At 42.9% G+C, this 230,686-nt stretch carries 180 protein-coding genes, 5 tRNA genes and 1 rRNA gene (1 of these 186 cut by a window edge); 119 read left to right on the top strand and 67 right to left on the bottom strand.

What is annotated here, in order from left to right:
- The 23 genes from atpD to nrdF all read left to right on the top strand — a co-directional run.
- A protein-coding gene (atpD, locus tag DC487_RS00925; protein WP_116774084.1) for a F0F1 ATP synthase subunit beta crosses the window boundary here: on the top strand, positions 1-444 show its end. The gene continues 1,059 nt to the left of window position 1, outside the view; only the last 444 of its 1,503 coding nucleotides appear in the window; the start codon falls outside the window, past its left edge; the stop codon is at positions 442-444.
- A 1-nt stretch (position 445) separates the two neighbouring features.
- Positions 446-688, top strand: a complete 243-nt coding sequence (gene atpC / locus DC487_RS00920; protein WP_116774083.1) for an ATP synthase F1 subunit epsilon — start codon at positions 446-448, stop codon at positions 686-688.
- Between the two features lie 375 nt (positions 689-1,063).
- Positions 1,064-1,954, top strand: coding sequence for a branched-chain amino acid transaminase (locus DC487_RS00915; protein ID WP_116774082.1), 891 nt, complete (start codon positions 1,064-1,066; stop codon positions 1,952-1,954).
- Positions 1,938-3,638, top strand: a complete 1,701-nt coding sequence (ilvD, locus tag DC487_RS00910) for a dihydroxy-acid dehydratase (protein ID WP_116774080.1) — start codon at positions 1,938-1,940, stop codon at positions 3,636-3,638. Before DC487_RS00915 ends, ilvD begins: the two co-directional genes overlap by 17 nt.
- A gap of 33 nt (positions 3,639-3,671) precedes the next feature.
- The gene (ilvB, locus tag DC487_RS00905; protein WP_116774078.1) at positions 3,672-5,408 is read left to right on the top strand and encodes a biosynthetic-type acetolactate synthase large subunit; all 1,737 of its coding nucleotides are present in this window, start codon (positions 3,672-3,674) and stop codon (positions 5,406-5,408) included.
- Positions 5,409-5,484: 76 nt separating this feature from the next.
- A complete protein-coding gene (gene ilvN / locus DC487_RS00900) occupies positions 5,485-6,075 on the top strand; it encodes an acetolactate synthase small subunit (protein ID WP_116774076.1) in 591 nt (196 codons plus the stop codon).
- Positions 6,076-6,088: 13 nt separating this feature from the next.
- Complete coding sequence (locus DC487_RS00895; RefSeq protein ID WP_116774075.1) at positions 6,089-6,553, top strand: DinB family protein; 465 nt, start codon at positions 6,089-6,091, stop codon at positions 6,551-6,553.
- Positions 6,554-6,590: 37 nt separating this feature from the next.
- The gene (gene ilvC, locus DC487_RS00890) at positions 6,591-8,072 is read left to right on the top strand and encodes a ketol-acid reductoisomerase (RefSeq protein WP_116774073.1); all 1,482 of its coding nucleotides are present in this window, start codon (positions 6,591-6,593) and stop codon (positions 8,070-8,072) included.
- Positions 8,073-8,191: 119 nt separating this feature from the next.
- On the top strand, positions 8,192-9,607 hold the full coding sequence (leuC, locus tag DC487_RS00885) for a 3-isopropylmalate dehydratase large subunit (protein WP_116774071.1): 1,416 nt from the start codon (positions 8,192-8,194) through the stop codon (positions 9,605-9,607).
- Positions 9,608-9,629: 22 nt separating this feature from the next.
- Positions 9,630-10,229, top strand: coding sequence for a 3-isopropylmalate dehydratase small subunit (leuD, locus tag DC487_RS00880; protein ID WP_116774070.1), 600 nt, complete (start codon positions 9,630-9,632; stop codon positions 10,227-10,229).
- Positions 10,222-11,688 (top strand): ATP-binding cassette domain-containing protein, encoded by a 1,467-nt coding sequence (locus DC487_RS00875; protein WP_116774068.1) that lies wholly within the window; start codon positions 10,222-10,224, stop codon positions 11,686-11,688. Before leuD ends, DC487_RS00875 begins: the two co-directional genes overlap by 8 nt.
- A 24-nt stretch (positions 11,689-11,712) precedes the next feature.
- On the top strand, positions 11,713-12,792 hold the full coding sequence (gene leuB / locus DC487_RS00870) for a 3-isopropylmalate dehydrogenase (protein WP_116774066.1): 1,080 nt from the start codon (positions 11,713-11,715) through the stop codon (positions 12,790-12,792).
- Positions 12,793-12,833: 41 nt separating this feature from the next.
- Positions 12,834-13,988 carry a 2-isopropylmalate synthase gene (locus DC487_RS00865; RefSeq protein ID WP_116774065.1) on the top strand — a complete coding sequence of 385 codons (1,155 nt, stop codon included), beginning with the start codon at positions 12,834-12,836 and terminating at the stop codon, positions 13,986-13,988.
- A gap of 31 nt (positions 13,989-14,019) precedes the next feature.
- Positions 14,020-15,267, top strand: a complete 1,248-nt coding sequence (gene ilvA / locus DC487_RS00860; RefSeq protein WP_116774063.1) for a threonine ammonia-lyase IlvA — start codon at positions 14,020-14,022, stop codon at positions 15,265-15,267.
- Between the two features lie 133 nt (positions 15,268-15,400).
- Positions 15,401-17,194 carry a serine hydrolase gene (locus DC487_RS00855; RefSeq protein WP_116774061.1) on the top strand — a complete coding sequence of 598 codons (1,794 nt, stop codon included), beginning with the start codon at positions 15,401-15,403 and terminating at the stop codon, positions 17,192-17,194.
- 357 nt (positions 17,195-17,551) lie between these two features.
- On the top strand, positions 17,552-20,560 hold the full coding sequence (locus DC487_RS00850) for a SusC/RagA family TonB-linked outer membrane protein (RefSeq protein WP_116774060.1): 3,009 nt from the start codon (positions 17,552-17,554) through the stop codon (positions 20,558-20,560).
- Between the two features lie 11 nt (positions 20,561-20,571).
- Positions 20,572-22,074 (top strand): RagB/SusD family nutrient uptake outer membrane protein, encoded by a 1,503-nt coding sequence (locus DC487_RS00845; protein ID WP_116774058.1) that lies wholly within the window; start codon positions 20,572-20,574, stop codon positions 22,072-22,074.
- 382 nt (positions 22,075-22,456) lie between these two features.
- Entirely contained in the window at positions 22,457-25,465 is a 3,009-nt protein-coding gene (locus tag DC487_RS00840; protein WP_116774057.1) for a SusC/RagA family TonB-linked outer membrane protein, read from the top strand.
- 11 nt (positions 25,466-25,476) lie between these two features.
- Positions 25,477-26,976, top strand: coding sequence for a RagB/SusD family nutrient uptake outer membrane protein (locus DC487_RS00835; RefSeq protein ID WP_116774055.1), 1,500 nt, complete (start codon positions 25,477-25,479; stop codon positions 26,974-26,976).
- A gap of 480 nt (positions 26,977-27,456) precedes the next feature.
- A complete protein-coding gene (locus DC487_RS00830) occupies positions 27,457-27,690 on the top strand; it encodes a glutaredoxin family protein (protein WP_066756813.1) in 234 nt (77 codons plus the stop codon).
- A gap of 30 nt (positions 27,691-27,720) precedes the next feature.
- Entirely contained in the window at positions 27,721-28,128 is a 408-nt protein-coding gene (gene nrdI / locus DC487_RS00825) for a class Ib ribonucleoside-diphosphate reductase assembly flavoprotein NrdI (protein WP_116774053.1), read from the top strand.
- Positions 28,088-30,193, top strand: coding sequence for a class 1b ribonucleoside-diphosphate reductase subunit alpha (nrdE, locus tag DC487_RS00820; protein WP_116774051.1), 2,106 nt, complete (start codon positions 28,088-28,090; stop codon positions 30,191-30,193). Before nrdI ends, nrdE begins: the two co-directional genes overlap by 41 nt.
- A gap of 92 nt (positions 30,194-30,285) precedes the next feature.
- A complete protein-coding gene (nrdF, locus tag DC487_RS00815; RefSeq protein ID WP_116774050.1) occupies positions 30,286-31,272 on the top strand; it encodes a class 1b ribonucleoside-diphosphate reductase subunit beta in 987 nt (328 codons plus the stop codon).
- A 99-nt stretch (positions 31,273-31,371) separates the two neighbouring features.
- On the opposite strand, the gene DC487_RS00810 is transcribed toward nrdF, so the two are convergent.
- The 8 genes from DC487_RS00810 to DC487_RS00775 form a co-directional block, all read right to left on the bottom strand.
- The gene (locus DC487_RS00810) at positions 31,372-31,773 is read right to left on the bottom strand and encodes an OsmC family protein (RefSeq protein ID WP_116774049.1); all 402 of its coding nucleotides are present in this window, start codon (positions 31,771-31,773) and stop codon (positions 31,372-31,374) included.
- The gene (locus tag DC487_RS00805; protein WP_116774048.1) at positions 31,770-32,948 is read right to left on the bottom strand and encodes a YbfB/YjiJ family MFS transporter; all 1,179 of its coding nucleotides are present in this window, start codon (positions 32,946-32,948) and stop codon (positions 31,770-31,772) included. The genes DC487_RS00810 and DC487_RS00805 overlap by 4 nt, the downstream gene beginning before the upstream one ends.
- Positions 32,949-33,135: 187 nt before the next feature.
- Positions 33,136-34,710 (bottom strand): RagB/SusD family nutrient uptake outer membrane protein, encoded by a 1,575-nt coding sequence (locus DC487_RS00800; RefSeq protein ID WP_116774046.1) that lies wholly within the window; start codon positions 34,708-34,710, stop codon positions 33,136-33,138.
- Positions 34,711-34,734: 24 nt separating this feature from the next.
- Positions 34,735-37,863, bottom strand: a complete 3,129-nt coding sequence (locus DC487_RS00795) for a SusC/RagA family TonB-linked outer membrane protein (RefSeq protein ID WP_116774044.1) — start codon at positions 37,861-37,863, stop codon at positions 34,735-34,737.
- A gap of 207 nt (positions 37,864-38,070) precedes the next feature.
- A complete protein-coding gene (locus DC487_RS00790) occupies positions 38,071-39,786 on the bottom strand; it encodes a GMC oxidoreductase (protein ID WP_116774043.1) in 1,716 nt (571 codons plus the stop codon).
- A 7-nt stretch (positions 39,787-39,793) separates the two neighbouring features.
- Positions 39,794-40,273: a gluconate 2-dehydrogenase subunit 3 family protein gene (locus DC487_RS00785; protein WP_116774042.1), complete on the bottom strand. Its 480-nt coding sequence runs from the start codon at positions 40,271-40,273 to the stop codon at positions 39,794-39,796.
- A gap of 170 nt (positions 40,274-40,443) precedes the next feature.
- Entirely contained in the window at positions 40,444-41,907 is a 1,464-nt protein-coding gene (locus DC487_RS00780) for a SusD/RagB family nutrient-binding outer membrane lipoprotein (RefSeq protein ID WP_116774041.1), read from the bottom strand.
- Positions 41,908-41,947: 40 nt separating this feature from the next.
- Positions 41,948-45,097 (bottom strand): SusC/RagA family TonB-linked outer membrane protein, encoded by a 3,150-nt coding sequence (locus tag DC487_RS00775; protein ID WP_116774040.1) that lies wholly within the window; start codon positions 45,095-45,097, stop codon positions 41,948-41,950.
- A gap of 380 nt (positions 45,098-45,477) precedes the next feature.
- Here DC487_RS00775 and DC487_RS00770 point away from each other — a divergent pair, with 380 nt between their 5' ends.
- From DC487_RS00770 to DC487_RS00755, 4 genes are all read left to right on the top strand, one after another.
- The gene (locus DC487_RS00770; RefSeq protein ID WP_116774038.1) at positions 45,478-46,089 is read left to right on the top strand and encodes a fumarylacetoacetate hydrolase family protein; all 612 of its coding nucleotides are present in this window, start codon (positions 45,478-45,480) and stop codon (positions 46,087-46,089) included.
- Positions 46,090-46,092: 3 nt separating this feature from the next.
- Entirely contained in the window at positions 46,093-47,814 is a 1,722-nt protein-coding gene (locus tag DC487_RS00765) for a M23 family metallopeptidase (protein ID WP_116774037.1), read from the top strand.
- Positions 47,815-47,826: 12 nt separating this feature from the next.
- A complete protein-coding gene (gene bcp, locus DC487_RS00760; protein WP_116774035.1) occupies positions 47,827-48,288 on the top strand; it encodes a thioredoxin-dependent thiol peroxidase in 462 nt (153 codons plus the stop codon).
- Positions 48,289-48,349: 61 nt separating this feature from the next.
- On the top strand, positions 48,350-49,819 hold the full coding sequence (locus tag DC487_RS00755; protein ID WP_116774033.1) for a glycine--tRNA ligase: 1,470 nt from the start codon (positions 48,350-48,352) through the stop codon (positions 49,817-49,819).
- A 208-nt stretch (positions 49,820-50,027) separates the two neighbouring features.
- On the opposite strand, the gene nusG is transcribed toward DC487_RS00755, so the two are convergent.
- The 8 genes from nusG to DC487_RS00715 all read right to left on the bottom strand — a co-directional run bounded on the left by nusG (position 50,028) and on the right by DC487_RS00715 (position 52,839).
- Entirely contained in the window at positions 50,028-50,573 is a 546-nt protein-coding gene (gene nusG, locus DC487_RS00750) for a transcription termination/antitermination protein NusG (protein WP_116774030.1), read from the bottom strand.
- Between the two features lie 19 nt (positions 50,574-50,592).
- Positions 50,593-50,787, bottom strand: coding sequence for a preprotein translocase subunit SecE (gene secE / locus DC487_RS00745; protein ID WP_066756859.1), 195 nt, complete (start codon positions 50,785-50,787; stop codon positions 50,593-50,595).
- 32 nt (positions 50,788-50,819) lie between these two features.
- Positions 50,820-50,890 (bottom strand) — tRNA-Trp (locus DC487_RS00740).
- 212 nt (positions 50,891-51,102) lie between these two features.
- Positions 51,103-52,290, bottom strand: coding sequence for an elongation factor Tu (tuf, locus tag DC487_RS00735; RefSeq protein ID WP_116774028.1), 1,188 nt, complete (start codon positions 52,288-52,290; stop codon positions 51,103-51,105).
- Between the two features lie 75 nt (positions 52,291-52,365).
- A tRNA-Thr gene (locus tag DC487_RS00730) sits at positions 52,366-52,437 on the bottom strand.
- Positions 52,438-52,531: 94 nt separating this feature from the next.
- Positions 52,532-52,607, bottom strand: a tRNA-Gly gene (locus tag DC487_RS00725).
- A 49-nt stretch (positions 52,608-52,656) separates the two neighbouring features.
- Positions 52,657-52,740 (bottom strand) — tRNA-Tyr (locus DC487_RS00720).
- A gap of 26 nt (positions 52,741-52,766) precedes the next feature.
- Positions 52,767-52,839 (bottom strand) — tRNA-Thr (locus DC487_RS00715).
- 343 nt (positions 52,840-53,182) lie between these two features.
- Here DC487_RS00715 and DC487_RS00710 point away from each other — a divergent pair.
- Positions 53,183-54,283, top strand: coding sequence for a BamA/TamA family outer membrane protein (locus DC487_RS00710; RefSeq protein WP_165798991.1), 1,101 nt, complete (start codon positions 53,183-53,185; stop codon positions 54,281-54,283).
- A gap of 78 nt (positions 54,284-54,361) precedes the next feature.
- Here DC487_RS00710 and DC487_RS00705 read toward each other — a convergent pair whose 3' ends face one another.
- On the bottom strand, positions 54,362-54,769 hold the full coding sequence (locus DC487_RS00705; RefSeq protein ID WP_133228294.1) for a hypothetical protein: 408 nt from the start codon (positions 54,767-54,769) through the stop codon (positions 54,362-54,364).
- Positions 54,770-55,080: 311 nt separating this feature from the next.
- Between DC487_RS00705 and DC487_RS00700 the strand changes: the two genes are divergently transcribed.
- The 3 genes from DC487_RS00700 to DC487_RS00690 are packed head-to-tail and all read left to right on the top strand — an operon-like array spanning position 55,081 to position 59,023.
- A complete protein-coding gene (locus DC487_RS00700) occupies positions 55,081-56,475 on the top strand; it encodes an LLM class flavin-dependent oxidoreductase (protein WP_116774024.1) in 1,395 nt (464 codons plus the stop codon).
- Between the two features lie 27 nt (positions 56,476-56,502).
- Complete coding sequence (locus tag DC487_RS00695; RefSeq protein WP_116774023.1) at positions 56,503-57,753, top strand: SfnB family sulfur acquisition oxidoreductase; 1,251 nt, start codon at positions 56,503-56,505, stop codon at positions 57,751-57,753.
- A gap of 25 nt (positions 57,754-57,778) precedes the next feature.
- Positions 57,779-59,023: an acyl-CoA dehydrogenase family protein gene (locus DC487_RS00690; protein WP_116774022.1), complete on the top strand. Its 1,245-nt coding sequence runs from the start codon at positions 57,779-57,781 to the stop codon at positions 59,021-59,023.
- 65 nt (positions 59,024-59,088) lie between these two features.
- On the opposite strand, the gene DC487_RS00685 is transcribed toward DC487_RS00690, so the two are convergent.
- From DC487_RS00685 to DC487_RS00675, 3 genes are all read right to left on the bottom strand, one after another.
- Positions 59,089-60,408: a sensor histidine kinase gene (locus tag DC487_RS00685; RefSeq protein ID WP_116774021.1), complete on the bottom strand. Its 1,320-nt coding sequence runs from the start codon at positions 60,406-60,408 to the stop codon at positions 59,089-59,091.
- Between the two features lie 18 nt (positions 60,409-60,426).
- On the bottom strand, positions 60,427-61,785 hold the full coding sequence (locus DC487_RS00680; RefSeq protein WP_116774020.1) for a sigma-54-dependent transcriptional regulator: 1,359 nt from the start codon (positions 61,783-61,785) through the stop codon (positions 60,427-60,429).
- Positions 61,786-61,885: 100 nt separating this feature from the next.
- Positions 61,886-63,199, bottom strand: coding sequence for a TolC family protein (locus DC487_RS00675; RefSeq protein WP_165798990.1), 1,314 nt, complete (start codon positions 63,197-63,199; stop codon positions 61,886-61,888).
- 308 nt (positions 63,200-63,507) lie between these two features.
- Between DC487_RS00675 and DC487_RS00670 the strand changes: the two genes are divergently transcribed.
- From DC487_RS00670 to DC487_RS00635, 8 genes are all read left to right on the top strand, one after another.
- The gene (locus DC487_RS00670; RefSeq protein ID WP_116774018.1) at positions 63,508-64,761 is read left to right on the top strand and encodes an efflux RND transporter periplasmic adaptor subunit; all 1,254 of its coding nucleotides are present in this window, start codon (positions 63,508-63,510) and stop codon (positions 64,759-64,761) included.
- A gap of 204 nt (positions 64,762-64,965) precedes the next feature.
- A complete protein-coding gene (locus DC487_RS00665) occupies positions 64,966-67,335 on the top strand; it encodes an ABC transporter permease (protein WP_116774017.1) in 2,370 nt (789 codons plus the stop codon).
- 127 nt (positions 67,336-67,462) lie between these two features.
- Entirely contained in the window at positions 67,463-68,140 is a 678-nt protein-coding gene (locus DC487_RS00660; protein ID WP_116774016.1) for an ABC transporter ATP-binding protein, read from the top strand.
- 11 nt (positions 68,141-68,151) lie between these two features.
- A complete protein-coding gene (locus DC487_RS00655) occupies positions 68,152-70,545 on the top strand; it encodes an ABC transporter permease (protein ID WP_116774015.1) in 2,394 nt (797 codons plus the stop codon).
- Between the two features lie 41 nt (positions 70,546-70,586).
- On the top strand, positions 70,587-72,965 hold the full coding sequence (locus DC487_RS00650; RefSeq protein ID WP_207774283.1) for an ABC transporter permease: 2,379 nt from the start codon (positions 70,587-70,589) through the stop codon (positions 72,963-72,965).
- Between the two features lie 153 nt (positions 72,966-73,118).
- Positions 73,119-75,527 carry an ABC transporter permease gene (locus DC487_RS00645; RefSeq protein WP_116774014.1) on the top strand — a complete coding sequence of 803 codons (2,409 nt, stop codon included), beginning with the start codon at positions 73,119-73,121 and terminating at the stop codon, positions 75,525-75,527.
- Positions 75,528-75,654: 127 nt separating this feature from the next.
- Positions 75,655-78,078: an ABC transporter permease gene (locus DC487_RS00640; RefSeq protein WP_116774013.1), complete on the top strand. Its 2,424-nt coding sequence runs from the start codon at positions 75,655-75,657 to the stop codon at positions 78,076-78,078.
- Between the two features lie 23 nt (positions 78,079-78,101).
- Positions 78,102-80,504, top strand: a complete 2,403-nt coding sequence (locus tag DC487_RS00635) for an ABC transporter permease (protein WP_116774012.1) — start codon at positions 78,102-78,104, stop codon at positions 80,502-80,504.
- Between the two features lie 57 nt (positions 80,505-80,561).
- Here the strand turns inward: DC487_RS00635 and bamE are convergent, their stop codons facing one another.
- Positions 80,562-80,951: an outer membrane protein assembly factor BamE domain-containing protein gene (gene bamE / locus DC487_RS00630; protein WP_116774011.1), complete on the bottom strand. Its 390-nt coding sequence runs from the start codon at positions 80,949-80,951 to the stop codon at positions 80,562-80,564.
- A 231-nt stretch (positions 80,952-81,182) separates the two neighbouring features.
- On the opposite strand from bamE, the gene DC487_RS00625 reads away from it, so the two are divergent.
- From DC487_RS00625 to DC487_RS00615, 3 genes are all read left to right on the top strand, one after another.
- Complete coding sequence (locus DC487_RS00625; protein WP_116774010.1) at positions 81,183-81,386, top strand: hypothetical protein; 204 nt, start codon at positions 81,183-81,185, stop codon at positions 81,384-81,386.
- 90 nt (positions 81,387-81,476) lie between these two features.
- Entirely contained in the window at positions 81,477-82,037 is a 561-nt protein-coding gene (locus tag DC487_RS00620; protein WP_116774009.1) for a type 1 glutamine amidotransferase domain-containing protein, read from the top strand.
- 218 nt (positions 82,038-82,255) lie between these two features.
- Positions 82,256-83,170, top strand: a complete 915-nt coding sequence (locus DC487_RS00615) for an NAD(P)/FAD-dependent oxidoreductase (protein WP_116774008.1) — start codon at positions 82,256-82,258, stop codon at positions 83,168-83,170.
- A gap of 16 nt (positions 83,171-83,186) precedes the next feature.
- Here the strand turns inward: DC487_RS00615 and DC487_RS00610 are convergent, their stop codons facing one another.
- The gene (locus DC487_RS00610) at positions 83,187-83,552 is read right to left on the bottom strand and encodes a hypothetical protein (RefSeq protein ID WP_116774007.1); all 366 of its coding nucleotides are present in this window, start codon (positions 83,550-83,552) and stop codon (positions 83,187-83,189) included.
- A 233-nt stretch (positions 83,553-83,785) separates the two neighbouring features.
- Here DC487_RS00610 and DC487_RS00605 point away from each other — a divergent pair, with 233 nt between their 5' ends.
- From DC487_RS00605 to DC487_RS00595, 3 genes are all read left to right on the top strand, one after another.
- A complete protein-coding gene (locus tag DC487_RS00605; protein WP_165798989.1) occupies positions 83,786-86,182 on the top strand; it encodes an ABC transporter permease in 2,397 nt (798 codons plus the stop codon).
- Positions 86,183-86,244: 62 nt separating this feature from the next.
- On the top strand, positions 86,245-87,216 hold the full coding sequence (locus DC487_RS00600) for a DUF4097 family beta strand repeat-containing protein (protein WP_116774005.1): 972 nt from the start codon (positions 86,245-86,247) through the stop codon (positions 87,214-87,216).
- A 15-nt stretch (positions 87,217-87,231) separates the two neighbouring features.
- The gene (locus tag DC487_RS00595) at positions 87,232-89,643 is read left to right on the top strand and encodes an FtsX-like permease family protein (RefSeq protein WP_116774004.1); all 2,412 of its coding nucleotides are present in this window, start codon (positions 87,232-87,234) and stop codon (positions 89,641-89,643) included.
- Between the two features lie 69 nt (positions 89,644-89,712).
- Here DC487_RS00595 and DC487_RS17150 read toward each other — a convergent pair whose 3' ends face one another.
- A complete protein-coding gene (locus tag DC487_RS17150; protein ID WP_133228291.1) occupies positions 89,713-90,096 on the bottom strand; it encodes a hypothetical protein in 384 nt (127 codons plus the stop codon).
- Positions 90,097-90,555: 459 nt separating this feature from the next.
- Between DC487_RS17150 and DC487_RS00585 the strand changes: the two genes are divergently transcribed.
- Positions 90,556-91,509, top strand: coding sequence for a glycoside hydrolase family 43 protein (locus tag DC487_RS00585; RefSeq protein ID WP_116774002.1), 954 nt, complete (start codon positions 90,556-90,558; stop codon positions 91,507-91,509).
- A 164-nt stretch (positions 91,510-91,673) separates the two neighbouring features.
- Positions 91,674-92,339, top strand: coding sequence for an ABC transporter ATP-binding protein (locus DC487_RS00580; RefSeq protein WP_116774001.1), 666 nt, complete (start codon positions 91,674-91,676; stop codon positions 92,337-92,339).
- Between the two features lie 91 nt (positions 92,340-92,430).
- On the opposite strand, the gene DC487_RS00575 is transcribed toward DC487_RS00580, so the two are convergent.
- From DC487_RS00575 to DC487_RS00560, 4 genes are all read right to left on the bottom strand, one after another.
- Positions 92,431-93,231, bottom strand: a complete 801-nt coding sequence (locus DC487_RS00575) for a hypothetical protein (protein ID WP_116774000.1) — start codon at positions 93,229-93,231, stop codon at positions 92,431-92,433.
- Between the two features lie 205 nt (positions 93,232-93,436).
- Complete coding sequence (locus DC487_RS00570; RefSeq protein WP_116773999.1) at positions 93,437-95,776, bottom strand: GH92 family glycosyl hydrolase; 2,340 nt, start codon at positions 95,774-95,776, stop codon at positions 93,437-93,439.
- Positions 95,776-98,088, bottom strand: a complete 2,313-nt coding sequence (locus DC487_RS00565) for a GH92 family glycosyl hydrolase (RefSeq protein WP_116773998.1) — start codon at positions 98,086-98,088, stop codon at positions 95,776-95,778. The genes DC487_RS00570 and DC487_RS00565 overlap by 1 nt, the downstream gene beginning before the upstream one ends.
- A gap of 25 nt (positions 98,089-98,113) precedes the next feature.
- On the bottom strand, positions 98,114-98,812 hold the full coding sequence (locus DC487_RS00560) for a basic secretory protein-like protein (protein WP_116773997.1): 699 nt from the start codon (positions 98,810-98,812) through the stop codon (positions 98,114-98,116).
- 203 nt (positions 98,813-99,015) lie between these two features.
- On the opposite strand from DC487_RS00560, the gene DC487_RS00555 reads away from it, so the two are divergent.
- The 3 genes from DC487_RS00555 to DC487_RS00545 are packed head-to-tail and all read left to right on the top strand — an operon-like array spanning position 99,016 to position 102,024.
- Complete coding sequence (locus DC487_RS00555; protein ID WP_116773996.1) at positions 99,016-100,446, top strand: sensor histidine kinase; 1,431 nt, start codon at positions 99,016-99,018, stop codon at positions 100,444-100,446.
- Between the two features lie 9 nt (positions 100,447-100,455).
- Positions 100,456-101,157 carry a response regulator transcription factor gene (locus DC487_RS00550; protein ID WP_116773995.1) on the top strand — a complete coding sequence of 234 codons (702 nt, stop codon included), beginning with the start codon at positions 100,456-100,458 and terminating at the stop codon, positions 101,155-101,157.
- 21 nt (positions 101,158-101,178) lie between these two features.
- A complete protein-coding gene (locus DC487_RS00545) occupies positions 101,179-102,024 on the top strand; it encodes a transglutaminase-like domain-containing protein (protein ID WP_116774987.1) in 846 nt (281 codons plus the stop codon).
- A 30-nt stretch (positions 102,025-102,054) separates the two neighbouring features.
- Here DC487_RS00545 and DC487_RS00540 read toward each other — a convergent pair whose 3' ends face one another.
- Entirely contained in the window at positions 102,055-103,302 is a 1,248-nt protein-coding gene (locus tag DC487_RS00540) for a hypothetical protein (protein ID WP_116773994.1), read from the bottom strand.
- A 159-nt stretch (positions 103,303-103,461) separates the two neighbouring features.
- On the opposite strand from DC487_RS00540, the gene DC487_RS00535 reads away from it, so the two are divergent.
- From DC487_RS00535 to DC487_RS00525, 3 genes are all read left to right on the top strand, one after another.
- Complete coding sequence (locus tag DC487_RS00535) at positions 103,462-104,634, top strand: trans-sulfuration enzyme family protein (protein ID WP_116773993.1); 1,173 nt, start codon at positions 103,462-103,464, stop codon at positions 104,632-104,634.
- A gap of 60 nt (positions 104,635-104,694) precedes the next feature.
- On the top strand, positions 104,695-105,147 hold the full coding sequence (locus DC487_RS00530; protein ID WP_116773992.1) for a hypothetical protein: 453 nt from the start codon (positions 104,695-104,697) through the stop codon (positions 105,145-105,147).
- A 69-nt stretch (positions 105,148-105,216) separates the two neighbouring features.
- Positions 105,217-107,823 carry a TonB-dependent receptor domain-containing protein gene (locus DC487_RS00525; RefSeq protein WP_116773991.1) on the top strand — a complete coding sequence of 869 codons (2,607 nt, stop codon included), beginning with the start codon at positions 105,217-105,219 and terminating at the stop codon, positions 107,821-107,823.
- Between the two features lie 82 nt (positions 107,824-107,905).
- Here DC487_RS00525 and DC487_RS00520 read toward each other — a convergent pair whose 3' ends face one another.
- The 3 genes from DC487_RS00520 to floA form a co-directional block, all read right to left on the bottom strand.
- Positions 107,906-108,508: a Maf family protein gene (locus DC487_RS00520; protein ID WP_116773990.1), complete on the bottom strand. Its 603-nt coding sequence runs from the start codon at positions 108,506-108,508 to the stop codon at positions 107,906-107,908.
- A gap of 4 nt (positions 108,509-108,512) precedes the next feature.
- Complete coding sequence (locus tag DC487_RS00515) at positions 108,513-109,031, bottom strand: KdsC family phosphatase (RefSeq protein ID WP_116773989.1); 519 nt, start codon at positions 109,029-109,031, stop codon at positions 108,513-108,515.
- Between the two features lie 108 nt (positions 109,032-109,139).
- A complete protein-coding gene (gene floA / locus DC487_RS00510; RefSeq protein ID WP_116773988.1) occupies positions 109,140-110,117 on the bottom strand; it encodes a flotillin-like protein FloA in 978 nt (325 codons plus the stop codon).
- A gap of 169 nt (positions 110,118-110,286) precedes the next feature.
- Between floA and DC487_RS00505 the strand changes: the two genes are divergently transcribed.
- From DC487_RS00505 to DC487_RS00480, 6 genes are all read left to right on the top strand, one after another.
- The gene (locus tag DC487_RS00505; protein WP_116773987.1) at positions 110,287-113,715 is read left to right on the top strand and encodes a response regulator; all 3,429 of its coding nucleotides are present in this window, start codon (positions 110,287-110,289) and stop codon (positions 113,713-113,715) included.
- Positions 113,703-114,539, top strand: a complete 837-nt coding sequence (locus DC487_RS00500) for a CheR family methyltransferase (protein ID WP_116773986.1) — start codon at positions 113,703-113,705, stop codon at positions 114,537-114,539. Before DC487_RS00505 ends, DC487_RS00500 begins: the two co-directional genes overlap by 13 nt.
- Before the next feature lie 104 nt (positions 114,540-114,643).
- Entirely contained in the window at positions 114,644-116,251 is a 1,608-nt protein-coding gene (locus DC487_RS00495; RefSeq protein ID WP_116773985.1) for a response regulator, read from the top strand.
- A gap of 77 nt (positions 116,252-116,328) precedes the next feature.
- The gene (locus DC487_RS00490) at positions 116,329-116,859 is read left to right on the top strand and encodes a plastocyanin/azurin family copper-binding protein (RefSeq protein ID WP_116773984.1); all 531 of its coding nucleotides are present in this window, start codon (positions 116,329-116,331) and stop codon (positions 116,857-116,859) included.
- Positions 116,860-116,996: 137 nt separating this feature from the next.
- Positions 116,997-118,403, top strand: a complete 1,407-nt coding sequence (gene lpdA / locus DC487_RS00485; RefSeq protein WP_116773983.1) for a dihydrolipoyl dehydrogenase — start codon at positions 116,997-116,999, stop codon at positions 118,401-118,403.
- Between the two features lie 90 nt (positions 118,404-118,493).
- Complete coding sequence (locus tag DC487_RS00480; RefSeq protein ID WP_116773982.1) at positions 118,494-118,895, top strand: acyl-CoA thioesterase; 402 nt, start codon at positions 118,494-118,496, stop codon at positions 118,893-118,895.
- Between the two features lie 184 nt (positions 118,896-119,079).
- On the opposite strand, the gene sucC is transcribed toward DC487_RS00480, so the two are convergent.
- Positions 119,080-120,273, bottom strand: a complete 1,194-nt coding sequence (sucC, locus tag DC487_RS00475; RefSeq protein ID WP_116773981.1) for an ADP-forming succinate--CoA ligase subunit beta — start codon at positions 120,271-120,273, stop codon at positions 119,080-119,082.
- A 125-nt stretch (positions 120,274-120,398) separates the two neighbouring features.
- Here sucC and DC487_RS00470 point away from each other — a divergent pair, with 125 nt between their 5' ends.
- Genes DC487_RS00470 through DC487_RS00450 form a run of 5 tightly spaced genes read left to right on the top strand, consistent with a single transcriptional unit; the run spans position 120,399 to position 124,854 of the window.
- On the top strand, positions 120,399-121,055 hold the full coding sequence (locus DC487_RS00470) for an ABC transporter ATP-binding protein (protein WP_116773980.1): 657 nt from the start codon (positions 120,399-120,401) through the stop codon (positions 121,053-121,055).
- Positions 121,056-121,064: 9 nt separating this feature from the next.
- Positions 121,065-121,523, top strand: coding sequence for a hypothetical protein (locus tag DC487_RS00465; protein WP_116773979.1), 459 nt, complete (start codon positions 121,065-121,067; stop codon positions 121,521-121,523).
- 9 nt (positions 121,524-121,532) lie between these two features.
- The gene (locus DC487_RS00460) at positions 121,533-122,072 is read left to right on the top strand and encodes an HAD family hydrolase (protein ID WP_116773978.1); all 540 of its coding nucleotides are present in this window, start codon (positions 121,533-121,535) and stop codon (positions 122,070-122,072) included.
- A gap of 47 nt (positions 122,073-122,119) precedes the next feature.
- Entirely contained in the window at positions 122,120-123,826 is a 1,707-nt protein-coding gene (locus tag DC487_RS00455; protein WP_116773977.1) for a S41 family peptidase, read from the top strand.
- A gap of 20 nt (positions 123,827-123,846) precedes the next feature.
- Positions 123,847-124,854, top strand: coding sequence for a LacI family DNA-binding transcriptional regulator (locus tag DC487_RS00450; protein WP_116773976.1), 1,008 nt, complete (start codon positions 123,847-123,849; stop codon positions 124,852-124,854).
- 24 nt (positions 124,855-124,878) lie between these two features.
- On the opposite strand, the gene DC487_RS00445 is transcribed toward DC487_RS00450, so the two are convergent.
- From DC487_RS00445 to DC487_RS00435, 3 genes are read right to left on the bottom strand one after another with little or no spacing between them, the layout of a single operon-like run.
- Positions 124,879-125,454 carry a non-canonical purine NTP diphosphatase gene (locus tag DC487_RS00445; RefSeq protein ID WP_116773975.1) on the bottom strand — a complete coding sequence of 192 codons (576 nt, stop codon included), beginning with the start codon at positions 125,452-125,454 and terminating at the stop codon, positions 124,879-124,881.
- On the bottom strand, positions 125,447-126,013 hold the full coding sequence (locus DC487_RS00440) for a hypothetical protein (protein WP_116773974.1): 567 nt from the start codon (positions 126,011-126,013) through the stop codon (positions 125,447-125,449). Before DC487_RS00440 ends, DC487_RS00445 begins: the two co-directional genes overlap by 8 nt.
- A 6-nt stretch (positions 126,014-126,019) precedes the next feature.
- Positions 126,020-127,000, bottom strand: a complete 981-nt coding sequence (locus DC487_RS00435) for a deoxyhypusine synthase family protein (protein WP_116773973.1) — start codon at positions 126,998-127,000, stop codon at positions 126,020-126,022.
- 306 nt (positions 127,001-127,306) lie between these two features.
- Here DC487_RS00435 and gltB point away from each other — a divergent pair, with 306 nt between their 5' ends.
- The 15 genes from gltB to DC487_RS00360 all read left to right on the top strand — a co-directional run bounded on the left by gltB (position 127,307) and on the right by DC487_RS00360 (position 143,421).
- Complete coding sequence (gene gltB / locus DC487_RS00430; RefSeq protein ID WP_116773972.1) at positions 127,307-131,821, top strand: glutamate synthase large subunit; 4,515 nt, start codon at positions 127,307-127,309, stop codon at positions 131,819-131,821.
- A 12-nt stretch (positions 131,822-131,833) separates the two neighbouring features.
- A complete protein-coding gene (locus tag DC487_RS00425) occupies positions 131,834-133,300 on the top strand; it encodes a glutamate synthase subunit beta (protein ID WP_116773971.1) in 1,467 nt (488 codons plus the stop codon).
- Between the two features lie 122 nt (positions 133,301-133,422).
- Positions 133,423-133,995 (top strand): Crp/Fnr family transcriptional regulator, encoded by a 573-nt coding sequence (locus DC487_RS00420; protein WP_116773970.1) that lies wholly within the window; start codon positions 133,423-133,425, stop codon positions 133,993-133,995.
- Between the two features lie 107 nt (positions 133,996-134,102).
- Complete coding sequence (locus DC487_RS00415) at positions 134,103-134,525, top strand: VOC family protein (RefSeq protein ID WP_116773969.1); 423 nt, start codon at positions 134,103-134,105, stop codon at positions 134,523-134,525.
- Positions 134,526-134,528: 3 nt separating this feature from the next.
- On the top strand, positions 134,529-134,978 hold the full coding sequence (locus DC487_RS00410) for an SRPBCC domain-containing protein (protein ID WP_116773968.1): 450 nt from the start codon (positions 134,529-134,531) through the stop codon (positions 134,976-134,978).
- A 106-nt stretch (positions 134,979-135,084) separates the two neighbouring features.
- Complete coding sequence (locus DC487_RS00405; protein ID WP_116773967.1) at positions 135,085-135,456, top strand: iron chaperone; 372 nt, start codon at positions 135,085-135,087, stop codon at positions 135,454-135,456.
- On the top strand, positions 135,453-135,893 hold the full coding sequence (locus DC487_RS00400) for an SRPBCC domain-containing protein (RefSeq protein ID WP_116773966.1): 441 nt from the start codon (positions 135,453-135,455) through the stop codon (positions 135,891-135,893). Before DC487_RS00405 ends, DC487_RS00400 begins: the two co-directional genes overlap by 4 nt.
- Positions 135,894-136,104: 211 nt before the next feature.
- A complete protein-coding gene (locus tag DC487_RS00395; RefSeq protein WP_116773965.1) occupies positions 136,105-138,414 on the top strand; it encodes a putative monovalent cation/H+ antiporter subunit A in 2,310 nt (769 codons plus the stop codon).
- 6 nt (positions 138,415-138,420) lie between these two features.
- The gene (locus DC487_RS00390; protein WP_116773964.1) at positions 138,421-138,834 is read left to right on the top strand and encodes a Na+/H+ antiporter subunit B; all 414 of its coding nucleotides are present in this window, start codon (positions 138,421-138,423) and stop codon (positions 138,832-138,834) included.
- Between the two features lie 4 nt (positions 138,835-138,838).
- Positions 138,839-139,195 carry a Na+/H+ antiporter subunit C gene (locus DC487_RS00385; RefSeq protein WP_116773963.1) on the top strand — a complete coding sequence of 119 codons (357 nt, stop codon included), beginning with the start codon at positions 138,839-138,841 and terminating at the stop codon, positions 139,193-139,195.
- Complete coding sequence (locus tag DC487_RS00380) at positions 139,192-140,700, top strand: proton-conducting transporter transmembrane domain-containing protein (protein ID WP_116773962.1); 1,509 nt, start codon at positions 139,192-139,194, stop codon at positions 140,698-140,700. The genes DC487_RS00385 and DC487_RS00380 overlap by 4 nt, the downstream gene beginning before the upstream one ends.
- Before the next feature lie 6 nt (positions 140,701-140,706).
- The gene (locus DC487_RS00375) at positions 140,707-141,183 is read left to right on the top strand and encodes a Na+/H+ antiporter subunit E (protein WP_116773961.1); all 477 of its coding nucleotides are present in this window, start codon (positions 140,707-140,709) and stop codon (positions 141,181-141,183) included.
- Positions 141,180-141,452, top strand: a complete 273-nt coding sequence (locus DC487_RS00370; protein ID WP_116773960.1) for a monovalent cation/H+ antiporter complex subunit F — start codon at positions 141,180-141,182, stop codon at positions 141,450-141,452. Before DC487_RS00375 ends, DC487_RS00370 begins: the two co-directional genes overlap by 4 nt.
- Positions 141,445-141,882 carry a monovalent cation/H(+) antiporter subunit G gene (gene mnhG / locus DC487_RS00365; RefSeq protein ID WP_116773959.1) on the top strand — a complete coding sequence of 146 codons (438 nt, stop codon included), beginning with the start codon at positions 141,445-141,447 and terminating at the stop codon, positions 141,880-141,882. Before DC487_RS00370 ends, mnhG begins: the two co-directional genes overlap by 8 nt.
- A 144-nt stretch (positions 141,883-142,026) precedes the next feature.
- Positions 142,027-143,421, top strand: a complete 1,395-nt coding sequence (locus DC487_RS00360; RefSeq protein ID WP_116773958.1) for a peptidylprolyl isomerase — start codon at positions 142,027-142,029, stop codon at positions 143,419-143,421.
- Positions 143,422-143,505: 84 nt separating this feature from the next.
- Here DC487_RS00360 and tpx read toward each other — a convergent pair whose 3' ends face one another.
- Positions 143,506-144,003: a thiol peroxidase gene (tpx, locus tag DC487_RS00355; protein WP_116773957.1), complete on the bottom strand. Its 498-nt coding sequence runs from the start codon at positions 144,001-144,003 to the stop codon at positions 143,506-143,508.
- Between the two features lie 200 nt (positions 144,004-144,203).
- On the opposite strand from tpx, the gene DC487_RS00350 reads away from it, so the two are divergent.
- The 3 genes from DC487_RS00350 to DC487_RS00340 all read left to right on the top strand — a co-directional run bounded on the left by DC487_RS00350 (position 144,204) and on the right by DC487_RS00340 (position 147,255).
- A complete protein-coding gene (locus tag DC487_RS00350; protein WP_116773956.1) occupies positions 144,204-145,418 on the top strand; it encodes an OmpP1/FadL family transporter in 1,215 nt (404 codons plus the stop codon).
- A gap of 11 nt (positions 145,419-145,429) precedes the next feature.
- Entirely contained in the window at positions 145,430-146,734 is a 1,305-nt protein-coding gene (locus DC487_RS00345) for an SGNH/GDSL hydrolase family protein (RefSeq protein ID WP_239016291.1), read from the top strand.
- Positions 146,735-146,838: 104 nt separating this feature from the next.
- The gene (locus DC487_RS00340; protein ID WP_116773954.1) at positions 146,839-147,255 is read left to right on the top strand and encodes an OsmC family protein; all 417 of its coding nucleotides are present in this window, start codon (positions 146,839-146,841) and stop codon (positions 147,253-147,255) included.
- A 212-nt stretch (positions 147,256-147,467) separates the two neighbouring features.
- Here DC487_RS00340 and DC487_RS00335 read toward each other — a convergent pair whose 3' ends face one another.
- Both DC487_RS00335 and DC487_RS00330 read right to left on the bottom strand, forming a co-directional pair.
- On the bottom strand, positions 147,468-148,793 hold the full coding sequence (locus tag DC487_RS00335) for a PQQ-dependent sugar dehydrogenase (RefSeq protein ID WP_116773953.1): 1,326 nt from the start codon (positions 148,791-148,793) through the stop codon (positions 147,468-147,470).
- 65 nt (positions 148,794-148,858) lie between these two features.
- Positions 148,859-151,120, bottom strand: coding sequence for an OstA-like protein (locus DC487_RS00330; RefSeq protein WP_165798988.1), 2,262 nt, complete (start codon positions 151,118-151,120; stop codon positions 148,859-148,861).
- Between the two features lie 143 nt (positions 151,121-151,263).
- On the opposite strand from DC487_RS00330, the gene tilS reads away from it, so the two are divergent.
- The 6 genes from tilS (at position 151,264) to DC487_RS00300 (ending at position 155,849) form a co-directional block, all read left to right on the top strand.
- The gene (tilS, locus tag DC487_RS00325; RefSeq protein ID WP_116773951.1) at positions 151,264-152,589 is read left to right on the top strand and encodes a tRNA lysidine(34) synthetase TilS; all 1,326 of its coding nucleotides are present in this window, start codon (positions 151,264-151,266) and stop codon (positions 152,587-152,589) included.
- A gap of 8 nt (positions 152,590-152,597) precedes the next feature.
- On the top strand, positions 152,598-153,077 hold the full coding sequence (locus DC487_RS00320) for a hypothetical protein (protein WP_116773950.1): 480 nt from the start codon (positions 152,598-152,600) through the stop codon (positions 153,075-153,077).
- Positions 153,078-153,158: 81 nt separating this feature from the next.
- Complete coding sequence (locus DC487_RS00315; protein ID WP_116773949.1) at positions 153,159-153,464, top strand: DUF4834 family protein; 306 nt, start codon at positions 153,159-153,161, stop codon at positions 153,462-153,464.
- A 22-nt stretch (positions 153,465-153,486) separates the two neighbouring features.
- Positions 153,487-154,599, top strand: a complete 1,113-nt coding sequence (gene recF, locus DC487_RS00310; RefSeq protein WP_116773948.1) for a DNA replication/repair protein RecF — start codon at positions 153,487-153,489, stop codon at positions 154,597-154,599.
- A complete protein-coding gene (locus DC487_RS00305) occupies positions 154,586-154,900 on the top strand; it encodes a DUF721 domain-containing protein (RefSeq protein ID WP_116773947.1) in 315 nt (104 codons plus the stop codon). The genes recF and DC487_RS00305 overlap by 14 nt, the downstream gene beginning before the upstream one ends.
- A gap of 28 nt (positions 154,901-154,928) precedes the next feature.
- On the top strand, positions 154,929-155,849 hold the full coding sequence (locus DC487_RS00300; RefSeq protein WP_116773946.1) for an EamA family transporter: 921 nt from the start codon (positions 154,929-154,931) through the stop codon (positions 155,847-155,849).
- A gap of 14 nt (positions 155,850-155,863) precedes the next feature.
- Here DC487_RS00300 and DC487_RS00295 read toward each other — a convergent pair whose 3' ends face one another.
- The 5 genes from DC487_RS00295 to pdxA all read right to left on the bottom strand — a co-directional run bounded on the left by DC487_RS00295 (position 155,864) and on the right by pdxA (position 160,655).
- Entirely contained in the window at positions 155,864-156,484 is a 621-nt protein-coding gene (locus DC487_RS00295) for an L-threonylcarbamoyladenylate synthase (RefSeq protein WP_116773945.1), read from the bottom strand.
- Positions 156,485-156,514: 30 nt separating this feature from the next.
- Entirely contained in the window at positions 156,515-157,435 is a 921-nt protein-coding gene (gene miaA / locus DC487_RS00290; protein WP_116773944.1) for a tRNA (adenosine(37)-N6)-dimethylallyltransferase MiaA, read from the bottom strand.
- Between the two features lie 33 nt (positions 157,436-157,468).
- Positions 157,469-158,062 carry an IS1096 element passenger TnpR family protein gene (locus DC487_RS00285; protein WP_116773943.1) on the bottom strand — a complete coding sequence of 198 codons (594 nt, stop codon included), beginning with the start codon at positions 158,060-158,062 and terminating at the stop codon, positions 157,469-157,471.
- Between the two features lie 37 nt (positions 158,063-158,099).
- Positions 158,100-159,521 carry a CCA tRNA nucleotidyltransferase gene (locus DC487_RS00280; protein WP_116774986.1) on the bottom strand — a complete coding sequence of 474 codons (1,422 nt, stop codon included), beginning with the start codon at positions 159,519-159,521 and terminating at the stop codon, positions 158,100-158,102.
- 78 nt (positions 159,522-159,599) lie between these two features.
- Positions 159,600-160,655, bottom strand: a complete 1,056-nt coding sequence (pdxA, locus tag DC487_RS00275; RefSeq protein WP_116773942.1) for a 4-hydroxythreonine-4-phosphate dehydrogenase PdxA — start codon at positions 160,653-160,655, stop codon at positions 159,600-159,602.
- 117 nt (positions 160,656-160,772) lie between these two features.
- Here pdxA and rsmA point away from each other — a divergent pair, with 117 nt between their 5' ends.
- The 4 genes from rsmA to DC487_RS00255 all read left to right on the top strand — a co-directional run bounded on the left by rsmA (position 160,773) and on the right by DC487_RS00255 (position 164,502).
- Entirely contained in the window at positions 160,773-161,555 is a 783-nt protein-coding gene (gene rsmA, locus DC487_RS00270; protein WP_116773941.1) for a 16S rRNA (adenine(1518)-N(6)/adenine(1519)-N(6))-dimethyltransferase RsmA, read from the top strand.
- The gene (locus DC487_RS00265) at positions 161,552-162,721 is read left to right on the top strand and encodes an FAD-dependent monooxygenase (protein WP_116773940.1); all 1,170 of its coding nucleotides are present in this window, start codon (positions 161,552-161,554) and stop codon (positions 162,719-162,721) included. Before rsmA ends, DC487_RS00265 begins: the two co-directional genes overlap by 4 nt.
- Positions 162,721-163,650 (top strand): NAD(P)-dependent oxidoreductase, encoded by a 930-nt coding sequence (locus tag DC487_RS00260; RefSeq protein WP_116773939.1) that lies wholly within the window; start codon positions 162,721-162,723, stop codon positions 163,648-163,650. Before DC487_RS00265 ends, DC487_RS00260 begins: the two co-directional genes overlap by 1 nt.
- Positions 163,651-163,728: 78 nt before the next feature.
- Positions 163,729-164,502, top strand: coding sequence for a hypothetical protein (locus DC487_RS00255; RefSeq protein ID WP_116773938.1), 774 nt, complete (start codon positions 163,729-163,731; stop codon positions 164,500-164,502).
- Between the two features lie 150 nt (positions 164,503-164,652).
- On the opposite strand, the gene acs is transcribed toward DC487_RS00255, so the two are convergent.
- Complete coding sequence (gene acs, locus DC487_RS00250) at positions 164,653-166,569, bottom strand: acetate--CoA ligase (protein ID WP_116773937.1); 1,917 nt, start codon at positions 166,567-166,569, stop codon at positions 164,653-164,655.
- 169 nt (positions 166,570-166,738) lie between these two features.
- Between acs and DC487_RS00245 the strand changes: the two genes are divergently transcribed.
- Entirely contained in the window at positions 166,739-167,608 is an 870-nt protein-coding gene (locus DC487_RS00245; protein ID WP_116773936.1) for a UbiA prenyltransferase family protein, read from the top strand.
- Between the two features lie 7 nt (positions 167,609-167,615).
- On the opposite strand, the gene DC487_RS00240 is transcribed toward DC487_RS00245, so the two are convergent.
- From DC487_RS00240 to DC487_RS00200, 9 genes are all read right to left on the bottom strand, one after another.
- On the bottom strand, positions 167,616-167,939 hold the full coding sequence (locus tag DC487_RS00240) for a transcriptional repressor (protein ID WP_116773935.1): 324 nt from the start codon (positions 167,937-167,939) through the stop codon (positions 167,616-167,618).
- A gap of 103 nt (positions 167,940-168,042) precedes the next feature.
- Positions 168,043-168,702: a class I SAM-dependent methyltransferase gene (locus DC487_RS00235; RefSeq protein ID WP_133228288.1), complete on the bottom strand. Its 660-nt coding sequence runs from the start codon at positions 168,700-168,702 to the stop codon at positions 168,043-168,045.
- A 7-nt stretch (positions 168,703-168,709) separates the two neighbouring features.
- Positions 168,710-169,519, bottom strand: a complete 810-nt coding sequence (locus DC487_RS00230) for a siderophore-interacting protein (RefSeq protein WP_116773933.1) — start codon at positions 169,517-169,519, stop codon at positions 168,710-168,712.
- 2 nt (positions 169,520-169,521) lie between these two features.
- On the bottom strand, positions 169,522-170,463 hold the full coding sequence (locus tag DC487_RS00225; RefSeq protein ID WP_116773932.1) for a siderophore ABC transporter substrate-binding protein: 942 nt from the start codon (positions 170,461-170,463) through the stop codon (positions 169,522-169,524).
- Positions 170,460-171,227: an iron ABC transporter ATP-binding protein gene (locus DC487_RS00220; protein WP_116773931.1), complete on the bottom strand. Its 768-nt coding sequence runs from the start codon at positions 171,225-171,227 to the stop codon at positions 170,460-170,462. Before DC487_RS00220 ends, DC487_RS00225 begins: the two co-directional genes overlap by 4 nt.
- Positions 171,224-172,174, bottom strand: a complete 951-nt coding sequence (locus DC487_RS00215) for an iron chelate uptake ABC transporter family permease subunit (protein ID WP_116773930.1) — start codon at positions 172,172-172,174, stop codon at positions 171,224-171,226. The genes DC487_RS00220 and DC487_RS00215 overlap by 4 nt, the downstream gene beginning before the upstream one ends.
- Positions 172,171-173,115 carry an ABC transporter permease gene (locus DC487_RS00210; RefSeq protein WP_116774985.1) on the bottom strand — a complete coding sequence of 315 codons (945 nt, stop codon included), beginning with the start codon at positions 173,113-173,115 and terminating at the stop codon, positions 172,171-172,173. The genes DC487_RS00215 and DC487_RS00210 overlap by 4 nt, the downstream gene beginning before the upstream one ends.
- Positions 173,116-173,185: 70 nt before the next feature.
- A complete protein-coding gene (locus DC487_RS00205; protein ID WP_116773929.1) occupies positions 173,186-174,232 on the bottom strand; it encodes a YncE family protein in 1,047 nt (348 codons plus the stop codon).
- A 29-nt stretch (positions 174,233-174,261) separates the two neighbouring features.
- Positions 174,262-175,467 (bottom strand): alpha/beta hydrolase, encoded by a 1,206-nt coding sequence (locus DC487_RS00200; RefSeq protein WP_133228285.1) that lies wholly within the window; start codon positions 175,465-175,467, stop codon positions 174,262-174,264.
- Positions 175,468-175,635: 168 nt separating this feature from the next.
- On the opposite strand from DC487_RS00200, the gene DC487_RS00195 reads away from it, so the two are divergent.
- From DC487_RS00195 to uvrA, 6 genes are all read left to right on the top strand, one after another.
- Entirely contained in the window at positions 175,636-178,038 is a 2,403-nt protein-coding gene (locus DC487_RS00195; protein ID WP_116773927.1) for a TonB-dependent receptor domain-containing protein, read from the top strand.
- A complete protein-coding gene (locus tag DC487_RS00190; protein WP_116773926.1) occupies positions 178,028-179,275 on the top strand; it encodes a hypothetical protein in 1,248 nt (415 codons plus the stop codon). Before DC487_RS00195 ends, DC487_RS00190 begins: the two co-directional genes overlap by 11 nt.
- 163 nt (positions 179,276-179,438) lie before the next feature.
- Positions 179,439-179,993 carry an RNA polymerase sigma factor gene (locus DC487_RS00185; RefSeq protein ID WP_116773925.1) on the top strand — a complete coding sequence of 185 codons (555 nt, stop codon included), beginning with the start codon at positions 179,439-179,441 and terminating at the stop codon, positions 179,991-179,993.
- On the top strand, positions 179,983-180,855 hold the full coding sequence (locus DC487_RS00180) for an anti-sigma factor (protein WP_116773924.1): 873 nt from the start codon (positions 179,983-179,985) through the stop codon (positions 180,853-180,855). Before DC487_RS00185 ends, DC487_RS00180 begins: the two co-directional genes overlap by 11 nt.
- Positions 180,856-180,865: 10 nt before the next feature.
- Positions 180,866-181,930, top strand: a complete 1,065-nt coding sequence (locus tag DC487_RS00175) for a DUF4097 family beta strand repeat-containing protein (protein ID WP_133228280.1) — start codon at positions 180,866-180,868, stop codon at positions 181,928-181,930.
- A gap of 79 nt (positions 181,931-182,009) precedes the next feature.
- Complete coding sequence (gene uvrA / locus DC487_RS00170) at positions 182,010-184,871, top strand: excinuclease ABC subunit UvrA (RefSeq protein WP_116773922.1); 2,862 nt, start codon at positions 182,010-182,012, stop codon at positions 184,869-184,871.
- Here the strand turns inward: uvrA and DC487_RS00165 are convergent.
- Complete coding sequence (locus DC487_RS00165; protein WP_116773921.1) at positions 184,868-185,320, bottom strand: energy transducer TonB; 453 nt, start codon at positions 185,318-185,320, stop codon at positions 184,868-184,870. The two genes, uvrA and DC487_RS00165, sit on opposite strands and share 4 nt — an antisense overlap.
- Before the next feature lie 85 nt (positions 185,321-185,405).
- Positions 185,406-186,389: a hypothetical protein gene (locus DC487_RS00160; RefSeq protein ID WP_116773920.1), complete on the bottom strand. Its 984-nt coding sequence runs from the start codon at positions 186,387-186,389 to the stop codon at positions 185,406-185,408.
- A 251-nt stretch (positions 186,390-186,640) separates the two neighbouring features.
- Between DC487_RS00160 and DC487_RS00155 the strand changes: the two genes are divergently transcribed.
- Positions 186,641-187,657 (top strand): acyloxyacyl hydrolase, encoded by a 1,017-nt coding sequence (locus DC487_RS00155; protein WP_116774984.1) that lies wholly within the window; start codon positions 186,641-186,643, stop codon positions 187,655-187,657.
- 5 nt (positions 187,658-187,662) lie between these two features.
- Here DC487_RS00155 and topB read toward each other — a convergent pair whose 3' ends face one another.
- Both topB and DC487_RS00145 read right to left on the bottom strand, forming a co-directional pair.
- Positions 187,663-189,780 (bottom strand): type IA DNA topoisomerase, encoded by a 2,118-nt coding sequence (topB, locus tag DC487_RS00150; protein ID WP_116773919.1) that lies wholly within the window; start codon positions 189,778-189,780, stop codon positions 187,663-187,665.
- Positions 189,781-189,811: 31 nt separating this feature from the next.
- Complete coding sequence (locus tag DC487_RS00145) at positions 189,812-191,158, bottom strand: deoxyguanosinetriphosphate triphosphohydrolase (protein ID WP_116773918.1); 1,347 nt, start codon at positions 191,156-191,158, stop codon at positions 189,812-189,814.
- A 147-nt stretch (positions 191,159-191,305) separates the two neighbouring features.
- On the opposite strand from DC487_RS00145, the gene DC487_RS00140 reads away from it, so the two are divergent.
- The 7 genes from DC487_RS00140 (at position 191,306) to DC487_RS00110 (ending at position 202,133) form a co-directional block, all read left to right on the top strand.
- Positions 191,306-192,367, top strand: a complete 1,062-nt coding sequence (locus DC487_RS00140) for an aldose epimerase family protein (RefSeq protein ID WP_239016290.1) — start codon at positions 191,306-191,308, stop codon at positions 192,365-192,367.
- 78 nt (positions 192,368-192,445) lie between these two features.
- Positions 192,446-193,963 (top strand): TlpA family protein disulfide reductase, encoded by a 1,518-nt coding sequence (locus tag DC487_RS00135; RefSeq protein ID WP_116773917.1) that lies wholly within the window; start codon positions 192,446-192,448, stop codon positions 193,961-193,963.
- 161 nt (positions 193,964-194,124) lie between these two features.
- On the top strand, positions 194,125-194,736 hold the full coding sequence (locus DC487_RS00130) for an RNA polymerase sigma factor (RefSeq protein ID WP_116773916.1): 612 nt from the start codon (positions 194,125-194,127) through the stop codon (positions 194,734-194,736).
- 109 nt (positions 194,737-194,845) lie between these two features.
- Positions 194,846-195,787 (top strand): FecR family protein, encoded by a 942-nt coding sequence (locus DC487_RS00125; RefSeq protein WP_116773915.1) that lies wholly within the window; start codon positions 194,846-194,848, stop codon positions 195,785-195,787.
- A 112-nt stretch (positions 195,788-195,899) separates the two neighbouring features.
- Positions 195,900-199,070, top strand: coding sequence for a SusC/RagA family TonB-linked outer membrane protein (locus DC487_RS00120; RefSeq protein WP_116773914.1), 3,171 nt, complete (start codon positions 195,900-195,902; stop codon positions 199,068-199,070).
- 11 nt (positions 199,071-199,081) lie between these two features.
- Complete coding sequence (locus tag DC487_RS00115; protein ID WP_116773913.1) at positions 199,082-200,518, top strand: tetratricopeptide repeat protein; 1,437 nt, start codon at positions 199,082-199,084, stop codon at positions 200,516-200,518.
- A 13-nt stretch (positions 200,519-200,531) separates the two neighbouring features.
- Positions 200,532-202,133, top strand: coding sequence for a calcineurin-like phosphoesterase C-terminal domain-containing protein (locus DC487_RS00110; RefSeq protein WP_116773912.1), 1,602 nt, complete (start codon positions 200,532-200,534; stop codon positions 202,131-202,133).
- Positions 202,134-202,306: 173 nt separating this feature from the next.
- On the opposite strand, the gene argH is transcribed toward DC487_RS00110, so the two are convergent.
- Positions 202,307-203,641 (bottom strand): argininosuccinate lyase, encoded by a 1,335-nt coding sequence (gene argH / locus DC487_RS00105; RefSeq protein ID WP_116773911.1) that lies wholly within the window; start codon positions 203,639-203,641, stop codon positions 202,307-202,309.
- Positions 203,642-203,857: 216 nt separating this feature from the next.
- Between argH and DC487_RS00100 the strand changes: the two genes are divergently transcribed.
- The 7 genes from DC487_RS00100 (at position 203,858) to hemB (ending at position 212,969) form a co-directional block, all read left to right on the top strand.
- Positions 203,858-206,698 (top strand): alpha/beta hydrolase family protein, encoded by a 2,841-nt coding sequence (locus DC487_RS00100; RefSeq protein ID WP_133228277.1) that lies wholly within the window; start codon positions 203,858-203,860, stop codon positions 206,696-206,698.
- A gap of 435 nt (positions 206,699-207,133) precedes the next feature.
- Positions 207,134-207,514, top strand: a complete 381-nt coding sequence (gene rbfA / locus DC487_RS00095) for a 30S ribosome-binding factor RbfA (protein WP_116773909.1) — start codon at positions 207,134-207,136, stop codon at positions 207,512-207,514.
- A gap of 16 nt (positions 207,515-207,530) precedes the next feature.
- Entirely contained in the window at positions 207,531-208,214 is a 684-nt protein-coding gene (gene aat / locus DC487_RS00090) for a leucyl/phenylalanyl-tRNA--protein transferase (RefSeq protein WP_116773908.1), read from the top strand.
- Between the two features lie 33 nt (positions 208,215-208,247).
- Positions 208,248-208,868, top strand: coding sequence for a hypothetical protein (locus DC487_RS00085; RefSeq protein ID WP_116773907.1), 621 nt, complete (start codon positions 208,248-208,250; stop codon positions 208,866-208,868).
- Between the two features lie 194 nt (positions 208,869-209,062).
- Positions 209,063-210,304 carry a glutamyl-tRNA reductase gene (hemA, locus tag DC487_RS00080; protein WP_116773906.1) on the top strand — a complete coding sequence of 414 codons (1,242 nt, stop codon included), beginning with the start codon at positions 209,063-209,065 and terminating at the stop codon, positions 210,302-210,304.
- Positions 210,305-210,400: 96 nt separating this feature from the next.
- Positions 210,401-211,990 (top strand): hydroxymethylbilane synthase, encoded by a 1,590-nt coding sequence (hemC, locus tag DC487_RS00075; RefSeq protein ID WP_116773905.1) that lies wholly within the window; start codon positions 210,401-210,403, stop codon positions 211,988-211,990.
- Between the two features lies 1 nt (position 211,991).
- On the top strand, positions 211,992-212,969 hold the full coding sequence (hemB, locus tag DC487_RS00070; RefSeq protein ID WP_116773904.1) for a porphobilinogen synthase: 978 nt from the start codon (positions 211,992-211,994) through the stop codon (positions 212,967-212,969).
- A gap of 622 nt (positions 212,970-213,591) precedes the next feature.
- Here hemB and carB read toward each other — a convergent pair.
- From carB to DC487_RS00055, 3 genes are all read right to left on the bottom strand, one after another.
- Positions 213,592-216,411 (bottom strand): carbamoyl-phosphate synthase large subunit, encoded by a 2,820-nt coding sequence (gene carB / locus DC487_RS00065; protein WP_116773903.1) that lies wholly within the window; start codon positions 216,409-216,411, stop codon positions 213,592-213,594.
- Positions 216,412-216,562: 151 nt separating this feature from the next.
- Positions 216,563-217,024, bottom strand: coding sequence for a hypothetical protein (locus DC487_RS00060; protein WP_116773902.1), 462 nt, complete (start codon positions 217,022-217,024; stop codon positions 216,563-216,565).
- A gap of 18 nt (positions 217,025-217,042) precedes the next feature.
- Complete coding sequence (locus DC487_RS00055; RefSeq protein WP_116773901.1) at positions 217,043-219,301, bottom strand: glycoside hydrolase family 20 protein; 2,259 nt, start codon at positions 219,299-219,301, stop codon at positions 217,043-217,045.
- A 215-nt stretch (positions 219,302-219,516) separates the two neighbouring features.
- On the opposite strand from DC487_RS00055, the gene lipA reads away from it, so the two are divergent.
- On the top strand, positions 219,517-220,398 hold the full coding sequence (gene lipA, locus DC487_RS00050; protein WP_116773900.1) for a lipoyl synthase: 882 nt from the start codon (positions 219,517-219,519) through the stop codon (positions 220,396-220,398).
- Positions 220,399-220,443: 45 nt separating this feature from the next.
- A complete protein-coding gene (locus DC487_RS00045) occupies positions 220,444-221,370 on the top strand; it encodes a hypothetical protein (RefSeq protein WP_133228274.1) in 927 nt (308 codons plus the stop codon).
- A gap of 13 nt (positions 221,371-221,383) precedes the next feature.
- Here the strand turns inward: DC487_RS00045 and DC487_RS00040 are convergent, their stop codons facing one another.
- Together DC487_RS00040 and DC487_RS00035 are read right to left on the bottom strand one after the other, a co-directional pair.
- Complete coding sequence (locus DC487_RS00040; protein WP_116773898.1) at positions 221,384-223,027, bottom strand: amidohydrolase; 1,644 nt, start codon at positions 223,025-223,027, stop codon at positions 221,384-221,386.
- A 134-nt stretch (positions 223,028-223,161) separates the two neighbouring features.
- Positions 223,162-223,572, bottom strand: a complete 411-nt coding sequence (locus DC487_RS00035) for a BrxA/BrxB family bacilliredoxin (protein WP_116773897.1) — start codon at positions 223,570-223,572, stop codon at positions 223,162-223,164.
- 201 nt (positions 223,573-223,773) lie between these two features.
- Here DC487_RS00035 and DC487_RS00030 point away from each other — a divergent pair, with 201 nt between their 5' ends.
- Complete coding sequence (locus DC487_RS00030) at positions 223,774-224,268, top strand: Dps family protein (RefSeq protein WP_207774282.1); 495 nt, start codon at positions 223,774-223,776, stop codon at positions 224,266-224,268.
- Between the two features lie 102 nt (positions 224,269-224,370).
- On the opposite strand, the gene lpdA (DC487_RS00025) is transcribed toward DC487_RS00030, so the two are convergent.
- Positions 224,371-225,759 (bottom strand): dihydrolipoyl dehydrogenase, encoded by a 1,389-nt coding sequence (gene lpdA, locus DC487_RS00025; RefSeq protein WP_066757232.1) that lies wholly within the window; start codon positions 225,757-225,759, stop codon positions 224,371-224,373.
- Positions 225,760-225,972: 213 nt separating this feature from the next.
- On the opposite strand from lpdA (DC487_RS00025), the gene DC487_RS00020 reads away from it, so the two are divergent.
- Both DC487_RS00020 and asnS read left to right on the top strand, forming a co-directional pair.
- The gene (locus tag DC487_RS00020) at positions 225,973-226,293 is read left to right on the top strand and encodes a DUF3817 domain-containing protein (protein WP_239016289.1); all 321 of its coding nucleotides are present in this window, start codon (positions 225,973-225,975) and stop codon (positions 226,291-226,293) included.
- A gap of 88 nt (positions 226,294-226,381) precedes the next feature.
- Complete coding sequence (asnS, locus tag DC487_RS00015; protein WP_116773896.1) at positions 226,382-227,827, top strand: asparagine--tRNA ligase; 1,446 nt, start codon at positions 226,382-226,384, stop codon at positions 227,825-227,827.
- Positions 227,828-227,919: 92 nt separating this feature from the next.
- Here asnS and DC487_RS00010 read toward each other — a convergent pair whose 3' ends face one another.
- The 3 genes from DC487_RS00010 to rrf form a co-directional block, all read right to left on the bottom strand.
- Positions 227,920-229,341, bottom strand: a complete 1,422-nt coding sequence (locus tag DC487_RS00010; RefSeq protein WP_116773895.1) for a Gfo/Idh/MocA family protein — start codon at positions 229,339-229,341, stop codon at positions 227,920-227,922.
- A gap of 242 nt (positions 229,342-229,583) precedes the next feature.
- A complete protein-coding gene (locus tag DC487_RS00005; RefSeq protein ID WP_116773894.1) occupies positions 229,584-230,489 on the bottom strand; it encodes a hypothetical protein in 906 nt (301 codons plus the stop codon).
- A gap of 114 nt (positions 230,490-230,603) precedes the next feature.
- A 5S ribosomal RNA gene (gene rrf / locus DC487_RS17450) occupies positions 230,604-230,686 on the bottom strand; the annotation flags it as partial.

Raw genomic sequence — 230,686 nt, 5'->3', positions numbered from 1 at the left:
ACTACCGTATTGTCTCGTAAGATTGCTGAGTTAGGTATCTATCCTGCGGTAGATCCATTAGATTCTACTTCAAGAATCTTATCTCCAGCAGTATTAGGTGATGAGCACTACAATACCGCACAACGCGTAAAAGAGATTTTGCAACGTTACAAAGAACTACAAGATATCATTGCCATCTTAGGTATGGATGAGTTGTCTGACGAAGATAAATTGACAGTAACTCGCGCTCGTCGTGTACAACGTTTCTTGTCACAGCCTTTCCACGTAGCGGAACAATTTACAGGTCTTAAAGGTGTATTGGTAGATATCAAAGACACGATCAAAGGTTTCAACATGATCATTGATGGTGAAGTAGATGAGTATCCAGAAGCATCTTTCAACTTGGTAGGTACCATTGAAGAGGCTATTGAAAAAGGTAAAAAACTAATAGCTGAAGCTGTTTAATATGAAATTAACAATCATAACTCCCGATAAGTTAGCATACGAAGGCGATGTAACAGCCGTTACCGTACCTGGTAGTGCTGGTTCTTTTCAGATTTTGAAAGATCACGCTGCTATCGTATCTACATTGGAAGATGGTAAAGTAATCATTAATACGGGTACGTCGGAAGAAGTATTCCAAATCAAAGGTGGCGTCGTAGAAGCCAAAGACAATGTTATTACGGTCTTGGCCGAAGGAATACGTTAGTATACTTCTACAAAATCCCTAAAGAGATAAGCCTCTTAAAACAATATGTTTTAAGAGGCTTTTTTTATAACCTAGATCGTCAAATCTCTCATTTTAGGCAGAAAATTGGCAGTCTAGCAAAATATTTGAATTCCGCAAGGGTAGACTCATTTTAATATTAGTCTACCTTAATCCAAATTATAATTTAAAAAATTAGCCATATCGCAGAATAAAAAAACTTTTAATCCTGAAATTCAGAATAAAAAACTTTTTTAAAATTTAAATACGCGCTATTGCTTTAAAAACGGATTCGCTTTATCTTACAGAAACAAAAAGAGAAGACCTGTCTCTCCGTTGTGATGATACCAGACAGAGGAAAACAAAATCGGGAAAGCTATGCAGTATTATAATCAAGACACGTACATTTTTCTAGATGGCGAATTTGTAAAGGCCAACGAAGCAGGCACTGACTTCTTCGGGCAAGCCTTGCACTATGGTTATGGTGCTTTCGAAGGACTGCGTGCGTACAGCACACACAATGGTGTTCGTCTATTTAAAGCGGAAGCTCACTTTGATCGCCTACGCACCTCTTGCGAAGCGATTAATTTACCTTTTCCTTGGTCTACACGCGAACTGATTGAGCAGACGTATGAGTTGTTGGCAAAAAACAACATGCGTGCTGCATACATTCGTCCTTTGGTCTTTTCGGGATCAAATATGCATCTGACATCTGCAGCCAACTCCAGCATTGTGATTGCCGCTTGGGAATGGGGTCCATTCTTAGGTCAGAATTTGCTCAAAGTTTGTCTTTCCGATATTCGTAGACCGCATCCAAAATCTTTCCAGATCGATGCTAAGATTTCGGGTCAGTATATCAATGCGATTCGTGCTACGAGTGATGCCATTCGCAAAGGCTTTGACGAAGCGCTAATGCTCGATCAAGATGGCTTTGTAGCTCAGGCATCCAGCGAAAACCTCTTTATAGAAAAAGATTACAAATTATATACCCCGCCGATGGAAAACGTATTTCCGGGGATTACGCGGCAGACGGTGATGGACATCTGCAAAGGTCTAAACTTTGAGGTGGTCGAAAAACGACTGACTGTCGAAGATGTGTATACCGCAGATAGCGCCTTCTTATGTGGCACCGCAGCAGGTATTATTGGGATTAAACAAATTGACGAAACGACCTATCCTGAAGATTGGGAACACACGATAGGTTCGTCCATACAACGTACGTACAAAAAATTAGTATTAGAGCAAGAGAATTATGAAGTCATCATCTGACAACGAAAACACGTTAAACAGATATAGCCGCATCTTTACACAAGACGCCACACAACCAGCCGCTAAAGCCATGCTTTATGGGATTGGATTGACCGATCAGGATATGGCGAAGGCACAAGTCGGTATTGCCAGCATGGGATATGATGGCAACACCTGTAACATGCACTTGAACGACCTTGCGAAAGAGGTTAAGAAAGGCGTTTGGTCCGAAGATTTAGTTGGATTAATATTCAATACGATTGGTGTCAGCGATGGTATGAGTAACGGAACTGACGGCATGCGCTACTCTTTAGTAAGCCGTGATGTGATCGCAGACAGTATTGAAACCATTTGTGGTGGACAATATTATGATGGTGTGATTGCTATTCCAGGTTGTGATAAAAACATGCCCGGCGCTATTATGGCGATGGCAAGACTGGATCGTCCTTCATTGATGGTGTATGGTGGCACGATTGCTCCCGGCCATTATAAAGGTGAGGAACTGAATATTGTATCTGCATTTGAAGCCTTAGGTCAGAAAATCTGCGGCAACATTTCGGACGAAGATTACGAAGGCGTTATCAAACACACCTGTCCAGGCGCTGGCGCTTGCGGTGGTATGTATACCGCCAATACGATGGCTTCTGCTATTGAGGCATTGGGAATGAGCCTTCCCTACTCTGCTTCCAACCCTGCAGTGAGTGAAGAGAAAAAACAAGAATGTCTGGAAGCTGGAAAATACATCCGTATTCTACTAGAAAAAGACATTAAGCCTTCCGATATCATGACGCGCAAAGCATTTGAAAATGCCATACGTAGCATCATCATATTGGGTGGTAGTACCAATGCGGTATTGCACTTCATTGCGATCGGTAAAGCCATCGGTGTCGATATTACGCAAGATGACTTCCAACGCATGAGTAATGAAACACCTGTGTTGGCAGATTTCAAACCGAGTGGGAAATATTTGATGCAAGATTTGCATCAATATGGCGGTACGCCAGCCGTGATGCGTTACTTATTGGACGAAGGATTAATCCATGGTGATTGCCTTACCGTAACTGGTAAAACGGTAGCGGAAAACTTAGCCGATGTGAAGTCGATCATCGATTACAACCAACCGATTATCCGCCCATTATCTGATCCAATCAAGGCAACGGGTCACTTACAAATCTTGTACGGAAATATTGCCGAAAAAGGCTCCGTAGCCAAAATATCGGGTAAAGAAGGCGAACGCTTTGAAGGACCAGCACGCGTTTTCGATGGCGAGCAAAACCTAATTCAAGGTATCTCTTCTGGCCGCGTGAAACCAGGTGATGTAGTCGTGATTACCAATGCAGGACCAAAAGGAGCACCAGGCATGCCAGAAATGTTGAAGCCTACTTCTGCCATTATTGGTGCAGGTTTGGGTAAATCAGTGGCTTTGATTACAGATGGTCGCTTCTCTGGCGGTACACACGGTTTTGTGGTGGGACACATTACACCAGAATCCTATGCCGGTGGATTGATCGGTTTGATCGAAGACAATGACCACATTGTAATTGATGCTGTCAATAACACCATCAATGTATCCTTATCGGACGAGGAAATAGCTGCTCGTCGTGCCAGATGGCAACAGCCAGCATTAAAAGTATCCAAGGGAGTATTATATAAATATGCAAAGACGGTGGCCGACGCTTCCGAAGGCTGTGTAACAGATCTTTAAGCACGTCGAATCACCCTTTACGCGGAATATATCATGAGCACATTAGAAAAAACGCAGTTAGAAAAAGAAACGGTAACGACGACCCAACTGAGTGGTTCGCAAGCTGTCTTAGAAGCTTTGCTTCAAGAAGGCGTAGATACCATTTTCGGTTATCCGGGTGGCGCGATTATGCCGATCTACGATGCCTTGTATGATTACAATGAGAAATTAAAACATATTCTCGTCCGCCATGAACAAGGTGGCATACATGCAGCACAAGGTTATGCACGTACTTCTGGGAAAGTGGGCGTGGCATTCGCAACCAGCGGACCGGGTGCGACCAATCTGGTCACAGGCTTGGCAGATGCCATGATCGATAGCAATCCAATTGTCTGTGTGACTGGACAAGTCTTTGCGGCGTTATTAGGCACCGACGCTTTTCAAGAAACAGATGTGATCAACATTACGACACCGGTAACGAAATGGAATTACCAAGTAACCGATGCGAATGAGATTCCAGAAGTCATGGCCAAAGCATTTTATATTGCCAGAACAGGCCGTCCAGGACCAGTCTTGGTCGATATCACCAAGAATGCGCAACTTCAGTTGTTTGACTTTTTGGGTTATAGTAAATGTAATCATATTCGTAGCTATCGACCAAAGCCAGTAGTTCGTAATGAATACATCACACAAGCTGCCGAGGTTATCAACCAAGCGAAAAAACCATTTGTACTGTTTGGACAAGGTGTTATTTTAGGTAAAGCGGAAGCGGAATTCAAAGCCTTCATCGAAAAAGGTGGTTTCCCAGCCGCTTGGACTGTGATGGGATTAAGCGCATTGGAAACCGAACATCCGCTTAATGTGGGCATGTTGGGTATGCATGGTAATTATGCGCCCAATGTCATGACGAACGAATGCGATGTGCTGATTGCAATTGGTATGCGTTTCGATGACCGCGTAACTGGCCGATTAGACAAATACGCGAAGCAAGCGAAGATCGTACACTTGGACATTGACCCAGCCGAGATTGATAAAAACGTCAAAACAGCAGTACCTGTATGGGGAGATTGCAAAGAAACGCTTCCTGCACTTACCGCTTTGCTACAACAAAATGATCATAGCGCTTGGGTAGCCGAATTCCGCGAACTGGAAAAGGAAGAAATCAAAGAGGTAATCCAAGATGAGCTGAACCCAACGACAGACATCATGACGATGGGAGAAGTACTCAAAACCTTAAATGAGTTGACCAATGGTGACGCAATCATCGTAACCGATGTTGGCCAGCATCAAATGGTGACTTGCCGTTATGCCAAGTTTAACTCGAGCAGATCCAATGTCACTTCGGGGGGATTAGGCACGATGGGCTTTGGTTTACCAGCTGCTATTGGTGCCTGGTATGGAGCACCACATCGCGATGTAGTTGCGATTATCGGCGACGGCGGTATTCAGATGACGATTCAGGAATTAGGCACCATCATGCAATTTGGCGCAAAAGTGAAGATCTTGATCCTGAACAATGAGTTTCTGGGTATGGTACGCCAATGGCAGCAACTTTTCCATCAGAAACGCTACTCTTTCGTAGACATTACCAGCCCAGATTTTGTAGCGGTAGCCAAAGGATACTATATCGATGGTAATAAGATTTCAGAACGTAAAGATCTTAAAACAGCACTGAAAACGATGTTGGATCACGATGGCGCTTACTTACTAGAAGTCATGGTGGGCAAAGAGAACAATGTGTTCCCAATGGTTGCTCAAGGAACTTCAGTTTCAGAAATAAGGTTGAAATAGTAGAATTGCGAAGCGCGATGTGAGAGATGAGATCCACTTTCTTACTTCTAACTTCTCCCTTCTTAAATAACACAAAATGGAAAAGCAAGAATATACCATCACCCTGTACACCGAGAATTCCATTGGAATGATCGGGCGTATATCCACGATCTTCTCTCGACGCAAGATCAATATCGAAAGTCTGAACACCTCTCCTTCCGAAGTAGAAGGCATACACCGTTTTACGATCGTTATTAGCGAAAGCGAAGAGGTCGTACGCAAATTATGTCGGCAGATCGAGAAGCAGGTCGAAGTATTAAAAGCTTATTACAACACCAATGATGAGTTGGTGTGGCAAGAGCAAGCTTTGTATAAAGTACCGGCTGACGTGATCGCTGAGAAGGCATACGTTGAGCGCTTGTTGCGCCAGTACGGTGCTAGTGCAGTCGTGATTCGTAATGACTATATCGTCTTCGAGACGGCTGGTCATCGCGAAGAAATCGACCGCTTGACAGCCGAACTCACCAAATACAATTTGATTGAGTTTGTGCGTGGTGCTCGCATTGCGATTATCAAAGAAAGCGCTGGTTTCCATCAGAAACTGAAAGAGTTTGAACAACAAGAACCATCCCCTGATGTCGTGGAAAATGAATTCCTAGATCAGCAGGACGAGGTTTTCACGATGTAATCATACCGCAGACATGAAGGAAGTATTCCAATTTATCCGTGATACACGACGGGCATTTATAGAACTGTTAGATACGCTGACGCTGGAGCAACTCAATGAAATTCCGGCAGGATTTAACAACAATATTATCTGGAATTTTGGTCATATCGTGGTCTCTACCCAAGGTTTGTGCTACGCCCGTTCAGGCGTTCGCCCAGACACGAGTCAGATCCAATATTTGTCCGCTTATGCCAAAGGAACCAAACCGACATATTTTGTAGAACAGGCCGAAGTCGATGCTTTGAAGAAACTAGCCGTAGATACGATAAATGCGATCCATTTGGATTACGAAACCGATATTTTTGTCGGTTTTCAACCCTTTGAGACCAGCACCTACAAATCCACGCTACACAAGATCGAAGAAGTCATCATGACCACGGCAGGGCATGACAACCTGCATTTTGGCTACGCCACCGCACAGAAAAGATTAATTAAATAACCTCAATAGATATCAAAAAAAATATAAATACATAACAATGGCAAATTACTTTAATACCCTATCGCTCAGAGAGCAGTTAACCCAATTAGGACAAGCAGAATTTTTAGATGCTAGCGCTTTCACCGATGGCGTTGAAGCATTAAAAGGTAAAAAAATCGTCATTGTGGGTGCAGGTGCACAAGGTTTGAATCAAGGTTTGAATCTTCGTGATAGTGGTTTAGATGTTTCTTACGCCCTGCGTAAGGAGGCCATCGAGCAAAAAAGAGATTCTTGGAAAAACGCAACAGACAACAACTTTACGGTAGGTACGTATGAGGAATTGATCCCTTCGGCAGATCTTGTAATCAACCTTACTCCAGATAAACAACATACTAACGTAGTTAATGCCGTACAGCCTTTGATGAAAGAAGGTGCTACTTTATCTTATTCGCACGGTTTCAACATAGTAGAAGAAGGATTGCAAGTGCGTAAAGATCTTACTGTAATCATGGTAGCTCCTAAATCTCCAGGCTCGGAAGTACGTGCCGAGTTCTTACGCGGTTTTGGTGTTCCTACGCTCATTGCGGTTCACCCAGAAAATGATCCACAAGGAAAAGGATGGGCAGAAGCAAAAGCATACTGTGTGGGTACTGGCGGACACAAAGCAGGTGTGTTGAAATCTTCTTTCGTAGCTGAAGTAAAATCGGATTTGATGGGCGAGCAAACTATCCTATGTGGATTGCTACAAACAGGATCTATCCTATCTTTCGACAAAATGGTGGAGAAAGGAATCGATGCTGGATATGCTTCCAAATTGGTTCAATATGGTGTAGAAGTAATTACTGAAGCCTTGAAACACGGTGGTGTAAGCGGTATGTTGGATCGCTTGAGCAACCCAGCAAAGGTAAAAGCATTCGAACTATCCGAAGAGCTAAAAGATATTATGCGTCCATTGTTCGAAAAACACCAAGACGATATCATGTCGGGCGAATTCAGCAAAACCATGATGGAAGACTGGGCTAATGACGACGTCAACTTGTTGAAATGGCGTGCAGAAACGGGCGAAACAGCTTTCGAAAAAACACCAGCTGGTGATGTACAGATCAATGAGCAAGAATACTTTGACAACTACACCTTGATGGTCGCGTTTGTACGCGCTGGAGTAGAGTTGGCGTTCGAAGTAATGGTAGAAGCAGGTATCAAACCAGAAAGTGCTTATTACGAATCATTGCACGAAACACCATTGATCGCTAACACGATTGCTCGTAAGAAATTGTTCGAAATGAACCGCGTTATTTCTGATACCGCAGAATACGGATGTTACCTATTCGATCAAGCTTGTAAACCCTTATTGACTGACTTCATGAGAACAGTAGAAACCGATGTTGTTGGAAAGAACTTCAACGATGGCAAGGACGGCGCAGTAGACAATTCTAAGTTGGTATCAATCAACGAAAAATTGCGTAACCACCCGGTGGAAGTCGTTGGACGTGAACTACGTAAAGCAATGAAGGCGATGAAAACGATCAAGACAGCGTAATAGCAAAAACAGGATAATCCATTAAAATTTTCGTAATTTTGATAGACATATCACGGGTCAAATTGACGATATGTCAATTTGACCCGTATCCATAATACCACAATTTGAGAGAGAGCATAATGGGAAAGACATTAGTAGAAAAAATTTGGGACGCGCATGTTGTGAAACGGCAAGAAGGTTTTCCAGACATCCTGTATATCGATACGCACCTCATTCATGAGGTAACTTCGCCGCAGGCTTTCGACGGATTACGCAAGCGCAATTTACCGGTGTTCAGACCGAATCAGACGGTGGCTACCGCCGATCACAATGTACCGACAATCGATCAGCACCTGCCGATCAAAGAAGAATTATCCAGATATCAGGTAGATATGTTGAGCAAAAACACCAGCGAATTTGGTGTGGAGCTTTACGGATTGGGACACCCTTATCAGGGAATCGTACACGTGATCGGTCCGGAGTTGGGTATCACCTTACCAGGAAAAACAATGGTATGTGGCGATAGCCATACGTCTACGCATGGTGCTTTTGGCGCGATTGCTTTCGGAATTGGGACATCCCAAGTAGAGCAAGTCTTTGCTACGCAGTGCTTGTTGCAGCAAGCACCAAAAACCATGAAAATTGAGATCAACGGCACATTGGAAAAAGGTGTTGGCGCCAAAGACATTGTACTATATGTCATCTCGAAAACTACCGCAGCAGGAGGCACAGGTTATTTTGTAGAATTTGCAGGATCAGCTATTCGCGCACTTTCGATGGAAGGCCGCATGACCGTGTGCAACATGAGTATCGAGATGGGAGCTCGTGGTGGATTGATCGCGCCCGACCAAACGACATTTGATTATGTTGAAGGAAGAGAGTTTGCACCAAAAGGCGAAAAATGGGAAGAATCTTTGGCTTATTGGAAAACCTTGTATTCCGATGAAGATGCAGAATTCGACGCCGTATTAGAATTCGATGCAGCAGATATACAACCGATGATTACGTATGGAACAAATCCAGGTATGGGTATCGGTATCGCACAAAACATACCAGCTACAGAAAGCCAAGTGGAGTCTGAACGTCCTTCGTACAAAAAAGCATTGAACTACATGGGATTTGCGGACAGCGAATCGTTGATTGGCAAGCGGGTAGATTATGTATTTATCGGAAGCTGTACCAACTCGCGTATCGAAGATTTGCGCGAAGTGGCCAATTTCGTACAAGGAAAGCAAAAAGCACCACAAGTGGAAGTCTGGATTGTACCGGGCTCTAAACAAGTAGAAGCGCAAGCCAAAGCTGAAGGTATTGACAACGTGTTGGAAGCCGCTGGTTTTATTCTACGCGAGCCAGGCTGTTCAGCTTGTTTAGGCATGAATGAAGATAAGATTCCTGCTGGAAAATATTGTGTATCCACTTCGAATAGAAACTTTGAAGGAAGACAAGGCCCTAATGCGCGTACTTTGCTAGCGAGCCCGTTGACAGCAGCTGCCGCAGCCATTACTGGCAAGATTACCGATGTGCGCGAATTGTTAGGAGCAGAAGCTGTCGTATAGATTCACTAAGTTATTAGATGAAATGAAAAAATTTGAAACATTAAACTCTTCGGTAGTACCATTGCCGATAGAAAATATTGACACCGACCAAATCATTCCGGCTCGTTTCTTAAAAGCGACCACCCGCGATGGCTTTGGCGACAACCTCTTCCGAGACTGGCGCTTTGATGGCGACAATCAACCCAAACCAGATTTCGTGATGAATGATGCTACCTACGCTGGTAAAATCTTGGTAGCAGGTAAGAACTTTGGTTGTGGTTCATCCCGTGAGCACGCCGCTTGGGCCATTCAAGATTATGGTTTTGATGTGGTAATCAGCTCTTTTTTCGCTGATATCTTTAAAGGTAACGCTCTTAATAATGGCGTATTACCGATTCAAGTGACCGAAGAGTTCTTGGAAAAGATCTTTGCATCGACATTTAAAAATCCCGAATCCAAACTAGTCGTCGACCTAGAAGCGCAGACCGTAACCATCCAAGACACCAACGAATCATTCACCTTCGAGATCAACCCGTACAAGAAATCTTGCTTGATCAATGGCTATGATGACATTGATTATATCTTGAGTCATCGTGCGGAAATCGAAGAATTCGAAAAAACACGTCCATATAGCTATGTCTAAACCGTTGGTTCACATACAAGATCTTTGCGTACGATACGGTGCTAAAACTGTGTTGCAGGACTTGGCGTGGACTTATGAGCGTGGCACACATTGGGCGATCGGTGGCGAAAGTGGTTCTGGAAAGACAACCTTAGCACGTGCTTTGGCCAATCAAATCCCATATCAGGGCTCGATTGAGTTGAATTTATCAAGCGACAAATCTCCGAGCGTGCTCTATGTACCTAACTGGTATCAGTTTACCAACTTAGAGGGCGATCGCAACTTTTACTATCAGCAACGCTACAATACCCATCAAGGGCGAGATACCAGAACGGTAGCTGGCGAATTGGCGCATTTTGCAGAACAGGAAAACCAAGCTTTAGCAGAAGCGCTTCCCCTCGTGCAGGCGTTGGGATTTGAGCAGCAAATGGATTCGCAACTGATCGAGCTTTCTAGTGGTGAGCATAAAAAGTTGCAATTAGTCAAAGCACTATGGAGCAATCCGCAGCTGCTCATCATCGATGAGCCATACACGGGCTTAGATAAAGCATCGAGAAAATCATTAAACGATTGTATTGATAGTCTTGCTGAACAAGGTACACAGGTGATTTTATTGACGAATGACACCAACTTACCGCAGTGCATCAATGCATTCGCGATGGTGCAGGCTGGCCAATTACAAGAAGTCGCTAGTCCGGATGATTTTATCGTGGCTAAGCCACGGCAATCACGTGCTTTACCCGAATTTTTGAAAGCAGCGCCGGAAGCAACTAGCGAGCAAATCATTCAGCTCACCAACATACACGTTCGCTATGGCGACAAAACCGTATTGGAAGACATCTCATGGACCGTCAATCGCGGCGATAAATGGGTTATCCAAGGTGCCAACGGATCCGGAAAATCCACCTTGTTGAGCCTCATTAACGGCGACCATCCGCAAGCGTACGGCTTAGATATTCGCTTATTTGGCAATCAACGTGGCTCTGGCGAAAGCATCTGGGACATTAAGCAAAAGATCGGATTGATCTCGCCCGAAATGCACTGGTATTTTGACCAAACTGCTACCGTATGGCACACCGTCACGTCAGGTTTTTTCGATAGCATCGGTTTGTATACAGAGGCCTCTTTTCAGCAGAAGAAACAAGTGGATGAGCTGTTGCATTTTTTTGATCTGTATACCGTCAAAAGTGAACTGCTGAGCACCTTGCCTTTGGGCAAACAACGTTTGGCATTATTGGCCAGAACAGTGATCAAAAATCCACCACTATTGGTATTGGATGAGCCCTGCCAAGGTTTGGATCAAACACAAACACAGTATTTCAACGACGTAGTAGATGAATTATGCCAGCACGGCAAAACATTGCTTTACGTCGGGCATTACGAAAGTCAATTACCGAAATCCATCGACCACCGTTTGGTATTGGAAAAGGGAAAAATAGTTAAACCACAACAAAAACACATACTAGAAGAACGAGTGTAAAAACTCGTCAAGTAACGACATAACATGAAGAAGAATATATTAATCATCCCGGGTGATGGTATCGGACAAGAGGTCACAGAATGGGGTAAGCAGGTACTAGAAGTCATCGCTTCCAAATTCGGACATGAGTTTGCATTTGATAACGCCATTATGGGGCATACCGCGATCGAAGCCACTGGCAATCCTTTGCCTGATGAAACTTTGGAAAAAGCCAAAGCTTCTGATGCAATCTTATTCGGCGCGATTGGTCATGCCAAATACGACAATGATCCTTCGGCCAAAGTACGCCCAGAGCAAGGTTTGCTAAAAATCCGTAAGGAACTGGGTCTATATGCTAACCTACGTCCTATCTTATTGTTCGATGAGCTGTTGGATGCTTCTAGTTTGAAGCCAGAGATCCTTCGCGGGACTGATATTTTATTCTTCCGTGAGTTGACCGGTGATGTGTATTTCGGAGAGAAAACGCGTAATGAAGATAACACCTTCGCTTCCGACTTGATGAATTACCACCGCTACGAAGTAGAGCGTATTGCACGCAAAGCTTTTGAAGCGGCGCAGACTCGTGGCAAACGTCTTTGCTCAGTAGACAAAGCCAACGTATTAGAAACCTCTCGTCTTTGGAGAGAAGTAGTACAAGGATTGGCTGCTGAATATCCAGATGTAGAAACCGAGCACATGTTTATCGACAATGCGGCCATGCAATTGGTGAAAAATCCAAAGAAATTTGATGTGGTATTGACCGCGAATCTATTTGGTGATATCCTGACCGACGAAGCATCGCAGATCGCTGGATCAATGGGTATGTTGGCCTCCGCTTCTATTGGCGATGGCACTGGATTTTTCGAACCAATTCACGGATCTGCACACGACATTGCTGGCCAAGACAAAGCCAATCCATTAGCCTCTATCCTATCAGCAGCATTGATGTTAGATATTGCTTTTGGATTGCAAGAAGAAGCGAAAGCCGTTACCGAAGCCGTAGATCAAGCATTGAAAGCAGGATGGAGAACATCTGATATTGCCGTGAACGACACGCCTGCGGATCGCATCTTAGGCACCGTAGCCATGGGCCAAAAGGTCATTGAATTATTGAAGTCAAGATAACCGATATATAAACATACTGTAAAGTACTAAATTTCGAACCTATGTTACACGATCCGAATCATTTGTATATCTTCGACACCACCCTTAGAGATGGTGAACAAGTACCCGGTTGCCAGCTAACGACACCGGAAAAAATCGAAATAGCCAGAGATCTGGAAACACTAGGCGTGGATATTATTGAAGCGGGTTTTCCCGTATCCAGTCCCGGAGATTTTCAGTCTGTCGTCGAGCTCTCTAAAGCGGTAGACAACGTCATTATCTGTGCCCTTACGCGCGCCAATGAAAACGACATTACCGTGGCCGCCGAAGCTTTAAAATACGCTAAACGTCCACGTATCCACACCGGTATCGGCTCGTCGGATATGCACATCAAATACAAATTCAACAGCACACGTGAGGAAATCCTGAACCGTGCCGTGGCTGCTGTGAAGCACGCTAAAAGTTTTGTGGAAGATGTAGAATTCTATGCAGAAGATGCTGGCCGTGCCGATCTTCCGTATCTAGCGCAGATGGTAGAAGCCGTTATTGCTGCCGGAGCGACGGTCGTCAATGTTCCAGATACCAATGGTTATTGTCTGCCGGATCAATATGGTTCGAAGATCAAATACTTGACAGAACATGTCAAGAACATCGATCAGGCGATCATTTCAGCACATTGCCATAATGATTTGGGCTTGGCGACAGCCAATTCCATCGCCGCGATTCAAAATGGTGCCCGTCAGGTAGAATGTACCATCAACGGTATCGGCGAGCGTGCCGGAAACACTTCGCTAGAAGAAGTGGCCATGATCTTAAAAGTACATGCAGCACACTTCCCAGGTTTGACGTCAAATATCAACAGCAAGCTCTTCACCGCCATTTCACAAAAGGTGAGTTCGATGATGCGCATGCCGGTACAACCAAACAAAGCTATCGTGGGCAAAAACGCTTTTGCACATAGCTCCGGTATTCACCAAGACGGTTTCTTAAAGCACCGCGAGAATTACGAAATCATCCGTCCGGAAGATGTAGGTTTGAATGAAGCTGGCATTATCTTAACTGCACGCTCTGGCCGCCACGCTTTGAAGCACCATTTAGAGCGCTTGGGATACACCATGGACAAAGACGCATTAGCAGCTACCTACGAGCGTTTTCTCGTATTGGCAGATGCCAAAAAAGACATTGTGGACGAGGATCTTTTGACCTTAGTCAAATAACCTTTTCCTGCATACATAATATACGCAATACATGAATTTATCCACGTTGGAAATCAACTCTTTGGCTGCTAAAGAACGCATCCAAAATGTTGTTTTCCGCACGCCATTACAATATAATCATCACCTGTCGGAAAAGTACGGCGCAGAGATTTATCTAAAACGCGAGGATCTGCAAGTCGTACGTTCGTACAAATTGCGTGGCGCATTCAATAAAATTAGTAGCCTGTCGGCGGATGATTTACAGCGCGGCGTAGTCTGCGCTAGCGCGGGCAATCACGCGCAAGGCGTGGCACTATCGTGCAAAAAGCTAGACATTAAAGGCGTCATCTTTATGCCCGGCCCAACGCCGCGCCAAAAGATTACGCAAACAGAGATGTGGGGCAATGGCAATATAGAAATCGTCTTGACCGGAGACACCTTTGATGACTGCCAAAAGGCCGCTTTAGAATACGCTGCTGAACATGCGATGGTTTTCATCCCACCTTTTGATGATATCAAGATCATTGAAGGACAAGGTACCGTAGCGGTAGAGATTTTAGAAGATTTACCGGATGTCGAGGCGGTAATTGTACCGATCGGTGGCGGCGGATTGTCTTCGGGATTGAGTCTTTACATGAAGCAACATGCACCAGCAGCCAAACTATACGGAGTAGAGCCCGAAGGAGCAGCGTCTATGCAAGCCGCCATGAAGCATGGCGCACCGATTGAGTTAGAAAGCATCAACAAATTTGTCGATGGTGCCGCTGTAAAGAAAATTGGTGCACTTCCTTTCGCTATATCCAGCCAATTGTTGGATAGCGTACGCTCTGTTCCAGAAGGTAAGATATGTACAACTATTTTGGAGTTGTATAACAAAGATGCCATTGTTGCTGAACCGGCAGGCGCTTTGTCTATTGCAGCCCTAGACTTTCATCAAGAAGAGATTCGCGGCAAGAAAGTCGTGTGTATCGTATCAGGTGGCAACAACGATATCGATCGTATGGGCGAGATCAAAGAGATGTCGCTCTTGTACGAAGGTATCAAGCACTATTTCATCGTGCGATTCCCACAGCGCCCCGGTGCATTGAGATTATTGGTAACCGAAGTATTGGGACCAAAAGATGATATCACGCGCTTTGAGTACATCAAAAAAACGGAGCGCGAACGCGGACCGGCATTGATCGGTGTGGAGCTAGGCACGGCCAAAGATTACACCAGCTTGATCGAGCGCCTAAAAGCGTATAAATTTGACTTTATTGAGATCAATAAAGATCAAACTCTCTTTGAATATTTGGTGTAACACCAAATATTTTATCTATTCCGCCGGGTAAATCTCCAATTGATCCGGCGGAATTGAATAAATTCGTATCTTTAAGAAGAATTTATACAAACCATTATTTTAGCCACTAGTGCTATACCAATATTTCCTTTTCATGCGTAAGTCCATCACAATCACGCTCCTATTGTTGAGCGTATGCTTTCAAGTAACACAAGCTCAGACAAAAAAATCTGCCGATTGGTCTACTATCGATTCTTTACTCGAAAAAGTGCGGGCAGACTATCAAGTAGCAGGGTTTTCGGTAGCTGTTGTGCATAAGGATAGCTTGCTATACAGCAAAGGTTATGGTTATCGCAATGATGAAGAGAAGTTGCCTGCTACACCGCAGACTTTGTACGCTATTGGTTCATCAACCAAAGCCTTTACGGCGGGATTAGTCGGTAAGTTATTTGGCGACAGCCTGTCTTTAGACGATAAAATCACTCAGCATTTGCCGGAATTGCGTTTTCAAGATGGACGCGAAAGCCAGGTGACTGTACGCGATCTGATGGCGCATCGCACTGGGCTTTCCCGATATGATCTTTCGTGGTATCTCTTCAACACCGATGCTCGCGACAGCTTATTGGCACGTGTGCAATACATGAAACCTACTGCTGATCTTCGCAGTACTTGGCTGTACAACAACTTCATGTACCTAGCGCAAGGTATGATTGCCGAGAAGCGTACCGGAAAATCTTGGGAAGATAATATTCGCACCCATTTTCTAAAGCCCCTCGACATGACGCAAACCAATTTGGGTATTGCTGATATGTCGAATAATAAGAATGCTTCTCGTGGCTACACCGTAGACGATGATAAAAAGATCGAGTATATGCCCTATTATAATATCAATGGCATGGGCCCGGCCGGTAGCATCAATAGTAGCGTGGTAGAGATGGCAAACTGGCTGAAAGTGTGGTTGAACGAAGGAAAGTACAACAACACACAGATTTTGCCAGCAAAATACGTTCAGGAAGCCATGAGTTCGCAAATGGTCATCGCAGCGGCCTTACCTTCTACCAAACAAACAGATGTACACCTCAAAAACTATGGTTTGGGCTGGATGATTGGTTCGTATCGCGGTCATTACCAAGTAGAGCACGGCGGCAATATCGATGGATTCTCCGCATCTATCAGTTTCTTTCCGAGTGACTCGTTGGGCATTGTGGTATTGACGAATCAAAATGGATCCGAAGTACCAAGCGTTGTTCGCAATTTGATTTCTGATCAATTATTGGGATTAGCTTACGTCAATTGGAATAGGCGTGGTGTACAACAAGACAGCGCAGAAATGGCAATAAAACCGCTGGAAGATGATTTAAAACAAGTGAAAGGTACTAAGCCATCCCATCTGTTAGCGGATTATGTAGGACAATATCATCATCCAGCATACGGACAATTCGAGATACGCTTCGAAAATGGTGTTTTAAAAACACATTTAGCCACAAAAGAACACCACTTGGAGCATTATCATTATGACACGTTCGCGCTTAGAGAGCTAAGTACCAATAAAGAGAAAAAGCAAGATGACGACGAGGCGCAAAAAATCACTTTTCACACTGGTTTTGATGGCGACATTAAAAGCGCCCAACTAGATCTTCCAGAATCGTTCGAATTCACACGCAAAGTCAGCGCCAAGGAGGTAAGCCCAAAAGATTTAGAAGCTTACTTAGGTCAATATGCTGTGGGTAATATGAAGATCACGATAACAGTAAAGGATAATGTAATCTATATGGATGTACCTGGCCAAAAAAATTATGAAACGATAGCGCAAGGCAATCACAATTTTAAGATCAAGGACCTTGCTGGTTTTGCGATTCGGTTTGAGCTAGATGAAAGCACCGGAAAAGCAAGCACGCTCTATGCAATTCAACCCAATGGTACATTCGCCGCCAAAAGAATTAACTAGTAGTATTTTCAGAAGTTTCATTTTTCTTTACAAGCAAGAGACCAATTTCCTATCTTAATCAGATATTAATACGAGAATAAGTCGCATTACGTATTCAATTCAAAAGGCTTGATTTTAAAATCAAGCCTTTTTTTATGTCCGAAACAGTTAACATAAAGAATTAACCCTCAGTCTCAATATGTTATTTTTAGAAATAATTTTCCCAAAAATTATTATTGAATTGCTATTTTATATACTTTTGAATTAAATAGTTTAAAAGAAAGAAAAATAAAGCATCCAATCAAGAAGTTATAATAACGAGCGATCCTCTTCAAACTCGCCCAAAAATGCCAATTTTCAAACTTACAAATACTAAATATGACACCAAAACTACCTTTCCAAGGTATTCACCTACTGTTGTCCGCACTTGTGCTTTTCCTACTACATGGAAACACTGCTTTTGCACAAAATGCCAACTTAAATGGCAAAGTTACCAGTGATGGACAACCCATATCAGGAGCCACGCTCACCTTGCTAGAATTACAACGAATAACCAGCACAGATGGCAATGGGTCATTTAGTTTCAGTGGTATTGCCGCTGGAAGCTATACGCTGACTGTCTCTTTCTTAGGCTTCGAAACCTATCGCGAAACCATTCGCATTAGCGCGGATATGTCTCCATTGAATATTAATTTACACGCTTCTTCCAGGGAAGATATTGGGGAGGTCAATGTCGTGGGTTATGCTTCTGTACGTCGGAAAGATCTCACCGGCGCGGTAACGCGAGTCAGCGAGAAGGACTTTAATCAAGGACCATTTACGGCACCAGATCAGTTGATTCAAGGTAAGGCGCCTGGTGTGCAGATGATCAATAATAGCGGGCAACCGGGCGGCGAAACAACGGTTCGTATCCGTGGTAATTCGGCCGTCACTGGCTCCGGCCAACCTTTATATGTTATAGACGGCATCGCGTTAGACGGACGCTCTCCGCGGCCTCAACGTAGTGCTGCCGTAGGATCAAGTCCAGGAGGAAATCCCTTGGTTTTCCTTAACCCTTCGGATATCGAAAGCATGGAGATCCTAAAAGATGCTTCCGCTACCGCTATTTACGGCGCACGTGCAGCATATGGTGTAGTATTGATTACTACTAAACGTGGAAAGGCAGGTGATTTAAGAGTAGATGTCAATGCCTCCACAGGTATAGCCTCCTTGATGCGACGTATTGATATCTTAGATGCCAATCAATTTCGAAATGCGTTAAGTAGTTATGAACTCATTGGTGGAGATTTGGGTAATAACGTAGATGCCATAGGAGCAATCACGCGCAATGCGATCATCCAAAATTATGCGGTATCGATGAGTGGTGGTACTGACGACGCTAAATTCCGCGCTTCGATCGGTTACCAAGATCAGGAAGGTATTCTCCTAAAAAGTGGTTTCAAAAAGGTGGCTGCTTCGGTCAATGGCAACTTCCGCATGCTAGAAAGCAAAAAATTAGGCCTAGATTTGGGATTAATCGGCACGCAAACCAATGAGCAACTGGCAGCAGTAACGACCGATGCCGGTTTCATGGGCAGTTTGGTTGGGCAAGCACTCAACTGGAATCCAACCGAACCGTTGTATAATAACGATGGATCACTCAATATTAAATACGGCACCTCTATTATTAACCCGTTGGGAATGGCGGAATCTAATAATGATCTTGCACGTGTTTCTACCGTAATTGGTAGTGTGTCGCCCTATTACAAATTCAATGATTGGCTAGAATACCGTGTTTTAGGAGCGGTCAATTATAGCACTGGTATTCGTCGTGCATCAACCAGAAGTTGGATCAACATTCCCGGGATTGTAGCTGATCCAAATGGAGGCGCACTAGGCGGTGAAGCTTCTTACGCCAACAATGAATTAACCACTCAGCAATTAACACACACCTTAACATTCAATCGCGAGATTGCTAATAAACTAAACTTAAATGCGATTATCGGTTATGAATACATGAATTTCATGTACAAAGGCATGGACTTCCGCGGCATTAACTATGGCGATATCGACATTGATTATACAGATGCTTTACAAGCAGGATCCAGCGGAAACCGGATTGTCAACTCATTTAATGATCCGACAACCGAATTACAATCTTATTTCTTAAGGGCCATTTTAAATTACGACTCTCGTTATTTATTAACTGCTACTATGCGGAGAGATGGATCTACCAAGTTCGGCGATAATAACAGATACGGAAACTTCCCTTCTTTCTCTGCGGCATGGAATATCCGCAACGAAAGCTTTATGCAAGATGTGGCTTGGTTAAACGAACTGCGATTGCGTGCCGGCTGGGGACGTACAGGGAATCAGGAATTTCCGGCTGGATCAGCTATCAACCGATACGGCTTCATTAATGATAACGCTGTTAGGCCGATTAATAACGGCAACCCGAATTTACGTTGGCAAAGTGATGAACAAATTAACATTGGTTTCGATTTTGGGATCTTTGGAAACAAGTTGTCCGGTTCGATTGATGCTTTTGATAAGAAAACCACCGATCTTCTCTATCCTACCATCCCACTGTATCCAAATGCACCAGACGCACCTATTATCTGGAGTAATCTGGATGGACGCATTCGTAACCGAGGGATCGAATTTGCTTTGCATGCTAATATTATGCAAAAAGAGCACTTGACATGGAATATGGGTGCAAACCTGACTTTGTTGAAAAATGAAGTAAGCAATATGAATAATGTGATACTTACGGGAGCATTAAGTGGGCAGGGTGTATCAGGAGCCACTGTACAGGTTATTCAATCTGGTCTACCGATGTTTGCGATGATGACAAGGGAATATCTTGGTTTAGATCCAGATGGATTTTCTAATTACACGGATGATGGTTTTAGTATGCTGTATGTTGGCAACCCAAATCCTACAGCATTAATTGGTTTCAGTACTGATGTGGCATATAAGAAATTTACATTCTCAGCAAACTTTAACGGGGCACTTGGACAAGATATTTATAATAATACCGCCAACACCGTATTACCAATCACAAATTTGGGTGGCTTCAGAAATATTACAGCAGATTTATTAAAGTCCCCAATTCAGGAATCATTGACGAATTCTGCGGCACCATCATCCCGTTTTATCGAGAACGGGAGTTACATCAAATTAGCCAATGCAACAATCGCTTACCAAGTAGGCAATATTGGCGCTTCCATGAAAAATCTAAACATCTTCTTCAATGGCACCAATTTATTATTATTCACCAAGTACTCAGGATTTGACCCAGAAGTCAATACCCCTAAAGGATTAGGTAATACAGGTTCTGCAGGAATCGATTATATTGGTTACCCACCAGCGAGAACCTTCAATTTAGGCGTCAATTTCACTCTCTAATCTTCGTTAACATGAAAAATAAACTATACTTATTAATAGTAGCAAGTACTATCACATTTAGCGGATGTACGAAGCTTGATGAAAAACTCAACGGACAGATTTCGGATACCGAACCAGGAGCAGTAAATGCAACAGCCTTGCTGCAAGGAGCATATATTTCCATGCGAACACCTTATCAGGGAAACTATAATTGGTCTGCATTACAACAAATCACAACAGACGAAGCAATAGCACCTACTCGGGGCGGCGACTGGGACGATAATGGTGCTTGGCGCGCCTTATTTTTGCATCAATGGCAAGCTGATCACGTCAGAATCCACAATGTATTTCGGGATCTCAATGCGGTGAGTTACGCAGCAACAGACTTACTACGTTACAATCCGACACCGCAACAAGCGGCAGAAGCACGTTTTATTCGAGCATTTTCACAGTTTTCTATTTTAGATGGCTGGGGCCAAACTCCTTATCGCGAACCTGGAGAAGAGATTTTGAAGATGCCGCGTGTTCGCAATGCTGAAGAACAGATTGAATATTTAATTAGAGAATTGAACGAGATAATACCTGACCTGCCCACTGGTAATCCCCAGATCGCCAATCAAGATGCCGCTCGTATGCTGCTCATGAAGGTATACCTCAATAAAGGTGCTTTTCTCAATAGGCGTAATCCAGTTTTTGACAATATAGATATGCAAATGATCGTCACATTGGCTGACCAAATCATTGGCCGCTACACTTTGGCAAACAATTATTTCGATAATTTTGCACTAAATAATAACCAATCTACAGAAAACATCTTTTTAAGCGCTAACACCGGCGGCAGCAATTCGGGAGACATCTACTCCATGTTTAGGTCAACCATGCATTACAATATGAATCCGAGTGGTTCAAACGGTTTTGCCACTTTATCTAACTTCTATGACAAATTTGAACAAGATGATCAACGCAGGAGTTCTCCTTACCCTGGGGTGACCAATGTTGCTGGCTTACGTATGGGGTTCCTTATTGGGCAACAATTTAATGCTGCTGGTATAGCCTTGCAAGATCGGCGCGGTAATCCCCTTAGTTTTACACCAGAAGTAAGCATCATAGAGCGCGGGAATAACCTGGAAGTAACCGGCATTCGCGTCATCAAATATGTGCCCGATTATATTAATCTTGGTTCCAATAATGCGCAGAATGATTGGGTTTTTTACCGTTATTCGGATGTCCTGTTGATGAAAGCCGAAGCATTGCTTCGCATGAATCAGATCGCTGCCGCACTGCCGTTGGTAAACGAAGTAAGAACACAGCGAAATGCTTCCGCTTTAGTGAGCCTCAGTCTCGATAATTTGCTGGATGAGCTTGGCCGAGAATTCTTTTGGGAAGCACATCGTCGTACGGATCTTATACGTTTTAGTAAGTACTTAGATGCTTGGCAAGAAAAACCGGCATCTAACCCACGAGCCTTATTATTTCCGATCCCATTGAATCAAGCAGGAAATACGAATTTGATTCAAAACCCTGGTTACGAGTAACAGCAGCAGCTTATCTGCAAATTGATAAAACGATATATTCTAAGCTTCTTAAACCGTGTTAATTCTCAATACAGAGACAAATAATAACGGTTCTAACACCAACACTTTGCCTCTTATCACGGAAATAGAAGGTCTTACATATTTGGCGATCAAAATCGAATGGATCCAACCAAAAGATTCGCGTTTGTAAAAACACATATTTTCTAAAACAGAATAAAAAAATGGGATTTGTGCTTAACGAGTCCCATTTTTTATTACATTTGGTTACTATACCTATTAAAAATATAAACTTAGAAAATGCACACCATGGAGTAGTCTAATCACACTACCCCTGCTAAACGGTGTAAAAACTACTATTTAATAAACTTAAAACACACTACACATGAAATCAAAATTACCTGCTCAAGGTATTCGTTTGCTTGTGTCTGCGCTAGTTCTTTTCCTATTACACGGAAACATGGCGTTTGCACAAAATGCTACCTTAAATGGCAAAGTGACCGGCGACGGACAAGCTATTTCGGGAGCTACACTCACATTAGTAGAATTGGATCGAAAAGCTGGCACCGATGCTACTGGTTCGTTCAGTTTTAGCGGCGTAGCCGCGGGAAGCTACACGCTTATTGTTTCTTTCCTAGGCTACGAAACCTATCGGGAAACCATTCGCGTTAGCGAAAACATGTCGCCATTAAGTATCAACTTGCAAGCTTCGTCTAGCGAAGATATTGGTGAAATCACCGTTGTCGGTTATGCTTCCGTACAGCGAAAAGACCTAACCGGTGCAGTCACCAAGGTGAGTGAAAAAGACTTTAACCAAGGACCATTCACTGCGCCAGATCAATTGATTCAGGGTAAAGCGCCTGGCGTACAAATGATTAATAATAGCGGCCAGCCGGGTGGAGAAACCACCGTGCGGATCCGTGGTAACTCAGCTGTTACAGGAAATGGCCAACCACTATATGTCGTGGATGGAATTGCTTTAGATGGCCGTTCACCGCGTCCATCACGTAGCGCGGCAGTTGGCGCTACGCCGGGTGGAAATCCATTGGTATTTCTCAACACTTCAGATATAGAAAGCATGGAAATCCTCAAAGATGCTTCCGCCACTGCGATTTACGGTGCGCGTGCAGCATACGGGGTGGTTTTGATCAATACCAAGCGCGGTAAAGCGGGCGATCTGCAGGTCAATGTCAATGCATCTACCGGTGTGTCGTCTTTGATGCGACGCTTAGATATCTTAGATGCTAATCAGTTCCGTGGCGCTTTAAATAGTTATGGAATTACGGGCGGTGATTTGGGATCTGATGTGGATGCTATGGGTGCAATTACACGCAACGCGATTATTCAAGATTATGCGGTATCCATGAGCGGTGGTACGGAAGACGCCAAATTTCGTGCTTCCATCGGTTACCAAGATCAAGAAGGTATCTTGATTAAAAGTGGCTTTAAAAAGGTAGCGGCTTCCGTAAACGGTAACTTCCGCATGTTAGAAAGCAAAAAATTAGGTCTTGATTTGGGACTGATTGGTACGCAAACCAACGAACAATTGGCAGCGGTAACAACCGATGCCGGTTTTGAAGGCAGCTTAGTCGGTCAAGCGCTTAACTGGAATCCAACCGAACGGCTATATAATGAAGATGGTTCGCTCAATATTAAGTACGGCACATCGATCATCAATCCATTAGGGATGGCTGAAGCCAACAATGATCATGCGCGAGTCACGACCGTAATTGGTAGCGTTTCCCCTTATTACAAATTCAATGATTGGTTAGAATACCGTGTTTTAGGAGCGGTAAATTATAGCTCAGGTATTCGTCGTGCTTCGACCAGAAGTTGGATCAACATCCCCGGCATTGTAGCCGATCAAGATGGTGGCACACTAGGCGGCGAAGCTTCGTATGCCAATAACGAACTATTGACGAGCCAATTGACACACACATTGACCTTCAATAGAGAGATTGCCGACAAACTAAATTTGAATGCCGTAATTGGTTATGAATATATGAATTTCATTTACAAGGGCATGGATTTCCGTGGCATTAATTATGGTGATATCGACATTGATTATACGGATGCTTTACAAGCGGGATCCAGCGGAAACCGTACCGTTAATTCGTTCAATGATCCAACCACGGAGCTACAATCATACTTCTTCCGCGCGATTTTCAACTATGACTCGCGTTATTTATTGACCGCTACCATACGTCGTGACGGTTCTACTAAATTCGGAGCAAATAATAAATACGGAAACTTCCCTTCTTTCTCTGCCGCTTGGAACATTCGCAATGAAAGCTTTATGCAAGATGTAGAATGGTTAAGTGAATTGCGCTTGCGTGCCGGTTGGGGACGTACCGGTAACCAAGAATTTCCAGCCGGATCAGCTATCAACCGATACGGCTTTATTAATGATAATGCTGTAAGACCGATTAATAACGGTAATCAAGATCTACGTTGGCAAAGCGACGAACAATTGAATATCGGTTTAGACTTTGGACTATTTGGCACCAAGTTGACGGGTTCGATTGATGTTTTTGATAAGAAAACCACCGATCTTCTCTATCCGACCATTCCGTTGTATCCTAATGCACCGGATGCACCCATTATTTGGAGCAATCTGGACGGAGAGATCCGTAACCGCGGGGTAGAATTTGGTTTGCATTCCAACGTAATTCAAAAAGAAAACTTGACTTGGAATGTTGGTGCTAACCTGACTTTATTGAAAAATGAAGTGAACAATATGAATAATGTAATCCTCACCGGTGCACTAAGTGGTCAAGGTGTATCAGGCGCTACAGTGCAGGTCATTCAAGCAGGCTTGCCGATGTTTGCTATCATGACACGTGAATATACCGGCTTAAGCCCAGAAGGATTTTCCACCTACACCGACGATGGATTTACGATGCTGTATATGGGCAATCCAAATCCTAGTGCCTTGATTGGCTTTAGCACCGATGTGGCTTATAAAAGATTTACTTTCTCTGCGAACTTCAACGGTATGTTGGGGCAGGATATTTATAATAATACCGCCAACACGGTATTACCGATTACCAATTTGGGTGGATTCAGAAATATTGCAGCGGGTTTGTTAGACTCCCCTATTCAGGAATCATTGACCAACTCGGCCGCGCCGTCTTCCCGTTTTATCGAGAATGGAAGTTACCTCAAATTAGCGAATGCGACGATTGGTTACCGTGTAGGTAATATTGGCGCTTCGTTGAAGAACCTCAATATCTTCTTCAACGGTACCAACTTATTGCTATTCACCAAATATTCTGGGTTTGATCCAGAAGTAAACACCGCCAAAGGCGTAGGCAACACGGGCTCCGCGGGTATTGATTACATTGGCTATCCGCCAGTACGGACTTTTAATCTAGGTGTAAACTTCTCTCTCTAATCTTGGAAAACATGAAAAAAAACATATATAGTATGATATTAGCGGGCTGCATCGCCTTTGGCGGATGTACGAAGCTAGATGAACAACTCAACGGACAAATTTCGGATACCGAGCCAGGAGCTGTGAATGCCGCAGCCTTACTGCAAGGAGCTTACATTTCCATGCGTTCACCCTATCAAGGAAATGGTGGCTGGTGGGCATTACAACAAACCACATCAGACGAAACCATTCCACCAACACGCGGTGGCGACTGGGACGATAATGGCGCTTGGCGAGCTCTATTTTTGCATCAATGGCAGGCAGATCACGTCCGCATTCATGATGTATTTCGCAACTTAAATGCTGTGAGTTATGCCGGAACAGATTTGTTGCGCTATAATCCTACACCAAGGCAAGCGGCTGAGGCACGCTTTATTCGCGCATTTGCACAGTTTTCTATTTTAGATGGCTGGGGGCAGGTTCCGTACCGCGAACCGGGCGAAGATATTTTGGGTATGCCACGCGTTCGCGGCGCTGAAGAGCAAATGGAATATTTGATCTCCGAATTAAACGAGATTATGCCCGATTTGCCCACAGGAAATCCACAGGTAGCCAATCAAGATGCCGCACGCATGATGCTCATGAAGGTATATCTGAATAGAGGTGCATTCTTGAATAGAGAAACGCCAACATTCGACAATGCTGATATGCAAATGGTAGTAACACTGGCCGACCAAATTATTGGCCGCTATGCATTGGCTAGTAATTATTTCGACAATTTTGCACTCAACAATAACGAGTCGCCCGAAAATATCTTTGTCGGCGCGAATATTGGCGGTAGTAATTCTGGAGACATCTATTCTCTCCTGCGAACCACCTTACATTATAATATGAATCCGAGTGGTTGGAATGGCTTTGCCACATTGTCGGATTTTTACGATAAGTTTGAAGCAGGCGATCAACGCAGAAGCTCTGCCTACGCAGGTGTAACTAATATCTCTGGTATGAATATGGGATTCTTGATTGGTCCACAGGTCAATGCTCAAGGAGAAGCGCGGGAAGATCGTCGCGGCAATCCGCTAAGCTTCACACCCGAGGTAAGCATCATTGAGCGGGGAAATAACCTGGAAGTAACCGGCATACGCGTTGTCAAATATGTCCCGGATTATGCCAACATTGGCGCAGGACATGCCGAGAATGACTGGGTTTTCCTCCGTTATGCCGATGTGCTATTGATGAAGGCCGAAGCCTTGCTTCGCATGAATCAAGCCGCCTTGGCGCTGCCTTTAGTGAACGAAGTTCGGGCCCAGCGAAACGCCACAGCGTTGACCACATTGACGATAGACGATATGTTGGATGAGCTTGGGCGCGAATTCTTCTGGGAATCGCATCGTCGTACGGACCTGATCCGCTTTGGCAAATATCTCGATGCTTGGCAAGAGAAAGCAGCATCTGATCCTCGAGCGCTGTTATTTCCGATTCCTCTGAATCAATTAGGCAATACCAATCTCACGCAAAACCCAGGCTACTAAGCAGCAGAATTCTGAAACTGAATTCTTTAACTACGAAAATTCCTCCGGCAAATAAAACCGGAGGAATTTGTCTTTTTGGAAAGTAAAGCCGCGAAGTCATTCGCCTAATCTACTGTACAAAATTTATTCAACAAAGTCAATAGAATTCCATCCATTTTCTTGCTATTTTTCAGTCAAAATTATCGTAGATTTAACCCGATTTGCCAGGAAAATATTTGCTACTTTTCAAAGTTATCCACATACTTTTAATCCTGTAAATCAGAATATTACCAAACCACACATTCGAGAAGCGAGCTTTAACTGCCATCCGGCGGGAGCATGTGGAAAAGTCCAGTTAACTTACCCATCAAAAAATAGTTGATCTTTGTTTAACACTAAGGAATTATTACAATTCCGACTCAATAGAATATTTATTTATGGCAAACATAAGCTGAACCCTATAGTCAGCTTAAAGTTACCCCCAAAAGATTTTAAATAGACATGGCAAGAATCATTAAATTTGAAAAGAATGACTGTGCACCGTGCGCACAGGTATCTTCCTACTTGGACAACAAGGGTGTATCTTACGAAACAATCAACCCGTTTGATGAGCCAGAACTGGCTGTAAAATTCAAAGTACGCACGGTACCTACGGTATTAGTGTTGGAAGAAGATGAAATCAAACACAGAATCATTGGTTTCAAACCAGAGGAATTAGACCATATCGCGTTGTAAACCGTATAGTAAACCCTCTAAATACGAACCATGATTCATATTTACTACGATTCAAAAACAGGAAATGTAGATCGCTTTATTCATAAAGTGATCCAGATAACTGGGTGGCAAGCTACCCGTATCGAAGAGGATACCATACCATCGACGATGGGTCATCTAGTGACCTATACAATTAACTTTGGCAAAGTGCCTGAAAAGACACAAGCCTTCATCGAAAAATACAACCACATGATTCACTCGGTGAGTTCAAGTGGTAACCGCAACTGGGGAAGAAACTTCGCCGTTGCAGCAGATAAACTCTCAGAAAACTTCGACCTCCCTATTGGTTTAAAATTCGAACTTTCGGGGACTCTGGTAGATATTAATGAGTTTATTGACATTATAAAAAATCAATATTATGATAGCAAACGACGTAGCGAAAAACTGGATATTGCTTAACAACGAAATCATGATCAAACATGATGACGAGTTTAGCTTACATAAAGACAAAGAAGCGGTAAGAGCTTATTTCCTAGAATATGTAAATAAGAACACCGTGTTCTTTTACAATCTAAAAGAAAAAGTAGATTACCTGATAGAGAACAACTATTACATTGATTTCTATCAGTGGTTTACCTTCGAAGAGATTCAACAAGTATACGATTATGTATATGCGAAGAAATTTCGTTTCCAATCTTTCATGGCAGCTTTCAAGTTTTTTCAAAGCTACGCGTTGCGCGATGACTCTGGCGAAAAATTCTTAGAGCGCTACGAAGACCGCGTCATGGCAGTTGCTTTGTTTTTGGCGCGTGAAGAAGGCGTACAAAAAGCCTTTGAATACGCAGAAATCATGATTAGCCAAGAATATCAGCCCGCTACGCCGACATTCCTGAACGCTGGAAAGAAAAGATCTGGCGAGTTGGTTTCTTGTTTCTTAGATGAGGTTGGCGACAACCTAAACGGAATTGGCTATGCGATTGATTCGGCGATGAAGTTATCTTCTATCGGTGGTGGTGTATCTTTTAATATCTCCAAAATCCGCGCCCGTGGCGAAGCGATTAAAGGCGTAGATGGTCGCGCTGGAGGTGTATTGCCAATCATGAAAATCATGGAAGATACCTTCTCTTACGCCAACCAGTTGGGGCAACGCCCAGGTGCAGGTGCGGTATATTTAAACATTTTCCACTCGGATATTGAAGAGTTTTTGGATTGTAAGAAGATCAATGCCGATGAGAAAGTGCGTATCAAATCACTATCTATCGGTATCATCGTGCCCGACAAATTCATGGAATTGGCGGAGAAAGATGAAGCTTGCTATCTGATCTACCCACACACCGTGATGCAGGAGTATGGCAAATACCTAGACGAGTTGGATATGGATGCCATGTACGACGAGTTGATCACCAATCCAAATATCAAAAAGAAGAAAATCAATGCGCGCCACCTATTGGTGAAAATCGCACAGACTCAAAAAGAATCGGGATATCCATATATCTTCTACAAAGAAAATGCGAATAGAGCGCATGCTCTTAACGGTATCGGAAATGTGAAATTCTCGAATCTTTGTACCGAGATTATGCAAGTATCTGAAGTATCAGATATCAATATCTATGGAAAGGAAGACACCATTCGCTACGGTATTTCTTGTAATCTAGGCTCACTCAACGTGGCTACCGTAATGGATAATAAACGCATCAAAGAAGCGGTAAAAACGGCGATGCGTGCGCTTACCGTCGTAACCGACGTGACAGATATCGAAATGGTACCAACTATTGCGAAAGCAAACCGCGAGTTGCATTCGGTAGGCTTAGGGGCTATGAACCTACACGGTTTCCTAGCCAAAAGCTTTATCATGTATGAATCGACAGAAGCATTAGATTTTGCCAATACGTTTTTCATGATGATGAATTACTACTCGTTGGAAGCTTCTATGGAGATTGCAAAAGAGCGCGGACGTACTTTCGTAGGTTTTGAAAAATCTGCCTATGCAGATGGTACTTACTTCGACAAATACCTAAACCGCGATTATCTTCCTAAAACAGATAAGGTCCAAGAGTTATTTGAAGGTGTACATATCCCTACTATTGCGGATTGGGAAAATCTCAAAGCACAGGTAAAAGAACATGGTATCTACCACGCTTACCGCTTAGCGATCGCTCCAAACCAGTCTACTTCGTACATCATGAATGCAACCGCATCGGTGATGCCAATTGTAGATATCATCGAGGTGCGCGAATATGGTGATAGTACGACATACTACCCAATGCCTTACTTGACGAATGATAATTACTTCTACTTCAAATCGGCATACGATATGGATCAGATGAAAGTGTTGAAAATGATCTCGGTCATCCAACGCCACATCGATCAAGGTGTATCTACTATATTGCACACCAATTCGAAAGACAGTACCCGCGACTTAGCGAAGTACTATATTTATGCGCACAAATTAGGGCTGAAATCATTGTATTACACCCGTACGCGTAAATCGACCATCGAGGAATGTATCTCGTGTTCGGCATAAACATTTTATTATAGTATAATTCAATCCCAATCGGAACTGAATCGGAATACCTTGGTATACCGGTTCAGTTTCTTTAAGTTATAAAGCAAACCATGAGCAAACAATATACCGCAGTAAACTGGAACACACCCGATAATGATTATGCATTGATGTTCTGGGAACAGAATATCAAGCAATTTTGGATCGATACCGAATACATTCCTTCTAAGGATATTGATAGCTGGAAAGGCTTGAGCTGGGACATGAAAGAGTGCTATAAAAAAGCATTGGGCGGCTTGACTTTGTTAGATACGTTGCAAAGCCACACTGGTATGCCAAAGATTATCGATCATATCAACTCTTTGCAAAATAAAGCAGTGCTATCGTACATGTGTATGATGGAAGCGATCCACGCGAAATCCTACTCTACGATCTTCACCACGGTATCAACTACCAATGAGATCAACGATGTATTTGGCTGGGTGTCGGAAAATAAATTTTTGCAATACAAAGCTTCGACAATCGATCAATATTACCGTGCGATCGACAAAGAAACAGTGACCGATGAAGAGCTTTTCATGGCCTTAGGTGCTTCGGTATTGTTGGAGTCATTCTTATTCTATTCTGGCTTCTTCTTGCCATTATGGTTATGTGGCCAAGGGCAAATGGTGGCTTCAGCAGACATTATCAAAAAGATCATCGCAGACGAATCGATTCATGGTGTTTTCGTAGGATTGATGGCACAAGAAGTGTTTAACAGACTACCGAACAAAGAAGAAGTCAAAGCACGTTTCTTAACGCTTCTAAATGACTTGTATGAGAATGAATTGAAGTATACAGAAGAATTGTATACCGTAGTAGGATTAACTGCAGAGGTAAAAGAATATGTGCGTTACAATGGAAACAAGGCACTTATGAATTTGGCCTTTGAGCCGATCTTCGAAGTGAAGCAAGTAAACCCGATTGTAATGAACGGGTTGAGTACTGAAACCACGCAACACGATTTCTTTTCGAAGAAATCAACCAACTACGAGAAAGCGACGGAAATTGTGCATTTGATGCACGAAGACTTTGCTATGGATGCTACGGTAGATATTTAAATTATACGCTATAAATGCGCTTCTAGCAAGTGTCAAAAAACAAACACGCCCTGTAAAGATTAATCTTTACAGGGCGTGTTTGTTTACGGCTAGCCAAATCTAGCGGTAATGGAAAACAAAAATCTTTTCTATAGCATCATGTAAGCTCAGCACAACCGGACAATTGTAGGCAGCATGTGCTAATATATCCTTTTGTTCTTGCGACAAACCACTGTTATCTATATAGATATTGATTTCAATCTTGTCAATAGTTTTTGGATTATTTCGCATCGTTCTACTGGCCAGAGCTTCAGCTCGTCCTATCGAAAAATGATATTGTTGCGCTGTTGCCTCCATAACAGTAAGTATGCAGGCAGCTACTGTACCGACAAATAATTCATTAGAAGAAAACGAGTTTTTCACTTTTCGGGCGTCCGCATCAGTGGTTACATAGCTTCCTGATTGCACGTGTTCAATTTTGGTCTGTAAATCCCCTATATAGGTAGTTTTTATTACACTCATGATTCTTGATGTTTGATGGCTAAAATCGATATGAACGAAACAATAAGGAATGCACCTCCAATGTAAAATAGCGGATAATAATTATCATTCTTTATTAAAAAAGCCATGGAAAATCCGCCGATTGCTTGAAAAAAGGAAAAGCCTAAGGTCAGGTTACTCCAAGCTAACTTATACTTTAAATCGCCAAATATACGCAAGGCGTAAGAAGATATCAGCGTAATCATACCTGGTGTGAAAAACCCAACAATAAAGGAGGAAGCATAAAAAGCAATATCACTTTGAATAAAGACTGGCATAAATACAGCCAATATATATACAAAGTAACTTAATAAAATGGCGTTTTTTAATCCGATGAGATCGGATAGTTTGCCTAATAAAACGGGTCCCAAAAGTGCACCAATACCAAAAAATGTCCACCCCATAGCACCAAATGCAAAACTCCTATGCATCTGCCGCACTAGAAAATCTACATAAAACAGCGTATGCGGTATATAACCTACCGCATTGCAGCAATAGGCTGTTAGGAGCAATAAAAAGTTTTTGTTGCGGTAATCAAATCGTACGCTAGAATGATCGCCCAGCTGCTGGCTTTCTGACACAACAGGTACACGATCCCAGGTGCTCCACGTAAACCAAGTGAAAAGCAGGCACACCAGACCAAGAGCGATGAAAACTTCGGACAAACCAATGCGCTCATACAAATACGGAATCAACAAACCGGAAACGCAGACACCAATACCGATACCGGAAAAAACGACACCAGAAAGCAAACCTCTATTCTTTGATTTTTTGTAATACGGCAAGATCAATGTCGGAGATAATACCATCAGCAAAGCGCCCCCAAAGCCAGCTAAGAACCGCCACACATACATCCAGTAAAAACCCAAATCATGCCACGCAACGAAAATATAACCAAGCGCACATAATATTAACGCTACCTTGATCATTGTCGCTGTCCGGAATCTATTTTGCGTCATATTGACGAATATGGGGCCTGCCAAATAGCCCACCAGTGCCGCAGCTCCCAATTGAGCTGCTTCAAAAGCGGAACTCCAACCATCTTGAATGAGTAACGGAATCAATGCAGTAAAGGCAAACCTTCCAATACCCAATCCAATTAGTGTACTTAACAGGCCCGCTAGCCAATATGGGCTCTTATCTCTAAAGCGCATCATGCTCTTTAATCTTATATAGCATAATCATCACAATTGATACCATGGTGTAAAACAAATTTAAAATTTCAATCCTTCAAATGTAGCCCATTATTAGTTAACATGTTTTATATAAAAACAATAAAATGTTCACAAAATAAAAAAGCTACAGCATTTCTGCTGTAGCTTTGATAAAGAGTATATCAGAATATTAATTTGTTTGATACTCTGGGTTCTGCTCTAAGTTAGGGTTACGTTGTAGCTCATCCATCGAAATCGGGTAAACTAAATCCGACTGTTTGAAGGTAGCTCCTGAACCATTCGCTGCTCCGACTAGCGGTTGGAAAGTAACTTGACCTCTATTAGTTGCGGAGATATTAGGGAACATACCTGTACGAAGACAGTCATCCCACATTTTGAATTCTAACGGCAATTCGCGCAAACGCTCTTTCCATACTTCTTGTACGAATTGATCAACTGACAAACCTTGTAACTGAGCAGTGATTTCCGCTACTGTCTCGCCAGTTGTACTTGCACGGGCTCTCACTTCTGCTAAATGACCTGCTGCTGTAGCAACTCCCGTTGCTCTTGCTTTTACTTCTGCCGCGATTAATAGCGCTTCTGCATAGCGGTAAATGTTACGATCTTTCACGGAGCGGCCTGTATTTAACAACGCATCTTCTTCTACGAATGCCCATACACCCGCAACTGTACCACCATTCCATGTTCTATCATTTAATGGGTTGGTATAGCTCCAATGGTAATACTGATTAGGTTTAATCCGTAAATCGTCATCTTCGTATACGTTCAAGAAGCGATTAGTAGGACCATAAACACGTTCGAAGATGGTATACTTATCGAAGATAGCGTTTGCTGAAGCAGTGAAACCATACGTTGGCCATGAACCTCCAGGGTTAATTACGGCATCAAACTCCATCGCATAAATTGTTTCGTCCAAAAGATCCGACGTACGCAATTTATTGTAAGCACTATTTGCGGCAAGGTCGGTATTGGTTGCTAACGTATGACCTGACTGAAGCACGATATCAATGTAAGGCACGGCTTCTGCATATTTATTTTGTTGTAAATACACATTAGCCAAAGCTATTGCCGCCACATTTCTATTGACACGACGGCCACTACTATTAAAAATGCCATCAGGCAAAGATTCTACCGCAGCAATCAAGTCTTCTTCGATTACTTTATACACTTCTGCCGGTGCACTTCGTGGTAAAAAGAAATCCTGATCCAAGCTCGCATATTGGTCGGTTGATAAAGGTAAACCACCAAACATTTTTACCATGAAAAAGTAGTTAAAAGCACGGAAGAATTTCGCTTCTCCTGTTAATCTCGCTTTCACATCATCAGGCATCGTGATGTTAGGAATGTTTTTGATTGCACCATTAGCAATATTAATAGCTTGAAAAGCCGTACGCCAAATCTCGTTTATCCTGTTGGATACAATCCGTGTATTTTGCTGTCTTGTCAGCAACCGGGAATATTGGTTGATTTGCTCCTGTCCTTCGTAACTATTTTCGAAATAACCCGTCAACATTACTGGAATGGAAGCAAAAGGTCCTTGATAAGCCCCATTGGCATTGCCATAAAAAGTAGGCGCACCTAAGCGATACAATGTATTAACATTCTCTTGCGCTTGCGCCTGCGTGGTATAATAGTCGCCTTCACCCACGTCAGTTCTTGGATTTTCATCCAAAAAGTCTTTACAAGAACTCATGCTCAACATAGCTGATGCACCAAGTCCTAATATGATATATTTAAAATTCATCTGTCTTAAGTATTAAATGGTTAATTACAACGTTAGGTTCAAACCAAATGTGAAGGTTTTTGCTCTTGGATAAGAGAAGAACGTTACATTCTGACCAAACTTATTTCCATCTCCTGTTGAAGTACTTTCAGGATCATATCCTTTAAAGTCTTTGGAAGTGATAACCCAAGGATTGTTAGCACTAGCATACACACGCAAACCAGAGATGCCCAAACGTTGCGCCCATGATGCATCAAACGAATAACCTACTTGAATCAAATTAAAACGTAGAAACGAACCGTCCACAATCCAAGAAGAATCGATACGTGTATCCTGACCAGCATGGCCACCATTAGTCAAGAAAATAGCTTGCTGCATCGTGTTTGGATTAGAAGGACTGTAAGCATCTGTCAAAATTTCACTCAAACCATTGGTGATACCGAAACGATCGTAAGTAGAGTGATAGAATTGTTGCAAGGTCTCAACACCGTAGACAATCTGCATATCTACCGTCATATCAAAATTCTTGTAGTTGAATGTATTGATAAAACTTCCTGACCAATCTGGAATACCTTTACCTAAGATTTCTTGGTTAGCCGAACGATTTGGTCTACCAATTTGTTCTCTCGTAATTAGACCATTTTCAAAATCCTCTACTGTAAAGATGCCATTACGACGGTATCCATAGAAGCTGTTTAGGTTTTCACCGACACGGATTACGCTGTTTGGACCAGATACAAAGCTATTTTGAAGAATATCCGCATTGTTGTTTGCTAATTGAACCACCTTGTTTTTGTTGTAGTTCATGTTGATAGTAGAAGTCCACTGGAAGTTATCATTACGAACAGGCGCACCGCTAATCATAATATCAAAACCTCTGTTGTTTACCGCACCGATATTTTGGGTTACGAACTCAAATCCAGATGCGTTTGGAAGTGGTGCTTGCAAAAGCAAATCGGTTGTTCTACGGTTATAATAGGAGATATCAAAGTTCAAACGATTTTGGAATAAACCTAATTCAAAACCTCCATCGATCGTAGCTGTTTTCTCCCACTTCAAGTCGTCATTACGTAAATTACCTAAGTAAGAGGTGGATACACGTGTGCCATTCAATAGTTGCGTATTGTTAATCGCTCTACCGATCGACTGATAAGGGGCAATTTCGGAGTTACCCGTGATACCAAAACTACTACGTAATTTCAAGTTATTCAACCAAGATACATCTTGCAAGAAAGATTCATTAGATGCTACCCAAGCCAAACCCATAGATGGGAAGAAACCGAATTTGTTATTCGCACCAAAACGCGAAGAACCATCATAACGACCGGTAACCGTAGCCGAGTACTTATCGTTTAATGTGTAGGCTGCACGCATAAAGTATGAGTTCATACCCCAACGTTCATAAGCAGATTGCGGCGCTTGCGGTAAAGAACCTGCTGCCATGTTATTCCACTTGAAGAAGTCATTAGTAAAACCTTCGGTACGATTCATACTGAAGTTACGCTCACGTCCTTGCCACGACAAACCAGCTACCGCATTAATACGGTGATTATTAAACTGTTTGTTGTAGCTTAAGTAAGTTTCTTGTTGCCAGTAGAAGATATCTTCATTTTCAATCTGTGCCCAACCATTTGGACGAGAGATATTGTGTAGCAATACAGAAGAATAGCCATTGTACTGTCTTCTTTGCTTATCCACACCATATTGAGTTTTCAAATCCAAACCATCAGCTAGGTGAAAAGTCAAGGCCGCGTTACCAAAGATTTGTGTATTCGCACGACGTCTTTCTTGTAGATCTAAGATCGACACGGGATTAGACATACCTTCAAAACCTAATAAACCATTGACGGTAGAGGATCCTGAAAAGGAGTACTGCCCATCAGGCTGATAAATTGGCAACCAAGGCAACATCTCAATCATGGTACGACGCGCTTCCTGACCGCCACCATCTTCTGGTGTAAATCGACCGAAAGTATGATTTGCCGTCAAATTGATGCTTGTAGAAAGCCAATCTTTTACTTTGGAATCGTATGCTAACTTACCGTTAACACGTTTGTTGTAGGTATTATTAACAACTCCCTGCTGATCAGTATAGTTAATAAAAGCTCCCATAGAAGAGTTTTCATCACCTTGTTGAATATTCAACTGATGGTTTTGCGAAAGTGCGGTACGCGTTGCTTCTCGCTGCCAATCGGTATCATACAAAGGATTACCATTTGCATCAAAGTAGTTTGGATCATTGAACCAGTCTTTACGATCTAAAGACCAGTTATATTTATCAGGCATGTAGGTATTTTCATTCTCCAAACCAATCATAAACGCCTGTACCCACTCTTCTGCATTCAAAACATCCATAAAACGCTGTGGAGAACTTACACTAGCAGACCCTTGGTAACTGATGGTTTTACGCCCATCTTTAGAACCTCTCTTGGTCGTCACGATGATTACGCCGTTTGCTCCACGCGCACCGTAAATCGCTGCAGAAGAAGCGTCTTTCAATACTTCCATGCGCTCAATATCATTCGGATTCACCAAGTGAAAGTTTTCCATCACCACACCATCCACTACATAAAGTGGGCTGGAAGAAGAGTTGATCGAAGCGGTACCACGGATTACCACGCGGTTAGCATACGCACCTGGCTGGCTAGAGTTAGAATATACATTCACACCGGCAGCCTGACCACGTAAGTTGTCTAACGCACTAAAGTTTTGGTTTTTAATCATATCCGAACCTTTAGCGATGGAGATCGATCCGGTTACGTCTGATTTACGCATCGTACCGTAACCGACTACGACCACTTCTTCCAGATCTTCACCTTCGGTATCTAAGGAGAAGTTCACTGTAGTAGAGCTAACACGCATTTCAGCTTTTTTGTAGCCTAAGAAGGTAGCAACGAGTGTTTGTCCATTGCTAGCATCAATGGTAAACTGCCCGTTTTCGTCCGTTTGCGTACTTACATTGGTACCACGCACGGTAATCGTAACGCCGCTAATAGGCTCATTGGTACTAGCGTCGTTCACGCGACCCATCACCTTTTCTTGGCGCTGTGTAATCTGTGTCCGCTCACCAGCGCGGGGAGAATTTGGAACCGCTTGCAAACTGTTGAAGCTGAGCGCAGCAACAGCCAATAGCGCAGTCCATAGACGCCCATCAGGATTGTACATGTTTTTCATACATCATTAAATTTAAAATTGTGCTAAATCGTTTTATCGTTGGCCAATAAAAAAATGCTTACAAATGAAGAATAAGCGTTGACCCCGATGTTTATAATTGTTATGTTCTTCAGCAGCAATTAACAAAACTTTAACGGAATGCCGAAATATTTTTCATAAATATTTTCTGCATTCCGTCAATGATGTAATCCATTTGTATTGGAATCGTTACAGATTGCCTTTTTTGAGTTCATTCACAGCGTAGTCAACTGACCTCGCCGAAAAAGCCATATAAGTAAGAGAAGGATTTTGGGTAGAAGTGGAAGTCATGGCAGCTCCATCTGTAACAAACACATTGGGAACATCATGCATCTGATTCCATTTGTTGAGCACAGAAGTCTTAGGATCATGTCCCATTCGGGCACCGCCCATTTCGTGAATATCCAATCCGGGAGCTTGTGAATTCTCGTCTCTACGAATGTTGGTAAAACCAGCTTCGGTAAACATTTCCTCCATCGTATCGAGGTAATCCTTTTTCATCTTGGCATCATTATCATCATAATCTACCGAGATGTGTAGCAATGGGATACCCCAATCATCTTGTTGAGATTTATCTAGCGCGACATAGCTGGCTTCTTTTGGAATAGTCTCTCCCATCATGTGCGAACCTACGCCCCAATTGCCCCATTCTGGATTTAGCAAGGAGTTTTTCAGTTCTTCTCCCCAACCACTACGATCTGAGTTTTTAGAACGCCAAGCTCCAAATCCGGCTGCATATCCGCGTAAATAATCTGTTTCTTGTTTATGCAAGTTTCGGAATCGCGGAATATAACCCCCACCTGCAGGATTACGACCGGCCGTCGTGAAATCAGAAAGGCCTTCGTATTCCGCATAAATGCGTGCACTATAATTATGAAATGCCACATATTTACCTAAAGTTCCACTGTCATTGCCCAAACCATTTGGAAAACGTTCGGACTTAGAGTTTAATAAGATAAGATTGGTATTGATCGCAGCCGCGTTTACAAAGATCACTTTCGCATAGAAATCAATCTCCTCTTTGGTATTCCGATCGATTACGCGGACACCGATTGCTTTACCTTTATCTTTATCATACAATATCGAGTGTACTACTGCATCTGGGCGTAAGGTCATGTTACCCGTTTTTGCCGCCCATGGCAAGGTGGAAGCATTAGAGCTAAAGTAACCGCCAAACGGACATCCTCGCTGACATAACGTACGATTTTGACATTGCGTACGGCCTTGCTCGATATGTATAGGCTGTGGTTTGGAAATATGCGCACAACGTGCAGAGATAACCTTTCTCTCTGGGTATTTCTTCTCTATGCTTTGCTTGAAATATTTCTCTACTACATTGAGTGGATATCCCGGCAAGAATTCGCCATCAGGCAATTCTGGCAATCCATCTTTATCACCAGCGATGCCGGCAAAGCGTTCCACATAATCATACCAAGATTTGAGATCCTGATAACGGATCGGCCAATCGACGGCAAAACCATCACGTTGTGGTCCTTCAAAGTCAAAGTCCGACCAACGTTGTGTTTGTCGCGCCCAAAGCAAGGATTTACCGCCCACTTGATATCCGCGAATCCAGTCAAATGGTTTATCTTGTACGTAAGGGTGTTCCTTATCTTTCACAAAGAAATGTGCTGCATCTTCATGAAAAGCGTAGCAACGGCTCGCAATCGGATTTTCTTGCTTGTCCGCAAAAGTCATCTCATTGCGATGTTCAAACTCCCAAGGATTCATATTTGTCGTCGGATAATCTTTGATGTGTTTCACATCGCGACCGCGTTCCAATACTAGCGTTTTTAATCCCTTCTCACACAATTCCTTTGCCGACCATCCACCACTGATTCCAGATCCGATCACAATCGCATCATAGGTTCTGTCTTTGACGGAGTCAATATTTAAATTTGCCATAATTAGTTTACGCGTTTATCTTCACAGCACCATCATATCTTCCTGGTACTAATTCATAGATCAATTTATTAGTCATCACGTACTCCGAGTTGAGGTAACCTTGTAATGTCCGTGCTTTTAGGATGGTTGCAAACTGATCATCTTCTGGTAAACCTTTTAGATAAGCTAACAATTTGGTATCATCGTTACTCGCTTCTTTGTGGCATTTTTTGAGTCCGACTAGGAAAGCTTCTTGTTGTTCGGGCGATGCGCAATCGTCCAGCATTTTCATCACGAATAAATGCAAGTTCAGACTTTTACCGCCTGGTGAATCGCTCTCCGGAATGATAACATTCACTAGACGACCTAAAAGCTCTTCATCATCTGCTGAAAAATCGATATTTTGGAGGGCGATAGATGCTTTCTTCCCACTGAAATCGCAAGAACTAGCTATCAATAGACCACCCGCCATCACAAACATTTGTTTGATGACCTCTCTTCTCTTCATGTTGTGTGTTTGTAGATAATTGATCCGGCCAATTTACAAATAATATTGAATGTTGAATGACGCTAAATCGAATATTTGACACATCATATCCGTTACAATATATCTAAAAACATGAAAAAGGATTATGAGAGTAATCCTTTTTCATGTTTAATAATTAAAATTAAGATAATCTAATCTTCTACATCCCACCACACTCGTGTGGTTAGCGCATCAGCTCCCTGTTGTGCAATAGCATCTCGGTAACTTTGCGTATTTCGACCGGCCTCTTCCGTCGTATAAGCTTGTCTTCTTGGCAAGCTGCCGTTGGTATTCTGCGGTGCAGGCCCGGGATCTAAACGAGGGAAACCAGTACGTCTCCAATCTGTCCAAGATTCATAACCATTGGCCATATAGTTGGCCAACCATTTTTGAGTAATAATCTGTTCTAGACCTGAGGTTGGATTATAAGCTACCGTCGGTTGCGCTACATACTCAGCATAGGACTCTTCTAAATCTTCTACTTCATATTGCATAAATGAAGCGCGTATTCCATTGAGATAATGTGTCTGCGCATCTGGAATCCATCCAAGAAAAGCAGCTTCAGCCAACATAAATTCGACTTGAGCATAGGTGTTAAGCGGAAGTTCAGAATTTTGTGCCGTGAAACGATCTCCAATTAAGGAAACATTTTCCCGATTGTACGCACCAGTCTGTCCTTGTATTAGGCCAAAAGGCATCCCTACATACGTGCCTGTACTTAATGCTGGAAGTGCAAAAATCGACAATCTAGGATCGTTATGCAGTTCGAGTTGTTCGATCATGTATTCACTTACTGCGTAATCAACACGGCCGGTCACTTCGTAATTATTGAATAACGGGCTTTGGTTATTGGCGTCATTTAAGTAGCGAAATACCGCATTATCCCCTATGGCTGACATGGCACCTGCTTCATATGCTGCTAGAAATTCAGTTCTAGCCTTTTCTGGATTTACTTTACGAATGTGCAAAGCGGCAGCCATACGTAAAGTATTTGCCCATTTTACCCATTGGCTGACATTGCCGTTAAAAACAATATCCCCATTGACAGATCCTCCACCTTTTAATTGCTCTTGTGCTTCGGTCAGCTCTACAAATAGAGCGTTATATACAGATTCTTGCGAATCATAGCTTGGTGTCAAATTGGCTCTACCTTGCAGCGCTTCGCTGTATGGTATCATACCCCAACGATCGGTCATGTGCATAAAGTAGAATGCTTTCAGCACTCTGGCGACACCAATTTGACTTTCACTATCTCCACCATCAGTCACATAAGCCTGTGTAGAGGCTACAGGATCCATATTTAGGGCAATGATAGTCTGCAGATCCTGCAATGGTGCATTGTATATAGGATAGAAGTTGTAGATCGTGTTTTGAAAGCGAGATTCACTTGTATATTGAATTTCGGCCATATATTGTGGATACAAATCCTTGGCCCAGCCGGCAACACCTTCTGTCTGACTACCCAAAGAGCGTAATGCATTGGACAACAATAAAGTTGTATTAGGATTTAGTGCATCGTTTGGACTTGTATTGATGGATTCAAAGTTCTTGGTACAGCTGCTCAGTACAGCGGCAACTACCATACAAGTACTTAATTGTTTTATATATCTTTTCATTGTTATTGAGCTTATTAATGAATACTTGATTTACCTTCTCTTATAAACCTAAACGAAGACTGAAACCCCAAGAACGTGTACTTGGTAATTGCCCACCTTCAAACCAAGATGTTTCTAAGATGGACGGATCCACATTTCGATTTTTAGCATAAATCAACCAAGGATTCGTAGCTATTAATGAGAAACTAGCCGATTTAAATGGTGTGTTTTGGAATAATCGAGTTGGCAGATCATATCCAATATTTACCTCTCTCAACTTGATAAAACTACGGTCATATACCCATTCTTCCCATAAAGAGAACATATCATTTTCATACAAATTTTGGGTGTCTACAAAGATATCATTGACTTCTCCATTTTCCTTCACACCAGGTAAGAGAGTACCACCCATATTTTCAACTGGATCACGACGAGGTACACCGTTTTCATTTAAACCTGCAGTTTCGGCCAGTACACCGGTATAATTTCCGAACATAGAAGAGATAGACATGTATTTACCACCTTTTTGAAAGTCAAGGGAGAAACCAGCACGGAAATTTTTGTAAGAGAAAGATGACGTAAGACCACCCGTAAAATCTGGAATAATGCTTCCCAAATTCATATTGTCTTCTCGTAGATAATACCCATCTTCACCCACCACTCGGTTACCATTATCGTCTTTCACAATCCCCATTCCGATCAATTGACCATATGGCTGGCCTTCATACGCATTCAAAGTAATCAATGGAGAACCTACGAATCCGAAAGAGGAAGGTGTATCGTCTAATTCGATTTGTAGATTGCTTACTTGTTCATCTAGACGAACTACTTTATTTCTATTGATACCGATATTGGCATTTAGATCCCACTTGAAATTACTGTTGCGAATAGGTGTACCACCTAGGGTAAATTCGTAACCATGATTATCAATCCGACCTGCATTAATCAAACTTTGAGCAAAACCCGTAGTACCTGAAATCGGCAAGTTTAGGATCTGATTCGTAGCGCTACGCGTGTAATAGTTAAAATCAAACAATAAACGGCTATTGAAGAAGCGCAACTCGGTACCAATCTCGTATGAAGTAGATAGGGTCGGTAATAGATTTGCATTTGGAATAACATCAGGTACCGTTAATAAAGGATTACTACCGTATGCGTTGCGAATGCTGTATGTTTGCAAGATCTGATATGGATCGGTATCTGTACCTACTTTAGCGAATGAGGCTCTCAATTTACCGAAAGAGAAGAACTCATTTGGCTGAATAAAATGACTGAAGATAAACGAAGTAGACAATCCTCCATACAAGAATGAATTATTGTCCCTTGGCAAGGTCGAAGACCAGTCATTACGGATATTTCCTTCTAAATATAGAAAATCTTTATAACCAACTGCCGCATAACCATAGAGCGAATTGACTCGTTGATCAAAATATCGGGTTTGAACCGTTGGTCTATCAATAGAAGCTTCCAAAGTATACAAACCTGGTACTGCTAATCCGCCAGCAGTTGCTGCATCGGTAAAACGACGTTGATTGCGACGATATTCTCCAAATGCGGCTGCATCTACGGTGAAATCTCCATATTGTTCCTTAAATGCCAATGTACCAACATAGTTTACCTCATCCTGATTATTCAAGTATTGAGAATAACTAGCTTGCTGTAATGTACCACTGGCAATACGTTCGGTCTCTTCCATGTTCAGGAAGTTCCCTCGCGCAATCACGGAAGCACTCAAGGCATTCGTCAATTGATAACTTGCGGTAATATTACCATAGATCCGCTGATAGGTGTCAAATTGTGTATTTTCGTACACTTCCGTATATGGGTTATCCCAATATGCGGGATTAGGATTTGTCGGACTCACAATATTCCAACTTCTAAAGGTACCATCTGGACGTTTATAGTCACGCAATGTGCTCATATCCAACTGACGCTGAAACCACTGATTAAAAGACCCTGTAGTTTGAGAACTGTAACCATCTTTTGGTCGATTATTATACACCTCATGTTGGAAGTTCACATTAGCAGATACGGTTAGTTTATCTGTCAGATTTAAGGAAGAGTTTGTAGAAAGCCAATTTCTACCCAACTTACTATTGGGCACTATACCGGTGCGAGAAACATTCGTAAAAGAGAATCGAGTTTGATAATTATCTCCTGCTTTATCAAAAGCTATGTTAGTATTTGCACTTACACCTGTGTTGTAAAAATCACGAACATTGTTTGGTTGAGGCACTAAGGCTGTTAGTTGACCAAATTGAGGGTGAGATGGATCCCATCCATAGAATGGCATATACATCGTACCATCCATACGCGGACCCCAGCTTTCATCAGCTCCATAATTTAAGATATTCACACCATCATATGGTGCCAAATAGTCCGGTGCAATATTAGGATTGTGGTTATACGTACTCCACTCTTGCGAGTATCCACCAGCATATTCATTTTGATATTTCGGCAATAAGTAAACGCTTTCAAAAGATGTTGCTTGGTTGAAGTTTACACCAACGCCATCTCGTGTACGTCCGCCTAATGTCTTGATAACTACCGCACCTTCTGAACCGCGCTGACCGTATAATGCTGTCGCTGCTGGCCCTTTTAAAACCGTAAGATCGGCTACATCATCCATATTAACGGCTTCTGGCTCGGTAATCATTCCATCCACCACATAAATCGGATTTCCTCCAGATAGCGAGTTGATACCGCGAATACGGATCGTAGAAGTACCGAAAGCAGCACCAGATGTGGATTGTACTTGTACACCAGCAATCTTACCTGCTAATGCTGTATTCAAATCTGGCTGACGTACCATAGATAAATCTTCTCCTTTAATAGCTTGAACGCTATATCCTAGTGAGTTTCGCGTTCGTTGTACGCCAAGCGCTGTAACGATAACTTCACCAACGCTCTGATCTTCATCATCCAATTGAATGTTAATTGTGTTATCGCTGCCCAAGGGAAATATTTGCTGTTGCATACCAACGAAATTAACTGTAAGTGTGCTTGTATTTCCTGATAAATCGATCGTAAACTTACCCTGTGCATTAGTTTGTACGGCGATATCCGTACCTGTCGCGCGTACTGTAGCTCCCGCTAAAGGCTGACCTGTGCGAGACGATACAACATTACCGGAGATTGTCCGCGTCTGAGCATGCGCTATTCCCATTAGAAGTAGCCACGCCAAAATAAAACTGAATAGTTTTCTTTCCATAGTAAAAATATGTAGTTAGTGTGTGTGTATTATTTTATCCGCAAATACGGAAGTTAGTCTTGTTGTAAAAACTAAGAATTCAGAGGAAATCATTAGTTTTTTCAGTAGTGATTAGACAATTATAGTCACTTTTTAGCAGTTGATGGGTCATCATTTCTACAAAACACTATAAAAAGTATCGTATTTAACAAAAACACGTATTTATAATAACAATATAATTTAGTAACTCCCTTCTTGAATAAGTAAATAATCATTTCACGCCATCTAAGCAATCTCCCATCTCTTCCTTGTCTCGGCTCGCGATTTGCTTATATTTGTTATGCTGAGATGATTTACTGCTAACAAGCACATCAGCACATTACATTTAACTCAATAAATCCATGAAGATAGTCGCCATAGGCCGCAATTATATCAACCACGCAAAAGAGCTAAACAATCCTGTACCGGATGAACCAGTGATCTTCCTGAAGCCTGACACGGCCGTATTACGAGACGACAAAGACTTTTATTACCCTGAATTCTCCAAGGATATCCACTACGAAGTAGAAGTAGTGTTGCGTATTTGCAATGAGGGCAAACATGTCGCCGAAAAGTTTGCGCACAAGTACTATGATGCTATCGGATTAGGGATTGATTTTACCGCAAGAGATATTCAGCAAAAACATAAGGAGAAAGGTTTGCCTTGGGAATTGGCTAAAGCTTTCGACCAATCCGCCGTGATCAGTCCACTGATTCCGAAAGAAGAACTGGGTGACTTATCTAACCTATCCTTCTCGCTACAGAAAAATGGAGAAACTGTGCAATCAGGGAATACTAAGGATGTGATATTCCATTTCGATCAGTTAATTGCATACATTTCTCAGCGGATCACCTTACGCAAAGGCGACCTGATCTATACAGGAACACCGGAAGGCGTTGGCCCGGTACAGATTGGTGATCTGCTAGAAGGTTACTTGGGAGAGCGAAAAATGTTTAGTTGCCAAATTAAATAAAGCATGCAAAGATTATTTTCCAGTCTGCTGGTCGGCCTTTTTGGAGCGTTGGCTGTGCAGGCTCAACAAAACAATATTATTACGACGCGGGATTATCCGGTCAATTACTTCCGTTCGCCCTTGAATATTACGCCCGATGCTTCCGGCACTTTTGGCGAACTGCGTTCTACGCACTTTCATGCTGGAGATGATTACCGTACGCAGCAACGCACTGGCTTGCCGGTTTATGCAGTGGCGGACGGACAAGTTTCCCGCGTTCGTGTACAAATTGGAGGCGGAGGCAATTCCGTTTACATTGATCATCCCAATGGATACACTTCGGTGTACCTACATCTCGAAAACTTCAATGATGCATTGACCACTATTGTTCGCGCAGAACAATACAAGCAAAAACGTTTTGATGTGGATGTGATGGTAGACAAAGGCACTTTAAGCTTCCAAAAAGGGGACGTTATTGCCAACTCAGGGAATACGGGCGCATCTGGTGGACCGCATTTACATTTTGAAATCCGAGATACCAAGAGCCAACATCCGTTGAACACCCAGCTGTTTGGTTTGCAATTTGCAGATCGCTTTGCACCAACTATTCAAGGGCTAATGGTGTATGATTTGGGCGAAAGCATGTTCAACGAAAACACTTTCCGTCGCCCAGTAGCAGTGCGCGCGGTGAGCGGCACGGATTACAGACTGAGTAATAATGCCGCCATACAAGTCAATGGAAAATTTGGGCTCGGCATCAACACCATTGATCGCCATCGCGCTGGTGGATTTCAAAATGGGGTGTACTCAATCGAACTGTTTATTGACGGCAAGCCGATGTCTACCGTCCTTTTTGAGGAATTGGATTTCAATACCTCACGCGGTATACATTCGTATATTGATTACGCACAATGGAAACGTTCGAAAGCAAAATACCAAAAGAGCTTTAAAGATCCCGGCAACCCGATTGAGATCTTCCATCACCTGCCGAACGATGGCATCTTGGAGTTAAAAGACAATCAGGTGCACGATGTGAAATACGTGGTGAAGGATGTGAAAGGCAATTGTTCGGAGCTTAACTTTCAGATTCAGAACTCCGCAAATTATCAGCCGAAGGCAAATACAGTAAAAGGGCAATTAATGCCATACAATAAGACCAATCAATTTGCAAAGGATAATATTCAATTGGACATTCCAAAAGGTGTGCTGTATACTGATCTGGATTTTCTGTATAGCAGCAGCGCAAAACCGGCTGGTGGTTTTTCGGAAATCCATCACGTACACAATCCGCTGACACCGCTCTTCAGCACCTATCAACTAAAAATAAAGCCAACAAGCTTACCCGAAAGATTACGCGACAAAGCCTTGATCGCCTCTACACAATCCGGTTCGGAAGGCGGTAAATATGAGGATGGCTGGGTCGTTGTGAATACGCGCAATCTCGGTTCGTTTTATGTAGCAGTCGATACCGTAGCACCTAGCATCACACCGCGCAATCTTAGCCAAGGCAAGAATGTGTCGCAACAATCAAAGATCGATTTTACGATCTCTGATAATTTCTCGGGCATTCAATCATTTGATGGTTACATCGATGGCGAATGGGTATTGATCGAGTACGACCCCAAAAATAGACACCTTTGGCACACATTTCAATCTTCCTTAAGCAAAGGAAAACACCAGTTTCGATTGGTGGTCAAAGATTGGAAAGACAATGAACGTATCTATCAAGCAGAATTTACACGATAAACAAGATTTCATATGAGCACATTAGCAATTGGCGATCAAGCTCCGGCCATCACCGCCAAAAATCAGGAAGGAAATACCATTCAACTATCAGATTTTAAGGGCAAACGCGTCATCTTATATTTCTATCCGAAGGATAATACACCAGGATGTACCACAGAGGCTTGCAATTTTAGAGATAATTATCAAAGCTTATTGAAAGATGGGTTCGAGGTATTAGGCGTTAGTATTGACAGCGAACAATCGCACCAGAAATTCATTGCGAAGCACGAGCTGCCATTTAATTTATTAGCCGATGAAGATCAGAAAATAGTAAATGATTATGGCGTGTGGGTAGAAAAGAATATGTACGGCAAAAAATACATGGGCACAGCACGCACGACATTTGTGATCGATGAGCAAGGAAAGATCGCACATATCATCAAAAAAGTTGATAATAAAAATGCTTCTGAACAGATTAGAGCATTGTATCAATAAACCATTAACAAAGCAAAATGCATGCGCTTTTGCATGCCTTAAATAATTATATTTGCTACTTATGAGCAAACAGATAGACGATTTTTTTAAAAATATCATTTCGCATGCCAAGGAGTATGGTTTCGTATTCCCATCAAGCGAAATCTACGATGGCCTAAGTGCTGTCTACGACTATGGTCAACTAGGTTCTGAGTTGAAAAACAACTTGAAAACCTATTGGTGGAAATCTATGGTGCAATTGAATGATAACATTGTCGGGATCGACGCGGCGATCTTCATGCATCCGACTACTTGGAAAGCTTCAGGCCACGTCGATGGCTTTAGCGACCCGATGATTGACAACAAAGATTCGAAAAAGAGATATAGAGCTGATCAATTGATCGAAGACAAAATCGATCGATACGAACAAGACGGCAAAAGTGATAAAGCAGCCGAGTTGCAGACGGCATTAGATGCTGCTTTGAATGCAGATGATTTAGCGAAACTAAAAACACTTATCGAAGAGCATAATATCGTTTGTCCGATGTCGGGAACTAAGAACTGGACCGATGTGCGTCAGTTTAACCTGATGTTTGCGACGCAAATGGGTGCGATGGCAGATGGTGCAGAGCAAGTGTACCTTCGCCCAGAAACGGCTCAAGGTATTTTTGTAAACTTCCTGAACGTGCAGAAAACTGGCCGTATGAAAGTTCCCTTTGGAATTGCACAAATCGGAAAAGCTTTCCGTAATGAGGTGATTGCCCGTCAGTTCATCATTCGCATGCGTGAATTTGAACAAATGGAAATGCAATTCTTCGTACGACCAGGCACCGAGATGGAGTGGTACGATAAGTGGAAAGCACTACGCTTAAAATGGCACTTGGCGCTAGGACCTGATGCGGCAAAATACCGCTACCATGATCACGCTAAATTGGCTCATTATGCCAATGCCGCTGTAGATATTGAGTACGATTTCCCATTTGGCTTTAAAGAGGTAGAAGGTATTCACTCGCGTACAGATTTCGACTTGAGTCAACACCAGAAGTTTTCTGGCAAGAAAATGCAATACTTTGATCCAGAGGTAAATCAAAATTATGTGCCGTACGTGATCGAAACATCAATCGGTTTGGATCGCTTGTTCTTGACGGTTTTCGCTAATTCTTTGGTACATGAAGATTTATCAACAGATGAGAAGCAAGATTCACGCGTAGTATTAAAGTTTCACCCTGCAATCGCTCCTGTGAAAGCAGCGGTATTGCCTTTGACTAAGAAAGATGGCTTGCCAGACAAAGCAAAAGAAATACTTGCTAGATTGAAGCTGGATTTCAATACGCAGTATGATGAAAAAGATGCGATAGGCAAGCGTTACCGCCGTCAGGATGCGATCGGAACGCCATACTGTATCACAGTGGATTACCAAACATTGGAAGATAATACGGTTACCATTCGTCATCGTGATAGCATGGAGCAAGAGCGTGTAAGCATAGATCAGCTTCAGCAAATCATCCAAGATAATGTTGGTTGGACCAATCTATTGAAGCAGTTGATGTAGTTCATCAAACATATTCATCATTTATAGCGCGAGGCACTTCTTATGTGCCTCGCGCTATTAGTTTACACGCAATCCTAACATACCTATTGTAAAACCAATTTATAAATGATAGAAAAGTCCAAGCAGCTCTATTACTCTCGCAACCCTATTAACTACAAAAGCCCTTCTGCGAATTGCAAAAGGGCTTTCCTATATTTTGTAAAATCTTCTATTCTTTTTCTACTTGCATGTAGTTCAGTTCCAATGGCGTCTTACGACCAAAGACTTTCACCATCACAATAAGTTTCTTTTTATCTTCATGTACCTCTTCAATCTCGCCGGTAAAGCCATTGAATGGACCATCATTTACTTTCACGGTCTCACCTACGTAATAAGGAACATTGATGCTCTCACCTTGCTCGGCCATTTCATCTACCTTACCTAAGATACGATTAACTTCTGAAGGACGAAGTGGAATAGCATTACCCGCTTTATCACCTAAGAAACCGATTACGCTATTCACGTTTTTGATGGCGTGTTCAATCTCTCCATCTAAGGCAGCTTCGATCAAGACATATCCAGGGTAGTAGTTACGCTCTTTGGCTACTTTCTTGCCATCACGCATTTGATAATACTTCTCCATGGGAATGAGCACTTGGGTTACCAAATGTTGAATGCCGAGCCTATTGATCTCCGCCTCTACATATTGTTTAACCTTTTTCTCTTTACCACTTACAGCACGAACTACGTACCACTTCAGACTTTGATCCGCCATACCTTATAATTCCTGTAAATTAAGAGTTAATTCCGTATAAAAGCTCTAGTACGTTACTCGACACCTTATCCATGGCGAAGATCACCAAAGCAATAATGATAGAAGCAACAAGCACAATGACCGCATGATTTTGCAATTGTGCCCATGTAGGCCAAGTTACCTTTTCGGTAACTTCGACGTACGAGTCTTTAAAAAAATCAAGTACTTTTGCCATTTGTTAGTTTACTTGTATTAAGAGTTTCTTAGCACGGGCACTAGGATTCGAACCCAGATCAAAGGTTTTGGAGACCTCTATTCTACCATTGAACTATGCCCGTAGAATTTGTTTTTGAATGCTGCAAATATAGGTTTTAACTACCATTACAGCAAATCTTATTTACTTTTTTTGTCTTTTAGAACCCAACATTACCACCAAAACAAGGTAGCTATATGAAGGTGAAAGACTTGCGTCCCATTGGCATTGAAAAAATAAGCTAACCAGCAGAACTGGTTAGCTTATTTCATATGCTCTAAGATAATCTAATATAGATTACTTAAGGATTTCAGTTACCTGACCAGCACCTACAGTTCTACCACCTTCACGGATAGCGAAACGTAGACCTTTTTCCATTGCGATAGGGTTGATCAATTTTACAGTGATCGTAACGTTATCACCAGGCATAACCATTTCAGTTCCTTCTTCTAGAGAGATCTCACCAGTTACGTCTGTTGTACGGAAATAGAATTGAGGACGGTATTTGTTGAAGAAAGGCGTGTGACGGCCACCTTCAGCTTTAGACAATACGTAAACCTCTGCTTTGAAATCAGAGTGAGGAGTTACTGAACCTGGTTTCACGATAACCATACCACGACGGATATCAGTTTTCTCAATACCACGTAACAATAAACCTACGTTATCACCTGCTTCACCGTAATCCAAGATTTTACGGAACATCTCAACACCAGTTACTGTAGATTTCAAATCTTCAGCACCCATACCTAAGATCTCAACTGGATCTCCGGAGTTGATTACACCTCTTTCGATACGACCAGTAGCAACTGTACCACGACCAGTGATCGAGAATACGTCCTCTACAGGCATCAAGAAAGGAAGATCTGTCAAACGTGGAGGAATTGGAATGTGGTTATCTACCGCGTCCATCAACTCCATGATTGAATCAACCCATTGCTCTTCACCGTTCAAAGCACCTAATGCAGAACCTTTGATAACTGGAAGATCATCACCTGGGAATTCGTAGAAAGATAATAGTTCACGAACTTCCATTTCAACTAGATCTAACAATTCAGCATCGTCTACTAAGTCAACTTTGTTCAAGAAAACTACTAACGCAGGAACACCTACCTGACGAGCCAAAAGGATGTGCTCGCGAGTTTGTGGCATAGGACCATCAGTCGCAGCAACTACGATGATAGCTCCGTCCATTTGTGCAGCTCCAGTAACCATGTTTTTCACATAGTCAGCGTGACCTGGACAGTCAACGTGCGCATAGTGACGGTTTTGTGTTTGGTATTCTACGTGTGCTGTATTGATTGTGATACCACGCTCTTTCTCTTCAGGAGCAGAGTCAATTGAATCAAATGAACGAGCTTCCGAAAAACCTTTGTCAGCCAAAACTTTAGTAATAGCTGCAGTAGTTGTTGTTTTACCGTGGTCAACGTGACCGATTGTACCAATGTTTAAGTGTGGTTTACTCCGGTCAAATTTCTCTTTTGCCATGTTTATGCGAATTAGTAATTATAAATTATTCCTTAATTAAATTGTATTTACAAAAGTAACAAACTTATTTAAATGAGCCAAAGATGGGATTTGAACCCACGACCTCTTCCTTACCAAGGAAGTGCTCTACCCCTGAGCTACTTCGGCTTTCAATCCTAAAAGCTTATTTACAGATATATGCCCCTACCCCTTTTAGATTAAAACACTAAACAAAGACAGAGACATTACATTGTTCTATAAATGGAGCGGAAGACGAGGTTCGAACTCGCGACCTATAGCTTGGAAGGCTATCGCTCTACCAACTGAGCTACTTCCGCTTGAAAGCCTGTATAAGGTAATTTACATCACTTTATACAGACCCAATTATGGTGGAGGGAGAAGGATTCGAACCTTCGAAGCCGAAGCAACGGATTTACAGTCCGTCCCATTTGACCGCTCTGGAACCCCTCCAGACCTGCAACGTATTGTCGCATTTGAGCCTCCTATCGGAATCGAACCAATGACCTACTGATTACAAGTCAGTTGCTCTACCAGCTGAGCTAAGGAGGCTTATTTAGACAACTATCTTTCCGATAGCGTGTGCAAAAATCTTACTTTAAATTGACTTCTGCAAATTTTATTTCACTTTTCTTTTAAAGAACTTTTGAAGCGACAATTACTTGTGTTTTTCAATGGTGCAAAGATAGCGACTCCAACCATATATCAAAAAATATTTTGTCTTTTCTCCCACACAAATATGCATTTGCCTGATTCGCAACCACATAATTTTAACACCAAAATCAGCCTTAATCGAATACTTGATTCTTTCCCTATATTTGGGCACATTTAAAGAAGTATGAAATGTAATCTTCAGCAAGTTTTTTTGCTCACTATATTTAGTATAACCCCCTTTTTGAGTCAAGCTCAAGTAGAAGATGTAGGTCTTATTAAGCGCACCTTCAATAAATTCTTCTCTCCACAGTTGACCGACACGACCCGCGCATCTAGTTTTTTCGTATTACCTGCTTTAGGTTATGCACAAGAAACGGGGCTTGAATTCGGCCTCGCTAGTTCGTATAATTTTTATATGGATCGATCGGATCGCAACAGCCGTACCTCTACAATAACGCTGATGGGAACCGCTACGACAGAAAAGCAGAAGAATATCAAACTGAATACCGATATCTGGACACGCAATAACGATTATCATATCTTATCCGAAATTCGATACCGAGATTGGCCATTTAATTTTTACGGTATTGGAAATACGACCCAACATGCCAATGAAGAATTCTTGGGACACCGCCTTTTCCGAGCAAGAATTGATGTGGAACGAAAAATCCTTCCATCAATCTACGCGGGCTTGAACGTCAACTTTGAAAACTTTCAGTTTGAAAGTACTGATCCCACTGGGATCTTTCAAAGAGAGCAATTCAGTGGGAAAGCTGGCGGTAAGCATCTAATCCTTGGCACATCGGCATTGTATGATTCCCGAGATTATACGACATATACAACACGTGGCTGGTACGGACGTGTTAAGTATGGTTATGCACCAAATTTTTTTAGCGGTGAAAATTTCAATGGCCATCAATTAGAAACCGATTTCCGGCATTACCAACCGATCAACAACAAACTGACCATTGCAGCTCAATTGGATTATCGTGGAACGTATGGATCGGATGTCCCATTTTATGTGCTTAATGAGTTGGGCGGTGATAACATGATGCGTGGGTATTATTTAGGTCGATACCGCGACAAAAATTTTGTAGCAGCACAAGTCGAAGCACGCTACCGGTTTCATCCTCGCTTAGGTATTACCGCATTTGCTGGTTCAGGAAGTACATTTTCTAATCAGCAAAACATCCGGATGATTCCTAGCTATGGCGCTGGACTTCGGTACTTCTTCAACCTAGAGCACCGCACCACCATTCGCTTTGATTATGCCATTGGCGAAAAACGACCGGGTGAACAACGTCAAAAAGGATTTTACTTAAGTTTGTCGGAAGCGTTTTAATGATACCTGCTGTTTACTTGCAGTACTCAAAACATATCGTTTTCTATAACACAACTTACTGAAAAAAATACGACATTTTTATCTTATCCAAAACGGATAGCGCAAAGTAAAATCTTCCTTAACCTGCCCCGGACGTGCAATCAATAATCCAAAATGAAATAGATCAATACTTACTGTAACTTGATCCTCTCGTTGTGCACATTGCCACGCATATCTAGCCCGCTTACTAGTATAAATACCATCTACTACGACTAAAGCTTGATCGTTCAGGTGTTGGCAAATGATATTTTTCGATAATTCTTCCGCCTTCACAATCAACACATCACCCCGATCTTTCTGCAAATCGTACACTTTTTCTTTATTCCAATACTGGAGCACGCGTGACAAAACCGCACGATAGTGTGTGGGGATCGTTTCCCAACCTTCTAATTCATTGCCCGCAAAAATCGCTGATTTATACAGTGCCTGATCGGCTAGTGCATACACAAAGGGGGAATGCGTGCCGTGTCGGCTGTTTGATCTAAAAAAATGGCTTATATGTTGAAAAAAAGTAAACATTGAAGCAAAGATACAAGATAATGAACAACGCTTAGAAGAAATACCTGCGTACTTGTAGCTATTGAGCCACTAACAAAGTATAAAGAATGCAACCTATGGAATTATAAGGGGGAATCCCCCCTAAAGAGCATAACCTATTTCGATATATAATTTTCTAAAAAAGAAAAAAAACAAACTATTTAAATAAAATCTACTATATTAGTAGACTATATAATTCTATTCACTTAGCCATTATCTATATGAGCAAGAAAATTAGCTTTAATGCATTTGAAATGAATTGCATTACCCATCAATCTCCAGGCTTATGGCGGCATCCAAAGGATCGCTCTACAGAATACAAAGATCTGGAGTACTGGACAGATCTCGCTAAAATCTTAGAAAAAGGTTTTTTTGACGGGATATTCATTGCTGATGTATTAGGTATTTATGACGTTTATCAGCAGAATAGCAAACATGCGTTGAGCGGCGCGGTACAGGTACCTATAAACGATCCTTTACAAATTATTCCTGCGATGGCCACCGTCACACAACATCTCGGTTTTGGTGTCACGACCTCCATATCATTTGAACATCCCTACCCATTCGCTCGCCGTATGAGCACGTTGGATCACTTAACTAAAGGCCGTATAGGTTGGAATATCGTCACGTCTTATCTAGAAAGTGGTTTTAAGAATATCGGTCTGAAAAAGCAATTAAATCATGATGAACGTTATGAGCTCGCAGATGAATACCTAGAAGTCCTGTACAAACTATGGGAAGGTTCATGGGAAGATGAGGCTATTCTGAGGGACAAAGAAAAAGGAATTTTTGCAGACCACTTAAAAGTCCATCCAATCTCGCATGAAGGAGCGTACTTCAGTGTACCCGGGATTCACTTATCTGAACCGTCACCACAGCGTACACCCGTTTTATATCAAGCTGGAGCTTCGGCTAGAGGACAAAAATTTGCAAGCGAAAATGCAGAATGCATCTTTATCGCAGAACCCTCAAAAAGTTCAACAAAAACAGTCGTATCCAGTATTCGGCAAAAATTAATAGAAGTCGGAAGAGATCCATATTCTGTCAAAATCTACAATCTATTATCTATTGTTACCGACGAAACAGATGCTAAAGCACAAAAGAAATTCAAGGAATATCAATCATATGGAAGTTATGATGGCGCATTGACACTAGCATCTGGTTGGTCTGGCATCGATTTCTCTCAATATCAAGCCAAAGATCAAGTAGCGCACATTCAAACTAACGCGATACAATCCATACTAGATTCTTATCGAAATGCTGATCCAAACCGAGTCTGGACGATTGAAGAAGTGGCCAAGTGGACGAGCGTAGGTGGAAATGGACCTGTATTGGTCGGTTCGCCACAAACGGTCGCAGATAAATTGCAAAGCTGGATCGAAGACACCGATATTGACGGCTTCAACTTGGCCTACATCTTGGCTCATCAAACGTTTGAAGATATCGTCGAATATATCGTTCCTGAGTTGCAAAAACGCGGTGTATACCAGACGCAGTATCAATTGGGGACATTACGCGAAAAGCTTTTTGGCCAAGGCGCACGCCTCTCCGACAAGCACCGCGGAGCACAATTTCGAACCATAGCAAAGGATCAAATCCCAGCAATCACGTCCTAAGTATTCGCTAACCAAAAGAAATCTCATATGAGCCACATAAATAAAAATGACTCCGTGTCGAACAGCGATATCTCCAAAGATTTTTTTGAAATCAATACGGTCGCCCATATCATTCGGACAGATGATGAAGCCATTGCAATCGCCCAGAAATTAGCAGTCCAATTTGCCAAAGAAGCCTCTCGAAGAGATATTGAACGCAGATTGCCCTTAGAAGAAATCAAATTGTATTCTCAAAGTGGCCTTTGGGGAATCAATATTCCAAAAGAATATGGCGGTGCGGAGGTCAAGTACCGAACGCTGGGAGAAGTGGTAAAAATAATATCCAGCGTAGATCCCTCCTTAGGACAAATCGCTCAAAACCATTGGGTATTTCTAGAGCATATTCGTTTGGATGCATCGGAAGAGCAAAAGAAGTTTTTCTTCGGCAACGTATTACGGGGAGAGCGACTAGGAAATGCTTTTTCAGAAAAAGGCAGTAAAACAGTGGCAGATTTGCAGACTAAAATCACTAAATCCAAAGATGGATATGAGGTGAATGGACAAAAGTTCTTCGCCACCGGAGCCCTGTTAGCGCACTGGATTCCCGTAGTTGCTCTAGATAAGCAAGGTAATCCTTATGGTGCTATTGTCCCGCGCCATTCGAAAGGAGTTAGCGTGGTAAATGATTGGTCAAGTTTTGGACAAAAAACAACTTTTAGCGGAACAGTACTACTAAAACAAGTTAAAGTAGATCCCAAAAATCTAATCCCTATTTATAAAGCCTTTGAAAGGCCGACCGCTGCAGGTGCCATTTCTCAATTTATCCAAGCCGCGGTAGACGCTGGCATTGCCCGTGGAGCTATCGACGAGACGATTAAATACGTGCGCCAATACGCACGACCTTGGATAGACTCTGGCTTAGAAAAAGCAACCGACGATCCGTATACGATTTCAAACATTGGCGAATTGAAAATTAAATTACGCGCTGCAGAAGCCGTATTAGATTTAGCTGGAGACCAGATAGACGCGGCTATCAGAAACACCACTGAAGCAAACGTATCAGAAGCTACGCTATTGGTTGCTGAAGCCAAGGTATTGACAACAGAAATCGCTTTGCTCTCTTCCAATAAGTTATTTGAGCTATCGGGAACAAGATCAACACTATCCGAATTAAATTTGGATAGACATTGGCGCAACGCACGCACACACACCTTACATGATCCCGTACGATGGAAGTTTCACATCGTAGGCAACTACTATTTGAACAACGTACTGCCACCTAGACATCCTTGGAGCTAATAAAAAACATTAAAATTCAACAAAAATGAGTCAAATTAATCTTAACAATCCCATAGAAGAAGAATTATCCAATGATGCTGATTATGCAAAAGTAGCTGATAGATTTCGTCCAATTTTCGACAAAATAGCGATAGGTACGTTAGATCGAGAGAAAGGACGTAGATTGCCGTATGAAGAGATCGGATGGCTGAAAGTAGCTGGATTTGGCGCACTACGAATTCCTGCCAAATTTGGCGGAGATGGTTTTTCCTTACCGCAGCTATTTCGACTACTCATAGAGCTCGCAAAGGCAGACTCTAATATTGTCCAAGCACTGCGTGGTCATTTTGCTTTTGTAGAAGATCGTCTGAATGCGCAAAGATTTACTTCTCAAGATGTTTGGTTTGATCGATTCGTAAAAGGAGATTTGTTTGGAAACGGATGGACAGAAATTGGCTCTGCTAAAGTAGGCGAACTGGACACGCGGGTAACCAAACGCGGAGATAGCTTATTGGTAAACGGACAAAAGTATTATTCTACAGGCAGTATTTTCGCAGATTGGGTAGACCTCTTGGCCCATGATGAGACAACGCAACAAGATGTGATCGTAGCACTTCCTAGGCATGCCGAAGGCGTTGAAATTCTGGATGATTGGGATGGTTTTGGTCAGAAGACGACAGGAAGCGGAACGCTAAAAATAAAGAACGTTGAAATTCCAGCAGATCATATCATACCATTTGAGCATAGATTTAAATATCAAACGGCATTCTATCAAACGTTTCACCTCGCTACATTGACGGGTATTGCACAATCCGCTGTCAGCACTTTCACAGAAGAGGTTCAAAAGCGAAATCGCACCTTTAGTCATGGAAATGCCGATTTAGTACGCCACGACCCGCAAATATTACAAGTGATCGGAAAGGCTTCCGCACAATCATATGCCGCCCAATCCATTACCATTCAAGTGGCAAACACTTTACAACAAGCTTACCTAGCGCCTCTTAGCGATTCAGAAATCGTGGACATAGAAGCGAATAATGAAGCCGAGTTGGCTTCTTCACAGGGACAAGTCGTGATCGCAGATCTTGTTTTGGAATTAACGAGCACGTTGTTTAATGCACTTAGTGCATCCGCCAGCACGACGAACAAACAATTGGATCGATTCTGGCGAAATGCGCGTGTGGTATCTTCTCATAATCCATTGGTCTATAAAGAAAAAGTGATTGGAGACTGGGAAGTGAACCGCACACCATTACCATTTTCATGGCAGATTGGGGCAAGCAAAAACTGATGGGCTTTACTTTTGGAAAAGGAATTGATTTTTATCGTTTAAAGATGCGGCAATAATATGAACTGCTAAAACTGCAAAGTAAACGTACTCCCCTTTTGTGGGGTGCTGTGGACAAAAATATTCCCATTATGTACAAGCATGATTTGCTTACTCAAGGTCAATCCTATTCCGCTACCCGTTTTTTTCGTGGTAAAGAAAGGCGTAAAGATCTGTTCTTGAATATCTGCTTCCATGCCTTCGCCGTTATCTGAGATCTTGAGCTGCACGCGACCATTTTCTTCTAGTGCCGACATGCTGATATACGGATTTTCAGCATCTTTTACTGCCTCCATGGCATTCAACATCAAGTTGATGATCACTTGCTCGATCAGGTGCAAATCAGCTTGGATGGTGGCACGCGTATTTTTCAGAATAATATCCACATCCACCCCTTTTTGGATAAAGGAAGGTTCTAATAAATTGTAGATATTTTCAAATAACTGTACAACGGGTATTTCTGTAAACTGCGGTTTATCTACTTTATTAATGAGTCGATAGCTTTTCGCGAATTTCAATAATCCTTCGCTACGCTTTTTGATGGTGTGTACGCCTACTTTCACATCTTCCAGCTCGTCGCTGTAGGCTGTTTGTTCGAGTCGGCCGTGCAATGTTTCGGCGATGGATGATATGGGTGCGATGGAGTTCATGATTTCGTGCGTTAGCACACGTAATAATTTATGCCAAGCGCGATTCTCCGTCTCATCCATCGCATCATTCACATTTTGATACATCACAATGCGGTACAAGCCATTTTCAGTCTCAAATTCCGACACCTGAATGAGCAATTTGATCCGCCCCTTGCTTGAATGTGCCGTTTCTATGTGTTGTTGACCAATCTTGAGTTGCATGGTTTTGTCATACAATTCTTCGCGACGTTTCTTCAGCCCCTTGATATTGCCCAAGTGTGGCGTTTCAAACATTTCTTTGAAAGCATCATTCACCCACTCCACCTTACCGCTATCGGCGTGGTAAAAGATCAGCGCTGAATCCAACATATTGATCACCTTCGTCAGGTACTGATGCTGAATCTCCCGTTTGGCACTCACATCTTTGAATGCGTCATTGATGCGATTGAAGGAAGCGTAAAGCTGGTTTTCTATATTACGCGTTTTCTTCACGGCATAACGGCGTGTGAAATCTCGGTATTTCACCGCTTCGGAAAATTCATCAATTTGTTTGTGCAACCAAAGATGCCGGTTGAACCATTGGAAAACCAATATTAACGCCAGTATAGCTGCCGCAATGGCATAAGCTAATGATTGCGCGAAGAATAAATAGCCAGCTGCAGCACATAATGCCATAAGAAGCAGTGCGCGAACAAATTCCTTGAGTTGCAGGTTTCCCATATCGAATTGTCTCTAGCGTTAGATACCGTATTTCTCCATACGCCGATACAAGGCTGCGCGTGTTAAACCTAATTCGCGCGCGGCTTTGCTGATGTTGCCGCTGTAGCGATCCATCGCTTGCTGAATGGCTTTGCGTTCTAATTCTTCGAGATTACGCGGTTGATCGGCCATTGGATTTTCTACTGGCGGTGTAGATTCGATCGGAGAAAACAAGAGATCCGCAGCGCGCAACCCACTATGCTCCGACATGATTACGGCACGCTCAATACTATATTGCAACTCTCGCACATTGCCCGGGAAATGATACTGTCGTAATTTCTGTATGGCATCCGACTCAAATCCTTCGATTGTCTTATGGTATTTGGTAATGTAATGCGCCAGAAAATATTCGCCTAGCAGAATCACATCATCTCCCCTTTCGCGCAACGGAGGTACTTGGATCTCTACCGTATTGATACGATAAATCAAATCCTTGCGAAAGCGGGCCTCATCCGCAAGCGAACGAATGGGCACATTCGTAGCAGATAACAAGCGAATATCCACCGGAACAGGTTGCGATGAGCCCAAAGGCAATACTTGCCGATTTTGTAAGACACTAAGCAATTTGGCTTGCTGATGCAAACTAATATTTCCGATCTCATCTAAGAAAAGCGTCCCACCATTAGCATGTTCGAATCGGCCTTTACGATCTTCACGTGCATCCGTAAAAGCACCTTTTTTGTAGCCAAAAAGCTCACTTTCGAATAAGGTTTCCGTGAGCGAGCCCACATCCACTTTTATGTACGGCATGGCTTGTCGCAGCGAATGCTTGTGCAGCACTTGCGCAATCACATCTTTCCCTGTACCATTCTCACCCATGATTAGGATATTGGCATCCGTCGGCGCGACTTTACTGATCTTGTATTGCAAGTCCTCCATGACAGCAGAATTGCCAATAAGCAAATTATCTTCCGTACCTTTTTTATCAGCCGATTTAGTTTTACGTAAAGCAGGTTTTACTTCAGATAAGGCACTTTGAAGCGTTTCCAGCAGTTGTTCATTATGCCAAGGTTTTACGATGAAATCAGAAGCGCCAAGCTTCAGCGCCTTCACCGCCAAATCCACTGCACCGTAAGCCGTAATCATGACCACACGAACTTGCGGATATTTTTCTTTGATGGCCGAAAGCCAATACAAGCCTTCATTACCCGTATGAATCGTGCTTTTGAAGTTCATATCCAATAGCACCAAATCTACTTGTTCTCTGGCCAGAATATGTAAGAGTTGCTCCGGATTGGATTCTATAAATACCTGATGTACTTTGGGGCGTAAGAGAATGCGTACCGCCGTCAGCAGATCCTGATCATCATCAACAACCAGTATGGAAGCCTTTTTCATATTGTCTATTTGGTAGCTTCCTACAAGATCTTGAGAAGCTATACGATGTATTGGTAATTAGCGCTGTTGCAATATCGTGTGCAACACAGGATAAAGATAGCTATAAATCTAACGAGCCAGAATAGAAATCATTGATATATTTTTGCAAAAGCCATTCATAGCGCTTAATCACCAATTGATTTTGGGCATTTTCCAATTTATTCTTAGCCGTTAGATAAATAACCGAGTTGGTAGCGCCCAAATCAAATTGCAGTTGTGCTACTCGAAAAGCCTCGGCATAGCTCTGCTCCTGCTGCTGTAAATTATCTACATTTTTGCGCGCAATATCCAAGTTGAACACGGCCTTTGCGGTATTCTCTCTCAAGGTATTTAAGGCAATTTGTTCCTCATATTTCACCCTTTCTAAATCTACCTTTGCTAGATCTACACGGTTACGCACGGTAAACTGATTGAAAATCGGGATATTCAATCCCACCGAGACAAATCGACCTAAGAAATCTCTTGCCTGCGTGGTATATGGACTAGAATTCAGACTGGAATACCTAGTAGTGAGCCCTGCATCGAACCGTAAAGAAGGGAAGAAACCAGATCGCTCACTTTTAATCGCGCTTTCTGCTTCCTTTTTACGCCATTCCCACGCCTGAAACTGGGGTAAATTCATTCTAGCCAATTCATACAACCGTTCGTTGTCTACTACCTGCATTTGTGCTGGAATATCGATACGTCTTAAGGAAGCGATGTATTGTACAGGTACACTCAACAAAGTAGCCAATTCTGTACGCGTATTGTTTAATATTTGTCGATTTTGCTCGATCGTATTGAGATTGGCACTATACTCGCCTTTAATGTCATAGTAATCGCCCGGAGCCATGGCGCCTTCGCGATGCATCACTTCCGCATTGCGCAAGCGTTCTTTCGTGACTTCAAACTGCTGTACAGTCTGTGTCACTAGATCTTCTGCGGTCAACACCTGAATATAAGCGGTAATGACATCCAGCTTCAACACATTGATCTGACCATCAAACTCCAGCTTTCCGGCCTCGCGCGCTGAAGAGCGTCCGCGGATATCATGCAGAATACGAAAACCATTGAGCAAAGAGAGGCCAGAATTTAAGTTCACATTCCCAGAATTCACCGTTTCCTCTACGAAGAGGTTGGTCGTTGGATCCACATTTCGACCCGTACTGATACCATGACTAATTCCACCATTCAAGGTGGGAATCAGAATTTGTTTTGCCTGTTTGTATTGTATATCATTGGTTCTCAGATCCAAGGCAGACTGTCGTAAGGTTGGATTATTCGCCACCGCCAATTCCAAACAATCGGATAAGCTACGAACGCTATCTACTTGAGCAAATGCCTGCGTGATGTACGTAATAAGCGTGACGATAAGAAGTATAAGTTTGTACCACATTATTGTAATAGTTTGCATCGATCAATTCACAGCAAGTGCCAAAGTCACAAAACACTGATTATCAACATCAACACATCCACCACTAATCACCTAGTGTTCATTTTCGAACAATGTTTGTTCGCTACTGAACAACAGCCGGATTGTCCATCTTCGCACAATAAGTGTACGATATCGAACATGAACAGTATCACAATTCGACATAATTAACATAAAATCAATAGATTACGTTTTTGGCACATCATTATATATAGAATGGATGGCGATCAATACGTCACAATCTTATTATACATTAAATATTTGCTGTACCAATGGACAGAGCAATTGAGAAAAAAAAGTGGGGAACTAAACGAATACTAACGATTGTAGGCGTATTAGCTTTGGTCGGATTAATAGGCGCGAGCTACTATTACACCAGTGGCAATAGTCGACTCAATGTAGATAGCGAGCGTATTAGCATTTTCGAGGTCAAAGAAGGAACATTTCAGGAGTTTATCCCAATCAATGGAACCGTTCTTCCGATCAGCAGTATTTATTTAGATGCTTCTGTAGGCGGACGCGTGGAGGAGAAATATGTAGAAGATGGCGCACATCTGAAAAAAGGCGATCCGATTATGCGCCTATCTAATACAGACTTAGAACTGAACTTGGTCAATCAAGAAACGCAGGTACTCAACCTATTGACACAAGCGCAAATTGCGCAGACGAATGCACAGCAGGTGACCATATCCAATCGAAATCAAATGGCGGATGTGGAATTGGCGGTCAAAGAAGCCGAACGCCTATATACGCTCAACAAAAAACTGTACGAGGAGAAAGCCATTGGTTCGCAAGAATACCAGAAATCGGTCAACGATTATAACTATCAAAAGCAACGTATTGAGCTGACGCGCCAAATCTTGAAACAAGATGAGGTATCGAATAATCAGAAAGCCGGCCAAGATCGTAAAACCTACGAACGTACGCAAAGTGCATTGGAGCTGATGCGCCAGAAAGTAGGTGATTTGATCGTAAGATCGCCCGTGGATGGACAATTGACCTCATTTGATGCAGAAATTGGTCAGAACAAAAACTCCGGTGAACGACTAGGTCAATTGGATGTACTTTCGGGCTTTAAAGTACGCGCTGATATTGATGAGCATTATATCAACCGCATTTTCCCAGGTTTAGCGGGTCAATTCACGATCAGTGGCAAACCGTACAAATTGGAAATCAAGAAAGTCTACACGCAAGTAAAAGACGGTCGTTTTCAAGTCGATATGGAATTTGTGGGTGAAGTGCCTTCTGGCATTCGTCGTGGCCAAACACTACAGACGCGTTTAGCGCTAAGCGATGAAACCAAAGGTATTTTATTAGCCAAAGGCGGTTTCTACCAACAAACCGGTGGCAACTGGATCTTCAAGCTAGATAAAGATGGAAGTACAGCGTATCGGATGGATATCCAATTGGGTCGCCAAAACCCAGAGTATTACGAAGTGATTGGCGGCTTGAAACCAGGCGACAAAGTCGTGGTATCCAGCTACGAAACGTATGATAAAGTACAGGAACTAAATATCAAGAAGTAAGAAGTCAAAAGTGAGAAATGAGAAGTGAGAAATGAGAACTGAGAAGTCAAAAGTGAGAAGTAAGAAGTGAGAAGTGAGAAGTGAGAAGTGAGAATATCTCAATACGCACATCTAACTACTCCTATCTAAATACTAACATCTAACTACTCACATCTAAATACTAACATCTAAATACTCACATCTAAATACTAAATACTAAAAAAAATGATTCGCAGTTATATCAAATCAGCCTTTCGCAATCTTTGGAAAACCAAAGGATACAGCTTTCTGAATATTTTCGGACTAGCGGTAGGTATTACCGCAGCAGCATTAATATTCCTGTGGGTTGAGGATCAAGTGACAAAGAACGATCACTTCGCCAACAAGAAAGACATCTACGTCGTTAAATCCAAGCAAAAGTATGATGGTGCTACTTATGTTTTCGAATCTACGCCAGGTCCTTTTGCCACAGCGATTGCCGAAGATATTGCAGGCATCAAACACGCAGCTAGATTGGACTGGGGAAATAACTACCTCTTATCCTTAGGAGACAAAGCCATCAACCAGCGCGGTAATTATGCGGATCCCGCTTTGTTGGATATTCTATCTGTCGAGTTTTTACAAGGAGATCGTCGCTCCGCCTTCTCAGAACTGAACAACATAGTGCTGAACGAATCGACTGCACAACGTCTTTTTGGAGACGAATCGGCGATAGGCAAGACTATTCGTGTGAACAATGATGAAAGCTACATGGTAAGCGGTGTGGTGAAGGAGTTTCCTATCAACAGCAGTTTTAAATTTGATTGGATCATCGACTTTAAGAAATACGAATTGGCTAATCCGTGGCTAGAAAACTGGGGCTCAAATGGTCTGATGACGGTAGTGCAGTTAGATCAAACGGCCAATTTGTCGACCGTAAATGCTACTTTGTTAGATTTTGCCAAAGCAAAAACGAATGGCGAAACCACTTTCTATCAAAACTTCCTCTATCCGATGAACCGCTGGAATTTGTACAATGTATTTGATAGTGATGGTTTTGAGCAAGAAGGTGTGCTAAAACATATCCGCTTATTTAGCATTATCGCTTGGGTCGTTTTATTGATTGCTTGCATCAATTTTATGAACTTAGCCACGGCCCGTTCCGAAAAACGCGCCAAAGAAGTAGGCATGCGCAAGGTCGTAGGTGCAAAGCGTTATACACTGATTCTGCAATTTTTGAGTGAGGCATTGATTAGTGCTGCGTTTGCAGTTATGCTGGCTGTTGGACTTATTTATCTATCTATTGGTTCTTTCAATAGTTTGCTCAACACGAACTTGACCGTAGATCTATTAGAGCCCGCACATCTGTATTTCCTCGGTGGAATTCTATTAACCTGCGGTTTGCTGGCAGGTAGCTATCCTGCTTTTTATCTTTCCTCTTTCAATCCTTTGAAAACCTTAAAAGGCGCTAAACAGAAAGCTGGAACAGCCGGGTTTATCCGTCGTGGTTTGGTGGTGTTACAATATACTGCTTCGGTTTTGTTAGTAATTTGTACCGTCATCATCTATCAGCAAATCCAACACACTAAAAATCGAGATTTAGGGTTTGAACGCAGTCAAGTGATCAACACTTCTCTTCAGGGAAATATGGCCAAGCACCTTGACGTCATTAAAGACCAGCTCAAAGCAACAGGCCATATCGAGGATGTTGGGGTAAGTGATAATAACCTCATGGACATTGGCTCCAACGCCAGTGGATTTGATTGGGAAGGTAAAGATCCGAAAAGTCATATTCTCATTAGTATTTTGAAAGCCGACGATGATTTTATCCCTAGCTTGAGTATGACGTTGCACGATGGCAGAAATTTCAAACCGCATTTCACAGGCGATAGCACTTCCGTGATTGTGAATGCAACATTAGCCAAAATGATGCAAGCGGATGGCATGGTGGCTGGACAGACCTTGCATTGGAACAACGAATTGCACACCATCATCGGTGTAGTCAATGATTTCATGTTCAACAGCGTTTTTTCTGTTAATCCCGAACCACTCGTTATTTTTCCGACTAATTATGAATATGGAACGCTCTATATCAAAACAAAGGCAGGAGTTGATCTGCCCGAAACGCTATCGCAAATCGAGCGCATTATCAAAGCCAACAATCCAGAATATCCGTTTGAATACCGCTTTTTGGATGAAACTTTTAATAGTAAATTCAGCTCTGTGATGCTTGTACAAAACTTGGCTTCCATATTTGCGGTGCTTTCCATTTTCATTTCCTGCCTTGGCTTATTTGGATTGGCATCCTATTCCGCAGAGCAACGCGCTAAGGAAATCAGCATCCGCAAAATTTTAGGCGCTTCTATTGGTCGCCTCGTAGGTATGTTAAATAAAGAATTTATCCTGCTGGTCAGTATTTCTTGCTTGATCGCTTTTCCTCTTGGATGGTGGTTTATGCACGATTGGTTAGACAGCTATAAATACCGCATCGACATCAGTTGGACCGTATTTCTGTTGGCAGCTTGCCTAGCCATTCTGATCGCAGTACTCACGGTGAGTTCGCATGCTTGGCGTGCAGCAACGGCCAATCCAACAAAAACTTTAAAAGAACAATAGAAAGGAAAAAGTAATAAGTGGGAAATAAAAAGTAAGAAGTGAGAAGTGAGAATATCTCAATACGCACATCTAACTACTCATATCTAAATACTAGGTACTCATATCTAAATACTAAAATCGAATAAAAATGATCAAAATAACTAACCTCCAAAAATTTTACCGTACCGAAGAGGTAGAAACGGTAGCCTTGAATGACCTGAATATTCACGTGCAAGAAGGCGAATTTGTCGCCGTCATGGGACCTTCAGGTTGTGGAAAATCAACCTTGTTGAATATCATCGGACTATTGGATGATCTGGACGAAGGCAGTTATGTATTTAATAATGTAGAGGTAGCCAAGTTCAATGAGCGCAAACGTTCGGACTTGCGCAAGCACAATATTGGTTTCGTATTTCAAAGCTTTAACCTGATCGATGAATTGACGGTTTTTGAAAACGTGGAGTTACCCTTGATCTATACCAATGTACCAGCGGCCGAACGCAAGAAGCGTGTCGAAGAAGTATTAGAAAAAGTGCAAATTATGCACCGCCGTAATCACTTCCCGCAACAGCTTTCTGGTGGTCAGCAACAGCGTGTGGCGGTAGCACGTGCCGTAGTCAACAATCCGAAACTGATCTTGGCCGATGAGCCGACAGGTAACTTGGATTCGTCGAATGGTAATGAAGTCATGAACTTACTAACCGAATTGAATGAAGCTGGCACCACCATCGTGATGGTAACGCACAGTGAGCACGATGCGAAATTCTCCGACCGCGTAATCCGCATGCTGGACGGACAAGTCATTATGGAAACCACCACCGTTTAATCTACCTCAGCATGACCCAAACTTATTTTAAAACCGCCTGGCGAGCCATTCGCAAAAATCAAGGCTTTACCTTTCTCAATATTTTTGGGTTGGCCATGGGGATTACCTGCTTCATGCTGCTGTGTGCATACCTGGTACATGAGTGGAATTACGATCGATTTTATCCGAATATCGATCGTTTGGCTTGGGTTTCCTACGGCTATAAAGGAGATTCGGAGAACGAATACCAATACGTACCAACGACGCCTACCGCTGCCGCACCCACTTTGAAAAATGAATTCGCCGAGGTGGAAGAAGCGATTCGCTTAGCTGAATATTCTGGAGAAGGCGTTGTAAAAACGGCCACGCAAACGGTGGTAGAAACACAGTTAATGCTTGCCGATGAAGGATTTTTTCAGGTATTGAATTATCCTTTTGTTCAAGGTGCGCTTAGTACTGAATTGCTTTCCGAGCCTTACCAAATTGTCATCACGCAGGATCTAGCTAAAAAGTACTTTCGTGATCAGTCTGCTTTAGGACAAACCTTGGTGATCGACAATCAACCTTGGAAAGTTACTGGCGTGGTCGAGAATCCGCCGACCAACACGCGTTTCAACTTTCACGCAGTATTATCTAATAAACATCTAAAGCGATTTCAAGAACAGGTATGGCACTCGGCAAATGATGTCACCTTACTACTCTTGAAAAACGCCGATAGCTTTGATCCTTTACAAAAACAGGTTACGGCATTCATTGACCAAAGATTCAGAACTTCACCGGACAAGGCCGCTTCCGTACAGGTTAATATCGAAAAGCTGTCGGATGTACATTTGTTTTCCAAAGCGGGTCGCGGTAATCTCATGTATATCTACATTTTTGCGGCGCTAGCGGTAGCGATTATTGTATTGGCCAGCGTCAACTTTACCAATCTTATTTTAGCGCGCTCGTCTGAACGCGCGAAAGAAGTCGGTGTCAAAAAGGTATTGGGCGCAGCCCGCTATGCTATTTTCTACCAATTTTTATTGGAATGCGCGTTGATGATCAGCATCGCAACTTTGATCGGCTTGTTTTTTACTTGGCTGTTACTTCCCGCATTTAGTCAATACATCGGCGTCGAGATGCAATTGCAGCTATGGCGCGAACCACTATTTTATCTTGCTCTAATCTTATTTACGGTATTCATGTCACTGCTCGGTGGCGGATGGCCAGCTTGGATGATTTCGTGTTTACGTCCGTTACGAATCCTAAAAGGAAAAGGGGCTACCGCCAAAGAGGGATTCGGTTCGGCAAAAGCATTAGTAGTATTACAGTTTTGTATTTCACTGCTATTTATTACCTGTACCTTATTTGCCACACGCCAACTACAATTTCTACAACAAACCAACACGGGCCTCAATCGCGAACAGGTCATCGTACTGAATGGTAGCGTGTTGAAAGATGCCGATCGTACGGCGTTGAAAAACGATTTGCTTCGGCTTAATGCCGTAAAAGGCGTCACCGCTTCTTACGATTCACCGGTTTCTGTACAAGGTGGTTACACCGCATCTGACATCGAAGGTAAAGGCAATGATGTAGCCATCAGCGTGACCGCAATTCCGGTAGAAAAGGATTTCTTGACTGTTTTCGAGATTCCTATAGTAGCTGGCGAAAACCTAACCGAAGCCGATATATTACGCGCTCGCGATACCAGTACCGCGCAGGAATATAGTTTCATGATCAATAAACTAGCTGCGCAAGCGATGGGCTTTTCACAAGATGAAGCGATTGGCAAGCGCATGAACTTAAATGGTCGCATTGGACGGATCAAGACAGTGGTAGATAATTTCAACTTTGCTTCGCTCAAAGAGGAGGTGCAGCCGATTGTGATCTTTCCAGAGTACGATTACTTTGGCAATATCTTCGTCAAGGTGGATCAACATGCCGATATGGCGGCTACTTTAGGGGCAATCGGTGCTAGTTGGAAACGCATCAAACCAGATATTCCTTTTGAGTCTCATTTCTTGGATGATGATTATGCCGCGCTGTACAAACACGAGCGCCAAACAGCAAAAATCATGGGCCTATTCTCCGGCATCACGATTAGCATTGCCTGTTTGGGGTTGTTCGCATTATCAGCTTACGCAGCGCAACAGCGCATTAAAGAAATCGGCATTCGAAAAGTATTGGGCGCTTCCGTTGCTCGGATCGTGACCTTGTTGACCATTGACTTCGTGACTTTGGTGATCATCGCATTGTGCATCAGCATACCGATCACTTGGTGGATTATGCATCGTTGGTTGGAGGAATTTACGTATCACATCAACATAGAATGGTGGATATTTCTCATTGCTGGTGTGGCTACTATTGCTATCGCATTTCTAACGGTAAGTTTTCAAGCCATTCGCGCAGCACTCGCCAACCCGATCAATAGCCTTCGAGACGAATAATTAGCAGAAATAATAGCTTCAACAACCTATAAAACTGACTTATGATGAATACGGAAAATATCAAAACCGCTTGGCGGAGACTCAAGAACAATAAATTCTATACAGCAGTAAATGTATTGGGTCTTACTGTAAGTTTGGCGACGGCTATACTGATCATCCTCTGGGTGCAGGATGAACGTAGTTTTGATCAGTTTCATCATGATCATGAGCAGATTTATAAGGTTAGTGCGCACATGCAAACCAGTGAATCCACCGCCGTATGGGATGGTGTGCCCGGACCGATAGCGATATTAGCGAAAGATATTCCAGCAGTAGAATCGGCAACGCGAGTGGCTTATAATTGGTCGGCCATCTTGGTGGATAATGCTACCAAAAATCAAACAGAAGGAAAGAAGATCGCTTATGTGGATGATTCTTTCTTCTCCATTTTCCATTTCCCTTTACTTCAAGGATCGGTATCTACCTTTCTTCAGAATAAGCAAAACATTTTATTAACTCCCGAAACTGCCATAGCGGTATTTGGTGATGAAAATGTAGTGGGAAAAACGGTGTATTGGCAAGAAGCACCATTTACAGTGACAGGTCTCATCGATCAAGCGCCTCAAAATTCTAGCATCACTTTCGATGCGATTGTTCCCCTATCTTACTACGCGGCTAAATTCACCGAAGGCGGCGGCAATATGCATTGGAAAACAATTGATGAAGATTTAGGGAACTACGCCTTCAACACCTACCTAAAAATACAAACCAACAGTAGTTCACCCGAGATTGGAACGCAACTTTCTAATGGCTACAAAAAACTACGCAATGGGGAATCTTCGACATTATTCTCCGCAGACCTGATGTCAGATCTCCATCTGATTAGTGCCGATGGCAACAAATCTGCGCTACGCTTAGTGCAAGTCTTCACGATTGTATCGTTACTCCTGCTGGCAATCGGTGCGGTGAATTACATCAATCTTTCTACTGCACGTTCATTAGAACGCGCCAAAGCAGTCGGTATTCGAAAAGTAATCGGAGCCAGTCGAACGCATCTTTTCTTAAGTTTTGCTACAGAAACAATCATCATTTTTGCTATTGCGCTGCTACTCGCTATCGTATCTGTTTGGGCGTTGGTTCCGGGTTACAATGCTATTGCTGGGAAATCGCTGGTCTTTTCATTGAGCAATACGACGGTATGGGTATATCTTGGTGTCGCCATTCTCGTCACCTTGCTTTTAGCAAGTATCTATCCTGCATTACAACTCACCTCTTTCCATGTCTTGAAATCGCTGAAAGGACAATCGACCAAAAACAGCACTTCCGCAATGCTACGTAAAGGTTTGGTGGTGTTTCAGTTTAGCATATCGATCATCTTGATTATTGCTACGCTAGTGATCAAACAGCAACTCAGTTATATCCGCGATAAAAACCTCGGTTATGATAAAGAACAGCTTTTTACGGTTAACTTAGATTGGGATGCCGTACAAAGTTATGATGCCATAAGGGCAGAGTTAGCCAATTCACCCGCTATTGAAAACACAGCCCTCACGGGCATCTACAATATCGCTAACCACGGGGAGGCTACTGGAGATTTGGAATGGCCAGGCAAAGACAAAAATCAATCGATTATCGTAACACAAGCGAGTATTGATAAAAATTTTATTCCCTTATTAAACATAGAAATGCTGGAAGGCAGCAATTTTACGGGACTGCAGAGCGATTCCTCTTCTTTCATAATCAATGAAGCATTAGCACAACAAATCGGATTGAAATCGCCATACGTTGGGCAAAAGCTTACTTTCCATGATATGGAAGGTACAATTCTGGGTGTGGTAAAAGATTTTCACTACAAATCTTTGAAAGAAAAAATCGGCCCGATGATTATGTGGACGCATTGGTATCGTGGTGCGCTTTATGTGAAGGCGAAACCCAATATGGCGCAACAAGCTATAGCGGCAGTAGAAGCGCAATACAAGAAATACCCGACTGAGTTTCCTTTTAAATACAGTTTTCTAGATAGTCAATTTGATGATTTGTACAAATCTGATAATCGGACTGGATTGCTGTTCAACATCTTTTCGGGCATTGCTATTTTCATATCTGTACTAGGTCTATTTGCGCTCACGACCTATGAGGCTCAGATTCGAATTAAAGAAATTGGGATCCGGAAAGTACTCGGTGCAGATGTATTGGGCATTATACATTTGTTGAGCAAAGACTTCATTCTATTGGTGCTGATTGCTATCGTGATTGCTTGTCCGGTTGCTTGGTACCTGATGAACGAATGGCTAAGTAGCTTCTCGTATCGCACATCGATTAACATTTCCTTATTCGTGATTGGCGGAATAATGGCGGTTGCTCTAGCCTATATCACGATTGGACTCCGCGCGATGCAAGCCGCATTAGCTAACCCAGTGAAAAGTTTAAGAGATGAATAGGAGGAAAACAGAAGGAAGAAGTGGGAAGTAAAAATTAAAAAAAATGCAATGGTCTAGATACTAATATCTCAATACTCACTTCTCAATACTAGTATCTAAATACTCAATACTAATATCTCAATACTCAATACTAATATCTCAATACTCAATACTATGATCAAGAACTATATAAAAATCGCTTGGAGAAATCTCCTCAAGAACAAGGGGTACTCATCTATTAACATTCTTGGTCTAGCTATTGGCTTGGCATGTTGTTTACTGGTCGTGTTGTATATTCAAGACGAGCTTTCATTCGACCATTACCACGCAAAAAAAGAACGTATCTATCGTGTCGTGCATGATTGGAAAGAGAAAAATGGCGAAGAAACACACCAAATATGGGGCAATGCTCCTGTTGGTGATGCGCTGCAAGCCGATTTTCCAGAAATAGAAAAAGTCGTACAATTCTCTGGTCAGATCTCCATTTTATTAAAACATGGAGATAAAGCATTTCAAGAAGAAAATGTTTTCTGCATGGACTCCACCGCATTCGACGTATTCAGTTGGCAATTCATTGCTGGTGATCCGAAAACTGCTTTAATAGCACCATATTCTATCGTACTTACGGAAAAGCTCGCGAAGAAATACTTTGGCCATAGTAATCCGATTGGCCAAACCATAGAAGGTGGCGTGACGGGTGGTCGGGCGGCGCCGGGCATTTATACCGTCACCGGTGTCATCGAAGATGTTCCGTCGAATTCGCATTTTACTTTCGACGCTTTACTTTCCATGAGTTCATTTCGTCAGTCTTGGTCAGAAGTATTTGAAGCGTGGGGCTATGTAGATTTCTACACTTATCTGCTCCTACCTGAAAACTACGACATCGGAAAGTTAGAAAAGCAGGTCCCCGATTTCGTTGCACGGCATGACGCTTCTCAGGAAGGGAAATACAGTATTCACTTTGAGCCTATGTTGGGCGCCTATCTAAACTCCAAAGCAGATCGCCAACCCGGACCGGTTGGCAACATGCAGAATATCTACATTTTCGCAGTCATCGGTGTTTTTATTCTGTGTATTGCTTGTGTCAATTTTATGAACCTCGCTACCTCCCGATCTATGGAGCGGGCAAAGGAAGTCGGCGTTCGCAAAGTAGTAGGTGCGAGTAGAAAAGATCTCATCGTTCAATTTATGAGCGAGTCGATATTATTGGTTCTTTGCGCTAGTGTATTAGCCGTGGTATTTGTGCTATGCTTATTCCCTTTTATGGAGATATTCGCAGGCAAGCAGTTCAATATATCCAGTTTATTCAATAGCACGATTTTATTGCTTTTTGTGGGCATTGTGTTGACCACAGCGCTTGTCGCAGCTAGTTATCCAGCCTTTGTGTTGGCAAATTTCAAACCCGTTAAAGTTTTCAAGGGATCTTCTAACTCATCTTCCGCTGGAGGCGTTTGGTTAAGAAAAGGGTTAGTCGTATTCCAATTCTCCTTGTCAATCGCGCTCATCGCTGGCACGTATATCGTCTTTTCGCAATTAGGTCACTTACAGAAAAAGGACCTCGGCTTTGAGAAAACACAGATGTTAGTCGTAGATTTCAATTATGACAATCAAGTTTTACAGAATCTAGAAACTATCAAGCACATTTTTGCCCAGCAGAAAGACGTTCTATCAGTTTCCTCTTCGCGAAGTATTCCAGGATCGTATTTCCCGAATGCAGGCACAGGTATCGAACTGCCAGACGGAGAAATGAAAGTATTAAATCAGGCCATTTTTGAGGTAGACTTGGATTTTATCCCCAACTATGAAATCAAGATGGCTGCCGGCCGGGCCTATTCTAGAGACTTCCCAGTGGATACTATACATTCATTGGTCGTTAATGAAGCCGCAGCAAAACTTTGGGGTTACTCCGATCCAGAACAAATTATTGGCAAACGCTTTGCGCAATGGGGACGTGAAGGACAGGTGATAGGTGTGGTAAAAGATTTCAATTACCTATCGCTACACCAAAAGATAGAACCACTGACGCTACGTTTGGAACCTCGCAGCAGTAAATTCATTACGCTGAAAATTAAAAATGCCGGCAATCCAGAAACGCTTGCGACATTATCTGATATCTGGACTAGCGTAGCACCTCATCGTCCGTTTCTCTATACCTTCTTAGACGACAGTTTCAACCGTCAATATGAGGCCGACTATCGTTTCAGACGATTGTTCTCCGCCTTCTCTGGCTTAGCGTTATTCATTGCTTCTCTCGGATTACTCGGATTAGCTACTTATACAGCTCAGCAACGCACCAAAGAAATCGGTGTACGTAAGGTGCTCGGTGCCTCGACCTTTAATATCGTGCGTTTACTCTCTGTCGATTTCTTGCAGTTGGTGACCATTTCCATTTTCATTGCTGGTCCTTTTGCTTGGTGGGCGATGAACAAGTGGCTCGAAGATTTTGCCTACCGCATTGAGATTCAATGGTGGATGTTTGCTTTCGCTGGTTTGGCCGCCTTAATCATAGCTTTACTCACAGTAAGTGGTCAAGCGATCCGCGCAGCATTAGCCAATCCCGTAAAAAGCTTGAGAAACGAATAGGAGGAAAACAGAAGGACGAAGTGGGAAGTAAAAATTAAAAAAATGGCAATGGTCTAGATACTAATATCTCAATACTAATATCTTAACACTCACATCTCAATACTACCATCTCAAAAACCAAAAAATCATGACAAAACACGACATAAAAAGTACTTTCCGATATCTTTGGCGCAATCGCTTATTTACGGCGCTAAACATCGTCGGTCTATCTATTGGTATTAGCGCCTGCTGGTTGGTATTTAGTATCGTGCATTACGAGTTTTCTTTTGATAAGAAAACACCCGACTTGCAGGATATTTACCAAATAGTCACCGAGATCAAATATGAAGGCGAAGATCATCAGTCCGCAGGAGTAAACCTAGGCTTAGCGCCACTCATGGAAGAGCAAGCGCTGGATGACGCATTGGTAGTTCCCGTATACCAACAATATTTTGAACGTTTTATTGTAGCACAAAATGATGGTGAAAAACCAGTGGTTGTGGAAGAGCAAGACAACGTGATTGGCATCCGAACAAGTTACTTCCAGCTTTTGCCTTACGAATGGATTAGCGGAAACGCGCAAACGGCATTTCAGCATCCAAAAAGTATGGTACTCACCGAAAGCAAAGCCAAAATGCTGTTCCCGAAAGATGATATTAGCTCCATCTTAGGGCGTGTAGTTATGGCAGATACAGCGCAATATGTGGTGTCGGGCGTGGTCAAAAACCTTTCTTTTCCCAGCAGCTTTCAAGCACAGGTTTTCATGCCTGTTCGAGATGCGGAATGGAAACCCGAGTGGAATTCGAGAAATTCTGCACATCTACTGTTCGTAAAAACAAAAAATGCAGCTTCGTTGCAATTTCTATTAGATGCTGGACAAAAACGTCATCAAGAAATAGCTGGCGAGGCTGCTGCAAAATTTGGCTATACCTCCAAATTTGCTTCGATGCCTTTGGTCGAGAAACATTTCAATACGAAATACAATATAGATGGTCTAGTCGCAGAGAAAAAAGTTATTTATGGATTGATTGCCATTGGAGGTTTCTTACTGACTCTAGCATGCATTAATTACATCAACTTGAGTACCGCCCAAGTACCTCAGCGGGCAAAGGAAATTGGCATCCGCAAAACATTAGGTGCTAGGCCACTTTCGCTAACATTCGACTTTTTGTTAGAAACATGCTGTATATGCTTATTATCCTTGTTTTTGTCATGGCCGATCGTAGTACTGTTTCGTAATCTATATCCAGAATTTTTACCTGCCGGAATGGAAGCATACAGTAACCCTTGGATCATTGCGGCATTTCTCTTAATACTCACGCTCGTTATCACGGTGTTTGCTGGATTATATCCTTCTTATTTAATCAACAAATTGCGCGTTATAGAAACCTTGAAAGGAAAGGTAGAAACACGGATTCAAGGCACGAAGTTGACTTTACGTAAAGGATTAATTGTCTTTCAATTCATTATAGCGCAATTCTTTATCGTGGGGGCGCTCATTATGGCCTATCAACTCAATTTCACCCTCACAAAAGATATGGGATTCTCACACGATGCCGTAGTAACTGTACGCATGCCTTATAAATCGTATCAAAACTCGGATGTTGACCCAGCATTATACAAACAGGCGCTGCAAAAATATCCAGAAATAGTAAAAATTGCACAAGGACATGAACCACAGAACCAAAACCATTGGGGAAACATATACGATTTTGCGGCAGATACCGGCCGTGTGCAGTTCAACACCCCATTAAAATACATTGATAAAGACTTTATCGATTTGTATGAAATCGAATTACTAGCCGGACGTAATCTGAAGCAAACCGACACTATACACGATGTATTGATTAATGAGGCAGGCATCAAAGCTTTAGGATTGCAATCGGCCAACGATGCAATAGGTAAATACTTGCTGCAGGGCGAGCATAAAGCATTACCAATTGTAGGTGTATTCAAGGACTTTCATCAAAAATCTTTAAGGACGCAAATCGAACCGCTCATATTAGTTTCCTCCAATAATTCTGGTCAATTGCAGACCTTCCATATCAAACTGCCAACAGACAGCAAGTTATGGCAAAAAACATTTGCCATCATGGAACGAGAATGGAAAACATTTTATCCAGAAGCTCCTTTTGAATACCAATTTGCCGATGAAAAGATTAAAAACCTCTACGAAACAGAGCATCGTACGGCCAAGCTGATTGACTTAGCCACCGCCGTCACCATATTTATCAGTTGCTTAGGCTTATTTGGCTTAGCGACATTGACGGCTTTTCAGCGCACCAAGGAAATTGGTATTCGCAAAGTATTAGGCGCTTCTGTTACTGGCATTGTGGGTTTACTGTCGAAGGATTTTGTAAAAGTTGTATTGATCGCCATCCTTATTGCCTCACCGATTGCTTGGTGGGCGATGAATAAATGGCTCGAAGATTTTGCCTACCGTATTGAAATACAATGGTGGATGTTTGCGATCGCCGGCGCAATGGCAATAGTTACAGCGCTGATTACAGTGAGCTATCAAGCAATTCGAGCTGCAATGGTCAATCCAGTAAATAGCTTGAGAGATGAGTAACTAACCCTATAAATGACGGAAATATGAATGTAAATTATCTGAAGACTGCTTGGCGGAATTTTAAGAAAAATATCTTCTCTTCGGGATTGAATATAGTTGGGCTATCTATTGGTTTTGCCGGTTTTATCTTATCATATCAGTACATCAATCGGGAAACAAGCTATGATACGTGGAATCCAAACATAGATAATATTTATCTCGTTGGCCTGACGTACAATGGAGAATACACCGATCAGACACCGCCTTCCTTTGCGCCAGCGATCATGCAAGAATTTCCAGAGATTGTATTAGCAGGGCGGTCCATCCCGTATATGTATGGATCGTACCCGATATTTGGAAAGGAAACAGCATTGGTCAAAAATGCACTCATGGTAGATTCAGCAGCATCGACTATCTTTCAGATGAAAACCACTGATGGTAAACTATTTACCGAATTAAACAAACTAGAAGGCACCATTGCAAATAGAGAGATTTCGGCATTGCTTTTTGCCAAAGATTCGCTTCCTACGGCGGATGCCCCGATAGAATGGAAGGCGCTGTCGCTTCAGCACAGTTTTTACGAGACTTTTTATGGCGTTACTGAAGAAAGAAAACCATCCGTCCTAGAATACGACATGTTGCTCGTCAAGCCGATTTATGATGAAGTGGAACACGGAAATCCATATACCTTCCAAACTTACATTCAGGTCAAACCAAACACTGATATAGCCGCATTAACCGCCAAGATAAGTCGCTATTACGAACAAAACACGTCTCAGCATCATCTGGTAAAATCATCGGCTTTTGCTAATGGAAGTGTCTATCTAGATCCGTTGAGCAAGCTACATCTGCAACCAAAACATGGCTCCAATATGCCCTACATTACCATCTGGGTACTGGGCGGATTATCGCTTACCATATTGATTCTGTCAGCCATCAATTTCACCAATTTGGTGATCGCACAATCTGAAAATCGCGGTAAAGAGATCGGCATCAAGAAGCTATTTGGTGTACAAAGACGCACCTTGATTCTCCAGTTTATGCTCGAAGTATTCATCCAATGTTTACTAGCTGCTGGTATAGCTTGGTTTGCATTGATCATCTCTAGCAATGCCTTACAGAAGTGGTTTAATGATGATCTATCTGAATATTTATATCATACCAACACACTGCTTCAGTTGGGCATCGCCATTTTACTTACGACAGCTATAGCTGGCATTTATCCGGCCGTCTTCTTATCAGGATTTAAGCCGTTCGAAATGTTGCGCGGTAATATGCAGACGGCGCATACACGTATTGGTTTCCGTACCATACTGCTTACCTTCCAATTTACGATTGCCAGCATTTTTATTTCAGGCATCATTATCATCGATAATCAACTCGATTTTATGCGTTCTTCTGAACGTGGCTTCGAAACCGAACAAGTGATCAGTTTTAAAGGCATGTCACTGGTCTATGAAATAGGCAATGGTTGGAAAAACGATTTTCGAAATCGATTAGTGAATAGTGGCGCTATCACGCACGTAGCAACAACGTCTAATAGTCCGGCCGAAGGACAAACTCCCGTAAAAAAACAATTTAAAAGCTCAAGGAAAACATCCGAAGTCGATTTGGTGGGTGTCGACTTAGATTATTTTGATTTGTTGTCTATTCCGCTCGTTGCTGGTAGAAATAAACTGACCGATGTAGAATTTGAACAAGATACCGTGAACCATTTTGCCGTGATCAATGAAAGTATGGCAAAGGCGATGGAGGTTGACCAACCTTTGGGGCAGACAATAAGCGGTTGCGAAACGGATTTCACGATTATCGGCGTGGTAAAAGATTATAAAGCCTATGGTTTCGAAAGCAAAGTACCGCCAGCCGTATATAGCTTTAAGGATGAATGTGGCACAAGCTCGTATAAGCTAGATGTGTTGATCCGATCAGAGAAAGGCAAAACTAAAGAGGCTCTGGCAGCGATGGATGTAGAATGGAAGAAGAATCCTAATTCCGAACGACTACCGCTTGATTACACCTTTATGGATAGCAACTATGCGAAGCTGCAAGCTAAGGAAGAGCAGTTGAAAAATGTATCGAGTGCATTTGGCACCATCGCCATTGTCATCGCGGCTTTAGGTTTATTTAATCTGGCAGCCTACCACGTAACCTCAAAGCGGAAAGAAGTCAGCATTCGTAAAGTATTGGGAGCAAGCGTACCGCAATTATTCCTTTTATTGAACAAACCATTCTTAAAAGTTTTCATCGTGGCCAATTTGGTAGCCGTACCCATTGGATACTTTTTGCTAAAAAGTTGGTTAGAGAATTTTGCGTATCAGATCAACTTAAGTCCGTGGCCATTTATGTTCTCGGCGGGAAGCCTGATAATCGTGATGTTGATTACCATCAGCATTCAATCCGCAAAAGCCGCATCCACCAATCCAGTAGATAGTTTGAGAGACGAATAGTCGTGCACTAGTTTTCTTGGCGATGTATCGCCAAGAAAACTAGTGCTGTATTGAAAATTACCGCCGACTTCGGTTATGCTGATAATCCTTGGATCGGTCTAAGATTGCTCTACGAAATGCAGCATCGGTTTCCCAGTTTTCTCCTGGTCCCCATTCGAATAATTCGTTATTCACAAAGTATGTCCATATCGGACGCGCCTCCACTTGTTCTGTCAAAGAATTGGTCTCACTTCGCACGTATTCCAGTACTTCAATAAGATCGCCATTTTCCTCCGTGTAGGCAGAGACGACCATGCTTGGCCTTCCTAATATTTCCACCACTTGTTCCCTAGTCATACCCAAGCGCACATCGAACATATTTAAAGCTAACTGTTGCCTATATGTTGCGCAGCCGGATAATAGAAAGATACCTAGCAATACGATAACGCTCAAATATATTTTTTTCATAGATGTGTTGATTAGTTTGTTGTTGGACTGCTAAAGTATGGTAAAGTATTAAGGAAAATCTGTCAAAATTTCTGTAGTCAGTGAAATGGTTGTCTATTATCACTATGGTACATTGTCGTATTGAACCTCATTAAATACGTTAACCGTCTGAGTACAAACCCCCAAATTGAAATTTGGGGGTAACATTTCTCACTGATTCCTGTTCTCTATACAAACAAAAGGAGGAATGTTATGAAGAAATCCTATTTAGCGGCGATAGCAGCATCAGGTATGTTTGGTATCCTATCTTGTGCAGATCCAGCAGCACACCAAGGCGATAATCTGGAGAATACACCCGACGAAGTAAATCCTATGCCGATGACAGATACGAGCGCGAGAGACACTTTATCAGAAGATTCTTTAAATCCGATGATGGAGACTCCGACAAATCCATAATATCTCCTCAATAATATGAGATAAGCATTTCAGCTTATCTACAATGTAAAGGAGTTTCATCAAATAATTACACTATAATACAAATATATCATGGGAAAATTAACAGAGAAAAAGATAGCCATATTGACAGAGGATGGATTTGAGGAAATTGAGTTAACGAGCCCAAAAGAAGCTTTAGAAGAAGCTGGTGCTACAGTGCACATCGTATCACCAAAAAATGATGTAGTACGTGCTAAATCTGGTGATGAGTGGAAAGGTGATTATAAGGTAGATCAACCGCTCGATGGCGCTTCTGCTGATGATTATGATGGATTATTGATTCCAGGCGGTGTCATTAATCCTGATAAACTGCGCGTCAATGAAACAGCATTATCATTTGTAAAAGCATTCTTCGACGCAGGCAAACCAGTGTCTGCTATTTGCCACGGTCCTCAAGTACTCATCGATGCAGAAGTCGTTGAAGGTAGAAAGATCACATCTGTGGGCGCTATTAAGAAAGATCTGATCAATGCAGGTGCGCATTGGGAAGATAGTGAAGTGGTGACCGATCAAGGTTTGGTAACGAGCCGTACACCAGATGACCTTCCAGCATTTAACAAAAAAATTGTGGAAGAATATGCCGAAGGAAAACATAAAGGACAGCATGCGTAATCGCTGCTAGATGTATATATATCATAGTAAGAGGATGGTTCTTGACAGAATCATCCTCTTTTTTATATCTTAAGGTCTGTTGCGAACACATCCCCAGACCTAATTCAATTATACATAAAAACATTATGACAATATGATGTATATTTTAAACGCAATTATATTGCATTTAAAAACTTTTCAAAATACTTTTACAGCTTAGTATAAAAGAATCAGAATCTATGAAACACGAGGAGATATTTGACACGATTATTTTAGGAGGAAGCTATGCGGGCTTATCTGCGGCAATGGCTCTGGGTAGGTCTTTACGTAAAGTTTTGGTGATTGATAATGGCCAACCTTGCAATCGTCAAACACCGCATTCTCACAATTTTTTGACACAAGATGGCAAAACCCCAGCAGAAATCGCAGCGGTGGCTAGAGAACAGGTTGCTCAGTACGATACGGTGCAGTTTCTCTCGGATTCCGTGGTTACAGCTTCGTCCTCGGATGATATTTTTACAGTCACAACGAGCACACAAAATCAGTATCAAGCAAAGAAAATTATCATTGGTACAGGCATCCGTGATATCATGCCCGAAATCCCAGGTTTTGCAGCATGTTGGGGAATATCGGTGATCCACTGCCCATACTGTCACGGTTACGAGTTTCGTGGAAAACGCAATGGGATCTTAGTGCCCGAAGATCCAGCTGCTGCGCTACATCTATCTGGATTAGTGCAAAATCTAAGCGATGATGTTACCCTATTTACCAATGGTAGAAGTCCATTTGACGATGAGCAATTACTGAATTTTAAGAATCGTAGTATCCAGATCAACAGCGACAAAATCACGGAAATCACACATCAAAACGGTAATATCGAGCACTTAGCATTTGATAATGGGAAAACCACGGCACTAGATGCCTTGTATGCGCGTGTGCCTTTCGATCTGCACCACGATATAGCAGAACAACTTGGTTGCTCCAAAACAGAGATGGGACTGTTGCAAGTAGATGCATTTCAGAAAACAACCGTTCCGGGTGTATACGCCTGTGGCGATATTTGCAATCCAATGCGATCGGTCGCTACCGCTGTATATACCGGAAACCTCGCAGGCGCTATGGTGAACATGGCACTCTGCGAAGCCCATTCCTAATTAACTATCTTATACATTATTGTGCATTGCGAGACGCTTCCAAAATAGGAATATTGGCCTCAGTAGGCACATAGATTATTTGGTTGATTCTGCCTGCTTTAAGCGCCTCACCAAATGCACCGATAAATTCCTGTTTACGATACTCGGGGTAGCGCTGTGCTGCCTCGCCCATGATTTTGATGGCTTCTGCTTGCAGGATTGCTGCATCCTTTTCTGCCCTGGCTTGCTCAATCAATATTTGACGTGATTGTGTCGCTTCGGCCAGTCGCGCTCGACCTGCCATCTCCTGTTGCCAAACATTGTAACGTGGCAATCCAAACATTAATCCTAAGATGATTCCAATAGCTACTAATGCAATCAATGATAAGCTGAGTATTTTCATATATTCTTTTAGGTGTTGACTTTAAGATACGCAATTATCGTAAGAGATCAAATAGCTGTTCGAAATTGAACGAATAATTGTCCGTTTCCGAACACTTAACATGCAAACGGAAAAACACAAAAAATTGAAAAACAACAACTTATCCATTAGGCGTCAAATTTGGTATGCCCTTACTGACAAAGCAAAGTACAATAGTACGCTTACCATTTAACATAACGTTGGATACTACTAGCATGACATCGCAGATCAAAACAGCTTGGCGCAATATCATCAACAATAAACTGTTTAGTGTATTGAATATTGTGGGCTTGGCCACCTCTTTCGCAGTGACGATATTACTTCTTTCTTTTGTGCGGAAAGAGACCAGCTTCGATACTTTCCATCGTAATTTTAGCAATATCTACCGTGTTAACACCGAATTCGACGCCGAATACGAAAATCTAAAGACGCCACAATTACCAAACTCCGTGGCGCCTGCTATGTTGGCCGAAGTAAGTGGTGTAGAAAACACCGCACGTTTGGTAAAACACGACTTTGGTACGATTGCATCAATCAGAGTGGGTGATCAGAATTTCCCCGAGTCTGCACTCTATTTGTCCGACTCTAGCCTGTTCCAGATTTTTGATTTCCAATTTATCGAAGGTAGTGCACAGCACGTTTTTGATCAGCCTAACAGTATTGTTATATCAGCTTCTACAAGAGATAAAATCTTTGGAGACCGATTGGTGATCGATGAGATACTGACCATCAACAACCAGGATACGATGCGCGTGGCAGGGGTTTTTCAAGATTTGCCAGAAAACAGCACCTTGGACTGCAACATGATCTACAGCATGATGGATAGTTGGATGGGGAAAAACGTATACTGGTCCAACTCTAGCTATGAAACCTACGCTTTGTTGAATCCTGCAGCAGACCCAAAGCTGGTAGAAAAGCAAACCGATGCCTTATTGGATAAATACATGGCCGACAATCGCTTTCTAAAGCGACTTTTTTTACAGCCGCTCGCTGATGTACATTTATACTCGACAGATTTACATGAAAGCAATAATGCCCGCGCTGGAAATCATGTCACCATTAAGCTAGCAATTCTGCTGGCGGCAATCACACTTCTTATCGCCTGCATTAATTACATGAATTTGGCTACGGCGCGCTCTTCCAAGAATGCAAAAGATGTCGGCGTCGCAAAGGTGTTGGGCGCCACAGGCAAACAAGTCATTTTAAGATTTTATACCGAAGCGGCTTTAGTGACTTTGATAGCCATTGCATTGGGGTATGGAGTCGCCATTCTATTAGCTCCAATTTTCGAACAAATAACGCAAACTACGTGGAGCTATCACTCCTTGTGGAATCAGCAGTTGATAGGTATTACATTTTTACTATGGATTGGTATTACCTTATTAGCTGGTAGCTATCCAGCTTATTACATGAACAAGATTAGCCCACTTATATTGATGAATAAGAGTGCGCTAAAAAACACATTTGCCAATCGTATGCGCCGTATTCTGGTCGTGTGTCAATTCACAGCTTCCATTATTCTATTATCATCCATTATGATTATCGCGCAGCAAATGCGCTATGTACAGCAAAAAGACTTAGGCTACGAACCATCTGGTGTCATGGCTATTTCTATCAATTCGTTGTCTTCCAAAGCACAATTTCAAGCGTTGAATGATGGTTTACGCAACCTCGCGTCCACCACTAGTTCGGTAGCAGCACAAAGCATGATGGGTATGCGCGAAAGTGGCAAGCAGGTTCGAAAATTAGTAACGGACAGCAAAGGTTTGCCTGTATCTACTAATAGCGTGAGTGGGCCAATTGCAGAAACTCTGAAGCTTCAGCTTTTAGCGGGTAATGATTTACCAGAAAACTTGTCTACTACCGACACGACCTGTTATGTTTTAATTAATGAAACGGTGTTGAAATATTTAGGCTACGCCACTCCAGAAGCAGCTATTGGCAAGCCAATCGTCACCGAAATGCGCCCGACCAATTCAGTTATATCTGGTGTGTTGAGCGATTTTCATTATACCTCACTCAAAGAATCCGTTGGCGGCTATTTGTATTACCGTATGAACCGCCCGTCAGAATCACAAGCGCAGTTGTTCATCCGTTTCCAATCCGCACAAGTGAGTACTTATTTGGATCAGGTAGCTGAAGTATTCAAGCAACATGTGCCAGATGGTGCGTTCGTCTACGAATTTACGGATGAGCACGTAGCGCGCATGTACCAAGAAGAAACTCGGACAGCAAATATTACGGGTTTATTTTCTGGCTTAGCGATCCTGATCTCTTGCTTGGGCTTGTTTGGACTGGCAAGTTCTATGGCCGAACAGCGTATCAAAGAAATTGGTATTCGCAAGGTTTTGGGTTCCAGCGTCAACAGCATACTACTCTTATTATCAAAAGATTTCATTAAATTGGTGTGTTTATCAATTGTCATCGCCACACCTATTGCATGGTGGGCGATGCACAGTTGGTTAGCCGATTTTTCATATCGAATTGAATTAGAGTGGTGGGTATTCGGCGTAGCCGGCCTCATCGCTTTACTCATAGCATTATTAACCATTAGCGGGCAAGCACTTCGTGCTGCGCTGGCGAACCCAATACAAAGCTTACGCAATGAGTAGCAAAATGTTGCATATTATTATCACGAATCAACCATATTTTATTCACAAAAACACCACCAATTATGCGTTACATTATTTTAACTACATTGTTTCTGGCCTGTATTTTCGGTCTGCAAGCGCAACAGAAAAAAATATCTTACACCACCAAAACTTTTAAGGCATCTACTGTCAAATCCCTTAATGCCAATACAATCGGAGGCTCTATCAACGTAGAAGGTACCAGTGGCGATGCCAGTGTAGAAATTGTATTAGCTCCAAATGGAAAGCTAAAATATTCCCGAATCGAAGAACTTAAAGACATATTTGAAAAAGAATACGATCTAAACTTAACTGTAAAAGATGGCACTCTTCTCGTGAAAGTGAAACGGAAATCTGGCTTTAGTGCTAACCATCCTTTGTCGGTGTCTTACGTAATCCATGTACCTACTAAAATTTCTTCTCAAGTGAGAACATCTGGCGGAAGTATTTCTATTAGTAATCTTATCGGCAACCAAACCTTCGCTACATCAGGTGGCAGTCTGACGGTTAATAATCTAGATGGCAATATAGATGGTAAAACTTCTGGGGGTAGCATCACGGCAAAATCTTCTAAAGGTAATATTCAAATCTCTACCTCTGGCGGATCGATCACCATGGAACAATTGAATGGCACGATCGTAGCAAAAACTTCTGGCGGATCCATCACCGCGAAACGAGTAGTTGGCAAGTTGAATGCAGCCACTTCTGGCGGATCAATCAATCTCGACGGTATTGAAGGAGATGTCCAAGCAGCAACATCGGGCGGTAGCGTGAATGCAACGATCGCAAAAATCACGAATCCATTGAATTTGAGTACCAGCGGCGGTAGCATTAACTTAAAAATACCAAAAGGTGGATACAACCTTGATTTGAGCGGAACCAAGGTCAATGTCGATAACTTGGATAATTTCTCTGGAAGCACTAAAAGAGATCGAGTAACGGGTAATGTAGGTGGTGGCGGCCATGCAATCACCGCAAAAACTTCTGCTGGCACCGTGAACCTAAGCTGGTTATAAAAAAAGAATACCAACATGCAAAATTACCTCAAAACAGCCTGGCGAAACATTAAACGCCAAAAAAGTTTTACTGCGATCCATGTCTTAGGCATGGGCGTGGCCATTGGCGTGGCGACCTTATTGTTTCTCACGGCTATGTTTGAGTTGTCTTTCGACGATCAGCACGAAGATCGGGATCACATTGGCTTACTTTATTTTCAGTCCAATCCAGTGAACGGACTCACCCACGCCAGCGCCATGCCAACTCCACTTGCGCCAACCTTGAAAGCAGAAATAGAAGGTTTGGAAGGTGTATCTCGTTATTACAATGGTACACTTCTTTTCCGCAATGGCGATAAGCAGATCAGTTCTGACGCAAAATTTGTGGATCCCGACTTTCTATCCATCTTCGATTTTAGGTTAGAAGAAGGATCGAACAATGCGCTGAAAGATTTAGATCATATTGCCATGACGAAAAAAATGGCGACATCACTTTTTGGTGCAAGTCATGTCGTCGGTCAATCCGTTGAGGTATACCTCAACGGATCTTGGACCTCGAAGATCATCTCTGCTATTCTTGAAGATCTTCCAAAGAATTCTAGCCTAGAGTTTACATCATTAATTCGCTTTGAGCACAAGCCCAACTATCAGGGCAATGTAGATCAATGGAATCATAATGATCATATCATATTTGTAAAAACGATCTTACCCATAAGTGAAAAAACCGCTTTCAATACTAAAACTCGACAGGTAATCGCTAATCATTTCAGACCGCAAACCGAGGAACTGAAAAGAGATGGCGCCACCGCCGATGCCAATGGCGATTATATCACATTACGCACCCTTCCTTTTTCGGATTATCATCTGAACGAATTAGGCTTGGGTGATGCAGGGTCGACTACCTTTCCTTGGATGCTGATCGGCATTGCCGGGTTGATGGTATTTATTGCCTGTTCGAATTTTATCAATCTCTCGTTAGCCAATTCCATAACGCGTAAACGCGAAGTCGGTACGCGCAAAACCTTGGGCAGTACCAACAGACAATTGATCGCGCAATTCTGGACAGAATCGCTGTTAATTACTTGCTCGGCCCTAATTTTTGGCTTAGCACTAGCTTGGTTGTTGCTGCCGCAATACAATGCAAACATGGGTTATAATCTCAAAATTGGAGAACTATTTAGCCCCATCAACCTCTCATTGTTCACAGTAACGTTTCTTCTAATTACATTGATCGCTGGCGGTTATCCTGCTTGGCAAAATGCACAGTCGAATGTCATTGAAGCATTGAAAGGCACTACCTCGGGCAATACAAAACATCGCCTACGCAACACATTAACTGTTGTACAATTTGCGATCGCCACCTTTATGATCATCGGCACGATCGTAATCAGCACACAACTCACCTATCTTTCTAATCGTTCGCTGGGTTACAATAAGACAGAAGTAATTAGCATACCAATTGGCAGTGGTATCGACCATCAACAAGCATTAGAAAGAATGCGAGCCGACTTAGCGAAACTGCCATTCGTGACGCATGTGAGCGGCACCGATATCAATATGGGGCGTGGTAGAGATGGCAGCACCTCCAATTCGAAAATTGGATTTGATCACGAAGGTCGTGGAATTAGCACGCATTTTCTGCGCGTGGATTACGATTATTTGGATGCATTAGATATTGAACTGCTAGCCGGACGCGATTTCTCTCGTGGATACGGCACCGACACAAGCGCCATTATCATCAACGAACAAATGGCGATAGCACTCGGTGGTACTGATGCCATTCTGGGAAAGAAAATTGATATGGGCATGACGCCGACTGTAATTGGTGTAGTCAAAGATTTTAATTTTAAAGATCTCAGACAAGAAGTCGAGCCATTAACCATGCACATCAATCCAAACATCGGTTTTGATATAGAATACATATTTGTGCGTGTTCAAACCGACAATCTGGCCACAGCCTTAAAGCAAGTGGAAGATGTATGGAAAAACATCAATCCAAAAGCGGCTAGCGAGGCATCCTATCTGGATGAAAACACCGAAAATATGTACAAAAAGGATCGACGATTTGCGCATATTATCGTCGGTGGTGCGGTCATCGCTATTGTCATATCTTGTATGGGATTATTTGCGATAGCACTTTTAAGCATCAATCAGCGAGTCAAAGAAATCGGCATCCGCAAAGTGCTTGGCTCTAGCGTATCCGATCTTGTTTTGCTCTTATCCAAAGATTTCGTCTTACTCGTTTTATTAGCCTTAGTGATCGCTTCGCCGTTAGCGTGGTGGGGCATGCAACGCTGGTTGGATGGTTTTGCGTATCGTATAGACATCTCGTGGTGGATCTTTGTATTAGCAGGGGTCATCGCACTAAGCATTGCCCTCCTAACAGTAAGCGGACAAGCGATTCGTGCAGGTTTGCGCAACCCTGTCAATAGTTTACGTAACGACTAAATCTAAAATGCTTTGATGAATCCAACTCGTAGCCTGCGGGATGATTAGAAGGTTGTTGCCATACCCTTTTTACACATTGTCTTCACTACGCATACTTTTTAGCAATAAGAAATGTGATAAAAATACAGTAGGTACGATTAGAGAAGGCAGTAAGACATAAGGAAAATAGAGCAAAGCTGTGTTCGGTTGTTCAAAGGCAAATTGCTGAATGGGTATGGGTGATGATAAGATCGCGATGATGACCACGGAGGCTAAGGACAATATGCCGACTACCGACCAAATCTTTAATATTCCGGTGATTTTAGAAAACCTTATAAAGAATAATAATACAGCTAATACTAAAGCCGACAATCCTATTAGTATATCAAAATTCCATCCTTTGTAGGTCATCAAGATGGGGATGCTTCCTGATAAGTAGAGTTGAAAAAGAACAAATTCTACTGGAATTCTCACGATATGGATCGTTAATAAAACACATTTATTAACCGGCTTTAATTTCAATCTCTTATAAACAAATAAGCCAATCCTTATGGTAATTAGTACGACAATGGCTAATAAGAGTGGAAAATTGGCAAATAAAGACCTACTTGCCAGAAATGAGACAATGCTTGCCCATACGAATAATATAGCTCCATCTTTTATCGATTGGGTTGCGTGGGTAAATAGCAGGACAGTGAGAAGGCTAAGCAATAAAAATATAAGATCCATAATCTTGTTTTAGGTACTTAAATGTAAATATTTGATCCTCATCAATACTTGTCTTAGGACAATAATTTTTGATCAATCATTATCCTAAGCAGATGCTATCCCAATTGTTACTATCACCGCAGTGCGATCCCGCAACCAATCCAAAAAAAAGCATTATATTAGAAGGTAATTACCTATATGATATAAACGCTAAATCGAAAAAGCATGAACAAATTTACTTCCCTCGTGGCTACTGCTGTGCTAAGTTGCAGCTCATTTGCGCTAGCACAACAAAATCCCGTTTTCCCAGGAAATTATGCCGATCCGGAAGGGATTGTATATAACAATACGTATTGGATCTTCCCAACTTACTCCGCACCCTATGAGGAACAAATATTCTTTGATGCTTTTTCTTCTAAAGATTTAGTGAAATGGGAAAAACACGAGCGTATATTAGATAATAAAGAAGTAAAATGGGCGAATAAAGCCATTTGGGCGCCTGCTGTCCTAGAAAAAGATGGTAAATATTACATCTTCTTTGGTGCCAATGACGTGCACCCGGGCGAAGTTGGTGGTATCGGCGTAGCCGTTGCCGACAAACCGGAAGGACCTTACAAAGACCTAATTGGCAAGCCATTGATTCAAGAAAATGTCAATGGAGCACAGCCGATTGATCAATTCGTGTTTAAAGATAAAGACGGTACCTACTACATGTACTACGGCGGTTGGAAACACTGTAACATGGTGAAGTTAAAACCAGATTTCACTGGAATATTGCCTTTCGAGGATGGCACGTTTTACAAAGAAGTTACGCCCGAAAATTACGTAGAAGGGCCATTTATGTTTATTAAAGATGGCAAGTATTATTTCATGTGGTCTGAAGGTGGCTGGACAGGACCAGATTACAAAGTAGCTTATGCGATTGCGGATTCGCCATTTGGCCCATTCAAACGAGTAAACACGATCTTGGAGCAAGATCCCGAAATTGCCACTGGTGCAGGCCACCACTCGGTGATTAAAGTACCTAACGAAGAAAAGTACTTTATCGTATATCACCGTCGCCCGTTAGGAAAGACTAGTGCGCACGACCGCGTAACCTGTATTGAAGAATTGCATTTCGACGAGCAAGGCCTGATCAAGCCCGTGAAGATGACCTTCGAAGGCGTCAGTCATCCATGAAATAAAGCTCAACTAGTGCACGTTGAGCTGTTCGGAACTGAACAACAAACTGTTCAGTTCCGAACATTAACCTAGACAAAACCACAACATAACAACTGAATAACAGCAAGTTATCACTCTGGCATAACCTTAGACAGAGGTTCTAACATAAAGCCATTGCATACATGATCGAATTAAAGCATATTTTCAAGTGGTATAACGTTGGGGGCACGAAGACATTTGTGCTCAAAGACATTAACCTACGCATCGAACAGGGAGAATTTATCTCCATTATGGGACCATCGGGATCTGGAAAATCAACGCTCCTACATATATTAGGAAACTTGGATACACCCGATGAAGGCACGTATCATTTTTTGGAAGAAGATGTATATGCACTGAAAAGCCGTAAAAGAGCAGAGCTGTTTCAGTCGCGTGTTGGCTTTGTTTTCCAATCCTATCATCTCATTGATGAACTTACGGTATACGAAAACATCGAAACGCCCTTGATCTATAAAAACATTTCCGGTTCGGAGCGAAGAGCCATTGTGGGAGACATGTTGGATCGCTTTGGTATTGTCGGTAAGAAAGACTTGTTTCCGAATCAACTATCGGGTGGCCAACAGCAGATTGTAGGCATCGCACGCGCTTTGGCGGGATCTCCTAACCTGATTTTGGCAGATGAACCAACGGGGAATCTCAATTCTCAGCAAGGTGAAGATGTCATGAAGCTATTTAAGCAATTGAATGAAGAAGGTGTAACGATCGTTCAGGTTACTCACTCAGAAAAGAATGCTGAATACGGCAACCGCATCATCAATTTATTAGACGGACAGCTCAAGAAAGATTAGCACCGTCTTTATTTTACTGGTAATTAGCACAAAAAAGCGCTATGAAGACTGATCTTCATAGCGCTTTTATCACTTGTATCAGTTAATATGACTAAAAACCAGCGATCTTTAAATTACTAATGAATGCCTTGGCATTGTTTCGGTACGTCTCGGTAGACAGATAGAAATGCTTCGGCGCATTCACATCTATAATCGCAGCATCCAACACTTTTTGCTGATCGATATAAACCTGCAAACGTTCACCATCAACCGACATGGATACATGCATCACTGCATTGGCATAATTACTCAAAGGGAAAGGCAATCGGCTACTATGAGTCCCCGCATTTGTGGAAATATTATCGTAATAATATTGCAGCGCTTGGTAAATGCTCACTTCTTTGGAGACACCATAAATAAACTTCTGTGTATTGTTGTTCTTCGAAAAGCCAAATTCTATTTTGCGCAAATCTTTCGCCTCGCTTGCACGCGTGAGAAGATCAAACTCCAAAGTAAATTTAGACGGAAGCTGTAATAAAGTATCTAATTGATATGAAGCCTGCGGAGCGAGATTTAGCCATTTGCCGGCTGCGCCACTAATCTCTACCACGGAACCGGTACTATTGGTTTGCCAATATCTCGGCATACTTCCAACAGCCTCATTTCTTAAATCGTCTGAAAAGATCAACTGTGTTCCTCCCAGAAAGGGTTCGCTAGTAGTTAAGATATCGATAGCACCCGAAGTATTTACCGACCCCGAACTAGTCTCGGATTTAGGCTGCTTTTTGTCTAACACGTTATCAACCGTTTTCTCGGCTTTATCTTCCAACTTTCGCTGGATCTTCTTTAAAACCTGCGCTTGTGAGGTGTACGAAAAACCAATAAGGGCTGCTAGGAAAAGTATCTTTTTCATCTTTATGGGTATCTATATTTTAAGGTCAAGCGAGAGTAGTCTTCGGCTAACTATTTACACCTCCAAGATAAAATTTCTAAACAGAAATACCTTGCATTATCGTCTACTGGAAAACCAGTATTTTTTACCTGATTTTTAAGAAAAACGGCATGAAACTTAGATTTCATGCCGTCTTCCTTACGTATTGTTTCGATCAAGTAGTACTTTACGCTTTTTTATTGGGCTTCGCGCCCATTTTAAATTGCAACTTACCACCATTCACGATGTCGGCATGTTTCAAGATATAGCCTTTCAACGGCTGGCCGTTTAGACGTACTTCTTGTACATAGACATTTTTATCACTTTGGTTGATGGCTTCTACTTCGAATGTCTTTCCATTCTCCAGTCGAACAGAGGCCGATTCTACTAATGGACTACCCAACCAATAATCGGTTGAACCTGGTGCCACCGGATAGAAGCCCAAGCTAGAAAACAAATACCAAGCACTCATCTGTCCGCAATCATCGTTGCCACCTAAGCCATCTGCTCCATTATGATATTGATCTTTCAAGATCTTACGAATCCATTCTTGGGATTTCCAACCTTCGCCAACCAACTGATATAGATAAACCACGTGGTGCGCCGGTTCATTACCATGTACATAATTTCCGATAATACCTTCACGCGTGATATCCTCTGTATGTTCGAAGAATTTGTCGGGAAGGTGCATAGTAAATAAGGAATCTAAGTAAGTTGACAGCTTCTTTTTGCCACCGATCAACTCCATTAATCCTTGCGGATTATGTGGCACATACAAGCTATAATTCCAGGTATTGCCTTCTATAAAACCTTGTCCGTGTGTTTCCAACACATCAAATTGCTCACGGAACTTGCCTTGCGCATCTTTCGGACGCATAAAGCCGATCGATGGATCAAACATATTACGCCAGTTTTCAGCTCTTTTGGCAAAAGTCTGGTAATCAGACTCTCTGTTCAAGTGCTTTGCCAATTGCGCGATACACCAATCGTCGTAAGCATATTCCAACGTGTTAGATACCGAAGTACCATTTTTCTCATCAGGAATATAACCCAGATCAATGTATTCACCAATGCCTTCATAGCGGCGATAATTTGCGGTTGCAATACAGGCATCCAACGCTTTGTTAGCATCGCCCTTGTACACACCTTTCAAGATCGCATCTGCAATCACAGAAACACTGTGATAACCACTCATGCACCAGTTGTCATTACCATAATGCGACCAGATCGGCAACATTTTCAGCGTACTCTGATCGTAGTGCGCCATCATCGAAGCCACCATATCGGCGTTGCGCGAAGGGTTGACTAAGTTCATGTACGGATGAAAAGCGCGGAAAGTATCCCACAAAGAGAAAGAAGAATAATTGACAAAACCATCCGCTTGATGCACCTGATGATCCAAGCCACGGTATTGTCCATTTACATCCATGTATTCCGTTGGCATCAACGCTGCATGGTACATCGCCGTGTAGAAATTGACATAATCTTCCTTAGTAGGCAACTTCGCTTGAATACGACCTAATTCTTTCTCCCACAGATCCTGTCCTTCGCGTTTGGTACGATCGAAGTCCCAATGCGGCACTTCTGCCTCCATATTCGCCAAGGCATTGTCCATACTTACGGGAGAGATCGCCAGCTTCACCTGAATTTCTTCGTTAGCTGCTACATCAAAGTCAAAGTGCATCCGGATCTTCGTGCCAGCGATGTCTGGGAAGTTGTCGGTTTGGTCAAACTTGCGCCAGAAACCTTTGTACACTTGCTGTTTTTCGAAATCCTTCGTACCATAATTTTTAAATGGCTTGGAAAACTTCATCGCAAAATGCACGACGCGAGTTCTTGCCCAACCATGCGTTTGGCGATATCCTACAATGGTATGGTCATCTAGCACACGCGCTACTGTCCACACATTTTTATCATCGTAATTATAGATACCGTGCATCAGATCGAACACGATATGGCTCTCTCCTGCTTGGCTAAAAGTATATTTATGATGACCCACACGTGCACTGGTTGTCAGCTCTGCGGTGATGTTGTGCGCATCTAATTTTACTTTGTAATAATTTGCCGCAGCTGTTTCATTGTCATGGCTGAATGCCGAACGGTAACCGCTACCCGGTTGATCTGCCGTACCAGGATTAAGTTTCAATGCACCACTGGTGGGCATTAGTAAGAAATCACCTAAATCCGAATGACCTGTACCACTGAAATGTGTATGACTAAAGCCAACGATGGTGGGATCACTATATTGATAGCCAGCACAATATTTGTACACATCGCCATTGTACTTGCCGTTCATGGCGTACGGGATCGTATCGGTATCCGGACTGAGCTGCACCGATCCAAATGGCACAGTTGGTCCAGGATAAGTATGTCCCATTTTGGCCGTACCGATCATCGGATCTACATAATCTACGAGTCTTTTTTCTTGCGCTTGCGAAGCAACAGCCAGATGTAGCAAACTCACGACACCAAAAGTGCGCAGGCATTCCTGCCAGCGCACTTTATTAGCTAAACCTAAGTTTATCATTATTTATATTTTCCTTCCACTTCTAAACTCAACGAATACGGGAAATCTTTTGCAGATGTTCCGCGTTGTGTATTAGGCTGCGCTCCCATCGAGAAGTCAATTTTAGTACCTTTTTGCAATTGCTCATGTGTGATGAAATTCTTCGCATGCGCTTTGCCATCTACATTCAACTGCTGTACATAACGATTCTCGGCGCTGTTGTTTCCAGCTTGTATCGATACCGTTTTGCCGTTGGCTAAGGTAATTTCTGCTTTATCAAACAATGGTGAGCCCAAGATATATTCATTCGTAGCGGGACAAACAGGATAGAATCCTAATGCCGAGAATACATACCAAGCCGACGTTTGTCCATTATCTTCATCACCACAATATCCATCAGGATACGGCGTGTACATACGGTCCATCGTTTCACGTGCCCAGTACTGTGTTTTCCAAGGCTCGCCTGCATAGTTGTACAGGTAAATCATGTGCTGAATCGGCTGATTACCATGGGCATATTGACCCATATTGGCCACTTGCATTTCACGAATCTCGTGAATCACGCCGCCATAATAACTTTCATCATAAACTGGAGGCAAAGAGAATACCGAGTCTAATTTGGTGGTGAATGCTTTATGACCACCCATCAAACGCGCCAAACCTTCCACATCGTGGAATACCGACCACGTGTAATGCCAGCTATTTCCTTCGGTAAATGCATCGCCCCAAGTGAATGGGTTAAATGGTGATTGGAATGATCCATCTTTATTTTTACCGCGCATCAATCCAGTTGCTGGATCAAATAGATGCTTGTAGTTCATACTACGTGTACGGTACAATTCGATTTCTTTCTTTGGTTTCTTTAATGCTTTTGCCAATTGATAAATCGCAAAATCATCGTACGCGTACTCCAACGTTCTAGCGGCATTCTCGTTGATTCCTACATCGTAAGGCACATAACCAAGATCCAAATAATAAGGAGCGCCTGCACGGCCTACTGCCGTCATTGGCCCTTCATTATTTGCACCATTTAGCAACGCTTCGTACAAGGTTTCGATATCATAACCGCGCAATCCTTTGATGTGCGCATCCGATACCACAGACGCCGAGTTATTACCCACCATGATATTGGCATAACCTGGGCTGCTCCACTCCGGCAACCAACCGCCTTCTTTGTACGCGTTGGCCAATCCTTCTTGCATCTCCACATTGATCTCTGGATAAACCAAATTCAAGAATGGATATAACGCACGGAACGTATCCCAAAAACCTGTACCGGCAAACATACGACCTGGAAGGATCTTGCCATTGTATGGGCTCCAGTGTACCGGCTCGTTGTTTGCATCGATTTCATACAGTTTATTTGGAAACAACACGGTTCTGTATAAACAAGAGTAAAATGTCTTCAACTGATCGTGTGTACCACCGCCTACTTTTACGCGGCTCAACGTCTGATGCCAAGCTTCTTTAGCCTCGTCATGCACGTTCGCAAACGATTTAGCACCGACTTCGCGAGAAAGATTTAGTTCTGCTTGTTCGTAACTAATGAAAGAAGATGCTACGCGCATATTGACCTGCTCGCCACGTTTGGTTTTGAAACCTACAATGGCACCGGTATGATTTCCTGCAGCTGCTTGCTCGCTGGCTGCTTGATATACGCTGTCTTTCCAGATTTTGGTAAAGGTCACGTCTTTGTCGAAGTAGATGACAAAGTAGTTTTTGAAGTTCTCGTATTTACCACGGCTGTAGCGGCTAGAGTAACCCACTATTTTATTCTCCGACGGAATGAATTTTACTTCAGACCCTCTATCAAAGGCATCGATAGCCACGAACGAGCTATCACTTTCTGGAAACGTAAAACGGAATACCGCAGCACGTTCGGTTGGTGTAATCTCTGTTGTTACATCAGCATCTGCTAAATACACACTATAATAGTATGGCTTAGCCGTTTCGGATTTGTGCGAAAACCAGCTAGCTCTCTTGTTTTGATCTATCTCAGGTGTACCACTTCCCGGCATAATGGAGAACTGACCGTAATCATTCATCCAAGGAGAAGGTTGATGTGTTTGTTTGAAACCGCGAAGCTTGTCCGATGCATAAGTATACATCCAGCCATCGCCCATTTTTCCGGTTTGCGGACTCCAGAAATTCATCCCCCATGGCACAGCAATAGCTGGATAAGTATTTCCATTAGACATAGATACTTTGGAGTCGGTTCCCATTAGGGTATTTACCCATTCTTCAGGTCTTTCTACCTGATCAATTTGTTGGGCAGAAAGTGCCCCTATCGAAAACAAAAAGGATAGGGAATAAATTAAATAACGTAGGTTCATAATTCGAATATACTAAAAAAATGTTCTATGCTTTGTTAGCTGCCACGTATGCATCCCAAAGCGCATCCAGTTCCATTCCGGTTAAGTTTACCCAGATTTCTGGTGTATAAGTTTTCTCGCGCATAGCTGCATCTAATTGCTTCACAGCTCCTTTCTTTTTATTATTTTCTATCCAATCCAAGAAGCGAGCAGATATGCGATAGCTTTTGGTATAGTGATGATCATCCTTCAATTCGGGCAAAGACCAATTGGCGGCTTTATTATTTACACCGTATTTGTAACGTACGTAATCGGCAATACCTTCCACCAACCATCCTGATCCACTGCGCGGTGGATACGCCTGTACGATGTGCATTACTTCGTGCGTCACGACGTCGATATCTTCTGGCATTTTTTCCATCCAAGCTTGTGCAATCACGATTTTACCATTATGAGCATAAGCCACGCCGTCATAAGCCGTATCAATGGTAATAGTCACTTCTTTCAAAGAATTTTTATTAAAGTCTTTCACCAGCTTAGGATAGTTGGTAAAAAACACATTTTGAAGACGTTTTTGCTGAACGGCATCAAAATCTGGGTTTTGTGCATGAAAATGCAGCGTGTAACCCTTCTTTGTAATGGTTTGAGGTTGTTGCGCATATAGCGCAATAGGCAACAATAGCGCAAATAGCGACCCAAAATTTAGGATGCGTAGCGCAGATTGGCGAGTGAAATAATTTAACATGGGTGTAGATGTAGGTGTCTAATAAGACATCGTTCTATGCGATATCTGAAAATAAAAGTAGTTGGAATTACGACATCTCGCTGTTAACAAAACCCCAACAAATTGTTAACAAAAACTAAAGACCTTAACTGTAGCCACTGATTTTATGTATATTCAGCCTGCTTAAGAACATTACTTTCAGCCAATAATTGCGCTACGCGAACATGAAACTTACCTCCATATCTCTGGTTTATAAGATCGCAGCTGTATTCAGTTTTATCACATTGATCAGCCTGCTCGTTTACCTTACCTATAATACCTTTATCCTGAATGACCAGCAGTATCAGAATACCGAAAAACTCCTAATCAAAGAGTTTTATTATAATGCGATCCGCAATGATAAACTGTACCCAGGCGGGCAGAATATTTTCGACGCACACATCAACCCCAAACTAGCATTATTGGATAGTTTGGATAAGAATAATAAACAGGAACTTGATGATACGGTAAGTGCTCTGCTGCATGATTTGGATCAGGATCTCAAAACCAACAACACAATGGACAGTGTTTTTGAACAGATCAAAACAAATTTCCAACTGGGAGATGACTGGGAATACGCTCTACTACTAAATCGTGTCCGCGTTAATCTGACAGATGATCGCAAAGTGGAGATTTATAGCCCGCCTGCTATTAAAGCAGGTGATCAAAGTACCATACAAGGAATGCTCGGACTGCGCATGGGCGGAAATCTGGAAAAGCTCCGAAAGCAAAATTTGGTTTCCGAACTCAATGTGAGCAGCACAGAAGATTTCAGCTATCAGGTTTCATTTGCGATTTTTGCCGACCGCAAGCACCGTACTATAGCCTTACTTAAGCTAATCGCGCCAGTATTTCTACTTGGCATATTTGCCATCGTGACCATTATTATAATCTATCTGGCGACGTATCGAAATTGGATTAGACAAAAGAGATTAGCAGACATGAAATCGGACTTTGTCAATAGCATTACGCATGAGTTCAACACGCCTATCGCGACCATACAAGTAGCTAATAAAACTCTGAAATCGCAACAGTTGGTACAAGAGAACAAGCCTCTGGAAGCATTGACGGACGTGATCCAGCGTCAGTCAAGTCGTTTACAGCGTCTATTTGCTCAAGTATTAGACATCACTTCGATGAGTGGCTATGCCATACAAAAAGAGCCGAGTAACATCGTGAACCTTCTGCAAGAGATGGTAGACGATTACCGTCTCAAAACGAGTGACAGTGCGGTTCAAATTGACTACCATAATTTTGCTGATCAAGATGCGACGGTAATGATGAATCCATTCTTCTTTACGACCATGATTTCTAATCTGATGGAGAATGCCGTAAAGCACAATCATAAATCCGAGAAATTGATAAAAGTAGAGCTAAGCGAGCACGGTAATAATTGGCAGATTCGCCTATCTGATAACGGTGAAGGTATTGCTGACAAGGAACTAAAACTTGTGTTTCAAAAATTTTACCGTTCTGCTTCAAATGTGCAAAGTAGTCTTGGACTTGGCTTGTATTATGTAAGACAATGTGTTATCGCACATGGTTGGACAATAGAGGTTGAAAGTGTTCTCGAACTAGGCAGTACATTTATCATCGATATCCCCAAAAATTCGTAATATAGAGGCATGAAAACACGCATTTTGTATGTGGAGGATGAATCGGATCTCGGAAATGTCACCAAGCAATACCTAGAGATGATGGGCTTCGACGTGTATTGGGCACTCGATGGCACTTCTGCATTAAAGGCGTATGGACAAGAGCAGTATGATATCAGCATTATCGATATACAATTGCCCGATACAGATGGATTTGCGTTAGCAAAGCAAATTGGACAAATCAACGAGCAAGCGCAATTTCTCTTTCTCACGGCTCGCAATATGAAAGAGGATAAGATCCAAGGACTTCAATTAGGCGCTTTCGATTATGTTACCAAGCCGTTTGATGTAGATGAGCTGGTGCTACGAATTCGTAATTTTGTGAATAGACAAATGCGTTTTGCCAACTCAGCGCGAGAGCACACTAAAAACGAAATTTTCATCGACGATGTAAAATTGGACTTAAAATTGCTGTCGTTATCTATAGGAGACAGTTTTACGACCACACTAACACTGCGAGAGCTAGAATTGCTAACGTTCTTGTACAAGCAACGTAATCAGATAGTGAAACGAGAAGAGATTCTACTACATATCTGGGGCGACAATGACTATTTCCTCGGTCGTAGTTTAGATGTTTTTATCTCTAGATTGCGAAAGGTATTGTCTAAATCTAATAGTGTCAAAATAGAAAACGTGTATGGGGTGGGGTTTAAACTAGTTTCTCCTAGATAATCTAAAAAAACGATGCAACGTATGACCAACAACGAATTCACCGCCTTAGTGTCCTTGTTGGACGACCCCGATTACGCTATTTTCCAACAGATTGAGCACAAACTTATTACCTGCGGACCGGACGTGATTCCCGTTTTAGAACAAACATGGGAAGAGTCTTTTGATCCGCTCGCGCAATCGCGTATCGAAAATATTATACACAAAATTCAGTTTGACGAAGTCAAAAATGAATTACAAATCTGGCAATTGAACAATGCAGACGATTTGTTGGATGGGTTAATGATTATCAATCGGTATCAGTACCCTAACATGAATGAAGATCAGGTCTATTATCAATTAGCAGAGCTTCGTAGTGCAGCCTGGACAGGTATGATGTATGATATTATGAGTCCCGTAGAGAAAGTGAGATTGTTGAATAACATTATCTTCCGTGAGTTTGGTCTTTCTGGCAACACGAGCAATTACCACGATCCGCAAAACTCTTTTATCAATCAAGTATTAGAAACCAAGAAGGGCAATCCGATTTCTTTAGCATGTATTTATGCCTTGGTAGCACAGAAATTAGATTTACCCATTTACGGGGTCAATTTGCCAAAACATTTTGTGCTGGCTTATATGGATGAATCTGAGCCGAGCAAGACGCTCTTCTATATCAATGTTTTTAATCGTGGGCAGATCATGCAAGAGGAAGACATTCAGGCTTTCTTAAGACAGCTCAATCTTCCAATATCGCCAGAGTATACACATCCTTGCGACAATCCAGCCATTATCAAGCGCATACTGCGCAATCTAATTTCGGCGTACGAACATGTGGATAATATGACCAAAAGAAATGATATCGCTCTTCTATTGGAACTTATTCAATAATAGTAAATCAAACAAATTCTATACTTCGCATTAACGACGTATTCTGGCCGAAGCTCCATTGCCATTAGTTGTAGAATCTGCAGGAATTGTTCCACGTGCGTCAAGCGATATGCTTACTGGTGTACGATTTGGAATCCGCAACTCGTTTTGGGGCGCCACATCTCCTTCATCGCTAATCAGGAATCGAAAAACCGCTCCAGAAGTACCACCTTCCGTTGCTGCTGCAACCTGAGAATCAGCCACATATAGATATTTTGCCCCTTCCCTGGTATCAATGGCCGCACTCACGGGATTTACTAAAAGTGTTCTTGCACCAGTAATAATTCGGCTCGGCGTAATACTTGCATTACTAGTGTGCGTAGAGAAATTTTCGAAAAATAAAATACGCCCTTGACCAGCCACGGTTGTACCAGTTAGATCCGCAGCTTCTGTAGCCACCATTAAATCTAGCTGAGGAGAATACGTCATGCTATTCAAACTGCGAGACGAGGGAATATTTAGAATATAATCGGGGCTAATATTAGGTAAGGAATCCAACGGATTACTAATTAAACGATTTGGAAGTTCATTATAGACTAATATTTCTCCCTGTGCCGCTGTGGTAGATATATAAGTTTTGTTACGGAGATCATTTTGTTGTATGCTGATATCGTGTATAAACACGGCACGAATGGTCTTGTCCTGAAACGGAAGTCGGTAATTAGGTAGAGCCGGATTACTTCTTGACCTTGGCCGACTGTATACAAATAAATCGGATTGAGTAGGCCCTGCGTCAGTAACTAATTTCGATCCTTGTAAAGCAGGTGGTATTACTGTCGCAGCAGCTCGAGCATTAGCAAGCAACAACACATCGGTACTAGGATGATAAGCGATGCCACGTACTGCTGTAATCAGCTCGCTATTCACCGTTCCTTGCGTAGAAAGACTTCCTCGAAGGGTATCAATATTCATGACTTGCACAGAATTGTCGGGTCTCGATATATTCTGCGCAGATTGAAAAAGTAATCTAGCTTCAGGACTATAAAGTATGGCGGATCCGCCTACAGCAAAGGTCCGATAGTTTAGGTTAGCTCTATCAAAACTACTACCATCTGCCGGATCAACAACGTACACATTTTGCACGACTTCCACTTCTGGGTTAAGACTGAATTGAGAAGTCGATATATACAATCTGCTGATCGGGCGAGTGGGGCGAATAGGCTCGTCATCATCACGTAGACAACCTGCCAAAGTGCCTAATATTATTCCCAAAACAAGCAACCGACTCCAACTCATCATGTTTACGATATATTTAAACTACTACAAATGTAAAAAATAAAGTATTACGAAATACAAACCATTACATTTCTTAACATATATCTATAAGCGTTGGGTTACACGTACAAATCTCATTAAACCATTGGAAATGAATACCACATTTATGTACATTTGCGAACTATGCATAAAGACGATTCCAAAATCATACGCAATCAGGTCCCTCGTTCGGATAAGAGAGAGCACTCTGCACCTTTGTATTTAACGTCCAGCTTTATCTTTGATAGCGCAGAGCAAGGGCGTGCCATCTTCGCAGAAGAGGAAGAAGGAATGGTATACTCAAGGTATTCGAACCCAAATACCGACGAGTTTATCCAGAAGGTTTGTATTATGGAAGGCGCCGAAGCCGGCTTATCTTTTTCGTCGGGTATGGCGGCAGTATTTGCCTCTTTTGCAGCTTTTATTCATAGCGGCGACCACATTGTGTCGAGCCGAGCCATCTTTGGATCCACGCATCAATTGTTTACGCAACTTTTCCCGCGCTGGGGCGTTACCACGACCTATGTCGACGGTGTAGACAAAGCGCAATGGGAAAATGCGATTCAAGAAAACACGAAAATTATCTTTTTAGAATCACCTTCTAATCCCGGTTTAGAATTAGTAGACTTAGAGTGGTTGGGAAGTTTCAAAGAGAAATATCCGCATATATTGCTGATCATCGACAACTGCTTTGCCACGCCATATTTACAAAAACCATTGCAGTATGGCTTTGATTTGTCGATCCACTCGGCTACCAAGTATATGGACGGACAAGGTCGCGTATTGGGCGGCGTAACGGTTGGTAAAAAAGAGCTGATTGATACGATGATGTTCTTCATTCGCCACACCGGTCCATCCATGTCTCCGTTCAATGCTTGGCTGATTTCTAAAAGTTTAGACACCTTAGGTCTACGTATGGATCGCCATTGTTCCAATGCATTAGCGCTGGCAGAAGCTTTGGAAAACAATGCAGAGATCGAAGATGTCAAATACCCATTTCTACCCTCTCATCCCCAATACGAATTGGCGAAGAAACAAATGAAAGCCGGTGGTGGTATTGTCACTTTCGTGGTGAAAGGAGGATTCGAACGTGCGAAAAACTTCATCGATCATTTGGAAATGATTCTCTGCACGTCGAATTTGGGGGATAACCGTTCGATTGTCACTCATCCGGCTTCTACCACCCACTCTAAATTGTCGGAAGAAGAAAGATTGAACCTAGGCATAAAGCCTGGATCTATCCGCTTATCTGTTGGCTTAGAAGACAAAGAAGACATCATTGCCGATGTCACCAACGCGTTGGATCAAACAAAATAGACATCAACTTGCTTACGCATAATTTGTGTATCTGCTTTATATTTTTGACATTTGTAATCGATGATTAGAATTTTGTCCATATTCCTATTGTTAGTATACTCGCTCACCAGCACGGGGGCGACGGTATATTATCATACTTGCGGACAAAACTCTCAAATCTCCATTTTTGAGAAGCAAAATAACTCCAGCGCTTGTGCATTTTGCACGGGAGATAAAGGCTCTTGCAGTCTAGAACAACAAGAGCAGGATCACGCGGGCACGTCTTGTGAACAGGATCACACCTGCTGTACGGATGTACAAGTAGAACTAAACAATGGTGACGATCAAGCCATCACCAATTTATTACAGGATTTTAATACGCTTTCGCCAGCGGAGTTTATCATTCCGTGGATCATAGTATTTCACCAGACGCTATTTGACGCTCCTGCACCAAATAAAACCACTCTGGCTTCTCTAGTGCCCTTAGGCACTTTCCCAAATACCTATCTCGTCAATTGCAATTTCCGTATTTGATTTTAGTGTAGTCTCATTATTCTGCCGAGTGATTGGCAGCAAACAAGTACTCTACATTAAAATACATCTATGAAAAATATACATTATTTATGTATAGCCTTATTTTTCGCGGCTATACAATGGGCATACGCGCAAGAACCTAACAAAGGTACATTTGATGTGGCGGGTAATTGCGGTATGTGTAAACAAAGAATCGAGAAAGCCGGTAAAGATGCCGGTGCGTCCCAAATTGTATGGGATCCTAACACGGGCAAAGCCGAAGTTACCTTCAATAGCAAAAAAACTAGCGTTTCGAAGATAAAAAAAGCTATTGCGGCAGCGGGACATGACACTGACGAATTCAAAGCGCCTGACGAAGTATACAATGCACTCCACACCTGCTGTCTGTATGAGCGCATGGGCGAAGATGGTGCTACGACAGGGAATAAAATGCAAAACAATCCGGATGATCCAGCGCACCACGATCATGATCATGAAGTACGTGGCGTAGTGGTAAACGAAAGTGAAAATGGCACTCTAAAACCTATTCAAGGCGCTACGGTATACTGGCTAGAAAACCCAGAAAAGAAAGTACAATCGGATAAAGACGGGATTTTCAAGATCATGCACGAACATGATTATAAGCGCCTAGTCGTGTCTCACACAGCCATGCAGGCGGATACGCTAGAAGTCACCAATATGCATGAAGTGTTGGTCGTACAGTCCAAAAACAATGTGTTGAAGGAAGTGGTGGTTTCACGCCAACAGAAGTCCAACTACATCTCTCGTATGAACGCGACTCGGGTAGAAACGTTGACCGCAAGAGAACTTTTCAAAGCCGCTTGTTGTGATCTGAGCGAAAGTTTTGAGACCAATGCATCCGTGGATGTGGTGAGCAGTGATGCCGTCACCGGCAGCAAGCAAATCCAGATGTTGGGACTCAGCGGCATCTATACGCAACTGACCGTTGAAGGATTACCAGGACCGCGAGGTTTTGCCATTCCTTTGGGACTAAACAGTATTTCTGGCAGCTGGATTGAGGCGATTAACATCAGCAAAGGTATTGGTTCGGTGGTCAATGGTTTCGAGAACATGGCCGGACAAATCAACGTAGAGCTCAAAAAACCGCATAATACAGATCGTCTGTATTTCAATGCCTACGGCAATAATATGGGACGTACGGATGTCAATCTAAATGTGTCACAGCGACTTAGCGACAATTGGTCTGTAGGTCTCTTATTGCATGACAATTTCATGTACAACCGCCACATGAACTTTAGTAATAATGGCTTTCGCGACATCCCGGTTGGGAATTTATTTAGCGGTGTCAACCGTTGGCACTATCAGAATGATCACGGCGTAATTGTACAATTTGGCATCAAATACTTGCACGATAATCGTGTCGGCGGTGAGATTGATTTTGACAAAGACAACGATCAATTTACCACTAATCGATATGGATTAGGATTTATTAATAAGCGAGTGGAAGGTTTTGCGAAAGTAGGCTATGTATTCCCGACGAATCTGCACCGCAGTATCGGATTACAATTATCTGCTAGCAACTATGATCAGGAAAGCTTCTTTGGACTGACCGGATACAATAATAATCATTCATCTGGCTACGCCAATTTGATTTTCCAAGATGTAATCGGCAGCGAAGCGCACAAATACAAAGTGGGTGCGTCCTTGCAATATGACAAGTACAAGGAAGATCTTTTTTATACTTCCCCAGGCATCAACTACCAAATGGGGCGGCAAGAACGCGTTGCAGGCGTATTTGGAGAATACACTTATAGCCCGGTTGAAAAACTAGATGTCGTATTGGGCTTGCGCCAAGATCACAACAATTTGTACGGTTGGTTCACCACGCCTCGGGGTGTGATTCGTTATCAGCCAGCCAGCAATACGACCTTGCGTTTGAGCTCTGGCCGCGGACAGCGGACGGCTAATATCTTTGCAGAAAATTTAGGGATTTTTGCTTCGAGCAGAAGCATTGCTAATCTAGACGGTATCGTGAATGGTGCTGGCGCATATGGCCTTCGACCAGAAGTGTCTTGGAACACTGGATTCAGTGCAGATCAAAACTTTCAATTATTTGGTCGCGAGGCTGGCGTATCCATAGAACTTTTTCACAACAATTTTCAAAATCAAGTCGTGATCGATTGGGAAAATCCACGTGAAGTCGGCTTCTATAATTTAGAAGGAAAATCCTTCTCCAACAGTCTGCAGACAGAATTTCGTTTTATGCCGATCCAGCACTTAGAAGCGCGGTTTGCTTACCGCTATTTGGATGTGCAGACCGATTATCAAACTGGTCGTTTGCAAAAACCATTAATTGCAAAACACCGGGGTTTTATGAATCTAGGCTATAATACACATGGCGGATGGTCGTTTGATTATACGCTAAATGTGGTGGGGCAAAAACGCATTCCACCAACCGCTGGAAATCCTGCACCGTATCAATTAGCAGATCGTTCGCAAGCATACGTCACCATGAATGCGCAAGTATCCAAGACATTTGGCAAGAATAAAAACTTCGATGTATATGTTGGTGGGGAGAACTTGAGCAACTTCTTCCAACAAGATCCTATCTTAGCTTTTGATCAGCCATTTGGCAGTAATTTCGATACCAATATGCTTTGGGGTCCACTCACCGGACGCATGTTTTACACCGGAATTCGCTATCACATCAAATAATCTCAATCCGATACACCACAAAAAAATCCCTGATTAACAGAAGCTGTTAATCAGGGATTTTTTTTAATGACAATATCAGCTCTTATCGATCCTCTGCCATAAACTGTTTCAATTCACGATACAAACGCGCTGTTGGCAATCCCATCACATTTTCATACGCGCCATCGATACGTTCTACCGCTACGCGGCCGATCCATTCTTGAATACCGTACGAACCAGCTTTATCCATCGGATTATAATTGGCAACATAATAATCAATCTCTTCCTCTTCCAATTCTACAAACCAAACTGCCGTGCGCTCCACAAACTGGTGTACCCGGCCGCGCAAGGCCAAAGTCACGCCTGTATAAACGGCATGTTCACGACCGGATAATTGAGCAAGTACAGATTTCGCTTCGGCCACATCGGCTGGCTTGCCCAACATTGTACCATGTTCGTCAGCCACTAAGGTATCGGCCACAATCACCAAACGATCATGATAAGATTCGTCCGAGAAAGCGGTTAGTTTTGCTGCCGCAATGGCAGAGACGATTTTTTCTGGCGTGAGTGTAGTATCAATATGTTCTTCCACTTCTGGAATCTCTACCGTAAAATCTAAATCCAACTTGCGAAGTAGCTCCTGCCTTCTGGGAGACTGCGACCCCAATATAATCGGCGTATCTTTTAATTTTTCAATAAATATCATGTTGTTAATTACTTTTAGGAATGGTCGACGTCGGCCATTTTCCTTGCGTTTTCAATACTTTTTCTAATATATCTCGCACAGCACCTTGGCCACCAGCAAAGGGAGATTGGTAGCGACTGATTGCTTTGATCTCTTCCGCAGCGTCCTTCGGACAGGCTGGCAAACCGATGATAGACATGGCTTCCAAGTCGGGCATATCATCCCCCATATAAAGTGTGCATTTGAGATCAATCGAAAACTGTTCACAAAGTTGTAACAGCAATGTTTTCTTGTCGGCAACGCCCAAATGGATATGCGCTACACCTAGTCCGCGTAAGCGTTTTTCAACGCCAGCAGAGCGACCGCCACTAATCACCAAAAGAAGTATGCCTGCTTGCACGGCTGCTTGGATGGCAAATCCATCGCGTACATGAAAAGTACGGAGCTGATGGCCTTCTTCGGTAACGAGAATAGTTCCATCGGTCAATACGCCATCTACATCCAGCACGACGGTCTGAATGTGTTGAAAATCTCTCAATATCATATCGCTTCAAAAGTAGGGATAAATTCCGGATGCCGAATCAAAGCGCTGCTCATTCAGCAACAAAAAAGGCTTCCCGTTGGGAAGCCTAAAATTTTGCACATCGTACGTTTATTTTTTGTTCGATTCTCCTGGTTTGGAGATCGATGTCCGCATATCCGTATCTGCCTGTATATTTTGCATTTTATAATAATCCATAATCCCGAGATTACCACTGCGAAACGCTTCAGCCATGGCCATAGGCACTTGAGCTTCTGCTTCGATCACCTTAGCTCTTGCTTCCTGTGCTTTAGCACGCATTTCTTGCTCGTTGGCTACAGCCATCGCACGGCGCTCTTCTGCACGCGCATTCGCTACCTTCAAATCAGCTTCTGCTTGATCTGTCTGTAGTTTTGCACCGACGTTTTCGCCAATATCAATATCGGCGATATCAATCGATAAGATTTCAAATGCCGTACCGGAGTCCAATCCTTTAGACAGCACCGTTTTCGAAATACGATCTGGATTTTCCAACACATGCTTATGATCGATAGATGAACCAATGGTAGTCACGATGCCCTCTCCTACGCGCGCGAGGATGGTTTCTTCACCAGCACCACCCACGAGTTGATTAATATTTGCACGAACAGTTACGCGTGCTTTGGCGATAAGCTGTATACCATCTTTCGCAACAGCTGCTACGGGCGGTGTGTTGATCACGTTAGGATTTACCGACAACTGCACGGCATCAAACACATCTCTACCTGCCAAATCGATAGCTGTAGCTAATTTAAAATCAAGCGGGATATTGGCTTTATCTGCAGAAATTAACGCTTTAATTACTTTATTGACATTTCCCCCTGCGAGATAATGCGTTTCAATTTCATTGGTAGTAATTCTTAAACCTGCTTTCGTCGAAATAATCATTGCATTAGAAATTAATGCTGGCGGTACCTTACGTAGTCGCATCAGCACAAGATTTAATAAGCTGATTTTTACGTTAGATAATTGCGCAGTAAACCACAGATTGACAGGCAAGAGGTAAAGTAATAAAAATAGGGCAACGACTGCACCCACGATAATTAAAACAATTTGTATTTCAGATCCCATAGTTCAGATTAATTGTATATCTCCTAAAGATATAAAAAAGTATCGACTTCTGCATGCAAGTGTAGGCCTGTAATAGCATTATAATATATGATTCCGTAAAATTATTTCACCATCCGACGCATTTTATCCATATTTGAATCATCGTTTAGCAATTACCACCAAATAGCTTATGAAAAGGCACCACATATTGAAAATCCAATTTATCATAGGGGTTATCGCTGCCTACGCTATTCTGATTTATGCGTTCGTATATTATTTAAATAGACAGAATGACTATGCGAAGACGACGTTACAATACGGTGAGACATTTAGGCAGAAGGCTGATGTATTAAGTAATTTTGAGAACCAATTGTTGAATATCAATCGCGTAAAAGCTGATTTTATCACGCGAGGATCTGACAATACAATATTACAGCTTAATCATTATATCCAGAAAGCCACAGGTCATCTCATAGAATTTGAGCAAGCGAATGATCTGTACAGCGGAGACCTACCTGAATTTAGAAAGTTGCGCAATCTACTGCATCGGGTCAGTAAACTCGATTCGATACAGCTAGCCTTGAAGAGTAAATCGCTGGATGAAAAAGCTGTTGCTCTCGCCATCGAAGAACAAGAGATTCACAACACCTGTGACCTAGTGATCGCTGCTGTATTTGAGATTAATAAAGCAAAAATCAGACAGGAAACCTTAAAGCTTAAAGATGCCATGTATGTGGTATTGCCCCTTAACATAGTTGCTTTGCTGGCTATACTTTACGTCTTATATGCCACCTACATGATGAGCGACAAGCTACGCGTATCTACTTTGAAAGAGAAGCAGATTAAGTCAGAACTCACCGAGGCAAATAAACGTTTTGAAAGCACCAATTGGATTCTGGATCGCACCAATAGGATATACGATGAACTTATTGGTATTGACAAGCTATCGGATATTGCCGAGATCTCGCTTCGTAAAATTATGCGATCGATGGAGCAAGTATTTTATGCTGGTGCAATTTACATAAAAGAGGATCATAGCGAAACTTTTGAGCGAATCGCGATGATGGGCTTTGAAGACAAACAAGCGGTATCTAATTTTAAATCTGGACAAGGAATTTTAGGTATGGCGGTGCAGCATCATAAACAAAAAATATATGATGCCACAGAAACACAGCACATTAAGCTCTTTTCTACTTTTATAGATCGGATAAATCCCCAAATTATATTAGCACCGATCATTCATGATTCGGAAGTTGTTGGTCTGCTAGAATTGGCTATTAAAACAGACATTGAAAGTCTCGACCGCACTAGTGAATACCTTGGTCGTGCCACACGTATTATTGCGGCAGCCATCAAATCAGGACAGAATCATGCTGTCGTTCAAAAATTGTTGCTCACCACGCAAAAGCAAACAGAAGAGCTGAGTGCACAACAAGAGGAGTTGCGCATGACGAATGACGAATTGGTATACCAAACCAATCTTTTAGAATCAAGCGAAGAAGAATTACGCGTACAACAGGAAGAACTTTCTCAAACAAATACCGAGCTGAACGCAAAAGCAAAGGAGTTGGAAAGCCGTAATCAAGACTTGAAAGATGCCCAGAAAGTAGTCGAGTCGAAAATTGCCGAGGTCGAGCAGGCTAGCCTATATAAATCAGAATTCATGGCCAATATGAGCCACGAGTTGAGAACGCCATTAAATAGCATCTTGATTCTGGCCAAATTGCTGGAAGAAAACAAGCAGCAAAATCTGACAGAAGATCAACGCAAACATGCGTCTGTAATCTACAGTGCCGGATCTGATCTATTAGAATTGATCAATCAATTATTAGACCTCGCAAAAATTGAATCTGGCAAAGTTGAAGTACTTTCGGAGGCAATCAATACGGAGATGCTGATTCAAAACCTTGAAAATCTATTTAAACAAACTGCTACACAAAAAAACATACAATTCAAGGTAGAGGTTAACGATTTTCCTGAAACATTTGTTTCAGACGAATATCGACTACAACAAGTATTAAAAAACTTTTTGTCCAACGCCTTTAAATTTACCGACACCAGTGGCCACATTTCCCTAAAATTGATTAGGGAGCAAGACCAATTGCTATTTTCTGTAGAGGATACGGGTAAAGGAATCCCTCTTGAAAAAAGACAATTGATCTTTGAAGCGTTCCGACAGGAAGACGGCTCTACTAGTAGAAAATATGGTGGCACCGGACTCGGACTCTCTATTAGTCTGGAAATTGCTGCTATGCTTAACGGAAATATTCAGCTTGAAAGCGAATTGGATAAAGGCAGCATTTTTACCTTATCCATACCTTTTAAGACATCTGTGGATGATGCAGCAACAGTCGCTCCAGCACCAACAGTATCGTTGTCTAGCTCACTTGGATTGGAAGAAATCATACCTGACGTAGAGAAATTAAAAACGGCGAGAAGTATACTGATCGTGGAAGACGATATCAACTTCGCTTATATTCTTAAAGATTTTGCCGAACAATATGCCTTTGATGTAATCCTTGCGCATGATGGTCCGCAAGGAATAGAAATGGCTAAAAATCATTTACCAGACGCAATCATTTTAGATGTAATGCTACCTATTGCCGATGGTTGGAACGTGCTACGAACATTAAAATCAGACCCACAAACACAAGGTATACCAATACACATGATGTCGGCGGCTAACATCAAACAAAAAGATACACTAGAACAAGGTGCAATCGGCTTTCTATCTAAACCGGTAACAGAGCAAAATATTAAGAAAGCATTTTCAAATATAATTCTCAACATTGACCAAGAGGTCAAAAAAGTACTGCTGGTTGAAGATCAAGAAGTAATGAGCGAATTCATTAAAAATTCTTTTGCCGAACAAAAAATCAATATCATACAGGCCTTCACAAAAAAATCAGCTTTAGAGAAACTTAGAACGGAAGAAAATATTGATTGCATTATTCTAGATATCACGCTCCCGGATAGTAGCGGACTGGGCTTGCTTGAGCAGATCAAAAAAGACGACACATTTAAAGATATTCCGGTAATCATAAATACCGCTGAAGAATTGACGGCTGAACAAACCGATCGAATCGCGCGATACACCAAATCGATGATCCATAAAGATGGAAAATCTACCGATAGACTGATAGATGAGGTCAATTTATTTCTGAACAAGATTAATAATGTAGATTATGAACCGATCCGCAACAGCAAAAGGCTCGACAAAGCAATCTATACAGAAGCAAATAGCCTGCGCGGAAAGCGCGTATTAGTTGTAGATGATGATATGCGAAATGTGTTTGCGTTGACTACAGCACTGAAAGAGCATGATCTTCACATTGAAATCGCGAACAATGGAAGAGAAGCTTTGGATATAATTCAAAATCAAGAACAACCCTTCAACATAGTCCTTATGGACGTCATGATGCCCGAAATGGATGGTTACAACGCCATCGAACATATCAGGGAAGAGCCAAAATACGCTAGATTACCAATCATTGCGGTAACGGCCAAAGCCATGCATGGAGATCATGAAAAATTGATACAACTTGGCGCAAACGATTATATCAGCAAGCCAATAGATATGGATAAATTAATCGCTTTGATGCAAGTATGGTTAAGTTAAAAGGAGAACCCGCATACTTATCATTTGAAGAATTAGAGGAGATTATCGGATTACTCAGGCAAACATCAGGCTTTGATTTATCTGGATATAGCCGATCATCCCTTAAAAGAAGAATTCAGCGCGTGATGGATCTCGATCGAATGGATTTTGTAGATCTCAAAAATGCGTTAGTGAATGCGCCGGGCTTCCAGACCTATCTCATGTACGAGATTACCGTTAATGTGACGGAAATGTTCAGAGACCCGGATTTTTTCCAAGCGCTACATGCACTTGTAATCCCTTATCTACGCACATTTCCACGTGTCAAGATATGGAGTGCAGGTTGCGCTAGTGGCGAAGAAGTATATTCTTTGGCCATTTTATTGTTACAAAATAAATTGTACGAGCGTTCTTTTATTTACGGAACAGACGTTAACTCTCACATTATTGAAGTTGCCAAAAAAGGTATTTATCCACTTCAAAAAATAAAGACATACACCGAGAATTTTAATCACTATACGACCGAAGAGTCCTTTTCTAAATACTATACTGTAAAGTACGATATGGCTATCATATCCAATCACTTACGCAGCAACACCCTTTTCTCCACTCACAATCTTGTTTCAGATTCTGTATTTAACGAATTTCAGTTGATCACGTGCAGAAATGTGATGATATATTTTGACCATAATTTGCAGAGTCAAGTACTAGAATTGCTCTACAACTCGCTCTCTCCCTTTGGTTTTCTATGTCTTGGTGCCAAGGAGAATTTAACGAACCATTCTATTATCGATAAGTTTAGGATCATTAGTCGTAAACACAACATCTACCAAAAAATAAAATAGTAAAAGACAAGGCTCACAAGACCCTGGCTAACAACTTAATAGCCACTGCTTAACATCTTTCGTAAAATAATTGACTACTTTTGCAGGGTCAACCAGTGAAGAGCATGAAAAAGATTAATTTACTTATACTAGATGATCGCGAAGAAAACATCATCAGTTTGCGTGCTTTACTAGAGGAACTGGATGATTTACACATCATAGCGCATACCGACCCTAATGAAGCGCTTAAGGTATGTTGGCATGAAGATATTACCATTGCGATGGTGGATGTGCAGATGCCGAAGATGAATGGTTTTGAGTTTGTATCTCTACTCAAATCAAATCAAAAGACCAATCACATCATGGTGATCATGGTGACGGCCATTTCTAAAGAAGAACGGTATTTACTAGAAGGCTTACGAAGTGGCGCAATCGACTATCTATATAAGCCCCTTAATCCCGAAATTACACGCGCTAAAGTAAGATCTTTTATACACCAAGTCCGTTTACAAGAAGAGATAAAACAAAAAAATATAGCCCTAGAAGTATCTGGCAAAGAGCTTTTGCTGGCGAAGGAAGAGGCAGAACATGCTCGAAAGTCCAAAGAAATCTTTCTAGCCAACATGAGCCACGAAATACGCACACCGATAAACGGTATCATGAGCGTGATACATGTATTAAAAACTTCGCCGCTTAGCCACGAACAATTAGAGTGGTTAGGCATACTAGATAATGCGTCGCAATCACTTTTAGTGATCATCAATGATATATTGGATCTATCCCGAATTGACTCGGGAAAGTTCAAAATCGAGATGGAAGATTTCTCGCTTACTAAGTTCATTGACAATATGGATCGCATGTTCAAAGTTAAAGCGGACCATAAAGACCTGCATTTTATAGTAGAGAAAGAAGGAGATTTGCCAGATAACGTGGTTTTTGATGCCTTACGTCTCCAACAGATCGTCACTAATTTCATTTCTAATAGTCTTAAATTTACAGAGCAAGGTAGCATCACTTTCAATGTTAAACTATTAGACATTGGTCCGAAAGGATACCTGATTCGTTTTACAGTGACAGATACCGGGATTGGCATACTTACCGATCATCTGCCTAAAATATTCCAACCTTTTGAACAAGGAGACGGCGCCATTACAAAGCGATATGGTGGCACTGGCCTCGGATTGGCTATTGTGAAACAATTGGCTGAATTATTGGAGGGAGAGGTAGGATCACAGAGCGATGTGGGAGTAGGTTCTAGCTTTTACTTTGAAGCTTGGTTTCAAAAAAGTAAGACCGAACAAGCTCAAAAACCAAATGAGCCCTATATTAATTTCCCAAAATTAGATGATGTACAAATTTTGGTGGCAGAAGACAATGATCTAAATGCCTTTATGTTGGCACATATGCTAAAAACCTGGAATTGCGTGGTAGATATCGTAAAAGATGGACAGCAGGCTTTAGATGCTGTATTGCAGAAAACCTACGATCTCGTTTTGATGGATACGCATATGCCTGTCATGAGTGGATTTGACGCTATTAAAGCCATTAAAGCACTAGATGATACTCAAAAAAATAGTATGCCTATTATCACCATATCGGCCTCTGTTTTGGCTCACGAACAAGCAGCAGCTTATGAAGTGGGCGCTCAATATGTTATCGTAAAGCCCTTCGACCCAGTAGATTTGTATAGTAAAATAACGAGCGTCGTAGGGGCAAACAAGACAGTGAAGTGACGCTTAAAAATTCTCATTTAGCTGCTTTCTAATGAATAATCCTTAAATTCGTAAAGTAATACATACAAATATAGACTATGAAAAAAATATTTATTGCTCCTATCGCGGCTTTAGCAATTGGCTTAGCATCTTGTGGCGGCAACACCGATTCAGACAAAAAAGAAAATACACCTTCTGAAGAAGCAGCACCTGTCGCTCCTGCCGCAACAGTACCTGGAATCGAAAATGTAGAGCTTTCGAACAATTGGACTGTACAAGGTAATGATCAAATGAAATTCGACGTTAATTTGATCCGTGTAAAAGCAGGCGAGCCAGTAGAGATTACCTTCAAAAATGCTGGAGAATTGCCAATCGAATCTATGGGGCATAACCTTGTCGTATTGAAACCAACAGTAGATATTCCTACTTTCGGTGGCGAAGCAGCTGGTGCACCAGACAACGAGTACATTCCAAAATCATCTTTAAGCTCTATCATAGCGCACACAAAATTATTGGGTCCAGGCCAAGAAGATAAAATTACCTTCACTTTAGAAGCTGGTGTTTATCCATATATCTGTAGTTTCCCAGGTCACTTCGGGATCATGCAAGGAAAAATCGTTGCCGAGTAAAATCGAAATCAACGTTTTAAAAAACGACAATCTGTACAGATTGTCGTTTTTTTTTAACAATAACGTAAATTTACCTATATCCGGTTCGATCATTCTTAATTTAATCGTATTTTTGATCAGAGAAAAAACACGACTATATGCAATATGACGTAATTGTAATCGGAAGTGGGCCAGGCGGCTATGTAGCTGCTATTCGTTGCGCTCAACTTGGCCTGAAAACCGCTGTTATTGAAAAGTACAGCACCTTTGGTGGAACTTGTCTAAACGTAGGCTGTATTCCTTCCAAAGCACTATTGGACACATCAGAGCACTATCATAATGCTGCACACAATTTTGCAGATCACGGCATCAGTCTAGACAGCTTGAAGATCGATGTTAAGAAAATGATCGATCGCAAGAATGATGTTATCTCACAAAACACCGCCGGCATTACTTTCCTATTCAAGAAAAACAAGATTGATAGCTTTGAAGGTTTGGGTTCTTTTGTGGATAAAAACACTATTAAAATTGAGAAAGAAGGTGCGGATGCACAAGAGATAAAAGGAAAGAACATCATCATCGCGACAGGTTCAAAACCTACCGCTTTGCCGTTCTTACCGATCGACAAAAAGAGAATTATTACTTCTACCGAAGCCTTGCAATTGCAAGAAATTCCGAAAAGCCTAATCGTGATTGGCGGTGGCGTGATCGGATTGGAATTAGGCTCAGTATATGCACGCCTAGGATCAAAAGTTTCTGTAGTAGAATACGCTAAATCTATTATTCCTACGATGGATGCCTCTTTAGGCAAAGAACTACAACGTGTTTTGAAAAAACAATTGGGTTTTGAATTCTTCTTGGGACACAAAGTAACGGGTGCTACGACCAAAGGTAAAGAGGTAACCGTAACAGCAGAAGATGCCAAAGGCAACGAAGTATCTTTCCAAGGCGATTACTGCATCGTAGCGGTAGGTCGTACAGCTTACACGGAAGGCTTAGGCTTAGATAAAATTGGCATTGAAACTGAAGAACGCGGCAACAAGATTCCAGTAAATGAGCATTTGGAAACATCGGTAGAAGGCGTTTATGCAATCGGTGATGTGATCAAAGGCGCGATGTTAGCGCACAAAGCAGAAGATGAAGGTATCTTTGTGGCAGAGCGTATTGCTGGACAAAAACCTCACATTGACTACAATGCGATCCCTGGAGTTGTATATACTTGGCCAGAAGTAGCTGCTGTTGGACAAACAGAAGAGCAACTGAAGGAAGCGGGCAAAAAGTACAAAACAGGCAGTTTCTCATTCAAAGCATCTGGCCGTGCAAAAGCATCTGGCGACACCGATGGATTTGTGAAAGTATTAGCGGATGCCGAGACCGATGAGGTATTAGGTGTACACATGATTGGACCACGTGCAGCAGATATGATTGCTGAAGCAGTAATGGCATTGGAATACCGTGCATCTGCGGAAGATATTGGTCGTATCTGTCATGCTCACCCAACTTATACGGAAGCGTTTAAGGAAGCTGCGTTGGCCGCTACAGACAATCGAGCAATACACGCTTAGTTTTGAAACTATACAGAAAGGGAAACAATAAGCTTGTTTCCCTTTTTTAATGACCATATTACACGATTATTAAACGACAAGTTTACACCTATGAATTTTTACACCCGCAAATGGATCAAACCTGAAGATCTAAATCCTAATGGTAGTCTATTCGGAGGAACACTGCTACGTTGGATCGACGAGGAAGCCGTTATTTACGCTATTGTACAATTGGAAAACCCCAACATCGTTACCAAATATATCTCGGAAATCAACTTTGTGAGCTCAGCACGCACTGGCGATATCATTGAGATGGGGATCGAGGCAATTGATTTCGGTAGAACATCACTCACCATGCGTTGTGAGGTGCGTAATAAGATTACTCGTAAAACGATCTTGTCTATTGACAAGTTGGTGTTCGTTAACTTGAACGAAGAAGGTACACCTACGCCACATGGCAAAACAGAGATTCACTACAATTATTTGGGAATCGAACCGGATAAAAGAGATTAGTTTTTAATAGAGCGTCATTGCGAACCCGAAGTATGAGGGTGCTGCGATCTAAAAAGCTTTTAACCCTTTCAACTTTCTAAGCTCTATTAACCTTATCAACTCTTTCAACTCCCTTTCAACATAAACACAAAAAAGCCTTTCGGAAATCCGAAAGGCTTTTTGCATGATTACGGAAGTTAAAACCTTAACCGCCTAATACTTCAGATACTAAATCTGCCGCTTCTTTCAATGCGATTGCAGAGTATACTTTCAAACCAGATCCGTCGATTAGTTTTTTAGCTTCTTCTGCATTCGTACCTTGAAGACGAACGATGATTGGCACTGGAATATTTCCAATTTCTTGGTAAGCATCAATCACACCTTGAGCAACACGGTCACAACGAACGATACCACCAAAAATGTTGATTAAAATCGCTTTTACATTTGGGTCTTGCAAGATGATATTGAATCCAGCTTTTACAGTTTCTGCATTTGCAGTACCACCAACATCCAAAAAGTTAGCTGGCTCACCACCTGCTAATTTAATGATATCCATAGTAGCCATCGCCAAACCAGCACCATTTACCATACAACCTACGTTACCATCTAATTTCACGTAGTTCAGGTTTGATTTACCAGCTTCTACTTCGGTTGGATCTTCTTCTGAAAGATCGCGCAAAGCAGCGATGTCAGCATGACGGTATAGGGCGTTTTCATCCAAATTTACTTTGGCATCTACCGCTAATATTTTGTCATCAGATGTTTTTAGTACAGGATTGATTTCGAACATAGATGCATCGATAGCATCATATGCTTTGTACAATGCTGCTACGAATTTGATCATGTCTTTTTGCGCAGCACCCGATAAGCCTAAATTGAAAGCAATTTTGCGAGCTTGAAATCCTTGCAAGCCTACTTTAGGATCAATTTCTTCTTTGAAGATTAGGTGTGGTGTTTTTTCAGCCACTTCTTCAATATCCATTCCACCTTCGGTAGAGTACATGATCATATTGCGACCAGAAGCACGATCCAAAAGCACGGACATATAGAACTCTTTAGTTTCACTTTCTCCGGGGTAGTACACATCTTGTGCAACAAGCACTTTGTTTACTTTTTTACCTTCTGGGCCTGTTTGAGGAGTTACTAACTGCATACCGATGATATCCGTAGCACGTTGCACGACCTCATCGTGGTTTTTAGCCAATTTCACACCACCACCTTTTCCGCGGCCACCGGCATGAATTTGGGCTTTGACAACCACCCAGTCCGAATTATACTCTTCTTTCAATCTCTTTGCAGCATCTAAGGCTTGCTCAGGGGTTTCGGCTACAATACCTTCTTGTATGCGTACTCCGAAACTTTTAAGTATTTCTTTTCCTTGATATTCGTGAATATTCATTGATTCAATATTTCCAGTAAAAGTAGTTTTTTTATTTGTAAGGGGCAAGTTATTGTTATGTAAACGACAATTTTGACAAGCTAAATACCGAATCATAATCTAGCTATTTTGTGTAACTTCGCTCTATGATACTACAGGCCAAAGACATTTTTAAGACGTATGGCGAGCTCCAAATATTGAAAGGTGTAAGCCTTGAAGTCGACAAGGGAGAAGTCGTATCAATTGTGGGCGCTTCTGGAGCCGGTAAAAGCACACTGTTGCATATTATTGGAACGCTAGACAGGCCAGATAAAGGCAGGCTCTCCCTCAATGGGCAAGAGCTCGACAAACTAAATGAGAAAAAACTAAGCGATTTCCGCAACCGCAACATCGGATTTGTATTTCAGTTTCACCATCTCCTTCCAGAATTTACGGCATTAGAAAATGTGTCAATTCCGGGATATATTGCGGGAGCTCCGCAAAAAATGGTGGAGAAACGGGCAATGGAACTACTCGAACGACTCGGTGTAGCCGATCGTGCCGGACACAAACCGGGCGCATTGTCTGGAGGTGAGCAACAGCGTATATCGGTAGCGAGAGCGTTGATTAATAACCCAGCCATCATATTAGCCGATGAGCCGTCGGGTAATCTCGATTCCGAAAATGCAGCCTCTTTGCACCGTCTTTTCTTTGATCTTCGCGATAGCATGCAGCAAACCTTTATCATCGTGACGCACAACGAAGAATTGGCCAGTATTTCCGACCGCACGATCCACATGCGCGATGGATTGATCTACGAATAAAAAACAGTTATGTCTACCATTTTACTCACCTACGGCACAAGACCCATTGCACAGCGCATTGCCAAATTATTAAGCACGCAACATCAACTGATTCTGGCGACTAATGAAGAAGTTCCGTCGGTTTTAGCCAACACGTACAAATCCATACCTAACCCCGCCAACCCCGTTTTTGCACACGAGATGCTCAAACTGTGTTTGGATCAAGGAATTGACACTGTTCTTCCGCTGGGAGAAGCTGAAATCGAAGTTTTAAGTAGATCGACCATTCTGTTTGAAGAATATGGTATTAGCGTCCTTTTTCCTTTGCTGACTCCGCAACAAGAAGTCGCGAAGCAAGTTACATCCGACATATCCTTGCAAATTATACATCATAGCAAATCGTTGTTAGACGAAAGTCAATCACCTGATGCTATAGAAAATGGGGTGTATGCTATCGTAGGTAATAATTGGCTTCCAGTCATCATCTAACTCGTATCTATGAAAATCATAACTCCTGCAGCAGATAAGCAGCTCTATTTATTTGAGGTGGATGATGTCTTGTATCCCAAGCGTGATTACGTATTACAAATCTATTATCTATTCGGTCAGTTTGTAGAATTTACCGAATCTAAACCCATTGCGGCAGCCATCACGCAATTTATGAAGGAGCGTTTCGAAGCCGATAACACCACCGGACTGCTACAGGCAACGCAAAAGGAATTTGGCTTGTTAGACAATTACGTTGAAAATTTTGAACGCTTGCAAGCCAACGCACACCTACCGTTAAAACTCTTATTATTCGAGGAAACCAAAGAAAGTTTTCGTGCATTAACAGATTCTGGAAAACAGTTTGCCATTTTGACAGCGGGAAACCCTGTGTTACAATTAAACAAACTAAAGCACATAGATTGGGCTGGCTGGGATCAGAAAATAAAAATTTACTTCACAGATGAATTGGTTTTCAGAAAAATAGACCCTTTTTCTTATATTGCAAATGAGTTTGGTCTGGATGCAGCAGCGATACAGTATATCCGATAGCGTGAATCCTACCTTGCCGCTTACGCCTAATATATACAGATATTGTGATGAAAATCGCCTTACACCAAATCGCGGCACCTGTCTTCTCAAGATTGTCTATTATATCTTGCAAGAAAGAAAAGATGTACTCAGGTGTTGAAACAAAGGTTCTGAAAAGTACCAAACAGCTTGTGTATCTCAAATACACATCCGTGATAAGACCATGTCGCCACATCTTCTGCACACTAATTTTTGCGTTGTTTTTAGGATCACTAGTTTCGTGCAAGAAACAGATTGATCCTGTAAGTCCTATTGAACCTAGCGCCAATCGCTCTATTGAACAGCTGGTTGCAGATAGTGTATATTATTATTACAAAGAGCAATCGTATTGGAGCAGTGCTATAACGACCTATAATCCTATTAGCACGTTTACCGACCAAAATATCCCAAAAAGTGTCGATTTCATGAGTAATGCAAGACTTGCTCTTAGCCTTTTGAAGAATCAAACACCTGTATACGCGGGCTATAATAATACATCTATTGATCGGTTCTCTTTTGTAGCAACATCTTCTCTTAGTAGCAGTAGTTTGCGCGCAGATAAATCTGACGGATACGGCATATTTGAAACGGTAGCGCGCATCAACAATGACACCATCGGATATATTTATATCAGCATGGTAGAAGGTGGCTCTCCTGCATCTCGAGCAGGAATAAGACGGGGAGATAAGATTGTTGGCATCAATGAAAATCGTAATCTGAATGTTCCGATATCGGACGATAACATCATCCTTGACCAACGAGCAATAACTTTGGTCGAACAGGCACTTCTAAGTCCTGCTTTTAACATAGAGATAGAGCGAGCGGGCGTATCACTGAAATATGATTTGCAGTACGGCAATTATGATATTGATCCATTAGCGGTTGACACCATATATACCTTACAAGGAAAGAAAATCGGATACTTTGCCCTTACTTCATTCGAGCAAACTAATGGAACATCTGGAGCGGTCTTCAAGTCTAAGTTAGATGGAGTTTTTGCAAACTTCCAGCGAGAGCAAGTAGAGGATATCATTGTAGATCTTCGATACAACACAGGTGGCTATGTCCATGCAGCAGAATATTTAGCCAATCACCTCATCAATAACGAGGGTAATCAAAAATTGATGTATAAATCTGATACAAATCCGAATCTGCGTATGGGCCGATATGCCGGAGAGTTTGACGATGTTAGTTTCATAAAAAGTACTACCCTTAATCCACGAAAACTCTATATACTGATCGGCCACAATACCGCTTCGGCCAGCGAGTTGGTTATCAGCGCACTTATGGCGTACTACAATCCAAAAGGAAATAATGATATGGCTTCACGTAGGATGGAGATCATTGGAACTCTGCAAGCCGTCAAATCAGGCGCCACCATCCCAAGTACTTATGGTAAGCCTATGGGTTTTTTCCCTCAAAAAATCATGAATAGAGTAGATCTTTGGGCAGCCTCATTTAAAATTATAAACGCGCTTAATTACACGGATTATTGGGATGGCATACCGGCAACTAACCCAAACCCTGTTCAAGATAATGTGTTGTACAACTTTGGAGATCCAAGAGAATCTATGATCGCAACAGCTCTCTATCACATTGTGAATAATAGATATCCAACGCAGGCAAATACGCAAGCCCGTGGCGTCCGTAATAAGACTACCGATAATATGACGCAGACTCAGATAATACGAAACCTACATGAACGGACACCTCGTGAACTAATAAAAGGCAGGTAAATCTTTTTAACTAAGAGCAAATGCAAACAGACAAACCTGCAACAATTAAGGAGATAGCACGTAAACTGAAGATTTCGACCTCGACCGTATCTAGAGCTTTAAATAATCATCCGAGTATCGGTTTGATCACCACCGAACGCGTAAAGCAAATGGCTAAAGAGCTTCAATATGAACCGAACCAAACAGCCATCTTTTTTAAACAGCGAAAAACCTTTACGATCGGTGTTATAGTACCCTATTTAGCAGAACCTTTCTTTGCAGATGCGATTGGATCGATAGAACAGTATGCTAACGAAAAAGATTACACCGTAATTTTAAGTCAATCATTTGATGATGAAATGCGAGAACTAAAAATCATTCAGACTTTTAAAAGACATCGAGTTGATGGCGTACTAATTTCTTTGAGTAAAAGCACCACAGATTTTACTTTTATAGACACATTACGTCAAGCGAAGATTCCGGTAGTTTTCTTTGATCGTGTACCTAAGCGTACTGATGTGCATCGGGTTTTTAGCGATCTTTCTACTGGGATGAGAGAAGCTATCGAAGCATTTGTAAATCGAGGACATCAGAATATAGCCTTGATAAACGGACCTGACACAATGATTGCTTCACAAGAGAGACTGAGCAGCTTTCAAGATGCTATGAAGCAACATAATCTACCGCTGAATAAGAACTACATCGTAAGTACCGATCTTTTTGCCGACAGTAATGAGCAAGCGATGGAAACACTGATTAATCTTCCAGATAGACCTTCGGCAGTAATTGCTTTTAATGATATGGTGACGCTGGATGTTATGCGCTATTTGAGAACCAAAGGCCTAGTTTTAAATCAGGATTTCTTTTTCATCAGTTTTGCAAACTATCCTGGATGGGAATACATTGACAATCCCCCCATGGGGAGCATCGAGCAATATCCTAGAAAACAAGGATTAAGGGCGGCCGAAATTTTATTTGAGGCTATAGAGCAGAAGGAAGTTTTAGCGGCTCAAACTGTCGTATTTCCATCTAAGTTGGCGCTTACCTAATAAAGAAACGTAGAATAGCGATTTTTATTGACCGCGCAGAAACGCCACTAATTTCTCCACTGCTACCGCACGATGACTAATTTTATTCTTCTGCTCCGCGGTCATCTCTGCAAAAGTCTGTTCATATCCTTGCGGTATAAAGATTGGATCATAGCCGAAGCCCGCTCCACCGCGCTCATTCGCAATGATATGTCCTTCCACCGATCCATCAAAGAAATGCTGTTCACCGCCTATACTAAGTGAGATGACCGTCCGAAAACGAGCCGTACGATCAGGATTGTCACCTAGCTTTTGTAGTACCAAAGCAATATTTGTATCCATATCGCGCGTACCGCTATAATGCGCAGAATACACGCCGGGTTCGCCGTCCAGCGCATCAATTTCTAAACCCGAATCATCCGCAAAGCAGTCCATCTGGAAATGGTTCACCACATAATCGCTTTTTTGCTGCGCATTGTGTTCAAAGGTATCACCCGTTTCCGGTATGTCTGCCGTGCAACCAATGTCTGCCAAGGATAGCAAATCAAACTCTGCGCCCAACATCGCTTTTACTTCTTCCAACTTGTGAGCATTGTTGGTCGCAAATACCAGTTTAATCATTTGTAATAAATTTTTTGAACTCAAGCCAGAAGGCTTTCTTCTTCTCTACATTAGCAAACATCTCCTCAAAACTATACGTATTGAATACGGTAGCCACCTTGCCTCTCATATATTCGTTGTGCGGAATTGGCGGCAACACTAAAGAAGCCGGCTCTACACCGAGCAACGTAATACGAGTCGGCTGGAAGAATTGCATAATTCGCTTAAAATCGTTGGGATTATGCGTATTGGCTAAGTTGACCACCGCCACATCAGCTACCGTAAGGCCAACTGCCGCTAGGATTTTCTCGAAAGCATCCAATGCACCTGGAGAGAAATAATCAAAGTCTGGATAACGTAGGATAAATAGAATTCGTTTCTCTATCGACCCTTGGTAGATAAACTCCTCCGGACTGCGCGCCGTGGTGACGTCATTGTCCGGAGGAGTAATCAATGATTGTGCTTGCGCCTGCTGAAAACTATTCGAAGGTTGGTCATCAACGGTAAAATCCGCAGAGAACAGCGTTTCGTTCATCAGCGCGTTGAGCGCAATGGGGTGATTTGTCAGCAGGTTGGACATCGTATTTTATTGACCTAAGATCCAAGCAAAGATTAACGGTGCTACAATTGTAGCATCCGACTCTACAATGAATTTTGGCGTGTTGATATCTAGTTTACCCCAAGTAATTTTTTCGTTGGGAACAGCACCAGAATACGATCCATAAGAAGTCGTAGAATCTGAAATCTGGCAGAAGTAAGACCAGAAAGGCACATCATGCCATTCCAAATCTTGGTACATCATTGGCACCACACAGATCGGGAAATCACCCGCAATACCACCACCAATCTGGAAGAAACCAACTCCTTTGCCGCCAGAATTCTCGCGATACCATTCGGTCAAGTAGACCATGTATTCAATACCTGATTTCACGGTTGATGCTTGTAATTGTCCCTTGATCACGTAAGAAGCGAAGATATTACCTGTGGTAGAATCTTCCCAACCTGGTACCACAATAGGAATATTTTTTTCCGCAGCAGCCAAGATCCACGAGTTTTTAGGATCAATCTCGTAATACTGTTCGAGCTCACCAGAGCGAACTACTTGATACAAAAACTCGTGTGGGAAATAGCGCTCGCCAGCGGCTTCGGCTTTCTTCCAAGCAGCCTCTAAATGTGATTGCAAACGACGGAAAGCTTCTTCCTCTGGGATACAAGTATCTGTTACACGGTTATAGTGATTCTCCAACAAATCCCACTCATCTTGCGGAGTAAGATCGCGGTAGTTAGGCACACGCTTATAGTGCGAATGTGCCACTAAATTCATTACATCCTCTTCTAGGTTAGCACCTGTACATGAAATAATGGCAACTTTATCTTGGCGAATCATCTCCGCCAGAGAAATACCCAACTCTGCTGTACTCATCGCGCCAGCCAATGAAACCAACATCTTTCCACCTTCGTCCAAATGCGTTTCGTAGCCTTTTGCTGCATCTACTAACGCTGCAGCATTGAAGTGAAGGTAGTTTTTCTCAATAAATTGAGAAATAGGACCTCTGTTTTTCGTCATGATCTATTAAAAATTTAGATGGTAAATCCTTTCTAACAAAGGTAGCCTTTTTTGACGAAAAGCTAATCGCTACTTAAAATCTCCCTGATCTACTTTGTTTGGCTCGAATATGGCTCGTATTATGAGGAGGAGAATAAGATTTGTCAACATTTCAATATTGACAACAAATCAAGCATAAAATACAAATAATACGATATAATCAGCTCAAGTTTAAATTTGTATCAAAATAATAAGCTAAAAAATGAAAATTAATTAAAACCGTATTGTATTTATTATTATATTAGCAAACTAAATAATAGAGGAAGTATGATGTACGATAGTTTGCAGGCAGCCGGATTATACAATCCGGAGTTTGAACATGATGCCTGTGGTGTAGGATTTGTTGCACATATAAAAGGGGTAAAATCACATAATCAAGTGGCTGATGCATTGACCATGTTAGAAAACATGGAGCATCGCGGTGCCTGTGGTTGTGATCCAGAGAGTGGTGATGGTGCAGGGATTATGATTCAATTGCCACATGAGTTTTTGTGGGAAGAATGTATTAATCTGGGCATACAACTGCAAGAACCGGGCTACTATGGCACCGGTATGGTATTCTTGCCAAAAGAACAAGAATTGAACGCACTTTGCCGATCACTTATCGAAGAAGCAACGAAAGATCGCGGCATGGATTTCCTAGGATTTCGTGATGTGCCTGTCAATCGCGAAGGCATTGGCCCAACCGCATTAAGTGCAGAGCCAGAGATTGTACAATTTTTCGTTTCTCGCCCCGAAGGCATCAAAAACACAGAAGATTTCGAAAGAAAACTATACGTTCTTCGTCGCCTGATCGTACAGAAAGTAAAAGAACACCAAGAATATCCCCTACCCTTATATTTTGCATCTTTGTCTTGTAAAACCATCATTTACAAAGGACAGTTGACCACCTATCAAGTAGGCACGTACTACAACGATTTACGCGATTCGCGCGTGACCTCTGCTTTCGGCTTAGTTCACTCTCGTTTCTCTACGAATACCTTCCCATCTTGGGCATTGGCGCAGCCGTTCCGCATGATGGCTCACAATGGAGAGATCAATACCTTAACAGGTAACTTGAACTGGTTTTACGCGGGTGCAAGAGCATTATCTTCTCCGTATTTCACCAAAGAAGAGATGGACATTCTTCTTCCAGTAGTAGATAAAGGCCAATCAGATTCTGCATGTTTGGACAATGTGGTGGAGTTACTGCTACATTCAGGCCGTAGTCTGCCACATGTGATGTTGATGCTCGTCCCAGAAGCTTGGGATGGTAACACGCAGATGGATCCGTTGAAACGCGCATTTTATGAATATCACGCGACCTTAATGGAGCCTTGGGATGGCCCAGCAGCACTTTGTTTCACGGACGGAAAAATCATTGGTGCAACCTTAGACCGCAACGGACTGCGTCCATTGCGCTATGCAATCACTTCAGATGATCGTGTGGTTGCTTCTTCAGAAGCAGGTGCTTTACCAATTCCAGAAGAATTGATTATCGAAAAAGGCAGACAACAGCCTGGAAAGATCTTCGTGGTGGATATGGAAGCAGGCCGTGTACGCACAGACGAAGAAGTAAAAGGAGAATTAATCCGCCAACAACCCTATGGAGAATGGTTGGACAACTATAAAATCAAGTTGAAGGAATTGGCTGAACCGCGCGTTACCTTCACTTATCTATCAAAAGAATCGGTATTTAAATACCAACAATCGTTTGGATACACCCGCGAGGACCTAGAAACCATCATCGCACCGATGGCGCTGACCGGCTATGAGCCGATTGGTTCTATGGGTACCGATGTACCTTTGGCAGTACTATCCGATCAACCACAACATTTATCGAGTTATTTCAAGCAATTCTTTGCGCAAGTAACCAATCCACCTATCGATCCTATTCGCGAGCGTTTGGTGATGAGTCTGGCTACATTTATCGGTAATGCAGGAAACATTTTGATCGAAGACAAAAAATTCTGTCACTGTGTCGTATTAGAGCACCCGATCATCACATCGAGCGAATTAGAAAAATTACGCTCTATCGATACTGGCGTATTCCAGGCGAAAACCTTGCAAACGTATTTCAAAGCCGATGGACAACCTGGTTCTTTGGAAGCAGGTATTGAACGCTTGTGTCGCTACGCAGATGATGCCGTAAAAGATGGTTTTGAAGTCATCATTTTATCCGATCGTGCGATTGATTCGCAGCACGCTGCTATTCCATCTATCTTGGCCGTTTCTGCTGTACATCATCACCTGATCAAAACAGGTAATCGTGGTGCGGTTGGCTTGGTAGTCGAAGCGGGTGATGCATGGGAAGTTCACCATTTTGCCTGTTTGTTGGCGTTTGGAGCTACGGCGATCAATCCGTACATGGCCTTGGCCAGCATCCGTACGATGAAAGAAGAAAAGCAATTGGACACCGATCTTTCATGGGATGAGTTACGGAAAAACTACGTGAAGGCAGTATGTGCTGGCTTATTGAAGATCTTTTCTAAAATGGGAATCTCGACGCTACAATCCTATCATGGAGCGCAGATCTTTGAGATCTTGGGAATAGACAAGCAAGTGGTAGATACATATTTCTGCGGTTCGGTATCACGCATCGGCGGATTGACATTAGACGATATTGCACGCGAAGCGTTAGCCAAACATGCCAAGAGCTTTGAGACCGGTCGCGTACCAAAAGAAATCTTGCCAGAAGGCGGAATCTACCAATGGAAACGTCGTGGCGAAGGCCACTTGTGGAACCCACAAACCGTTCACTTATTGCAGCAAGCTTGTCGCAACAACGACTATCAATCGTACAAAAAATATGCTTCACTGATCAATAATCAGCAAGAGCGTATGTTTACGCTGCGTGGTTTGCTCGACTTCGCCAAACACCGTACGCCAGTGCCATTGGAGGAAGTAGAACCAGCTAGCGAGATCTTAAAAAGGTTTGCTACAGGTGCGATGTCTTTCGGCTCGATTTCGCACGAAGCACACAGCACCTTAGCGATCGCCATGAACCGCGTTGGCGGCAAATCGAACACCGGTGAAGGTGGAGAAGACGAAATTCGTTACACACCTTTGGAGAATGGTGATTCGATGCGCTCCGCGATCAAACAAGTGGCTTCAGCTCGCTTTGGGGTTACTTCCAACTACTTGACGCAAGCAGATGAAATTCAGATCAAAATGGCCCAAGGTGCGAAACCCGGAGAAGGTGGACAGCTACCAGGCCATAAAGTAGATGATTGGATTGCTAAAACGCGTCACTCAACACCTGGCGTTGGACTGATCTCTCCGCCTCCACACCATGACATTTACTCAATCGAAGATTTAGCGCAGCTAATATTTGACTTGAAAAATGCCAACCGTGCCGCTAGAATCAACGTAAAATTGGTTTCTAAAGCGGGTGTAGGTACGATTGCAGCGGGTGTAGCTAAAGCACACGCCGATGTGATCTTGATCGCCGGATACGATGGTGGTACGGGTGCCTCACCGCTAAGCTCGGTAAAACATGCTGGTTTGCCTTGGGAATTGGGATTAGCCGAAGCACACCAAACGCTCGTACAAAACAGACTACGCAGTCGAATCGTTTTGCAGGCTGACGGACAAATGAAAACAGGTCGTGATTTGGTCATTGCTACCTTGTTAGGTGCCGAAGAATGGGGCGTTGCGACGGCGGCATTGATCGCAGGTGGTTGTATCATGATGCGTAAATGTCATTTGAACACCTGTCCGGTAGGCGTGGCAACGCAAGATCCAGAATTACGCAAATTATTCTCTGGTAAACCAGAAGATGTGGTTCATCTATTCCACTTCTTGGCAGAAGAAATGCGCGAAACCATGGCTGAATTAGGCTTCCGCACCATTAATGAAATGGTTGGTAAAGCACAATTCTTGAAAAAACGCGAAGATATTCCACACTGGAAAGCACAAAAAGTAGATTTCTCTGGCATTCTACACGTAGCCAGAAATTTCGCCGAAGATTCTTTATATAACACCGAAGAGCAAGATCATGGCATGAGTATGATCTTAGATTGGGCATTGCTGAAACAAGCGGAGCGCGCTATTGAATTCAAAGATCCGGTATTTGGCACCTTCAAGGTCAAAAATACCGATCGTACTATTGGCACGTTGTTGTCCAACGAGATCTCGAAAGTATATGGTTCTAAAGGCTTGCCAGAGGATACCATCAACTTCAAATTCGAAGGTTCAGCCGGGCAGTCATTCGGAGCATTTGCGACCAAAGGATTGTCCTTTGAGTTAGAAGGCGAAGCCAATGATTATGTCGGAAAAGGTTTATCTGGTGCGCAGTTGGCCATTTATCCAGCTAAGGAAAGCACTTTAGTACCAGAAAACAATATTATTATTGGCAACGTAGCATTGTATGGCGCTACTAGCGGACATCTCTATATCAATGGATTAGCGGGTGAACGTTTCGCCGTAAGAAATTCTGGCGCTACAGCAGTGGTTGAAGGCATCGGTGATCACGGTTGCGAATACATGACTGGCGGCCGAGCGTTGATCTTGGGCGCTACGGGAAGAAACTTTGCTGCAGGTATGAGTGGCGGTATCGCATGGATTTACGATATCAACGAGACATTCCGCGACAATTGTAATCAAGAGATGGTAGATCTAGATCCGTTGGATACCGAAGATGAAAACGAGATTATCATCTTATTAAAGAAACATATCCATCTGACCAATAGCGCAAGAGCAGCTTATATCTTGCAACATTGGGCAAATGAGAAATACAAGTTCATCAAAGTATTCCCAAGAGAATACAAGAATGTGTTAAATAAAAAATTAGTGGTCGCTTAGCGGAGGAAAGTTATGGGAAAACCAACAGGATTTTTAGAATATGATAGAGTTGCGCCTCAAAAGGATAAAGCAGACAGTCGCGTAAAAAATTATGAAGAGTTTGTTCAACCTTATTCCGACACGCAACTAAACGAACAAGCGGCGCGATGCATGAATTGTGGTATTCCATTTTGCCATTCGGGTTGTCCGCTTGGAAATGTGATCCCAGAGTTCAATGATGCCGTATACGATGGCAAGTGGGAAGAAGCCTACCAAATATTGGTATCCACGAATAACTTCCCCGAATTCACGGGAAGAATATGTCCGGCACCTTGCGAGGCGGCCTGTGTATTGGGCATCAACAAGCCACCGGTATCTATTGAAGAAATTGAGAAACACATCATCGAGATCGCTTTCAAAAAAGGCTACGTGAAGCCAAACAAAAGCTTTTTGAAAACAGGCAAAAAAGTAGCGGTTGTAGGTGGTGGACCAGCAGGATTGGCTGCTGCTGCGCAACTCAATAAAGCTGGGCATGATGTAGTAGTCTATGAGCGTGATGATAAAGTCGGCGGCTTGTTACGCTACGGTATTCCAGATTTTAAATTGGATAAATCGGTCATCGATCGCCGAGTAGAGATCATGCAGCAATCAGGCATCGAATTCCGCACGAATGCGGAGGTCGGCAAAAATGTGCCAACTTCGGAATTGGACGCGTACGATGCGGTGGTATTATCTGGAGGCTCAACTATTCCTCGTAACCTCAATATCAAAGGAAGAGAATTGAAAGGCGTGCACTACGCGATGGAATTTTTGAAACAACAAAATAAGCGCGTGGGTAACTCTCCGATTGACGTGGAAGAAATCACCGCTACGGGCAAAAATGTATTAGTCATTGGTGGTGGTGATACGGGATCGGATTGTGTGGGCACATCCAACCGTCATGGCGCAAAAAGTGTCACACAATTCGAGCTAATGCCACAACCGCCGAAAGAGCGCACTGCAGCGATGCCATGGCCATCTTACCCGATGTTGTTGAAGACAACAACGTCGCACGAAGAAGGATGTGAGCGCCACTGGAGCGTAAGCACTAAAGAATTCTTAGGTGACGAACAAGGTAATCTACGCGCTGCATTAGTCGTAGATCTGGCATGGGAAACCGATGCACTTGGTCGACCTACAAAATTCACGGAAGTAGAAGGCTCTGAGCGTGAAATTCCTTGTGAATTAGTCACACTAGCGATGGGATTCTTACATCCACAGCATGATGGCTTGTTGGACGAAGCGGGTATTAACTATGATGAGCGCGGTAATGTCAACGCCAAAGAGGGTGAATACCAAACTTCGAAAGCTAAATATTTCGCCGCAGGTGATATGCGCAGAGGACAATCTTTAGTCGTTTGGGCTATATCAGAAGGTCGCGAATGCGCACGCAAAGTCGATGAATACCTGATGGGATATTCGGAATTGGAATCAAAAGATGCTATTTATTCCTACGCGTAACCTGCGTCAGTAAGTAGCTAGATTAAGCGCATAAAATTATTGATTGAAAGCAAAGCCTGTTCTTATTTGAACAGGCTTTCTTTATATTCGTATAGTCATAGCTACTCCAACGCGCTAAACTTATGAAAGAGCTTATTTTGTCACAAGTCTATCAACATCCTTTGATCTCAGCGGATGATCTTCGCCGCATTATAGACGCACATCATCCGCGCTCCTTCAAAAAAGGTGAGGTGATTTACAAGCGAGACAAAGTGCTCAACGAATACTTGGTGCTCGAAAGCGGACTGATTCGTTCGTACACACACAATTATAACGGCGACGAGATTACGACAGATTTCTTTGGGCAATACGAGGTAGTCATCGAAGTACTTTCGCTATTTCAGCGAACTCCGCTTCAAGAAGACCTGCAAGCACTTACCGACGGCTGCGGATGGACAATCCCGTATGACATCTTTCAGGAATTATTTCATACGATTCCGGGATTCAGCGAATGGGGAAGGCTCTGGATGACCAACAAATTGTTTCAATTCAAACAAAAATCCATCGACATCATTACTCAATCGGCCAAAGAGCGCTATTTGGACATTTTAACGAACAAGCCACAGATTATCCGTCACGCACCGTTGAAACAAATTGCCAGTTTTTTAGGCATCACCGACACTTCCCTGAGCCGCATTCGTAAAGACATTGGCTAACGGCCAATTACTTGCCATAAGGCAAGAGCGACCAGGAGTTTATCTGTTAGATTTGTTTATACTTCGGCATCACTAATTGTCGTTTTCACTTTATAAACAACTATACTATGATTGCAAATCCTTATCTCAATTTTGAGGGCAAGACGGAAGAAGCTTTTCGTTTTTACCAATCCATCTTTGGTGGCGAACTCAACATACAATACATGCACCAAGTGCCCGACTTTGATGTACCCGAAGAGGAAAAGAATTATGTGATGCATGCCTCCATTCCCTTAGGCAAAAATCAACTTCTGATGGCCTCCGACTGCTTAAAAAGCGCTGGACAAACCGTGACACCAGGCAACAATAATTACATCTGCCTCATCGTAGATAGCCGTGATGAAGCAGATCGACTCTTCCATGAATTATCGGTTGAAGGTGAGGTCGAAATGCCGATGGAGGATATGTTTTGGGGTGACTATTTTGGTTCGTTAAACGATCAATTTGGTGTCCGTTGGATGATTTGTTTTGAAAACCCTAAAGAAGAATAAGAGATGAAAAAACTCCAATATAACATCGACATTATAGCCCCTAAGGAACTAGTTGCTGATCAGATGATCGGCAAGGAAACCTATCCGAAATGGACCACGCCATTTAGCCCGACGTCAGACTTTGAAGGCGGCTGGAATAAAGGCAACAAAATTAAGTTCACTTCGCTGGATGAGCATGGCAAAAAACATGGTGTGTTAGCAGAAATTGTGGAGCATATCCCCCATCAATTTATCACCATGCATCATTACGGCTATTTGCATGGTGATCAGGAAATTACAGAAGGGCCAGAACTTGCTGGATGGGAAAATTCTTTTGAAAACTACTATTTCGAAGAAAAAGAGGGCGTCACCACCGTTCGTGTAGAGGTGACTGACGACGGCGAGCATAGCGAACACATGAATGAAATCTGGCCAAAGGCGCTGGAGAAATTAAAAGCCATGTGCGAAGGATAAGATTAGCGCAGCGAATATTTCCCCAACCGTCGCCAATATTTATAATTGGCATGAGTTTAGGCATGATATTCGATTAAGGTGTTTTACAAAGGTTAAGCGTTTTGCCATGGAAAAAAAAGACTGGGTAGATGTAGATAGCTACATCGCGTCATTCCCAAAGGAAGTACAACAAAAATTGCAAGATATTCGAGCAATCATTGTACGCATAGCTCCAGATGCAAAAGAACAGATTTCTTATGGTATGCCTGCGTACAAACTGCATGGCAAGCCATTAGTATATTTTGCGGCTTTGAAGAATCACATCGGTTTTTACGCCACACCTACTGGTCACGAAGCCTTCGCTAAAGAGTTGTCGGCGTACAAACAGGGAAAGGGCTCGGTGCAATTTCCTTTAGCAGACCACTTGCCTTTAAATCTTATCGAACGAATCGTTCTTTTTAGAAAAGAAGAACAGGATGCTAAACACAAAAAATCATGAACATAACCCCGACTACCATTTCAACAACTATCGACACCACGCTCGAAGCAGCATGGAAATTTTATACGGAAGCAGAACATATCGTACAATGGAATTTTGCTTCCGATGACTGGGCTTGTCCCAGTGCATCCGTCGATCTGCAGCCTGGCGGCGAATACAAAACACGCATGGAATCAAAAGATGGCACGATGGGCTTTGATTTTGAAGCCGTTTATTCGGATGTATCCGCACCCGAACAGTTGAGCTATATCTTGACAGATGGGCGCAAGGTAAACACGCATTTTTCAGAAACTTCGGACGGGATATTGGTGACCACCATTTTCGACCCAGAAGATAGCAACGATCACGAAATGCAACGCGCAGGCTGGCAAGCGATTCTCGACAACTTTAAAAAGTACGCAGAACTACAAATGGAAACACCTCCGGATTTTGAATAATCTGAAGTCTCGTGGAAAACACGACAATGTACTTGATACGCTTGCTCGATAGCTTTCAGCAACTGAAACAATAGAGTAGCAACGCAAAGTTAATGATGGCTGATTTTACAATAAAATCAGCCATTCTCGTTAAACAACCCATCGTTTAAGGCAAGAAAACGGGCTTTTTTTAGTAATTTTATCCACAACCATCACAATTTAGGTCGGATACATGCTATTAACGGTAATTCTAGGATTATTCAGCGCATTGCTGATGTTGCCTTTTGGCAACAAAATTAAGACAAGATGGAGCGTTTTACTGACGTTCGTACCTGCTATCATATTCATTTATTATCTGCAATATGTCCCTGCAGTGTCGACGGGAACGATTTATACGCAAATTCTTCCTTGGGTACCATCCATGGATATCAATTTTGCATTTCGATTGGATGGTCTATCGCTTCTCTTTGCGTTGTTGATATCAGGAATTGGTACCGCCATATTTCTATACGCGATCAAATACCTCAAAGGACATCCGTACTTTGATCGCTTTTTTGGTTATCTATGTCTGTTTATGGCAGCCATGCTCGGCGTGGTACTGTCCGACAATATTTTTTCATTATTTATCTTCTGGGAATTAACGAGTATAAGCTCCTTCTTTCTGATTGGTTTTAATAACGACAGTGATGAGTCTCGCAAAAGCGCTCTGCGGGCGCTGACCGTCACCGGAATGGGCGGATTCTTTCTTTTGGCAGGCTTAACGCTATTGGGAAATATTGCCGGCACATACCAAATATCAGATTTGGTAGCAGCACGAGATCTCATCATTGGGCACAAATTGTATCCGCTAATCCTGGCACTTATTTGCTTGGGCGCATTTACTAAATCCGCTCAATTCCCGTTTCATTTTTGGCTTCCGGGAGCGATGAAAGCGCCGACACCCGTTTCCGCTTATCTGCACTCGGCGACCATGGTAAAGGCTGGTATTTACCTCTTAGCTCGCTTCAATCCTGTGCTAGGCCAGACCGAATTATGGAGCTATACTTTGATGATTGTTGGCGGATTTACCATGATTTTCGCAGCATTTCATGCACTTTTCCGATTGGATTTGAAAGGTATATTAGCGTATTCTACGATATCTGCTCTTGGTGTACTAACTTTTTTGATTGGACTGGGGACCAAGGAAGCTATCATTGCGGTGGTGGTTTTCATCTTGGTGCACGCTTTGTACAAGGCCACGCTCTTCATGGTGACGGGTATTATCGATCACGAAACGGGCACGAGAGACATTAGCAAACTCGCTGGATTACGAAAAATAATGCCTTGGGTAGCTGTAGCCGGCGGTTTGGCCGCTTTATCCAGTGCTGGCTTACCACTTACATTTGGTTTTATTGGCAAGGATTTAATTTATGCGGCCACACTCGAAGGCGGCGGCACAATTTCTGTGATCTTAACCAGTTTGGCTGTGGCCACCAATATCGCTTTGGTTGCTGCCGGTTTTATGGCTGGACTGAAACCTTTTTTTGGTGCGCTACCAGACTCTTTGAAAGATACGCACCGACCATACGCAGCGCTTTGGATTCCGCCACTTATTTTGGGTGCACTAGGTTTAATTGCCGGCATTCTCCCGGGCATTACCGGAAGCTACTTTTCGCTGCAAGCTGCAGACGCCGTTTTTGGCGGCAATACAGATCTTCATTTAGCGCTTTGGCATGGCGTCAACACCGTTTTGATATTAAGTTTGGCTACGCTAGGAACGGGCACCTTGGTATATCTTGCCAACAAACCAAATCCTAAAAAACTAAAAGCACTAGAACGCTTGAATGTGATCTCGCCTCAATATTTCTTTGACCTGATCGGACAAGGATTGCTAAAGCTGTCGCAAGGCTATACGAATGTAGTGCACAATGGATACCTGCGCTCCTACCATTTAAAAATCATTCTATTTGCCGAGGCTTTATTGGCCTACAAGCTTTGGCTTAGCGGCCCTATTCAGTTAGATTGGTCAAGTTTGACAGCGCTCTCCATTTACGAAGTAGCGGTTGTACTCATACTGATCGGTGCTGTGGGCATTGTATTATCCACACCTTATCTTCTTACGGCCGTTGTGGCTATGACAGTAGTAGGTTATTGTATCTGTTTGATGTTTGTATTCTATAGCGCACCAGATTTGGCGATGACGCAGTTCACGATTGACACGTTGACTACCGTACTGTTTGTATTAGTGCTTTACAAATTACCACCGTTCTTGAAGCTAGAAAGTTCCACACGCCGCTACCGAGATATTGCAGTAGCGATGAGTTTTGGCGTCATTCTTTCGCTTATTGCGCTCAAAGTAATGAATGAACCGATTGATAAAAGCATCAGTCAGTTTTATGGCGAGAATGCGTACCTATTAGCCAAAGGCAAGAATGTGGTCAACGTGATTCTTGTTGACTTTCGGGGAATAGATACCATGTTTGAAACCGTGGTGTTAAGTATTGCAGCCATCGGTGTGTATAGCTTACTGAAATTGCGTTTAAAATCTTCTGAAAAAGAATAATCTGATATGAGAAGTACGATCTTACAAACCGCTACGCGGTATTTGCTCCCTATACTGCTCCTGTTTTCGGTGTTCTTGCTATTACGCGGTCACTACTTCCCAGGAGGAGGATTTGTCGGTGGATTAGTCGCATCGATTGCCTTTGTGCTACATAGCTTCGCTAATGGTGCAGAAGCGTCTATGAAAATCATGCGCCGCAAGCCGCTTTCTCTAATCCCGATTGGGTTAGGATTGGCCGTTTTGAGTGTAATTATTCCGACTTTCTTTGGCTATCCGCCGATGACAGGATTATGGTTGGAGGAGAAGTTTCCAGTAATCGGTTCGGTCGGCACGGCCTTGTTTTTCGATATCGGCGTGTATCTCGTTGTATTAGGCGTAGTGCTCACCATTCTATTCACTATATCGCTCACCCAAGACTAAGCACATGGAATTATTACTAATATTGCTTCTTGGCATCATGTATGCCGCTGGTGTATACCTGATTCTTCGTCGCAGTATGATAAAGTTGCTGTTAGGCATTATGATGATGGGGAATGGTACCAACATTTTAATCTTCGTCATGGGCTCGATTACCAAAGGAAAGCCTCCCGTTATCAATACCAATCACAATATCTTTCAAGACATTTATGCCGATCCGATTCCGCAAGCCTTGATCTTGACGGCCATCGTCATCAGCTTTGCCTTATCGGCATTCGCTATTGTATTGCTCAAGCGAGCATACGCGCTGTTGCAAAAAGATGATTTGGATGACCTTAATACCCCCGAAGAAGAAGATATATGATAGACAACCATATTTTAGCCGCTATTTTCGTTCACCTCATTACTGCGATCCTGCAGTTAATTGCGTGGCGCAAGACCATTACGCAGCGATATTTATCGGTGGGCGGCACTTTCTTGGCATTAATCGTAGCTATTCGACTATTTGAAAAAGTCTATACAGATGGTACACTAACACTGAATGCATCCAACTGGGAAGCGCCTTTCGGGATTGTTTTTGTTGCCGATTTATTGGCCGTCACTTTGGTTCTTTTAACCTCCATCGCTGGCTTTGCCGTATCCATATTCTCCACCACCGGTCTCAGTCGGCAACGAATGATGTACGGCTATTTCCCCATTTTTCATTTTCTATTAATGGGGTTAATTGGCGCATTCCTTACGGGGGACATTTTTAATTTGTACGTATGGTTTGAGGTGATTATTATCTCCTCCTTTGTACTCATGACCTTGGGCGGGCGAAAGGCACAGTTAGAAGGTGCTATCAAATACATGGCGCTCAATATCTTGGCCTCCATGTTTTTCCTGACCGGAATAGGAATTTTGTACGGCATTACCGGATCACTGAATATGGCCGATTTGGCGTTCAAGATTCAAGCCGTAAAGAACCAGACCCTCATCGGCATTACCTCTATCTTTTTCATTTTAGGATTTGGTATCAAATCGGCCGTGTTCCCTTTATATTACTGGCTACCATCTTCGTATCACACACCACCATCAGCCGTGGCGGCTACCTTTGGCGGCTTGCTAACGAAAGTGGGAATCTATGCGATGCTACGTGTCTTTAGTTTGATCTTTATCCCCGATGATTTCACGAAGCAATTGCTTTTAGTCATTGCCGTGCTCACCATTCTTACTGGTGCATTGGGTGCATTAGTAAAAACCAATGTACGCCGACTTTTTTCTTACCTTATTGTGTGTCATATCGGTTTTATGGTAGGTGGATTGGCTATGTTTACCAAGATCGCGCTGATGGGAACGATATTTTATTTGATTCATGATATCATGGTCAAAACGAATATGTTTTTAATTGCCGGCGTCATTCGACAATTACGCGGCTCGATGGATTTAGCGAAGCTCGGTGGTATTTATGGTGAATATCCTAAGATATCACTCCTTATTGCTATCGTATTGTTTTCACTGGTTGGTATTCCGCCATTATCTGGTTTTTGGCCAAAAATATTTTTATTCCAAGAAGCATTCGGGCAAGGGCAATACATATATGTTGCCGCATTGATTGTAGGAAGCTTGGTCACTTTATATGTGATCGCTCAAATGTGGTCGGAGGTATTTTGGAAGAATGCGCCTGACCCATCCGTGCTAGAGAACAAGTTTGAGCCTATGCCGTTGTTTAAAAAGATCCTGTTGATTTTACCCGTAGCCATATTGGCCGGAGCTTCTCTATACATTGGATTGTATGCAGAAGGTGTCGTACAAGTGGCAGACCGAATATCTAATGAATTAATAGACACTACCCCTTATATCGAAGCGGTATTAGGGCCTAAAAGATAATTTGATATGATTAAGTATTTCTTGATGAATCTATTGCTATCCTTCATCTGGGTAGCATTGACGGGTTCGCTTTCTTACTCTAATTTCATCTTTGGTCTGCTCTTAGGCTTTTTCGTACTATGGATCATGAGCCGCAATGAGTACGATCAACGTTATTTCTACCGCGTACCTAAGATTATTAGCTTTCTGTTGTATTTCATCTGGGAGATGATCAAAGCTAATTTGCAGGTAGCATACGATGTGATGACACCGAAGTACTTTTTCCGTCCAGGTGTGGTGTTATTTCCACTGAGTGCTAAAACAGATTTAGAGATCAATGTATTATCGACCTTTATCTCGTTGACACCGGGGACTTTAATTTTGGACGTGAGCGAGGATAAAAAAGCGTTGTACATACATGTCATGTATTTGAATGATCCCGAAACTTTTGTAAATAGTCTTAAAATGGGTGTAGAACGCAGATTGATGGAGGTATTACGATGACATTAGGCACCTACTTTGATTATGTGATTTTACCGATCCTTACTTTGTCGGTATTATTGGTTTTCATCCGCATCGCGAAAGGCCCATCTGTAGTAGATCGTGTGGTCGCGTTGGATGTTATGATTACCATCGGTATAGGTATTATTACGATTTATAGTATTCGGCAGAATCAGGAGGTATTGCTCGACGTGGCAATTATCTTGGCACTGATCGCCTTTCTAGGTACTATTGCCTTTTCGTATTACATAGAAAAACAAAAAGATGATTAATATTATATTAGGTATCCTGAGCACTATCGGTGCACTATCGATCTTATTTGCATCTATTGGTTTGATTCGTATGCCAGATTTTTACCTGCGCCTATCTGTTACCGTAAAGGCGTCGACTCTTGGTGTCGGACTCTTTTTGATCTGTGCTGCCATTATGTTTCCTGATGATATTTCGGTCACGACAAAAGCGATTGCGATTCTCTTCTTTCTGATTATAACTGCACCGGTGGCAGCACACATGATTGCCCGTACGGCGTATATTACAGGAACACCTTTGTGGAGAGAAACGGTAATTGATGAATTGCACGGTATGTATAATCAAGAAACACACGAGTTAAAAAGTGATCCGGAAGAAGCCGCAGAGGAGAATGAGCAAGATCCTAACATGCCAAACGGACAAATAGCAGACAGCGACGAGAAAACGGAATAGAATTTCACAACGTTAAAAAGGGTTAAAGCAGCAGTGGCACCTCAAAAAACAGCTACCTTTGCACACGGTATTTAGTGTAAATAATTCCATACCTTTGTATCTCAGAAGGATGAATATCTTTGGATGAATAAATCAACAAGAAAAATGAAGAAGTACGCGATTTTATTTATTGTATTTGCATTCTCAGTAGTGCAACTCGCGCAAGCGCAAGATAAATTAATCGATAGGGTGGTTGCGACAGTGGGGTCAAACATCATTTTACAATCAGATGTCGATATGGAATACACCAAGTACCTAGCGAACGGTGGAACCGCGAATCCTAATTTCAAATGCCAGGCTTTGCAACAGCTTATCATGACCAAGTTATTGGCTCAGCAAGCCGTGATTGACTCGGTAGAAGTCTCTGAAGCCGAGGTGGATGATCGCATCAATCAAAACATGCGACATATGATTCGCCAAGCAGGAAATCAGGAGCGCTTGGAAGGCTTTTTGAAGAGATCGGTATTACAGTATAAAGAAGAAATTCGTCCGACGATGTCGGAACAAATGCGCGCCGAGCGTCTGCAAGGCAATATCGTTCAAAAAATCAGTGTTACGCCACAAGAAGTAAACCGCTACTTTGACGGACTGAATAAAGATAGTTTACCTTATTTCAATACAGAAATTGAAACCGGTGAGATCGTGATTGAGCCGGTATTGACCAAATCCGAAAAAGAACAATACAAAACCAAGGCTGAGGGATATCGTCAACAAATATTAGCGGGATCGGACTTTGGAACGATCGCTCGTTTTTACTCCGAATGTCCATCTGCACCTAACGGCGGTGATTTAGGTTTTGCAACACGTGATAATTACGTCAAGGAGTTTTCGGCTGTAGCCTTCAAATTAAAACCAGGTGAAGTGTCAGAAGTATTCGAGACTCCTTTTGGGTTTCACTTTTTACAAGTGCTAGAAAGACGTGGCGAAGAGGTGAATGTACGCCACTTGTTGATCACCATGAAGCCTACACAAGCCAGCTTGGATCGTGCAAAATCGAAGATCGACAGTGTATACAATCTAGTCGCTACTGGCAAGATGAGCTTCCACACAGCAGCGTCCATGTATTCCGATGCTAAAGAAACTAAATTTAACGGGGGTATGGTGTTCGATCAAAACTCATACACACGGAGTACCGTGATTTCAGTAGACGGTTTAGATAAAGATCTTTTTGCAGCAATCGACACATTGAAGCCCGGACAATATTCAAAACCTTACCTATTTTCACATGTGACGGATGCGCACCGTGATGGTATAAAAGCATACAAGTTTAATTACTTGAAAACTCGTGTAGCACCTCACCAAGCAAATATGGCGCAAGACTTTGCGAAGATACAGGAAGCTGCACAGCAAGATAAGGTAAATCGCTTTTTAAGTGAATGGTTTGAAAAACGCACCGCAGCGACGTATATTCATGTCAACGATGATTTCTCGACTTGTGATGATCTAGAACTTTGGCTGAAAAAACCAAAGGAAGACGAAAAGGTAGCGCAAGCCAATTGATATTATAAAAAATTAACACGTTAAAAAGGGGCTTCAACCATGTTGAAGCCCCTTTTTTATATATTCGTGCTATTGCACAAAAAATTAAATCGATGCCAAAGCCGCTTTGTAGTTAGGTTCTTCTGTTACTTCTGCGACCTGCTCCGTGTATTTCACTTTTCCATCTGGACTGATTACTACCACAGCACGGCTTAACAAACCTTCCAACGGACCATCTGAAAACTTCACTCCGTATGCTTCCGAGAAGCTAGCGTCTTTATATTCGGACAAGGACAATACTTGCTCCAATCCCTCTGCAGCACAGAAGCGACCTTGCGCAAATGGCAAATCTCTAGAGATACACAAAACAACGGTATCTTGTAACTCCGAAAGCTCTTGGTTGAACCTCCGTACAGAAGCGGCGCAAGTCCCTGTGTCTACACTTGGAAATATATTCAACACGACGTGCTTTCCGCTGAAGTCTGCCAATGTTTTTTGTGACAAATCACTTCCTGTAAGAGAAAAATCAGGAGCGCTATCTCCCACCTGTGGTAATGTTCCTTGTGTGTGTACTTCGTTACCTTTAAATGTTATTGTAGCCATAAATCGTTTTTTTTGTGACAGCAAGATAGGAAATTATCGAGAGCTAAGCGAAACATTATCACATCTTGTCGGTTATCTATTTAAATTTATCAGAAATAAATTATAGTTTTCTCGGATTAAAATATTATGTTAGCATATTAAATCTAAAGATTGTTACCTAACCCAGTTAGGTAATTCTAACCAAGTATAAATAAAAGTGTATGAAAAGATTACTACTCGGCCTTTTATTGGCATCCCCCGTACTGGTGTTTGCGCAAGGATCTGTCGTTAATACCCAAAATCAAAAGATTGTCGGTATGGCTGGTGCAGGTAGCGCATTGTTCATCGATGAGGCCTCCATGGTGTACAGCCCTGGAGCCCTAGCCAAAATGGATCACAATGCCGTGCAAGTTGGCGGTAATGCCATTATGTTTCGGTCGGCATTCCAAGAAGTGGGATCGATGGATACCTACAGAACCAGATCACAAGCGTCTACCCCTTTTGCGGCCTACGCTACTTATGCGCCCGATGGGGCATTTTGGAGAGCCGGCCTCGCCGTATATACGCCTTTTGGTGGCGGAGTAGATTGGGGAAACAATTGGCCAGGACGATATGAACTCAATGAATTATCACTTCGCGCTATTTTTATACAACCCACCGTTAGTTTCAAAATTACAGATCAATTCTCTGTGGGCGGTGGTTTTATCTACAATGTGGGTACAGTCGAACTAGGACGAGTTTTACCGGCTTTTAATGCCGATGGCAGCCCTTCTACCGCTCGATTGACCGGGACAGGAACTGGAACGGGATACACCTTAGGAGCTCATTATCACTTGGAAAATGAATTTGCTTTTTCCGTCACCTATCGATCAAAGGTAGTCACCTCCTTGAATGATGGCGATGCAGAATTCCGTGTTCCGCAATCCATAGCGGGCAACTTCCCTAACACGAAATTTTCTTCTGAATTGCCACTACCATCTTCTTTAAGTGTAGGCATCGCCTTTCCTGTCGCAGAAAAGATCAAGATGGCAGTTGATGGATCTATTATTAATTATAATATCTATGAGCAGTTGGCCTTTGAATATGAATCAGATCGGATACCCAATACAGTTTCGGAGAAGAACTATCAAAAATCGTATACTGCTCGCGTAGGTGTAAATTATCAAGCAAAAGAGAAGCTAGCGCTTCGTGCCGGTGTAGGTTATATTCGCACACCAGTGCGAGAAAATTTTGTTAGTCCGGAAACACCGGACAACAACCGCTACGTCCTATCAGCTGGTGTAACGTACGATATTACACCAAAATGGGAGCTGAATGCGGCGTACGCTTTCCAACATATCTTACCGCGTACCACGACCAATACGGCTATCAACCTGCAAGGACGATATGAAACGTACGTCCATGCACCAGGTGTTTCAGTAAGCTATAAATGGTAAACCAAACTATTATGAAAAAGATCTTTAACATATATACCTCTGCCTTTTTTGGCTTGTTTTTCGTAGCGTCCTGTTCTCCAAGCTTGGATGAATTCGAAGTACGGAATACTTCCACCGCAGACTTCAATAAATACATTGCTATTGGTAACTCGCTTACTGCAGGTTTTGCAGATGGCGGGCTGTACTTATCCGGACAACAAGTGGCTTTCCCGAATCTAATCGCTGCACAAATGCAATCTGTAGGTGGTGGTACATTTACCTCGCCATTCTTCAACGCGAATCAAGCGAATGGTTCTGGTTATCTGCGCTTGGACTCCCTCGTGAATGGACGACCGGTAACTGCACCTGTAACCGATAATCTGGCAATAAGAGGATTGAACCCAAACAATCAACCCTTATACACCAAATATGAAGGACCAGAAATCAATAACTATGGTGTACCGGGCATGCGTTTGGATTTGGCATTCGCACCTGGCGTAGGGTCTCCATTAGGAAATCCCTATTTTGAGCGCCTGCTTGGAGATAATGATGTGCAGACTACCTATTTTGGATATACAATAGTTAGACAACACACATTCTTCTCTTTTTGGCTCGGAAATAATGATGTGCTAGGCTATGCGATGAACGGTGCTGTTGGCGGAACTGCGACAACGACCTTGACCGATGCAGCTGTATTCTCAGCTTTGTACAACAGATATATTGATTCACTCACGACAAATGATCGTAAGGGTGTCATTGCAACTATACCTGATGTAACCAGCATTCCGTTTTTTACGACGGTAACACAGCCACAGTTGGCCGCGGCTGTCACAGAAGGTACACGTGGTACGCCTTTAGAAACAGACAATGTTCTCATCCAAACCAAGACCGGAATTAGACTAGCTACGCCAGAAGACTTGTTTTTTTTAACGTTTCCTCGTGAAAGAATAGAGAAAGAAGGACTCGGGATAGATCCTCGAAATCCAATTCCAGATAATATGGTGCTCGATCGCGATGAAGTTGCGGAAGTCCTAGCCCGTGTACAGCAGTATAATAACGTAATCAGACAAGTAGCAGAAAGACGAGATTTGGCACTTGTAGATGTGCATGCATTTTTAGCTCAGGCTAGAACTGGCTTTATCTACAATGGTATACCATTTAGCTCCTCGTTCATCACTGGTAACGCATTTTCCTTAGATGGTATTCACCTTACACCGATCGGAAATGCCGTTATCGCCAACTTATTTATTGATGAAATCAATAGAAAATACAATGCGACGATTCCACGAGTAGATGTCACACGTTATCGCGGTGTACAATTACCTAATCACAATTAATAGGCTGATTCGTCCGCAAACTAATTTAAAATAGCGTAAAGCGTTGATTTTCTCAGGAATCAACGCTTTTTTGCTATTTCGTTAATGATTATATTTGTAATACGATGAAAGTAACCTTACAAAGAGAAAACGATGCGATGCACTTTGCAGGAAGCAGTGCCTCTAGTGATGTAAAAGTACATATTGATGGTTCTCCTGAAATCGGAGGCGAAGGCTTGGGCGTTCGCCCGATGGAATTAGTGCTATTTGCCTTGGGTTCTTGTAGTGTATTTGATCTATCTGTTATTTTAAAGAAACAACGCCAACAGATCGACGATATTCAAGTCGAGGTAGAAGGAAAACGCAGAGATGAAATACCGACTATCTTTACCAATATCCACATTGCCTTTACGTTGAAAGGTGAGATTGATGCCGACAAAGCCGCAAAGGCTGCTGAATTGGCCGTCAAAAAGTATTGCTCTGTGCACGATATGTTGGCCGCAGGTGGTGTAGACATTACCTACAGCATCAAGATTAATTAGTTTAGTTGATAGAGTTAAGAAAGTTGATATCGTTGAGAAAGCTAGATTGCCGCAGCCTCGTGCCTCGGCTTCGCAAAGACGTGTATTCGATCACATTAACAGAAGCAGACCTAAAGATATTCAATACGAAAAGAGCGACCCGAAGTAGGTCGCTCTTTTCGTATGGTAACAACTACTTTCCGCAGCAGTACAATCCTTACTCTTGCATTTATCTACTTCCCCTTCTCTGGAATAACTGCCCAAATCACATTAGCTGCATCATCTGCTACTAACATATAATTCTTTGTAAACGCTACGCCAACCGGTCGGCCATGAACTTCTTTTTTCTCCTTATTAGCTACAAATCCCGTCAAGAAATCTTGCGTTTTGCCACTCGGTTTGCCATTTACGAACGGTACAAACGCCACTTTGTAGCCTACAAATTCCGAACGATTCCATGAGCCATGTTGTCCAATAAAAGCACCTGTCTCAAAGCCGGGCGCTTTGTTAAAAGCAAAGCCTAGCGACGCAGTATGCGCGCCTACTGCGTAGTCTGGTTTTAAGGATTTTGGCAAATCGGTAGGCATACGATCTTTCCATCTTGGATCAACTTGCATGCCCCAATAATAATATGGCCAACCATAAAATTTCTCCGCTTGTACGGAGGTAATATAATCTGGCACTAATTCGTCACCCAACTCATCTCTTTCATTGACGGCCGTCCAAAGCATATTAGTTTGCGGTTCGATATCCATCCCGACCGGATTACGCAATCCAGATCCAAAAATACGCTCGCCTGAGCCATTCGGATTTACTTCTAAAATGACTGCACGGCGCACCTCATGCTCCATGCCATTTTCCCCGACATTACTTCCTGACCCTACGGAAATATAAATCTTATTCCCATCTTTATTCGCAATGATATTGCGTGTCCAGTGATTATTGTAACCACCAGCCGGCAAGCTAACCAGCTTTTCACCGGCAGTAGCATCCACTTTTCCATTTGCACTATTGTACGGGTAGCGCACAAGCGCATCGGTATTGGCCACATAAAAGTGATTTCCCAGAATCAGCATACCATAAGGCTGCGTTTGATCCTCAAGGAACACCGTTTTTTCATCTGCCACACCGTCGCCATTAGCATCCTTGAATAGTAAAACCTCATTGGGACTTGCGCTACGAAAGATATTCCGAGCATCTATCTTCTCATCCTTTTCACCTTCCTTTTGAGTCCGGGATTGTGCTACAAAAATATCGCCATTTGGTGCGACGTAAATATTGCGAGGGCTATTCAGATTTTCGGCAAACTTGACGACTTTATAGCCCTTCGGCGCTTTGGGCATTGCGCCATCTTTCCAACCTACGATAGTAGCGTACTTATTGGTGGGCTCGGTTGCCATCGGCTCCTGTAATGCGAGCGAGTCACCGTATTCCCGATCCACTACGGTGGAATCATGATCCGCATCCCCCTCTTTAGACTGATTACTGGAGTTACAACTATAGAAAAATAGGGTCGCGAACAACCCGGAAAAAAGCGATATTTTGATCAACGTATTCATAACAATTTCTTGAGTGACAAATATGCTGTTACAACAACATTCGCTATGAATAGTTTACAGAAAGTCTATTCTTCAAAGATCACCGGATCTGGCGGACGTATTTCTTTGCCGCCCTCCTGCTCTTCTTTATCCACTTCTTCTTTGGTATCAGGGACTGTGTTGTCACGTTTCCGATTCATCATATCTTCGACGGACAATGGTCGGTCTTGCGGACGCCAAATAAAGCCGGGCAGAATCTCGTTCTCTTGATTGACCAACTTCAACGGATACACTTGTTGATTGGGCTTGAAAGTGTTATAGATGTTGACTTTCTTATCCTTGAAAATGATTTTAATCCGAGCTCCGCGATCATGAAACATATCGCGAATGATACGCGTAGGTTCGTCTACATTGAATACAAGATTTTCAGCATTACCATCCACAAATAGCCTTTCGATGTAATTTTGATCAAAAAACACCGTGATCTTTCGACCTTTGAGTTGGTTGAATTTGATAGAGTCTAGCACGGCATTGACCATGAAAGCATTGTCTTTCAACAGCGCATTATCCAACTTTCGATTGATCATCTGCATGAATATCGTATCTGCCGAGATCTGAGAACCATCCGACCAGATCATGGGTTTGCCCATGAAACGAAACATAGAATCTTGCATGCCATAATACACCGAATCGGCTACCGCTTGCAAATCGGACTTGAACATGCGCACATTCTTATACGCTTTGACAATACGCGTTCGTGCTGTATCTGCAATTGCTTTTAAGGAATCTGGCGCAGACAATGAATCTGGCCTCATCACGGTTTCCATCGCTTCATCAATGCGTGTGCCGGCCTCATTTCCTGTCGGAATGACTACTTGATCACGTAAGGTACTATCCGCTTTCAGCGTATTGGCAATCGTGAGTGAATCGGTTTTTTTGGTGATATCTGGTGGCTTCCGGTCGGTTCGCGAAGGCAACTTTTTCTGAATGGTATCTATTGCCGCTGTTGTTAAATTGGCAACGCTAACACTATCAAGCTCTGAAATTGTAGATGGATCTGTAAGTTTTTCCAATTCACCGGATTCCTCGCCACCGATCAAGTCATCGTCATCGCCATAATCCACATCTTCATCCACAAGCAGCTGACCGCCATCCCGACTCAACCCGAGATCCAAGGCCACATATTCTGCTCGCGGAATTGTTCTGGAAAATATGGTATCGGCCGTCATATAAACAGTGTCGACCTTACTTTTTGGTGTAGTGGCAACATGCACGGTATCCAAAAGTACATTCTCTTTAGATATTGAATCGACCGAAAGTTGGAGTTCTTGCTGTGCTAGTTCTTCTTGCTGTTGTTGTTCTTCTAGATCGCGTTCACGTTGCTTGCGCTCGCGCCGCGACAATTTCTCCGCTTCTGGCTCGATGGTCTTCACACTATCCACAGGTGCTTTCGACGTAGTATCATTATCGACCACCATCTTCACTAACGGCTTGTCGGCCATGGTGATGGATTCTTCGCCACCACGATACTTTCCATACCCGCCATTAGCATAAAATTTCTCTAATGTATCTACAAATACCACATTCCGAAATGCTTCTCCATCTCCTATAGATCGATCATAATACAAGCTATCGCCTTTCAGAAATTTGGAACCTTCGGTATAAAGGTTGTTTAGGTTGAATTTGGCAATGCCCGTTCCTGTATTATAAACTCCGCGCTCGGTATACAAGTTCTCTCCTGCTCGACCTTTAATATTGGTTGGCCCGAAAAAGAAATTATCGCGCGTGATCGAATTATAACGCATCGTATCGGTATAAATCACCACATCGGGCGAACGCACAATGACCTTTTCTCTGAAATACGAATCTTTGGTGCGCTCGAAGTAATAAGCATTGCGCGAAGTAATCGTATCCGTTCCGCTGACAATGCGGCCACCGCCAGTATATGTACCGCGTTGATCTCGAAAACTGTAGGTCAAATAATTCGTAGTCAATACCGATTTATTGTCCACCACACGGACATTGTTAGTAAGCACAGCATGCTGTGTGGCCGCTTCATAATGCAATCGATCACCATAAATCACCGTACCCGAAGGTTGTGTAATCACCACATTACCATACGCCTCAAAAAACTCTCTTCCAATATCATCTCGCCAAAAATCGCCACTATCCGCCATCAAGGTATTGCTCTTGTGCTCGTATACCGGATTGTAATGACGCATGACACGCTGCTCAATAATCACACCACGCGTAGAAGAAACCAAACGCATAGCGTCCGCCGCTCCTTGCTGGGCATGTAAAGCCGCAATGGACAACAGATAGATGAAAAGGGTAAATACTGGTTTCACAAGCGCAAAAATAGACATTTAATCCCCAAAAAAATGTTAAATAAGAGGTGTACATCATGTAATAAATTGCTTCCTTCGATTTTGGATCGAAAACTATCTGATTTATTATCTGAAAATTCGTTTTACGCTCATTAACTTTGACCATGGAGATCTTAGATCGGCTTTCTGAGTATATTCGTTGTGAGCAATTATGCGATCCTCAAGATCGTCTCTTGTTGGGCGTGAGTGGCGGAAAAGATTCTATGTTAATGGCTTTCTTGCTGTGGAAATTAGGCTATCAAATCGCGATCGCACATTGCAATTTTCAGTTGCGCGATGCTGAATCGGATTTGGATGAGCAACTGGTTCGCCAGTTTGCCGAAGAACGTGGCATTCCATTCTATCACATTTCGTTCGAAACGCAACGATACGCCGAAGAACAACAGCTTTCTATACAAATGAGTGCCCGTGCATTGCGCTACCAATGGTTCGAAGAGCTTCGAACAGCACATGATTTCGCAGCCATTGCGGTAGCGCATCACCAACAGGATCATATCGAGACGGTTTTCATCAATTTGGCGCGCGGAACGGGTTTGCGTGGTCTACGGGGCATTGCTCCGAAGCGCGATCGGATCATTCGACCGATTTTGTGGATGTCTCATGAAGAGATTGTGCAAACAGTCGCGCAGTATCATGTTCCTTACCGAGATGATCAAAGCAACTTTTCTAACAAATATACACGCAACAAAGTCCGTTTGGATATTTTGCCTCAATTTCGAGCATTACAACCGCAGTTCGATCAGGTGATGTTAGAAAATATTGAACGCTTTACAGACAGCTATAACTTGCTTCAACGATTGACGGACACGATTCGTCAGCAACTATTCATTGCGGCAGTAAATCGTACGGAAATCGATAAAAATTCGCTGCTAACCTATGTGAAAGATATTCCGCTGCTGTATGAACTATTTAGACCTTACCACTTTGAAAAAAATATCTTAGCAGATCTAGCCAATACGGACCTGAGCCATATTGGATCGCGATTCGAATCGGACAGCCACGTAATCGTAGTAGATCGAACACAGGTATTCTTATACGACAAAAACCTAGTACCGTTGGAAACGTATGAGTTGCAGCAAGATGATACAAAGGTGCATATCGCTGCGCGCACTTTATCACTGTCGATTAGCATAGATACCTCGTTAAATCTCGCGCGCAACGTGGCAAAAGTGGATTTCGCAAATTTAGTTTTTCCGCTCACCGTTCGAAGCTGGTCACAGGGAGATCGTTTTATGCCTTTGGGCATGAATGCTAGCAAAAAAATAAGCGATTTTTTCATCCAAAAGAAGATCCCTTTACTCGAAAAAGACCAAATCCCCCTATTAGTGAATGGCAATGGAGAAATCATCTGGGTAGTGGGATACCAACTAGATAATAGGTACAGAATAAAGGAAAATACAAAGAAAGTAGCTACATTCGTGTATAGTTAACAGACGGTATGGGAGAGCAATTTGCATTTGAAGAAAAGCAGTATTTAGGTCGTGATATGACTTGGGTGAGCGTGCGTCTTATTCTGGCATTATTCTGTTTTGTGGCCTATTATCTCAATATAGATCACATTGTTTCTAGTCAGTTGTTTTTCATTACGGGAGTAGGTATTCTATTTGTCTCGATCCTCATGTTGTATATGATCAGCTACCGTACTTTGGTACAGGATCATAAATTGACCCTAAGCGGCTTGTGGACAACGAGTTTGGTAAAGATCGATCTACGATCGATCGCGAAGGTAGAAGTGAAACCCTACAATACTTTTATATTCAATAATCCGGTGTATAACCTGCACAAAAATGGCAAGATTCGTTTTTATTCTGGCGGAAAAAATGCCGTCTGGCTTACGGATTTGGATGGATTGATCTATGTGATCGGCTCGCAGCGACCCAACGAATTGGCGACAGCTATTCAAGCTGCTAAAAGCTAAATTTTGTTAAGTGATCCTGATCTGACATTTTCGTCGGGCATTCTTGAGGAGTTTTGTTAAATTTGAACAAAGCGGTTTACCATGGAATTTTTAAAAGTCGTCGTTATCCTTGTTGCATGTTATTATGCGTTTAAGCTGAGTATTCGGTTTTTGCTGCCTTTCGCCATGAAAAAAATGGCCGAAAAAATCATGAAGAAAGCCCAGCAGGGTAATTTTAATGGGCAAAGCGGACCTTTTCAATATCAAGGATTTGGACAGCAACAAGATACAAGACAAGATCATAACGGCAACGGAAAAGTAAAAGTGGCGTACGTGCCACCCAAAGAAGATACGCGCAGCGGACAAGCAACTGCTGGAGAATTCGTAGATTTTGAAGAAGTCAAATAAATAGCCGTACTTCGCATCTGATATGTGGCTAAAACAGCTTTCCTTATTACATTTTAAGAATTATACAGAATCTACGCTAGAGTTTTCTCCTGCTACCAATGCATTCACAGGATTTAATGGTGCTGGCAAAACCAACTTGTTGGATGCTATTCACTATTTATCCCTTTGTAAATCATACTTCAACCCAATCGATTCGCAGCATATTAAGAAGGGCGAGGATTGGTTTATGGTGCAAGGTCTTTTTGAAAAGACATCCGATACAGCTGATAGCATCTCCTGCAGCCTTAAGAAAAATCAGAAGAAACAGTTTAGAAAAAACAAAAAAGATTACCCAAGATTAGCAGATCATATTGGCCAGTATCCATTGGTGATGATTACGCCTAATGATGTGGGCATCATCCTTGATGGCAGTGAAGAACGTCGTAAATTTATCGATAATGTTATCTCACAGACCGACAATCGTTATTTGGATACGCTAATCCAATACAACCGCATCATCCAACAACGCAATCAATTGCTCAAGATGGCTGCAGCAAGTAGACAGCTCGATTTAGGTTTGCTGGAAGTGATGAATAGCCAATTGATCGAAGTCGGAGATCACATATTTGCTAGACGCCAAGCTTTTATGCAGGAGTTTGCTCCTTTCTTTGAGCAGCATTACAATTATATTTCGGACGAAGCTGAAATGGTAGAGCTTCACTACGAATCGCCGTTGCTACATGACACTTTTGCTAGTCTGCTAGCGACGAACCAAGATAGAGATCGCGCACTGGAGCGCACTAGCCAAGGCATCCACAAAGATGATTTACTTTTTAGTATTCATGACGGAATGCCGCTCAAAAAATTTGGGTCACAAGGTCAGCAAAAATCCTTTCTTATTGCGCTGAAATTAGCTCAGTATTCCTTTTTCAAAGAGAAGAAAGGTTTTTCTCCTTTACTGTTGCTAGACGACATCTTTGATAAGCTCGACGATAAGCGCACCAAAAAGATCATGCAAATGGTTTCTGATGATGCTTTCGGCCAGATTTTCGTAACGGACACTAATGCCGATCGAATTCGACAGATTTTTCAAGAAATCGGAAAGCCTATTCGTATCTTTGATGTCAAAGAAGGTGCGGCAAATGAGAAAATATAGAGGCGAAGATGTCCGAAGAAGTGACGATATATCCATCAAACAAGCGGTAGAAAAAATGTTGGAAGTCTACAGACTTCGGCAGAAGTTTGATGAAACCTCCATCGTAAATGCCTGGCCAGAAATCATTGGTAAAGCAATCGCCAATAGAACGGAAAGAATCTATATCAGAGACAAAAAGTTATTTGTATCGGTAGAATCTGCCGTGATCAAAAATGAATTAGCCATGATGCGCCGGCAAATAGTAGGCCGCATCAATGAGCATGTGGGCTATGTGATGGTGGAGGAATTTGTGATTCTGTAATTAATCCGACGTTTTTACTCTTATTTCGGTGAATCTTAAATATTATATCTCGGCACTTACCGGTTTTGCCATTTGGGGATTATTTAGTTTGGTACTTCGTCCTTTGCACGAATATGCTGCACTGGAAATCCTCCTGTACCGTGTACTATTTGCTACAGCTACTATCTGGCTTGTCAATGTGCTTTTTCGGCGTAAGCAGACCAAAAGTGCTATGCAAGAAATTGCCCAATTAGATAGCAGCGAAAAACGTAAAATCTTCACCAACTTCATTGTAAGTGCGCTGATGCTGTCGCTCAACTGGTTTGTCTTTATCTATGTGATGAATGCGGTGAGTGTCAATGCCACCTCACTCGCTTACCTGTTATGCCCGATTCTCACCACGGTTTTGGCCGCTTCATTTTTAGGCGAGCGATTGAAAGTTGGACAATGGTTGGCTGTTGGTGTTAGTGCACTCAGTTGTGTATTATTGTCTCTCGGCCATTTTATGGACATGTTCTACAGTTTGATGATCGCATTAACCTATGCGATTTATCTAATTTTGCAGAAAAGCAACACGCGAGTCGATAAACTATTTTCGCTGTCTATTCATTTTGCACTAAGCAGCGTCATCTTATTGCCGCTATTTGGTGTGGTAGGATTAGGAGGTAATAAATCAGCCTTATTTTATGAGTTGGTTTTATTGATTGCAGTTGTTTTTACGATCATTCCATTATTCTTAAATGCGTATGCTTTAAAGGGATTGAACTCCTCATTGGTGGGCATTCTTTTATACATCAATCCACTACTCGCTTTTACCTTAGCGGTGACGTATTTTAAAGAGCCGATCACGGGCGTGCAAATGGTGGCGTACGGCATGATCTTCTTCGCGGTGCTCTGGTTCAATTTCTTGTACTTTCAGAAACCCAAAAAAGTCATTCCGCCAGAGGAAGAAATGCCGATTATACCGTAGTAAGAGATTCGGAATTATAAATAAGCCGACAAATCGCCCTTGCCGTCACGGATTACTTCAAAGTCGCCGTTGGTGAGGTCAACGACAGTGGATGCGACGTTGTCACCATATCCGCCATCGATTACCATATCGACCTTTTCACCATATTTCTCATAAATAAGCTCTGGATCGGTGGAATACTCGATGATTTCATCATCATCGTGAATGGAGGTCGTAACGATGGGATTTCCCAATTCTCTCACGATCTCGCGCACGATATTATTGTCTGGAACGCGAATACCGACCGTTTTCTTTTTCGAACTTAACAGTTTTGGTACTTGACCACTAGCATTGAAGATAAACGTAAATGGCCCAGGAAGTGCTTTTTTCAACAAGCGAAATACCGAGGTATCAAAAGGCTTGGTGTATTGGGAAATATCTGTCAAATCATAGCATATGAAAGAAAGATTCGCCTTCTGCGTCTGCAAACCTCGGATTTGACATACGCGCTCAATCGCCTTCTGATTGGTAATATCGCAGCCAATACCGTACACCGTATCGGTCGGATAAATGATGACGCCGCCACTTTTTAATATATCTACCGCCTGCTCTATAGCTTTCGGGTTCGGATTTTCTTCGTAAATTCTGACTAACATACTTTAGAAACAGTCGGTATTGGAATAAGTTTAGGTTTTTTGCGGAGCCATAACTCCCGATTCATGCAAGAATTGCTTTATTTTTTCTAGATCCGTAGGAGCAAACCAATGGGTATTTCCATATTTTTTGAACCAGGTGATCTGTCGCTTGGCGTAACGGCGGGAGTTTTGCTGTATCTTTTCTACCGCTTCTTGCAATGTTCCATTTCCGTCTAGGAAATCAAATATTTCGGTGTAGCCAACGGTGCGCAAAGCAGGATGTTCTCTATAGGATGCCAGAGATTGCACCTCTTCCAACAATCCGTTTTCCATCATCTGCTCAACTCGCCTATTGATGCGATTATACAGCGCTTCTCGCTCATCGTTCAAGCCAACGGTGATGACATCAAAGGCACGTGCTACTTGCTTTTGTTGTTGATAATCGGCAATAGATTTACCGGTTGTTTCGTACACTTCCAGCGCACGTACCACGCGCTGCGGATTTTGGAAGTCCATTTGTGCGTAATGCACGGGGTCGATTGCTTTTAAACGTTGTTGCAAAGACGGCAAACCATCTGACTGCAAGGATTCATTCAATCGCTGTCGGATATGCTCTGGTGCTTGCGGTAAATCGTCCAAACCTTCGGTCAAAGCGCGTACAAATAATCCCGAGCCACCAACCAATACCACCACATCATGCGTTTGGAAAAGCGTATAGAGCAAAGCCAGCGCATCTCTTTCAAAATCACCAGCAGAATACACCGTATCTACCGCATGCGAATTAATAAAATGATGCGTGGCAGCGGCCAATTCCTGCGCGTCAGGTTTTGCCGTACCAACGGTCATTTCCCGATAAAACTGTCTGGAATCGGCCGACACAATTTCCGTCTGGAAATACTGCGCTAGCTGAATAGCTAAAGCAGTTTTGCCCACAGCGGTAGGACCGACAACGGATACCAGCGTTTTTTTCATAGGACTTATGCCGCTGTAGGCACTATTTGTTTTTTAATAATCGTCTCTGTAGCCCGAAGAACTCTTTTCGCCATCTTCTCCGCCTTCCGACTTTTCGTCTTCGTCATCAAATGTATCGAAGTCATCTTCTTCGTCTACACCATATTCTTCCGCACCTTCGTGAATGAAGTCTTCTTCCTCCTCATCTGTATCATCCGTGATAGGGAAATCCGCAGCAGCGGCATTTTTAGGCGCTTGACCAATCGATTTGAAAACAGCAGGATAAACCTTGCCGTCTTCCTCTTTCAGGATCTTCACCAGCTCCACATGGAAATCGTACGGTCTATCGAAGTTATAGACGTAGTAAAATTTTTGATGCGGATCATCGATAAACTTACTAAGTTTTACATCTGCCATGAGCAGCACCTCACTCTTTTTCTTGCGGTCATTAGGAAGGTGCGCTATTTCTGTCCCTTTCTTCCACTGATCATTGCTCACGAAGAAAGAAGACGAACGCTCTACTTCATAGCTAGTGGTACTGTGAATAACTTCATGTAATTCGAGGAAAGTACTTTTGGATTGCATATCGACTTCGCGATAGATATCTTCATAATCTTCAAAAGTGACCTTAAATCTATAAATTGCCATGGTGTACTACGCTTTATTATATTAACCGATTTATAATTTACTTCTCTTCGTTTTCTGATGGAACAGGTAGACCTAATGCTTTACCTTGCGCTTTCATATAGTTGATGGCTTCTTCTCGCGAATTCGGAATTTCTCCTTCCAATATGGCTTCGCGAATCGCATTTTTGATCTTGCCCACCATTCTACCGGGTTCTACCCCAAACATCATCATAATATCTTCACCTGTAACAGGCGGTTGCCAATTACGAATATGATCGCGCTCCTCCACATCTTTCAGCTTTTGTTTGACCAGCTCAAAGTTATCGCGATAACGCTTTTTCTTATACTCGTTTTTGGTGGTGACGTCCGCATAGCAAAGCATCATGAGGGCGTCGATATCATCTCCCGCTTCAAACAGCAATCTTCGTACCGCAGAATCCGTCACAATATCTTTTACCAACACAATAGGCCTCAAGTGCAATTGAACAAGTTTCTGCACAAACTTCATTTTCTCATTTTGCGGGAGCTTCAACTCGGCAAATAACTTGGGCACCATCCGAGCGCCCCGATCTTCATGCCCATGAAATGTCCAGCCGATCTTTGGATCAAAGCGCTTAGTTGGCGGCTTCGCAATATCGTGCATAATAGCTGCCCAGCGCAACCACAGATCATCCGATAATTCGGCTACGTTGTCGAGCACTTCGAGCGTGTGGTAAAAGTTGTCTTTATGGCCTTTGCCATCAATATATTCTACGCCATGTAATTGGCACATGACGGGAAATATTTCCTGTAACAATCCGGTATCAAATAGATATTTGAAACCGATGGACGGTTTGGATGCCAACACAATTTTGTTGAGCTCATCAATAATACGTTCTTTCGAAATGATACGAATACGAGCCACGTTGCGCACAATGGCATCCTTGGAAGCAGCATCTATGGTAAAACCCAATTGAGTCGCAAAGCGAATGGCGCGCATCATGCGAAGCGGATCATCCGAAAAGGTAATATCTGGATCCAGCGGCGTGCGGATTAGTTTGGATTCCACATCGGCCAAGCCATCAAATGGATCGACTAACTCGCCGTAATTCGCTTTATTCAACGAAAATGCCATGGCGTTGATCGTAAAATCCCGGCGATTTTGATCGTCTTCCAACGTACCATCTTCCACGATTGGTTTGCGAGAATCGCCGCGGTAGGACTCTTTACGTGCACCGACAAACTCCACTTGTAAATCTTCGTGCATCAGCATCGCTGTACCAAAAGATTTGAAAATAGTCACTTTTGCACCTAGTTTTTGGCCGACTTTGGTCGCGAAATCTATTCCGCTACCCAAAACCACGATATCCACATCATTTTTAAACGCCCTACCCATAATGCGATCACGCACATAGCCACCAATCACGTAGCAGGAGAGCTTTTCCTGATCAGCTAATTCTCCAATGATATGAAATACAGGGTGTTGTAAATTATCGTCCATAGTTGCAAGGCGCAAAAATACGATTTTTTCTCCAAGTGCAATCACACTTAGAGAAGATCGAAAATGTGGTATAGTCTATTAATCGCGGTCTCTCGAAAGTCGTCTAAACGTCAATGGGTTAGCAGAAAGCTCCTTTTGCTCCCGACGACGCTCTACAATATGCACCGCAGAAAAAAGTGCTTCCATAAAAGAATCTGCCGAAGCTACATTTTTGCCTGCAATATCATAGCCTGTACCATGATCCGGCGACGTGCGCACGAAAGGCAATCCGGCCGTAAAGTTGACACCAGCGCGCGACGCAATATGCTTAAACGGGATCAGTCCTTGATCGTGATACATCGCTAATACCGCATCAAATTTGGTATACGTGTCGCTGGCAAAAAAACCATCTCCAGGATATGGACCAAAGCATAAAATACCTTCTGCTTTCGCTTTTTCGATCGCTGGCGCAATGATTTCGCCATCTTCCTGTCCAATCAAACCGTTATCTCCCGCGTGCGGATTCAGCCCTAATACGGCGATCTTCGGTTTCTGAATCCAGAAATCAGTTTTCAAGCTAGCATGCATCATGCGCAATTTATGCAAAATGGCCTCCTCGCTTAGCGCGCTCGCGACATCTTTGACCGGAATATGTCCAGTCACGACTCCTACTTTAAGATCGTCGCTCACCATAAACATCAGCACATCCTTGGCATCCGATTTTGCTTGTAAATATTCGGTATGTCCCGGAAATTCAAAACCTTCTTGTTGTATATTATGCTTATTAATGGGCGCGGTGACCAAAGCGTCGATATGGCCGGCTAACAAATCGTCGCAAGCTTTTTCTAAGGATAAAAAGGCATATTTACCGCCAGTTTCATTCTCTTCGCCCAAAGTAATCTTGACATCCTCTTGCCAGCAATTGATCATATTAGCCTTTTTGGGAATAGCTTCTTCTGCCGAAGAAATGACCTGAAAATTGAAGTCATTCGCATGAATGGCTTTGCGATGAAAGGAGGCCACCTTCGTATTACCATATACAATCGGCGTAAAATACTCCAATACACGACTGTCTTGCAGCGACTTGATGATCACTTCCAAGCCTATCCCATTAATGTCTCCTACGGTAATACCAATTTTTAGCTTATCCTTCATTCTATACTGCTTATAACGCTGATTGCTCAAAAGTAAACAGTAAAAGGGGAAATGGCAACTATTTAAAATCGGTCTCCCCGAGTTTTTTGCGTACTTTTGATACATCAAACAAGCACTATGAGTACAGTACGCGCGAAAAAACACCTTGGCCAACATTTCCTGAACGACAAATCTGCAGCCTTGCGTATTGTCGATGCTTTGCAACCCGAATTGGGATTTAAGCAAGTGTTGGAAGTAGGTCCGGGCATGGGAGTCTTATCAGATTTCTTGCTAACGCGCGAAGAAAACTACCAAACTTGGCTCATTGATGTGGATGAGGAATCGGTGGGTTACCTCGCCAACCAATATCCGAACTTAGGGGATCGATTAATTCATGGCGACTTTTTGGCGTTAGATTTCAGCCAGCATTTCCCGGATAGCTTAGCGATCATCGGCAACTTCCCATACAACATCTCTTCGCAGATTTTATTCAAGATCTTAGACGAACGCCAGAAAGTGGTGCAGATGGTTGGTATGTTTCAAAAAGAAGTAGCCGAGCGCTGTGTCGCCAAACCGGGCAGCAAAGAATATGGTATTTTGAGTGTTTTTCTGCAAGCATACTACGAGGTCGAATATCTTTTCACGGTCAAAGCAGGTGCTTTTACGCCACCACCAAAAGTACTTTCGGGCGTGATGCGCATGACGCGCAATGAAAGAGTTACGCTAGATTGCGATGAGAAACTTTTCTGGCGCGTGGTGAAAGCAGGCTTCAACCAACGTCGTAAAACGCTCCGCAATGCGTTGTCGGCCGTAATTCCAAAAGACCGCATGACGGACAATCCTTTGTACGAACTACGCGCAGAGCGTTTAACAGTTTCGGATTTCGAAAACCTCACCAACGAGATTGCCGCCGCACTATGAAAAGCCTAGACTGTGAATTTGCCATCATCGGCGGCGGAGTAGCAGGATTGAGTATGGGCATTTCCCTAAATGCCTTGGGCAAAGATTTTCTAATTTTCGAACAAGCATCTGTACTTCGCGGCATTGGAGCTGGATTTGGCCTCGCGGCCAATGCGATGCGCGCTTTTGACTACCTCGGATTACGAGAGGAAGCAGAGCAAATCGGTTTTTATACTGAAACCTACAATATTCTCGACGATGAAGGCCGTGTGCTGATTGCGCCTGATACCGCGCGTTTAGGTACGCAGTACCAGCAAAAAAACCTCACCGTACATCGGGCGGATTTGCACACTTTTCTGCAATCAAAAATAAATGCCGACCAAATCTTGCTCGGCAAACGAATCCTGCGCTACGAACGGCAGCAAGAAAGTATACAACTCTTTTTTGCCGATGGCAGCACTTATCGCTGTCGCTATCTGATCGTCGCCGACGGTGTGAAATCGCCAATCCGCCAACAATTGTTGCCAAATGCTAAGCCGCGCTACGCGGGTTATACCTGTTGGCGCGCTACGATCGCTAATGCGCATATTGGACTGAAACATGGTTCTGAAACTTGGGGAACCCAAGGCCGATTTGGCATGACGCCGCTCGTACGCGATCGTGTATATTGGTACGCCTGTCTGAATGCCAAGGCGCAAGACGAAAAGTATAAAAACTACACACCGCACGATCTACTTCAACACTTTGGCAATTACCACGCTCCTATTCCCGCGATCTTAACGCATACCGCGCAAGAAGATCTATTGTGGAATGATATTGTGGACATCAAGCCGCTATCGCAATTCGCTTTTGGCAACATTCTCTTAATTGGCGATGCAGCACATGCGACAACGCCCAATATGGGACAAGGCGCTTGTCAAGCGTTGGAAGATGTGGCGGTATTGACTGATGAATTAAAAAAGAACCAAACGCAGGAACAAGCGTTTGTAAATTTTCAGCGTAGAAGATTGGCGCGCACACGCTATATCACGGACACTTCTTGGCGAATCGGCCAGATCGCACAATGGTCCAATCCGATTCTGGTGCCGATCCGCAATGCCTTGATGCGGGCGATGCCGGCCAAATGGAGCGAAGCCTCGCTCAACAAATTATTAAAGCAAGATTTTTTGACTATCAATCCATCCTGATGACAACACGCATTCTTATTGTAGACGATATACATCCGATATTCCTCGAAAAACTTCAACAAGCAAATGTTGAGTTGATCTATCAACCTGATATTTCTCGCCAAGAAGCGGAAGAACTGGTAAAAGATGCCGAAGGATTGATTATTCGTTCTAAGTTTTTTGTGGATGAAGCTTTTCTGCTTCACGCACCCAAACTACGTTTTATCGGCCGAGCTGGTGCAGGTATGGATAATATTGATGAAGTGGCAGCGCAGCAACGCGGCATTCAGCTCTTCCCAGCCAACGAAGGCAATCGCGATGCTGTAGGCGAGCACATGATCGGCATGTTGCTTAGCTTGATGAACAATTTGCGTCGCGCCCATCAACAGATTACTGATCAACAATGGCTGCGCGAAGAGAACCGTGGACTCGAACTCAAAGGATCTACTGTGGCATTAATTGGCTATGGGCACAATGGACAAGCCATGGCCAAAAAATTGTCGGGTTTTGAGGTGGAGGTAATTGCTTACGACAAATACAAAACTGGTTTCTCCGATCAGTACGCGCGCGAAGTATCGATGGAAGAAATCGTAAAGCGCGCAGATGTGCTCAGCTTCCATATTCCATTGACTAGAGAAACGAAAGGCTTGGTAGACGAGGAATACTTACGTCATTTTCGCAAACCTATCTTCTTTCTGATGGGAGCGCGTGGCGCTATTGTCAATGTAGCTGCCGTGCTGAAAGGATTGGATGAAGGAAAAATCCGTGGCGCGGCATTCGATGTATTGCCAGTAGAAAAATTTCCAGCATTGGCCGAGCAATTTTGGTTTGCGGATCTAACAAGTCGAGATAATGTATTATTAAGTCCGCATGTGGCTGGCTGGACGGTAGAAAGTTACTACAAACTATCAGATGTATTAGCAGACAAAATTTTACAGCATATAGGATAAAATCAGCGCTTTTATTGTTTAGAATCATTTTAAATAGTATGTTTGTGTAAAGAAACACACTATTTAAAATCATCGACAATGAAATTTAGCAAACAACTTGTTCTTTTAGCTTGCGGACTTACCCTTAGCGCAGCGACATCGTTCGCACATAGTGAAGATCACGGCAAGACTCCAGCAAATGAAACCACATTGACTTCGGATAAAAAAGCGAAAGATGTGGGTACTTTTACTGCCGAAGGCAAAACACACAGCACAAAATTTGTTCGCGTATTATATGCCGCAGAAGGTTCGGAGATCGAAGGACAAAGCAATGATATTACGCCGTTGGTTTATGAAAGCGTTGATCCTAAAGGGAATGCCGTTAAAGTACGTCGTTTCCAGATTACGGCAAAAAACACCGGTTACGATGAGGTACAGACCGATCAAACGGAAGATTACAAACTAAAGTCTGTGAAAGAGGGCATCAAATTATACATCGAAGTCCCTGTTGCTGCTGATGGCACCATGGATCTGAAGAAAGCGTATGTTGGGAATGCGGCATACAACTTTGGTACTCGGGAAACGCGCCATGCATTAACTCCAGAAACGAGCTCAGATTACAAAATCAAAATCAAACGCTTGGATTTGCCTCAATTCGACGCTAGTAACAAGCCGGGCGACAAAGGATTGATTTATAACCAAGGTTTTATTGAGTTATCTTTCAAAGCGAAGGCGAAGCAATTGGCATCTGACCAGATTAGCGATTTCACGGTAGATATCAAAGGACCGATCTCTGTGACGCATATGCGTGGTAAAGAACGCGAAAAAGCAGCGGTGGTCATCAACCCAGAATTGGTTAAGAAAAATTTGTAGTTTTTCTTAACGGAATAACATCAAAAAAGCCGTCTGATCTAGATCAGACGGCTTTTTTGATTAAATATTGCGTCATTGCGGCGCCGAGGCACGAGGTTGTGGCAATCTAATGCGGCATCTTTATCAACCTTCTTTACGCTATCAACTCTATTATTTCTTCTGCTCTTTCGCTCCGGCAACGATTTTCTCTACGATTGATGGATCGAGCAATGTCGACGTATCACCAAAATTATCGGTATCGCCTTCAGCGATTTTGCGCAATATTCTACGCATGATTTTGCCGGATCGTGTTTTCGGCAGATCATCGACGAACTGAATCACATCAGGTTTCGCGATTGCACCAATTAATCGCGTTACCGTCTGCAAGATATTCTGCTTCGTCTCGTCTTCATTACCATGATGATTAGCGATTACATAAGCATAAATTCCTTGTCCTTTTACCGAGTGCGGATAGCCCACGATAGCCGATTCGACCACGTCGGAGTGCATATTGATCGCGTTTTCTACCTCTGCTGTACCGATACGATGTCCGGAAACATTCAAGACATCATCTACGCGTCCAGTAATACGATAATAACCATCTTTGTTACGGTAGCAACCATCGCCTGTGAAGTACATATCTTCATACGTGGAGAAATAGGTTTTCTTGCAACGCTCATGATCGCCCCAGGTGGTGCGCAGCATACCAGGCCAAGGAAACTTGATACACAAATTTCCGGTGACATCATTTTCTACAATCTCTTTTCCATTTTCGTCCATCAAACAAGGTTGCACACCAGGAAGCGGCAACATGGCATAACCTGGAATTGTTGGCGACACACCTGCTAATGGCGCGATTAAGATTCCACCATTTTCTGTTTGCCACCACGTATCGGTGATTGGAGCTTCACCCCCACCGATCTTTTCGCTGAACCAATTCCAAGCTTCTTCGTTGATTGGCTCACCCACAGAACCTAATTTACGAATACTGCTTAAATCTTTATTTTCCAAGTATTCATCGCCAAATGCCATTAAAGATCGGATGGCGGTAGGAGCTGTATACAGAATATTCACTTTATGTTTTGCTACGATATCCCAAAAACGGCCTGCATCTGGAAAGGTTGGTATTCCTTCGAACATCACCGAAGTGGCGCCTTGAGAAAGTGGTCCATAAACGATGTAGGAATGACCAGTGATCCAACCAATATCGGCCGTACAGAAGTAAACCTCATCGGGTTGATATTGAAATACATTAGAGAAAGTATAACCGGTATATACCATATATCCAGCCGTGCTGTGAACCACACCTTTCGGCGTACCGGTAGAACCAGAAGTATATAAAATGAATAAAGGATCTTCGGAATCCATCTCTTCTGCTGGGCAGGCAAGATTTCCTTGCGTTTCTACTTTCGAAATTTCATCTTCCCACCAGACATCGCGCCCTTTTATCATCGACACAGGCGTGCGTGATCGTGTCAATACGATAACACGCTCGACGGATTTGCATTGCACCAACGCATCGTCGACAATGTTTTTCAGTTCCAACACTTTATTGCCTCTAAATCCACCGTCTGAGGTTATGACCAGTTTACATTCGGCATCGTTGATACGATCGGCAATAGATGTCGCGGAGAAACCACCAAATACGACCGAATGAATCGCACCGATTCGCGCACAGGCTAAAGTAGCAATCGCTAACTCGGGAACCATCGGTAAGTAAATGCATACGCGATCGCCCTTCTTCACGTTGTTGTTTTTGAGCACATGTGCAAATTGCTCTACTTTAGCTAATAATTGCTTGTACGTAAGTACGCGATGTGCCTCTTGCGGATCATTGGGTTCCCAGATAATTGCGGGCTTGTCACCATTCTGATAAATATGCCTATCTAGACAGTTTTCGGTGATATTTAACTTCGCGCCTTCGAACCAACGAATATCTGGTTCCTTAAAATTCCAGTTAAGCACATTGGTCCATTTTCTCTTCCAGAAAAAGTGTTCAGCAATTTCTCCCCAGAAAGCTTCGGGATCAGAAACGCTTTTGTCATAAGCCGCTTGATAGGCTTCAAAGGTATTAATTTGGAAACTCATCTCTCTCAAGTATTGTGTTAGGTTTATAGATTACGAGATATTTATTATTTCCAGCCAAATCGTTATTTGATTGACCTAAAGACCCGTAACTTTAACTAATTTAGCTTTTATATTAAAAAAACCCAAGTTTTAGAAGAATGTTTAAACAAGTTTTTGGTCAAGTGCAGATATGAAGCTTCTGGTTCACGCCTTTCGGATATTAGTCTTTTCTAATGGCATCATTGCGCTAGCGAGTGTGGCGCAGAGCGCACTGACTTACTTAATTCTTGATCTGCCAACAAACCCCTTTATACTACTCATCGAAGGCTGCTCCACGGTTGCTCTGTATAATATGAGCTTGTTTTACGCAAAACCTGCAAAGCCTGCTGACTCTCCCTTTGCACGAACCCGATGGTTTTTTGGTCATCAGCAAGCGATGGTAAGCGTTACTGTTCTTGCGGGATTGTTGTTAGCGTATAGCGTATGGCACATCCACTGGTACACCATGCTGTATCTGGGATTTATCGGTGTATTGAGTTTACTGTACAACATTCCTTTTCTTCGGTTGGGAAAAAACACCGGCGGCTTACGTCAGATTCCAGGACTAAAGTTGTTTCATATTGCCGTGCTTTGGTCGCTGAGTACGGTAGGATTGCCTGTCGTGGAAGCGTGGATGGATGGTCATGCGATCAATTGGATCGCTGCCAACTTTTTGGGTATCGTTAAAATCTTTTTTCTCTTGGTATGTACGCTTCCGTTTGATGTGCGAGATATCAAACAAGATTCTTACTACAATTTGAAAACGGTGCCAACCATGATTGGCGAGCAAAAGGCAATACAATTAAATTATGTGTTGATTGCCTTCCATACGTTGCTGATTGCATTTGCTCCTTTTACTTTACCCATCCAAGTGGGATTGTGGATCACCAATCTCTTTATATTCATTTTGTTGCGCCAGTTTATTTTTGTAGCGCAGCAAAAGCATTATCATGCCGTGTATTTATTGGATCTTGCACTGATTGTGCAATTCGTATTGGTGTTGCTCACGACATCTGTATGAGGCCAGCTTACAAGAAAAATGTCTGGTCAATCATGTAAAATGCTTGGTTGATCTCGTCATAAAACTTGTATGCAATACCATTTCTACAAAGAATATTTAAGGTATTGTACACGGTAGTGATACTAATCTTTTTCGTCTTATAGATTTTTAACCAAAGTTGTTCCGCCGTAGTACGTTCTTCTTGAGAAATTAGCCCTTCAATCACGATCTTCCGTTGTTTATTGACGATAAAATTATGATTTATCAGCTTTTCATACACCTGCGAAGTCAACGCTTCTTGCGACGCTTCTCCGATCGATTTTTGCTTTGGATCTGCTTCGTTCTTCTTCATCAAGCCCTCCTTTGTTTAGCCCTCTTACTGTCCTACAAATAACGGAGGAATTATCGAAACGGCATAATGCCGATTCAATTTAAGAGAAGAATCACGAAGGGATTTAACGCTGTCGCAATAGCGCGATGTAATAGATGCGCTCGACCAGATCTCCTACCTTACTACGTACTTGCTCTGTCCGCCTTTGCAGATCTGCCATCGTCCAAGCGCTATCGCGCAACAAATCTTCCAAATCTTCTGGTTCGTACAATGTAAATCCATACTGCGTGAATGGAAGAGTTTGCATAAAAGACTTGCTAGCAAAGGTGATGGCTAACATCGCATCAGGCTTAGCCACGCGCGCCAGCTCTCGCAACATCGCTGTTGGATCTGTCCAGAAATAGACCGTATTCACGGTGAAAATTTTATGAAAAGACTGATCCGAATAAGGAAGCAGCGATCCGTCATAACAGTCGAAGCAGATCGCATGTTGCGTCATCAGTGCCGCATTGAGCTGCTGCGCTTCAGTCTGCATCGTTTGCGAGATATCGACACCCACATAGTTTAAATCTTTAGCGCAATCTATCAATTGGGTAAGATGACCGCCATTGCCATAACCTAACTCCAGCACCTGATCACCATCAGCTAACTGCAGCGCAGCTAGCGTCTGCAAGGTCATATCGATATTGGTCTCATTCATATTATCGCCAACCTGTACACCATGTTGGCCATCAGGGCAGCGCAGCTGTGCTGCAATGCCCTGTAATTCTTCTTCCGTTGCCATACGATTCTTATTTACTTTCGTCACGACGCTCCTCAGCCGATTTATCTTCGGCCGTACCTGCTTTCCAATACGAAAATGCGTAGAACGATTTATTGTCCCAACCCAATGTGCTCTTGAAATGCTCGCGGATCTGTTTTACACTTTGATATTCACAGGCTACATAGCCGAAACATTCTTTTCCTGCCGGAATGATGGTATCCACCACTTTTTGATGTAGCGTACTTCCGGCTGCTGGGTTCGTATTAAAAACCCAATCAATGGTAAATCCCGGATGATTAAGGTCGGCTTGCACATCTTCCTGTCCGTGCACTTCTACGATACAATGACCTGTTGCACTCGCCGGCAATGATTCTAAAATAACACGCAAAACCGGAATAGCTGTTGCGTCGCCAACCAATAAATACCAATCAGCTTCCGGATATAAAGTGCTTTTTCGGATTTTCATCGCCACACCCAATTCATCGCCTTTTTCGGCGCGACGCGCCCACGAAGAGGCTGGTCCCGTATCACCATGATCCACAAACTCGATCACAATCCGATTATTCTCAACATCAATTGCCCGATGCGTATACGTACGAATAAGAGGCCTTTCGTGCTCTGCTGGCAAGATCCACTCACTATTGGCTTCATCCCACACTGCTAACTTCACTTCTTTCTGACCCGCCGGCGGAATCATTATTTTATTGTTCGCGCCCAAACTACAGGCCGCAAATTCCTTGGCGCCCTCTCCTTCCAGCGTGATTCGGATGTAATGTGGAGTTTTGTATTCTTTTTCCCAAACCCGAAATACGTGTTTGGCAATCACAGGTCGTTCCATCGCTATCCTTTTTTCAGCACGTTCAGCGCCTCGTCTATCATCATATTGGTCGAAGTAATGCCTCCGCCCGATAAATACCACACTTGTGGATTCAGGTAAACGATATGTCCTTGTTTATAGGCTTTCGTTTGCTGAATCAGTTTATTTTCGATTTCGCTTTTATCCGCGCCTTTTCCTTTTACTGCTTCGTTGCGGTCAACGATAAATAGGTAATCTGGATCAGTTTCTACAATAAACTCGTTTGACACCTTTTGTCCATGTGTCGCTTCTTCTAATTGATCTACGGCTGGTTTTACGCCCAATTCAGCATGGATAAAACCAAAACGAGAACCGGCACCATACACGCTAAAACGACCATTGTTGTGCATGGCAATCAAGGCATTCTCGGTATTGCTTTTCAATTGTTCCTGCGCTTGTTTCAACTTCTCTTTGGTAGCGGCAATTTTTTCTTTCACGACTTCTTCCTGTCCGACCAACTTGCCTAACATCAAGGAATTTTCTTCAAAAGATTTCATGTAGTTGCTATTGTCGATATCGACAAATACAGTCGGTGCAATCTTGACAAACTCATCGTAGAAACGCTCTTGTCTTGGCGAAATAATAATTAGATCTGGTGCTAGACTATTGATCTTTTCAAAGTTGGGTTCCATCAGTCCACCAGCATCTGCTACTTGCGCGTCGTCTTTTAGCGCAGCTAAATGATCCGGCGTATAGTTTTTAGGAATACCTACGGGCTTAATGCCCAACTCATTTAAGGTTTCTAGCGATCCGAAATCGAATACCACAATTTTTGTGGGCTGGCCATAAATGGTAGTATTGCCCAGTTTGTGACTAATCACTGTCGAATCCGAAGCGGTGTTTTCGTTTTCAGAACTGCTATTATTGCAGCTTACTATCGTGAACAAAAGGCAAGCGATGCTCGCTAATTTTAAAAGATTTTTCATGTTTCTATATTGAAATAATTACAAATATTTTTCCCGTTTTTAGTAATGATATCGAAGTCTATGCCGAATACTTCTTTTAAGGTGTGCGCTTGCACGACCTGATCTGTCTCGTCATTATATACGATCTTGCCATCCTTCATAGCAATAATATAATCAGAGTATTGCGCCGCAAAATTAATCTCATGAATTACGATAACCACCGTTTTCCCGAGTTCATCGACTAGGCGTCGCAGCGTTTTCATCACGAGAACAGCATGCTTCATATCCAAATTGTTCAGCGGTTCGTCCAGCAAAATGTAATCGGTATCCTGCGCAATAATCATCGCGATAAAGGCGCGTTGCCGTTGACCGCCACTCAGTTCGTCGATGTAGCTATGAGCCATATCTTCGAGCTGTGCGAAATGAATCGCTTTATCGATCTGCACCTGATCATCGGCCGTCAATCGACCTTTGGAATACGGAAATCGGCCGAAGGCCACCAAATCTCGCACGGTAAGCCGAAGATCAATATGATTGGACTGCCGTAAAATCGACAAACGCTTGGCCAAATCTCCACTTTTATAATCGCTGATACATATATCGTCTAAGTAAATCTTACCTTGATCGGCATCTAGCAGCCGACTAATGATAGAAAGCAAGGTACTTTTCCCTGCTCCATTCGGCCCGATCAACGAGGTAATTTTTCCTTTGGGCAAGCTGCAAGAGATATTATCCAGCACGAGGCGCTTACCGTATGTCTTGGTGATTTTTTCGAAACAGATCATATTGCTTTCCTTGTTTTAAGCATCAAATACATAAAATAGAGTCCTCCCACAAAATTAACGACAATACTGACTGTCGTCGAAAAGTTGAAAATATGCTCCACCAAAAATTGCCCTAATAACAAGGCTACACAAGCTATGCCACTACAGAGCCACACCATGTAACGGTGTTTGCGCGTTTGAAATAATTCGTAGGTAAGATTAGTTACTAAAATGCCCAAGAAGGTAACCGGACCGACCAATGCGGTAGATACCGACACCAAGAGCGAGATCAGTAGCATGTAAATCTTGACCAATTTATTATAATTCAATCCCAAATTCACCGCGTGCTCACGCCCAAGGGCGATGACATCCAGATATTTGAGATAACGCTGACCAAAGAGCAATGCACCCAGCAGCGTTACGCCAGCAATCAGCAACAAATCCGTGTTTATCTTATTAAATGAAACAAACATGAATCCTTGAATGACCGAAAATTCGTTGGGATCGATTACGATCTGCAAAAACTGACCAAATGTCTGAAACAAAGCACCTAGCACCAAGCCCAATAGCAGCAAGTGATAGATATTCTGCTTGCTTTTGCCAAAAATCAGCACGTACATCAGAAAGGAAAACGCCATCATCAGCAAGACGGCATAGAAAAAATTATCCTGATGCGTAATCACCTGAAAGGTCTTATCTCCATATATAAAGACGATCACCGTCTGGAACAATATAAACACCGATTCGTAGCCCATAATAGCAGGCGTCAGAATCTTATTGTTCGTAATCGTCTGAAAAATCAACGAAGAATAGGCTACGCTAATGCCCACCAATAAGATGGTCGCGAGACGTATTGCACGACGCGGAATCACATAATCCAAATTCGGACCTGTGTTGTACAGCATGAACAGAGCGATGATGGTCACCATCATCAATATCATTGCGATTATCTTATTGCGCTGCTTCATCGGTTTCGTCTTAGTATTAAAAATAAAAAGATGATTCCGCCAATAACGCCCACCATCAAACCGATCGGTATTTCGTATGGAAAGATGATGGTACGGCCTAAAATATCGCAGAACAGCAGAAAGATCGAACCAGCCAGCGCCGTCATCGGCAACGTGCGGCGGAGATTATCTCCCATCATCATACTCACCATATTGGGCACAATCAGACCAAGAAATGGAATGGCTCCTGCCGTTACCACGCTCACACTTACAGTAAGCGAAACGGCAAACAGACCCAGATTGACAATGGTACTGTACGAAATTCCCAAATTCTTGGCAAAGCTAGCTCCCATGCCCACAATGGTAAACTGATCAGCATAAATGTAAGCCAGCACCACGGCAGGCAAGATCAGATAAATCGATTCATACTGTCCCTGTAACACCGAAGAAAAGTCACCAATCATCCATTCTTGTACATTTTGCACAATGCCGTGCTTGAATGCAAAGAAAGTAGATACGGCTGCTAAGATATTGCCAAACATAATCCCGACCAAGGGGATGAATACCGAACTACGGAAACGCACCCGACGCACCATGAGCATAAACAATAGATTGGCCGCCAGCGTAAATAGCAACGCAGCAACCGATTTCATGCCTATGGAAGCTTGTGGGATCAACAAAATACTGAAGAGAATCCCCATCTTCGCCGCTTCCAATGATCCGGCAGTCGTGGGCGACACGAACTTATTTTGCGAAAGCTGCTGCATAATGAAGCCCGCTACGCTCAGTCCGGCGCCCGTAAGCACCAACGCGATTGCTCTTGGTATGCGCGCAATGGTAAAAACCAATAGCTGATCTGAATTCATCGCGAAAACATCACGCATGGCGATGTCTTTGACGCCCGTAAATAGCGAAACCCAGATCAATACGAGCAGGCTCACGATGGAGCCTGCGTATATCATTGGAATAGAAATTTTCTTTGTGGTCTCCAATAGGCTATGCTATGCTGTCCGAAACTGCAAATATCGTTTTTTATTTGATTTTCGTTAGCGTATCGCCGTTTGTGTCTGCCGCTGGAGCGGGTTGTCCTTCCACAGGGCGGCCACCTTTTGTTTTATTGACCACAAATGCAATACCCGTTTTAGGGTTGACACGCACGTGGTTTGGATGTGAGCCAGTCGGCAGATCCGCCAATACTTCGTAAGACTTCGCATCGATTACCGTCGTTGTGCCTGTTTGTCTGTTAGCAGAATAAACGCGATTAGTTTTCTTGTCATACGTGATACCGATCGCACCTGCTCCTGTAGGAATACTTTTCAAAACCGCACCCGTTTTCGCATCTAATACGGTAACCGTTCCAGATTTTTGATTAGCCACAAATAGACGATCGTCAGCAGCCACTAAGTTCACTGGTGATTCACCGCCAGACGGATAGCTTTTCTCTACTTGACCACTTTTGATATCGATCACAGCAATTTCATTTGTACCCATGTTCGTAGCGAAGAATTTGTCTTTCTTCTTATTGAATGCCAATGCGGTGGTTGTTTTACCCGTATTAGGAATGGTACGAACTACTTTGTTGGTTTTACCATCAATTACCCAAATATCGCTTGGATCGCCTACATTAGTCACATAAGCCATATTGTTGTCTTCGTCTACCAGTACTTCACGCGTATGCGATTTATCGCCTCCAGCGTTGAACGTAGCCAATACTTTTTTAGTCTTTAGATCTACGGCACTCACCGAGTTGGTTCTGGTGTTGGTGGTATACACCACTTGCGTTTTGTTGTTGATGCCCAACCCAAAAGGAGGATTATCTTTCATGGAAATGCTATCGACAATCGCTAAGGTTTCTGGATCAATTTTGTACAAAGCGCCACCTGGATTTGATCTCGAGCCAGCACTAGATACATAAATATGTCCATCGGCCTGATTGATGACCGCTTCATAAATACCTGTTCCAGCTGGAGCAGATTTTTCTACTTGTTGTGCCGAAGCACCGTGAGCAGCACCCAATAATCCTAAAGCCATCACCAAGCGTGCGGCATTTCTCTGATGTTTGTTGATATGTAGATTCATGTTTTGAAAAAAATTAATAAAATACTTATTTAAGATTGATTGTCATTTTGGGAAAACTGTGACGTCCACCAGCTGTAGAAATAAGGAAAGGCTTTTTGCCAGTACCACGCACCATGTCGGCCATCTGGTTCGATAGAGACTTGTATCTTTTCTCGTCCGCTATTTTGCATCATTTGAATGATGCGCTCGATATCGTCATGCATGCGTACGCGACTGCCATCCGGCTTTATGCGATTCTCATTGCCGCCACCGTAGAAGTAAAAATCAGGAGTTAAGGATGCATCTTTCACAGGAATTTGGGCAATGGCTTGGTCAATATTGCCTTCATCCAACCAAATCGAAGGCGAAAGTACACCAACTGTTCCAAATGTTTCTGGATGCAACAAGCTCGCATAAAAAGTGAGCAAACCGCCTACGGAACTTCCCGCCATCGCCGTATGTGCACGATCTGACTTAGTACGGTAATGCTGATCGACATATGGTTTCAATACCGATACAATATCTTGGAGGTACGCTTCGCCTAATGGTTGCGGAAATGATGTAGTCGGGCGCACGAAATATTCATTTTGCCGCCGCTGAATATCTTCCGCATGGGCAATAGCTACTACAATGGCTTTGTCTTTCGCTTCATCAATCGCCTCATCTACACGCCATTCTAGCGGACCAATTCTCCCCTTAGAAGTAGCTTCATCAAATAGATCTTGTCCATCGTGCATGTAAATCACGGGATAGCTTTCTTTAGATTGTGCATATCCTTCTGGCAAGTAAATCCATACGCGGCGCTGTACATCTAGTTTGGGAAAATAAAATGCAGAGTCTAAAATGTGAACTTGCGGACTGGCTGTTGAGGCTGGAAAATCATCGCGCCAACCGTCTATCGTGGCCGTCACAGCGGTATCTCCAGTCACGATTAGCTTGATCGGCCCTTCCAGATTTCCCTTGGCGGTTGAAGCTAACGTTTCCCAATTGCCACGGGTAAACTTGTATTCAAAAAGTCCTTTGGGAACTGAAGGAATAGTGACCTGAATGGTTTCGCCATATTTGGGTATGGCGCCAACTAGTACCGCGGCCGGCTTCCAACCATTAAAGGCTCCTGTTATAAAGAATTGTTCACCAATGTGTGACGATTGATCCCGATTTTGTATCGTTATGTTTACATCATACAGCTCCTGCGCCATTCCCCACTTTGCTATTAAGATTGTTGTGAGGCATGCTAGCCAAACCCTCGTTTTCATATTATTATTGGTATCAATTTCTGTATTTTGTAGCAACAGATCGCTAATTTAGACATATTCTAAACAAATACCAATTCTTATACGCTCTAATCATCGGGCACAGCTGTAATGCTTTGATTTTATTAAGATTTAATCTAATTTAGCGAAAAATATTATTTCCACCGCCACATGAGCACAAAATCAAGCTTCTTTTTGTTCATCACTTTTTGCTGGATATGCACTTCTTACGCCCAGCAACACTCGGATATACACGGTCGTGTGAAAAATTGGCAAGCTAATCCTTTGGCAGGCATTACGGTAATTTTAGGTGATCAGCGTGCCAGTACCGATTCACTGGGAGGCTTTGTCTTTCGCGATGTCGCAACCGGCATTCAAAGACTTAGTCTATCCGGCATCGGATACCGCTTACGTACAGAGATCGTAAATAAAGTTGCCAACAAACCACTTTATATAGAAATTACACTTTCTGCAGAAGACAACCAGATTGCCGAAGTGCAAGTCGTGGGACAATCCGATACCGAGCGTGCGGGCAAACAAGCGATTCGTGCCGTAGTCGTGGATACGCGTGCGGTGGCAGAGCAACCCGTCACACTAGCCGAGTTGATTAATCGCTCGCCAGGCGTGCGCATTCGCCAAAGCGGCGGCTTGGGCAATGCGGTGGATGTTTCTGTCAATGGTTTTCAAGGGCGCGCAGTGCGTTATTTCAAAGATGGCATTCCTCTAAATTACTTGGCTGGCGGATACGGCATTCACAATATCCCTGTCAATTCATTAGAGCGAGTAGAAGTTTTTAAAGGCGTGTTGCCCATTTCATTGGGAGCAGATGCTTTGGGTGGCGCGGTCAATTTGGTGACCAAAAATTTACCCATTGGCGACCAATTAGATGCCAGTTATGAAATCGCGTCCTTCAATACACATCGTATAGCTGTCAACGCATCCACCCGTAAAAAGAATGGCTTTTATACTGGTTTAGAAGCTTTTTATAATTACTCCGATAATAATTACAACGCTTTTGTGATGGTGCCTGATCCCAGCACGGGCAATCCGAGCGAGCAATCCGTCGAGCTATTTCACAATGCGTATCGCGGCGTGTATGGTGAAGCATTTGTCGGTGTTAAGGATAAGCCCTGGGCCAAAGATTTACGATTCAGCCTTGCCTATTTTGATGTAGAGCGACAACAACAACACTCGGTGCTGATGACTTCACCTTACGGCGCAGCCTTAGCGAAGCAATCTTCAGTCATTCCAACCTTACGCTATGTCGGCAGCTTCTTCGACGATCGGTTGACGATTGAACAATTTGTGGTGGCCAATACCTTGAAATTTAACACAGTCGATACGATACAAGGTCGCTACGATTGGTTTGGCAACTTCACCCCGACGCCGGGCAGTGTTGGCGAAAGTGGCCGCCCGTCCTTATCCGACATTCGCATACAACAAATCACTTCTCGCACAACGGCCAGCTGGAGATGGAATGCGAACAATATCCTGTCTGCCAATTATACCATGACAAGTAGCAAACGAACAGGTGAAGATCCATTTGGCCCACGCTTTGCCGACTCCGATGTAGACGTGCTTTCGGCACGTACACGATTTGACAAACAAGTATTGGGATTGGACTGGTCGGGGAAAGTAAGCGATCGCTGGTCTTATTCCCTTATGGGTAAATGGTATCATTACCGTTCATTAGGCACGGAAGCCTGGGCTAATCGCCCGATTTCGGAGAATGAAGAATCCTCCGTTTCCAAAAGCTACTTCGGTGCTGGCGGATCGTTAAAATATGAATGGGATGCGGATAGAAACGTGCGCTTCTCGACAGAATATGCGTATCGTATTCCAGAGATCGACGAATTATTTGGTGACGCCGTCTGGACTGTTCCGAATTTCGATCTAAACCCAGAACGCAGTCTCAACTTTAATTTGGGAACACGCAACCGATTCCGCAATCTGAGCTACGAAGTGAACACCTTCTACCGACGTACTAAGGGATTAATCCTGTTAGTACCGGTATTAGCGCCGTATGCACAGTTCCAAAACATCAACAACGTAGAAGGTTATGGCGTAGAACTAGACTTGGCACATCCGATCAATTCCTTTTTGGATGTGAGAGGAAATGCTACTTGGCAGAGCCTTCGGCTGATGGGCTTTGACTTACCTAGTGACCAGTGGCGCAATGGGACGCGCTTGCAAAATACACCGTATTTCTTTGCGAATGTTGGATTGAATGCACATATCAATGGTGTCGGAAAGCCCGACAATCGATTGGATGTGTATTTGAATTATAATTTTGTGCGCGAGTTTTATTTAGAAACTATTCCTCGCCAAGCCGAGCCCGGAGGTTTCCTCGGATTATCAGGCAGTGCGAGCGTAGCATCCGACCTCATCATTCCCAACCAAAACCTACTTAGCGGCGGCTTGAGCTACCGCATGAAACAAGATAAATACCGCATCAGCATGGAAGTTAAAAACATGCTGGATGCCCGATTATATGATTACTTCCGCGTACAACGCGCCGGACGTAGCTTTCACTTAAAACTCACCTATCAACTATTCAATGCACATGAAAACTAGATTTATATTTCAAGCACTTGCATTCTCTTTATTCGGATTTACGGCTTGTTCGGATGACGCTCCAAATCCTGGAAACGAAACAGAAAGTGTCTATCTATTACAAACTATGAGCGAGGTCACTCAGTTGAAACCGGGCTTTATGAGCAGTTATACGGAATTTCCTTCGGGAACTTTTGCCAATGCTACGCAGCCTTCGGCCTTCCAAGGGCAAGCTAATGAAGGATGGCGTACGCGCAATGGCAATGTGTATAAAATGTTTAATGCGAGCTTTGAACGCGGTATCCACAAATTGAATATTAGTGCGCAAGGATCGATATCTTACGGCACATCGATCCTGACTGGCAACACCTTAAACGGTTCTGGAAATTTTGTGATCGAAAACGATACGAAAGGTTATTACTGGGATGGCAATGAGCCTTGGGTGATCCAGACATTTAACCCAGAACTGGTACAAAAAACTGGCAAGATCGACGTAGATTTCGAAACTATATTGAAAAGAAATGATAGTCGTATCACTTTCCAAGGGATTGGACAACACTTTTTAGCGATTAAAGGTGGCAAGCTCTACGCTGATGTGGTGTATAGCAGTGGTACGGGTATGGCGAGAGGCATGTTCAACGATGTTTTCAATGATGTTTCTATTGCAGTCATTGATTTGGCTACGCAGAAATATGAGAAAACCATCACGATTCCGAATACACAATCCATCGCCTTTGTGAATGATAATGAAATGTATTCTTTCGATACCAACGGTGATTTATACATCCTATGCCAAGGTGGTCCAGGTGCTTTAGGCGGACGTTCGAAAATTGCACGTATCAAAGCAGCGGAAACGGACATCGACACAAGCTGGGAGTTGAAATACTCCGATATTTATTCGGTAGATACGGGTAAATTCACCGGTCTGTTGGCCAAAAATGGCAAACTAATCGTATTCTCGAATTCGGTGCCGCTTTCATTAACACCGAATAATATTAATACGGGTGAAATATGGAAGTACCACGTCGTAGATATCAATTCCAAATTGATAACTCCGGTAGAAGGTTTAGAATTATCGACCAATGCGGGTGGCGCTTATGCGGCATTTGAAATCGATGGCAGAATTATCCTACGCGTAAATGCACCATCTAAAGCAGGCGTAACAGGTTACTACGAGTTGAATGGTACTCAAGCCAAACAGATCATCCACGTATCGGACGGTCACGTAGCGGGCTTCACAAAAGCTAATGTGCAGTAAGCACTAGTAGCAATCAAGAAACTTACATAACAGATCAAAGAGCCACCTTGCCAGGTGGCTTTTCTGCTATAAGCAAGTTTTTTATAATAATTTGCAACATTATACAATCAACGGCGACTATAGTATAGAAACAAGATGAAAGACACTAGGTTAAAATAAGAGGGTGAAAGCTAGTTGGACCGATAAGGAATTAATAGACTTATGTCTTGCTGGTAAAGACAGCGGGTATACGCGGTTATATGAACGGTATGCTACGTCGATCTATAACTCGATCTATCGGCTCGTCAATAATATAGCCGAAGCAGAAGATCTCTTGCAAGAAGTATTTGTCAATGTCTTTTCGAATGTGAATCGATTGGTAGAGCTAGATAGCTTCGAAGCTTGGACAAAGCGCATTGCTATTAACAAGAGTATTTCGCATTTGCGCAAACGCCGTATCTATTTTACCGATATCGATGAAGTACAAGGATCGGAAATTCTGCGCGATGACGAAGAGAATGAATGGCAACAAAGTCGCGTCGAAGATATTGAACAGGCGATAGAACGACTGCCCGATCTGACGAAAACAATCGTCAATCTGTTCCTTTTTGAGGATATGTCCCAAGAAGAAATTGGAGAAACACTAGGTCTGTCACACACGGCGGTACGCAGTCAGTATCACCGAGCGAAGCAAAAAATAGCACAAATGATAAAGGAGAAAGGGTGTTATGGAAGATAAATTGAAAAAATTTGTGAACGAGAATAGGCAGGCGTTTGATCGGCATCAGCCCTCACCGCTTGTTTGGGATCAGATTAAGAAAAAATTACCGCAGCAAATCGAGGCGGCAGCGGAGCAAGAAGAAACGATTACTCCAATCAAGCGAATACGCCCGGCACGGATGTGGTATGCCGCCGCATCTATTGTGGCGATATTAATGGTGAGCGGAATCATATGGAAACAGTACCATGCAAGCAATGCAATCGTAGAAGAAGATACAAATGCTCAAATCGCACAACTAGCACAACCGGAAAATAACAATAGTGCGCAAGGTTCAACTGTTGATCAGCCAATATCGAAGGTTAGTCCTAACAAGGATGGATTGACGTATGATATCGATGCGCGTACGGCACAAACAACGACAAGACAGCCGCAAAAACAGATCCAAGAAAATCGATCAAAACACGTCGAGATAGAAGATCCATTGGCGAAATCTTATGCTTTGCTAGCGGATGAAAGCTCTGCCATCAACCGAATGGAAGGCGTATTGCAATTGGCGAGTATGGATTATGTACCGGATGCCGGCATGGAAAAAATCCAACACCTCATGGCAAGCGATCCAAATGAAAACATCCGTTTGGCAGCGTATGACATCTTCATGGAACATGCTTCTGCGGAGCAAAAGGAACAACAAATTCAGGACGCATTCCTGCAACAAAAAGATGCAACTATGCAAGTAGAACTGATGCAGGCCATGGCTGAAACAGAAGATTTAAAGATTAATGATGCAACCACCAAACGTTTGGAAGCAATCGTAGAAGATCCTTTGGCTATCGACCTCGTCAAAAATCAGGCGTATGCCGTATTAATGAAAAATTGGTAAACACAAGACTATGAAAACACAGATAATCAGCAGCGTAATAGCTTTGTTAGCTATGTGTATCACAGGTACAGCGCAAACAACACCAGCTCAACCACCTCAAGCGAAAGTGGTATATGGGACAGGTACATTCAATACCGCAAAATCTAACAGTAATGATTTAGAAAAAAAAGAATACCGTTTTAAGAAGAATAGCGGCAAACTACTAGTAAACTCCAATGCGATCTCAGCAGAGGGCTACGATGGTAATGAAGTGGTCGTGACTACCTGGGCGGAACGCACAGAGCAGGACGAGCGTGCCGCTGGATTACAAGGCATAAACAGCTCAGGCTTAAAAGATAATACAGGTGTCGGGCTACAGTTGACAGAAGCAAACGACGGCACAACTGTACTTAGCGTCGTGAACTATCAGAAATTGGACTCCGTACATCTACGTTTGCCAAAAAGGATTGCGCTATCTATCAAATCTCCTTCAAGCTGGACAGAAGGCACTATTGCATTAAAGGATTTGCTATCAGAGATCGAAGTGAGTAATACATTTGGCGATGTAAAACTACAGCAAGTAACTGGCCCGATGACCATTAAAACGGTACATGGAAACATTGAGGCCGTATTAGATAAACCGGTGAAAGGACCTGTTTCTTTAGTATCAACCTTAGGTTTTATCGATGTCGCCATCCCCAAATCAACGCCTGCCAATTTGGAATTGCGTACCACTTTGGGAGAAATTTTTGCAGCAGAAGAACTCAATATTGACTTGAAGCCAACCACGAAGCAAAAAGATCCTACGATTGTTTTGGCAAAAACTAAAACTTACGTGAATACCGATAGTTTAAGGAACAAGATTAGCATTGATCTACAATCAGAAGGCTTATCCGACTCGATTGGAAACGTGATAGAACAAGCCATGGAATCGGCCAATGTGGCGTTGGAATCTGCTTTTTCGGAATTACCACAATCCTTTACCATTTCAGGGGCTTCCTCTAATCGAATTCAAGGTACGATTAATGGTGGTGGTGAAAATATCAACTTGCGTACAACACATGGTAAAATTTACTTACGCACTACCAGCAAGTAAGTACGAAGTATACCCAAGCAAAACGCAAAAGTCGTCTTTAAAATGCGTAACTTTGCCACCTGCATAAATCAGGATTCTAATGGCAAAAGATAAGACGGTAGATCTGGGTGAACAACGTGAGGTAGAGGTTTTTGGAGCAAGGGTACACAATCTTAAAAACATTGATGTATCCTTTCCGCGTAATGAGCTGGTCGTAATCACCGGCTTGAGCGGTAGTGGGAAGTCATCCTTGGCTTTCGACACGATTTATGCCGAGGGGCAACGCCGTTACATGGAAACTTTTTCGGCATATAGCCGTCAGTTTCTAGGTGGCATGGAGCGCCCCGATGTGGATAAAATCTCTGGATTAAGTCCAGTGATTTCCATCGAACAAAAAACCACTTCCAAAAACCCGAGATCCACAGTCGGCACCATCACAGAAATTTACGATTTCTTGCGTTTGCTATATGCTCGTGCAGGAGAAGCCTATTCTTACGCGAGTGGCCGCAAAATGGAGCGCATGTCCGACGATCAGATCATTGATCGTATTATGGAAGAATATGCAGGCGATCCCATCTACATTCTAGCACCGGTCATCAAAGGCCGAAAAGGACATTACCGCGAATTATTCGAGCAGATCCGTAAACAAGGTTATACCAAAGTACGCGTGGATGGCGATATCTTAGATGTGGTTGCCAAAATGCAGGTAGATCGATATAAAATCCACGATATCGAGATTGTTATCGATCGATTGTATGTCAATGAAGACGACCGCAAGCGTTTGTACACTTCGGTGTTGCAAGCGTTGAAAACCGCCAAAGGTATCATCAAGATTGTCAATAAAGAAGATAAAGAGAATTTCTACAGCCGCTACTTGATGGATGCAGAATCTGGAATTTCCTACGACGAACCGCAGCCCAATACATTCTCGTTCAACTCGCCTTATGGCGCTTGTCCGAAATGCGACGGATTAGGTTATGTATTTGAGATCGATAAGCAAATGGTCATTCCAGATCGCACCTTGAGCATTCAGAAAGGGGCTATTGTACCGATCGGCGCGCTGCGCGAATCTTGGACTTCGGCCATCATTAAAGCCATTGCTGCCAAATTCGACTTTTCGCTTACCGCGCCAATCAGCAAGCTAACGGAAGAGCAAATAGACATGCTTCTGTACGGAGCAGAAGAACCTATTCCACTCACCGTTTCCTATGGCAGCTACGGCGCAAGAGAATATAAAGTCAATTTCCAAGGCATCTTCACCTTATTGGAAGAGCACGCTCCAAAACAACAGGAGGATAGCCGTCCGGTCGAAGATTTCCGTACGAAAGTCATCTGCCCTACTTGCCAAGGTGCAAGATTGAAAAAAGAATCGCTTCATTTTAAGATAGACGAAAAGAATATCTATGAGTTGGCTTCGACCGATATTTCTAACCTACACGCTTGGTTCGAAGGACTAGAAGATCGCTTGAATGATCGCCAGCGCACTATTGCGACCGAAATCTTGAAAGAGATCCGTACGCGCTTGGGATTCTTGTTGGATGTAGGACTTACTTACCTCACGCTAAACCGTAGTTCCAAAACGCTTTCGGGCGGCGAGGCGCAGCGCATCCGATTGGCTACGCAGATTGGCTCGCAGTTGGTCAACGTCTTATATATTTTGGATGAGCCGAGCATTGGTTTGCATCAGCGCGACAACGAACGCCTGATTCATGCTTTAAAGAATCTGCGTGACATTGGCAATTCGGTATTGGTCGTAGAGCATGATAAGGATATGATCTTGCATGCCGATTATGTGATCGATATGGGGCCACATGCTGGTTTACACGGCGGTAAAGTCGTGGCAGAAGGTAAGCCAAAAGATATTTTGAAAGCAGATACGCTGACAGCAGCTTATCTAAACGGCCGAAAAGAAGTCGCCATTCCTGCCACACGACGTGAAGGCAACGGCAAAGAGTTGGTATTGTCGGGAGCAACAGGACACAACCTGAAAAAGGTAAATGCGGTATTCCCTTTAGGAAAACTCATCGCGGTAACGGGTGTATCAGGTTCTGGAAAATCTAGTTTGATTACTGGAACGCTTTATCCAATCTTGAATCATCATTTCTTCCGGGCGAAAGCGACACCACTCCCTTACAAATCCATTGAAGGATTAGAGCATATTGATAAGGTGATCGAGATCGACCAAAGTCCGATCGGGCGAACTCCACGGTCGAATCCATCTACATATACCGGTGTATTTTCGGACATCCGAACGCTGTTTGTACAACTGCCGGAAGCCAAAATCCGAGGTTACAAACCGGGACGTTTTTCATTCAATGTAAAAGGTGGGCGTTGTGAAACCTGTCAAGGAGCGGGCATGAAGATTATTGAAATGAACTTCCTGCCCGATGTGCAAGTTCCTTGTGAAACCTGCCACGGCAAACGCTATAATCGCGAAACATTGGAAGTACGCTACCGCGGAAAATCCATCGCGGATGTATTGCACATGAGTATTGATGAGGCTGTAGAATTTTTTGAGAATATTCCGTCCATCTTCCGTAAGATCAAAACCTTGCAAGATGTTGGTTTAGGATATATCACCTTAGGACAATCATCAACGACATTGTCTGGCGGTGAAGCCCAACGTGTTAAGTTAGCGACCGAATTGTCTAAGAAAGATACGGGAAGTACATTTTATATACTGGATGAGCCAACCACTGGGTTGCATTTTGAAGATGTGAATGTCTTGATGGGCGTGATTAATCGTTTGGTGGATCGTGGAAACAGTGTCTTGATTATTGAACACAACTTGGATGTGATCAAAACGGCAGACTGGGTGATTGATATGGGGCCAGAAGGCGGAGCAGCAGGCGGCACCATGCTATTTGCTGGCGTACCCGAAGATCTGATCAAAGTGAAGAAAAGTGAAACGGGCAGATTCCTGAAAGAGGAAATGAAACCGCAAAAAGCTGCAGCTGTTTAACGGTCTTTTAAATTGACCACAACCGGTTGCCGGAAACGGGTCTTTACAGGCTGACCATCGCGCAGTGCTGGTTTCCAGCGTGGTGAGCGTCTCATCACGCGCATCACTTCTTCTTTGAACTCGGGACTGATCTTGTCGGCATTGAGCACTTCTATGTCGCAGACCTTGCCATCTTCACACACCGTAAATTCCAGATTGGCTTGCTGCACTAGTCCAAAGCTGATGTAGCTATCTTCGTCGATACTTTCTTGTATACTACGAACGTTCAGGTTTTTGTTCAGGAAGTTACTCCAACCTCTCGCGCCGCCAGAAAACCGAGGAATCACATCTACCTCGGTATAAATGGTATCCACCGAAATAGGTTTTTCTGCAATAGCATAAGCTGCGGGCATCACGGCACTCAGCGAGAGCCCGAGCACAATCGAAAAAATGTATTTTATCGTCTGCATCTGTTTGTTCCTACCTTTCAGAGTGGAAAGGAACAAAAATCACTCCACGAAGCAAGAAGAAGTATGCAATGCAGACCAAGACCGCTTAAGCAAGGGGAAGATCGACCTTTTCCCGAAAGTTTCCGTCTTCATCGGAAATAAAGCTCATCGGCTCTTCAGGATTTTTGATGATCTCAAAAAGCGTATATCCCCAAGGTTTCCAAAAATTCTCCAACACCTGTCCGTAAGTTTTCACCTGCCAATGATCGAAAATAGGCTTCATCGTCCAATCTTGCATCGGCATCGGCTCTACATAGATCATATTGGGTGTGTCCATATACGTGTATTCTGGCAGCTTATTAAACAGATATGCCGAGTAGAAATAGCGCGCACAGATTTCTTCGAATTGAATCGGATGCAAGACCTTGTCTTTAACCGTAGCCAGCACATCTTCATGATAGATCGCATGCGTGCCATTATCCTGTAGCGTCGCAATGATCGCAAAATCATTCATCCGCAGCGAAAAGATCAACGTATTAATCTCGTCGCGGTAGATAAAGGTTTCCGGCGCATTTTCTACCGGAAGAACTAACACCGAGAATGGGTTTCTATTTTCAAATTCCATGGGGTGAATGGCCGATTGCAACATGGTATGCAGATTGCGAAATTTGTGCACCAAAGCCTGCGAGAAGTTCATCTCCTCCCCGCTCATGGTAGCTTGTCTGATTCCGGCCTGTATTTCATTAAACACGACACCATACAGGATCTTGGCTACCCATTGGAATAAAATGGTAGTTGGCAATTCCTTTACCGCATCATAACCAATAGCCATAGCGCGTTCTACCGCAGATTCTACTGACTCCAACTGTAATGCTGCGTCCGCAGAGCAGGGCAATTTCAACTTTTTGTAGGTAGAAAAGCTTTCATCCAGCATCTTAAACGGCTGCTCTTCCAAATTGAAAGCACGCATCATCCATACCGGGAATACCTGAATTTGCTCATCGGCAGAATGCAAGGCCTGGCCGGTCAAAAAACAAGTCTTATTATCGAATTTAAAATCTAGAAAAGGGTTGTAAAGTCGTGTCGCCATATCTCAAACAAAGGTAGGGCTTTGAATAAGTTATTTGATAGTTTGAGCAGCTAATGACGAAAAAATGGCGGATGAGGACTGCAACGAAACAGAAAATTCTAAAAATGTATGTATTTTTGCGCCTTATTCAATAAATTCTATTCGTGCGACGTCTACTTACGCTATATATTTTCTTTTTTATCGTGGCTGCAAATAATGTGTACGCACAAACGGATTCTATCGCAAAGCGAAAATCTCCCATAGTTTTTGAAATGGAGATAGAAAATGGTGGGATTTTGCAGCAGAAAAATGCGAAGGTTGCTTATCAGGATGCCTATTATGAAGGCGTCAACTTCAAAGTAGGCTGGCAGCAACGTGATAAAAAAGACCCCTATTTTGAATTATACAACAATCCAATTTATGGAATAGGATTTTACTCCAGCACATTCAATAATGACATCATCGGTAATCCGTATGCTTTGTATGGATTCGTACAGACGCCGATTGCTCCTCGCGAGCACAGTCGTTGGTCTTATGATTATCGCATTGGATTAGGTTTATCTGGTAATTTTTATCCATTCGATGAGGAGGATAATCCTCTGAATCTGGTTATTGGCTCCAAGAATAATGTATTTATCGATTTTGGTATTCGTACACAATACGCTTTTCACCCCAAATGGCGTGCTGGATTAGGTTTGGCCTTTCATCATTTTTCCAATGGCGCATTGGCTCTGCCCAATTCTGGTGTGAATCTAGTGCCCGTCACGATTTCGGTTAATTATCAACCTAACCCGATGCCCGTACGTGCAAGAAAGGCCGACATTCCGCCTTATAGTAGGCGAACGCTTTTCCACATCAACTACGGAGCTGGTGTGAAACAGCTTAGTGAATATAATGATCACCTGTATTTCAAATCTACGATAAGTGCATACGCTAGTCGGCACGTCAGTCATAAATGGCGTATCGGAGGTGGCTTAGACCTTTTCTATTCTTCGTCTGGAAATGATGATGAAGTTGCTGGCGATAAATCCGGTGATTTAGGTTCCAAGCTTTCGGGCGGCCCATCGTTTTATTTAGCGCATGTGCTCAACCAACGCTTGGTATTAAATGGAAATGTGGGCTATTACATCCACAACCAGGTCTTCAATGGAGAGATTAATAAGTTCTTTCTGCGTGCTGGAGCACGTTATTATGTATATCAAAATATCAACGCAGGTGTATCGATCAAAGCACATATGGGCAAGGCCGATTTCATCGAATGGACCGTCGGCTATACCTTTAATCGCTAGCTCGGTTATTCAACCGGGCTAACGCGCAGATTTTCGAATGTCAAGGCTGATTCTACCAATTGGCCTTGCTTATTCTTCACGCCTTTCAGCACCGAAGTTTTTCCTTTCTCCAACAAGTTTTTCATTTCCTTTTCTTCCAAGAATACGCCATTCAGAGTGCGCCAGATTTTAAAATCGCAACCTTGCGCATAGCGATCACATTGCGCGATTTTTTCGTACAAATGGATGTTGCCTGGTTCACATTTCGGACATTTGATCTTGCCTTTTTGCTGCGGCTTGGCTTCTTCCTGCGCAATAGCAATTTTCAATTGCAGCAACTCACCCGTAATCTTCGCCGTGTAATCTTTGATATGCTTCATAAAGACGTCGTAAGACACTTTATTGGCACGCATCTCTTCGAGCTTCTGCTCCCACTTTCCGGTCAGCGTCACCTTGGCGATAGAACGGTCTTTCACCAGATTATAGATCGTCAATCCCTTATCGGTGGGTACCAGCTTTTTCTTTTCCCGACGGATATACTCGCGTTGAAACAAGGTTTCGATGGTCGCAGCGCGCGTAGCAGGCGTTCCCAATCCACAGTCTTTCATCGCTTGACGCATTTCCTCGTCTTCGATTTCCTTGCCAGAAGTTTCCATTGCTTTCAACAAAGAAGCTTCGGTATGCACGGGCTTGGCTTTGGTAAAGCGTTCCGACAAGGCCAAAGAACGCATGGCATGCCATTCACCCGTCGTCAACTTCGGCAATTGCGCATTTTCATTATCCTGATCTTCGTTGCCTTTTTCGTCTTCCGCGGCAGGCTCTACTTGCTCGGCAGATAAGCGCCAGCCGTATTGACGGATCACCGTCCCTTTGGCAATAAGTTCCGTATCCTCGGCTTTGAGCACCACAGTGGTAATGTCTTTAATACATATGTCGGAAAAACTCTCGACCATTCGCTTCGCGATCATCTCATAGACGTGCTGCTGATCTTTGGGCATCGGTCCCGGTTTTTCATCGGTCACGAGCAAAGCATGGTGATCGGTCACTTTCTTGTCGTCCACCGAACGTTTATTAAGCTTCGCTCCGATCAGGTTTCGGCTTATCGCCGCAATATTTTCTGGAGCCGTTGCCGCCAAATGTTGGAATAAAGGATCGATCGTCTCGAACACATCTTCTCCGATATACCGCGAACCCGTACGTGGATAGGTGATTACCTTTTTCTCGTACAAGGTTTGCGCAATGCTCAACGTTTGATCGGCAGAATAGCCATATTTCTTGTTCGCATCTTGTTGCAGCGTAGTCAAATCGTACAAAAGCGGTGGTTGCTCTTTCGTTTCCTTGGCTTCTACCTGTGTCACTTCGGCGTTATCGCCTACTTTCAGTTGGGCGAATCGAGCATCTGCATCTTCTTTTTTGTCGAACTTATTGGATGTCGCTGTGAAAGAGATACCATCTTTTTCAAAACCAGCTTGAATCTTAAAAAATGCTTGTGGTTTGAAATCAAGATTTTCCAAATAGCGCGCGCAAATCATGGCCAAAGTTGGCGTTTGCACACGGCCTAAGGACAATAAACCTTTGTTTCCGGCTGCTAGCGTAATGGCTTGCGTGGCATTGATACCGATCAGCCAGTCGGATTCCGAACGAGAACGCGCCGACATGTACAAGCTATCGTACTCCGCACCTTCTTTCAGCGCAGCAAAGCCCGCTTTGATAGCTTTATCCGTTTGCGAAGAAATCCACAAACGTTTGAATGGCACATCCGATTTGAGGTAATAATAAATATTGCGAAAGATCAATTCTCCTTCGCGCCCCGCATCCGTTGCCACAATGATTTCTTCGGCTTTGTCCAACAAACCTTTGATCGTATTCAACTGCTTGGCTGCGCCGCCATCATCTACCTGACGGCCATCTTTGCGCACTTTTTTTACTTCCAGTGCAAACGCAGGTGGAATAATTGGCAAGTTGCTGGCCGCCCAGCTATGATAACCATACGCTTGCGGCGTGCACAATTGCACTAAATGCCCAAATGCATAGGTAAAAGCATAACCATTTCCTTCGATATAGCCATCTTTAATATCTTTCGCTCCCATCACTCGCGCCAAATCTCGCGCCACAGATGGCTTCTCCGCAATTACTACTTTCATGCTTTTTCGTATCGAAACGTCAGGATCTTGTTTAGTCTAAGGAAGGAATGGTGATTCCTTGAATTTTACGGTACAAATCTACGGCGTACACATCGGTCATGCCCGACACAAAGTCTAGCACAGAACGAATCTTGCTATACACATCATCTGACGCGGCATGAAACTGTTCTGGAATCATCGCAACGACCTTTTCATCAAACTTAGTTTTGTTGGTTTTAAGATAAGCGGGCAAGAATTCGCCCAATAATGCATTCATTACCTTAAAACCAGCAATCTCAATCTGCACCACGTTAGGCGCATTATAGATACGTTTTATCGACAGTTTTTCGATGCGTTTCATCTGGTCGACCAATGGCTGATCCAGTGCATCCATCAAAGAAGATTGAAAAGTACCTGCTAATAATTGCGCTTGATGATCCGTAAACACCTTGGCACAACCGTGGATCAAGGTATTAATGGCTTTTGCCCGTAACAAAGATACGCGACTGCCTTCGTCGGCTAATCCATCCAATCGCTCGCGCAGATTCGCATCTCCGCAAAGCGGCAACAATAACGCTTCCACTTCAGAATAAGATAATATGCGCAGATGATGCGCATCTTCTAGATCGATAATATTATAACAAATATCATCGGCCGCTTCCACCAGATAGACTAACGGATGACGCAGATATCCATCTGGATTTTCAGGATCGGTCTTTAGACCAAGTTCTATGGCGATCTTATCAAAAATGGGCTTTTCGCCCTCAAAGAAACCATACTTCTTGCGGTGATGATTACCTTTTACATGGCCATCAATAGCGCGACAAGGGTATTTGACAATCGCCGCCAGACTCGTATACGTGAGCGCAAATCCTTTATCATCTTTCCCGTTAAAAGGATGCGTCAGAATGCGTAGCGCATTGGCATTTCCTTCAAAATGTGTAAGATCTGCCCATTGCGCCTCTGTAACCTGTTCTTTAAAATGTAAGCCTGCACCATCGGTGAAGTAAGACGATATCGCGGCTTCGCCGGAATGACCGAAAGCCGGATTTCCCAAATCATGCGACAAACAAGCTGCCGAAACGATATTGCCGACCTCTTGTAGGAAAGGCACCTCGATATCGATATTGGGATTATTCTTTTTGGTCATCATGTAAAACAATCGACCTAAAGACCTGCCCACACTGGCGACTTCTAAGCTATGCGTCAACCGGTTGTGAACAAACACGGATCCGGGCAATGGAAATACCTGCGTTTTGTTTTGCAATCTGCGAAAAGGTGACGAAAATATCAGACGATCGTAATCACGCTGAAACTCAGAGCGCGCATCAATCTGGTCATTCATTTCCCGGGCTTCATAGCCCCACCTTTTAGCCGATAATAGTTGTTTCCACTGCATGCAATATCGTGTTTTGACCGCCAAATATACGGTTTAATCGGGAGAAGGGGAATGCACATCGACCCAGTTTTAGACCCGCATCTGCCATTTGCCGAGATTGAAAATATTCGTTATCTTTAGTCACCAAAATAGAAACAACAATCTTATATGATCACTTATCAGCTACCTGATCCTGCACAATTTAAAACAAAACATCGCGATAAAAACACGCATCTTATTGTGCTTCAAAATCAGGCCGGTATGCAGGTTGCGCTCACCGATTATGGCGCACGGATTGTGAGCATTATCGTGCCCAACCAACAAGGTGAACCGACCGACGTGGTGTTGGGTTTTGATAACATTGGAGATTATTTGAACGCGGAAGCTAAATTCTTGGGCACGACTGTGGGTCGCTATGCGAATCGCATTGCGAATGCGCGTTTTGAGCTGGACGGACGGGAATATCTACTGGAAAAAAACAACGGTAGCAACTGCTTGCATGGTGGTAGCGATGGATTTCATGATCGCGTATGGGATCGCCAAGTGAGCTTGCAGCATAAAGTGGACTTTTATTATACGGCAAATGATGGAGAGGGCGGATTTCCGGGCAATCTCAATGTGCATGTATCTTACGAGTTGACCGATGCAAATGAATTAAAAATTGCTTACAGAGCAGTTACAGATCAAAAGACGGTGCTTAACTTGACTAATCATGCGTATTTCAATTTGCATGGCGAAGGCCAAGGGGAAATACTGGATCATTATGTACGCATTCCGTCAAGTAAATACATCCCGACCAATGCCGATCAAATCCCACTAAATACGGGCGAAGACGTCGCGAATACGCCATTTGATTTCCGAACCGAAACACTGATTTCGGATCAACTGGACTTAAGTAATCCGCAACAGGAAGTAGCCAAAGGATTTGACCACAGCTATGTCGTCACTGTTGGTGATCAAGAACCATTAGCTACGGCGCGATCGGCTTCTTCGGGCATTCAGCTAGAAGTTTTCAGCACGGAGCCATCGGTACATTTTTATACTGGAAATCACTTGTTTGGTGAAGATACCGGCAAGGCCGGCAAAGCCTACACACCGTATACCGGCTTGTGTTTCGAAACACAGCATTTCCCAAATTCGCCAAATATGCCCGAATTCCCGTCGGTAATACTTGACAAAGGACAGGAATATCAGTCTAAGACGATATATAAATTTTCACTACACAAATAAGCAGTAAACACAAACAGATCTTCGCCCAATAACGAAAGGTCGAAAACATCTATCTGATAAACTAAAGTAAGGTACAACATGATGAAAAAGATAAAATGGATCGCGCTCGCTTGTAGCGCAGTATTATATTTCCAGCAAGCTCAGGCGCAGGAAGTAGTGGCCGCTAAAGAGGGGGCGACATACGAAGAGATTCTTAATCAAATCAATAAATTAGCCAGCAGCAGTAAAGAAGAAGACAAAGCCCTTTTGAGAAAAGAAGCCGAGGCATTGGCACTGAAAAAAGGTGAAGACGAGCTTGATCTTGCAGCGATCGTGTATGAGCGCGCATTGGATGACGCTAGCCGTGCAAACGAAATCCGCGCAGCGATCGAAGCAGCATATCCACAAGGTGTTACTGTACGTAATAAATCGTATGCTGCCATGATGAAAGAGGCTGGTGAAGACAAATCTGCCGCAGATATTGAACAGCTTTATTTAGCTTGGGAAAAACAGTATCCGGCGAGCAACTACGCAGAAAAAGATCAAAACATGTATCACTCGGCCGTCTATAACTTATCTACGCGCTATGCGAAAGAGCAAAATATGCCGAAGACGATCGAACTGTTAGGACAATTGAAAGGAACAAATTACTACGTACCTGCTGTCGCTACCACTTTCGATAAATTACCAGAAGAACAGAAAGATTACAAAGCATTTTCTCCACTGTTGAAGGATGCCTATGTTGTAAGCAAGGCGGCTAACGAATCCGAAGATCCTGCAATCAAAGAAAGTAACAGTGCTTACTATTATGGTGCGGTAGCTCCTCTTTACGCAGCGGCATTGGTCGGGGAAAAAAACTTTGATGAAGCAATTTTAATTACGCAATCAGCTTTAGAAGAAGAAAACTACGGTGGCTACTATGCTTTGCAAAATGCCAAAACCTTGGGTAACGCTTATGCGCAAAAAGGCGACAAAGCAAAAGCTTTGGAAACCTACGAAAAGTTCATCGCAGCGAATGGAAAAGATTCTACCATCGTAGCACAGGCGCAGGTATTGTATAAAGATGTTAACGGCGACAAAGCTGACTTCCAAGCACATCTTGCCGACTTAGACAAGCAAATGACGGAAGCATATTTTGCGAAATATGAGCAGGAAATGAAGAAAGAGGAAGCTCCTGCATTTACATTAATGAACCGTGAAGGCAAAGAAGTTTCCTTAGCTTCTTTAAAAGGTAAGGTAGTAGTATTAGATTTCTGGGCGACTTGGTGTGGACCATGTATCATCTCATTCCCTGGTATGCAAGCAGCCGTAAATAAATATGCGAACGATGATGAAGTAGAGTTTTTGTTTATCGATACTTGGCAGCGCGAAGAAAACTACAAAGAACTAGTAGACGAGTTTATCGCCAAAAACAATTATAACTTCAACGTACTATTTGACGAAATGAAAGATCGCTCCAAAGCAACGGTAACCGCTTATGGTATCCAAGGGATCCCTGCGAAAGTGATTATCGACAAAGAAGGTTTCATCCGTTTCCAAAACTCGGGCTCGGAACCCAATGTGGATAAGTTGGTGAAAGAATTAGACACGAAGATTGCTTTAGCAAAACGCGGTTAAGCAAGCTTAGAACATAATGAATGTATCAAAATCCTCCGGAAGAATTCTTCCGGAGGATTTTTTTTTGGCATTCTAAATGGACATCTGTGGCAACAAACTATAACAGTATCCTTACGCACTTTTAATTTTCCCTTAATCTTTGCTTACGACCTTTGTCGGAGATGCACCTATCACCTACCGATGAAGATCACAGCGACGAACTATTAGCAGATTCGCCCAATTCGACGACTAATCCAAGTGTTAGTCACGCTCAACTATCCATTATTTTTCAGCGTAACTGGGAACGGTTGTTTAGACTTGCATACCATTTACTAAAGGATAATGATGATGCGCAAGATGTGGTACAGGAGGTCTTTATCAACTTTTGGGATCGGCGTCACGAACTACAAATTCAGACCAGCATCGACAATTACCTCTTTGGAGCAGTTCGTTACAAAACCCTGACCCGACTGCAGACCAAATTAAGCTACAACAAGCGAAATATCCCATTTGAAAACGCTTTAGTAGATAGCTTCGTAGAAGCCGTAGACCCAGTATTAGTGCAAGAATTGCAGGAAGAAATCGACCGGCAGGTCAAACTATTACCCGAAAAAATGCGGCAGGTTTTCTACCTACGAACCGTAGAATGTCTTTCTATTCCACAAATCGCAGAAAAATTGCTCATCTCAGAAGCTACCGTCAAAAACCATTTGGCTGCCGCCCGACGCAAACTACGCACACAGTTGGGTGATGCGGCCTATTTGGCTGTAGCAGTTTTCTTAAACCAGTTGTAAACCGGAGATCGGCGCACCAAACTTTAATAGACAGGTAACGATTTCATAACACGGCTCACTAGTCCTCCCTCTACCTTTTCTAGACTTATAAGTAACGAACAGTACTTATATGCAGCGGAAAGAAATTCAGCAAATCGTAGAAAACTACCTGAAAAAGAAAAACACCTTAAAGCAAACGGAAGCACTGCGACAGTGGCTTTCGTTTTTAGTCAAAAAGCCCTTACCGCATAGCCAAGATGAGCAGGAAGCCATCCGCGAAAAAATGTGGCTACACATCGAGGAAGCAACTCAGACGGCGGATTATGACGAGTCAAAAACAGGGAATAAACGCATTTCCATCTGGAGTGCAGCGGCTACAGCGGCTGCTTCGCTTCTTCTCACCTTTGGTCTCTATCATTTCTTTCAACCGGAGCGCCTCATCTATCAAACAAGTGCTGGCGAAACTAAGCAGATCACACTAGCAGATGGTTCGACCATCTTCTTAGAGGAAAATTCGCAGGTAGAAGTTGGCCCAGAATTTCAGTCAGATACCGCACGTACAATTCATTTGGTTACCGGACAGGTTTTCTTTCAAGTGCAGAAAGATGCTTCCCGACCATTTAGGATTAAGGGATCGGCGATGCAAACTGAAGTATTGGGTACTTCATTTCGCATTCGTTCTTACGAAAACGAATCGCTGTGGCATATCGCTGTAAAAACTGGAAAAGTGGCCGTATCCTCGCTGCATGATCCAAGTAAAAGATACACCTTAATCGCGGCCGACAGTTTGGTGTACAGCAAGACGGACGATCAAGTAAGGCAATATATACATCAGGCAGCTAACTCGGGTTCTCTGCTATTCCATGATGACAACTTCCAAAATATTGCCCAAAAGTTACAGCAACGCTACGGCATCGATATTATTCTCGAACCATCCTTAGCAGACGATCACAAGTTTTCGGGCGAATTCACTTCACAAGATGATATGGAAGACATTTTGGAGATGATCTGCTTGGCTACCGGAACCACCTACCGACAGGAAAATGGAAAAATAATTATTCAATCCAAATAACAAACTGGAGAGATGGGTCGTACCCAGGCTGGATCGCGCGCAAACTATATAATCTAGCCAAATACACCACTTCAATCCTTATTAATCAAACAACAAACATCAACCACAGAAAATGAAAAGTTACCTATTGCTGCTTACTGGAGCCTGCCTTTTAGGGGCTGCTCCCACACAAGGTAAGATGCTGACGACCATCTCCACGTACACCACGCAGGCAGACGGAAGTGCTTTGCTTGTCTCTTTGGAGAATATCGCCAAGAATGCTAACAAACGATTGGTCTACGACAAAGAGATCCTAATCGGAAAGAAAGCGGCTAGCTACGACAAAAATCATTCGCTACCGCGGATGCTGGAAGAATTGCTACGTGGCACGGGTATCGCCTACCAAATCAAAGGCGACATTATTTTGCTGCACGCATCGACTGAAAACCCGGCGCCAAAAGTAGAAACAAGAAGTCAATCGCAACAACAAGCAGTACTTCGTGGTATCGTACGCGACGAATTGACGCGCCAACCTGTATCGGAAGCCACGATTGCTGTGGTGGCTAAAAATAGATCTATCAAAGCGGGAGTAGATGGAAATTTTAAGCTGGATCTTCCTGCGGCAGAAAGCTGGATTATTCGCGTGAGCTTTATGGGATATAAAACCAAGGATATTACCGTTTCGCGCAGCAGCTTATCACAAAAACTGGAAATTGACTTGGCACAAGATCTTTTCGGATTGGATGAAGTGGTCATCACCGGTCAAGGTCTCGACATCAACAAAAGAAGGCTTTCTACCAATATAGCCAGCATTGGCGGCGACGAGTTGGCGAAAGTACCGGCCACACGTTTCGACCAACTATTACAATCCAAACTCCCGAATGCGCAAATCCGCCTTACAGGTGGACAATCTGGCGCAACGTCTATCATTCGCGCCCGCGGTGTCGTTTCTGCTTTTATGAATTCCACACCCGTGATTTATGTGGATGGTGTGCGTATGGATAATCTAAATACCGCCTCCGCGATTGGTGGTGGTAGTGCACAAGGTGCTGGCGTGAGTGCGTTAGCGGATATTCCGATTGATAATATCGAACGCGTGGAATATGTAAACGGTGGTGCGGCTACAACTTTATATGGATCGGATGCGGCGAATGGCGTGATTCAGATTTTCACCAAAAAAGGTGGTGCAGATCGCACCAGCGTGTCCGCCGAGGCGACGCTAGGTGCGGAGCGTGCAACCACGGATTTCCTACATTTCCAACGGACGAAGGAACTCTTGTTTGAGCCAGGACTTTTCCAGCGCTATAATGTGGCCGTAAATGGTAACAGCGGAAAAGTAGGATACAGCGTAACCGGTGCGTACCTCAACAGTTCGGGTGTACAGTTATTCAAGCAAAATCAAAACAAGCGTTTTGACCTGCGCACAGGATTCAAAGCCGAACTGCACGAAAAAGTGTCGTATGAAAGTAGCTTCTCTTTCGTCAACAACAGTTTCAAGCGTACACGAAATGGTAACCAAGGTGGTTATACTGGATTATGGTATGCAGAAAGTGGTGCATCGGCGGTAACTGGCCCAACGCCAAGATTCAATCCGCGTATTGATGATCTATCGGAGGAGGAATTTGAAAAGATGAAAATGTTTGTACACACCGCAGAACGACTGCAAGATAATGAGATTGTGGTGAATCGCTTTCAAACCGGACAAACCTTCCAGTACAAACCGGTGCACAATATTAACATTAAGGCGGTCGGTGGTATCGATTATCGTGTGGTGCGCAATCAAACGATCCAAACCAATGAATACTTGACGCACACCACAGGTAACTTGACCACAGATCGTGGAAGCATCAACAATGGCGAACGAAAATTCTGGGGATTGACCTTGGAATTAAACGGGCAACATCGTGCAGAGATCGGCGATTTTTCCGCGGTGACGACCGTTGGTGGACAATTATTCCGGAACGAAGACAAGCAAGTGGCTTACAATGGTACGAATGTGCGCGATGGCGCAAGAACCATTCGCGAAGCGATCGCAACGAGTAGTGATAATTTCGTAGACGAAGTGGTTAACTATGGTGTGTACGCACAGACGAACTTAGGTTGGAAAAACAAACTTTTCTTGGATTTGGGTCTTCGTGGCGATGGTAATAGTGCCTTCGGTAAAGATATCGGGGTGCAGTACTATCCGAAAGTCGGATTCTCCTACATTCCTTCGTCAGAAAGCTGGTGGAGCGATAACCTTCCATTCTTACCTTCTGCGAAATTGCGTGGTAACTATGGTGTAGCTGGGAACTTTCCGCCGGCCTTCCTCAATTTGAGAACGGTGAGTTTCGCGGGATATTTGGGCAGTCAAGCGGCGATGTTTGGTATGCCAGGTGTAGACTTACGCCCAGAAAAAACGACCACATTTGAAGCAGGTTTGGATTTAGGTTTCTGGAAAGACCGCATTACTTTGTCGGCCGGCTTATATCATGCGGTGACGAATGATGCTTTGTTTTCTGTACCCGCAGCACCTTCTACAGGCGAAGCCTTGGCACTTAGAAATGTCGGTACCATCCTAAATCGTGGATTGGAATTCTCGACGCAAATTGTCGCAATTCAGAAAGAAAACACTTCCCTTCGTTTCAATCTAGCGGTAAATACGCTTTACAATAAAGTCTTGTCTTCTAATGGAGCTGCGCCATTCAACTTGGCCGGATTTAGCGAGCGTACGATACAGACCGTGGTACAAGAAGGTTATCCCATCGGATTTATCCGTGGTGCGTATGGCGAATTTGGTGAAGATGGTGTGTTGGAAAGCACCACGCCATTGCAAAATCTGGGCACCACCATTCCAGATCTTTTCGGTAGCATGGGCGTCAACTTCCAATGGAAATCACTTAACCTATTTGCTAATGCAGATTACCAACAAGGTGCTTATGCTAACAACTGGGACAGCCAGTTTAGATACAACTATGGCGCTGGCGACGAAGGCATTCCCGAAGGAGAAATCAACTCGGAATTCAAGCGCACCCGTTGGTTGCAATTCACGAATATGTTCGTAGAGAAAACCGATTACATCAAGATCAGAACGATTGGAGCCAGTTATACATTGCCACAGCAAATGATCCGTTCTTTTGCCAAAAGCATGGTTGTGAGCGGTACCGTAATGAATCCTTTCAACTTTGCGACATCCAGCTTTGATCCAGAAGCAACCATTAGTGGATCGGCTCAAGGTCAAGGTCGCGCAACGACGGGCGGTATTTCTTACGCGACTTACTCCGCACCTAGACAATACCTGATCTCTGTTAAAATGTCCTTTTAAGAAATAATACCATGAAATTATCATTCAATCCTTTATATCTATTAGCAAGCGCTAGCATATTGCTAAGCTCTTGCGAACTTTTCGAAGTAGAAAACCCGTACGTCACCGAAGATCGTTTTATCGACGGACAACAATCACTACCTACTTGGCTCAACGGCGTGCGTCGCCAAACCAGTTTGACCGTGGGTACCGTAGTGGAGTTTACCGAACTCGTCTCGGACAACTACTTCAACAATTACACGCAAAGTAGTAAAGTCTTCGACAATCCAGAGATCAATCACTTTGATCGTGACGTCACGAATATTCAGGCCAATATCCAAAAGCTGTTGGAGATGAGCGAATTTGGATTAACCAAATTTACCTTTTCTGATTCGCCAGCAGATCAGCAAATCCGCGCGGAACTGCTTTTCTCTAAAGCATATGCCCATATTTTGGGAGCTGAATTGTACGTAGGATTGCCGACGACGGTATTGGGCGAAGTAAAATCCCCCGTTGAATTACGTACTCTCGCCATTGCGCTGCTCAACGAAGCAGCTACGCTGTATAGCACAGCTGCCGACAAGGATGCTTGTACGCTGTTGATTGCACGTTGTCATTATGGTTTAGGAAATATGACCGAAGCTACCAACTTTGCCAATCAAATCGTAGCGACCCCACTATTATTACGCCAAGTAAAATATGGAACACAAAATGGACCATCAAATAACTTCCAAAGCGCTATTTTTTCAAATACCACCAACTGGTTTGCTCCGCTGCCGCGATTGGACTTTTTAGATCCAAAGTACTTTCACCAAACCAGCAATATCTTCGACGATGAGAAGCCTATTGCTATCGCCAAAGCCGAAGAAGCATACCTGATCTTGGCAGAAGCCCAAGCCGTACAAAACAACTTGACAGCGGTAAAGCAAACCTTGAAAGATCTGTTGAGCAATACCGTAAGCAAACGGCCAGTAACGCAGCTTAATGATAAAACCGACACACGTAATGGCGGTAATAGAACGGATTATCCAATAACGGCCGTACAGGTTAAGTTCGATGCACAAAGCCCAGCTATGTCTGGCTTCGTGTTAGATCGCGCCAATGGAACTATTCCGGCTTACTCAGTATCTGGCACGCACATCACCAATACAGAAATCGATGCCATACAAACGCAAGACGAGGCGCTTTATCTGATCTACTTACTGCGCCAAGAAATCTTTATCGCGGAAGGCCGTCGGATGACAGACTTAGGTATTCGTTTCCCAGTTTCAGAGCGCGAGCAGTTGAACAACCGCAACGTGAGTGAGCAACATATCAAAGCGATTATTCCAGATTTCATTCCAAAAAACAGAGGCTTGGATGATTTTACGTACGATCGTGCGAATGCCACGGTGACCATGGCGTATGATATGAATAAGGTATTGGTTCAACACAAAGCATCGCCTTATGTGATGCCATTCATTAAATAATCTATTAAGAACTATGAAGAAGAATCTATTTGGCCTATTGGCTACGGGGTTAGTATTCGCGGCGCTAACAGGCATTGCACAAGAATTGGCCAAAGGCAAGGTTTACGAAGACCTCAACAAGAATGGAAAATGGGACAAAGGCGAGCAAGGCGTCGCCCAAGTAGCCGTGAGTAATGGCGTACAAGTGGTATTGACCGATGCAAAAGGACAGTACGAACTTCCAGTTGGCGAAGACAATATTGTATTTGTCATCAAACCAAGCGGATATACGGTGCCACTAAACGAGTACTATTTGCACAAATCTTACTACATCCACAAACCCAAAGGTTCGCCAAAGGAATTGACCTATGCCGGTGTGGATCCGACTGGCCCATTGCCGAAATCTATTGATTTTGCTTTGCAGAAAAACACAGAAAAAGAGGAATTTCGTATGTTGCTATTTGGTGATCCACAGGCGTACACGGCACAAGAAATGACCTTTTTCAATCGTGCTATTGTGGATGAAGTGGTCGGCATTCAGAATGTGGCTTTCGGTTTGAGTTTAGGAGATTTGGTGGGCGACGACCTGAGCTTACACCCATCCTATCGCGCTAGCATGGCACGTATCGGCTTGCCTTGGTACAATCTAAAAGGCAATCACGATATGAACTATGATGTGACGGCCGATAGCTTATCAGACGAAACTTTTGAAAGAAACTTTGGCCCTGCCAATTATTCCTTCAACTATGGCCATGTCCATTTTATCGTATTGGATAATGTGCGTTACCCAAACCCACGCACTGGTAAAGGATATTTGGGTGGATTCCGGAAAGATCAGTTGGATTTCGTAGAGAATGATTTAAAGCATGTAGATCATTCCAAATTAATTGTTTTAGCTTTTCACATTCCGTTGGAGCACCGCAATGGCGACACGTTCCGTGCAGAAGATAGACAGCGTCTGTTTGATCTGTTGAAAGATTATCCGCATACGTTGTCGCTATCTGCCCACATGCATACGCAAACACAGCATTTTTACGGTAAAGCGGATGGCTGGAAACAAGAGAAACCGCATCATGAATACAATGCGGGTACAACGTCAGGAGATTGGTACAGCGGCGAATTGGATGAGCGTGGTGTACCAGCCGCAACGATGCGTGATGGTACGCCAAATGGCTATGCCTTTATCGATTTCAACAAACACGATTACCGCATCAGCTACAAACCATCGGGCAAAGATTCCACCTATCAGATCAATTTATACCACCCGAAAGTAGTTGGGCAAGGGAAACGCACACGCGCAGCAATTTTTGCCAACTTCTTTATGGGTCATCATGGTAATAAAGTCGAATTTGCGATCGATGGTGGCAAATGGGAAAAGATGATACCAGCCAGAACAATCGACCCTGCTTATTCTGCGATTTTATATCCTTGGGATAATCTGGAAACCTTGCTTCCAGGTCGTCGTCCGACGGATGGCATGACCAGCACGCATTTGTGGCGCGTCGGATTACCGATCGACTTGGCCGTTGGCGAACATAAAATTAAAGTACGGGCAACCGATGATTACGGTCGTGTACACGAAGCGACGAGTACCTACCGCATCGAACCGACAAAGGATTATCCGGATCTAAAGTAATCGGATAAAAGTAAAAAATGCGTCCTTGCGAGGAAGTATGACGAAGCAATCTTACATGCTAAACAACATGAGATTGCTTCGTCGTCGTTCCTCCTTCTTACGATGACGTTTATAGCAAAGAGGGCAGCCTGTGGATAGACTGCCCTCTTTCATATAATAGCATATTGCGTTGTTTAATCTGCTAATAGATCTGCCAACGCTTTCTCCACTTGCTCAAAGCCAAACGAAGATTTTGCTTCTTCGAACAAACGAACAACCTGATCGTTGCACAAATTGCCAATACTTCCCTCGTGCGTATGATTCACAGCTTTCTCCGGACTGAAAGTACCTTCTTCAATCGCTAAGCCAATATTTTTGTACGCTTCGCGGAATGGAATACCTTGCAAAACCTCGTTGTTCACGACTTCCACACTGAAGAGGTAATCGTATTTTGGATCATCCAGAATATTTTTCTTGATATCAATATGCTGTAGCATAAAGGTGGCGATCTCCAGACAATCTTTCAGCGATTGGAACGCTGGGAAAAGGTTTTCCTTCAACAATTGTAGATCGCGGTGATAGCCTACCGGCAAATTAGTGGTCATTAAAGCAATCTCATTCGGCAAGGCCTGAATCTTATTACAACGCGAACGAATTAATTCAAACACATCGGGGTTTTTCTTGTGCGGCATAATGCTAGAACCTGTCGTCAAATGCGCCGGAAAGGAAATAAACCCAAAATTCTGGTTGATAAACAAACACACGTCCATCGCGAATTTGGCTAATGTCGCCGCGATAGAGCTCATGGCCTGCGCGAGAATACGCTCGGTTTTACCGCGGCCCATCTGCGCATACACCACATTGTAGTTCAAATCTTCGAAACCTAGCAAGTTTGTCGTCATCGTACGATTTAATGGAAACGACGAGCCGTATCCAGCTGCTGAACCCAGCGGATTCTTATTGCACACTTGCCAAGCAGCTTTCATCAAATGCAGATCATCTACCAAGCTTTCGGCATAGGCACCAAACCACAAGCCAAAGGAAGAAGGCATGGCAATTTGCAAATGCGTATAACCTGGCATCAGCACATCGCGATGCGTATTGCTCAACTTGATTAATTGACGGAATAAACCTTCGGTGTGCGAAACCATACTTTCGATCTCCGTCCGGAAATACAACTTAAGATCTACGAGAACCTGATCATTGCGGGAGCGCCCCGAATGGATTTTCTTGCCTGCATCGCCAACCCGTTGCGTTAGCAACATCTCGATCTGCGAGTGCACATCTTCTACCACGGCTTCGATTTCAAAATTGCCCGCCTGTATATCTTTATATATTTTTTTTAGCTCGGCTTGTACTGACGCAAGGTCTTCGGCCGTCATCAGGCCAATGCTGTGCAGCATCTGCGTGTGTGCGAGCGATCCCAGCACATCTGCTCCGGCCAAGTGCAAATCCATGGCGCGGTCATTGCCTACGGTAAAGTTTTCTACGAAAGTATCAACGTCTATATTCTTTTGCCAAATCTTCATATCTCTATATTCGTGCTTATGCCCTACGAGTCTGGAAAATTGGTAGCCATTGCGCCAGCTCCATTTCGAAGGATCGAGTTAAATCCACCAAAAGTAGCAATTGCAGACCGTTAAATCAATTGTTTGGCAACGGTAACCTTGCTGATACCTACCGGAAAAAGAAAGAAAATTCAATATATTCGAAAATCCAAAATAACGATCAACGAATTCCTCACTATGAAATTAAAACAATGCATACTTCTGGCCTTCCTTTTAGCGTCCGCTTTAGGTGGCCAAGCACAAGAAAGCAAACCACCCATTACTTGGAAAGATATCCCGAAATGGGAATACCTGCGCATGAATGTCATGACGATCTCCAACAATGCGAAATGGTACGCTTACGCGGAAGGACCGACGCAAGGCGATCTCAACCTATTATTGAAATCTGCTTTTGATACCACAAAATACCAATACAATATAGGCGGTGAAGCAGGGCCAATTCGCTTCAATGAATCGGCGAGTCATGTGGCCTTCTTTGAGGCAGCGCCGTACAAAACCATCAAGGCTAACGAGAAAGCAAAGAAACCTAGCTTTAAAAACCTACGCTTAGTGACGGTGAAAGACACGAGCAGCGTTCTATTTGACCGCGCGAGATCATTCGAATTTTCGAACGAAGGCGGCAACTGGCTAGCGGTGAGATTTGAATCTTCGGGTGATGGTCCAAAAGGTCCAGACGCGGCTAAAGGAAGCGACTTACTATTGTATAACCTACAGAATAAACAAACGTTCAATATTGGTAATGTCAATGAATTTCAATTCAACAAATCGGGACAATACCTTGCTTACACGATAGATGCGAATAACAAAAACGGAAATGGCGTATTCTTGCGCGATATGCAAACCGGTACAACCTACGCATTGGATAATGACAAAGCAGCTTACAGCAAAATCAATTGGAACAAGGAAGGTACAGCGCTGGCCTTGTTGAAAGCAAAAACAGATAAAGCGTACAAAACGCCTGTGTACACGCTTATCGGTGTGAAAGATATCAAAGGAAATGCGTCCAACATCATCAGCTACACCGGATTGGATGAGAAAGAAATCAGCGCTGGATTTGGCATTAGCGAAAACAGCACACCATTTTGGTCGAAAGACTTAAACACCTTGTTTTTTGGCATCGCCAAACTGGAAAAAACGGAAAATAAAGCGGCGGCAGATAGTACGGCGCAAGATTCTACCAAGATTGCCGAGAAAAAACCTGCTCCAAAAGCCGATAAGGATGCGGAAAAGCCGGACATGATCATTTGGAACTGGCAGGATAAAAGATTGCAATCGGCGCAGCGCACGCAATCTAACCGTGATAAGAACTACACCGCACAATCGGCCTATCACATCAAAAGTAAACAATTTGTATCCTTGGCAGATAGCGCGCGCAAGAGCATTGCGCTAGCACCAAATCAAGACCTGGGTTATGCACTTGATTACACGCCTTATGAGATGGCATCTAGCTTAGATGGACAACAATTTGCCGATTTATATCTGGTAGACATCGGTACTGGCCAAAGCCGTAAAGCGATTGAGAAACTTTATCTGAACGCCATACGTAATCTATCTTTCTCGCCTGATGGCAAATATTTATTGTATTACCAAAACGGGCATTATCACAATTTGAATACAAGCAGCTTGGCTTCAACGAATCTGACTAACAAGATCAAAGCCAGCTTTATTGCCGAAAAAGTAGATAACAACGTAGAAAAGCCGGGTACACCCAACTTTGGCTGGACAGCTGATGGCAAATATGTCTTCTTGAGAGATAACTTCGACCTGTGGAAAGTATCTGCAGATGGCAAATCGGCTGTGGCGCTGACTGATCGTTGGAAAGATCAGCAATGGACGGCAAACCGACTTTTGTCCAACCTGTATCCAGATGATGACTTTACTGACACGAAGAAGGATCAGTATTTTATGGTGTTCAACGAAGGTAATAAGCAATCGGGCATCGCGGTATTGAAATCTGGCAGCAATAAGCTGGAAATACTACAACATTCGGATGACCTGTATTCTTCTGTCAGCAAGCCGAAACAAGCGAACGATTTGTTTTTTGTAAAAGAGAATAATACAACATCTCCCGAGCTATACATCGCGGAGAACAGCACTTTCAAAAACACCAGAAAGCTGACAGATAATACGCCGAAGAAAGATGATTATGCGCTTTCCAGCGGCGCGAAACTGATTAGCTATGTCAATGACTTTGGTGATACTTTGCAAGCGACTCTTTTCTTGCCTGCCGACTATGTAGAAGGAAAATCGTATCCGACAATCACGTACATCTACGAGCGATTAACAGATGGTACGAACAGTTATTCTCAACCTGCTTTTCCGGGCGGAGGTTTTAATCGCGCGGTATACACGAGTAATGGTTATGCTGTCCTGATGCCAGATATCGCTTATAAATTGAATGATCCAGGCATGTCTGCCGTGGCTTGTGTAGTGCCAGCAGTAAAAGCAGCGGTGGCAACGGGCATCGTAGATGAAGAACGCGTGGGTATTCACGGACATTCTTGGGGCGGATATCAGACTTCGTTCTTAATCACGCAAACCAATATTTTTAAAGCGGCGGTGGCTGGAGCGCCATTGACAAATATGATTAGTATGTATAGCTTGATTTATTGGAATTCAGGATCGACGAATCAAAGCATTTTTGAGTCTTCGCAAGGCAGATTGACCACGGGTTATTGGGACAACTGGGATGCGTACACTCGAAATTCTCCCATCTACCACATCAAAAATGTGAACACTCCTTTGGTTATTTTGCATAATGATAAAGATGGGGCGGTGGACTATACTCAGGGGATAGAATACTTCAATGGATTGCGCCGATTGCAGAAGCCGGTAACCATGCTGACGTACAATGGAGAAAATCACGGCTTAGCGAAAGAAGTGAATAAAAAAGACTACGCCGTGCGCATGATGGAATTTTTTGATCACTATTTGAAGGGAGCAACTTCTCCCGATTGGTGGGAAAAAGGTATCGATTACCTAGATATGGACAAACATTTGGAAGAGCGTGCTTTTTAATAAAATGCGTTAGTAAGTAGTTAAGCGTTGCTTTATACGATTTAGCAAAGTGTGGGTCTAAATACGATTTAACATCGAAAGTAATCACTTACTTTTTTTTAAGTTTTAGTTTGTGAGGTCTAAATCAAAACCCTATGTTTGTGATGTAAAGGGAGATGAAAAAAAAATCTGAGTAAGCTTACCCTTACTCATCACTGCCACCAGTAAACTTTAAACTTGATAGACCTAAAAAGTCTTAAAACTTACACGAAATTCATGCTATCCAATTATAAACTAGTTTTTGATGAAAAGCTTGTCTAATCCTAAGACAAGCTTTTTCCTTTTAACGGTATTTTATTTTCCCATAGCATGCCTTATTCTAAGCGAAAATTCATGTGATCTATTTTGCCTATATTTGTAGCTTAATATAGCGTTACCTTATAACCTCATATTATCATGGCAACTGAGAGCAAAAGACAACAAAGATTTGCTGGTGTGATCCAGCAAGATTTAGCAGAGATATTTCAACGGGAAGCACATCAGTGGGCGCCGAATGCATTTATTACCGTTACAAGAGTTCGCGTGACGCCAGATTTGGCGATCGCACGCGTGTACCTAAGCTTCATCAATACGCAGACCGCGAAAGAGGATTTGGAAAAAATCAAAGCCAAATCCAATGAAATCCGCTATAAACTGGGCACACGCATTAAGAATAATGCCCGTATCGTACCGCATCTAGAATTCTTCTTGGACGATACGAATGAATATGTGGAACATATGGACAAAATATTTGACCAAATCAGCAAGGAGCCACGTCAACCAGACGAAGAAGATTAAGGAACTCCGATAGTTCATGATCTTTCAACTTAATGCAGATCCGACGCAGATGCCTGATCCAGCGCTGGCGGAAGAAGATGGTTTGCTCGCCGTAGGAGGCGACCTGTCTCCTACCCGATTGCTACACGCGTATCACAATGGCATATTCCCTTGGTACAGCGAAGAAACGCCGATTCTCTGGTACGCACCGCACGAACGTTTTGTATTAGAGCCGAAAAACATTCGCATCAGCAAAAGTATGAGACAAGTATTGCGATCAGACCGCTTTCGGTGGACTTATAATAAAGCTTTTTCGGACGTAATAGATGCTTGTGCAAGCGCAAATCGCAAAGATCAGGATGGCACATGGATTGTAGCTGATATGCGCGCCGCTTATATTCAATTGCATGAACTCGGTTTTGCTCACTCTATAGAGGTGTGGAATACCGACAACGAACTGATAGGCGGGTTATATGGTGTATTATTCGGGAAGGTTTTTAGTGGCGAAAGTATGTTTTCTCGCGTCAGTAATAGCTCCAAATATGCCTTGATTCAATTTGCAACACATTTTGATCTGCAACTGATCGACTGCCAGATCCACTCCGATCATTTGGAAAGCCTTGGCGCTAGTATGATCTCTCAAGAGACTTATCTGAGATTGTTGGATCAGCAGGAATACACAAAGAATGGTTTGGATGTATTGATCCAATCGAATAAATAGAAGAATTAGATAGACAACATAAGGAGATAGTATATGAACTTCAAAATAGGTGACTTTGTACGATTTGTGGATGAGGCTATTGAGGGCCATATCACATCTTTTCTGAGCGACGATATTATCGGCGTTACCGATGAATCCGGATTTGAAATCCCTGTATCGATCACTAAAATAACGGCAGTGCATGGCGATATGAAGCGCCAAGACGATGAAGATGCTCCGGCAGAAATCGTAGGCCAGTTCATCGAGAAAGGTATTTATCTGGCTGTTACCGGTGAGCAGAAAGAAGGATTAGCGCGATTCTGGATCGTGAATGAAACATCGTTTCAGTTATTGATCTCCATCAGCGAAGCAAAGGCTGGCAAGCAAGAAGGATTATTCAGCTCCTTACTGGGCGCAAAGAAAACAGTAGAATTTCACAAAGCTAATTTTTCTGCGGTGGGCAAATGGCCGATTTTTACCATCCGTATAATCAGACACAGCAATAACTTACACACTGCCCAACCGGTATTGGAAGAGGAGATTCGCATCAAACCGATATCACTTAGTGATCCGAAAACAAGGTTAGATTTACTCCCCGAGAAAGCTTGGGTCACCCAGCTTGATATAGAGAAAAAAGACATTGGATTACAACGCTTAAAAGATTTCGGTAAATAGACGGTCATATAATTAGAACAAATATTCATGCAGCGCTTCGAGTACAGAAGTTAAAATACTGTAAATCAGATTTATACAATAATTTTCACGCTATTTAAAATCGTTCTAAATTTGTCGCTTTGACAGATTTTTGACAGAAACAGACGGCTTTTGATCTACATTTGCAGGACGAATCATAGCGCGAGTAGCAGACTTTGGAAAATTTAAAAGTAATAGCGTTTACACACAAACATGTCGAGTTGAAGGACTTGGGAAATTTGGTAATCTGCAACGAAGAGTTGAACCACAGATTGATCAATCTCAAGAACAACTTGGATATTCCTGAAATCTTTTACATTGGTACATGTAACCGCGTAGAGTTTGTCTTTTACGGGGCGCATGAACTTACTGACGAGTTTATTTCTCAGTTCATGCATAGCATGAATTTTTGTGTTCCTTCTGAGCGCCTACAATGTTATCTAGGTCAGGTAAACAAATACGCTGGTATGGATGCTCTTAATCACCTACTTCGTATGTCTTGCTCGATTGAGAGCTTGGTGGTTGGTGAGAAAGAAATTCTTGCACAGGTTCGCCGGGCATATGAGCGCTGTCGTGATGCTGGTTTTACTGGAGATTTTATGCGTATGGTAATGGATCGCTTGGTCAAAACTGCTAAGGAGGTCTATACACACACCAATATCTCTCGCAATCCGATATCTGTCGTTTCCTTGGCTTACCGTAAGCTAAGAGAAGTAAAATTGGTGGAAAACCCACGTATCCTTGTTATTGGAGCAGGTGAAACCAACCAAAATCTAGCAAAATACCTTAAAAAACATAAGTATAAAAACTTCGTAGTATTCAACAGAACCGTGGAGAAAGCGTATGCTTTGGCTTCCGAGCTACAAGCAACGGCATATCCACTATCGGAGTTGGCTAACTATAAGAAAGGTTTTGATGTGATGATTACCTGTACAGGATCATCAGAGCCTATTGTCGACCAAGCATTGTACACTTCCTTGTGCAACGGTGAAGTGGACAAGAAAGTGGTGGTCGATTTGGCTATTCCAAACGATATCGATGCCGAAGTGATCGCGCAAAACCCGATCCACTACATTGAGGTGAGCAGCTTGCAAGCTATTGCACAGAAAAACATTAAAGAACGCTATGATGAGCTACATCATGCGGAGAAAATCATACATCAAAACATCGAAGAATTTCTTCCGATGATCAAACAAAGACGGGTAGAAGTTGCTATGCGTCAGGTTCCTGATAAAATCAAGGAGATACGCGCTACCGCGATGAATGAAGTATTTGCTCGTGAATTGAATGGGTTGGATCCTCAAGCTTTGGAAGTTTTGGAGAAAGTCATCAATTACATGGAAAAGAAATACATTAAAGTTCCTATGGTGATGGCAAAAGAGATTTTAGTACAATCTTCCGACGTCGTGCAGAATTAAATATATTCTTTCCGCTCTTTTTCTTCTATTTCTCTGGCATATTAGCATCATTTTGGGTAATATAGCTCCACATCTTTATACCTTTACTATTTCATTGTGAAAAGAAAACTTACAATCGGCACGAGAGGAAGTGCTTTGGCACTATGGCAGGCTAACTATATCAAAGATAGACTACAAGAGATTGGCGTAGAATCCGAACTCAAGATCATCAAAACGCAAGGTGATATTGTACAACACCTTCGCTTGGATAAGTTAGAAGGAAAAGGTTTTTTTACCAAAGAATTAGAAGAGGAATTACTCTCTAGCCAAATTGATTTGGCGGTACATTCACACAAAGATTTGCCGACGATCAACCCACCAGGCTTATCTATTGCCGCAGTTTCTGAGCGCGAAGATCCTTCTGAACTACTGATCATCAGACCAGAAGCAGTGGATATCTCCCAGCGTTTATCGCTGAAACTGAAAGCAGACGTAGGTACGTCATCCAACCGTCGCAAGGCACAATTACTTTCTTTACGAGAGGATTTGGACTTCGCTGATTTGCGAGGCAATATACAAACGCGTGTACAGAAATTACGTGATGGTAAGTATGACGCAATCATGCTAGCCAAAGCAGGTATTGAGCGTGTAGAGATGGATCTATCAGAATTTCATGTAGAAGAAATTCCACCGATTAAAATCATTCCGGCACCGGCACAAGGTGTACTCGCGATCCAGATTCGTGACAATGACCAAGAGCTATTTGACATCTTGCAACCTATCAATGATACAGCAGTGCAAGAAACCATTGCGGTGGAACGTAAAGTGTTGAACCTTTTTGATGCTGGCTGTCATGCACCATTAGGCTGCTATTGCCGCAAACATAACGGTCTGTATGAAGTGTGGACATCGGTAGCAGAAGACAATGAAGAGTTTCCAGATCGCTTATTCGTACGTGCCGAAAGCACCGAAGGTTTGGCGCAACATATATTTGAGAAATTCCAGAAAAATCGCGCCCTTCCTCAGTCCGTCTTTATTACCCGTGATTTGGACGAAGAATCATACCTGTCTCGCTTCTTGAACAAGCACCATGTAGAAGTAGAAGGCCGATCGCTCATCAAAATATACCCCATCATCAAGCACTTGGATTCCTTTATCCTAAAGCATGTGGATTGGTTGTTTTTCGGAAGTAAGAATGCCATCGATCATTTCTTCAAGCTGGAACCATTCCTAATGAAGAAAACGAAGATTGCGGTATTAGGACAGGGATCTGAACAGGCTTTGCGTAAGTACGATCGCGTGGCCGATTTTTCGGGTGACCAGATTGGGGTAACTGCCGAAGAGTTTGCTGCGGAATTTGCTAAAGTGGCCAATGGCACCAAAGTCGTGATTCCTTGTGCCAAAGAAAGCATGAATACGGTACGTGATGCTTTGAGTGCGGATACGGAGGTGATCACGATTCCGATCTATGAGACAGTACAAATAGAGGACGTAGACAAAACCAATGCACAGGTATTGATCTTCACATCACCGAGCAATGTAGAGGCTTATTTCCGCGAACATTTGTTGGATCCGGGACAAAAAGTCATCTCGATTGGCACATCGACCGGTAAGAAATTTGATGAAATGGGCATTCCTTATGTTTTACCATTCTCCCCCGATGAGGTTGGATTGGCAGAAGCAGTATTTGGATTAGATATAAAATAAAATGATGATTCGACCACGTAGAAATAGAAAATCGGCCGTGATTCGTGATATGGTGCAAGAAACACACCTTCACGCAGGCAACTTGATTTTTCCGTTATTTATTGTCGATGGTGAAAACCAAAAGACAGAAGTAAAATCCATGCCGGGAATCTTCCGGTATAGTATAGACAATCTACTGCGTGAAGTAGAAAGCTGTATGAATCTTGGATTAAAGGCTTTTGACTTATTTCCTAACATCGAAGATTCGCTAAAAGATAAGTATGCCACGGTTAGTTACCAAAAAAGCAATTTATACCTGCGTGCGATCGAAGCGGTGAAAAAGAATTTTCCAGAAGCTTGTGTGGTGACGGATGTGGCGATGGATCCATATAGTTCGGACGGACACGATGGTATTGTCGAAAATGGCGAAATCCTAAACGATGAAACCTTGGATATCTTAGGCAAAATGGCTTTGGCGCATGCTGAATCTGGCGCAGACATTATCGCACCTTCAGATATGATGGATGGCCGTATAGGTTATATTCGTGACGTATTAGACACGAATGGATTCACCAACGTATCCTTGATGTCATACACCGCAAAATATGCTTCTGCGTTCTATGGACCATTCCGCGATGCGTTGAACTCAGCCCCTAAATCAGGCGATAAGAAGACCTATCAGATGAATCCGGCTAATGTGCGCGAAGCGCTGATCGAAGCGCAGCTAGACGCCGAAGAAGGCGCGGATTTCTTGATGGTGAAGCCAGGACTTCCGTACTTGGATGTCGTAAAGTTATTACATGATAATTTTGACTTACCAATCGCGGTATACAACGTGAGCGGCGAATATGCGATGCTGAAAGCAGCCGCACAAAACGGTTGGTTAGATGCAGAACGCGCAACGATGGAAACGCTGTTAAGCTTCCGCCGCGCGGGCGCTTCTTCTATCCTTACCTACCACGCCAAAGAAGTATTGGCGAATGGTTGGTTGACGAGATAGGTTAATAGAAGAGTTAATAAAGTTGAGAGGTATATAGAGTTGATAAAGTTAATAGGGTTGGGAACGTTGATAGGTTTATAAACTAACATTAGAGATTACGTCACCTTCGTACCTAAGGTTCGTAAGAACGGTATAACCACGTCATCGCGCGGAGGTACGACAAAGCGATCTATCATTTTCGAATGATAAAAACACATCAGTTAAGATTGCCGCAGCCTCATGCTTCGGCTTCGCAAAGACGACTTTAAGAAGCCTCTTCGATAATTCGAAGGGGCTTCTTTCTTTTTTAGATTACGGCACCCTCGTACCTCAGGTTCGTAAGAACGGTATAACCACGTCATCGCGAGTATGCGAAGCGATCTTCCATAATAATACTGTGTAGCTTTAGATTGCCACAGCCTCGTTCCTCGGCTTCGCAATGACGTAGTGAATGAATTTGTAATCACAAAGCGCCAAAATGCAAAACGGTGGCTATCCATTTGGGTAGCCACCGTTCTTTTATCTAAGTACTAAAATCTAAATACTCATATCTCAATACTCACATCTAAATACTAGTATCTCATTACTCATATCTAAATACTAGTATCTCATTACTCATATCTAAATACTAGTATCTAAAAATCTACTGCGCATTTAAGAACATGGATTTCTGACTGTATAACTCGCGGAAATGTGGATCTTCCAAATCTTTGATAAAACGAATCGCTTCACCTGTTGATTTCATCTCAGGGCCGAGTTGCTTATCTACCTCTGGGAATTTAGAGAAAGAGAATACCGGCTCTTTAATTGCATAACCTTTTAGCTTGCGCTCAATCGTGAAATCACTTAATTTATTCGCTCCCAACATCACTTTCGTCGCGATATTGATATATGGTACATCGTATGCTTTTGCAATGAATGGGACAGTACGAGATGCACGTGGGTTAGCTTCGATCACATATACCTGCTCATCTTTGATCGCGAATTGTATGTTCAACAAACCACGAACATTCAATGCTTTTGCCAATTTTCTAGAATACTCTTCCATTTTGGATTGCACGTTTTCAGATAAGCTGAATGGTGGCAATACCGCAGATGAATCGCCGGAGTGGATACCCGCAGGCTCGATGTGCTCCATCATGCCGATGATGTGTACATCTTCGCCATCACAGATCGAATCCGATTCTGCTTCTTCTGCACGATCTAAGAAATGGTCGATCAAGATCTGGTTTCCTGGAAGCGTACGCAACAATTTCACCACTGCTTTTTCCAAATCCTCATCGTTGATCACGATGCTCATCCCTTGTCCACCCAACACGTACGATGGACGAACCAATACAGGATAACCAACTTGATTCGCTACCACAATAGCTTCTTCGGCAGAAGTCGCCACGCCGTATTTCGGATAAGGAATCTCCAATTCTTTCAACAAGTCTGAGAAGCTACCACGATCTTCGGCCAAATCCATGTTAGCGAAAGATGTTCCAATGATCTTCACCCCTAACTCCTCCAATTGCTTCGCCATTTTCAATGCCGTCTGACCACCTAATTGTACGATCACACCTTCTGGTTTTTCCATCTCAATGATTTCACGTACGTGCTCCCAGAAAACTGGCTCAAAGTACAATTTATCGGCCATGTTGAAGTCGGTAGATACCGTCTCTGGGTTACAGTTGATCATGATCGCTTCGTAACCACATTCTTTGGCCGCTAATAAACCGTGAACACATGAGTAATCAAACTCGATACCTTGACCGATACGGTTAGGACCTGAACCTAGAACGACGATCTTTTTGCGATCAGATACTTGTGATTCGTTTTCATCCTCAAATGTCGAGTAGTAGTATGGCGTTTGCGCCGGGAATTCTGCCGCACATGTATCAACCATTTTGTACACGCGGCGAATGCCTAGTTCGGTACGGCGGTCGTATACTTGATCTTCTGTTACATTGCCCAACAACCAAGAAATCTGTACGTCAGAGTATCCTTTTTGCTTCAAGGTCAAGAAGAAATCACGAGGAATATTGTTTAGTTGGTAACGACGTAATTCCGTTTCTAAATGCACCAATTCTTGGATTTGCACTAAGAACCATTTGTCGATATGCGTCACCTTGCGGATGGATTCCAAAGGCACGCCCATTTCGAAGGCATCTTTAACATGGAATAGACGATCTGCACTTGGATGCTCCAAAGAGTACATAATCTCTTCTAGATCGCGCGATTGACGACCGTCGGCTCCAAGACCAGCACGGCCTGTTTCCAACGATTGTGCTGCTTTCTGCAACGCTTCAATGAAGGTACGTCCGATTGCCATCACTTCCCCTACGGCTTTCATCTGTAGACCTAATTCTTTGTTAGCGCCTTTAAATTTATCAAAGTTAAAACGAGGTACTTTTACGATCACGTAATCCAACGTTGGCTCGAAGTAAGCCGAAGTCGTTTTCGTGATTTGATTTTGCAACTCATCTAAGTTGTAGCCGATGGCTAATTTGGCAGCGATCTTCGCAATAGGGTATCCTGTTGCTTTAGATGCTAGTGCCGATGAACGGGATACACGTGGATTGATCTCAATCGCGATGATTTCCTCGTTCTCTGGATTTACTGAGAATTGTACGTTACAACCTCCGGCGAACGTACCGATGGAGCGCATCATTAAGATCGCCTGATTACGCATATCTTGGTAACACTTGTCAGATAATGTCATCCCTGGCGCTACCGTGATTGAATCTCCTGTGTGAATACCCATCGGATCGAAGTTTTCGATCGTACAGATAATGATCACATTATCATTGGTATCACGCAAAAGCTCTAATTCAAATTCTTTCCAACCTAGTACGGCTTGCTCTACCAATACCTCATGCGTTGGTGAAGCGTGTAGACCGCGGTTCAATGCGGCATCAAAATCTTCTTTTTTGTGCACGAAACCACCACCTGTACCAGCTAGTGTGTAGGATGGGCGAATAACTAACGGGAAGCCGATTTGCTGAGCAGCTTCTTTACCTTCTAGAAAAGAGTTCGCAATTTTAGAGTTGGCAATACCAACACCGATATCGATCATCAGTTGGCGAAACTCTTCGCGGTTCTCCGTTTTTTCGATGGCGGCAACATCCACACCGATTACTTTAACGTTGTATTTGTCCCAGATACCTCTATTGGACGCCTCAATACACAAGTTCAATGCCGTCTGTCCACCCATCGTTGGCAATACAGCATCAATTTGTTGCTCTTCCAAAATTTGCTCGATACTTTCGCAAGTAAGTGGCAATAGATACACATTATCCGCGACGATATTATCTGTCATAATCGTTGCTGGATTGGAGTTGATGATCGAAACTCGGATACCTTCTTCTTTAAGAGATAAGGCGGCTTGTGAGCCTGAATAATCAAATTCACACGCCTGTCCGATGACAATAGGCCCTGAACCGATAATTAAAACCGAGTTGATGGAAGTGTTTCTTGGCATTTTTTTGAATTCAAAATGTTAAAATACAAATTGTTAATTGTGGGACAGCGCAACGAAACGTGCATGGTAGAGTGCGGAATTCCGACTGCTTTGTCGGAGTGCAAAATTACAGTATTTTTTGCAATAATTCATCAATTATTTACGCAGATTTTTAGTTGCTCTCCTCTGGGATATACATTTGCAGATCAAAATGCTGATTGATATATCTTTTAAGATCCGGAGTGAGCACTATCTTCTCCTCCACCAGCGGCAGCAACGCGGTATCTATGGCTAGTCGCTGATGGTAATCATCAATGGCCCTAACCGTGATTTGATATAAGAATTCCTGTTCTTCACCCGATTTTTCGCGGTAAAGATATTCTCCATCGTCATACTTTGCATTGGCTACCTGATCACAAGAATCTTGTATCGTATAATGGTAATATTTGTAAAAATCACCGAAAAGTACATTTTGTTGATCCAAAGTATTAAGCACACTGTTGAAAGCAGCTGCCGTATCGGTTTGGAAATTCATTTGATCAACCAAGTTTCTGAATTCATCATTGGGCTGAGGTGTTTTATTGCACGAGGCAAAGAAAACTACGGCAGCAACTAGTAGTAATGTGTTTTTCATAATAGTGGATTTTGAATATTAATCGACAACAATTTCATCGATGAATAAAAAGGCTTTCTTCGTATTCTTGGCTTCGAATTTAATGAATTTAGCCATCACCGGTTTATCAAATTTGATTTCGAAGGATTGTATATCGAGTACTTCGGGATGTTTATCTACATGTGGCACGAATGATCCTGCTTCGCGGTAGCTTTTGCCATTGTCAGAAATCCAAACTTTGATCGAACCTGGAAAAAATACACCCGGCCCTGGCATTTGCATAAAGCGCGCAGCGACACGGTTGATTTCCTCGCGGCGATCCAAATCGATCACCAATTCAATATCGGAGGTAAATCCTTGCCATTTACCATCTTGGTAGCTGACGCCGCCTTTGCGACCGTCGACCAAGGTCTGCTCGCCTTGCGCAGCATAGCGATCATTCCACTTCGTGTTGTATTGCACTGTTTTTCCAATCGCTTTATGGATATCCAATTCAACCGTTTTGATAGGCCCCATACGAGCGGAATCTAAAAACGAAGCTGCCTTGAGCGTGGCACTTACGGCCAAATCAATCGGCGCGATATAAAGCGGAGATTGATTATCTGGCTCGGTGCCATCGATCGTATAGCGTATTGTTGGTTCAAACTGCTCCGATGTTAAAATAATACGATTTGACTTCTTGGCAGCATCGTACACCACATCATACAGTACATCGAAGCTCGGACGGTAATAATTGATTTGTAGATCTTGCAGTATCGCATAATGTTTTTGCAAACGCCGTTTGAAATCCGGAAAATCACGCTGATCCTGAGCCGTCCAGTTGATTTCTGCTAAGGCCAGAGCACGAGGAAATGCCATGTATTCTACTTGTTGTGGATTGGGCATAAATTCTGTCCACAAGTTGGCCTGCGCACCCAAAATATGTTTGGCTTTATCTGCCGCAATTTTATCGGAAACTGGATTGTAACTATAAACGCGTTCTAAAGGCAGGTAGCCACCAAATGCTTTGGGTTGTGTACGCGGATCGAATTGATAAAAGTCAAAATACAAATGACTTTGTGGCGTCATAATCACGTCGTGCCCTTTATTCGCAGCTTCAATGCCGCCCTCTTCGCCGCGCCAACTCATTACGGTGGCTCCTTCGGTCAATCCGCCTTCCAAGATTTCATCCCAGCCAATCATTTTCCGCCCCTTGGATTGCAAGTATTCATCCATTTGCTGTACAGCGTAGCTTTGCAGCTCTTCTTCGGTCTTTACTTGTAGTTTTTCTTTTAAGGCCTGACATTTCGGACAGGTTTTCCAATGAGATTTATCCGCTTCGTCGCCACCGATATGAATGTATTCCGAAGGGAAAATATCCAACACTTCATCCAGCACATTTTTCAAAAAGGTGAAAGTCTGCTCATTGCCCACACAAAACTCATTTTGTGTATAAGGCAGGCCAGTGCAAGAAAGCTCTGGATATACGGCTAACACCTCTTCGGAGTGGCCTGGCATTTCGATTTCAGGAATAATATTAATCCCCTTTTTGGCTGCATAAGCGACGAGTTCACGCGCTTGCGCCTGCGTATAAAATCCACCATGTGCGTTTGCTGTACCTTGCTCTACATAGCGTTTGCCATACTTTTCCCAATCTGCAAAATGTGCCTGCGGTCGCCATGCTGCTTTTTTAGTGAGTTCAGGGTAGCGATTGATCTGCAAGCGCCATCCAGCGCCATCGGTCAGATGCCAGTGAAACTGATTGAACTTATATAAGGCCATCACATCGATGTACTTTTTCAAAAACTCAAAAGGCATGAAATGGCGCGAAACATCCAAGTGCAATCCGCGGTACGCAAAACGGGGCTTATCTTGTATTTCTACAAAAGGAAGTACATCCGAATCTTGTAACATGCTGAGCTGATGCAAACTCTGCACACCTGCCATAGCACCTGCTACATCAGGAGACTTGATCGTGATCCCTGCTGGATTGATCAACAGCGTATATTCGTTGGGGCGTAAATTGTCCGACGGCTTAGACTCCAGAATCCAAATGGCTGCGGGCTGCTGTTTTTTCACCCGTTTGAAGAGTTCGTACGAAGTAATTTGTAAATTCGGAATATCTGCAAGCAGCTGACTCAACTCCATAAAACGTTCGCTGTAGAATACTGGAAATGCTTGATCCAATGCAAGCGCACCTTCATTTATTACGACTTTATCTGGCCGGGGAATTAGATCGGCATGCAGTTCTTGTGCCCTGCTGTTGCACCACGTTATTAGGAGGAAACAACTTAGTAGTGTGACTCGCGAAAATTTCATAGGAAAGCAGTAATAGTTTGTACCCAAAGATCCTAAATAAAGTGTGAACCGACAATCTGCGGATTGTAAAACTTTTATGAAGCATCATTATAATTTATATAAAATCAAATGATGAGAAAATCTCCCGTGAGCCTATAGCCAAAATGTGATAAACATATGAAACTGGCTTAACAAATGCATTGCATAAAAAATGAAATAATGCGTAACTTTGTGTTATGATTGAATTACCCGTTATTCCAGCGCAACAAACACAGCGAAAACCTGATTGGCTACGTGTAAAACTACCTGTAGGCAAGGAATATCGCCATGTGCGCGGACTGGTTGATGAACATAAATTGCACACGATCTGCGAAAGTGGTAACTGCCCAAATATGGGCGAATGCTGGGGTGCCGGCACGGCTACTTTTATGATCTTGGGAAATATCTGTACGCGTTCCTGTTCGTTCTGTGCGGTAGCTACGGGAAGACCATTAGCTGTGGACATGGATGAACCAAATCGTGTGGCACAATCGGTAAAACTGATGCAAGTAAAACATTGCGTGATCACTTCGGTGGATCGGGATGATTTGAAAGATGGTGGATCTACCATCTGGGCAGAGACGGTCAATGCCATCCGTCGCGAAAGCCCAGAAACGACGTTAGAAACCTTGATTCCTGATTTTAAAGGACAATGGGATAATTTGGATCGCGTATTAGCGGTGCGTCCAGAAGTGGTATCGCACAATCTAGAAACAGTGCGTCGCCTCACACGCGAAGTCCGCATACAAGCTAAGTATGATCGTTCATTAGAATGTCTTCGTCGTATAGCGGAAGCAGGATTGCGTACCAAATCTGGTATTATGTTGGGCTTTGGTGAGACAGAAGAAGATGTGGTAGAAGCGATGCGCGACTTGTACGAAGTTGGGGTAGATATTTTGACCATCGGTCAATACTTACAACCAAGTAAAGCACACCATCCGGTGGTGGAATGGATCACTCCAGATCAATTCAAACGCTATCAAGAAATCGGTTTGGAAATGGGCTTTAAGTATGTAGAATCCGGCCCTTTGGTAAGATCTTCGTACCATGCAGAGAAACATCTCTTCGACATGCAATAAGCAACAAATTGATAATTAGGCTGTTTTTGATTACATTAGTAGAACATGAAGCAGCCAAAACATAGACGATATTTTATAGGAGCAATGCTAATCGCATTGCTTTTTATTTTATTGGTCAGTTCGTTGGTATATGCTTGGTACATTCACACGCAAGATGACGGCCTTCCTATTTTCATCACTCGTATTTTGCTACCACTTGCTGTGGGCGCTGCTATCAGCAGTGTATTGGTTTCTTACCTGTACCAGAAAAATAATTTCTACGTTCTCCTACTTCCAGCTGAACGCTATGCAGCGCATCGTTTTGTGTTGACGTTCATCCTCACCGCTACCGCGATTGTTTTATTTCAGCCCTTATTCACGAGTATTCGTTACAATGTAGGTAAGGTATTGCATTTGCAAAGCGTAGAAGAAATGCCTGCATACGAGCAACCTACTTTCCTTTCGTTGGGCGAATGGCATGTGGATCGGATGCGTGTGATACCTATTCACACTTACGAAAACGGAAAGGGCTGGAACTACAATAAGGTTCACCTCAAATCACTTTTCTTACTGCCAATTTTCTCCCAGAAGAATGCGTATCAAAATGCGGCCAAAGCCTGGCTGGCATTTAAATATGAAAATACAATCTCGAAAGAGGAATTTGCACGTAATAAAGGACGCCCTTACTTTGAGCAATCGCTGAGCCATTTTAAAAAGATCAACGTAGGTGCTTTTTTGTATTTTGAACTGTATGATCAAGGGACAGAAAAACAGGTCTTGACACAACTAGCTCGTAATCACTCCTATTTTAAAAGCTCCTACAGCGCCGTTTACCAAGGCAATTCGGTTGATCGTGATTGGATCTCTTTACGTTACTTTGTGTACACGCTGTTGGGATTCCTACTCGTCGTTGTACCCATTTACTGGCTGATCATTCGTTATCTAATCGCAATTGACGGTGATGACGAACAGTCTTTGCGTCATATCGAATAAGAACCGCAGATTCTTACATCTTCTTCTGATAAACGGTCTCGCCATTGATCACAGTACGAAGCACGGCCACGCTAGGCAATTCACCGTCAGGAATGGTCATAATATCTTGTGACAGGATCACAAAGTCGGCGTCTTTTCCGCGTTGAATATTGCCGCGTCGGGTTTCTTGGAAACATGCTTGTGCAGCCCATATGGTCATACCCATTAATGCTTCGCGTCGCGTAAGTGCATTTTTGATTTCAAAACCGCCTTCGGGAAGTCCATTGGCATCCACGCGGGTCACGGCTGCGTGAAAACTGTTGATAGGATTGAAGTTTTCGCCTGGGAGACCGCTTCCAATGGCAACCATCCCGTAATTATCCGCCAAACGCTTCAGTGCGTAAGCATTGTGTAATCGCTCTTCGCCAATCCGATTGCGCACCCAATGCATATCTGATGTAGCATGTGCTGGTTGCAGCGACGGAAAAACACGGAAACGATCGAATTTCTCAAAATCGAACTCATTCACTACCTGAGCATGTTCGATACGCCAGCGTCTTGTATTATTTTGACCAAGGTATTTGCCATAAAGATCCAATATTAGCCGCGCAGCGGAATCACCAACGGCACGTGTACTTAATTGAAAGTTCGTAGCAGCGATCTCTTTAATCGTTCGCTCTAATTCCGCTGGTGTTTGCAACAAGAAACCACGTGTGGTGCTATCATCGGAGTACGGAGCTAACAAACTGGCGCTGCGCGTACGAAGCAAGCCATCTGCGGTGAGTTTGACGCTACGAATACTCAAGCGGCCATCATCATAATAGCCACTTCGAATCATTCGACGTACAGTGCGTAGATTATCCTCGATCATCGCATAATTCCGAATGTTCAATTTTTTGCTGGTATAGAGATTTCGTAGAAATTCCAGATCTCTCTCGTTCATACCGGCATCAACAATGCTGGTGAGTCCGACGGAAAATAACAGTTGCTCTGCTTTGGTCAGTGCACGCAATTCCTGATCATCACTAACTTCAGGAATATGCTCTCTCACTAAGGACATAGCATTATCCATCAACACGCCGCTTAATCGGCCAACTGAATCTGTCAGGATCAAACCGCCTTCTACATAGAATGCGGTATCTATACCTGCGATTTCCAATGCTTTCGAATTCACCGAAGCCGCTTGATAATCTACCCGAGAAAGATACACGGGAATATCCGGAAAATATTTATCCAAAGAATCGCGGACTGTAAAAGGTTCGTCGCCCCAGCGCTCTTGATCCCATCCAGCGCCTACGAGCCACGGGCGATCGGGATATGCTTTGTGATGTGCTTGTAAGCGCTGCAAAACATCATCAAAGGATGCTGCACCGTACAGGTTAGTCATATCCAGAGAAGCCGCAAAATCTAAGAAATGCGTGTGCGAATCGTAAAACCCAGGATAAATGGCTGCGCCTTGCGCATCGATAGTTTCTTTGGCCTCATAGCGTTGAAGCAAGCGCTCTGAACTGCCGACCTCCACAAAAACACCTCCTCGTATCGCAAAAGCCTCTGCTATGGTAAATGCGGAATCCACCGTGTACACGCGCGCATTGTATACGATTAGATCCACCTCATGATTGGTGGTGCAAGAGACAAATAGAAAGAGTAAACCTAGAGCGGCAAGTATTGATTTCATGTATCTTTTGGGCTTTGTGCTAATTTACAAAAGAATTGGTGGAGATCGTAGTTGTAAATACGGGTGTAGAATACGGAAAAAGCTTTTCGCGCATGCGAAAAGCTTTCCTATCATTCAAAAAATCAAAAGATGAACTAGCAGTACTCGTCGAAAGCAGCTACTAGGTTGTCTGCAATCATTTGTGCGGGACGACCTTCGATCATGTGGCGCTCGATCATATGTACCAACTGACCATCTTTGAATAGGGCCATCGCTGGTGATGATGGTGGATAAGGCAACATATATTGACGTGCTCTATCTACAGCATCTTTTTCCATACCAGCAAATACGGTTACTAATTTATCTGGATGTTTTTCGTTTTTAACGGCTGCTTTAGCTGCTGGACGCGCATTGGCTGCCGCACATCCGCATACCGAATTAACCACAACAAACACGGTTCCTTCCGAAGGAATAGCGCTTTCTACTGCTTCCGCAGATTTTAGTTCTTCGAACCCAGCATCTACCAATTCTTGACGCATAGGGGTTACTAAATATTCTGGATACATATCTTCTCGTTTTTGATTATTTACAAATATAATAGGAAACCGCTAGCAGGTCAAGAGCAAGGAATCAGAACAATGTAAGATTTGTAGGATGCTCTATTTCCCTAGTATCCCGAGTGCGCTCAAAATTGACATTTTCCTTACGGAAAACCACTAATCAGGCATATAATTTGCGTATCTAATTATATAAAAATTAGAAAGATTATGAGTACACTATCAAAAACACATAAGCAACCTGAGATAGGCTTGCAAGAAAGAGATATGGCGAATGTGTCTGAATTTTTAAATAAATTGTTAGCAGACTACACCGTATTATATACAAAAATAAGACATGCACACTGGAATGTGGAAGGTCCAGATTTTCACTCACAGCACCTATTTTTCGAAGGGCTGTACAATCAATTAGCGGTCAACATTGACGACGTAGCTGAGCGTGTACGTATGTTGGGTCATTATGCCGTAGGATCTTTGGCAAAATATCTACAATTAACGCATCTGTCCGAAATACAACACGGTGGCACTGATAGCCAAGGGTTGATTAAAGAATTAACTTCTGACTTTGAAACAGTCATTATGGTCATTCGCTCAGGCATCGAATTAGCAGAGTCGGCTGGTGATACTGGTACGGAAGATTTCTTAACTGGATTGATGGAAGAGCACGAAAAAACCGCTTGGATGTTGCGCTCTCACCTCGGTTAAAAGGAACTGTTTATTATAGTTTATTTACGAAGAAGCCGCTTACCTTGTTGATTGACAACTCGGCAAGCGGCTTCTTTATTTGTTTATATCTCTGCGTAATGCCTACAAGTGGATTACTTCTCCGTATGCGTCAGCAGCTGCTTCCATGATCGCTTCGCTCATGGTTGGGTGCGGATGTACAGATTTGATGATTTCGTGTCCTGTGGTTTCTAGCTTACGAGCTACTACTACTTCAGCAATCATCTCCGTTACATTTGCACCAATTAAGTGTGCGCCTAAGAATTCACCATATTTCGCATCAAAGATTACTTTTACAAAACCATCTTTCGCGCCAGCAGCAGATGCCTTACCTGATGCCGAGAATGGGAATTTACCTACTTTTACTTCGTAACCAGCGTCTTTCGCTGCTTTCTCTGTGTAACCTACCGAAGCAATCTCCGGTGAGCAGTACGTACAACCCGGGATGTTGTTGTAGTCAATGGCATCTACATGTAAGCCTTTGATTTTCTCCACGCAAGTGATCGCTTCTGCAGAAGCTACGTGTGCCAAAGCTTGACCTTTTACAATATCACCAATAGCATATACGCCATCAATGTTCGTTTTATAAAAATCATCTACCAATACGCGGCCTTTATCAACTTTTACACCAACTTCCTCAAGCCCGATGTTTTCGATATTTGGTGTGATACCTACTGCTGAAAGTACAATTTCGGCTTCGATAACCTCTTCGCCTTTGGCTGTTTTGATTTTCACCTTAGATACATCACCTTTCGTATCCACACCTGTAACTTCTGATTTAGTTAAGATATTGATACCTGCTTTTTTCAGGGATTTCTCCAATTGTTTCGAGATCTCTTCGTCTTCTACTGGTACGATGCGATCCATAAACTCTACAATCGTAACCTTAGTCCCAATTGTATTGTAGAAATAAGCAAACTCGACACCAATTGCGCCAGAACCCACTACTACGATAGATTTAGGTTGTGTAGGCAAATTCATCGCTTGGCGGTAGCCAATGATTTTTTTACCGTCTTGAGGCAAGTTAGGCAATTCGCGAGAGCGAGCTCCTGTAGCTAAGATCGTATGTTTAGCGGTATATTCTTTGGTTGCACCATCGGCACCTTTTACTTCGACTTTACCACCTTTTTTGATTTTGGCCGTACCCATGATGACGTCGATTTTATTCTTTTTCATCAAGAACTGGATACCTTTGCTCATGCCATCAGCAACACCACGGCTTCTCTTTACGATAGCTCCGAAGTCTGCTTCTCCGCCATTCACTTTAATACCATATTCTTCGGCATGGTTCAGGTATTCGAAAACCTGTGCACTTTTCAACAATGCTTTTGTAGGAATACAGCCCCAGTTCAAACAAATTCCACCTAATGCTTCACGTTCTACAATCGCTGTTTTAAAACCGAGTTGGGATGCTCTGATGGCAGCAACATACCCACCTGGACCACTACCAATAACAATAATATCGTAATTCATAAATATAACGTTGTCGTTTTGATTCTATTAGACAAATATACCAAAAATACACCTTTCTACATTTTATTCCGCAAATTCCCTGTCAAATTACTTGCGAACAAGACGATGAACATCAAGATTTTGTCAGGTGTAAGTCAGTTCCCGAAAAAGAATTCTACACATCACCGTTTTATACCTTTCTTTGCGAACCATTCAAACGCGATTAATATAGTTATGCTCAGAATTTTTAGACAAGTTGCGCTGTGGGAGGCGATCTCCACCATATTTTTATTCTTTGTCGCAATGCCTGTTAAGTACGTGTTGCCTCGCTTTATGGAGATCCCTGATGATATTCGTCTTGGCACGGTACGTATCGCCGGATCTATTCATGGCTTTTTGGTCGTGATATTCGTGGTGCTATTAATTGCCTGTTGGCAATCGTATAATTGGAAATTTAAACGAGTAGTGATGTACTTTGCGGCATCTTTGATCCCGATCGTTTCCTTCTGGGTAGAGCGTGATGTGCTGAAGATTATTAACAAGGAAAAGATCTAGCAGAAATCGGCTTTATTTTCGGCAATACCTCATAATTTCGTATCCTTGCATAGCAAAAGCGCAATCGCGCAGGGTATAGATAATTATAATGGAACACACACGTATTAAACAACTGCTAATCGCAGAAGACTTTGGTCAAGAGGTAATCGTTAAAGGATGGGTGCGGACTTTTCGCAACAATCAATTTATTGCCATCAATGATGGCTCTACACTCAATAATATCCAAGCTGTAGTTGACTTTGAGAATACCGATGAGCAGCTGCTACGTCGCGTAACTACCGGCGCTGCCGTTCGCGTAAAAGGCGAGTTGATACAATCGTTGGGTAAAGGGCAACGCGTGGAAATCAAGGTCAATGAATTGACCATTTTGGGTGATTCTGATCCAGAAAAATATCCATTACAACCCAAAAAACATTCCCTAGAATTTCTGAGAGAGATTGCACATTTACGTTTCCGTACGGGTACATTCAATGCGATCTTCAAAGTTCGTAATGCTTTGGCATTTGCCGTACACCAATTCTTCAATGAGCGCGACTTTGTGTATATGCATACGCCTATCGTGACGGGTTCTGACGCTGAAGGGGCGGGTGAAATGTTTCGTGTAACCACGATCGATTTTGACAATGTACCACGTAATGAAGACGGTACAGTAAACTATAAAGAAGATTTCTTCGGGAAATCAACCAACTTGACGGTGTCTGGACAGCTGGAAGGTGAACTGGCAGCGATGGCATTAGGGAATATCTACACCTTTGGTCCGACTTTCCGTGCAGAAAATTCGAATACTACGCGTCACTTAGCCGAGTTTTGGATGATCGAGCCAGAGATGGCTTTCTACGAATTGGAAGACAATATGGATCTCGCAGAGGAGTTATTGAAATACGTCATTAACTATGCGCTGAAAAACTGTCCGGACGAGATCGCTTTCTTGAGTAACCGATTGGTAGAAGAAGAAAAATCAAAGCCGCAGAGCGAACGATCTGAAATGAATTTGGTTGACAAATTGCAATTTGTATTGACGAATGACTTTGAACGGGTAACGTATACGGATGCAATTGAGATCTTGAAACGCAGCAAACCTAACCAAAAGAAACAGTTTAAATACTTGATCGAAGAATGGGGTGCTGATTTACAATCAGAGCACGAACGTTATTTGGTAGAGAAACACTTCAAAAAGCCCGTAATCTTAACAGACTATCCAAGAGAGATCAAATCATTCTACATGAAGCAGAATGAACCAGATGCGCAAGGTCGACACACAGTACGTGCTATGGACATCCTGTTCCCAGGTATTGGAGAGATGGTAGGTGGATCACAACGCGAGGAAAACTTAGAAAAGTTATTAGCGCGTATGGCGGAAGTAGGTATTCCAGAACATGAGATCGACTGGTTCTTGGATACGAGACGTTTTGGTTCGGCACCGCACTCCGGATTTGGAGTTGGTTTTGAAAGATTGGTATTATTCACTACGGGCATGAGCAACATCCGTGATGTGATCCCTTTCCCACGTACTCCAAAAAATGCCGAGTTCTAAAGGTCAATCAACCTTTTGATATAAAAAAACACCTTTTAAGACGAACTTAAGAGGTGTTTTTTTATAACTATACGATGCTAACCAAGCACTTGCTAAACCTGCAACTGTCCCTCGCTTGCTTTTGCTACTGCACGAATCTTCGTATTGCCACCACCTTCTAAACTCAGGCTTACTGGCTGGTTGCTTTTCCAGTTCCCCTTGGTAAAATCCGGAAAGTTCAACTGTCGACTATTTTGTGCTGATGATTGTATGCTTAATGGTATAATGGCACTCCACGATGCAGCATCATACACATCCTGATCTAATGGCAAGCCATTGCGCAAGCAATCAATCAGGCGCCAATCCATAATAAAATCCATTCCACCATGCCCACCAACCGCCTTAGCTTGTTCACCAATCAGCTTCACCATGTCGGGCGTATATTTAGCTTCTAGCTCTGCCATTGCTTCTTGCGATAGCCATGCGTGTCCATCTTTGTAATTCTTAAAAGACAAACCTTTGGTAGGATATTTTTGTGCAAAGCCAATCGTGCCACTCAGCAGATGTATACGAGAGTACGGACGAGGGGAACTGACATCATGCTGTATCATTAAGGTTTTGCCTTTTTGTGTCCTCATCAACGTAGTATTCATATTTCCTCTGTAAGATTTCCTAGCAAATGGCGCAAAATCTGCCTCGGTAGCGGCTAATTCGGACGCTTTTGCGCCCATATGAAAGTCCGCACTTTGCATATTGACTAAGGTAGCGATCTGGTCGCCTCGATTGATATTCATGCACTGTGCAATCGGGCCAATACCATGCGTGGGATAGAGATTACCATGTAAGCGGATATTCTCTTTTAAACGCCAGAAATCATCATAGTAGGTTTTGCTGAAGTTAAGATCCAATAAATCGTGTATGTAAGCTCCTTCCGCATGGATCAGTTCACCAAACAAACCTCGCTGAACCATGTTGAGCGTGATCAACTCAAAGAAATCATAGCAACAGTTTTCGAGCATCATGCAGTGTTTCTGTGTTTGTTCAGAAACTTGCACTACTCTCCATAATTCTTTTATAGTTAACCCAATGGGTACTTCACAACCCACATGTGCTCCTGCTTGCATGGCAGCGATAGACATCGGCGCATGCAAATCCCAAGGAGTGCATATGTATACGAGATCAAGTGTATTCTCTTCCAACATACGCTGCCATCCATTGCCTCCCGAATATGTCTTGGGAGCTAGCAAACCTGCATCTTTCACCTTCTGCTGCTCTCGTTGCGCGCGGTCTTCATGCCGATCACATAGCGCCACTATAGTGACGCCTTCTATATAGGTGAATCGGGATACCGCGCCCGAACCACGATTTCCCAAACCAACAATTGCGATGCGTACTTGGTCGATTTTGGGTGCACGAAATCCACACATGTTGTTTTCTGAAAAAGCAGAAGTGGAATGAACAATATTAGGTAAGGAAATAGCTAATCCGGAAAGCAGGCTGGCCTGTTTTAAAAAGGAACGTCTTGAGGAATCCATAGTAAATGAGATTTATAGGTCATGCACAGCGGCACATCTCTTATGAAAAGCACTAAAAGACGCTTAAAATTGCTGCCTTAGCAAGTATAAATCAATTTATCGATAAATGAAACTCGGTGGACAACGCAATCGATTGCTTAAAATAAAACATTATTGTACCCGACACCCTATCCCAAACCTTAGGTCACAGGCCTTAATACACACTAAAAAGAAGCATTACTAAGGAATAACACTAACTGATCCTAGAAACTGACGCGCAAGCCTAGAGATCCACTGTACTGGGTTAGATTTGCACCATTGAAACGTGTACGTAATGTTCCGTTATTGCGTGTATACAATTCATCTAATCCCTGATTGGTAAAGGCGCTGGTATAATTTCCAGATAGCTCAATTGCCAATAATGAATTGACCTGGTATCCCAGTCGTAGTACACCATTATGCTTTAAGCCTAAGGCAGAATGTCGAAAACTAACCGGTTGTTCAAAATTATCAATCAAATTCCAATTGGCTTTAGCCTTGTAATCATACAAGCCGAAGCCGTAGCTACCTAATGCATAGAATGAATTATACGCATAAGCTAACTCAAGTGCTATTTGCCCTCCATACCAATTAGTTTCGTAGGTAGTGCGCAAATTACGATTGTCAGTATCATCAGGTAGCGGCAATAGAAATAAGCGGTTACCCAATTGCTCGTAGCCGAACAGTACTCTAGGCGAAATTACCCCTAAATCAGGCAGTACATATCGCCCTGAAAACCGATAAATATAAAAGTATCCTTCGTCACTGTTGAACCTCTCATCATAAAATGGAGCTGTGCGATTGTCTCCATTATAATCCGTATCTCGCGCTTTACCTTTACGCGTATGCTGATAATCTCCTTCTAGGACAATATCCAATTTAGGGAGAACACGGAACGTTCCTTGTAAACCATAATTCATCCCTTGAATTTGATCCCATATTAGCTCTGAATAAACATTAGGCCCAGTACCATCTAAATTGCCAGCGATTGACCAATCCAGATTTTGTACTCCGTAACCTATACGCGGAGCTATAGTAAATCGAGATTCTTGGGCGAACAAGGTGCTACAGATAGATAGGAATACCAACGCAGCTACGGCCAGACTTCGAAAGTAAAATAAATTACACATATAACTAAAATATTAACGTACGTAATATACGTCTTTTCTCGCTGATGGGGAATCACAACATTTATAAACACAAAAAAGCCCTTGCAAAGTTTTTTGCAAGGGCTTTAGTATAAAATTAGGCACCGACCTACTCTCCCACCTGTTACGGCAATACCATCGGCTCTGGCGGGCTTAACTACTCTGTTCGGAATGGGAAG

The sequence above is a fragment of the Sphingobacterium corticibacter genome, assembly GCF_003076635.1.
Classification (GTDB): domain Bacteria; phylum Bacteroidota; class Bacteroidia; order Sphingobacteriales; family Sphingobacteriaceae; genus Sphingobacterium; species Sphingobacterium corticibacter.
Note: the sequence above shows the minus strand (reverse complement) of the source record. Positions and strands in the feature narration are given on the sequence as shown.

Coding starts and splice junctions, on each gene's coding strand:
- atpC (WP_116774083.1), top strand. CDS start 446: ATGAAATTAACAATCATAACTCCCGATAAGTTAGCATACGAAGGCGAT.
- DC487_RS00915 (WP_116774082.1), top strand. CDS start 1,064: ATGCAGTATTATAATCAAGACACGTACATTTTTCTAGATGGCGAATTT.
- ilvD (WP_116774080.1), top strand. CDS start 1,938: ATGAAGTCATCATCTGACAACGAAAACACGTTAAACAGATATAGCCGC.
- ilvB (WP_116774078.1), top strand. CDS start 3,672: ATGAGCACATTAGAAAAAACGCAGTTAGAAAAAGAAACGGTAACGACG.
- ilvN (WP_116774076.1), top strand. CDS start 5,485: ATGGAAAAGCAAGAATATACCATCACCCTGTACACCGAGAATTCCATT.
- DC487_RS00895 (WP_116774075.1), top strand. CDS start 6,089: ATGAAGGAAGTATTCCAATTTATCCGTGATACACGACGGGCATTTATA.
- ilvC (WP_116774073.1), top strand. CDS start 6,591: ATGGCAAATTACTTTAATACCCTATCGCTCAGAGAGCAGTTAACCCAA.
- leuC (WP_116774071.1), top strand. CDS start 8,192: ATGGGAAAGACATTAGTAGAAAAAATTTGGGACGCGCATGTTGTGAAA.
- leuD (WP_116774070.1), top strand. CDS start 9,630: ATGAAAAAATTTGAAACATTAAACTCTTCGGTAGTACCATTGCCGATA.
- DC487_RS00875 (WP_116774068.1), top strand. CDS start 10,222: ATGTCTAAACCGTTGGTTCACATACAAGATCTTTGCGTACGATACGGT.
- leuB (WP_116774066.1), top strand. CDS start 11,713: ATGAAGAAGAATATATTAATCATCCCGGGTGATGGTATCGGACAAGAG.
- DC487_RS00865 (WP_116774065.1), top strand. CDS start 12,834: ATGTTACACGATCCGAATCATTTGTATATCTTCGACACCACCCTTAGA.
- ilvA (WP_116774063.1), top strand. CDS start 14,020: ATGAATTTATCCACGTTGGAAATCAACTCTTTGGCTGCTAAAGAACGC.
- DC487_RS00855 (WP_116774061.1), top strand. CDS start 15,401: ATGCGTAAGTCCATCACAATCACGCTCCTATTGTTGAGCGTATGCTTT.
- DC487_RS00850 (WP_116774060.1), top strand. CDS start 17,552: ATGACACCAAAACTACCTTTCCAAGGTATTCACCTACTGTTGTCCGCA.
- DC487_RS00845 (WP_116774058.1), top strand. CDS start 20,572: ATGAAAAATAAACTATACTTATTAATAGTAGCAAGTACTATCACATTT.
- DC487_RS00840 (WP_116774057.1), top strand. CDS start 22,457: ATGAAATCAAAATTACCTGCTCAAGGTATTCGTTTGCTTGTGTCTGCG.
- DC487_RS00835 (WP_116774055.1), top strand. CDS start 25,477: ATGAAAAAAAACATATATAGTATGATATTAGCGGGCTGCATCGCCTTT.
- DC487_RS00830 (WP_066756813.1), top strand. CDS start 27,457: ATGGCAAGAATCATTAAATTTGAAAAGAATGACTGTGCACCGTGCGCA.
- nrdI (WP_116774053.1), top strand. CDS start 27,721: ATGATTCATATTTACTACGATTCAAAAACAGGAAATGTAGATCGCTTT.
- nrdE (WP_116774051.1), top strand. CDS start 28,088: ATGATAGCAAACGACGTAGCGAAAAACTGGATATTGCTTAACAACGAA.
- nrdF (WP_116774050.1), top strand. CDS start 30,286: ATGAGCAAACAATATACCGCAGTAAACTGGAACACACCCGATAATGAT.
- DC487_RS00810 (WP_116774049.1), bottom strand. CDS start 31,773: ATGAGTGTAATAAAAACTACCTATATAGGGGATTTACAGACCAAAATT.
- DC487_RS00805 (WP_116774048.1), bottom strand. CDS start 32,948: ATGATGCGCTTTAGAGATAAGAGCCCATATTGGCTAGCGGGCCTGTTA.
- DC487_RS00800 (WP_116774046.1), bottom strand. CDS start 34,710: ATGAATTTTAAATATATCATATTAGGACTTGGTGCATCAGCTATGTTG.
- DC487_RS00795 (WP_116774044.1), bottom strand. CDS start 37,863: ATGAAAAACATGTACAATCCTGATGGGCGTCTATGGACTGCGCTATTG.
- DC487_RS00790 (WP_116774043.1), bottom strand. CDS start 39,786: ATGGCAAATTTAAATATTGACTCCGTCAAAGACAGAACCTATGATGCG.
- DC487_RS00785 (WP_116774042.1), bottom strand. CDS start 40,273: ATGAAGAGAAGAGAGGTCATCAAACAAATGTTTGTGATGGCGGGTGGT.
- DC487_RS00780 (WP_116774041.1), bottom strand. CDS start 41,907: ATGAAAAGATATATAAAACAATTAAGTACTTGTATGGTAGTTGCCGCT.
- DC487_RS00775 (WP_116774040.1), bottom strand. CDS start 45,097: ATGGAAAGAAAACTATTCAGTTTTATTTTGGCGTGGCTACTTCTAATG.
- DC487_RS00770 (WP_116774038.1), top strand. CDS start 45,478: ATGAAGATAGTCGCCATAGGCCGCAATTATATCAACCACGCAAAAGAG.
- DC487_RS00765 (WP_116774037.1), top strand. CDS start 46,093: ATGCAAAGATTATTTTCCAGTCTGCTGGTCGGCCTTTTTGGAGCGTTG.
- bcp (WP_116774035.1), top strand. CDS start 47,827: ATGAGCACATTAGCAATTGGCGATCAAGCTCCGGCCATCACCGCCAAA.
- DC487_RS00755 (WP_116774033.1), top strand. CDS start 48,350: ATGAGCAAACAGATAGACGATTTTTTTAAAAATATCATTTCGCATGCC.
- nusG (WP_116774030.1), bottom strand. CDS start 50,573: ATGGCGGATCAAAGTCTGAAGTGGTACGTAGTTCGTGCTGTAAGTGGT.
- secE (WP_066756859.1), bottom strand. CDS start 50,787: ATGGCAAAAGTACTTGATTTTTTTAAAGACTCGTACGTCGAAGTTACC.
- tuf (WP_116774028.1), bottom strand. CDS start 52,290: ATGGCAAAAGAGAAATTTGACCGGAGTAAACCACACTTAAACATTGGT.
- DC487_RS00700 (WP_116774024.1), top strand. CDS start 55,081: ATGAGCAAGAAAATTAGCTTTAATGCATTTGAAATGAATTGCATTACC.
- DC487_RS00695 (WP_116774023.1), top strand. CDS start 56,503: ATGAGCCACATAAATAAAAATGACTCCGTGTCGAACAGCGATATCTCC.
- DC487_RS00690 (WP_116774022.1), top strand. CDS start 57,779: ATGAGTCAAATTAATCTTAACAATCCCATAGAAGAAGAATTATCCAAT.
- DC487_RS00685 (WP_116774021.1), bottom strand. CDS start 60,408: ATGGGAAACCTGCAACTCAAGGAATTTGTTCGCGCACTGCTTCTTATG.
- DC487_RS00680 (WP_116774020.1), bottom strand. CDS start 61,785: ATGAAAAAGGCTTCCATACTGGTTGTTGATGATGATCAGGATCTGCTG.
- DC487_RS00675 (WP_165798990.1), bottom strand. CDS start 63,199: ATGTGGTACAAACTTATACTTCTTATCGTCACGCTTATTACGTACATC.
- DC487_RS00670 (WP_116774018.1), top strand. CDS start 63,508: ATGGACAGAGCAATTGAGAAAAAAAAGTGGGGAACTAAACGAATACTA.
- DC487_RS00665 (WP_116774017.1), top strand. CDS start 64,966: ATGATTCGCAGTTATATCAAATCAGCCTTTCGCAATCTTTGGAAAACC.
- DC487_RS00660 (WP_116774016.1), top strand. CDS start 67,463: ATGATCAAAATAACTAACCTCCAAAAATTTTACCGTACCGAAGAGGTA.
- DC487_RS00655 (WP_116774015.1), top strand. CDS start 68,152: ATGACCCAAACTTATTTTAAAACCGCCTGGCGAGCCATTCGCAAAAAT.
- DC487_RS00650 (WP_207774283.1), top strand. CDS start 70,587: ATGATGAATACGGAAAATATCAAAACCGCTTGGCGGAGACTCAAGAAC.
- DC487_RS00645 (WP_116774014.1), top strand. CDS start 73,119: ATGATCAAGAACTATATAAAAATCGCTTGGAGAAATCTCCTCAAGAAC.
- DC487_RS00640 (WP_116774013.1), top strand. CDS start 75,655: ATGACAAAACACGACATAAAAAGTACTTTCCGATATCTTTGGCGCAAT.
- DC487_RS00635 (WP_116774012.1), top strand. CDS start 78,102: ATGAATGTAAATTATCTGAAGACTGCTTGGCGGAATTTTAAGAAAAAT.
- bamE (WP_116774011.1), bottom strand. CDS start 80,951: ATGAAAAAAATATATTTGAGCGTTATCGTATTGCTAGGTATCTTTCTA.
- DC487_RS00625 (WP_116774010.1), top strand. CDS start 81,183: ATGAAGAAATCCTATTTAGCGGCGATAGCAGCATCAGGTATGTTTGGT.
- DC487_RS00620 (WP_116774009.1), top strand. CDS start 81,477: ATGGGAAAATTAACAGAGAAAAAGATAGCCATATTGACAGAGGATGGA.
- DC487_RS00615 (WP_116774008.1), top strand. CDS start 82,256: ATGAAACACGAGGAGATATTTGACACGATTATTTTAGGAGGAAGCTAT.
- DC487_RS00610 (WP_116774007.1), bottom strand. CDS start 83,552: ATGAAAATACTCAGCTTATCATTGATTGCATTAGTAGCTATTGGAATC.
- DC487_RS00605 (WP_165798989.1), top strand. CDS start 83,786: ATGACATCGCAGATCAAAACAGCTTGGCGCAATATCATCAACAATAAA.
- DC487_RS00600 (WP_116774005.1), top strand. CDS start 86,245: ATGCGTTACATTATTTTAACTACATTGTTTCTGGCCTGTATTTTCGGT.
- DC487_RS00595 (WP_116774004.1), top strand. CDS start 87,232: ATGCAAAATTACCTCAAAACAGCCTGGCGAAACATTAAACGCCAAAAA.
- DC487_RS00585 (WP_116774002.1), top strand. CDS start 90,556: ATGAACAAATTTACTTCCCTCGTGGCTACTGCTGTGCTAAGTTGCAGC.
- DC487_RS00580 (WP_116774001.1), top strand. CDS start 91,674: ATGATCGAATTAAAGCATATTTTCAAGTGGTATAACGTTGGGGGCACG.
- DC487_RS00575 (WP_116774000.1), bottom strand. CDS start 93,231: ATGAAAAAGATACTTTTCCTAGCAGCCCTTATTGGTTTTTCGTACACC.
- DC487_RS00570 (WP_116773999.1), bottom strand. CDS start 95,776: ATGATAAACTTAGGTTTAGCTAATAAAGTGCGCTGGCAGGAATGCCTG.
- DC487_RS00565 (WP_116773998.1), bottom strand. CDS start 98,088: ATGAACCTACGTTATTTAATTTATTCCCTATCCTTTTTGTTTTCGATA.
- DC487_RS00560 (WP_116773997.1), bottom strand. CDS start 98,812: ATGTTAAATTATTTCACTCGCCAATCTGCGCTACGCATCCTAAATTTT.
- DC487_RS00555 (WP_116773996.1), top strand. CDS start 99,016: ATGAAACTTACCTCCATATCTCTGGTTTATAAGATCGCAGCTGTATTC.
- DC487_RS00550 (WP_116773995.1), top strand. CDS start 100,456: ATGAAAACACGCATTTTGTATGTGGAGGATGAATCGGATCTCGGAAAT.
- DC487_RS00545 (WP_116774987.1), top strand. CDS start 101,179: ATGACCAACAACGAATTCACCGCCTTAGTGTCCTTGTTGGACGACCCC.
- DC487_RS00540 (WP_116773994.1), bottom strand. CDS start 103,302: ATGATGAGTTGGAGTCGGTTGCTTGTTTTGGGAATAATATTAGGCACT.
- DC487_RS00535 (WP_116773993.1), top strand. CDS start 103,462: ATGCATAAAGACGATTCCAAAATCATACGCAATCAGGTCCCTCGTTCG.
- DC487_RS00530 (WP_116773992.1), top strand. CDS start 104,695: ATGATTAGAATTTTGTCCATATTCCTATTGTTAGTATACTCGCTCACC.
- DC487_RS00525 (WP_116773991.1), top strand. CDS start 105,217: ATGAAAAATATACATTATTTATGTATAGCCTTATTTTTCGCGGCTATA.
- DC487_RS00520 (WP_116773990.1), bottom strand. CDS start 108,508: ATGATATTTATTGAAAAATTAAAAGATACGCCGATTATATTGGGGTCG.
- DC487_RS00515 (WP_116773989.1), bottom strand. CDS start 109,031: ATGATATTGAGAGATTTTCAACACATTCAGACCGTCGTGCTGGATGTA.
- floA (WP_116773988.1), bottom strand. CDS start 110,117: ATGGGATCTGAAATACAAATTGTTTTAATTATCGTGGGTGCAGTCGTT.
- DC487_RS00505 (WP_116773987.1), top strand. CDS start 110,287: ATGAAAAGGCACCACATATTGAAAATCCAATTTATCATAGGGGTTATC.
- DC487_RS00500 (WP_116773986.1), top strand. CDS start 113,703: ATGGTTAAGTTAAAAGGAGAACCCGCATACTTATCATTTGAAGAATTA.
- DC487_RS00495 (WP_116773985.1), top strand. CDS start 114,644: ATGAAAAAGATTAATTTACTTATACTAGATGATCGCGAAGAAAACATC.
- DC487_RS00490 (WP_116773984.1), top strand. CDS start 116,329: ATGAAAAAAATATTTATTGCTCCTATCGCGGCTTTAGCAATTGGCTTA.
- lpdA (WP_116773983.1), top strand. CDS start 116,997: ATGCAATATGACGTAATTGTAATCGGAAGTGGGCCAGGCGGCTATGTA.
- DC487_RS00480 (WP_116773982.1), top strand. CDS start 118,494: ATGAATTTTTACACCCGCAAATGGATCAAACCTGAAGATCTAAATCCT.
- sucC (WP_116773981.1), bottom strand. CDS start 120,273: ATGAATATTCACGAATATCAAGGAAAAGAAATACTTAAAAGTTTCGGA.
- DC487_RS00470 (WP_116773980.1), top strand. CDS start 120,399: ATGATACTACAGGCCAAAGACATTTTTAAGACGTATGGCGAGCTCCAA.
- DC487_RS00465 (WP_116773979.1), top strand. CDS start 121,065: ATGTCTACCATTTTACTCACCTACGGCACAAGACCCATTGCACAGCGC.
- DC487_RS00460 (WP_116773978.1), top strand. CDS start 121,533: ATGAAAATCATAACTCCTGCAGCAGATAAGCAGCTCTATTTATTTGAG.
- DC487_RS00455 (WP_116773977.1), top strand. CDS start 122,120: ATGAAAATCGCCTTACACCAAATCGCGGCACCTGTCTTCTCAAGATTG.
- DC487_RS00450 (WP_116773976.1), top strand. CDS start 123,847: ATGCAAACAGACAAACCTGCAACAATTAAGGAGATAGCACGTAAACTG.
- DC487_RS00445 (WP_116773975.1), bottom strand. CDS start 125,454: ATGATTAAACTGGTATTTGCGACCAACAATGCTCACAAGTTGGAAGAA.
- DC487_RS00440 (WP_116773974.1), bottom strand. CDS start 126,013: ATGTCCAACCTGCTGACAAATCACCCCATTGCGCTCAACGCGCTGATG.
- DC487_RS00435 (WP_116773973.1), bottom strand. CDS start 127,000: ATGACGAAAAACAGAGGTCCTATTTCTCAATTTATTGAGAAAAACTAC.
- gltB (WP_116773972.1), top strand. CDS start 127,307: ATGATGTACGATAGTTTGCAGGCAGCCGGATTATACAATCCGGAGTTT.
- DC487_RS00425 (WP_116773971.1), top strand. CDS start 131,834: ATGGGAAAACCAACAGGATTTTTAGAATATGATAGAGTTGCGCCTCAA.
- DC487_RS00420 (WP_116773970.1), top strand. CDS start 133,423: ATGAAAGAGCTTATTTTGTCACAAGTCTATCAACATCCTTTGATCTCA.
- DC487_RS00415 (WP_116773969.1), top strand. CDS start 134,103: ATGATTGCAAATCCTTATCTCAATTTTGAGGGCAAGACGGAAGAAGCT.
- DC487_RS00410 (WP_116773968.1), top strand. CDS start 134,529: ATGAAAAAACTCCAATATAACATCGACATTATAGCCCCTAAGGAACTA.
- DC487_RS00405 (WP_116773967.1), top strand. CDS start 135,085: ATGGAAAAAAAAGACTGGGTAGATGTAGATAGCTACATCGCGTCATTC.
- DC487_RS00400 (WP_116773966.1), top strand. CDS start 135,453: ATGAACATAACCCCGACTACCATTTCAACAACTATCGACACCACGCTC.
- DC487_RS00395 (WP_116773965.1), top strand. CDS start 136,105: ATGCTATTAACGGTAATTCTAGGATTATTCAGCGCATTGCTGATGTTG.
- DC487_RS00390 (WP_116773964.1), top strand. CDS start 138,421: ATGAGAAGTACGATCTTACAAACCGCTACGCGGTATTTGCTCCCTATA.
- DC487_RS00385 (WP_116773963.1), top strand. CDS start 138,839: ATGGAATTATTACTAATATTGCTTCTTGGCATCATGTATGCCGCTGGT.
- DC487_RS00380 (WP_116773962.1), top strand. CDS start 139,192: ATGATAGACAACCATATTTTAGCCGCTATTTTCGTTCACCTCATTACT.
- DC487_RS00375 (WP_116773961.1), top strand. CDS start 140,707: ATGATTAAGTATTTCTTGATGAATCTATTGCTATCCTTCATCTGGGTA.
- DC487_RS00370 (WP_116773960.1), top strand. CDS start 141,180: ATGACATTAGGCACCTACTTTGATTATGTGATTTTACCGATCCTTACT.
- mnhG (WP_116773959.1), top strand. CDS start 141,445: ATGATTAATATTATATTAGGTATCCTGAGCACTATCGGTGCACTATCG.
- DC487_RS00360 (WP_116773958.1), top strand. CDS start 142,027: ATGAAGAAGTACGCGATTTTATTTATTGTATTTGCATTCTCAGTAGTG.
- tpx (WP_116773957.1), bottom strand. CDS start 144,003: ATGGCTACAATAACATTTAAAGGTAACGAAGTACACACACAAGGAACA.
- DC487_RS00350 (WP_116773956.1), top strand. CDS start 144,204: ATGAAAAGATTACTACTCGGCCTTTTATTGGCATCCCCCGTACTGGTG.
- DC487_RS00345 (WP_239016291.1), top strand. CDS start 145,430: ATGAAAAAGATCTTTAACATATATACCTCTGCCTTTTTTGGCTTGTTT.
- DC487_RS00340 (WP_116773954.1), top strand. CDS start 146,839: ATGAAAGTAACCTTACAAAGAGAAAACGATGCGATGCACTTTGCAGGA.
- DC487_RS00335 (WP_116773953.1), bottom strand. CDS start 148,793: ATGAATACGTTGATCAAAATATCGCTTTTTTCCGGGTTGTTCGCGACC.
- tilS (WP_116773951.1), top strand. CDS start 151,264: ATGGAGATCTTAGATCGGCTTTCTGAGTATATTCGTTGTGAGCAATTA.
- DC487_RS00320 (WP_116773950.1), top strand. CDS start 152,598: ATGGGAGAGCAATTTGCATTTGAAGAAAAGCAGTATTTAGGTCGTGAT.
- DC487_RS00315 (WP_116773949.1), top strand. CDS start 153,159: ATGGAATTTTTAAAAGTCGTCGTTATCCTTGTTGCATGTTATTATGCG.
- recF (WP_116773948.1), top strand. CDS start 153,487: ATGTGGCTAAAACAGCTTTCCTTATTACATTTTAAGAATTATACAGAA.
- DC487_RS00305 (WP_116773947.1), top strand. CDS start 154,586: ATGAGAAAATATAGAGGCGAAGATGTCCGAAGAAGTGACGATATATCC.
- DC487_RS00295 (WP_116773945.1), bottom strand. CDS start 156,484: ATGTTAGTCAGAATTTACGAAGAAAATCCGAACCCGAAAGCTATAGAG.
- miaA (WP_116773944.1), bottom strand. CDS start 157,435: ATGAAAAAAACGCTGGTATCCGTTGTCGGTCCTACCGCTGTGGGCAAA.
- DC487_RS00285 (WP_116773943.1), bottom strand. CDS start 158,062: ATGGCAATTTATAGATTTAAGGTCACTTTTGAAGATTATGAAGATATC.
- DC487_RS00280 (WP_116774986.1), bottom strand. CDS start 159,521: ATGGACGATAATTTACAACACCCTGTATTTCATATCATTGGAGAATTA.
- pdxA (WP_116773942.1), bottom strand. CDS start 160,655: ATGAAGGATAAGCTAAAAATTGGTATTACCGTAGGAGACATTAATGGG.
- rsmA (WP_116773941.1), top strand. CDS start 160,773: ATGAGTACAGTACGCGCGAAAAAACACCTTGGCCAACATTTCCTGAAC.
- DC487_RS00265 (WP_116773940.1), top strand. CDS start 161,552: ATGAAAAGCCTAGACTGTGAATTTGCCATCATCGGCGGCGGAGTAGCA.
- DC487_RS00260 (WP_116773939.1), top strand. CDS start 162,721: ATGACAACACGCATTCTTATTGTAGACGATATACATCCGATATTCCTC.
- DC487_RS00255 (WP_116773938.1), top strand. CDS start 163,729: ATGAAATTTAGCAAACAACTTGTTCTTTTAGCTTGCGGACTTACCCTT.
- acs (WP_116773937.1), bottom strand. CDS start 166,569: ATGAGTTTCCAAATTAATACCTTTGAAGCCTATCAAGCGGCTTATGAC.
- DC487_RS00245 (WP_116773936.1), top strand. CDS start 166,739: ATGAAGCTTCTGGTTCACGCCTTTCGGATATTAGTCTTTTCTAATGGC.
- DC487_RS00240 (WP_116773935.1), bottom strand. CDS start 167,939: ATGAAGAAGAACGAAGCAGATCCAAAGCAAAAATCGATCGGAGAAGCG.
- DC487_RS00235 (WP_133228288.1), bottom strand. CDS start 168,702: ATGGCAACGGAAGAAGAATTACAGGGCATTGCAGCACAGCTGCGCTGC.
- DC487_RS00230 (WP_116773933.1), bottom strand. CDS start 169,519: ATGGAACGACCTGTGATTGCCAAACACGTATTTCGGGTTTGGGAAAAA.
- DC487_RS00225 (WP_116773932.1), bottom strand. CDS start 170,463: ATGAAAAATCTTTTAAAATTAGCGAGCATCGCTTGCCTTTTGTTCACG.
- DC487_RS00220 (WP_116773931.1), bottom strand. CDS start 171,227: ATGATCTGTTTCGAAAAAATCACCAAGACATACGGTAAGCGCCTCGTG.
- DC487_RS00215 (WP_116773930.1), bottom strand. CDS start 172,174: ATGAAGCAGCGCAATAAGATAATCGCAATGATATTGATGATGGTGACC.
- DC487_RS00210 (WP_116774985.1), bottom strand. CDS start 173,115: ATGATATACGCAGGCTCCATCGTGAGCCTGCTCGTATTGATCTGGGTT.
- DC487_RS00205 (WP_116773929.1), bottom strand. CDS start 174,232: ATGAATCTACATATCAACAAACATCAGAGAAATGCCGCACGCTTGGTG.
- DC487_RS00200 (WP_133228285.1), bottom strand. CDS start 175,467: ATGAAAACGAGGGTTTGGCTAGCATGCCTCACAACAATCTTAATAGCA.
- DC487_RS00195 (WP_116773927.1), top strand. CDS start 175,636: ATGAGCACAAAATCAAGCTTCTTTTTGTTCATCACTTTTTGCTGGATA.
- DC487_RS00190 (WP_116773926.1), top strand. CDS start 178,028: ATGAAAACTAGATTTATATTTCAAGCACTTGCATTCTCTTTATTCGGA.
- DC487_RS00180 (WP_116773924.1), top strand. CDS start 179,983: ATGGAAGATAAATTGAAAAAATTTGTGAACGAGAATAGGCAGGCGTTT.
- DC487_RS00175 (WP_133228280.1), top strand. CDS start 180,866: ATGAAAACACAGATAATCAGCAGCGTAATAGCTTTGTTAGCTATGTGT.
- uvrA (WP_116773922.1), top strand. CDS start 182,010: ATGGCAAAAGATAAGACGGTAGATCTGGGTGAACAACGTGAGGTAGAG.
- DC487_RS00165 (WP_116773921.1), bottom strand. CDS start 185,320: ATGCAGACGATAAAATACATTTTTTCGATTGTGCTCGGGCTCTCGCTG.
- DC487_RS00160 (WP_116773920.1), bottom strand. CDS start 186,389: ATGGCGACACGACTTTACAACCCTTTTCTAGATTTTAAATTCGATAAT.
- DC487_RS00155 (WP_116774984.1), top strand. CDS start 186,641: ATGGAGATAGAAAATGGTGGGATTTTGCAGCAGAAAAATGCGAAGGTT.
- topB (WP_116773919.1), bottom strand. CDS start 189,780: ATGAAAGTAGTAATTGCGGAGAAGCCATCTGTGGCGCGAGATTTGGCG.
- DC487_RS00145 (WP_116773918.1), bottom strand. CDS start 191,158: ATGCAGTGGAAACAACTATTATCGGCTAAAAGGTGGGGCTATGAAGCC.
- DC487_RS00140 (WP_239016290.1), top strand. CDS start 191,306: ATGATCACTTATCAGCTACCTGATCCTGCACAATTTAAAACAAAACAT.
- DC487_RS00135 (WP_116773917.1), top strand. CDS start 192,446: ATGATGAAAAAGATAAAATGGATCGCGCTCGCTTGTAGCGCAGTATTA.
- DC487_RS00130 (WP_116773916.1), top strand. CDS start 194,125: ATGCACCTATCACCTACCGATGAAGATCACAGCGACGAACTATTAGCA.
- DC487_RS00125 (WP_116773915.1), top strand. CDS start 194,846: ATGCAGCGGAAAGAAATTCAGCAAATCGTAGAAAACTACCTGAAAAAG.
- DC487_RS00120 (WP_116773914.1), top strand. CDS start 195,900: ATGAAAAGTTACCTATTGCTGCTTACTGGAGCCTGCCTTTTAGGGGCT.
- DC487_RS00115 (WP_116773913.1), top strand. CDS start 199,082: ATGAAATTATCATTCAATCCTTTATATCTATTAGCAAGCGCTAGCATA.
- DC487_RS00110 (WP_116773912.1), top strand. CDS start 200,532: ATGAAGAAGAATCTATTTGGCCTATTGGCTACGGGGTTAGTATTCGCG.
- argH (WP_116773911.1), bottom strand. CDS start 203,641: ATGAAGATTTGGCAAAAGAATATAGACGTTGATACTTTCGTAGAAAAC.
- DC487_RS00100 (WP_133228277.1), top strand. CDS start 203,858: ATGAAATTAAAACAATGCATACTTCTGGCCTTCCTTTTAGCGTCCGCT.
- rbfA (WP_116773909.1), top strand. CDS start 207,134: ATGGCAACTGAGAGCAAAAGACAACAAAGATTTGCTGGTGTGATCCAG.
- aat (WP_116773908.1), top strand. CDS start 207,531: ATGATCTTTCAACTTAATGCAGATCCGACGCAGATGCCTGATCCAGCG.
- DC487_RS00085 (WP_116773907.1), top strand. CDS start 208,248: ATGAACTTCAAAATAGGTGACTTTGTACGATTTGTGGATGAGGCTATT.
- hemB (WP_116773904.1), top strand. CDS start 211,992: ATGATGATTCGACCACGTAGAAATAGAAAATCGGCCGTGATTCGTGAT.
- carB (WP_116773903.1), bottom strand. CDS start 216,411: ATGCCAAGAAACACTTCCATCAACTCGGTTTTAATTATCGGTTCAGGG.
- DC487_RS00060 (WP_116773902.1), bottom strand. CDS start 217,024: ATGAAAAACACATTACTACTAGTTGCTGCCGTAGTTTTCTTTGCCTCG.
- DC487_RS00055 (WP_116773901.1), bottom strand. CDS start 219,301: ATGAAATTTTCGCGAGTCACACTACTAAGTTGTTTCCTCCTAATAACG.
- lipA (WP_116773900.1), top strand. CDS start 219,517: ATGATTGAATTACCCGTTATTCCAGCGCAACAAACACAGCGAAAACCT.
- DC487_RS00045 (WP_133228274.1), top strand. CDS start 220,444: ATGAAGCAGCCAAAACATAGACGATATTTTATAGGAGCAATGCTAATC.
- DC487_RS00040 (WP_116773898.1), bottom strand. CDS start 223,027: ATGAAATCAATACTTGCCGCTCTAGGTTTACTCTTTCTATTTGTCTCT.
- DC487_RS00035 (WP_116773897.1), bottom strand. CDS start 223,572: ATGTATCCAGAATATTTAGTAACCCCTATGCGTCAAGAATTGGTAGAT.
- DC487_RS00030 (WP_207774282.1), top strand. CDS start 223,774: ATGAGTACACTATCAAAAACACATAAGCAACCTGAGATAGGCTTGCAA.
- lpdA (WP_066757232.1), bottom strand. CDS start 225,759: ATGAATTACGATATTATTGTTATTGGTAGTGGTCCAGGTGGGTATGTT.
- DC487_RS00020 (WP_239016289.1), top strand. CDS start 225,973: ATGCTCAGAATTTTTAGACAAGTTGCGCTGTGGGAGGCGATCTCCACC.
- asnS (WP_116773896.1), top strand. CDS start 226,382: ATGGAACACACACGTATTAAACAACTGCTAATCGCAGAAGACTTTGGT.
- DC487_RS00010 (WP_116773895.1), bottom strand. CDS start 229,341: ATGGATTCCTCAAGACGTTCCTTTTTAAAACAGGCCAGCCTGCTTTCC.
- DC487_RS00005 (WP_116773894.1), bottom strand. CDS start 230,489: ATGTGTAATTTATTTTACTTTCGAAGTCTGGCCGTAGCTGCGTTGGTA.